The sequence below is a fragment of the Gordonia sp. McavH-238-E genome (genome assembly GCF_022348225.1).
Lineage (GTDB): Bacteria > Actinomycetota > Actinomycetes > Mycobacteriales > Mycobacteriaceae > Gordonia > Gordonia terrae.
Genome location: NZ_JAKRFE010000007.1, coordinates 57672 through 285657, shown reverse-complemented (window position 1 = coordinate 285657; position 227986 = coordinate 57672). Strand labels below are relative to the sequence as shown.

Annotated in this window: 222 protein-coding genes, 4 tRNA genes, 1 other RNA gene and 1 riboswitch (1 of these 228 running past the window's edge); of the genes, 117 read left to right on the top strand and 110 right to left on the bottom strand. The window is 67.6% G+C overall.

Annotation, left to right across the window (positions count from 1 at the left end; translation table 11 throughout):
• Positions 1–392: 392 nt before the first annotated feature.
• Positions 393–1178, top strand: coding sequence for a hypothetical protein (locus tag MHN80_RS12920; RefSeq protein ID WP_239402082.1), 786 nt, complete (start codon positions 393–395; stop codon positions 1176–1178).
• Positions 1179–1339: 161 nt separating this feature from the next.
• On the top strand, positions 1340–1894 hold the full coding sequence (locus MHN80_RS12915; RefSeq protein WP_239402192.1) for a putative glycolipid-binding domain-containing protein: 555 nt from the start codon (positions 1340–1342) through the stop codon (positions 1892–1894).
• An 18-nt stretch (positions 1895–1912) separates the two neighbouring features.
• On the opposite strand, the gene MHN80_RS12910 is transcribed toward MHN80_RS12915, so the two are convergent.
• On the bottom strand, positions 1913–2887 hold the full coding sequence (locus tag MHN80_RS12910) for a prephenate dehydrogenase (RefSeq protein WP_239402080.1): 975 nt from the start codon (positions 2885–2887) through the stop codon (positions 1913–1915).
• Positions 2888–2965: 78 nt separating this feature from the next.
• Here MHN80_RS12910 and MHN80_RS12905 point away from each other — a divergent pair, with 78 nt between their 5' ends.
• The 5 genes from MHN80_RS12905 (at position 2966) to MHN80_RS12885 (ending at position 4996) form a co-directional block, all read left to right on the top strand.
• Positions 2966–3508 (top strand): tRNA adenosine deaminase-associated protein, encoded by a 543-nt coding sequence (locus MHN80_RS12905; RefSeq protein WP_239402078.1) that lies wholly within the window; start codon positions 2966–2968, stop codon positions 3506–3508.
• 19 nt (positions 3509–3527) lie between these two features.
• Positions 3528–3992, top strand: coding sequence for a nucleoside deaminase (locus tag MHN80_RS12900; RefSeq protein ID WP_004021789.1), 465 nt, complete (start codon positions 3528–3530; stop codon positions 3990–3992).
• A 122-nt stretch (positions 3993–4114) separates the two neighbouring features.
• Positions 4115–4384 (top strand): hypothetical protein, encoded by a 270-nt coding sequence (locus MHN80_RS12895; protein ID WP_004021788.1) that lies wholly within the window; start codon positions 4115–4117, stop codon positions 4382–4384.
• 150 nt (positions 4385–4534) lie between these two features.
• Positions 4535–4744, top strand: coding sequence for a CsbD family protein (locus tag MHN80_RS12890; RefSeq protein WP_004021787.1), 210 nt, complete (start codon positions 4535–4537; stop codon positions 4742–4744).
• Between the two features lie 161 nt (positions 4745–4905).
• Positions 4906–4996: transfer RNA gene (locus tag MHN80_RS12885), tRNA-Ser, on the top strand.
• A gap of 63 nt (positions 4997–5059) precedes the next feature.
• On the opposite strand, the gene MHN80_RS12880 is transcribed toward MHN80_RS12885, so the two are convergent.
• Both MHN80_RS12880 and MHN80_RS12875 read right to left on the bottom strand, forming a co-directional pair.
• Complete coding sequence (locus MHN80_RS12880; protein WP_239402076.1) at positions 5060–5740, bottom strand: MspA family porin; 681 nt, start codon at positions 5738–5740, stop codon at positions 5060–5062.
• Positions 5741–5787: 47 nt separating this feature from the next.
• Positions 5788–6456, bottom strand: a complete 669-nt coding sequence (locus MHN80_RS12875) for an MspA family porin (RefSeq protein ID WP_004021785.1) — start codon at positions 6454–6456, stop codon at positions 5788–5790.
• A gap of 362 nt (positions 6457–6818) precedes the next feature.
• On the opposite strand from MHN80_RS12875, the gene MHN80_RS12870 reads away from it, so the two are divergent.
• Positions 6819–7439 carry a hypothetical protein gene (locus tag MHN80_RS12870; protein WP_239402190.1) on the top strand — a complete coding sequence of 207 codons (621 nt, stop codon included), beginning with the start codon at positions 6819–6821 and terminating at the stop codon, positions 7437–7439.
• Between the two features lie 17 nt (positions 7440–7456).
• On the opposite strand, the gene MHN80_RS12865 is transcribed toward MHN80_RS12870, so the two are convergent.
• Positions 7457–8962: a sigma factor-like helix-turn-helix DNA-binding protein gene (locus MHN80_RS12865; protein ID WP_239402074.1), complete on the bottom strand. Its 1506-nt coding sequence runs from the start codon at positions 8960–8962 to the stop codon at positions 7457–7459.
• A gap of 146 nt (positions 8963–9108) precedes the next feature.
• Here MHN80_RS12865 and MHN80_RS12860 point away from each other — a divergent pair, with 146 nt between their 5' ends.
• The 4 genes from MHN80_RS12860 (at position 9109) to MHN80_RS12845 (ending at position 15301) form a co-directional block, all read left to right on the top strand.
• Positions 9109–10575 carry a class I adenylate-forming enzyme family protein gene (locus MHN80_RS12860; protein ID WP_239402073.1) on the top strand — a complete coding sequence of 489 codons (1467 nt, stop codon included), beginning with the start codon at positions 9109–9111 and terminating at the stop codon, positions 10573–10575.
• Between the two features lie 126 nt (positions 10576–10701).
• Positions 10702–12564, top strand: coding sequence for a DUF3556 domain-containing protein (locus MHN80_RS12855; protein ID WP_239402071.1), 1863 nt, complete (start codon positions 10702–10704; stop codon positions 12562–12564).
• The gene (locus MHN80_RS12850; protein ID WP_239402069.1) at positions 12561–13982 is read left to right on the top strand and encodes an NAD(P)/FAD-dependent oxidoreductase; all 1422 of its coding nucleotides are present in this window, start codon (positions 12561–12563) and stop codon (positions 13980–13982) included. Before MHN80_RS12855 ends, MHN80_RS12850 begins: the two co-directional genes overlap by 4 nt.
• On the top strand, positions 13979–15301 hold the full coding sequence (locus MHN80_RS12845) for a CdaR family transcriptional regulator (RefSeq protein ID WP_239402067.1): 1323 nt from the start codon (positions 13979–13981) through the stop codon (positions 15299–15301). The genes MHN80_RS12850 and MHN80_RS12845 overlap by 4 nt, the downstream gene beginning before the upstream one ends.
• A 36-nt stretch (positions 15302–15337) precedes the next feature.
• Here the strand turns inward: MHN80_RS12845 and MHN80_RS12840 are convergent, their stop codons facing one another.
• From MHN80_RS12840 to MHN80_RS12830, 3 genes are all read right to left on the bottom strand, one after another.
• The gene (locus MHN80_RS12840; protein ID WP_239402065.1) at positions 15338–17074 is read right to left on the bottom strand and encodes a SulP family inorganic anion transporter; all 1737 of its coding nucleotides are present in this window, start codon (positions 17072–17074) and stop codon (positions 15338–15340) included.
• Positions 17075–17147: 73 nt separating this feature from the next.
• Entirely contained in the window at positions 17148–17624 is a 477-nt protein-coding gene (locus MHN80_RS12835; protein WP_239402063.1) for a hypothetical protein, read from the bottom strand.
• 101 nt (positions 17625–17725) lie between these two features.
• Positions 17726–18295, bottom strand: coding sequence for a TetR/AcrR family transcriptional regulator (locus tag MHN80_RS12830; RefSeq protein ID WP_239402188.1), 570 nt, complete (start codon positions 18293–18295; stop codon positions 17726–17728).
• Positions 18296–18365: 70 nt separating this feature from the next.
• Here MHN80_RS12830 and MHN80_RS12825 point away from each other — a divergent pair, with 70 nt between their 5' ends.
• On the top strand, positions 18366–19328 hold the full coding sequence (locus MHN80_RS12825; RefSeq protein ID WP_239402061.1) for a DMT family transporter: 963 nt from the start codon (positions 18366–18368) through the stop codon (positions 19326–19328).
• A 16-nt stretch (positions 19329–19344) separates the two neighbouring features.
• Here the strand turns inward: MHN80_RS12825 and MHN80_RS12820 are convergent, their stop codons facing one another.
• Positions 19345–21096, bottom strand: coding sequence for a DUF3556 domain-containing protein (locus tag MHN80_RS12820; RefSeq protein ID WP_239402060.1), 1752 nt, complete (start codon positions 21094–21096; stop codon positions 19345–19347).
• A gap of 97 nt (positions 21097–21193) precedes the next feature.
• Between MHN80_RS12820 and MHN80_RS12815 the strand changes: the two genes are divergently transcribed.
• Entirely contained in the window at positions 21194–22153 is a 960-nt protein-coding gene (locus MHN80_RS12815) for a hypothetical protein (protein ID WP_239402059.1), read from the top strand.
• 19 nt (positions 22154–22172) lie between these two features.
• Here the strand turns inward: MHN80_RS12815 and MHN80_RS12810 are convergent, their stop codons facing one another.
• From MHN80_RS12810 to MHN80_RS12800, 3 genes are all read right to left on the bottom strand, one after another.
• Entirely contained in the window at positions 22173–22898 is a 726-nt protein-coding gene (locus tag MHN80_RS12810; protein ID WP_239402058.1) for a GNAT family N-acetyltransferase, read from the bottom strand.
• 22 nt (positions 22899–22920) lie between these two features.
• Positions 22921–23322: a DUF3761 domain-containing protein gene (locus MHN80_RS12805; protein WP_239402186.1), complete on the bottom strand. Its 402-nt coding sequence runs from the start codon at positions 23320–23322 to the stop codon at positions 22921–22923.
• 94 nt (positions 23323–23416) lie between these two features.
• Positions 23417–23935 carry an OsmC family protein gene (locus MHN80_RS12800; RefSeq protein ID WP_239402056.1) on the bottom strand — a complete coding sequence of 173 codons (519 nt, stop codon included), beginning with the start codon at positions 23933–23935 and terminating at the stop codon, positions 23417–23419.
• Positions 23936–24279: 344 nt separating this feature from the next.
• Here MHN80_RS12800 and MHN80_RS12795 point away from each other — a divergent pair, with 344 nt between their 5' ends.
• A complete protein-coding gene (locus MHN80_RS12795) occupies positions 24280–24921 on the top strand; it encodes a hypothetical protein (protein ID WP_239402054.1) in 642 nt (213 codons plus the stop codon).
• Positions 24922–24951: 30 nt separating this feature from the next.
• On the opposite strand, the gene MHN80_RS12790 is transcribed toward MHN80_RS12795, so the two are convergent.
• Positions 24952–25176: an amphi-Trp domain-containing protein gene (locus tag MHN80_RS12790; RefSeq protein ID WP_004021534.1), complete on the bottom strand. Its 225-nt coding sequence runs from the start codon at positions 25174–25176 to the stop codon at positions 24952–24954.
• 133 nt (positions 25177–25309) lie between these two features.
• Here MHN80_RS12790 and MHN80_RS12785 point away from each other — a divergent pair, with 133 nt between their 5' ends.
• Positions 25310–26908, top strand: coding sequence for an alkaline phosphatase (locus MHN80_RS12785; protein WP_239402052.1), 1599 nt, complete (start codon positions 25310–25312; stop codon positions 26906–26908).
• Positions 26909–26974: 66 nt separating this feature from the next.
• Here MHN80_RS12785 and MHN80_RS12780 read toward each other — a convergent pair whose 3' ends face one another.
• The 3 genes from MHN80_RS12780 to MHN80_RS12770 form a co-directional block, all read right to left on the bottom strand.
• Positions 26975–28747 carry a penicillin-binding transpeptidase domain-containing protein gene (locus tag MHN80_RS12780; protein WP_239402184.1) on the bottom strand — a complete coding sequence of 591 codons (1773 nt, stop codon included), beginning with the start codon at positions 28745–28747 and terminating at the stop codon, positions 26975–26977.
• Positions 28748–28841: 94 nt separating this feature from the next.
• Positions 28842–29774, bottom strand: a complete 933-nt coding sequence (locus tag MHN80_RS12775) for a serine hydrolase (protein ID WP_239402050.1) — start codon at positions 29772–29774, stop codon at positions 28842–28844.
• Entirely contained in the window at positions 29771–30649 is an 879-nt protein-coding gene (locus tag MHN80_RS12770) for a LysR family transcriptional regulator (protein ID WP_239402048.1), read from the bottom strand. The genes MHN80_RS12775 and MHN80_RS12770 overlap by 4 nt, the downstream gene beginning before the upstream one ends.
• Before the next feature lie 54 nt (positions 30650–30703).
• Between MHN80_RS12770 and MHN80_RS12765 the strand changes: the two genes are divergently transcribed.
• Complete coding sequence (locus tag MHN80_RS12765) at positions 30704–31546, top strand: alpha/beta fold hydrolase (protein WP_239402046.1); 843 nt, start codon at positions 30704–30706, stop codon at positions 31544–31546.
• Between the two features lie 348 nt (positions 31547–31894).
• Here MHN80_RS12765 and MHN80_RS12760 read toward each other — a convergent pair whose 3' ends face one another.
• The 19 genes from MHN80_RS12760 to MHN80_RS12670 form a co-directional block, all read right to left on the bottom strand.
• A complete protein-coding gene (locus MHN80_RS12760; protein WP_239402044.1) occupies positions 31895–32383 on the bottom strand; it encodes a hypothetical protein in 489 nt (162 codons plus the stop codon).
• A 91-nt stretch (positions 32384–32474) separates the two neighbouring features.
• Positions 32475–32765, bottom strand: coding sequence for a hypothetical protein (locus tag MHN80_RS12755; RefSeq protein ID WP_004021541.1), 291 nt, complete (start codon positions 32763–32765; stop codon positions 32475–32477).
• A gap of 15 nt (positions 32766–32780) precedes the next feature.
• Positions 32781–33230, bottom strand: coding sequence for an LpqN/LpqT family lipoprotein (locus MHN80_RS12750; protein WP_239402042.1), 450 nt, complete (start codon positions 33228–33230; stop codon positions 32781–32783).
• An 86-nt stretch (positions 33231–33316) separates the two neighbouring features.
• Positions 33317–34612 (bottom strand): phage head morphogenesis protein, encoded by a 1296-nt coding sequence (locus MHN80_RS12745; protein WP_239402040.1) that lies wholly within the window; start codon positions 34610–34612, stop codon positions 33317–33319.
• Positions 34613–35150: 538 nt separating this feature from the next.
• Entirely contained in the window at positions 35151–36935 is a 1785-nt protein-coding gene (gene nuoN / locus MHN80_RS12740; RefSeq protein WP_239402038.1) for an NADH-quinone oxidoreductase subunit NuoN, read from the bottom strand.
• Entirely contained in the window at positions 36935–38539 is a 1605-nt protein-coding gene (locus MHN80_RS12735; RefSeq protein WP_239402036.1) for an NADH-quinone oxidoreductase subunit M, read from the bottom strand. Before MHN80_RS12735 ends, nuoN begins: the two co-directional genes overlap by 1 nt.
• Positions 38536–40449, bottom strand: coding sequence for an NADH-quinone oxidoreductase subunit L (nuoL, locus tag MHN80_RS12730; protein ID WP_239402034.1), 1914 nt, complete (start codon positions 40447–40449; stop codon positions 38536–38538). The genes MHN80_RS12735 and nuoL overlap by 4 nt, the downstream gene beginning before the upstream one ends.
• Before the next feature lie 10 nt (positions 40450–40459).
• A complete protein-coding gene (gene nuoK / locus MHN80_RS12725; protein ID WP_004021549.1) occupies positions 40460–40759 on the bottom strand; it encodes an NADH-quinone oxidoreductase subunit NuoK in 300 nt (99 codons plus the stop codon).
• Entirely contained in the window at positions 40756–41544 is a 789-nt protein-coding gene (locus MHN80_RS12720) for an NADH-quinone oxidoreductase subunit J (RefSeq protein WP_101820686.1), read from the bottom strand. Before MHN80_RS12720 ends, nuoK begins: the two co-directional genes overlap by 4 nt.
• Complete coding sequence (nuoI, locus tag MHN80_RS12715; protein ID WP_004021551.1) at positions 41541–42110, bottom strand: NADH-quinone oxidoreductase subunit NuoI; 570 nt, start codon at positions 42108–42110, stop codon at positions 41541–41543. The genes MHN80_RS12720 and nuoI overlap by 4 nt, the downstream gene beginning before the upstream one ends.
• On the bottom strand, positions 42103–43380 hold the full coding sequence (gene nuoH, locus MHN80_RS12710; RefSeq protein WP_004021552.1) for an NADH-quinone oxidoreductase subunit NuoH: 1278 nt from the start codon (positions 43378–43380) through the stop codon (positions 42103–42105). The genes nuoI and nuoH overlap by 8 nt, the downstream gene beginning before the upstream one ends.
• Complete coding sequence (locus tag MHN80_RS12705) at positions 43377–45803, bottom strand: NADH-quinone oxidoreductase subunit G (protein WP_239402032.1); 2427 nt, start codon at positions 45801–45803, stop codon at positions 43377–43379. The genes nuoH and MHN80_RS12705 overlap by 4 nt, the downstream gene beginning before the upstream one ends.
• Positions 45800–48001 (bottom strand): NADH-quinone oxidoreductase subunit NuoF, encoded by a 2202-nt coding sequence (nuoF, locus tag MHN80_RS12700; RefSeq protein ID WP_239402030.1) that lies wholly within the window; start codon positions 47999–48001, stop codon positions 45800–45802. The genes MHN80_RS12705 and nuoF overlap by 4 nt, the downstream gene beginning before the upstream one ends.
• Positions 47998–49311, bottom strand: a complete 1314-nt coding sequence (gene nuoD, locus MHN80_RS12695) for an NADH dehydrogenase (quinone) subunit D (protein WP_239402028.1) — start codon at positions 49309–49311, stop codon at positions 47998–48000. Before nuoD ends, nuoF begins: the two co-directional genes overlap by 4 nt.
• Positions 49311–50018 (bottom strand): NADH-quinone oxidoreductase subunit C, encoded by a 708-nt coding sequence (locus MHN80_RS12690; protein ID WP_239402026.1) that lies wholly within the window; start codon positions 50016–50018, stop codon positions 49311–49313. Before MHN80_RS12690 ends, nuoD begins: the two co-directional genes overlap by 1 nt.
• On the bottom strand, positions 50015–50569 hold the full coding sequence (locus tag MHN80_RS12685) for an NADH-quinone oxidoreductase subunit B family protein (RefSeq protein WP_004021558.1): 555 nt from the start codon (positions 50567–50569) through the stop codon (positions 50015–50017). The genes MHN80_RS12690 and MHN80_RS12685 overlap by 4 nt, the downstream gene beginning before the upstream one ends.
• 39 nt (positions 50570–50608) lie before the next feature.
• Positions 50609–51013 (bottom strand): NADH-quinone oxidoreductase subunit A, encoded by a 405-nt coding sequence (locus tag MHN80_RS12680; RefSeq protein WP_004021559.1) that lies wholly within the window; start codon positions 51011–51013, stop codon positions 50609–50611.
• A 160-nt stretch (positions 51014–51173) separates the two neighbouring features.
• Positions 51174–51581 carry a hypothetical protein gene (locus MHN80_RS12675; protein ID WP_004021560.1) on the bottom strand — a complete coding sequence of 136 codons (408 nt, stop codon included), beginning with the start codon at positions 51579–51581 and terminating at the stop codon, positions 51174–51176.
• A gap of 83 nt (positions 51582–51664) precedes the next feature.
• Complete coding sequence (locus tag MHN80_RS12670) at positions 51665–52741, bottom strand: D-alanine--D-alanine ligase family protein (protein ID WP_239402024.1); 1077 nt, start codon at positions 52739–52741, stop codon at positions 51665–51667.
• A gap of 73 nt (positions 52742–52814) precedes the next feature.
• On the opposite strand from MHN80_RS12670, the gene murF reads away from it, so the two are divergent.
• On the top strand, positions 52815–54128 hold the full coding sequence (gene murF / locus MHN80_RS12665; protein ID WP_239402022.1) for a UDP-N-acetylmuramoyl-tripeptide--D-alanyl-D-alanine ligase: 1314 nt from the start codon (positions 52815–52817) through the stop codon (positions 54126–54128).
• Between the two features lie 63 nt (positions 54129–54191).
• Here the strand turns inward: murF and MHN80_RS12660 are convergent, their stop codons facing one another.
• The 3 genes from MHN80_RS12660 to MHN80_RS12650 all read right to left on the bottom strand — a co-directional run bounded on the left by MHN80_RS12660 (position 54192) and on the right by MHN80_RS12650 (position 57093).
• Entirely contained in the window at positions 54192–55616 is a 1425-nt protein-coding gene (locus MHN80_RS12660) for a glutamate decarboxylase (RefSeq protein ID WP_239402020.1), read from the bottom strand.
• A gap of 112 nt (positions 55617–55728) precedes the next feature.
• Entirely contained in the window at positions 55729–56520 is a 792-nt protein-coding gene (locus tag MHN80_RS12655; protein ID WP_239402018.1) for a MerR family transcriptional regulator, read from the bottom strand.
• Positions 56521–56586: 66 nt separating this feature from the next.
• Entirely contained in the window at positions 56587–57093 is a 507-nt protein-coding gene (locus MHN80_RS12650) for a hypothetical protein (RefSeq protein WP_239402016.1), read from the bottom strand.
• A gap of 89 nt (positions 57094–57182) precedes the next feature.
• Between MHN80_RS12650 and tgt the strand changes: the two genes are divergently transcribed.
• Positions 57183–58457 (top strand): tRNA guanosine(34) transglycosylase Tgt, encoded by a 1275-nt coding sequence (tgt, locus tag MHN80_RS12645; protein WP_239402014.1) that lies wholly within the window; start codon positions 57183–57185, stop codon positions 58455–58457.
• Between the two features lie 30 nt (positions 58458–58487).
• Here the strand turns inward: tgt and MHN80_RS12640 are convergent, their stop codons facing one another.
• Positions 58488–60125, bottom strand: coding sequence for an HNH endonuclease signature motif containing protein (locus MHN80_RS12640; protein ID WP_239402012.1), 1638 nt, complete (start codon positions 60123–60125; stop codon positions 58488–58490).
• A gap of 276 nt (positions 60126–60401) precedes the next feature.
• Complete coding sequence (locus tag MHN80_RS12635) at positions 60402–61157, bottom strand: hypothetical protein (protein WP_239402010.1); 756 nt, start codon at positions 61155–61157, stop codon at positions 60402–60404.
• Positions 61158–61174: 17 nt separating this feature from the next.
• On the opposite strand from MHN80_RS12635, the gene MHN80_RS12630 reads away from it, so the two are divergent.
• Positions 61175–61858, top strand: a complete 684-nt coding sequence (locus MHN80_RS12630) for a bifunctional 2-polyprenyl-6-hydroxyphenol methylase/3-demethylubiquinol 3-O-methyltransferase UbiG (RefSeq protein WP_239402008.1) — start codon at positions 61175–61177, stop codon at positions 61856–61858.
• Here MHN80_RS12630 and MHN80_RS12625 read toward each other — a convergent pair.
• The 5 genes from MHN80_RS12625 to MHN80_RS12605 form a co-directional block, all read right to left on the bottom strand.
• Positions 61824–62552, bottom strand: a complete 729-nt coding sequence (locus MHN80_RS12625; protein ID WP_239402006.1) for a cation transporter — start codon at positions 62550–62552, stop codon at positions 61824–61826. The genes MHN80_RS12630 and MHN80_RS12625 overlap by 35 nt on opposite strands.
• Complete coding sequence (locus MHN80_RS12620; protein WP_239402004.1) at positions 62552–62887, bottom strand: helix-turn-helix transcriptional regulator; 336 nt, start codon at positions 62885–62887, stop codon at positions 62552–62554. The genes MHN80_RS12625 and MHN80_RS12620 overlap by 1 nt, the downstream gene beginning before the upstream one ends.
• Before the next feature lie 78 nt (positions 62888–62965).
• A complete protein-coding gene (locus tag MHN80_RS12615) occupies positions 62966–63883 on the bottom strand; it encodes an SDR family oxidoreductase (protein WP_239402003.1) in 918 nt (305 codons plus the stop codon).
• A gap of 58 nt (positions 63884–63941) precedes the next feature.
• Complete coding sequence (locus MHN80_RS12610) at positions 63942–64898, bottom strand: carbohydrate kinase family protein (protein WP_239402001.1); 957 nt, start codon at positions 64896–64898, stop codon at positions 63942–63944.
• Positions 64895–65554 carry a class II aldolase/adducin family protein gene (locus MHN80_RS12605; protein WP_239402000.1) on the bottom strand — a complete coding sequence of 220 codons (660 nt, stop codon included), beginning with the start codon at positions 65552–65554 and terminating at the stop codon, positions 64895–64897. Before MHN80_RS12605 ends, MHN80_RS12610 begins: the two co-directional genes overlap by 4 nt.
• Positions 65555–65813: 259 nt before the next feature.
• Between MHN80_RS12605 and MHN80_RS12600 the strand changes: the two genes are divergently transcribed.
• Positions 65814–67247: a hemolysin family protein gene (locus tag MHN80_RS12600; protein WP_239401999.1), complete on the top strand. Its 1434-nt coding sequence runs from the start codon at positions 65814–65816 to the stop codon at positions 67245–67247.
• Positions 67240–68253 (top strand): hemolysin family protein, encoded by a 1014-nt coding sequence (locus MHN80_RS12595; RefSeq protein WP_004021573.1) that lies wholly within the window; start codon positions 67240–67242, stop codon positions 68251–68253. Before MHN80_RS12600 ends, MHN80_RS12595 begins: the two co-directional genes overlap by 8 nt.
• An 11-nt stretch (positions 68254–68264) precedes the next feature.
• Here the strand turns inward: MHN80_RS12595 and gluQRS are convergent, their stop codons facing one another.
• Complete coding sequence (gene gluQRS / locus MHN80_RS12590) at positions 68265–69173, bottom strand: tRNA glutamyl-Q(34) synthetase GluQRS (protein WP_239401998.1); 909 nt, start codon at positions 69171–69173, stop codon at positions 68265–68267.
• Positions 69174–69308: 135 nt separating this feature from the next.
• On the opposite strand from gluQRS, the gene MHN80_RS12585 reads away from it, so the two are divergent.
• On the top strand, positions 69309–70361 hold the full coding sequence (locus MHN80_RS12585; RefSeq protein ID WP_033204651.1) for an ATP-dependent DNA ligase: 1053 nt from the start codon (positions 69309–69311) through the stop codon (positions 70359–70361).
• A 2-nt stretch (positions 70362–70363) separates the two neighbouring features.
• Positions 70364–71449 (top strand): DNA polymerase domain-containing protein, encoded by a 1086-nt coding sequence (locus MHN80_RS12580; RefSeq protein WP_239401997.1) that lies wholly within the window; start codon positions 70364–70366, stop codon positions 71447–71449.
• An 11-nt stretch (positions 71450–71460) separates the two neighbouring features.
• On the opposite strand, the gene MHN80_RS12575 is transcribed toward MHN80_RS12580, so the two are convergent.
• Positions 71461–72408, bottom strand: a complete 948-nt coding sequence (locus MHN80_RS12575; protein WP_101820706.1) for a calcium/sodium antiporter — start codon at positions 72406–72408, stop codon at positions 71461–71463.
• A 30-nt stretch (positions 72409–72438) separates the two neighbouring features.
• The gene (locus tag MHN80_RS12570; RefSeq protein ID WP_101820707.1) at positions 72439–73287 is read right to left on the bottom strand and encodes an NmrA/HSCARG family protein; all 849 of its coding nucleotides are present in this window, start codon (positions 73285–73287) and stop codon (positions 72439–72441) included.
• 78 nt (positions 73288–73365) lie between these two features.
• Here MHN80_RS12570 and MHN80_RS12565 point away from each other — a divergent pair.
• The 6 genes from MHN80_RS12565 (at position 73366) to MHN80_RS12540 (ending at position 80027) form a co-directional block, all read left to right on the top strand.
• Positions 73366–73454, top strand: a tRNA-Ser gene (locus MHN80_RS12565).
• Positions 73455–73564: 110 nt separating this feature from the next.
• An RNA gene (gene ffs / locus MHN80_RS12560) (signal recognition particle sRNA small type) lies at positions 73565–73659 on the top strand.
• Positions 73660–73729: 70 nt separating this feature from the next.
• Positions 73730–75004 carry an aminotransferase class I/II-fold pyridoxal phosphate-dependent enzyme gene (locus tag MHN80_RS12555; protein WP_239401996.1) on the top strand — a complete coding sequence of 425 codons (1275 nt, stop codon included), beginning with the start codon at positions 73730–73732 and terminating at the stop codon, positions 75002–75004.
• A 155-nt stretch (positions 75005–75159) separates the two neighbouring features.
• Positions 75160–76647 (top strand): glycosyltransferase 87 family protein, encoded by a 1488-nt coding sequence (locus MHN80_RS12550; protein WP_239401995.1) that lies wholly within the window; start codon positions 75160–75162, stop codon positions 76645–76647.
• Positions 76648–76690: 43 nt separating this feature from the next.
• Positions 76691–79180 (top strand): DNA polymerase III subunit gamma and tau, encoded by a 2490-nt coding sequence (locus MHN80_RS12545; protein ID WP_239401994.1) that lies wholly within the window; start codon positions 76691–76693, stop codon positions 79178–79180.
• Between the two features lie 55 nt (positions 79181–79235).
• Positions 79236–80027 (top strand): M15 family metallopeptidase, encoded by a 792-nt coding sequence (locus MHN80_RS12540; RefSeq protein WP_239401993.1) that lies wholly within the window; start codon positions 79236–79238, stop codon positions 80025–80027.
• Positions 80028–80134: 107 nt separating this feature from the next.
• On the opposite strand, the gene MHN80_RS12535 is transcribed toward MHN80_RS12540, so the two are convergent.
• Together MHN80_RS12535 and MHN80_RS12530 are read right to left on the bottom strand one after the other, a co-directional pair.
• Positions 80135–81457 (bottom strand): class I SAM-dependent methyltransferase, encoded by a 1323-nt coding sequence (locus MHN80_RS12535; RefSeq protein ID WP_064569694.1) that lies wholly within the window; start codon positions 81455–81457, stop codon positions 80135–80137.
• On the bottom strand, positions 81454–82836 hold the full coding sequence (locus MHN80_RS12530) for an FAD-binding oxidoreductase (protein ID WP_033204647.1): 1383 nt from the start codon (positions 82834–82836) through the stop codon (positions 81454–81456). The genes MHN80_RS12535 and MHN80_RS12530 overlap by 4 nt, the downstream gene beginning before the upstream one ends.
• A gap of 81 nt (positions 82837–82917) precedes the next feature.
• Here MHN80_RS12530 and MHN80_RS12525 point away from each other — a divergent pair, with 81 nt between their 5' ends.
• From MHN80_RS12525 to MHN80_RS12490, 8 genes are all read left to right on the top strand, one after another.
• Complete coding sequence (locus tag MHN80_RS12525; RefSeq protein ID WP_004021585.1) at positions 82918–83355, top strand: SRPBCC family protein; 438 nt, start codon at positions 82918–82920, stop codon at positions 83353–83355.
• 40 nt (positions 83356–83395) lie between these two features.
• Positions 83396–84352 (top strand): pseudouridine synthase, encoded by a 957-nt coding sequence (locus MHN80_RS12520; protein ID WP_239401992.1) that lies wholly within the window; start codon positions 83396–83398, stop codon positions 84350–84352.
• A 24-nt stretch (positions 84353–84376) separates the two neighbouring features.
• Complete coding sequence (locus MHN80_RS12515; protein ID WP_004021587.1) at positions 84377–84706, top strand: hypothetical protein; 330 nt, start codon at positions 84377–84379, stop codon at positions 84704–84706.
• Complete coding sequence (locus tag MHN80_RS12510; protein ID WP_004021588.1) at positions 84684–85100, top strand: YbaB/EbfC family nucleoid-associated protein; 417 nt, start codon at positions 84684–84686, stop codon at positions 85098–85100. The genes MHN80_RS12515 and MHN80_RS12510 overlap by 23 nt, the downstream gene beginning before the upstream one ends.
• Before the next feature lie 66 nt (positions 85101–85166).
• Entirely contained in the window at positions 85167–85778 is a 612-nt protein-coding gene (gene recR, locus MHN80_RS12505) for a recombination mediator RecR (RefSeq protein ID WP_004021589.1), read from the top strand.
• 98 nt (positions 85779–85876) lie between these two features.
• Complete coding sequence (locus MHN80_RS12500) at positions 85877–87466, top strand: alpha/beta fold hydrolase (protein WP_239401991.1); 1590 nt, start codon at positions 85877–85879, stop codon at positions 87464–87466.
• Positions 87467–87480: 14 nt separating this feature from the next.
• Positions 87481–88023, top strand: a complete 543-nt coding sequence (locus MHN80_RS12495) for a uridine kinase (protein ID WP_081487014.1) — start codon at positions 87481–87483, stop codon at positions 88021–88023.
• Between the two features lie 55 nt (positions 88024–88078).
• The gene (locus MHN80_RS12490) at positions 88079–88816 is read left to right on the top strand and encodes a uracil-DNA glycosylase (RefSeq protein ID WP_239401990.1); all 738 of its coding nucleotides are present in this window, start codon (positions 88079–88081) and stop codon (positions 88814–88816) included.
• 301 nt (positions 88817–89117) lie between these two features.
• Here MHN80_RS12490 and MHN80_RS12485 read toward each other — a convergent pair whose 3' ends face one another.
• Both MHN80_RS12485 and MHN80_RS12480 read right to left on the bottom strand, forming a co-directional pair.
• Positions 89118–89840 carry a type 1 glutamine amidotransferase gene (locus MHN80_RS12485; RefSeq protein ID WP_239401989.1) on the bottom strand — a complete coding sequence of 241 codons (723 nt, stop codon included), beginning with the start codon at positions 89838–89840 and terminating at the stop codon, positions 89118–89120.
• Positions 89837–91138, bottom strand: a complete 1302-nt coding sequence (locus tag MHN80_RS12480) for a MurT ligase domain-containing protein (RefSeq protein ID WP_239401988.1) — start codon at positions 91136–91138, stop codon at positions 89837–89839. The genes MHN80_RS12485 and MHN80_RS12480 overlap by 4 nt, the downstream gene beginning before the upstream one ends.
• Positions 91139–91213: 75 nt before the next feature.
• Here MHN80_RS12480 and MHN80_RS12475 point away from each other — a divergent pair, with 75 nt between their 5' ends.
• Complete coding sequence (locus MHN80_RS12475) at positions 91214–92305, top strand: alpha/beta hydrolase (protein ID WP_101821035.1); 1092 nt, start codon at positions 91214–91216, stop codon at positions 92303–92305.
• On the opposite strand, the gene MHN80_RS12470 is transcribed toward MHN80_RS12475, so the two are convergent.
• Entirely contained in the window at positions 92294–93292 is a 999-nt protein-coding gene (locus MHN80_RS12470) for an EamA family transporter (RefSeq protein ID WP_239401987.1), read from the bottom strand. The genes MHN80_RS12475 and MHN80_RS12470 overlap by 12 nt on opposite strands.
• A gap of 83 nt (positions 93293–93375) precedes the next feature.
• Positions 93376–93738 carry a thioredoxin gene (gene trxA, locus MHN80_RS12465; protein ID WP_101821033.1) on the bottom strand — a complete coding sequence of 121 codons (363 nt, stop codon included), beginning with the start codon at positions 93736–93738 and terminating at the stop codon, positions 93376–93378.
• Positions 93739–93857: 119 nt separating this feature from the next.
• Between trxA and MHN80_RS12460 the strand changes: the two genes are divergently transcribed.
• On the top strand, positions 93858–94739 hold the full coding sequence (locus MHN80_RS12460; protein WP_064569700.1) for a LysR family transcriptional regulator: 882 nt from the start codon (positions 93858–93860) through the stop codon (positions 94737–94739).
• Positions 94740–94822: 83 nt separating this feature from the next.
• On the opposite strand, the gene MHN80_RS12455 is transcribed toward MHN80_RS12460, so the two are convergent.
• The 6 genes from MHN80_RS12455 to leuA all read right to left on the bottom strand — a co-directional run bounded on the left by MHN80_RS12455 (position 94823) and on the right by leuA (position 101561).
• Positions 94823–95974: an acyl-CoA dehydrogenase family protein gene (locus MHN80_RS12455; RefSeq protein WP_064569701.1), complete on the bottom strand. Its 1152-nt coding sequence runs from the start codon at positions 95972–95974 to the stop codon at positions 94823–94825.
• Positions 95975–96003: 29 nt separating this feature from the next.
• A complete protein-coding gene (locus tag MHN80_RS12450) occupies positions 96004–96690 on the bottom strand; it encodes a TetR/AcrR family transcriptional regulator (RefSeq protein WP_239401986.1) in 687 nt (228 codons plus the stop codon).
• Positions 96683–97876 (bottom strand): acetyl-CoA C-acyltransferase, encoded by a 1194-nt coding sequence (locus MHN80_RS12445; RefSeq protein WP_239401985.1) that lies wholly within the window; start codon positions 97874–97876, stop codon positions 96683–96685. The genes MHN80_RS12450 and MHN80_RS12445 overlap by 8 nt, the downstream gene beginning before the upstream one ends.
• A gap of 171 nt (positions 97877–98047) precedes the next feature.
• The gene (locus MHN80_RS12440; protein WP_004021603.1) at positions 98048–98368 is read right to left on the bottom strand and encodes a putative quinol monooxygenase; all 321 of its coding nucleotides are present in this window, start codon (positions 98366–98368) and stop codon (positions 98048–98050) included.
• 201 nt (positions 98369–98569) lie between these two features.
• Positions 98570–99589 carry an LLM class flavin-dependent oxidoreductase gene (locus tag MHN80_RS12435; protein WP_239401984.1) on the bottom strand — a complete coding sequence of 340 codons (1020 nt, stop codon included), beginning with the start codon at positions 99587–99589 and terminating at the stop codon, positions 98570–98572.
• A 121-nt stretch (positions 99590–99710) separates the two neighbouring features.
• Positions 99711–101561, bottom strand: a complete 1851-nt coding sequence (gene leuA, locus MHN80_RS12430) for a 2-isopropylmalate synthase (RefSeq protein ID WP_004021616.1) — start codon at positions 101559–101561, stop codon at positions 99711–99713.
• A gap of 353 nt (positions 101562–101914) precedes the next feature.
• On the opposite strand from leuA, the gene MHN80_RS12425 reads away from it, so the two are divergent.
• Complete coding sequence (locus tag MHN80_RS12425) at positions 101915–103318, top strand: MFS transporter (protein ID WP_239401983.1); 1404 nt, start codon at positions 101915–101917, stop codon at positions 103316–103318.
• Between the two features lie 101 nt (positions 103319–103419).
• Here MHN80_RS12425 and MHN80_RS12420 read toward each other — a convergent pair whose 3' ends face one another.
• From MHN80_RS12420 to MHN80_RS12410, 3 genes are all read right to left on the bottom strand, one after another.
• Positions 103420–104283: a glycoside hydrolase family 16 protein gene (locus MHN80_RS12420; protein WP_239401982.1), complete on the bottom strand. Its 864-nt coding sequence runs from the start codon at positions 104281–104283 to the stop codon at positions 103420–103422.
• Between the two features lie 86 nt (positions 104284–104369).
• Positions 104370–104951 (bottom strand): nitroreductase family protein, encoded by a 582-nt coding sequence (locus tag MHN80_RS12415; protein WP_239401981.1) that lies wholly within the window; start codon positions 104949–104951, stop codon positions 104370–104372.
• A 40-nt stretch (positions 104952–104991) separates the two neighbouring features.
• A complete protein-coding gene (locus tag MHN80_RS12410; protein WP_239401980.1) occupies positions 104992–106563 on the bottom strand; it encodes an MFS transporter in 1572 nt (523 codons plus the stop codon).
• Between the two features lie 122 nt (positions 106564–106685).
• Between MHN80_RS12410 and MHN80_RS12405 the strand changes: the two genes are divergently transcribed.
• The gene (locus MHN80_RS12405; protein WP_239401979.1) at positions 106686–107348 is read left to right on the top strand and encodes a TetR/AcrR family transcriptional regulator; all 663 of its coding nucleotides are present in this window, start codon (positions 106686–106688) and stop codon (positions 107346–107348) included.
• Positions 107349–107395: 47 nt separating this feature from the next.
• On the opposite strand, the gene MHN80_RS12400 is transcribed toward MHN80_RS12405, so the two are convergent.
• Positions 107396–108709, bottom strand: a complete 1314-nt coding sequence (locus MHN80_RS12400) for a hypothetical protein (RefSeq protein WP_239401978.1) — start codon at positions 108707–108709, stop codon at positions 107396–107398.
• 149 nt (positions 108710–108858) lie between these two features.
• On the opposite strand from MHN80_RS12400, the gene MHN80_RS12395 reads away from it, so the two are divergent.
• Both MHN80_RS12395 and MHN80_RS12390 read left to right on the top strand, forming a co-directional pair.
• Positions 108859–110124, top strand: coding sequence for an aspartate kinase (locus MHN80_RS12395; protein ID WP_064569710.1), 1266 nt, complete (start codon positions 108859–108861; stop codon positions 110122–110124).
• 2 nt (positions 110125–110126) lie between these two features.
• Complete coding sequence (locus tag MHN80_RS12390; protein WP_239401977.1) at positions 110127–111152, top strand: aspartate-semialdehyde dehydrogenase; 1026 nt, start codon at positions 110127–110129, stop codon at positions 111150–111152.
• Between the two features lie 18 nt (positions 111153–111170).
• On the opposite strand, the gene MHN80_RS12385 is transcribed toward MHN80_RS12390, so the two are convergent.
• Entirely contained in the window at positions 111171–111881 is a 711-nt protein-coding gene (locus MHN80_RS12385) for a FadR/GntR family transcriptional regulator (RefSeq protein WP_239401976.1), read from the bottom strand.
• A gap of 125 nt (positions 111882–112006) precedes the next feature.
• Here MHN80_RS12385 and MHN80_RS12380 point away from each other — a divergent pair, with 125 nt between their 5' ends.
• From MHN80_RS12380 to MHN80_RS12370, 3 genes are all read left to right on the top strand, one after another.
• Positions 112007–112522 carry a gluconokinase gene (locus tag MHN80_RS12380; protein ID WP_239401975.1) on the top strand — a complete coding sequence of 172 codons (516 nt, stop codon included), beginning with the start codon at positions 112007–112009 and terminating at the stop codon, positions 112520–112522.
• A gap of 2 nt (positions 112523–112524) precedes the next feature.
• Entirely contained in the window at positions 112525–113919 is a 1395-nt protein-coding gene (locus MHN80_RS12375; protein WP_101821022.1) for a GntP family permease, read from the top strand.
• A 133-nt stretch (positions 113920–114052) separates the two neighbouring features.
• Complete coding sequence (locus tag MHN80_RS12370; protein WP_239402182.1) at positions 114053–115465, top strand: hypothetical protein; 1413 nt, start codon at positions 114053–114055, stop codon at positions 115463–115465.
• A gap of 8 nt (positions 115466–115473) precedes the next feature.
• Here MHN80_RS12370 and MHN80_RS12365 read toward each other — a convergent pair whose 3' ends face one another.
• The 5 genes from MHN80_RS12365 to MHN80_RS12345 are packed head-to-tail and all read right to left on the bottom strand — an operon-like array spanning position 115474 to position 119089.
• Positions 115474–116781 (bottom strand): signal peptidase I, encoded by a 1308-nt coding sequence (locus MHN80_RS12365; RefSeq protein WP_239401974.1) that lies wholly within the window; start codon positions 116779–116781, stop codon positions 115474–115476.
• Positions 116774–117370, bottom strand: coding sequence for a SipW-dependent-type signal peptide-containing protein (locus tag MHN80_RS12360; protein ID WP_239401973.1), 597 nt, complete (start codon positions 117368–117370; stop codon positions 116774–116776). Before MHN80_RS12360 ends, MHN80_RS12365 begins: the two co-directional genes overlap by 8 nt.
• Positions 117367–117960 (bottom strand): signal peptidase I, encoded by a 594-nt coding sequence (locus tag MHN80_RS12355; protein ID WP_239401972.1) that lies wholly within the window; start codon positions 117958–117960, stop codon positions 117367–117369. Before MHN80_RS12355 ends, MHN80_RS12360 begins: the two co-directional genes overlap by 4 nt.
• Positions 117957–118526, bottom strand: a complete 570-nt coding sequence (locus tag MHN80_RS12350) for a hypothetical protein (RefSeq protein WP_239401971.1) — start codon at positions 118524–118526, stop codon at positions 117957–117959. The genes MHN80_RS12355 and MHN80_RS12350 overlap by 4 nt, the downstream gene beginning before the upstream one ends.
• 20 nt (positions 118527–118546) lie before the next feature.
• The gene (locus MHN80_RS12345) at positions 118547–119089 is read right to left on the bottom strand and encodes an alternate-type signal peptide domain-containing protein (RefSeq protein WP_239401970.1); all 543 of its coding nucleotides are present in this window, start codon (positions 119087–119089) and stop codon (positions 118547–118549) included.
• A 390-nt stretch (positions 119090–119479) separates the two neighbouring features.
• Here MHN80_RS12345 and MHN80_RS12340 point away from each other — a divergent pair, with 390 nt between their 5' ends.
• The 4 genes from MHN80_RS12340 (at position 119480) to MHN80_RS12325 (ending at position 122601) form a co-directional block, all read left to right on the top strand.
• Positions 119480–120745 (top strand): lipase family protein, encoded by a 1266-nt coding sequence (locus tag MHN80_RS12340; RefSeq protein WP_239401969.1) that lies wholly within the window; start codon positions 119480–119482, stop codon positions 120743–120745.
• Between the two features lie 64 nt (positions 120746–120809).
• On the top strand, positions 120810–121499 hold the full coding sequence (locus MHN80_RS12335; RefSeq protein WP_239401968.1) for a hypothetical protein: 690 nt from the start codon (positions 120810–120812) through the stop codon (positions 121497–121499).
• A gap of 128 nt (positions 121500–121627) precedes the next feature.
• Positions 121628–122059: an organic hydroperoxide resistance protein gene (locus MHN80_RS12330; RefSeq protein ID WP_004023349.1), complete on the top strand. Its 432-nt coding sequence runs from the start codon at positions 121628–121630 to the stop codon at positions 122057–122059.
• A gap of 65 nt (positions 122060–122124) precedes the next feature.
• Positions 122125–122601 carry a Dps family protein gene (locus MHN80_RS12325; protein ID WP_004023350.1) on the top strand — a complete coding sequence of 159 codons (477 nt, stop codon included), beginning with the start codon at positions 122125–122127 and terminating at the stop codon, positions 122599–122601.
• 87 nt (positions 122602–122688) lie between these two features.
• On the opposite strand, the gene MHN80_RS12320 is transcribed toward MHN80_RS12325, so the two are convergent.
• Complete coding sequence (locus MHN80_RS12320) at positions 122689–123225, bottom strand: hypothetical protein (RefSeq protein ID WP_239401967.1); 537 nt, start codon at positions 123223–123225, stop codon at positions 122689–122691.
• Positions 123226–123428: 203 nt separating this feature from the next.
• Between MHN80_RS12320 and MHN80_RS12315 the strand changes: the two genes are divergently transcribed.
• The 3 genes from MHN80_RS12315 (at position 123429) to MHN80_RS12305 (ending at position 127832) form a co-directional block, all read left to right on the top strand.
• Entirely contained in the window at positions 123429–124901 is a 1473-nt protein-coding gene (locus tag MHN80_RS12315) for a hypothetical protein (RefSeq protein WP_239402180.1), read from the top strand.
• Between the two features lie 129 nt (positions 124902–125030).
• Positions 125031–126407, top strand: coding sequence for a DUF2252 domain-containing protein (locus tag MHN80_RS12310; RefSeq protein WP_239401966.1), 1377 nt, complete (start codon positions 125031–125033; stop codon positions 126405–126407).
• 54 nt (positions 126408–126461) lie between these two features.
• Positions 126462–127832 carry a dipeptidase gene (locus MHN80_RS12305; RefSeq protein ID WP_239401965.1) on the top strand — a complete coding sequence of 457 codons (1371 nt, stop codon included), beginning with the start codon at positions 126462–126464 and terminating at the stop codon, positions 127830–127832.
• On the opposite strand, the gene MHN80_RS12300 is transcribed toward MHN80_RS12305, so the two are convergent.
• Positions 127819–128886 carry an acyl-CoA dehydrogenase family protein gene (locus MHN80_RS12300; RefSeq protein WP_239401964.1) on the bottom strand — a complete coding sequence of 356 codons (1068 nt, stop codon included), beginning with the start codon at positions 128884–128886 and terminating at the stop codon, positions 127819–127821. The two genes, MHN80_RS12305 and MHN80_RS12300, sit on opposite strands and share 14 nt — an antisense overlap.
• Before the next feature lie 213 nt (positions 128887–129099).
• On the opposite strand from MHN80_RS12300, the gene MHN80_RS12295 reads away from it, so the two are divergent.
• Entirely contained in the window at positions 129100–129543 is a 444-nt protein-coding gene (locus MHN80_RS12295; RefSeq protein ID WP_239401962.1) for a helix-turn-helix transcriptional regulator, read from the top strand.
• A 66-nt stretch (positions 129544–129609) separates the two neighbouring features.
• Here the strand turns inward: MHN80_RS12295 and MHN80_RS12290 are convergent, their stop codons facing one another.
• Both MHN80_RS12290 and MHN80_RS12285 read right to left on the bottom strand, forming a co-directional pair.
• A complete protein-coding gene (locus MHN80_RS12290) occupies positions 129610–130224 on the bottom strand; it encodes a lipocalin family protein (protein ID WP_239401960.1) in 615 nt (204 codons plus the stop codon).
• Positions 130225–130373: 149 nt separating this feature from the next.
• Positions 130374–130799, bottom strand: a complete 426-nt coding sequence (locus MHN80_RS12285; RefSeq protein WP_004023358.1) for a hypothetical protein — start codon at positions 130797–130799, stop codon at positions 130374–130376.
• Positions 130800–130999: 200 nt separating this feature from the next.
• Here MHN80_RS12285 and MHN80_RS12280 point away from each other — a divergent pair.
• A tRNA-Pro gene (locus MHN80_RS12280) sits at positions 131000–131073 on the top strand.
• Positions 131074–131150: 77 nt separating this feature from the next.
• On the opposite strand, the gene MHN80_RS12275 is transcribed toward MHN80_RS12280, so the two are convergent.
• The 4 genes from MHN80_RS12275 to MHN80_RS12260 all read right to left on the bottom strand — a co-directional run bounded on the left by MHN80_RS12275 (position 131151) and on the right by MHN80_RS12260 (position 135602).
• Entirely contained in the window at positions 131151–131345 is a 195-nt protein-coding gene (locus MHN80_RS12275; protein ID WP_004022074.1) for a hypothetical protein, read from the bottom strand.
• Entirely contained in the window at positions 131342–132067 is a 726-nt protein-coding gene (locus MHN80_RS12270; RefSeq protein WP_239401958.1) for a haloacid dehalogenase type II, read from the bottom strand. Before MHN80_RS12270 ends, MHN80_RS12275 begins: the two co-directional genes overlap by 4 nt.
• The gene (locus tag MHN80_RS12265) at positions 132064–133071 is read right to left on the bottom strand and encodes a metallophosphoesterase (protein ID WP_004022076.1); all 1008 of its coding nucleotides are present in this window, start codon (positions 133069–133071) and stop codon (positions 132064–132066) included. The genes MHN80_RS12270 and MHN80_RS12265 overlap by 4 nt, the downstream gene beginning before the upstream one ends.
• Positions 133072–133154: 83 nt before the next feature.
• On the bottom strand, positions 133155–135602 hold the full coding sequence (locus MHN80_RS12260; RefSeq protein WP_239402179.1) for a penicillin-binding protein: 2448 nt from the start codon (positions 135600–135602) through the stop codon (positions 133155–133157).
• Between the two features lie 312 nt (positions 135603–135914).
• On the opposite strand from MHN80_RS12260, the gene MHN80_RS12255 reads away from it, so the two are divergent.
• Positions 135915–136223 carry a WhiB family transcriptional regulator gene (locus MHN80_RS12255; protein WP_004022078.1) on the top strand — a complete coding sequence of 103 codons (309 nt, stop codon included), beginning with the start codon at positions 135915–135917 and terminating at the stop codon, positions 136221–136223.
• An 18-nt stretch (positions 136224–136241) separates the two neighbouring features.
• On the opposite strand, the gene MHN80_RS12250 is transcribed toward MHN80_RS12255, so the two are convergent.
• Positions 136242–137336 (bottom strand): ArsA family ATPase, encoded by a 1095-nt coding sequence (locus tag MHN80_RS12250; protein ID WP_004022079.1) that lies wholly within the window; start codon positions 137334–137336, stop codon positions 136242–136244.
• Positions 137336–138433, bottom strand: coding sequence for an ArsA-related P-loop ATPase (locus MHN80_RS12245; RefSeq protein WP_239401956.1), 1098 nt, complete (start codon positions 138431–138433; stop codon positions 137336–137338). Before MHN80_RS12245 ends, MHN80_RS12250 begins: the two co-directional genes overlap by 1 nt.
• Before the next feature lie 43 nt (positions 138434–138476).
• On the opposite strand from MHN80_RS12245, the gene MHN80_RS12240 reads away from it, so the two are divergent.
• From MHN80_RS12240 to MHN80_RS12205, 8 genes are all read left to right on the top strand, one after another.
• A complete protein-coding gene (locus MHN80_RS12240; protein ID WP_004022081.1) occupies positions 138477–138641 on the top strand; it encodes a DUF4177 domain-containing protein in 165 nt (54 codons plus the stop codon).
• Positions 138642–138643: 2 nt separating this feature from the next.
• A complete protein-coding gene (locus MHN80_RS12235; protein WP_101821005.1) occupies positions 138644–139117 on the top strand; it encodes a RidA family protein in 474 nt (157 codons plus the stop codon).
• A gap of 8 nt (positions 139118–139125) precedes the next feature.
• Positions 139126–139887 (top strand): TSUP family transporter, encoded by a 762-nt coding sequence (locus MHN80_RS12230; RefSeq protein ID WP_239401954.1) that lies wholly within the window; start codon positions 139126–139128, stop codon positions 139885–139887.
• 112 nt (positions 139888–139999) lie between these two features.
• Complete coding sequence (locus tag MHN80_RS12225; RefSeq protein WP_239401952.1) at positions 140000–141574, top strand: MFS transporter; 1575 nt, start codon at positions 140000–140002, stop codon at positions 141572–141574.
• Positions 141571–142806 (top strand): MFS transporter, encoded by a 1236-nt coding sequence (locus tag MHN80_RS12220; protein WP_239401950.1) that lies wholly within the window; start codon positions 141571–141573, stop codon positions 142804–142806. Before MHN80_RS12225 ends, MHN80_RS12220 begins: the two co-directional genes overlap by 4 nt.
• 40 nt (positions 142807–142846) lie before the next feature.
• On the top strand, positions 142847–143083 hold the full coding sequence (locus MHN80_RS12215; protein WP_004022086.1) for a hypothetical protein: 237 nt from the start codon (positions 142847–142849) through the stop codon (positions 143081–143083).
• A gap of 77 nt (positions 143084–143160) precedes the next feature.
• A complete protein-coding gene (locus tag MHN80_RS12210) occupies positions 143161–144303 on the top strand; it encodes a flotillin family protein (protein WP_239401948.1) in 1143 nt (380 codons plus the stop codon).
• 78 nt (positions 144304–144381) lie between these two features.
• Positions 144382–145203 (top strand): MBL fold metallo-hydrolase, encoded by an 822-nt coding sequence (locus tag MHN80_RS12205; protein WP_239401946.1) that lies wholly within the window; start codon positions 144382–144384, stop codon positions 145201–145203.
• A 138-nt stretch (positions 145204–145341) separates the two neighbouring features.
• On the opposite strand, the gene MHN80_RS12200 is transcribed toward MHN80_RS12205, so the two are convergent.
• Complete coding sequence (locus MHN80_RS12200) at positions 145342–146016, bottom strand: Crp/Fnr family transcriptional regulator (RefSeq protein WP_004022089.1); 675 nt, start codon at positions 146014–146016, stop codon at positions 145342–145344.
• A gap of 181 nt (positions 146017–146197) precedes the next feature.
• Positions 146198–146461 carry a hypothetical protein gene (locus tag MHN80_RS12195; protein WP_004022090.1) on the bottom strand — a complete coding sequence of 88 codons (264 nt, stop codon included), beginning with the start codon at positions 146459–146461 and terminating at the stop codon, positions 146198–146200.
• 247 nt (positions 146462–146708) lie between these two features.
• On the opposite strand from MHN80_RS12195, the gene nth reads away from it, so the two are divergent.
• From nth to MHN80_RS12175, 4 genes are read left to right on the top strand one after another with little or no spacing between them, the layout of a single operon-like run.
• Complete coding sequence (gene nth / locus MHN80_RS12190) at positions 146709–147485, top strand: endonuclease III (RefSeq protein WP_239401944.1); 777 nt, start codon at positions 146709–146711, stop codon at positions 147483–147485.
• Positions 147482–148213 (top strand): TlpA disulfide reductase family protein, encoded by a 732-nt coding sequence (locus tag MHN80_RS12185; RefSeq protein ID WP_239401942.1) that lies wholly within the window; start codon positions 147482–147484, stop codon positions 148211–148213. The genes nth and MHN80_RS12185 overlap by 4 nt, the downstream gene beginning before the upstream one ends.
• Entirely contained in the window at positions 148210–149046 is an 837-nt protein-coding gene (locus tag MHN80_RS12180) for a CoA pyrophosphatase (protein WP_004022094.1), read from the top strand. Before MHN80_RS12185 ends, MHN80_RS12180 begins: the two co-directional genes overlap by 4 nt.
• Positions 149043–150236, top strand: coding sequence for a MarP family serine protease (locus tag MHN80_RS12175; RefSeq protein ID WP_004022095.1), 1194 nt, complete (start codon positions 149043–149045; stop codon positions 150234–150236). The genes MHN80_RS12180 and MHN80_RS12175 overlap by 4 nt, the downstream gene beginning before the upstream one ends.
• Here the strand turns inward: MHN80_RS12175 and MHN80_RS12170 are convergent.
• From MHN80_RS12170 to acs, 3 genes are all read right to left on the bottom strand, one after another.
• A complete protein-coding gene (locus MHN80_RS12170) occupies positions 150151–151215 on the bottom strand; it encodes an alpha/beta fold hydrolase (protein WP_004022096.1) in 1065 nt (354 codons plus the stop codon). The two genes, MHN80_RS12175 and MHN80_RS12170, sit on opposite strands and share 86 nt — an antisense overlap.
• A 3-nt stretch (positions 151216–151218) precedes the next feature.
• On the bottom strand, positions 151219–151725 hold the full coding sequence (locus MHN80_RS12165; RefSeq protein ID WP_004022097.1) for a phage holin family protein: 507 nt from the start codon (positions 151723–151725) through the stop codon (positions 151219–151221).
• A gap of 178 nt (positions 151726–151903) precedes the next feature.
• Positions 151904–153844, bottom strand: coding sequence for an acetate--CoA ligase (gene acs, locus MHN80_RS12160; RefSeq protein WP_239401940.1), 1941 nt, complete (start codon positions 153842–153844; stop codon positions 151904–151906).
• 404 nt (positions 153845–154248) lie between these two features.
• Here acs and MHN80_RS12155 point away from each other — a divergent pair, with 404 nt between their 5' ends.
• The 9 genes from MHN80_RS12155 to MHN80_RS12115 all read left to right on the top strand — a co-directional run bounded on the left by MHN80_RS12155 (position 154249) and on the right by MHN80_RS12115 (position 161246).
• Positions 154249–155004 (top strand): hypothetical protein, encoded by a 756-nt coding sequence (locus tag MHN80_RS12155; protein WP_004022099.1) that lies wholly within the window; start codon positions 154249–154251, stop codon positions 155002–155004.
• 949 nt (positions 155005–155953) lie between these two features.
• Entirely contained in the window at positions 155954–157015 is a 1062-nt protein-coding gene (ssd, locus tag MHN80_RS12150) for a septum site-determining protein Ssd (protein WP_239401938.1), read from the top strand.
• A complete protein-coding gene (locus MHN80_RS12145; protein WP_239401936.1) occupies positions 157012–158220 on the top strand; it encodes a TadA family conjugal transfer-associated ATPase in 1209 nt (402 codons plus the stop codon). The genes ssd and MHN80_RS12145 overlap by 4 nt, the downstream gene beginning before the upstream one ends.
• The gene (locus tag MHN80_RS12140) at positions 158220–159059 is read left to right on the top strand and encodes a type II secretion system F family protein (protein WP_239401934.1); all 840 of its coding nucleotides are present in this window, start codon (positions 158220–158222) and stop codon (positions 159057–159059) included. The genes MHN80_RS12145 and MHN80_RS12140 overlap by 1 nt, the downstream gene beginning before the upstream one ends.
• A gap of 11 nt (positions 159060–159070) precedes the next feature.
• Positions 159071–159679 (top strand): type II secretion system F family protein, encoded by a 609-nt coding sequence (locus MHN80_RS12135; protein ID WP_033204595.1) that lies wholly within the window; start codon positions 159071–159073, stop codon positions 159677–159679.
• Between the two features lie 33 nt (positions 159680–159712).
• Positions 159713–160087 carry a VOC family protein gene (locus MHN80_RS12130; protein WP_239401932.1) on the top strand — a complete coding sequence of 125 codons (375 nt, stop codon included), beginning with the start codon at positions 159713–159715 and terminating at the stop codon, positions 160085–160087.
• 147 nt (positions 160088–160234) lie between these two features.
• Positions 160235–160486 carry a DUF4244 domain-containing protein gene (locus MHN80_RS12125; protein ID WP_033204594.1) on the top strand — a complete coding sequence of 84 codons (252 nt, stop codon included), beginning with the start codon at positions 160235–160237 and terminating at the stop codon, positions 160484–160486.
• Positions 160487–160533: 47 nt separating this feature from the next.
• Positions 160534–160878 carry a TadE family type IV pilus minor pilin gene (locus MHN80_RS12120; RefSeq protein ID WP_239402178.1) on the top strand — a complete coding sequence of 115 codons (345 nt, stop codon included), beginning with the start codon at positions 160534–160536 and terminating at the stop codon, positions 160876–160878.
• Positions 160875–161246, top strand: coding sequence for an Rv3654c family TadE-like protein (locus MHN80_RS12115; RefSeq protein ID WP_239401930.1), 372 nt, complete (start codon positions 160875–160877; stop codon positions 161244–161246). The genes MHN80_RS12120 and MHN80_RS12115 overlap by 4 nt, the downstream gene beginning before the upstream one ends.
• Before the next feature lie 16 nt (positions 161247–161262).
• On the opposite strand, the gene MHN80_RS12110 is transcribed toward MHN80_RS12115, so the two are convergent.
• Positions 161263–161814, bottom strand: coding sequence for a hypothetical protein (locus tag MHN80_RS12110; RefSeq protein ID WP_004022108.1), 552 nt, complete (start codon positions 161812–161814; stop codon positions 161263–161265).
• The gene (locus tag MHN80_RS12105) at positions 161807–164134 is read right to left on the bottom strand and encodes a DEAD/DEAH box helicase (protein ID WP_239401928.1); all 2328 of its coding nucleotides are present in this window, start codon (positions 164132–164134) and stop codon (positions 161807–161809) included. Before MHN80_RS12105 ends, MHN80_RS12110 begins: the two co-directional genes overlap by 8 nt.
• A 338-nt stretch (positions 164135–164472) precedes the next feature.
• Between MHN80_RS12105 and MHN80_RS12100 the strand changes: the two genes are divergently transcribed.
• The 3 genes from MHN80_RS12100 to topA all read left to right on the top strand — a co-directional run bounded on the left by MHN80_RS12100 (position 164473) and on the right by topA (position 168749).
• Positions 164473–164676 (top strand): cold-shock protein, encoded by a 204-nt coding sequence (locus MHN80_RS12100; protein ID WP_004022110.1) that lies wholly within the window; start codon positions 164473–164475, stop codon positions 164674–164676.
• 204 nt (positions 164677–164880) lie between these two features.
• Positions 164881–165465: a hypothetical protein gene (locus tag MHN80_RS12095; protein ID WP_004022111.1), complete on the top strand. Its 585-nt coding sequence runs from the start codon at positions 164881–164883 to the stop codon at positions 165463–165465.
• A 185-nt stretch (positions 165466–165650) separates the two neighbouring features.
• Positions 165651–168749, top strand: a complete 3099-nt coding sequence (gene topA / locus MHN80_RS12090) for a type I DNA topoisomerase (RefSeq protein WP_239401926.1) — start codon at positions 165651–165653, stop codon at positions 168747–168749.
• 15 nt (positions 168750–168764) lie between these two features.
• Here the strand turns inward: topA and MHN80_RS12085 are convergent, their stop codons facing one another.
• Complete coding sequence (locus MHN80_RS12085) at positions 168765–170225, bottom strand: adenylate/guanylate cyclase domain-containing protein (RefSeq protein WP_101821047.1); 1461 nt, start codon at positions 170223–170225, stop codon at positions 168765–168767.
• A gap of 172 nt (positions 170226–170397) precedes the next feature.
• Here MHN80_RS12085 and MHN80_RS12080 point away from each other — a divergent pair, with 172 nt between their 5' ends.
• The 4 genes from MHN80_RS12080 (at position 170398) to MHN80_RS12065 (ending at position 172967) form a co-directional block, all read left to right on the top strand.
• Entirely contained in the window at positions 170398–171684 is a 1287-nt protein-coding gene (locus tag MHN80_RS12080; protein WP_239401924.1) for a DNA polymerase III subunit delta', read from the top strand.
• 40 nt (positions 171685–171724) lie between these two features.
• Entirely contained in the window at positions 171725–172165 is a 441-nt protein-coding gene (locus MHN80_RS12075; protein WP_239401922.1) for a helix-turn-helix transcriptional regulator, read from the top strand.
• Positions 172162–172686 carry an SRPBCC family protein gene (locus tag MHN80_RS12070; protein ID WP_101820988.1) on the top strand — a complete coding sequence of 175 codons (525 nt, stop codon included), beginning with the start codon at positions 172162–172164 and terminating at the stop codon, positions 172684–172686. Before MHN80_RS12075 ends, MHN80_RS12070 begins: the two co-directional genes overlap by 4 nt.
• Before the next feature lie 101 nt (positions 172687–172787).
• Positions 172788–172967, top strand: coding sequence for a hypothetical protein (locus tag MHN80_RS12065; protein ID WP_101821046.1), 180 nt, complete (start codon positions 172788–172790; stop codon positions 172965–172967).
• A gap of 94 nt (positions 172968–173061) precedes the next feature.
• On the opposite strand, the gene MHN80_RS12060 is transcribed toward MHN80_RS12065, so the two are convergent.
• Positions 173062–173904 (bottom strand): alpha/beta fold hydrolase, encoded by an 843-nt coding sequence (locus MHN80_RS12060; protein ID WP_101820987.1) that lies wholly within the window; start codon positions 173902–173904, stop codon positions 173062–173064.
• 153 nt (positions 173905–174057) lie between these two features.
• On the opposite strand from MHN80_RS12060, the gene MHN80_RS12055 reads away from it, so the two are divergent.
• Together MHN80_RS12055 and MHN80_RS12050 are read left to right on the top strand one after the other, a co-directional pair.
• On the top strand, positions 174058–174618 hold the full coding sequence (locus MHN80_RS12055; RefSeq protein WP_239401920.1) for a TetR/AcrR family transcriptional regulator: 561 nt from the start codon (positions 174058–174060) through the stop codon (positions 174616–174618).
• Between the two features lie 147 nt (positions 174619–174765).
• Positions 174766–175494, top strand: a complete 729-nt coding sequence (locus MHN80_RS12050) for a phytanoyl-CoA dioxygenase family protein (RefSeq protein ID WP_239401918.1) — start codon at positions 174766–174768, stop codon at positions 175492–175494.
• A gap of 13 nt (positions 175495–175507) precedes the next feature.
• On the opposite strand, the gene MHN80_RS12045 is transcribed toward MHN80_RS12050, so the two are convergent.
• From MHN80_RS12045 to MHN80_RS12030, 4 genes are all read right to left on the bottom strand, one after another.
• Positions 175508–176557 carry an MSCRAMM family adhesin SdrC gene (locus tag MHN80_RS12045; RefSeq protein ID WP_239401916.1) on the bottom strand — a complete coding sequence of 350 codons (1050 nt, stop codon included), beginning with the start codon at positions 176555–176557 and terminating at the stop codon, positions 175508–175510.
• Positions 176558–176832: 275 nt separating this feature from the next.
• A tRNA-Thr gene (locus tag MHN80_RS12040) sits at positions 176833–176908 on the bottom strand.
• A 100-nt stretch (positions 176909–177008) separates the two neighbouring features.
• Positions 177009–177860, bottom strand: a complete 852-nt coding sequence (locus MHN80_RS12035; RefSeq protein WP_239401914.1) for a triacylglycerol lipase — start codon at positions 177858–177860, stop codon at positions 177009–177011.
• A 47-nt stretch (positions 177861–177907) separates the two neighbouring features.
• Positions 177908–178489: a hypothetical protein gene (locus tag MHN80_RS12030; protein ID WP_239401912.1), complete on the bottom strand. Its 582-nt coding sequence runs from the start codon at positions 178487–178489 to the stop codon at positions 177908–177910.
• 217 nt (positions 178490–178706) lie between these two features.
• Here MHN80_RS12030 and MHN80_RS12025 point away from each other — a divergent pair, with 217 nt between their 5' ends.
• The 6 genes from MHN80_RS12025 (at position 178707) to MHN80_RS12000 (ending at position 185162) form a co-directional block, all read left to right on the top strand.
• Positions 178707–179588 (top strand): hypothetical protein, encoded by an 882-nt coding sequence (locus MHN80_RS12025; RefSeq protein WP_374206349.1) that lies wholly within the window; start codon positions 178707–178709, stop codon positions 179586–179588.
• A gap of 44 nt (positions 179589–179632) precedes the next feature.
• A complete protein-coding gene (locus MHN80_RS12020; protein WP_239401908.1) occupies positions 179633–180838 on the top strand; it encodes a hypothetical protein in 1206 nt (401 codons plus the stop codon).
• Between the two features lie 550 nt (positions 180839–181388).
• Positions 181389–182594, top strand: a complete 1206-nt coding sequence (locus MHN80_RS12015; RefSeq protein ID WP_239401906.1) for a hypothetical protein — start codon at positions 181389–181391, stop codon at positions 182592–182594.
• A 652-nt stretch (positions 182595–183246) separates the two neighbouring features.
• Complete coding sequence (locus tag MHN80_RS12010; protein ID WP_308219776.1) at positions 183247–183726, top strand: enoyl-CoA hydratase; 480 nt, start codon at positions 183247–183249, stop codon at positions 183724–183726.
• Between the two features lie 6 nt (positions 183727–183732).
• Positions 183733–184440 (top strand): hypothetical protein, encoded by a 708-nt coding sequence (locus MHN80_RS12005; RefSeq protein ID WP_239401902.1) that lies wholly within the window; start codon positions 183733–183735, stop codon positions 184438–184440.
• A 50-nt stretch (positions 184441–184490) separates the two neighbouring features.
• Positions 184491–185162 carry a VOC family protein gene (locus tag MHN80_RS12000; protein ID WP_239401900.1) on the top strand — a complete coding sequence of 224 codons (672 nt, stop codon included), beginning with the start codon at positions 184491–184493 and terminating at the stop codon, positions 185160–185162.
• Here the strand turns inward: MHN80_RS12000 and MHN80_RS11995 are convergent, their stop codons facing one another.
• Positions 185163–185879, bottom strand: coding sequence for a GntR family transcriptional regulator (locus tag MHN80_RS11995; protein ID WP_239401898.1), 717 nt, complete (start codon positions 185877–185879; stop codon positions 185163–185165).
• 107 nt (positions 185880–185986) lie between these two features.
• On the opposite strand from MHN80_RS11995, the gene MHN80_RS11990 reads away from it, so the two are divergent.
• Genes MHN80_RS11990 through MHN80_RS11965 form a run of 6 tightly spaced genes read left to right on the top strand, consistent with a single transcriptional unit; the run spans position 185987 to position 192288 of the window.
• Entirely contained in the window at positions 185987–186727 is a 741-nt protein-coding gene (locus tag MHN80_RS11990; RefSeq protein ID WP_239401896.1) for a phosphonatase-like hydrolase, read from the top strand.
• 46 nt (positions 186728–186773) lie between these two features.
• Complete coding sequence (locus MHN80_RS11985; RefSeq protein WP_239401894.1) at positions 186774–187739, top strand: phosphate/phosphite/phosphonate ABC transporter substrate-binding protein; 966 nt, start codon at positions 186774–186776, stop codon at positions 187737–187739.
• Position 187740: 1 nt separating this feature from the next.
• Positions 187741–188553: a phosphonate ABC transporter ATP-binding protein gene (locus MHN80_RS11980; RefSeq protein ID WP_239401892.1), complete on the top strand. Its 813-nt coding sequence runs from the start codon at positions 187741–187743 to the stop codon at positions 188551–188553.
• On the top strand, positions 188550–190145 hold the full coding sequence (gene phnE, locus MHN80_RS11975; RefSeq protein WP_374206348.1) for a phosphonate ABC transporter, permease protein PhnE: 1596 nt from the start codon (positions 188550–188552) through the stop codon (positions 190143–190145). Before MHN80_RS11980 ends, phnE begins: the two co-directional genes overlap by 4 nt.
• Entirely contained in the window at positions 190121–191134 is a 1014-nt protein-coding gene (locus tag MHN80_RS11970) for a zinc-binding dehydrogenase (protein ID WP_239401890.1), read from the top strand. Before phnE ends, MHN80_RS11970 begins: the two co-directional genes overlap by 25 nt.
• Before the next feature lie 38 nt (positions 191135–191172).
• Positions 191173–192288, top strand: a complete 1116-nt coding sequence (locus MHN80_RS11965; RefSeq protein WP_239401888.1) for a TIGR03364 family FAD-dependent oxidoreductase — start codon at positions 191173–191175, stop codon at positions 192286–192288.
• 110 nt (positions 192289–192398) lie between these two features.
• Here the strand turns inward: MHN80_RS11965 and MHN80_RS11960 are convergent, their stop codons facing one another.
• A complete protein-coding gene (locus MHN80_RS11960) occupies positions 192399–193595 on the bottom strand; it encodes an NADP-dependent malic enzyme (RefSeq protein WP_033204498.1) in 1197 nt (398 codons plus the stop codon).
• A gap of 268 nt (positions 193596–193863) precedes the next feature.
• On the opposite strand from MHN80_RS11960, the gene MHN80_RS11955 reads away from it, so the two are divergent.
• From MHN80_RS11955 to MHN80_RS11940, 4 genes are all read left to right on the top strand, one after another.
• On the top strand, positions 193864–194529 hold the full coding sequence (locus MHN80_RS11955; protein WP_033204496.1) for a GntR family transcriptional regulator: 666 nt from the start codon (positions 193864–193866) through the stop codon (positions 194527–194529).
• Positions 194526–195788: an MFS transporter gene (locus tag MHN80_RS11950; protein WP_239401886.1), complete on the top strand. Its 1263-nt coding sequence runs from the start codon at positions 194526–194528 to the stop codon at positions 195786–195788. Before MHN80_RS11955 ends, MHN80_RS11950 begins: the two co-directional genes overlap by 4 nt.
• 117 nt (positions 195789–195905) lie before the next feature.
• On the top strand, positions 195906–197984 hold the full coding sequence (locus MHN80_RS11945; RefSeq protein ID WP_239401884.1) for a DUF6541 family protein: 2079 nt from the start codon (positions 195906–195908) through the stop codon (positions 197982–197984).
• A gap of 66 nt (positions 197985–198050) precedes the next feature.
• Positions 198051–198887, top strand: coding sequence for a hydrolase (locus MHN80_RS11940; protein WP_239401882.1), 837 nt, complete (start codon positions 198051–198053; stop codon positions 198885–198887).
• Positions 198888–198906: 19 nt separating this feature from the next.
• Here the strand turns inward: MHN80_RS11940 and galE are convergent, their stop codons facing one another.
• A complete protein-coding gene (gene galE / locus MHN80_RS11935; RefSeq protein ID WP_004022136.1) occupies positions 198907–199926 on the bottom strand; it encodes a UDP-glucose 4-epimerase GalE in 1020 nt (339 codons plus the stop codon).
• A gap of 48 nt (positions 199927–199974) precedes the next feature.
• A complete protein-coding gene (gene rfbB / locus MHN80_RS11930) occupies positions 199975–200979 on the bottom strand; it encodes a dTDP-glucose 4,6-dehydratase (protein ID WP_239401880.1) in 1005 nt (334 codons plus the stop codon).
• A 132-nt stretch (positions 200980–201111) separates the two neighbouring features.
• Between rfbB and rfbA the strand changes: the two genes are divergently transcribed.
• Entirely contained in the window at positions 201112–201987 is an 876-nt protein-coding gene (gene rfbA, locus MHN80_RS11925) for a glucose-1-phosphate thymidylyltransferase RfbA (protein WP_239401878.1), read from the top strand.
• 15 nt (positions 201988–202002) lie between these two features.
• Complete coding sequence (locus tag MHN80_RS11920) at positions 202003–202620, top strand: dTDP-4-dehydrorhamnose 3,5-epimerase family protein (RefSeq protein ID WP_239401876.1); 618 nt, start codon at positions 202003–202005, stop codon at positions 202618–202620.
• Positions 202621–202679: 59 nt separating this feature from the next.
• Here MHN80_RS11920 and MHN80_RS11915 read toward each other — a convergent pair whose 3' ends face one another.
• The 3 genes from MHN80_RS11915 to MHN80_RS11905 all read right to left on the bottom strand — a co-directional run bounded on the left by MHN80_RS11915 (position 202680) and on the right by MHN80_RS11905 (position 205163).
• Positions 202680–203474, bottom strand: a complete 795-nt coding sequence (locus MHN80_RS11915; protein WP_064570959.1) for an ABC transporter permease — start codon at positions 203472–203474, stop codon at positions 202680–202682.
• 9 nt (positions 203475–203483) lie between these two features.
• On the bottom strand, positions 203484–204419 hold the full coding sequence (locus tag MHN80_RS11910) for an ABC transporter ATP-binding protein (RefSeq protein ID WP_239401874.1): 936 nt from the start codon (positions 204417–204419) through the stop codon (positions 203484–203486).
• A 201-nt stretch (positions 204420–204620) separates the two neighbouring features.
• Positions 204621–205163, bottom strand: a complete 543-nt coding sequence (locus MHN80_RS11905; protein WP_004023611.1) for an EXLDI protein — start codon at positions 205161–205163, stop codon at positions 204621–204623.
• Between the two features lie 125 nt (positions 205164–205288).
• Between MHN80_RS11905 and MHN80_RS11900 the strand changes: the two genes are divergently transcribed.
• Positions 205289–206020: a hypothetical protein gene (locus MHN80_RS11900; RefSeq protein ID WP_239401872.1), complete on the top strand. Its 732-nt coding sequence runs from the start codon at positions 205289–205291 to the stop codon at positions 206018–206020.
• Here the strand turns inward: MHN80_RS11900 and MHN80_RS11895 are convergent.
• Together MHN80_RS11895 and MHN80_RS11890 are read right to left on the bottom strand one after the other, a co-directional pair.
• On the bottom strand, positions 206017–206370 hold the full coding sequence (locus tag MHN80_RS11895; RefSeq protein ID WP_004023609.1) for a DUF2304 domain-containing protein: 354 nt from the start codon (positions 206368–206370) through the stop codon (positions 206017–206019). The two genes, MHN80_RS11900 and MHN80_RS11895, sit on opposite strands and share 4 nt — an antisense overlap.
• 7 nt (positions 206371–206377) lie before the next feature.
• Positions 206378–207079, bottom strand: a complete 702-nt coding sequence (locus tag MHN80_RS11890) for a glycosyltransferase family 2 protein (RefSeq protein WP_004023608.1) — start codon at positions 207077–207079, stop codon at positions 206378–206380.
• 91 nt (positions 207080–207170) lie between these two features.
• Here MHN80_RS11890 and MHN80_RS11885 point away from each other — a divergent pair, with 91 nt between their 5' ends.
• Complete coding sequence (locus tag MHN80_RS11885) at positions 207171–208025, top strand: glycosyltransferase family 2 protein (protein ID WP_239401870.1); 855 nt, start codon at positions 207171–207173, stop codon at positions 208023–208025.
• 68 nt (positions 208026–208093) lie between these two features.
• On the opposite strand, the gene MHN80_RS11880 is transcribed toward MHN80_RS11885, so the two are convergent.
• Positions 208094–209371: a polysaccharide biosynthesis protein gene (locus tag MHN80_RS11880; protein ID WP_239401868.1), complete on the bottom strand. Its 1278-nt coding sequence runs from the start codon at positions 209369–209371 to the stop codon at positions 208094–208096.
• A 7-nt stretch (positions 209372–209378) separates the two neighbouring features.
• Positions 209379–210746 (bottom strand): M1 family metallopeptidase, encoded by a 1368-nt coding sequence (locus MHN80_RS11875; protein WP_239401866.1) that lies wholly within the window; start codon positions 210744–210746, stop codon positions 209379–209381.
• Positions 210747–210967: 221 nt separating this feature from the next.
• Here MHN80_RS11875 and MHN80_RS11870 point away from each other — a divergent pair, with 221 nt between their 5' ends.
• Entirely contained in the window at positions 210968–211393 is a 426-nt protein-coding gene (locus MHN80_RS11870; RefSeq protein WP_004019708.1) for a DoxX family protein, read from the top strand.
• 3 nt (positions 211394–211396) lie between these two features.
• On the opposite strand, the gene MHN80_RS11865 is transcribed toward MHN80_RS11870, so the two are convergent.
• Positions 211397–211969 (bottom strand): hypothetical protein, encoded by a 573-nt coding sequence (locus MHN80_RS11865; RefSeq protein WP_064570965.1) that lies wholly within the window; start codon positions 211967–211969, stop codon positions 211397–211399.
• Positions 211970–212101: 132 nt separating this feature from the next.
• Here MHN80_RS11865 and MHN80_RS11860 point away from each other — a divergent pair, with 132 nt between their 5' ends.
• Positions 212102–212599 carry a DUF5709 domain-containing protein gene (locus MHN80_RS11860; protein WP_239401864.1) on the top strand — a complete coding sequence of 166 codons (498 nt, stop codon included), beginning with the start codon at positions 212102–212104 and terminating at the stop codon, positions 212597–212599.
• A 21-nt stretch (positions 212600–212620) separates the two neighbouring features.
• Here the strand turns inward: MHN80_RS11860 and MHN80_RS11855 are convergent, their stop codons facing one another.
• Complete coding sequence (locus tag MHN80_RS11855; protein WP_239401862.1) at positions 212621–212968, bottom strand: cupin domain-containing protein; 348 nt, start codon at positions 212966–212968, stop codon at positions 212621–212623.
• Positions 212969–213089: 121 nt separating this feature from the next.
• The gene (locus MHN80_RS11850) at positions 213090–213842 is read right to left on the bottom strand and encodes a Clp protease N-terminal domain-containing protein (protein ID WP_239401860.1); all 753 of its coding nucleotides are present in this window, start codon (positions 213840–213842) and stop codon (positions 213090–213092) included.
• 169 nt (positions 213843–214011) lie between these two features.
• Here MHN80_RS11850 and egtB point away from each other — a divergent pair, with 169 nt between their 5' ends.
• Together egtB and egtD are read left to right on the top strand one after the other, a co-directional pair.
• Entirely contained in the window at positions 214012–215334 is a 1323-nt protein-coding gene (gene egtB / locus MHN80_RS11845) for an ergothioneine biosynthesis protein EgtB (protein WP_374206347.1), read from the top strand.
• On the top strand, positions 215331–216311 hold the full coding sequence (gene egtD, locus MHN80_RS11840; RefSeq protein WP_239401858.1) for an L-histidine N(alpha)-methyltransferase: 981 nt from the start codon (positions 215331–215333) through the stop codon (positions 216309–216311). Before egtB ends, egtD begins: the two co-directional genes overlap by 4 nt.
• On the opposite strand, the gene MHN80_RS11835 is transcribed toward egtD, so the two are convergent.
• Entirely contained in the window at positions 216292–217353 is a 1062-nt protein-coding gene (locus MHN80_RS11835) for an LLM class flavin-dependent oxidoreductase (protein ID WP_239401856.1), read from the bottom strand. The two genes, egtD and MHN80_RS11835, sit on opposite strands and share 20 nt — an antisense overlap.
• A gap of 191 nt (positions 217354–217544) precedes the next feature.
• Between MHN80_RS11835 and MHN80_RS11830 the strand changes: the two genes are divergently transcribed.
• The 5 genes from MHN80_RS11830 to MHN80_RS11810 are packed head-to-tail and all read left to right on the top strand — an operon-like array spanning position 217545 to position 223756.
• Positions 217545–217934 carry an SHOCT domain-containing protein gene (locus MHN80_RS11830; protein ID WP_004019720.1) on the top strand — a complete coding sequence of 130 codons (390 nt, stop codon included), beginning with the start codon at positions 217545–217547 and terminating at the stop codon, positions 217932–217934.
• A 15-nt stretch (positions 217935–217949) separates the two neighbouring features.
• On the top strand, positions 217950–218933 hold the full coding sequence (locus MHN80_RS11825) for an ABC transporter permease (RefSeq protein WP_101820959.1): 984 nt from the start codon (positions 217950–217952) through the stop codon (positions 218931–218933).
• 1 nt (position 218934) lies between these two features.
• A complete protein-coding gene (locus tag MHN80_RS11820; RefSeq protein ID WP_239401854.1) occupies positions 218935–219960 on the top strand; it encodes an ABC transporter permease in 1026 nt (341 codons plus the stop codon).
• On the top strand, positions 219957–222107 hold the full coding sequence (locus tag MHN80_RS11815) for an ABC transporter ATP-binding protein (protein ID WP_239401852.1): 2151 nt from the start codon (positions 219957–219959) through the stop codon (positions 222105–222107). Before MHN80_RS11820 ends, MHN80_RS11815 begins: the two co-directional genes overlap by 4 nt.
• Positions 222104–223756, top strand: a complete 1653-nt coding sequence (locus MHN80_RS11810; RefSeq protein WP_239401850.1) for an ABC transporter family substrate-binding protein — start codon at positions 222104–222106, stop codon at positions 223754–223756. The genes MHN80_RS11815 and MHN80_RS11810 overlap by 4 nt, the downstream gene beginning before the upstream one ends.
• A 22-nt stretch (positions 223757–223778) precedes the next feature.
• Here the strand turns inward: MHN80_RS11810 and thiD are convergent, their stop codons facing one another.
• A complete protein-coding gene (thiD, locus tag MHN80_RS11805; protein ID WP_239401848.1) occupies positions 223779–224699 on the bottom strand; it encodes a bifunctional hydroxymethylpyrimidine kinase/phosphomethylpyrimidine kinase in 921 nt (306 codons plus the stop codon).
• Positions 224699–226387, bottom strand: a complete 1689-nt coding sequence (gene thiC / locus MHN80_RS11800) for a phosphomethylpyrimidine synthase ThiC (protein ID WP_239401846.1) — start codon at positions 226385–226387, stop codon at positions 224699–224701. The genes thiD and thiC overlap by 1 nt, the downstream gene beginning before the upstream one ends.
• Positions 226379–226493, bottom strand: a riboswitch (TPP riboswitch). Its footprint overlaps the gene before it by 9 nt.
• 209 nt (positions 226494–226702) lie before the next feature.
• On the opposite strand from thiC, the gene MHN80_RS11795 reads away from it, so the two are divergent.
• On the top strand, positions 226703–227050 hold the full coding sequence (locus tag MHN80_RS11795; RefSeq protein ID WP_004019726.1) for a GNAT family N-acetyltransferase: 348 nt from the start codon (positions 226703–226705) through the stop codon (positions 227048–227050).
• A gap of 13 nt (positions 227051–227063) precedes the next feature.
• On the opposite strand, the gene MHN80_RS11790 is transcribed toward MHN80_RS11795, so the two are convergent.
• Positions 227064–227986 carry the 3' portion of a (2,3-dihydroxybenzoyl)adenylate synthase gene (locus MHN80_RS11790; protein WP_239401844.1) on the bottom strand. Its footprint extends 736 nt past the window's final position, so 923 of the gene's 1659 nt are visible here — the last part of the coding sequence; its start codon lies beyond the right edge, outside the window; it ends in the stop codon at positions 227064–227066.

The following is a 227986-nucleotide window of genomic DNA, read 5'->3' as shown; positions in this document are numbered from 1 at the left end:
TGAAACGGACCCCGGTTTCATGTGATCCGATGACCCATCAGCTGTTGCGGGCCGCGATGGTGTATGTGAAAGTACTTTCAGTTCACTACGGTGAACTCCTATCGGTGGGGCCTGTCAGGGGGCTGCCGCCCCCGAGCGCACGGGGGCGGGGCGGCAGCGCGGCCACAGCCTTCATTTCCCGGTCTCCCGGGTCGCGACTCATTCGACCGACTGGTTCGCTTCTCTGCACCGCATCGACGTGACCTGCGGCTTTCCGATCGTCGGCGTGAGCACCAGACCTCGCGCCGTAAGGTCGGAGGTGGAATGACACGCGGCGTCGCCCCGGTCCGCCGGTTCGGAGCGGGTGCTTCGACGCGTCGACGACGACGCAGGATCTCGACCGGAGGCCGACGATGGGACAGCCGTACGGGGAGCCGAACCACGGCGCCCGTGACCCGCGGCACCGCGGCGAGGCCGGCGGCCTGCCCGCCGGGTCGCCACGCGACCTCTACGGCCGGCCCGGCGCGCCACAGCTCTATCCCCCGCTCGGGTACGCCTCCGACGGCACCCCGATGTTCCGTCCCGGCCAGCCGACGAACACCGAACTGAACCTGGCCGAGCGCGCGGAGCGCGCAGAGGCGGAGCGCACCGCGACCGCCGAGCGCGAGGCCGACAGCTCAGCCGGTGAGTCCCGTTCGCGCATTCTCGACGTGCCCACCGCGACACTGATTCTGACGCTCGGGGTGGTGGTGCTGCTCGTGGTGGCCTTCGTCGGTTTCCTCGGTCTGCGCAACGGGTCGTCGGACGAACCGGTCGCGGACTCGCCGCTCATCACCGACACGATGCCGATCCCGCGCACTTTCGAACCGCCCAGCCTCACCCCGCCCGAACCGGGACAACAGCTTCCGGGCCAGCCCGGTGAGCGAATCGACCCGCAGAACAAGCCGGTGACCTACGAGGCGACCATCGACGGGCAGGCCACCATCCTGTACGTCGACGACGCCGGCCTGCGCTCCGAATTCGCCCCGACGAATCCGTGGACGGTTCGCTTCACCGGCGGGATCAACCCGCTGCGTCTGTTGGTGATCGCGGGGACGGGTAGCTCGGTGAGCTGTTCGATCACTGTCGACGGCGAGAAGGTGGTGGAGGACACGGTGACGCCGTCGTCGACGCGCCGAACCGCGTCCTGCATCGCTTAGGTGTTCACGTCCCCGTCACCGCGAATACCGCGTGTCGGTGGGATGACCTGCTCGTCCGATGTGTGATCGGGGCCGTGGCTCGCTACCGTGGTCTCGTGAGTTCTCCGCAGACAGCCCCTGACAGCGGTCAGTCCTCCGCCTCCACCGACGAGTTCAAGACGATGCTCACGTGGCGAGGCGAGGACACCGATCGACTCGAACAGGTCCGCCTGGTCGTGTCCGGCACGCGCCTCAAGGCATACGGACGGATCATCGCCGCGGCGACCGCCGACCACGAGGCGTTCTCCGCGTCGTACGAGCTGCAGACCACCGATGCCGGTGTGGTCAAGCGGCTGACCGTGCACCTGGTGCGCGCCGACGGCGAGACGCAGTTCGGCATCACCCGCGACGACGAGGGCACGTGGCTGATCCGTCGCCCCGACGGCGAGACCACCCGCTCGGACTTCGGCGGCGCGCAGGACGTCGAGCTTGCCCTGTCGCCCATGTTCAATTCCCTGCCGATCCGTCGCGGCGATGTGTCGGCCTCGTCGACCGAGGCCGCCGAGGTCCCCGTCGCCTACATGTACCTGCCGAGTGGTGAGGTGAAGCCGGCGACGATGTCGTACACCGCGGTTCAGGGCGGTTTCGAGGTGGACTCGCCGCTCGCGACGACCACGATCACCGTCGACGACAACGGTTTCGTCCTCGACTACCCGGGTCTCGCGCGCCGGGTCTGAGGGCGGTCGGTCCCGACCTCAGCCCACCCACACCCGGCCCTGGTGGGCCTGACGACGCAGTTCTTGCTGCCAGCCGTCGTCGCCGACGGTCACCCCGCTGATGACCTCAGCGGTTCCGGAGTGCAACTGCTCGTAGGCCGACCGGGCGCGGTGCCCGTCGTCGACGAGCACTTCGACGGTGCCGTGGTCGCGGAGTTCGTCGCGCGCTGCGATGAGACGGTCGATGGTCTCACTGAGGACGTTGAGCACCGCGATGCCGTTGGCCTCGATCATCGCGCGTTGCAGGGTCGGTGCCGTGCCGGCGACCCGGGTTCCGTCGCGGAAGCTGCCCGCCGCCAGCCGCAGGGCGAGATCGCTCTCCCCGGCTCCGACGGCGGCGGTGGCCGCTGCGGTCAGATGCGGCAGGTGAGAGATCGCGGCGACCGCCCGGTCGTGCGCGTCCGGAGCCACCGGCACCACACGTGAGCCGACGGCCACAGCCAGCGAGGCCACCGTCAGCCAGTCGTCCGACGCCGTGTCGTCGGTGGTGGTGACCGCCCACATGGCCCCGTCGAAGAGGGCGGCGTCGGTCGCTGCCCAGCTCGACGAACTGGTCCCCGCCATCGGATGGCCGCCCACGTACCGGCCACCGGGGTGGAGGTGGGCGAGCACGCGCGCGACTTCCTGCTTGACGCTGATGACGTCGGTGACCAGGACGCCGGGGGCGTGTTCGGCGACAGCGGTCACCAGCGGCTCGATGGTCGTCACCGGCGTCGCCAGCACGACCAGCGCGTCCGACGACGCCGCGCGCTGAAGTGTCGCAACGAGATCCGCAGACGCGTCATAGCCGTCGCCGGTGGCGGCGTCGACCGTCGCGGTGGACCGGTTGTAGCCGAATGCGTCGTGTCCGGCGTCGTGCAGGGCCCGCAGCAGTGACCCGCCGATCAGCCCGAGACCGAGCACGCACACCGGTCGGGGGAGGACGGGAGCGGGGGACGACGGCGCGGCAGTCACCCTGACACGTTCCCATACCGGTCACGCACGGTGAACCGGGACTTGGGAGTACCGGTGATAGGGGCTACGGTTTGCTGCATGGCCGGTGCCGGATTTGGGAAGTCGGGGTCGAACGCGCAGGACGTGGACGACGACATCGACGGTTTCGCCGTGGCGGTCGTCCGCGACGAGAGTGGCTGGAAGGTCACCGCGATGAAACCGTCGGCGCTCTCCGACCTCGAGGACGCCGAAACCCAGTTGCGTGAGCTGCGTTCCGCGGGCGCGGTGTTCGGGCTGCTGGATGTCGACGACGAGTTCTTCATCATCGTGCGGCCGTCCCCGACGGGAGCGCGTCTGCTGATCTCCGACGCGACCGCCTCCGTGGACTATGACATCGCGGTCGACGCGCTGGACACGCTGAACGTCGAGGTGCCCGACATCGATCCGGACGAGCTCGACCAGATCGATCCGTGGGAGGAAGGGGATCTCGGGTTGCTCGCCGATCTGGGACTGCCCGACGCGGTGATGAGCATCATCGTCGGCGACACCGATCTCTACGCCGACGAACAGCTCGGCATGATCGCGGCACGGCTCGGCTTCGCCGACGAGCTGGGCAAGGTCCTCGACTCCCTCGGCCACTGAGTCGGCGCGAACTCGTGCGATGAGTGCGCCCGCCTGGGAGGCCATGGTCCGTGCGGCGCTCGACGCGGCAGCACTCTCGGGGACCGACGACGTTCCCATCGGCGCGGTCGTGTTCGACCCGGAAGGCATCGAACTGGCTCGCGCCGCCAACCGCCGCGAGGCCGATGGCGATCCGACGGCACACGCCGAGGTGCTCGCACTGCGTGCGGCGGCGCGGGCGTTCGGCGACGGCTGGCGCCTGCCCGGATGCACGATCGCGGTGACCGTCGAACCCTGCACCATGTGCGCGGGCGCGATCACGCTGTCCCGGGTCGACGCCGTCGTGTTCGGAGCATGGGAGCCCAAGACGGGCGCGGTCGGTTCGCTGTGGGACGTCGTGCGCGACCCGCGGCTGTCGCATCGGCCCCAGGTGAAGGGTGGCGTGCTCGAACCCGAGTGCCGCGCCCTCATGGTCGACTTCTTCGCCACCCGACGACATCCGTGACCGCGGCGTCTCGGGGTCGCGAGACATCAAGATCGGTGAGATCTCAGGGTCCCGTCCGGTGGTCGTGGCCGCTCGGTCCTGGCAGATTGGACTGCAGTACCCCCGACCCGCGAGGAGTAGTCATGACCGATCCGTCCGACAAGGTGACCGCGGCCTTCGACACCGCGAAGGCGAAGATCAACGAACTCGCCGAGAGCGGCAAGGTCCAGGAGGCGCTGGGTACCGCCCGCGACAAGATCGACGAGTTCGTCGAGAGCAAGCAGGTGCAGGACGCCCTGGGCACCGCGAAGGACAAGCTCAACGACCTCGCCGAGAACGAGAAGGTCCAGGAGGCGTTCACCACCGCCAAGGACAAGCTCAACGAGGTGTCGCAGAAGTTCAACAACCGCTGACCTGGGGTTCTGCAGACCATCGTGGTCCTGTGGCACGGTGGAAGCAGGAGTCAGCTCCTGAGCGGCGGCGTTGGCGTCGAGCCGTGGCGCGACGAACGTCGTCGAGTTCTTCCACTCGGCCGATGGGCCGAACCCTATTGAGGAGGCTTCATGGGAACCACTGACGACGCACAGAACAAGGCCGAAGAGCTGAAGGGTCGCGGCAAGGAAGCTGCCGGCAGCCTCACCGACAACCAGGACCTCAAGAACGAGGGCAAAGGTGACCAGGCGCAGGCCCAGGGCAAGCAGAAGATCACCGATGCCGCTGACGCCGTCAAGGGCAAGATCGACGACGTCAAGGACAAGCTGACCGGCCACTAGGCCCCCTGCTCCATCAGGTGCGAGGAGCGCGACGTATCCCCTGCTCCCTGAGGTGCGAGGAGCGATAGCGACGAGCCTCGAAGGGCAGGTGACGTGCGCTGACACCCACGCCTGACCAGCCGATTTAAGTCTGACCGCCCCTCTGCGGTACAGTCTTCGGCGGTGGCGTGTCCGAGCGGCCGAAGGTGCAGCACTCGAAATGCTGTGTGCGGTAACCCCGTACCGAGGGTTCAAATCCCTCCGCCACCGCCAGAAATGGCCCCCCACTCGCAAGGGTGGGGGGCCATTTCGATGTTCTGGCCGCGGTTCCGCGGATCAGCCCATGCTGAACGGCTTGCCGTACACGGCGATCGATTGCGACACGTTGTCGGTCGTGATGCTCACCTTGGCGTATGAGCGGGCCTGTGCGTAGCCGGCACAGCCGTTCACCATCATCGTCTCGTTGGTGTACGCCAGGGTGCCCTTGCCGCCGGCGAAGCTGATCGACGACGAGTGTCCGGCTGCACCGAACGCGTCCTTGTATTCACGGTCGTTGATGACGTAGTTGACCGCCTGGCCGGGGCCGATGGTCACGCCGGCGCCGGTCTCGGCCGTCGTGGTCGTGCTCTGGAGGTCGAAGTCGGGTGCGGTCGCGCCGGCCCGGCTGTTCGAGTTGCCGCCGAGGGTGAGCTGGCAACCGACGATGTAACCCGCGCCGACGCCGATCTTCGCCGCCTTGTCGGAGGTGGTCACCACGTACTTGCCGGAGACCCATGCATTGCGATGCAGGGGCGTACCGCCCATGGAGGGGTTGATCCGCGCGGATTCGTTGCTGCGCGTGATGGTCACCGTCGTACCGTCTTTCAACTTCTTCGTGACGGACTGTCCGGGGAGTTGGACGGCGGTGTCGGCCTGCGCGGGTGCGGCGGTCAGCGCGGGCACCAGTGCCGCGCAGGCGATTGCGGTTGTGGCCGCGATGATCCGGGTGCGCGCGGCGGGGCGCTGGGGGACGGTCATGGGAGCTCCGATTCGGCGAGTCTTGGTCATGGTCAACGGGTTCGCGGTCAGCCGATGGAGAACGGCTTGCCGTAGAGGTTCACCTTCTGGTGCACCTCGCCGGTGGTCTCGATCGTGGTGAAGGCACGGGCCTGGGCGTATCCGCCACAGTTCTGCACATCGATCTGGGCGTCGTCGTAACCGAGATGGTAGGTGCCGGCCTTCTCGATGTTCTTGGTGTTCAGCACCACGAACGTGACGTCGCCGGCGGCAAGTGGAACGGTCAGGGTGCCCGAGAGCGACGGCGCGGTCGGGGTCAGCGAGCCGGACAGCCCGCCCTGGAGGCCCTTGATGTTCACCTGGCATCCGATGATGTAACCGGTGGACAGTGTGGCGGCGGCGCCGTTCGTCGCGGTTCCGTTGCTCCCCGGTAGTGTCGTCTCGCCGGCCGCACCGACACTCGGCCCTGCCTTGGCGGGCTTGAGATGTGGTGCGTACAAGGTGATCTGGCCGCTGACCCAGGTGGTCCTGGACACGCCGTTCGCGGCCATCGACGCCGAGACCCGGGCGCTCTCCTCGGACCGGACGATCTGGATGCCCTCACCTTTCGCGGTGCCGCCCGGAAGTCGGACGAATGCGTCTGCGCCCGCCGACGCGGCGCCGGCGAGCAGCGCGGCAGTCACCGATCCGCCGATGAGTGCGGACAGTCCGACGGCCCGCAAGGTTCGTTGTGTCATCTCGTGCTCTCCTCGTTTCATCTCCCCGTCCGCGGACGGGGTGTCGCACTGCGTCGAGAACTCATCGCAGGGGGATGAGCCCGTCAGCTGCGGCAGGGTGGCGATCGTAGGTGAACGTACCCTAAATAGAAGATGAGTGAAAAACTATGTAGGGGTTGACACACACCCCTCGAATAAAGGTAGCCTAACCTCTGTAAGGCGGTGGGCTCCTCCGGCGTTCGCGGGTTGTGGTTCACGCACTGTGTGTCGGGTTCGACTGCAGCGCAGACGAACTCGTTGACCATCGGGGATGTGTGACTCGGACGTCGACTTCGTGCTCGCTGCTGGGAGCAGCCCACGACATTCACGGTGCATTGCCCGCAGTGCACACCGGCGACGTCGTCATCGACTTCGAACGCTTCTATGAGTCCGTGGAGTGGATGGCCGAGCAACTGGTCTTCTGCGGGGTCACTCCCGGGAGCCGGGTGGCACTCGCGATCCACACGGGTTGGGAGTTCGTCCTCGCGTGGCATTCGTTGCTGGAGGCCGACGTCGTGACGGTCCCGATCGTCCTCGGCCCACGCTGCAATGCGGTCGGCACTCAGGATGTCGGTTTCGTCTTCGCCCACATCGACCAGTGCGTCGAGGTCGAGGACTTCATCGAAGCCGTTGTGCCGCCGACTCGATCCCGGGTGCTGTACCGGGTTGCCGGTGATTTCGTACTCGTCGCTCTCGGAGGGGCTGCTCCGATCCGCGAGGAGGGTGGCCTCGTCACCGACCTCGATGCCGGGTCTGTCGACAGTGCTCGCCGCCTCGTGGCCGAGGCGGAGTGGATGGCCGAGGACGACGGCGGTGTGCGGCGAGGTGCCCGTGTCCGACTGGAAGGGGATCTCGGCACCCGCGAGACCATGGTCCGAATTCTCGCGTGTGCGTCTGCCCGCGCATGTGTGGCGGTCGACGCGCCCTTCGGGCTGCCCGAGTGGGGTGCCCCCGTCGCTCCGTGACCGATGCGCCCGATACCTCAGCCCAGCGCGGCGGAGACCCGGTCGGCGAGGTCGGTCTCACGACGCCGGGCGAGGAGGCCGAGGATGTCGTCGAGGGTGGAATCGTCGGGTAACCACAATGATTCCGCGAGTATCCGGGTGAGCCGGGACCTGGTGACGCGTTCCGGGCGACGCCCGATCCGGGTCAGGATGGAGTTGCCGGGTGACGTGCTGGAGTGCTCGGCCCGTCGAACGGCGAAGGTGCTCGGCCCGAAGTCGAGAAAGACCGCCGAACCGGCCGTGAGTTCGAGTGCGTCGATGAACCGTTTGATCGAACCCGTTCGTGCCTGAACCGACGCCCACGTGAAAGTCTGTGACCCCAGCCCGGTCTCGAGGGCGACCGGTGTGCCGGGGCCGATGCCGAGGACGCCGGCGAGGGCGCTGGGAATGTTGAATCCTGTTCCGCGACACTGCGCCGGAGTGATCGTGGTCGCCCAGTGCACGACGTCGTTCTCGCGGTACAGGCCGCGTGTCCGTCCAGGCGTCCGGCGGGGCCGATGTGTTCGTTCGCGCCGGGTGACAATGCCGCCGCGGGTCTGGAACTCGCCGGCCCCGGCGTACGCACGGATGGTGGCCTCGCTGACGTCGTGACGGCCGCGGATCGTCGCGATGACGTCGTCGAGAGGCGCGGCGCCGTCGCGGTCGGAGAGAATCGCATCGATCTGCAGATGGACCGGTTCGTATCGTGGGAGGCCCCACTCGACGAGGCCATAGCGGGTGCGGTCGGTCTTGACGATACGTGCGTCCGATGCGAGGGCGTTTCGAATACTGTTGTGGGCACGCGGGATCGACGATGTCGCGTTCACGATCTCGTCGAATGTCAACGGCGCGCCGTGTATCGCGAGCGTCGCGACGACGATCTCCCCCGTCGTCGAGCGGGTGGCGATCGCGTGGCCGTCGAGCACTTCGTATCCCGCCCGCCGCAACCACCGTGCGGCCGAATCATCGGGCAGGCCGAGGTGGTCGGCGATGGCGGCAACCGGAGGCACCTCGCCGGGGCGTGCCGCCGCCGCGACGGCTGACTTCGTGAACTCGGCGACCGCGCGGAGGCCGCCCCGGATGATCCAGTTCTCGCTCGTGCGCAGACCCGACGCCGCGGCCACCACTCGCCAGCACGGGGCCTCGAGGTCGCCCACCGGTGACCCGGCGAGCGTCGAGTCGCCGGTGAGCGCAGTGGCGTCCGCGATCGGCGCGGCCCGCCGGTCGATCATCGCCGACAGCTCGGAGAGAACCGGATCCGCGTCTATCAACGAGGCCAGACGGGCTCGGAGGGAGCGATCGATCTGGGTGATCCGCTCGCGGGACAGTCCGAGGATCTCGGCGACCTCTGACTGTGTTCGAGGGTGGGCGGCGTAGACCCGCTCGGTCAGCACCCGCCGCTCCTGGCCGGACAGTCCGGCGTCGAAGGCGGCGACCGCGTCGAGCGCCTGCCTGTCGCCCGGCGTCCGTTCCGACGCCAAGAGTCCGCCGGCATGCGCGGTCATGGGTGGTGCGTTCTCGTCCACCATCGTATTGTCCCCCGAGCACAAAGGTCAGGAGGAAGTCTGGCCTCCGCGACCGTTCCCGTTCGCCTCTCGCTTTCATAGTGTTCTGGATCACATCGATCACTACGAATTCGGAGGCAAGCCCGTTGACCAGCACGTACTTCGCATGGGATCTGACCCACCGCGCCGACACCCCGTGTGTTCGCGATGACGAGGTCGCCCTGGACTACGCCGGTTTCGCGCGGCGCGTCGAGGGTGTCGCCGAACAACTCAGCCGGGGTGGCGTTCGACGCGGGGACGTCGTGGCCACCTTTCTGCCCAACCGGATCGAACTGCTGGTCACGCTGATGGCGGCATGGCGGATCGGTGCGGTTGCCACTCCGGTCAATCCGGCATTCACCCCCGCGGAAGCCGAGTACCAGCTGACGGATTCGCGAGCACGGGTCGTCATCGGCACCCGCACAGCGGAACTAGGGTCCGGACTTGCCCGGTTCGACGTGGATGAGCTGGCGACGGGGCCGAGCGCGGACTGGCGGGGCTCAGAATCGCCGTCCGCCGACGACGACGCACTGCTCATCTACACCTCCGGCTCCACCGGCAGGCCCAAAGGTGTCCGGTTGTCGCACGGCAATCTGCACTACATGGCGTCGACGATGGTCACGCACTTCGGTCTCACCGAGGCCGACCACGCCCTCTTGGTGCTGCCCCTGTTCCACGTCAACGCCATCTGCGTGAGCTTCCTGGCGCCGATGCTCGCGGGCGGACAGCTGAGCATCACCGGAAAGTTCTCGCCGTCAAGGTTCTTCGATGATGTCGCACGCCTCACCCCGACATACTTCTCCGCCGTGCCGACAATCTACGCGCTACTGGTGTCGCAGGACGGACTGACAAGCGAGGCCATCGGGTCACTCCGGTTCGCGGTCTGCGGCGCCGCCCCGATATCGAGGGAACTCCTCGACCGGGTCGAGGGCGCTTTCGGGATACCTGTCGTCGAGGGCTACGGCCTGACCGAGGGCACCTGTGCGTCGGCCTGCAATCCGGTCGTCGGAGTACGCAAACTCGGGACGGTGGGCCCCGCGCTACCGGGCCAGCGGATCTCCGTCGTCGACGAACAGGGCACGGAGGTGCCCACCGGTGAGATCGGTGAAGTCGTCATCAGTGGGCCGAATGTCATGCGCGGCTACCTGAACCGGCCGGAAGCCACCGCGTCGACCATCGTCGACGGCCGACTGCACACCGGGGATGTGGGCCGGCTCGACGAGGACGGATACCTCACCCTGGTCGACCGCATCAAGGACATGATCATCCGGGGCGGGGAGAACATCTATCCCAAGGAGATCGAGAACGCCCTCGCGACCCACCCGGACGTGCTCGAGTGCGCGGTGGTGGGCGCGCCGGACGAGCTCTACGGCGAGTTGCCGGTCGCATTCGTCGTCGCATACCCGGGCCGCGCGGTGGACGCCGAGACGCTGGCTGCTCACCTCGCCGGTCGATTGGCAAAGGTCAAGCAGCCGAGCATCATCCAGGTCGTCGACCAACTCCCGCGAAATCCGGTGGGAAAGATCGACAAACCGGCGCTGCGATCCGGTCTCCGAAGTCCGCAGCCCATCTGATCCTCACGTCGACCCGACCTCGACGCCCGCGCTGGGCGCCGGGTCGGTGGCCGGCGCGCCGAGACCGGGAATGCCCGACCCGCATCACACAACCGACACACAGAACAAGACAAGGAGTGCGCACCAATGGGACTCACCCAACCAGACTTCCCCCAGGTGGACCCGGAGACATTTCTCCAGCGGCCGTTCTTCGACCGGATTCGCGTGCTGGGAGCACATTGGGCCGACCACGGTTTCGGGACACCGAAGATGGTCCATCTGATCTATCTGATGAAGGTCTTCGTCTTCTACGGAGGCGTCGGGATCGTGCTCGCGACGCTGACATCCGGACTGAACCCGCTGCATGTGACCGAGTGGTGGAATCAACCGATCGTCTATCAGAAACTGGTCTTGTGGACCGTGCTGGTGGAGGTCCTGGGCATCGGAGGGTCGTGGGGGCCGCTGGCCGGACATTTCAAACCGATGACCGGTGGCTTCCTGTACTGGCTGCGGCCACAGACGATCCGGCTCCCACCATGGCCCGGCAAGGTGCCCCTCACCAAGGGTGACTCCCGCACCGCGTTCGACATCGCGGTCTACGCGCTCATCCTCGCGAATCTTGCTGTTGCGATAGCACTCCCGGGTATCGTGTCGAACTCGCTGGACTCGGTGGTGGCCGACAATCAGGGACTGGTGAACCCCGTCCTGATGTACCCGCTCATCGCGTTGTTCGTCGTGATCGGCCTGCGTGACAAGGTCATCTTCATCGCCGCTCGCTCCGAGCAGTACCTCCCGGCGATGATCTTCTTCGGCTTCCTGCCCTTCGTCGACATGATCCTCGCGCTCAAACTGCTCATCGTGTCGGTCTGGGTCGGCGCCGGGATCTCCAAGCTGGGACATCACTTCTCGATGGTGATCCCACCGATGCTGTCGAACACCCCGTGGCTGCCGAGCAAGAAGATCAAGCGGGCGCACTATCGCAACTTCCCCGAGGACATGCGGCCGTCGAGGCTGGCCGGCGGCGTCGGGCACGTCCTGGGCACCATCGTCGAGGTCGTCACCCCACTGGTCTTGCTGTTCTCGACGAGCAAGTCGCTCACCGTGGCGGCGGTCGTCCTCATGGTGTGCTTCCACTTCTTCATCCTGTCGACGTTCCCACTGGCCGTTCCGCTCGAATGGAACCTGCTCTTCGCCTATGCCGCGGTGTTCCTGTTCCTCGGATTCCCGGCCTGGGACGGCTATGCGCTGACCGACACGTCGATGCCGTGGGCGATGGTGCTGATCGCCGCCGCGCTCTGCTTCTTCCCCGTGCTCGGCAACCTCCGTCCCGATCTGGTCTCGTTCCTCCCGTCGATGCGCCAGTATGCGGGGAACTGGGCGTCGGCCACCTGGGCTTTCGCGCCTGGTGCCGAGGAGAAGCTCGACCAGCACATCGTGCGGCCCGCGAAGAACACCCGCACCCAGCTCCTCGCGTCGTACCCGGCCGACGTGGCCGATGTCGTGATGCACCAACTGCTGGCCTGGCGTTCGATGCACAGCCAGGGGCGTGCGCTGTACTCGCTGATGATCCGTCATCTCGGCACCGACATCGACTCCTACACGCTGAGGGAGGCGGAGTTCTCGTGTAACTCGCTGGTGGCCTTCAACTTCGGTGACGGGCATCTCCACGACGAACGGCTCATCGCGGCGCTGCAGAAGCGGTGCGGTTTCGCGCCGGGCGAGTTCACGGTGGCCTGGATCGAGTCCCAGCCGATCCACCGGGGCACACAGCGGTTCAAGGTGATCGATGCGGCGCTGGGCGTCATCGAGACCGGAACCTACCGGGTGGTGGATGCGGTGAATGAGCAGCCGTGGCTGCCCAACGGCCCCATCCCGTTCCATGTCGACTGGACTCTCGACGTTGACGCTCGTCGCGCCGTCACCGATCCTGAAGTGGTGCATGAACCGCAGATGCGCTCCGATGATCGCAGCGCGACGCCGGTCCGGCTGACGGATCAGGCGCCGCAGTGACCACAGCTGTCGTGGTCGGCGGCGGGCCCAATGGGCTCGCCGCCGCTCTGCACCTGGCGCGCAACGGTGTCGACGTGCAGGTCCTCGAGGCGGCCGAGGTCGTCGGTGGCGGGGCCCGGTCGGGCGAGCTCACGGTGCCGGGTGTCATCCACGACCATTGTTCGGCCTTCCACCCGTTGGGTGTGGGCTCGCCGTTCTGGTCGGAGGTCGGTCTCGAACGGTACGGGCTGGTGTGGAAGTGGCCCGACGCCGACTGCGCACATCCTCTCGATTCCGGTGAGGCCGGGCTGCTGTTCCGCTCGGTCGGCGCCACCGCGGCGGGGTTGGGCGCCGACGGATCGCGCTGGCAGGCGATGTTCGGTGATCTGGCCCGGCATTTCGACGATCTGGGCGACGATCTGCTCCGTCCGGTCATGCACGTGCCCGGTCACCCGATCCGGTTGGCGTCGTTCGGGCCCCGAGCCGTCCTGCCTGCCACCGTCATCGCGCGCTGGTTTCGCACCGAGCGTGCCCGCGCGCTGTACGGCGGGATCGCGGCACACCTGTTCTCCCGGTTGGACCGCCCGCTCACCGCGTCGCTCGGGCTGATGATCGCCGCGAGCGGACACCGTTACGGATGGCCGGTGGCCGAAGGCGGTTCAGGGGCGATCACCGCGGCGATCGTCGGCGCACTACGGGATTCGGGCGGCAAGATCGAGACCGGTGTCCGGGTGAGCTCGCGTGCCGACCTGCCGCCGGCGGACATCACGTTGCTGGACTTGTCCCCGGCGCAGGTCCTCTCGATCTTCGGCGACGAGATGCCGGCTCGAATCCGACGCTCGTACCGGCGTCACCGGATCGGGTCGTCGGCGTACAAGGTCGACTTCGCGATCGACGGGGACATCCCGTGGTCGAATCCGGATTGCCTGCGAGCCGGGACAGTGCACCTCGGTGGGAGTTTCGACGAGATCGCCCACACCGAGCGACAGCGAGCGGCCGGTGTGATGGTCACACGGCCGTTCGTCCTGCTCGGTCAGCAGTACATCGCCGATCCCGGTCGCAGTGCGGGCGGCATCAATCCGATCTACGCCTACGCGCACGTCCCTCGAGGCTTCGACGGGGATGCCACCGAGCAGATCGTCGCGCAGATCGAGAGATTCGCCCCCGGATTCCGTGACCGGATCGTCGCGACCGCGAGCACTGGTACCGAACAACTCCATGCCTCGAACGCCAACTTCGCCGGCGGCGACATCATCGGCGGAGCGAACGACGGGTTGCAGATGGTCCTACGGCCCCGTGCGGCGCTCGATCCGTACGCGATCGGAGTACCGGGTGTGTACATCTGCTCCCAGGCCAGCCCGCCAGGTGCTGGTATCCACGGGTTGTGTGGGTACCATGCCGCCGAGTCGGCATTACGGTACGCACGGTCGACACGATGACCGCCTCGCGATCGTCCCGTGCGCTGTGGACAGCGGGAGACGCCGCGCGCGACCGGCTCGCCGGAGTTCCCGCGGCAGCCGGTTCCGAACTGCTCGAGCAGGCGGCCGTGATCGCGAAGACGTTGCAGGAGAACGTGTCCGACATCGTCTCCGAGTTGAGTGCGATGATGGCCCGGGAGATCGATCAGCTCGACACCGACCCCAAGCTGGTGGAGTTGCTCGAGGCGAGCGTGCACGGCAACGTCTCCACGATCATCCACGTCCTGGCGAACGACATCCCGATCGAGCACCTGCAACCGACCACCGCCGCGGTGGAATACGCGTTGCGACTGGCGCAACGGGACGTGCCCTCGAACTCGCTCGTCCGGGCCTACCATCTCGGGCAGAACAGCGTGATGCGCCAATGTTATCGATTGGTCGAGGATCTCGATCTCGACGCGGGTCAGTCGATGGCGTTGACCCGGCACATCTCCGATGTGCTGTCCGGTTACATCGATTGGATCTCCCTGTACGTGTTCGAGGCGTACGAAGATGAACGCCGGCGGTGGCTCGGGGTCGAGGGCAACGTGCAATCAGCGGCCATCCACTCGTTCCTCGACAGCGCCGAACCCGATGAGCGGGCCTTCGAGTCCGAGACCGGTTATCCACTGGACCGGCGGCACGTCGCGCTCATCCTCTGGTCCTCCGACGATGAACCGCGCGAACTGGTGACGCTCACCCACGCGGCCCGCGAACTCGGTACCCGACTGGGCGGAGGCGCACCACCGATCGTCACCGCGATCGACCGTTCGACGGTCTGGGCCTGGATTCCCTTGGTCGGGCGGGACATCACCGACGACTCCTCCGTGGTCACCGTCCGCTCGACCGTGCCGGCGGGGATCCGAGTCGCGGTGGGACTGCCTGCATCCGGGGCGCGAGGATTCCGGCGAACCCACGAGCAGGCGCGCGCCGCCTACTCGGTGGCGACCATGCCGGGTGGTACGGCGGATCGGGTGATCGGATTCGGAGACCGGGGTGTGGCCGTGGTGTCCCTGCTGGCACGGGATCTCGAGTCGACGCGGGCCTGGGTCCGGGAGGTCCTGGGCGGGCTCGCCGAGGACACCTCGACCGCGAACATGTTGCGGGAGACCCTGTCTGTGTACTTCGCCACCAAAGAGAGCCACCTCCACACCGCCGAGCGGCTCAACCTCCATCGCAACACGGTGAAGTACCGGGTCGGCAAAGCACTCGCCGAGGTCCCGGCGGACCGCGATCGCCTGGATCTCGCTCTGGCACTGACGGTCTGCGAATTCCTCGGGCCGGTGATGTTCGCGCGGTGAGCGTTGGTGTGGGCGTTGGCGTCCGGTGTCCGGGTGTCAGGCCCGTCCGTCGGACGGCTCGATGTCGCCACGGAACCGCCCGGTGATCTCGTCGATCTTCGCGCCGGTCGTGGGTGCGAAATGCGAGTCGTCGAACCTGGGGGAACCGTCGACGCGGAGGTCGTAACGCTGCAGTTGTTCTCGCACCGGGTCTTTCATCTCGGCGAAGACGAGTGTGATGGCGTGGGTGCGCAGATAGTCGTCCAGTTCGACGAGTTCGTCGACCGCGGTGGCATCGATGTCGACGATGGGTTCGGCCGCGATGATCACGGTGTGCAGTTGTCGGCCCGCTGTTCTCGCCTCGCGGACCTTACCGCGGACGTAGTCGTCGAACATGCCGCCGTTGGCGAAGAAGAGTGGTGCGTCGAACCGGATGATGAGCACACCGTCGATGCGTTCGGCGTCGGGATGGCGGGTCACATCGTGGTAGCCGCGTAGTCCCGGAACCCGCCCCAGCTCCGTCCGGTACGGACGCCACGCGAGATTCACGAAGGCGATGAACGACAGGCCGATCGCCACCAGGATGCCTTGCAGGACACCGATCAGCGCAACACCGAGGAACGCGGCGATCGACAGCGCGCCCTCGACCCAGTTGGCGCGGAACAGCGCCAACACGCCGGAGATGTCGATCAGCGAGATTGCCGCGGCGATCACGACGGCGGCCAGCGCTGCCGACGGCAGGTAGGCGGTGACTCCCGGTGCGACGAAGATGAACACGACGATCAGGAGCGCCCCGACGACCGCGGCGAGTTGCGATTTGGCCCCGGCCTGTTCGGCCACCGGGGTCCGGGACGACGACGCCGAGATCGCGAACCCGCTCAGGAACCCGGTAACGATGTTGGCGGTGCCGATGGCCGCCATCTCCTGGCTGCCGTTGACCTGGTCGCCGGCTCGGGCAGCAAAGGTCCGGGACAGCACACTCGTGTCGGCGAAGGCGATCAGTGCGATACCGACAGCTGGGCCGATGAGGCTGATGACGTCGTCGACGGTCACGCCTTCCAACGACGGTGACGGGAACCCGCGGGGCATGGCGCCGACGACCGGCAGATCGTCGGACCATCCGAACACCGCCACTGCGACGATCGAGGCCACCACCGCGACGAGGACACCGGGAATGGCCTTGCGCCAGAACTTGAGCGCGAAGATCAGGACGAGGCATGCGATGCCGATGGCCGAGGGGAGCAGTTCGGCCTCACCGGACGCGACACCCTTGACGATGTTGACCGCCTCCTGGATGACGGAATCGCCGTCGACGCTGAACCCCAACAGCTTCGGCAGTTGGCTGAGCACGACGACGAGTGCGATTCCGTTGAGGTAACCGATACGGATCGGCTTGGACAGGAGATCGGTGACGAAGCCGAGCCGGAGCAACCCGCCGATCAGCAGGACCAGGCCGACCTCGATGGCCAGTACGCCGGCGAGCGCGATCCGTTCTTCGTCGAACGCCGCGAGCGGGATGATCGACGCCGCGATGATCGGTGCGAGCGACGAGTCGGGGCCGAGGACCAGGATGCGGGACGGTCCGACGGCGGCGTACACGAGCAGCGGTATCACCGTGGCGTAGAGCCCGGTGACCGGCGGCAACCCGGCGACTTCGGCGTATCCCATACCCGCGGGGATCAGCAACGCCGTCAGCACGATACCGGCGACGATGTCGCCCTTCAGCCACGACTTCTCGTAACCGCGGAGCACTCCCAGCCCGGGCAGGAACCGTGAGACCGTTTCCGGTTGCATCAGGCGATTATGGGCCTTCCCGGCCGCGTCGGCACGCCTTTGCCGAGTGGATATCGTGCCGGATTCGATCGGGTCAGGCGGTGACGGTCCGGGCGACGCTTCTCGAGGCCGATGTCCGCGGCGCGACCACCGGTGACAGCGCCAGGGCGATGGTGCCGGTGACCGTGAGATGCGCGGGAACCTCGGCGTGCAGGGTGCGACGATGGCGGGAAAGGTCGACCACGGTGAGGTCGGCCATGGTGGCGCCCGCGAGGTGCGTGCCGGGGAAAGCGACGTCGAGCACCGCGGAGTGCAGGGGGAGAGCGGCGTCGACCTGGACGACGACGCGACCGTGTGCGGCAACCGCGGACGTGATCCGGGTGACAAGGGTGGGGAACCACACCGAGGTCGGGCACAGGGACTGGCAGACCGGTTGGCCCTCGGTGTCGAGGTAGAACGCGATCTTGCGGTGCAGGGATTCTGCGCGGAGCGAGAGATCGCCGGCGACGACATCCGTGCCCGACGCGTGCAGCGTTGTTCCCCACGTTGTCGTCTCGAACGTTCTGGTCACGGTGACACCTTTCAGTGAGGGCAGCATGTCGAACAAGGTCACCGGATCAGATCTACTCCGTGAAACGGTGTCGGGGAACAGATCCTGGCGCTAAGAGTTCGTCAATTCGGCTGCTGCGACGCGAGCATCTCGAGCGCGACGTCCCGAGCGGCGTCGAGTGCATCGGGTTCGACGCCCATGCCGGCGGTCACCAGCGCGCCCTCGTGCAAGATGAACAACCGTTGCGCCAGTGTGTTCCCGTCGGAGACACCGGCATCCGCCGCGATCGAGCGGAGCAGATCCCGTAGCTCGTACTTCTGCCCGACGATGATCGGATAGGCCGGATGGTCGGGATCGCTGATCTCGGCGTGCGCGTTGATCATCGCGCACCCCTTGTGGCCTCGGTCGGCCGACCAGTCCCGCGTGGCGTCGAAGACCGCGGAGAGTTGCGCGCCCGGAGTCGCGTCGGCCGCGTCGAGCCGGGAGCGGAGGAATTCCTGCCAGGTGGCGTTGCGGGCACGTAGGTACTCGACCACCAACTGTTCCTTGGAGCCGAAACGGTCGTAGAGCGTGCGCTTGGTGACGCCTGCCGCCTCCGCGATGGAGTCGACGCCGACCGCATGGATTCCGCGCTCGTAGAACAGCGCGGAGGCCGCGTCCAGGATGAGGCGGGCCTTCGGCGTCCAGTCCACGGTCGCCGGTGCGGCCTCGTGATGAGTGGGCACATGACAAAGACTACACCGATCGGTAAGGTCGGCGAACATGCAGACTTCACAGATCGGTATACCCGCGCGTTGGGCGACGTTTGCGATGTCGGCGGTGTTCGTCATCTGCTGGTCGTCTGGATTCATCGGAGCGAAACTCGGCGCCGGGGCGGCATCGGTGCTCACCGTGCTCATGTGGCGCTTCCTGGTTGTGGCGGTCGTGCTCGGGGGTGTCGTGTACGTCCTGTGGCGGCGGCGTGGTCTGGCGACTATGTCGGCGAGGTGGCTCGGTTCTCAGCTCGTGATCGGGGCCCTCTCGCAAGCGGGTTACACCGTCACCGTGTACTGGGCGATCGCGCTGGGCGTCAGCACCGGCACGACGGCACTGATCGACGGCGTCCAGCCGCTCGTCGTCGCCGCGATGGCTGGGCCGCTGCTCGGGGCGGTCACCCATCGACGCCAGTGGTGGGGACTGCTCGTGGGAGCGGCCGGCGTCGTCGTGGTCACCTGGTCGGACGCGGCATCGTCGGCAGGTGCGCCCTGGTGGGCATACCTGGTTCCGCTGCTGGGGATGGCCGCCCTCGTCGCGGCCACCTTCCTCGAGCGGCGCGTCGACGACTCACCCTCGCCTGTCGTCGTCTTGGCGATCCACTGCGGAGCGTCCGCGGTGATCTTCACCGTGGCAGGGCTTCTCGCGGGAGTGGCGATGCCGCCGGCAGACGGCGCCTTCTGGTTGGCCATCGTCTGGCTGACGGTGCTGTCCACCTTCGGCGGCTACGGGTTGTACTGGGTGCTCCTACGACGATCCGGCGTCACATCGGTGAACACGCTCATGTTCCTCATGCCGCCTGTCACCGCTGTCTGGGGCACCGCGATGTACGGCGAACCCTTCGGCTGGGCAACGGCTCTCGGGCTCGTGATGGCATGCGGCGCCACCTGGGTGGTGAATCGTGCGGCACCGCCGCCCGAGGCACGTGATCGGGGGGAGGCCGAAGCGCGTACGGCAACCGCTGCTCCCTGAGGTCGGGCGTTGCCCCTCACTCGGAGGGTTCGTCCGTGCGGTCTCCGTCGGCGCGCCAGGTCACCGTGACCGGGACCTGGTCGTCCCACGGTTGGCGGGTGACGAGGTCGGCGACACGCACGTACCCGCGCTCGAACTCGCCGATCGCCGGGTCGACGAGACGGTACTCCTGCGTCTGACGGTGAATGGGTTGCGCGTCGAGCAGCACGATCCGAACTTCACCGGGCTCGAAATGGCAACGTCGCTGCAAGGATTCGATGAGTTGCTCGTTCGAGAGATGCCCGTCCCCGAAATTCCACCCCATCGCCGTGCTGCAGATGCGTTCGCCGTCGGTGAGGACGTACTGCTCTTCGGGCGTCGGGTGCATCGCTCGGTGCGCCAGCGTGAACAGCGCCCGACCGTGACTGTTGAACGAACGGAACGCATATCCCATGTAGAGCGGGATCTGGGCTGCTTCCGGGCTGCCGTAGAAGCGTTCGAGTTGTGCGGCCGGCATGGACGCGATGGCGACGATGCCCTGCTCGATCTTCGCCGACGCCGACGGTTTGATGCACCACAGGCCGGTGTCCCAGTTGCCGGCGTAGTACCGCATTCCCGGCAGGAACGAGACCTTGCGCGGCATCAGATTCCCGACGACGACAGTGCCTGCGGAGACTGCGAAGAGCAGTATCGGCCAGGGCGATTGGAGATCGGTCAGTCCGATGCCGGGGTGACCGAGGAAGATCGCCACGATCCCGAACATCATGAAGACGTTCCATTCCAACGGAACGCCCATCGGGATCGACGACAGGATGCCGAAGTGGAAGACGAGCATGATGGTCGCCGCGATCGCGGTCACCCATCCGCCGTGCGAGAAGAACAGGACAAGCGGGACGAGGCCCTCGATCGCAGTCGAGAAGTGGGCGATCCACCGCGAACGACGCCCTGGCCTCAGGTCATCGGGGAAGTTCTCGAAGAACTTGCGCTTGATCTTCGGCGACCGCCAGATCGGGTTGTTGGACATCATCGTCGCGATGACGAAGGGGAAGTGTTTGTTCAGCTTCGACGTCGCCGCCCCGAGCCAGATGCAGAGGAATACCAGCTTCGCGGCGATGATCATGTCGACACCGCTGAAGAGGAACGCGACCGTGAACGCGCCGTAGACCTCGCCGCGCGCCGCCAGGAACACGGTCTTGTCGCGCAGACCGATAGCAGCGAGCAAGCCCACCACGGCCCAGATCTGCCAGCTGGGGAGGACGCCGACGGTCGTGTCCAATTCCGGGATCGCGCCGGAACCCGGGCTGAACAGCGCGATGACGAGGACGACGAGCAGCGCGCCGTAGAGGACGATATCAACCGGACCACGAGAGTCTCCTGCGGTCAACGGGATTCGCGGCCACGGTGGTTGACGGATGGTCTTCGTGCGCAACCAGTAGAGGATCGAACCCAGCGGCGGGAAGAACCGGTTGTTCAGCGGACCGAACCCACATCCGAGGCCCACGACCTCGAACAACATGGTGTAGAGCACGATCTTCTGGAAGACGATCGGCTCGTTGTACCAAGTCGTGACGTCGAAGAAGCCGTCGATGCCGGGGGTGCTGATGACAACGACCCAGCCGATGAGGATGTAGGCGAGGATCTTGCCCACATAGAACAGGTGTAGGGCCACCGGCGTCCCGAACCCGACTTCGGCCCAGTGCCGGGCCATCGGCTTGATCTTCTCCGCGCGAGAGCCCCGGCTCCACGTCGGGAAGTCGATCTCCGGGGTTGTCTGTTTCAGGAATCCCATCGTCGGAGAACCTAGCAAACCAAGTGCTTGCTTGGTGCCGGTTCGGTTGTCTGAGCGACAGCGACCGTTGGGGTGTGAACCGTGGTCTACTGAATGGATGATGTACGTCGTGATTGCCGTCTTCGTGGTGGTCATGGCGGCGGCCCTCGTCGTGCTGCTGGGCATGGCGATCGGCGCATTCTCGGCGATGTTCACCGGCATGCGTGACGACATCCGCAGCCGGAGGGCGGCCACGCGGTCGAAGGCAGGCGGCCCACTCCCGACGCGCGCACCCGAGGAATCCTCGGCGGACCCGTTGGCCGAACTCGCCGACACGCTTCGGGTGGCGCAGGCCCGGCGGTGGGAGTCATGCGAGTCGATTCGACAGCGCCTGGACGTCGATCCCTCCGACGGCGGGGAGGGCGATCCCGGCGGGTTCATCTTCCGAGCCCTGAACATCTGGTGTGGTCGATCGCTCGTGGGGTTCGACGATGGGCCCGACGATGCGGGAGGTCGGGCTCAGGGGTACAGACGAGCCGTGGACGAACTCGACGGCTTCTCGTCCGACCCGATAGGTCAGATCGCATGGACGACCGCGTCGGTTGCCGAACGCATCGACGGCCTCCCCGCGTGGCGCCTCGACTTCTTCGATCGCCACTCGGTGCGCGTCGACCTGAGCGGTGAGGTCACCGCCATCGCGAACGCGGCCGTCGGCCTTCGCGACCAGTTCGCCATTCTCGGCGACGCGCCGGCGGGGCACTTGGCCGTCGACCCGGAAGTGGTCTCCACGTTTGCCGAGAAGTCACTCCTGCTGTCGGGCCGCCTCGACGAACTGGTCCGGCGCCTGGAGGCGTTCGCCGGTTACGAGCAGATCGTCGCGCAGATCCAGCATCGGCAGGAGAAGCAGGCGTGGCTCGACCGTGTAGGCGGGATCAACGATTTCGAGCATGTCGTCGCCACCGAATGGGATCGGGCGGAGGCCGACCGGGTGCGGCACATGGCGGACGAATCGGATGTGCTGGCCTCGATCTACCTCGATGAGATTGCGCCGCTGGCGAAGTCGTTGAAGCGCAACTGACCGGGACCGGTCGGTGTGCTCATCGCGGGGCGGTGACGATCTGGAACAGGACCTCCCGGCGGACGACGAAACCCAGTTGCTCGTATAACCGGATCGCGCTGACGTTGCGGGCATCGGCATGAAGGATCGGGGTGTCGCCTCGGTCCCGGATGCGGTGTGCCAGATCGAGTACGAGTCGTGAGGCCAGCCCGAGGCCGCGAAACTCCGGGTCGGTGCACACGGCGCTGATCTCGGTGTACCCCGGAAGCCCGAGCCGTTCGCCGCCCATCGCGATGAGACGACCGTTGCGTCGAATCCCGAGGTAGGTGCCCATCTCGATGGTGCGAGGACGAAACGGGCCGGGGCGGGTCCGTTCGACCAGATCCCTCATGTCCGGCACATCCGCAGGTGCCAGGGGCACGGCCTCGTCGTCGCGTCGCGTGTCGACGCCTGCATCGATCATCTGCACTCCGGGCAGGTCCATCGTCGTATCCCATTCGTCTGGTGGACGATTGGTGACCACCGGCAAGAACAGGGAACCACCCGGGCCGACGAGTTCGGCGGCGTCCGACCAGTCCTGCGCGGTGGGAGAGTCGGGGAGAGCTGCCATGGGGCAGACGTCGGGGTGATACCGCAGAGCCGAACCGTGGCGCTGTGTGAAGTGGGCGTGCGGACCGGTGAGCGCCGCGAGAACCGGGTTGTCGAGCAACGCGTGACCGGTGCTTCCGTGTTCGGGTACCCGTTCGTCGGTGATGCGGTCGGTCACACGGTGACGATACGCGAGAAGATCAGCTGCTTCCGAAGAGGAGGGCGCCGAGGAATCCGATGCCGATCACGGAACTACCGATCACCGCGCTGCCGAAGCCGAGTTCGGCGCTGCCGCTACCACCCGCCCCGGCGGTACCTGAATCGTCTGCGATCCCGCCGTGCCGGGAACAGGCACCCTGGCGGTTCTCGGCGTGGCTGTAAGTTCCGTCTTTGCAGCGGATTCCGGTCGGTGAGCTGTCGGGACCAGGGACGCAGCTCCCCTCCGAGTTCTCGTACCACCCTGACCCGCAGGTGTAATCGACCTTGTGACCACCTGGGTCCGCGTGAGCGGGCGCGCCTCCGCCGGATACGCCGGCGATCAGAACACCGAAGGTCAACACAACTATTGCGGCGAGTCCTAAGAGAAGTCGCCGCGCTGTCATCGTAGGCATCGGGCCATCGTCGGCGAATCGAGCGTTGGCGTGGCAACCTTCGACCGATCCGGCACAGATCTGCTGTCGAACGTCGGGGGTCGTGTCAGTTCACGACGATCTCCACCGGCACCGCGTTGCCGAGGGTGTGCCCGACCGGTGAGCTCGCCTGGACTCTGGCGTGCAGTTCGTCGAGCTTCTCGCGCGGAGCGTCGGAGTCTATGGTGACTGTCGCGGTGATGGACTCGAACCCCGCATGGCCCTCCGCCAGGCCGAGGAAGACGTGGAGGTCGAGGTCGCCTTTCAGATCGATTCGCAGATCCTTGAGTTCGATGCCCGCCGTCGTGGCGTTCGCGGCGTAACCGACGGCCAGGCAGTTGCCCAACGCACCGAGTAGTTGCTCGACGGGGTTGGGCGCCGTGTCGCCGCCCCCGAGCGCGGCGGGCTCGTCGGATGCGATCGGCGAGAAGTTGCGAATCCGGGCCGCCGATGCGAACGAACCGTTCCACTGGACGTGCGCGGCCCACGTCGTCTGAGCCTTGGTGGCGTCGCCCTGGATCGCTTCGACCAGTTGGCCGACGGCGGCGATGTCCACGTCATTGAGGCGGGTGGCGGTCTCGGTCATGGTGCTCCTTCGACGGTCTGGTTGCCGACGAAGCTAGCGGGCGACGCGGTGACCGGCGAGGTTCTGCGTCAGGCTGGGCGGAAGCCTTCACTGTTGTCGCACGGGAGCGCATCCTGCGCGTCCGCAGATCGTGATCCGTAGCGCTGTCGACCCTGACTGCCAGACTTCAACTCGACTGACAGACCTCGATCGAAGTCTGTCAGTCGAGTTGAAGTCTGGGAGTGGGGGCGAACAGCGGCTGGGTGGTGGCATGAGCGCACCGAACCCGCTAGATTGTTCAGCATGCTGAACAATGTCGAGGTGCCTAGCGCGTGCCGCCACTCGCCGAGGACTGAGGGGCGAGTGTGACACCTGCGGAACAGGTCTCGATTCCACTGGCGCTGTTCGACTTCGTGCCGGTGGTCTTCGGTGCTCTTGGGGCATTCATCGTCGCGCGCCGAATCGGCTGGCTCCCTGCGTATGTCGGCGCCGCCCTTATCTTTGCCGGTGGATTCGCGAAAGCTACCTGGAAGCTCCTGGCTGCCTCCGACGTTGCTGACATCCCCAGGCTGGCGGATGGGTTGTTTCCACTCATGGGATGCGGGTTTCTGCTGCTCGCGGCAGCTGCGTGGGGAGTCCGCAACCTCGCGGTCGCTCTCCTTCTCATGGGTGTGGCGGCTGTTGGTGTGTCGGTACCGGCGATCGCGGGCTGGTACCTGATCGCGGTGATACTCGGATCGACAGCGCTCTACGCCGCCCTCGCTCGCGATGCGTGGAAGGTCCGTGACGTCACGACGGTGGCGCTGCTCGCCGTGTGCCTGGTGGCGGCTTACACGCTGGGGCCGCTGGCGGGTCGAGAACAGACGCTGTCGCTGCAGTGGCTCGAGCAGTCGATCAACGCGGTCGGCCAGGCAGCTTTCGCGCTCGCCGCTTGGCGGCTGACGCGTGTGGTTCGCTCGGATGCGGCACGGGACGGGACCGGGGTGCTGACGCAGCACAGCCTCTGACACGGCCCGCCGACTGAGAATGTCGCCTGTCTACCAGGTGATTTCGATCTCCAGCTCGGATTCGTCCTCGCCCCGCTCGATCTCGATCTTCAACTGGACCCTGGCCGGGATGTCCACGCGGACGGTCTTGTTGTTCTCCACGAAGGACACTTCGTTGTGTCGCGCGATGGCGTCCGCGAGTTCGTGAATCTTCTTCGCCGCCTCCTCGCGAGTCAGTTCCGTCTTGGTCTTGTGCTCGAACAGTTCGTCGCTCATCAGTCCATCTGAACCGACCGGATGGGTCCGGTCAAGCGACATGCGTGCCGACAAACGCCGACCCGTGACACGGACACCTTCTGGTCACCCGCGCTTCACGATCCATTGAAAGTGCTGCGCGACCCTGAGGATCATGACCCAACCCGAACGAGTCGGCACCCCGTCACGACGCGCGATTCTGCGCACCGCCGCTGCGGGTGCGCTGCTCGTCCCGGTCGGATCGGCGATGGCGGCCTGTGGGTCGTCGAATACTGGTTCGGCGGCGCCGAGCCTGGTCCGGAATCGACCCGTTCTCACTCACGGAGTGGCCTCCGGGGAGGTCACCAGCGGAGGGGCACTCGTGTGGGCGCGGTCGGACCGTCCGGCCACCATGATCGTCGAGACGGCGTCGAGCGAAACCTTCAGCAATGCACGGAAACTCCGTGGACCGATGCTCACTCCCGCCGGCGATGGGACCGGCCGACTGCGGGTGGCCGGTCTGGAACCCGGGCAGACCGTGCACTACCGCGTCACTCTCGACAGTGAGGACGGGGCGCTCTCCGAACCGGTGACCGGCGTCTTCACCACCGCTCCGGTGCGAGAGCGGGACATCAGGTTCCAATGGTCCGGCGACGTGGTCGGTCAGGGGTGGGGAATCAACCCCGACATGGGCGGGATGACCATCTTCGGCACCATGGCCGATCGCGATCCGCAGTTCTTCATCCACTCCGGCGACGCCATCTACGCCGACAACCCCGTCGAACCGACGCAAGAGCAAAATGACGGCAAGGTCTACCGCAGTATCACCAGCCCGGCGAAGGAACAGGTGGCGCAGACCGTCGACCAGTTCCGCGGGAACTACGCATACAACCTGACCGACCATCATTTTCGACGCTTCGTCGGGTCTATCCCGCAGCTGGTGCAGTGGGACGATCACGAGGTCGTCAACAATTGGTTCCCGGGCGAGAGCCTCGCGGGGCAGGGGCGCGAGGGTTACACCGAGATGAGCGTCGATGTGTTGGCGCGCAATGGACGTCAGGCCTGGCAGGAATGGCAACCCGTCGAGATCGGCTCCGTTGATGTTGTGTATCGCAAGGTCTCCTACGGCCCGCTTCTGGACGTCTTCCTTCTCGACATGCGCAGCCACAAGGACCCGAATCCCGATGCCTGGTCGAAAGACAACGCCGACGGTCTTCTCGGTTCCGAGCAGACGCAGTGGCTCATCGACGGACTCCGGGGTTCGCGGGCCACGTGGAAGATCGTCGCCAACGACCTGCCGCTGAGCATCGTCGTGGAGGACAAGAACACGACACCGGCCCATGGCCCGAAGGCGATGGAAGCAGTCGCGCAGGGGGATGACGGTGGCCCGCTCGGTCGAGAGATCGCGTTCTCTCGCATCCTTTCTCAGACGAGGGACGTTCCGAACATGGTGTTCCTCACCGCCGATGTCCACTACGCCGCCGCGATCTCCTACGAGCCCGACCGCGCGGGCTTCCAGGACTTCTCGCCGTTCTGGGAGTTCGTGGCCGGACCACTGCACGCCGGAGCGTTCCCCGAGAGTCCGCTGGACCGTACATTCGGCGCCGAGTACGAGTTCGTTCACGCGCCGACGGAGTCGAATGTGTCGCCGGCCGAGGGATTCCAGCACTTCGGCGAGGTCACGATCGACGGCAGGACCAAGGTGCTGAGTGTGACTCTGGTCGACGCATCGGGAAAGGACCTGTACCGAAAGGACCTCGAGCCGGCGTCGTGACGACCCGTTGACAGAGTGCGGGATTCGTCCCGGAATCCGTTGCCTGTTCCGCACTCTCGGGAGCGCTCACTCGCTCAACGGCCGCAGGAACTCACCGGTCACGTCGACGGCGGGGGCCGACGACCCGCCGCCCACGACCAAGGTTGCGAACGCCAGGTCCCCGACGATCCCGGCGAACCAGCCATGCGGGTTCTTGTTGTCCCCGTACTCGGCGGTGCCGGTCTTGCCGCCCAAGCCGGGAATGTCCCGGAGTGCGGTGGCCGTACCGCTAATGACCGTGTCACGCATCATGCCCCGAAGTGCACGAGTGACATCGTCCGAGATCTGTTGCGGTTCGATGTCTCCTGTCGTTCGCTGACCCTGAACCAAGCTGGGGACGACGGTTTCGCCGCGCGCGAGACTAGCCTCGGCGAGCGCAAGGCCGAAGGGGCTCACGGTCACCGTGCCCTGACCGATGCCGTTCTCGACACGTAGCGCGGGGGAGTCGGCTCTGGGTACCGAGCCGGTCACAGTCATCAGGCCCGGAATGGTGTAGTCCGCGCCGATGCCGAAGCGGCGCGCCATCGTGGTCAAGGCGTCGTCGGAGAGCTTGTTCGCGAGTGCGCCCATCGTCGTGTTGCACGACCGTGCGAACGCGGTGGGCAGTGGCACGGTCCCCAGGTCGAAGTCATCCTCATTCGGGATGGTCCGCCCCTCGATGGTGGCGCGACCGGGGCAGCGGACCTGCGAACCGACCTGCACCGCATCGGCATCGAGCGCAGCGGCGGTCGTGATGGTCTTGAAGGTCGAACCCGGTGGATAAAGGCCGGACAGCGACACCGACCCCGACTTGTCGGCGGCGTCGTTCTGTGCGACGGCGACGATGCCCCCGGTCGAGGGCTTGATTGCGACGATCATGGCTGGGCGTCGGTCACCGTCGACGGCGAGCTGAGCCCGGGTCTGGATATCGCGGTCGATGGTGGTTCGCACCGGCGGTGTCGGACCGGGCTGAGCCGAATCCACCAGGTGGGTGGGAGTGCCCTCGGCGTCGACTATCTGAACCGACCACCCGGCCGTGGCGTCGATCGCCGTGCGCCAGATGTCCTCGAGTCCCGACATCGCCGGCGAGTGGAGAGCTTTCGTCGCGCTGAGGAGCGCGCCCTGCTCGGTGAGCGTGACGCCGGGGATGGCTGCCACGTCGCGCTTCACCCGGCCGATGTCGGAGTCGCGGAGTCGGATGACCGTGTGTTGCGGAGCGTCGTTGCCCTCGAAGCTCGCGCGGATCCCGGCGGCCGTCATCCCGGGTTCGACAGGCCGGAGCGCACGCGCGAGTGTGGCTGCCGAATTGAGTTGGGTGCGCGACAGGCTCACCAGCGTCACGGGTTGCCACGTCATGAGGGGTCGACCGTTGGAGTCGAGCACCGGGGTTCGGTATGCGCGATCGTCGCTGTAGGAGAACGATTCTCCGGCACGGAGCTGTCGGTGCATCACCGACGGCTGCCACCGGACCCGCCACTGCGAATTCGACTCGACGAGCGTCACAGAGGTCTGATATTCGACACTGCGGTCCCGGATCTGCCAACGATGATCGAGCGAACCGCTGACCTCCTTGTCGTCGACGAGGCTGCCGGTCACCGAGAGCTTCGGCGTCTGACCCATGCCGTCGAACACCGCTGCGATCGCCGCGCCTGCCGCTGCCGGATCGTCGGTGAGCGCCGCGGCACCGGTGGCATCACCCTTCTGCAGAGCAGCGGCGAACGACCGCAACGAATCCTCCGGCGAGTCCGAGGTCAGGAAGCACCCTGACACCGTGCCCACGATCACCGCACATGCACTCAGGAGTGCCCACCAACGACGCATGTCCGCAAGCCAACCCATCGGGCCACCGTGACGCAAAGTTTCGGCACGCGATAGGTCGATAGTGATTCGCTATCGCCGCTGTTGGGACGCCCCATCAACCTCCGTCATCGGGCGTTCGCAATTCGGTGACGACGGCGCGTGCGACCGACCCGATCGCACGATCGACCTCCGGTAGGGCCATCTCGGATCTCGCACTCATCGTGAACACCGCGATCGCGACCGGCAGCTCGCCGGGGAACTCGACGACCCCGACCTCGTTGCGGACGGCGACGAGCGTGCCCGTCTTTCCCGCGACGCTGACTCGTCGGAACGGAAACCCCGACGCGAGTCGCGAGGTGAACACCTGCTTCCTCATCGTCTGGCGGACGAACTCGCACGATGGTGCGGACGCTGCGCGATCGGTCCAGACCGCGTCGAGCAGGGTCGTGCAGTCGCGCGGTGTCGCGGAGCTGGAGTAGGCGGCGTCGTAGGCGCTGACCGATGCGTCGAGGTCGGGATCGGCCAGTGCGGCGAATGCCTCGGCGACCGTACTCGTGCCGGTCTCCCGCTGCAGACGTTCGTGGAGTTCGGCGACGCCTCCGACGATCCGGGTGTTCGTCAGGCCCAGTTCGGCGAGATCGTCTCGGACCTGCTGCAATCCGATCTGGGCGAGGATGACGTCGGCGGCGACATTGTCGGACGCGGTCATCATCGACGTTGCGAGGTCACGCCAGGACAAGGTCACCGGATCGACGAAGAGCGCGAGTCCGGTCGGGCCCTGAGCCCAACGGGTGGGATCGACGGTGACCGACGCGGAGAGATCGATGTCGCCGCGATCTGCGATGCGGCACAGGGAGATCAGCACGGCCAGTTTGTAGACCGACGCGAGGACGACCGGCGTGTCGGCGTCGTGGCAGTACTCGATGGGCGTCGGGCCGATCGTCCGAACATGCACACAACCAGAACAACCTGCGTCGGCGAAAGACTCGCGGACAACCCGATCGAGTTCGGTACGGACGGACTCGGGCAGGGTCGACGATGCGCTCACGAGGCCTTGCCGATCCGGTAGAGGGCAGCGGTGACGACTTCGGCCACCTCGCCGAGGCCGGGTTCGCGATACACGACCCGAAGGCGCAGGGCGGTGGCGTCCCGGCCGATGGGAACGCAGCCGACGGCCTCGACCGCGGCGAGGGCGTCACGATCGGCGGTGAGCGCGAAGGCGTGCCCGGCGGCGACCGCCGCCAGCACCTGATCGGCCGAGGTCACCGGATGCAACTGCGGGTCGAGTCCCGACTCGCGGAGCCGGTCGATCAGCTGGTCGTGTGCCGGCGGGTTGAACGATCGCGGCGTGTGGCAGAACCGCAAGTCGGCCAGTTGCCGCAGGCGCGGCCGGTCGGTGGATGCCACCGGGTGCGTTGCAGGAACCACCACCGAACGCTTGAGTACGACGACCGGCCCGGCGGCACACGAGCCGGTGACACAGGGTGCTTCGACGACGGCGAGGTCGATGGTGCCTGCCGAGACCTGTTCGATGAGGTTCACTGTCGAGGCGCTGACGGAGTCCTGCCCTGATGTCACACCGGCGATGCGCTGCGCCAGAGTGGCCGTGATCGTCGAACCGACGAGTGATGCAGCACCCCAACGTAATACCTCAGTTCGTTCGTGGAGTCGACGGGCTTCGCCGAGGAACCTCGAGGCGTCGTCGATGAGCAGTCGGGCTCGGGGTAAAAGTTCGCGGCCGGCGTCGGTGAGCTCGGCGCCGCGCGTGGTGCGTCGGATGAGCTGGAGACCCAACTGCTTTTCCAGACGCCGCAGACCCTGCGACACCGGCGGCTGCGTCATCTCCAGGCGGGCCGCAGCCTCGCCGAAATGGCCCTCCTCGGCCACGGCGACGAAGAACCGCAGGTGCCTGATCAGATCCACGGGTTCCAGGATGGCATGGTGGGTGCAGTATGTGTCTGAGCGAGGAGAAGCAGCGTGGATACGTTCACCACCGACGGACTGATCTTCGAGGTGACGGATTTGGGAGCCGACGACGACCCGACTGTGGTTCTCCTCCACGGATTCCCCCAGGACCGCACGGCGTGGGACGCGGTAGGTCTGTCGCTTGCCGGACGTGGTTTCCGGGTCCTGATCCCGAACCTGCGTGGTTACTCGCCTGAGGCGTGTCCGCGGCCGGTGTCGCGGTACGGGTTGCCACGCCTCGTCGCCGACATCATCGCGTTGCTCGACGCGGCCGAGGTCGACAGCGCTCACGTCGTGGGCCACGACTGGGGAGGGGCTTTGGTGTGGACGATGCGCAGAACTCACCCACACCGACTGCGTACCGCCACCATCGTGTCGACCCCGCACCCCCAGGCCCTGGCGTGGGGTATGACGCGGACAAACCAAGCTCTGAAGAGCTGGTACATGCTCGCGCTGACTCTGCCGGCCGCGCCGGAATACGTCCTGACTAGACACTTGGCTCGATTCTTGGAGCGATCAGGTCTCTCTGAGGACCGTGCAAGCCACTATCAGCAACGTCTGAAGCGAGGAGGTGCCGCGCGGGGCGCAGTCAACTGGTATCGGCGGATGTTGTTCGAAATGCTTCGGCCGCCGAAGCACCCCCGCCCGCCGTCATCGCATCAGAAGGTGCCCACGGTCTACATCTACGGTCGCGACGATCCGTTCTTCAGTAGGGCTGTGATGCGCAAGACCGCCGAAGTCGCTCGCGGGGTGGACGTTCGCGAGATGCGTGGTGGGCATTGGCTACCGGAATCCGCACCGGACGCTTTGTTGCACAGCATTGTTCGGCAGGTATCGAATGTCAGTGCCGACTGAAACGGCCGGCGCATGTATCGCGCTTACTGCGGGGAGCCTTGGTGTGCTGCGCAGCAGATGGGTGTGTTATCGACTTCTCCTCCGGCAGAGGAAGTTCTCGGGTCGAACGCCTTGGAGATCGGGATGATTCTTGTTCCCAATGCAGCTGCAGCTCATCGACGTTGCGGCAGTTTGCGCCGGACTTTGGACACAACTGCCGCAACTCGAACCGCGGCCCCGAAACGGGACCGTGCATGGCCTTCACAACACCAGAGTGACTAGCTAATCGTCGCTAACAACCGCATTTTGGGTGTGCGCTGGACCGGACCATGGCTAAGGTGTGTGTACCACGTGTCGAGCCGTCGTCGCCTATCCTCTGAGCTGGGCAAGTTCGTCGCGGAGGTTTTCGCGAGCGCGACGTTCCCAGTGGGCCCGGCCGTAGTCCGTTTTGTACAGCGAGTCCATGTCAAGTAGATGGTTGAGAACGGTAGTCCGACCTGCTTTGTAAGCATCGTCTTCGACGGCAGAGTATTCGTCGCGGACACTGGAGTTGTAGGCGGCATACTCGCTGGGGCTGCTCGCCAGTATCGACAAGTCCGCGTCGCACAGTGCCGCCGCGTTCTGGTCGCAAATGTCGGCGGTGTGCGTAGCGGTGACTCGAACAAGCCGTGCGACCTCGGGCGCACACGCACGGCCGGTCAGCATCGTCTCGGCAAGGTTGGCGGACTTTTCTTCATTGTCTGGAGAGCCAATCTCGTAGACAGAATCGTGAAACCATGCCGCAAGCTGAACTGCTTCTTCATCGAATGGAGTACCGGCAGAACGTAGTACGGAAAGCGAGCTGATGACTTGATTCAAGTGTCGAACGTCATGGTACTTCCGATGGGGCTCGCTCCATCGGCTGATCAGCGCATCCCGATCCTGTGTGTTTAGGTATGCGGTTCCATGCTCAGGCATGAAACTCGCCCTTGGGTAGGCGTTGCCGAGCCGTTGACGGCCACCCTTCCGCTGGGGTGGTAATGGTCCAGTTGTCGGGAACTCGGCTGAAATCCATCCATCGACCATGTCCCAAGTAGAGCGAGTACGCCTCTTCGTCCGGGAAGTTGCCCATTCGCACATAGATCGACTCGCCGTCGAAGTTTCCGACGTACCACGAGCTGTCGAGCGGATCGGCAACAAAGTCGATCTGTGTGGCGAGCGCTTGGTCGAGGTCTGCAACGATGGACGCACGTGTTACCACTCTGACTCCTAAGTGTTAATCGTCGAAGTGTGCGGAACTGACCATATCGTTCAGGGCTGACCACGTCTCAAGGCGAGTTGACGCGGTAGTACCCGTGCACTGCAGGAGGTAGGCCACATTGCCCCGTCGATATGCCTCGAACTTATTGACCGTGTAGAGCCATTTGCCGTCATCTTCTCGATGACTGCCTGCTTGTATGGTCGCTCCTTCGGTACGCGTACTTATCGGATACCGGTCCGCGCGTTGCTCGGTCCACTCCGGAAACTCGCGAGCCTCGACGAAGGCGTGATCGAACAAGTCGTTTATGTCAACCGTCGCGTCCACTACGAAACGTGTCAGGATCACGGTGACGTTGTCCGTAAAGCCTTCTTCTTGGGCTTGTTGCGCTAAATACAAGGCTATGAGCCCTAATTGCGTACCTGCGGGGTCGGCTCGATATTCGACAGCGTCGACCTCGATGCGCACGTCACCCGGGAGTGTTCGAGGATCGGCGACGCGTGATTGAACTACCGCCATCCGCTCAAGTCTGTCGTACAAAGTCCAGTTCTCGCTCAATCGAACAGGCCACCAATCTGCTTTCCGAATGTTCCTCCGATAAGTCCGCCGGCAAGGCCACCGACGACTACCCCGATGCCGACTCCGATAGGACCACCTGCTGCGCCTGCCAACGCACCGTACTCGGCGCCCGCCCACGCACCACCGACGGCACCTACGCCACTTCCCGCCGCTTCAGGGACGCTCTCCTCGCCATTCTTGACTTGGTTGTACCCGTCGTAAACCTCGTAGGCCACTGCCGCTGGTAGGGCGATCTTCGCCGCAACCTTCGTGGCTGTTGCGCCCATGCGGTCGGGAGCTACTTCTACTGGGCCAGCTCGAGGCGCCCGTGATTCAACCTCCCTTGGATCCGGCAGAACCGGCTTGTCCGGGTCTATCCCGAGACGCGTATTCACGGACTCGCGGCTTGTGGATGAAGACCTGATTATGTCGTCAAGTGCCTGCTCGCGGCTCATCCCATATTTTTGAGCTTTGTGCTCGATCAGTTGTTCCATATTCTTGTTTGGCTCTTCACGAAACAGCTGGGATGCGAGGTTTTGATCCGCCATAAGGGCGCGAGCCTTCGTTCGGATCTCGTTCCGAAGCTCTTGCGCAATCAGTGCCCGCTGATCCAATGGCATATCAGACTTTGCCAAAGTGTCATTGAGGGACTTCAGTCTCCGTTCGGCTTCTGCGTAGTAACTCCGAGTCTCGGAATTCGTCAGTGATCCATCCGGGTAGTGTGGAAGACCAAGCGATGCAATACCGAAGACGCCCGCATAGGTACCGTCAAATGCTCCCGGTGGAATCTGTTCAGGACGAAGTTCTCCGTCTGCTGCTCTGATCGCCGCGGCCAGATCATCATCCGCAGCCTCTGCATTGATCAACAGTTGGTTGACTCGAATCTGAAGCGCCGTCCGAAGGGACTCCCTCTTCTCCGAGTCCTCGGCGGACATCACGGTCTGTAGGGTGGAGGCCACTCTGCCGCTATCCTCGACGATAAAGCCATCGCTAAACGCGTCGCCGCGGATCTGGCCGAGGACTCGCTTGATGGTTTCGACCTTTTGTGCCGCAGCCCGCGCGGCCGCAGCTATCGTGGCGACTTGGTTTCCGTGAGCATCGAAGTCAACCCGGGCCCGACCAATGGAACGCTTTGCGGCTGCGGCGGCGTCACCGTCCCAAGAAGAGAACGTATCCAGGTTCTTCAGATTAGTTGATTGAGTCGTGCAGTGTTCTGCTTGGCCAGCGCACACGCGGAAAACCGCTTCAATGTCCGCTGCATTCCAGCGATCGATATCGGATATCGATATCACAAGTTGAGCATTCGGTCCGAGACCGGGGGAGCGACGTCCGCTTGGCCATCGCTAGGCGGTTTCGCGAGGTTGGCGGCTGAAATACTGTCATCGAGTTCGAACTTGTACGCCGCGGCTACGAACCGAGCTGAGTTCTCTCCGAGACGTGCGGTCAGGTCCCGCGCAGACGCCTGCAGTCCACCAACTCGTTCTGCCAATGCTCGAGCCGACGCGCCCACCCAGCCAGCTTCAGCGGCCTCCGCCAAGGTCCGGAACCCGCCATGAAAAACGTCGATGGCCTCGTCGTGCCAACCGCCTAGCTGTTGACCCCCATACCGCAGATTGACAGGATCAACCGACACTCTCTCGCTCATTGCGACCCCCAGCTATCGACGAGCATGCGACCCGAGGTATTCGGACCCGTAACGATAGTAGTTGGGCAGGATCTTCCGTACGGGGTGCACGTTGCATCTGGGGATAGACCGGACGCAAGTCGGTTACCCGGCATGGGACGCGGCTACCAGCACTGCTGTTCCACAGACGGGCGCTTGTTGCCCAATCAGCGCAGGAACACCGCGGCGGATTCCGCGAGATCGAGCAGCGGTTGGGGGAAGACACCGAGCGCCACCGTCACCAGCGTGCACAGGGCGATCCCGGAGGTCGTCAGCACGCTCGGCTTCACCACATGCGGGGCGCCGGTGGTGGGGACGTCGTCGAAGAACATGGCCACGATGATGCGGATGTAGACGTAGGCGGCGATCGCGCTGCTGATGACGCCGACGACCACGAGCACGCCGCCGCCGGAGCCGGCGGCTGCGGCGAAGACATCGAACTTGGCGATGAAACCGCTGGTCAGGGGGATGCCCGCGAACGAGAGCAGGTAGACCGCGAACATGGCGCCCACCAACGGGTATCGGCGTCCCAACCCCGACCATTGGGTGAGGTCGGTGGCCTCCCGGCCGGACAGGTGCGGGTTCCGTGGGGCGGGTGTCGTGCCGTGGACGGCGGCGTTGCGAGTGGAGGTCCCGGCGGCGGAGTCGGGTTCGCGGATCACCGCGACGGTCGCGAAGGCGCCGAGAGTGGTGAACGCGTAGGCGGCGAGGTAGAAGAGCGTGGCGCCGAGGCCGGCCTCGGCGAAGGCGATCAGGCCGAGCAGGATGAACCCGGCGTGTGCGATGGACGAGTACGCGAGCATCCGTTTCACGTCGTTCTGGGTCACCGCCATCACCGAGGCGATGACCATCGAGGCGATCGCCACCGCCCACAACGCGGGCTCCCACTGCCCGCGGAGCCCCTCGAAGCCGACGTAGAACACGCGCAGCAGCGCCCCGAAGGCGGCGACCTTGGTCGCTGCGGCCATGAACGCGGTGACCGGCGTCGGCGCGCCCTGGTAGACATCGGGAATCCACGAATGGAACGGCACCGCACCCACTTTGAAGAGCAGGCCCACTGCGAGCAGTGCCAGTCCGATGAGGGCCAGCGTGGTGTCGCCACCGCTGTCGGCAGTCGCGGAGATCGACGCACCGATCGTCGAGAGGTTGAGCGAACCGGTGGCGCCGTAGACGAATGCCGAACCGAACAGGAAGAACGCCGACGAGAACGCGCCCAGCAGGAAGTACTTCAGCGAGGCCTCCTGCGAGATGAGGCGCCGTCGCCGCGCAAGTCCACACAGTAGGTACAACGGGAGCGAGAACACCTCCAGCGCCACGAACATCGTGAGCAGGTCGCCGCATGCCGGGAACAGCATCATCCCACCCACCGCGAGCAGTGCCAGGGGAAAGACCTCGGTGGTGACCGCGCCGGCGCGGGTGGCCTCGAACTCGGCGTCGGTGTTGGGCACCGACGCCCCGGACGGGGTGAACATGTCGGCGTCGACGCCACCGCCGGTCGGGCCGCCGCTGGTGATGCCGCTGCCGGCCGACGACTCGGACCCGCCGACCCCGGCGAGTTTGCGCATCGTCACGGGCGCCACGACCCGCTCGAGGCGACGCTCGGCCATGAACCCGACCGCGACGATCGCGATGATCATCAGCAGCCCTTGCAGATACAGGGTCGGGCGGTCGATCACGACCGCGCCGGACATAGCGAACTCGCCGTTCGCGCCGTCGTGCGTCTGCTCGACCGTCACCGTGACCAGCGCGGCGAGGCCGACGATCAGTGCGCCCAGTGAGAGCGACAGTTGCAGTGGGTATCGCAGTCGGCTGGGCGCGAAGGCTTCGACGAGCACCCCGATGACGCCGGCGCCGAACACGATGAGCATCGGCGACAGTGACGCGTATTCGACGCTGGGGGTGGCGATGGCGGCGAGCGTCATCGGACCGTCGGTGAGGGTTGTCGGGTTCATCAGTTGCCCTCCGCATCCGGTTCGGCCACCGCTGGTTCGGGCGCCTCGACGCCGACTGTGGTGAGAGTTGCCTGCACTGCGGGATCGATCAGGTCGATCATCGGCTTCGGGTACACCCCCAGCGCGATGAGCAGCGCGAGCAACGGGGCGACGACCACCAGTTCACGTCCCGCCAGGTCGCGCATCGACGATCCTCGGACATCAGGTGCCTTCGGTGGCCCGCCCATCATGCGCTGATAGGTCCACAGGATGTAGATCGCCGAGAGGACGAGCGCCGAACAGGCGACCACTGCGGCGACCGGATAGCGGGTGAATGTGCCGATGAGGACCAGGAACTCGCTGATGAACGGCCCGAGACCGGGGAGGGAGAGAGTGGCGAGTCCGGCGACGAGGAAGGTGCCCGCGAGGACCGGCGCGACCTTCTGTACCCCGCCGTAATCGGCGATCAAGGTGCTCCCGCGCCGGGACACCAGGAACCCGGCGATGAGGAACAGTGCGGCGGTCGAGATCCCGTGGTTGACCATGTAGAGGGCGGAGCCGGTCTGGCCCTGATCGGTCATCACGAAGATGCCGAGGATGATGAAGCCGAAGTGGGAGATCGACGTATAGGCGATCAGCCGCATCACGTCGGTCTGGCCGATCGCCAGCACCGCGCCGTAGACGATGCTGACCACCGCCAGCCCACAGACGAGCGGCGCGAAGTACTGTGACGCGTCCGGGAACAGCTGCATGCAGAATCGCAGCATCGCGAAGGTCCCGACCTTGTCCATCACGGCCATCATCAGTACCGCCGAGGCCGGAGTCGCCGCGACCGCGGCGTCGGGCAGCCACGAATGCAGCGGCCACAGCGGCGCCTTGACCGCGAACGCGAACAGGAAGCCGAGGAAGAGCAGCTTGGCCAGTCCGGTCGAGTCGTCGATCTGTCCGCTCGCGACAGCGGCGGCGATGTCCGGCAGTGCGAAGGTTCCGCCACCGTCCGCACCGACGCCGTTCTGGGCGGTCACCACGTAGAGTCCGATCACCGCGGCCAACAGAACGAGGCCACCGAAGAGGTTGTACAGCAGGAACTTCACCGCGGCCGCCGACCGGTTGGGTCCGGTGCCGAACCCGCCGATCAGGAAGTACATCGGGATGAGCATCGCCTCGAAGAAGATGTAGAACAGCAGCACGTCGAGCGCGACGAAGCTCATCAGCACCATCGCCTCGGTCGCGAGGAACAGCGCCAGATAGATGTGCGGGCCCTTCTGTGCGCGGCCGCCCGAATTGTCCAGCGAGCCCGACGATTCGACGTCGCGCCAGCCGGCGACGAGCAGAAGTGGCAGGAGCGCCGCGGTCAGCAGTATCAAGACCAGCCCGATGCCGTCGAGCCCCAATCCGTACCGCGTACCCAACGCCGGTATCCAACTGACGTCCTCCACGAACTGGTACCGCTGGCCGTCCGGATCGAAACCGATCGCGAGACCGATCGACAGGGCGAGAACGGCCACGGACACCACGAGCGCGAACCACTTCGCCGCGGTCACCCGATGTGCCGGGACTGCGAGGACGAGCGCGGCGCCGACCGCGGGCGCGACCCAGAGGACGGTCAGCCAGGGGATGCTCACAGGACGTTCACCGCCATCACCAGGGCGACGATCACGGTGGTGCCGGCGAACATCGACAGGGCATAGGACCGGACATATCCGTTCTGCCACCCGCGTATTCGTCGCGACGCGCCGGTCACCGCATCGCCGACGCCGCTGGTGAGCGCGTCGACGCCGTCGGACTCGACTGCGACGAGGCCGGCGGTGACCCGCTGACCCGGCCGCATCAGCAGCTCTTCGTTGACGGCGTCGCCGTACAGATCGCGTCGGGCGGCCACGGTGAGCACGGACACGTCCTCGGGTGCGGTCACCGGTACCGGCCGAGTCGCGTATCGACGATAGGCGACAGCCACGCCGACGGCGACCACGAGCAGGATGATCGCCGTCATGGCCCACACCGGGATGAGGTGGTGCGGGGTGTGTTCGCCGACAACGGGTTCGAGCCACGTCTCCAGCGATCCGCCGATGGCCAGGAGGCCGCCCGAGGCGATGGACCCGAGTGCGATCAGGATCATCGGGCCGGTCATGACCCGCGGCGACTCGTGCGGGTGCGGTGCCGGCGAGTCCGTGCCGTCGTGCCAGCGCCTCTCGCCGAAGAAGGTGAGCAGCATGACCCGGGTCATGTAGAAGGCGGTGATCCCGGCACCGAGAAGTGCAGCGCCACCGAGGATCAGTCCCTTTGCCCCACCGGCACCGAACGCCGCCTCGATGATGTGATCCTTCGAGTAGAAGCCGGCGAACGGCGGTACCCCGATGATGGCGAGGTACCCGACGCCGAAGGTGACGAACGTGATCGGCATGAGGGTGCGCAGGCCACCGTAGCGGCGCATGTCGGTCTCGTCGTTCATCCCGTGCATCACCGAACCCGCGCCGAGGAACAGGCCTGCCTTGAAGAATCCGTGGGTCAGCAGGTGCAGGATGGCGAACGCGTAGCCCGCCGGCCCGAGCCCGGCGGCCAGGACCATGTACCCGATCTGACTCATCGTCGACGCGGCGAGTGCCTTCTTGATGTCGTCCTTCGCGCAACCGATGATCGCGCCGAACAACAGGGTGACCGCGCCGACGACCACGACCCCGACCTGGGCGGCGGGGGCGAGGTCGAAGATCGCACCCGAGCGGACGATGAGGTAGACGCCCGCGGTCACCATGGTCGCGGCGTGGATCAGCGCCGACACCGGGGTCGGACCCTCCATCGCGTCGCCAAGCCAGGACTGCAGCGGCACCTGTGCCGACTTGCCGCACGCGGCGAGGAGCAGCACGAAACCCAGTGCGGTGAGGGTGCTCTCGCCCGCCTGGGAGGCGCCGCCGAACACCGCGGTGAAGGCCACCGAGCCGAACGTGGCGAACATGATCATGAGGGCGACGGCCAGCCCGATGTCGCCGACCCGGTTGACGACGAAGGCCTTTTTGGCCGCGGTGGCCGCCGACGGCTTGTGCTGCCAGAAGCCGATCAGCAGGTAGGACGCGAGGCCGACTCCCTCCCAGCCGAGGTAGAGGCCCAGATAGTTGTCGGCCAGGACGAGGACGAGCATGGCCGCGAGAAACAGGTTGAGGTAGGCGAAGAATCGACGACGATCGGGATCGTCCTGCATGTATCCGATCGAGTAGACGTGGATGAGTGAACCGACGCCGGTGATCAGGAGGACGAAGCACATCGACAGCTGATCGAGGAGAAGTCCGAAGTCGACCTGCAGCTCGCCCACCGGTACCCAACTGAACAGGATGTCCGACACGGCGCGGTCATCGGCGCCACGAGAGACCATGCCGGCGAACATGATCAGCGCGACCGCGAACGACGCGATCGCGAGCACCGTGCCGAGCAGGTGCCCCCACCGGTCGGTGACCCTGCCGCCGAGGAGAAGGATCGCCGCGCCGAGCAGCGGCAGTGCCGGGATCGACCAGAGCAGTGACGCAGTGAGTTCGGCGTTCACCAATCCTCCTCTACCGCTTCAGCAGATCCGCGTCGTCGACCGACGCCGAGCGGCGTGATCGGAAGATGGTCATGATGATCGCCAGCCCGACCACCACTTCGGCGGCGGCGACGACCATCGTGAAGAAGGCGATCACCTGACCGTCGAACGACTGGTTCATCCGGGCGAAGGTGACGAAGGCGAGGTTCGCTGCGTTGAGCATGAGCTCGACACACATGAAGACGACGATCGCGTTGCGTCGCAGCAGCACTCCGGCCGCGCCGATGGTGAACAGCAGCGCCGAGAGGTAGAGGTAGTTCTCCGGGTTCACCGGTCGCTCCCCGAGTCCTCGGGGGGCCGAGTCCGGAGCGTCCGCGCGGCCAGGATGGCGTTCACCGACAGGTCCGACGGCGATCCGTCGGGAAGGCGTGCCGGCACGTCGACCGCGTTGTGACGCGCGTACACGCCGGGCGTCGGCAGCGGGGTCAGGTTGACCCCACTGCGGAACCGCGCCTGCGACAGCTCTTTCTGGGTGAGGCGTGGTCCGAAGCGCTCCCGGTGCGCGAGCACCATGGCACCGAGCGTGGCGGCGATGAGGAGGGCCCCCGTCAGTTCGAAGGCCCACAGGTAGCGGACGAAGATCAGCTCGGCGATGGCCTCGACACCGGAGTCGCTCTGCGCGGCCACGACTCCGGGATTCCGGGCGCCGGTGACCACTCCGACGGTGGCGCTGCCGATCCCGGCGATCAGCAGAATCCCGAAGCCGAGCCCGATGAGAGCTGCGGACACGCGCTGACCTCGTAGCGTCTCGCGCAACGAGTCGGAGGAGTCGACGCCGATCAGCATGATGACGAACAGGAACAGCATCATCACCGCACCGGTGTAGACGACCACCTGCACCACGCCGAGGAACAGCGCCCCCTGCGCGACGTAGAAGACGGCGAGCACGATCATCGTGGTGGCCAGGAAGATCGCGGAGTACACGGCTTTGGTGGCGAACACGACACCCAGTGCGCCGGCGACCGCGACCGCTCCGAGAATCCAGAACTGGATCGCCTCACCGGTGGAGGTGCGCACCACCTCGTCGGCGAGCCACAGCGTGCCCGCGGGGGTCATGGCCGTGTCTCCCGTGCGCTGCTGTCCCGCACAGTCGGATTCGGCAGGGTCACGCGACCGTCGGCAGTCACTTCGCCTCGGTAGTAGTTCTCCTCGGTGGAGCCCGGCGCCATCGCATGTGGCGGCGCGTCGACGCCGGGTTGCAGCGGGGCCAGGAGACGGTCCTTCTCGTAGATGAGGTCGGCGCGGTTGTCGTCGGCGAGTTCGTAGTCGTTCGTCATCGTGAGCGCCCTCGTGGGGCACGCCTCGATGCACAGTCCGCAGCCGATGCACCGCAGATAGTTGATCTGGTAGACGCGTCCATATCGTTCGCCGGGCGAGTAGCGCTCGTCGGGCGTGTTGTCGGCACCCTCCACGTAGATGGCGTCGGCCGGGCACGCCCACGCGCACAGCTCGCATCCGATGCACTTCTCGAGACCGTCGGGGTGCCGATTCAATTGGTGCCGACCGTGATACCGGGCGGCTGTGGGTCGCTTCTGCTCGGGGTACTGCTCGGTGATGGTCGGCTGGAACATGCCGCCGAAGGTGACGCGCAACCCGCTCACCGGTTTCAGGAAGTCAGGCATCGGTCGTCTCCCTCACGGTGCTGGGCATCGGCGGGACGGGGAAACCGCCGGCCATCGGGTCGAACTCGTCGGGTGCGGTCGGGTCTGCATACTCCTGCGGCGGGTCCGGGATGTCGGGAACGCGCATCAGGCGCCAGACCGCGTAGGCGATCAACCCGGTCACCACGAGTCCGGCGCCGGCGGAGACGAGCGCGCGGGTGAGGTCGGCGTCCTCACCGGCGAAGGCGGCGCGGATGATCGCGACGACCATCACCCAGGTGAGCGAGATGGGGATCAGGACCTTCCAACCCAGGTTCATGAACTGGTCGTACCGCAAGCGCGGCAGGCTGGTTCGGAGCCAGATGAAGACGAACAGGAATGCCCACACCTTCAACGTGAACCAGAGCACCGGCCACCATCCGGAATTCGCCCAGTCGAAGGTGCTCACCGGCCACGGCGCCTGCCACCCACCGAGGAACAGCGTGGTGGCCAGCGCGGAGACGGTGACCATGTTGATGTACTCGGCGAGCATGAACATCGCGAACTTCAGCGACGAGTACTCGGTGTGGAAGCCACCGACCAGCTCACCCTCCGCCTCGGGCAGATCGAAGGGCGCCCGGTTGGTCTCGCCGACCATCGAGATGGCGTAGATGACGAACGAGGGCAGCAGGAGCAGCACGTACCAGTGCCGCTCCTGCGCGGCGACGATTCCCGATGTCGACATCGTCGCGGCGTCGAGGAACACGGCGGCGAAGGTGAGGCCCATCGCGATCTCGTACGAGATCACCTGGGCGGTCGAGCGGAGTCCGCCGAGCAGCGGGTAGGTGGAGCCCGACGACCAGCCCGCCAGGACGATCCCGTAGACGCCCACCGACGTCACGGCCAGGACGTACAGCACCCCGACCGGGAGATCGGTGAGCTGCAACGGCGTCTGGTGACCGAACACCGACACCATCGGGCCGAACGGGATGACGGCGAAGGCCATCACCGCCGGGACGACTGCGATGATCGGCGCCAACAGATAGATCACCTTGTCGACGCCGGTGGGGATGATCCCTTCCTTGAGGGCGAGTTTGACGCCGTCGGCGAGGCTCTGGAGAACCCCTCTGGGGCCCACGCGGTTCGGCCCGATCCGGGTCTGCATGCGCGCCATGATCTTTCGCTCGAGCAGGATGGCGATGAGCGGATTGACCACGAGGAACACGAATACGGCCAGCGCTTTGGCGACGACGAGCCAGATCGGGTCGTGCCCGAAGTCGTCGAGTGTGGGGAAATCGGCGGCGATGCTCACGCGGCACCCCCTTCGGCGTCGTCGGTGATGTCGACCGGTGCCGGGGCCGGTGCGAGCGCCACGAGGTCACCCTCCTGCGCGCGGAGCGCGGCGTGGACGTGTGAGCCGCGTGAGAACAGCGGGAGCCACACGACCCGATCCGGCATGTCGGTGATCTCGACCGGCAGGACGATGGCGCCGTCGGCGGTGCTGACGCGGAGACGGTCGCCCGCACCGACACCGGCCTCGGCGGCGGTCGACGGCGCGAGCCGGGCCACCGGCGGGCGGGCGGTGCCGGCGAGGTGCGGTTCCCCGTCCTGCAACCGGCCGTCGTCGAGCAGTGTGTGCCATCCGGCCAGAACCGCTTGGCCGGCAGCGGGACTGGGTTGCGTCCGGTCGACAGCGTCGATGGTGGTTCGGCGGCCCGACCACGCGCCGATCCGCCGCAGGTCGATGTGGATGGTCGGTACGTCGGCGCATCGGAGGTCGGCACCCATCTGCCGGGCGATCGCGTCGATGATGCGGTGGTCGGGCAGATGGCCCGAATCCTTCAGCGCAGTGGTGAAGCTGCGCGGGCGGCCCTCCCAGTCGACGAAGGTGCCTTCTTTCTCCGCGACGGCGGCCACCGGGAAGACGACGTCCGCGGATCGGGCGACCGCGCTGAGGCGTTGCTCGAGGCTGACGATGAACGGCGCTGCCGCGAGGGCCTCGGTCGCCGCGGCCGGGTCGGGCAGGTCGTCGACGTCGACGCCGGCGACCATCAGCGCGAGTCCGTGATACCGCGCGGCGTCGATGATCCCGGCGGTGTCGCGTCCCGCCCGCGGGTCGAGATCGGTGCCCCAGACCGCGGATACCGCGGCACGAGCGGCATCGTCGGCGAGCGGCCGGCCGCCGGGCAGGAGGCCTGGCAACGCGCCCGCTTCGAGCGCGCCTCGTTCGCCGGCGCGCCGCGGAATCCAGGCGAGTCGGGCGCCGGAGCGGTCGGCCAGCTCGGTGGCCGCGAGCAGTGCTCCGGGCCGGGAGGCGAGCCGCTCGCCGACGAGGATGATCGAACCGGGTGCCTCGAGATGGGCGAGCACGGCGTCGGACCGCAGCACCCGGGCCTCGTCGCCCGGTACGACGGGGAACAGGGCGGCGTCGAGTTTGGTCGCTCCGCGACTCGCGAACGGCGCCACGGTCGCAATGCGTTGGCCTGCGGTGCGTACCGCACGGCGGAGGCGGAGGAAGACGATCGGCGACTCCTCCTCGGGTTCGAAGCCGGCGAGCAGCACCGCGGGGGCAGCGGACAGGTCGTCGTACGTGGTCGCGAGTCCGTGGCCGGCCACCCGGGCGGCGAGGAAGGCGGCCTCCTCGGTGCTGTGGCTGCGTACGCGGAAGTCGATGTCGTTCGTGTGCAGGACAGTTCGCGCAAACCGGGAGTACGCGTAGGCGTCCTCCACGGTCAACCGTCCGCCGGTGAGGACGCCGACGTTGCCGAGCGCAGCGGACAGCCCCTCCGCGGCGGCGCGCACGGCGTGCGCCCACGACACCTCGGTCAGCTCACCGTTCCGGTCGCGAACCAGGGGGGCGGTGATCCGCTCGGCCGAGGACGCGTAGGCGAACGCCCACCGTCCCTTGTCACAGTTCCACTCGGAGTTGACGTCGGGATCGTCACCGGCGAGGCGGCGCAACACCTTGCCACGACGGTGATCGGTGCGCTGGGCGCACCCGCTCGCGCAGTGCTCGCACACGCTCGGCGTCGACACCAGGTCGAAGGGGCGGGCGCGGAACCGGTACTGCGCCCCGGTCAGTGCACCCACCGGACAGATCTGGACGGTGTTGCCGGAGAAGTAGGAGTCGAACGGTTCGTCCGCGTAGATGCTGACCTGTTGCAGCGCACCGCGATCCGCGAGTTCGATGAGCGGATCGCCGGCGACCTCCGTGGCGAACCGCGTGCAACGGGCACACAGCACACAGCGTTCCCGGTCGAGCAGGACCTCCGACGACAGCGGGACCGGTTTGGTGAAAGTTCGCTTGACGCCGTCGAATCGCGATTCGGAACGTCCGGCCGACATGGCCTGGTTCTGCAGGGGGCACTCGCCGCCCTTGTCGCACACCGGGCAATCCAGGGGGTGGTTGATCAGGAGCAGCTCCATCACCCCGCGTTGCGCTCCCGCCGCGATCTGCGAGGTGAGCTGGGTGCGGACCACCATCCCCTCGGTCGCCACCGTCGTGCACGACGCGAGTGGCTTGCGCTGCCCCTCGACCTCGACGAGGCACTGGCGGCAGGCGCCGACCGGGTCGAGAAGCGGATGGTCGCAGAACCGCGGGATCGTGATCCCGATCTGTTCGGCGGCACGGATGACCAGGGTGCCCTTAGGCACTCGGACGGCACGGTCGTCGATGGTGATGCCCACCAGGTTGTCGGTCGTCGCAGTGGGGTCGCTGCCGTGGGTGAGTGTCATCGGACGCCTCCCGACCAGACGGTCGATCGTGAGTGGTCGAATGGGCATCCGTGGTCGAGGTGGGCCAGGTACTCGTCGCGGAAGTACTTCAACGACGACACGATCGGACTGCCCGCGCCGTCCCCGAGCGCGCAGAACGACTTCCCCACGATGCTGTTGGTGACGTCGGCGAGGGTGTCGAGGTCGGCGGCGGTTCCGCCCTCGTGTTCCAACCGGTGGAGCAGTTGCACCAGCCAGTACGTGCCTTCGCGACACGGGGTGCATTTGCCGCAGGACTCGTGTTCGTAGAACTCCGTCCATCGCAGGACTGCACCGACCACGCACGTCGTCTCGTCGAAGATCTGCAGGGCCTTGGTACCGAGCATCGAGCCGGCCGCCCCGACGCCCTCGTAGTCGAGCGGTACGTCGAGGTGCTCCGGCGTCAGGAGCGGCGTCGACGACCCGCCCGGAGTCCAGAACTTGAGCTCGTGTCCGGTGCGTACCCCGCCCGCACGATCGAGCAACTCGCGCAACGAAACCCCGAGCGGCGCCTCGTACTGCCCGGGGCGCGTGACATGACCCGACAGCGAGTACAGGGTGAACCCGGGCGACTTCTCGGTGCCCATGGACCGGAACCAGTCGACACCGTTGCGGATGATCGCCGGGACACTGGCGATCGACTCCACGTTGTTCACGACCGTCGGACTCGCGTACAACCCGGCGACCGCGGGGAAGGGCGGGCGCAGCCGCGGTTGTCCCCGGCGGCCCTCGAGCGAATCCAGCAGAGCGGTTTCCTCACCGCAGATGTAGGCGCCCGCGCCGGCATGGACGACCAGTTCGAGATCGAAGCCGGAACCCAGGATGTCGGTGCCGAGATAGCCTGCGGCGTAGGCCTCGTCGACGGCGGTGCGCAGTCGACGGAGAACCGAGGCGACTTCGCCGCGAACGTAGATGAACGCGTGGTGCGCCCGGATGGCGTACGCCGCGATGATCACGCCCTCGACGAGCGTGTGCGGCGACGCGAGCATCAACGGCATGTCCTTGCAGGTGCCGGGCTCGGACTCATCGGCGTTGACCACGAGGTAGTGCGGGACGGACGGGTCGGTCTGGGTGGGATCCTCCTGGGGAATGAACGACCATTTCATCCCCACCGGGAACCCCGCACCGCCGCGCCCGCGGAGACCGGAGGCCTTGATCGTCTCGATGATGTCGTCGGGAGGGGTTGTCAGTGCGGTCGACAACGCCCGATACCCGTTGTGGCGCCGGTGGTTGTCCAGGGTCCAGGATTCCGGCTCGTCCCAGTGGCGGGACAGGACCGGGGTCTCGGGGGGTTCGGGCTCGGGTGATGGTGGTTGCGAGGTGGTTTCGACTCGGCTCCTCGCTGCGCTCGGTGCCGGCTCAACCAGCGGAGAAGCGCTCCGGGACGGCTCAACCAGCGGAGAAGCGCTCCGGGATGGCTCAACCAGCGGAGAAGCGCTCCGGGATGGCTCAACCAGCGGAGAAGCGCTCCGGGACGGGTCGGCCAGCGGAGAAGGTGCCGGATCGACCAGCGGGGAGGCCGGGCCGGCGAGGTCGCGTTCGGTCTCGCGGAACGACCGTACGGGACCGGTGCCTCGAACCGGGGAGACCGCGACACCGGCGCGGAGGTCCTCGATGAGTTCGATCGTCGACTCCGGGGTCTGGTCGTCGAAGAACTCCCAGTTGACCATCACCACCGGCGCGAAGTCGCAGGCCGCATTGCACTCCACGTGTTCGACGGTGATTCGGCGATCGGCCGTCGTGTCTCCGGGTTCGATGCCGAGGTGGTCGCAGACCGACCGCAGGATCTCGTCGCCGCCGAGGGTCGCACACAGGGTGTTCGTGCAGACCCCCACCAGGTACTCGCCGGTGGGTGTGCGCCGGTACATCGAATAGAAGGTGGCGACCGAGGCCACCTGGGCAGGCGTCATATCCAGTTGTGCGGCGCAGAATTCGATGCCGGCGCGGGTCAGGCGGCCATCTTGGGCTTGCACCAGGTGCAGCAGCGGTAGCAGCGCCGATCGTGCGTGGGGATAGCGGCCGATGATCGTAAGCGCCTCGGCGGTCAGATGTTCGACGACCTCATCGGGGTAACCGGCCGGGCCGTCGAATGTGATCGGCGGGACCGGCATGTCGTGCGTGGGTCCCGTTCCCTCCGGTGGGGGTGCGGTGCTCAGGTCCACGAACACGGGATCGGTCATCGGTCCACGCCTCCCATCACGGGGTCGATGCTGGCCACCGCGGTGATGACGTCGGCCACCATCCCGCCTTCGCACATCGCCGCAACCGCTTGCAGATTCGTGAACGACGGGTCGCGGAAGTGGACGCGGTAGGGACGGGTGCCGCCGTCGCTGACCATGTGGACGCCGAGTTCCCCGCGCGGTGATTCGACGGCGACGTAGCACTGACCGGCCGGTACGCGCATCCCCTCGGTGACCAGTTTGAAGTGGTGGATGAGGGCCTCCATGGAGGTGCCCATGATCCGGGCGATGTGTTCGGGCGAGTTGCCCAGTCCGTCCGGTCCGAGCGCGAGGTCGGCCGGCCAGGCGAGTTTGCGGTCGGCGACCATCACCGGTCCGGGGCGGAGTCGTTCCAGACACTGTTCGACGATGCGGATCGACTCGCGCATCTCCCGCATGCGGATCAGGTAGCGGCCGTACGAATCGCACGTGTCCTCGGTGATGACGTCGAACTCGTAGGTCTCGTACCCGCAGTACGGTTCGGTCCGGCGCAGGTCGTGCGGGTACCCGGTCGACCGCAGCACCGGGCCGGTGATCCCGAGTGCCATGCAGCCGGTGAGGTCCAGATAACCGACGCCCTGGGTCCGGGCCTTCCAGATGTAGTTGTCGTTCAGCAGGTCGCCGAGTTCGTCGAGGCGACCGGGAAGCTGACGGATCACCTCGGCGACCCGGTCGACACCGTCGGCCGGGAGGTCCTGCGCGACGCCGCCGGGCCGGATGTAGGCGTGGTTCATCCGCAGGCCTGTGATGAGTTCGAACAGGTCGAGGATCATCTCCCGCTCGCGGAATCCGAGGAACATCGCCGTCACCGCGCCGAGTTCCATTCCGCCGGTTGCGAGTGCGACGAGATGGCTGGAGATCCGATTGAGCTCCATCAGCATCACCCGGATGACGGTGGCACGTTCCGGGATGTCGTCGGTGATCCCGAGGAGTTTCTCGACGCCGAGGCAGTAGGCGGTCTCGTTGAAGAACGGGGACAGGTAGTCCATCCGGGTGACGAACGTGACGCCCTGGGTCCAGTTGCGGTACTCCAGACTCTTCTCGATGCCGGTGTGCAGGTAGCCGATTCCGCACCGGGCCTCGGTGACGGTCTCGCCTTCGATCTCCAGGATCAGGCGCAGGACACCGTGCGTCGACGGATGTTGCGGACCCATGTTGACGACGATGCGTTCGTCCCCGGGTTGTTGCTCGGCACGGGTGCGGACGTCGGACACGATGGAATCCCAGTCCTGCCCGGACACGGTGTACGTGCGAGTGTTGGTGTCGGTCATCAGTTGTACGACCTCCTCCGGTCGGGCGGATCGACGCGGGTTCCCTTGTATTCCACCGGAACTCCGCCGAGCGGATAGTCCTTGCGCTGGGGGTGACCCTCCCAGTCGTCGGGCATCTCGATCCTGGTCAGCGATCGGTGTCCGTCGAAGACGATGCCGAAGAAGTCGTAGGTCTCGCGTTCGTGCCAGTCGTTGGTCGGGTAGATGTCGCAGATGCTCGGGATGTGCGGATCGGTGTCCGGGGCGGCGACCTCGAGCCGGACCCGTCGACCGTGCGTCAGCGACGCCATGGGATAGACGGCGTGGAGTTCACGGTCCGCGTCGCCGGGGTAGTGGACACCGTTGACCCCGAGGCAGAGCTCGAAACGTAGCGCCGGCGCATTACGGAGTGCAAGAGCGACGGTCGGGAGGTGCTCGCGTGCAACGTGGATGGTCATCTCGTCGCGGAAGATCACGACCTTTTCGATGGCCTCGTCGTGGCGCTCGCCCAATTCGCCGAGCAGGTGGTCGGCGATCTCGTCGAAGTAGCCGCCGTACGGGCGGGACGAGCTGGGCGGCAGTGTGACCGGGCGGATCAACCCGCCATATCCGGACGTGTCGCCGGTCCCGGGCGGGCCGAACAGGCCGTGGCGGACGCCGATCTGTTCGGCGTCAGGTGGTGGGGGTGCCGGGTTCTCGGGATCTTGGTGGCCCGCGGGCGTGGTCATCGGAGCAGCCCCTTCAGCTCGATCGTCGGGGTGGCTTGGAGCGCTGCGCGTTCGGCCGCCCAGATGGCCTCCTCGCGGTTGACTCCGAGCGGCATCTCCTGGATCTTCTCGTGCAGTTTGAGGATCGCGTGCAGGAGCATCTCCGGACGTGGTGGGCAACCCGGCAGATAGATGTCGACGGGGACCACGTGGTCGACGCCCTGGACGATCGCGTAATTGTTGAACATCCCGCCCGATGACGCGCAGACCCCCATGGCGAGAACCCATTTGGGTTCCGGCATCTGATCGTAGATCTGACGCAGGACGGGGGCCATCTTCTGGCTGACGCGACCGGCGACGATCATGAGGTCGGCCTGCCGGGGCGATGCCCGGAACGCCTCCATGCCGAAGCGGGCGAGATCGTAGCGTCCCGACGTGGTGGCCATCATCTCGATGGCGCAGCAGGCGAGGCCGAAGGTCGCCGGCCACAACGAACCCTTGCGCATGAACCCCGCCAGATCCTCGACAGTACTCAGCAGGAATCCGCTGGGGAGCCGTTCCTCGAGTCCCATGGGTGGCCTCCTTGTCGGGGTCGGATCGGTGAAAAGCTCTCAGTCCCAACTCAGTCCGCCGCGACGCCATTCGTAGGCGTAGGCGACGGACACGTTGACGATGAACAGGAGCATGGCCATGAGACCGAACCACCCGAGTGAGTCGAATGCGACAGCCCATGGGTAGAGGAACACGATCTCGATGTCGAAGATGATGAAGAGCATCGCGGTGAGGTAGTACTTGACCGGCACGCGCTGGATGGAGCCGGTTGCCACCGTGCCGCCCGCGGTGCGACGCGTCGGGTAGAGCAGGCTCTGTTCGACCGGCTCGATGCCGCACTCGTAGGGCTCGAGTTTGGCGCGGTTGTACCGTTTCGGGCCGATCGCGATGCCGATGAAGACGCTGAAAACGGCAAACGCCACGCCGATTGCCCCGAGGACCATGATCGGGACGTAGGCGTTCAAAGCGCGGACCCCTCCTCGCTTGTGGCGACCGGAGTGCACCTGTTCGGTGCGGCCGGCCCGGGTGTTCGTCCTATCCGCGCTGCCGGCCGATCTGGTCCGCCAGTACGAATGTGAGCTGCAACACAAGCCTAGGTGAGTGTGTGGCGCGAGTCACTGTTTTCTAGAGTTCGGCGTTTCCGATCATGTCGACGAACGCGCGTGGGAGGGCGATCGGGTCGACGGGCAGGACGGCCACGGCATCGGCGCGGGACCAGTCCGCGAGCCATCGGTCGTCGGCGCGCCCGAGGAGGACGAGCACCGGCGGAGCGGGGTCGAGTTCGTCCTTCATCTGCTTGGCCAAGCCCATGCCGCCGGCCGGGGTGGCCTCGCCGTCGGCGATCACGGCATCGACGACACCGGCGTCGAGCTGTGCGAACACCATTGGGGCCGTGGCGACCTCGATGTAGCTGACGGGTGGGATGCCGGGATCCGGGTGGCTGCCGATCGCACCGATGACCTGGGCGCGGGTCTGCGCGTCGTCGGAATAGACCAGCACCCGCAGGGCCCGCGCAGACTGGGAGTGGGTCACGGGTGTGATGCTACAACCCGCCACCCTCCGGATCTGTGGAAAACATGCGGGCGCCGCGCACCCGGCCGTCACGGATCGCGGGGTCAGTGCTCGGTGGAGAACCCCACGCGGCGTCGGTGCACCTCGAGTGCGAAGGTGACCAGCGAATCGATCAGTTCGGGGTAGGGAACGCCGGTCGCTTCCCACAGTTTGGGATACATCGACCCCGGGGTGAATCCCGGGATGGTGTTGACCTCGTTGAGCAGCCAGCCGCGGCCGGACTCCTCGTAGAAGAAGTCGACGCGGGCCATGCCGGAGCATCGCATCGCGGTGAACGTCTTCGCCGCGAGTTCGCGAACCTCGGCGGCCGCCGCGTCGGACACCGGGGCGGGGATGACCAGCTGGGCGGCACCGGTGACGTACTTGTCCTCGTAGTCGTAGAACTCGCTCCCCGGCTTGATCTCCCCCGGCACGGAGGTCTCGGGCGCGGTGTCGCCGAGAACGGCGACCTCGATCTCGCGCCCGGTCACGGCCTCTTCGATGATGACCACGTTGTCGTAGCGGAGCGCGAGATCCACCGCCGCGTCGAGTTCGGCCTCGTCGTGGGCCTTGGTGATGCCGACCGACGAGCCGAGGTTCGCGGGTTTGACGAAGACCGGAAGCCCCAGGGCGTCGATCGCCCGGCCGGTGATCGTCTCCGGGTCGTCGACGCCGTCGCGGAACTCGACCCAGCGGCACTGCGGGATGCCCGCCTGCTCGGCGACGATCTTCGCCATCGCCTTGTCCATGCAGACCGCCGACGACAGCACTCCCGCGCCCACGTACGGCAGCTTGAACAGCTCGAGCATCCCCTGGATGGTGCCGTCCTCGCCGTGCGGTCCGTGCAGAAGCGGAAGGACGACCGTGATGGCCTCGTCCGCGTGACCGCGCAGTTCGGTGAGCGGGTCGACGACGGTCCCGGCGACCTCGAGCGTGTCGGGGAGTGGCGTCCCGTCGGCGATGGCCGCGATCGCCTTGTCGTTGCGTAGCCAGGTCCCGTCCTTGGCGATGCCGATGGGGACCAGGTCGTACTTGTTCCGATCGGCCGCGGCCAGAACATGCGCGGCTGTGACCCGCGACACATCGTGCTCGGCGGAGACTCCACCAAAGAGGACCACCAGACGCAACAGCCGAGAAGACATGCCTGTCACGATACGGCCCCGTGCTCGTCGGCGGCTCAGCCGGCAGGGCAGGCCCGTCGGCTAGCGTGAGACCGTGCATTTCAGAGCGAGTGAGGTCGCGGAGGCCGTGGGCGGGGAGCTTCTCGGCCCCGACGTGCAGATCGACGGGGCGAGCATCGACTCGCGGAGCGTCCGGCCGGGACAGCTGTTCGTACCGATCGTCGCCGAGCGCGACGGCCACGACTTCATCCCGGCGGCCCTCGACGGCGGTGCCACCGCCTACCTCACGTCGCGAACCGATCCGGTCGGCGGGACCGCGATCCGTGTCCCCGACACCGCGCTCGCGCTAGCCGACCTCGGGCGCGCCGTCCGTGCCCGGATCCCCGACCGCGTGGTGGGCATCACCGGGTCTGTCGGCAAGACCTCGACCAAGGACCTGCTCGCCGGGGTGCTGAGCACCACCTACCGGACCGCGGCCAGCGAGAGGTCGTTCAACAACGAGCTCGGACTCCCGATCACCCTCGCGGCGGCCGCCGACGACGTGGAGGCGGTGGTCCTCGAGATGGGTGCGCGCGGGATCGGACACATCGACCTGCTGTGCTCCATCGGCAGTCCGACGGTCGGCGTCATCACGCGCGTCGAAGGTGTGCACCTGGAGCTGTTCGGCGACATCGAGTCCGTCGCGCGCGCGAAAGGTGAACTGGTGGAATCGCTCCCGGCCGACGGGATCGCGGTGCTCAACGCCGACCACCGGTATGTCGCCGCGATGGCGGATCGCACCTCGGCGCGCGTCCTGCGATATGGACTCTCGCCGGATGCCGATGTGTACGCATCCGACATCGTGATGGACGACGAGTTGCGCGCGTCTTTCCGACTGCACACCCCGTGGGGTTCGACCGACGTGCGGTTGGGTGCCCGCGGCGAGCATCAGGTCCCCAACGCGCTGGCCGCCGCGGCTGCGGGTGGGGGTCTCGGGGTCCCCGTCGACGACATCGCGACCGGCCTGCTCGGAGCGCAATTGTCCGGCCTGCGAATGGAACTCGCGACATCATCGAAGGGCGTCGTCGTGCTGAACGACGCCTACAACGCGAATCCGACGTCGATGTCGGCCGCGCTGCGGTCGCTGGCCGCCCTGGCCGCGACCCGACGCGTGGCGGTACTCGGCACCATGGCCGAACTCGGCGCCGATTCGGCGGCCCAACATCAGGCGATCGCGCTCGAGGCCCGAGACCTCGGGATCGAGGTCATCGCCGTCGCCGAGACCGGCTACGGCGACACCGCCCGGCACGTGTCCGACGTCGACGGCGTGACGGCCGAACTCGGCGCCCTCGACGAGGGGACCGCGGTCCTGGTCAAGGGCAGCCGGGTCGCCGCACTCGAACGGGTGGCGCAGGCGCTGCTGGAGTGAGGTTTCGACAAGCTCAACCGGCAGGGGAAGCTCAACCGGCAGGGGGAAGCTCAACCGGCAGGGTCAGTGGTGGAAGTGTGACCCGTCCCCCTCGCGAGGCATCGGGCTCTCGAGACGATTGAGGAAGTCGACCTCGGCCCGGATGTCGGCGATGAGGGCCCGGGCGAGGTCGTGACTCAGCCCGGCGCGCACGACGATTCGCTGGACGGTCAGGTCGGCGAGGTCGTCGGCCATCGGGTAGGCGGGGACCAGCCAGCCTTTCATGCGTAGCCGGTCGGACAGGTCGTAGAGGTTCCAGTTCTCGCTGTGCCCGGCCTTCAGTTTCCAGGCGAAGACCGGAATGGTGTCGCCCTTGCTGACCAGCTCGAGACCGTCGATCTGGGAAATCTGGCCGGAAAGCCATTGCGCCACATCGAGAGAGCCCTGTTGGACCTGGGTGAAGCCGTCGCGGCCGAGTCGCAGGAACATGTAGTACTGCAACAGGACCTGGGCGCCGGGGCGCGAGAAGTTGAGCGCGAGCGTAGGCATGTCGCCGCCGAGGTAGGAGCAGTGGAACACCATGCTCTCCGGCAACGCGTCGGTGTCGCGCCACACGATCCATCCGACACCGGGATAGACCAGCCCGTACTTGTGGCCGGAGGTGTTGATCGAGACCACCCGATCGACGCGGAAATCCCACTCGAGATCCGGCTGGCAGAAGGGGGCGATCATGGCACCCGACGCCCCGTCGATGTGGATCTTGACGTCGAGGCCGGTGTCGGCCTGGATCTCGTCCAGCTTCGCCGCGATCGCGGTCACCGGCTCGTACATGCCCGTGTAGGTCTGACCCATGATGGCGACGACGCCGATGGTGTTCTCGTCCACGTACTTCTCGAGTTCGTGGCCGTCGAGCACGAGGTGGTCGGGGCTGATGGGCACCCATTTCGGCTCGACCTCGAAGTAGTTGCAGAACTTCTCCCAGCACACCTGGACCGCGGTCGAGAGAACGATGTTGGGGTTCTCGGTCGACTTGCCCTCGGCGCGGCGTCGGGTCTGCCAGTGCCGCTTGAGGGCGAGTCCACCGAGCATGCACGCCTCCGACGAACCGATCGTGGAGGTGCCGATCGCGTTGTCGACGTCCGGGTTGTGCCACAGGTCGGCGAGGATGCGCCAGCACCGGTCCTCGATGGCCGCCGTCTGCGGATACTCGTCCTTGTCGATCATGTTCTTGTCGACGGTCTCCGCGTACAGCTTCTGCGCCTCGTCGTCCATCCACGTGGAGACGAAGGTCGCGAGGTTGAGGCGAGCATTGCCGTCGAGCATCGCCTCGTCGTGGACGATCTGATATGCCGTCTCGGGCAACAACATCGAGTCACCCAGCGCGAACTTGGGGAGGTCGGTGGCCTCTCCATCGCGGGTGAAGACGGTGCGCAGGGTCATCGCATCGCCGATGTTGGTGGTGGCGCGGGCGCCACCGGATTGGTTGTGAACGCCCGGGTCGGTGGTCATGTGCACCGAAGTTAGTCGAACCGGACCACTTTCGGAGCGCTTCGTGAGTGAACCGCCGACGCACGGTCGTCGAACTCATCCTCCGGTGTTCGACGACCGTGCCCGGCATCGGTCACTGTTGCGCCGCGTTGGCTCGGATCACCTCTCGCAGGTAGACGGCGAGCCCGGGCGCGTGTTCGTCATAGTGCTCGGTGAACCGCGGGTCCGCGACGTACATGTCGGCGAGGCAGACCTGCATGGCGTGGTCGCAGTCGTAGAAGCGACCGATCTGAGCCCGGTGCTCCTCGGCGAGCGCGTTGGCCTCCGCCGAACCGGGTGTCACGTCGCGACGCATCGCCTCGGCCAGACGGCGCTCGAGATCGTCGGTCTCGTCCTTGATCCGTTGCCAGTCCGCCTTGGAATACTGGGCGGTCCGCTGCCGGCTCTGTGTCCATGCCTCGGTGTTTCCCCAGCGTTCCTCGGCTTCGGCGGCGTACTCCTCGCCGGGCCAGTCGTCTCCGAAGATCTCGGCCTGGTCGGCCGCCGACAGGGTGATGCCCTTCTTCTTGGCGTTCATCATCTCCTCCAGTGCTGCGACCATCCGGAGCAGGCGATCGATCCGGCCGGTGAGGATCTCGCGCTGGGTCTGGAGATGACTCAGCGGGTCCGCATCGGGGTCGTCGAGCAGGGTCGCTATCTGCTCGAGGGAAAAGCCCAGCTCACGGTAGGTGAGTACCTGGTGGAGTCGTTCGACGTCGGTGTCGTCGTACACGCGGTACCCGGCCGGCGTCCGGCCGGACGGCACCACCAGACCGATCTGGTCGTAGTGATGCAGGGTGCGGACGCTGACCCCCACCAGCCCGGCGACGACACCCACGGTCAGATCGCGGACGTTGTCGCTCTCGGTGCGCTTTTCCTCGCTCACGGCACCTACCCTGCTGCCTGACGTCGCGTGAGGGTCAAGTGTGGGGGGTTCGGGCTGTCGTCGGGTTCACGGTGCGAAGCCGATGACCGTGGTGCCCTTCTGACAGGCGGCGAGGACGCCCTCGAGTTGCGACGGCGCGCAGGTCCAGCCGGCGATCGACTGCTGCTGGCCCGTGGTGATCTTCGGTCCGTACTGGGTGGCGATGGTGCGCGCCGAGTCGCAGGCCACGTCGCCGGCGAGCACCATGACCCGCAACGAGCCGTCGGGGCCGGGGATCGTGCCGCAGGAGGTGTCGGAGTCGTCGGATGCGACTGCGCTGGAGGTCGGCGTCGGCGACACGGGCTTGCGACCAGGGACCACCGGGGGCGACGTGGCGGGTTGTTCGGCGGACTGCGGTACGGACTCCGCAGCGCCGGCCTGGGTGGTCGACGAGGCGGTGGTCACGTCCTGTTCCGCGCCGCACGCCAGGAGCGTCGACATCGCCGCGGCGAGTCCGACGGCCGTCGCGGCGACCTTGATCGTTCGGCGAGGGCGGCTCGTGGTGGCACCGGTGGGACGAGTTCTACGCGACATGGTTCCCCACGGTAGCGAATGGGGTGGCGCGCTCCGAACAGGTCGTCGCCACCCGCGCCGGTTTGGGCGGGCGGGCTGGACCTGCGAAGATGCAGGACGTGAGCAGTACCGGAACCGAACTCGCCGACCCCACGTACGCCATCGGCACCACCCTGCCCGGCACCCGCGGGCGCACGGGGACGATCACCACGCCGCACGGGCCGATCCACACCCCGGCGTTCGTGCCCGTCGGTACCAAGGCGACGGTCAAGACGGTACTGCCGGAATCGATCTCGGCCCTCGGCGCCCAGGCGGTGCTCGCCAACGCCTACCACCTGTACCTGCAGCCGGGTCCGGAGATCATCGACGCCGCGGGCGGGCTCGGCGCGTTCATGAACTGGCGAGGACCCACCTACACCGACAGCGGCGGATTCCAGGTGATGTCGCTCGGTGCGGGATTCAAGAAGGTCATCTCGATGGAGGCCACCGGCACCCCCGACGACGACCTGACCGCCAACGGCAAGGAACGGCTGTCGCGGGTCGACGACGACGGGGTGACCTTCAAGTCGCACCTGGACGGCTCGACGCATCGCTTCACCCCGGAGGTGTCGATGCAGATCCAACACCAGCTGGGCGCCGACATCATCTTCGCTTTCGACGAACTCACCACGCTGATGAACACCCGCGACTATCAGGTGAATTCGCTGGAGCGGACCCGGCTGTGGGCGATCCGGTGCCTCGACGAACACAATCGGTTGAGCGTCGAGCGCGCTCATCGGCCGCAGCAGGCCCTGTGGGGTGTCATCCAGGGTGCCCAGTACGAGGATCTGCGGCGCAAGGCAGCTCGCGACCTCGTCGCCCTCAGCGAGGCGGATCGCGGGGCCGGCGGAAAGGGGTTCGGCGGCTACGGCATCGGCGGGGCGCTCGAGAAGGACAACCTCGGCACGATAGTCGGATGGGTGAACGACGAGCTGCCGGAGGACTCGCCGAAACACCTGCTCGGGATCAGTGAACCGGACGACATCTTCACCGCCATCGAGAACGGGGTGGACACCTTCGATTGTGTGTCGCCGACGCGGGTCGCCCGCAACGGTGCCATCTACTCACTCGACGGCCGGTACAACGTCACCAACGCCAAGTACCGCAGCGACTTCCGTCCGCTCGACCCCGAGGTCGAGAACTACACGTCGCAGTACAGCCGCGCATATCTGCACCATCTGTTCAAGGCGAAGGAAGGACTCGGCCCGACCCTCGCCACACTGCACAACGTGTCCTTCATCGTCACGCTCGTCGACCGGGCCCGCGAGGCCATCGAGAACGGCACGTACACCGAGTACCGCGACGAATTCCTTCGCCGCTATTACGGGGCGTCGCGCGACGCATGACTTCGCCCACCGCGTCGGTGACGGCGGTGTTCAGAAGGGCGGTGGGTTGGCGTCGTTCCAGCGTTTCTCGGCACGCTGCTGGCGTCGGAAGTCGTTGTCGCGCAACTGTTTCAGTTGGGCTCGTGCGGGGTGGTCGGGTGGCCGTCTCGGGGCGAGTCGGTTGAACAGGTCCCGCCCGCTGAAGGCGTTGCCGACGAACATGTGCCCGGTGGGTGTGGTGAACCAGGCCGTCAGAAATTCGTCCTGGTGGTCCTGCCAGCTGGTGAAGGTCTTGATGCGGTGGTGGAACCGGCACAGCGGTTTCAGATTGCGCGCATCAGTCGGTCCGCCGCGTCGTGGGTCGGTGTGGTCGAACGGGTCGGTGTGATCGAGGTCGATCTGCCAGACCGGGGCGTTGCAGCCGGGGAAGGTGCAGCACAGTTCACCGGCACGCACCAACGCCTGCAGTCTTTTTGATGGGGTGTATCGGGACGCCGGGTCGGTGGTTGCCACTGGCGGGCCGGCGTCGGCCGGTGCCGGCTGGATGTAGGTGCGTCGGGCTTCGGTGAGGAGTGTTCGGGCCGTGTCGGCGTCGACGATGCCGAGCCGGTCGAGGAACGCGGGGTCGTCGTCGAGGCCGATCAGCGTCGACAGGTTCACCACGATGTGAAAGGTCGCGCGCGGAGCCTGTGATGGCGACGGGGAGGCGGTCGACCCGGGCGGGTCGGCGACTGGTGCCTCGTCGACACGACGTGTGTCGTCGATGTTCTGAACCGCTGCGTTGTCGGATTCGGTTGCGGCATTGGTGCAGTCGTGGCACTGGCAGGCGATCGACGTTTGGCTGCGGGCTAGTGCTTTGAGGGCGTCGGCGCGGCGCTCGGGCAAGGTTCGTGGGTCGCCGGCGTGGACGTCGCCTGCCATCGACGAGAGGCGGGCATCGAACTCGGCGGCGTCGGCGTCGGGGAGCGTGCCGGAGATCCGGGACTGTCCGGGCGTGAAGCGGTCGGGGGTGACGGTCACCTTGCGGCCGGTGTGTACGCGCTCGTTGCGGCGGCGGATCGCATCGGGTGCCCATGTCGCGACGATCGCGTCGACCATGGCGGTGAAGCGGGTGGTGGACATCGGTGCTCGGGCGAAGATCGCTTCGGCGAGGTGGGCGTCGACGGTCTGCATTTCTTCGTCGTCGGTGATCAGTTCGGTGCGCTTGAGGGCGATCAGGAAGCGGCGCTTGTCTATTCGACCGCAGGCGAGTGCGTGTCCGGTGAACGCGAGCCGGTAGCGCAGTGCGTCACCGGCGAAGATGAGTTCTTTCGCTTCGGCCGGGGTGACCGTGAGGGTGGCGCCGACTTCGGCGATGGCCTGTTCGAGGCCGGTCGGACCGAACTGCTCATACGGGTTCTCCCCGGCGGCCACGCGCGCCGACAGGGCGCCGAAGGCTTCGATGGAGTCGAGTTCGCCGGTGTGCACCTCAGCGCGCCGCTGGGTGTAGTCCATTTCGCGTTCGTCGTGAATGAGACTGGCAACGGTCATCATTCGATACGCAGACGCGGCCGCCAGGCCGGCGCAATGACTCAAGACCTCGACGAGTTCGGCGGCGGAGAGTTCATTGTCGGGACGAAGGCGCGGTTCGACGGAATGCTGTGATGGGTCCACCGATGTGGTGGATCCGGCCCCCGCCCCCGATGACATGACTCCACTGTACTCGAATATGCGTTCGAGTCAAGGGGATTCCGCGGGTTTTGGCTACGAGTTGACCAACGTCGAGACCGCTCCGCGGGTGCATCATCAGGCCACTGCGAAATCGCCGGACGCACAACAGGATCGATGGGTTCATCAGTAGCCGCCGCCTGAGCGTTGAGTACGGCCAGCGTGAAGCGAGACCACAGAGACGGCGGATCGAAGCCCTGCTGGCGGCGTGTACCTCGAGGCGGGATCAACACTCCCGGGCATGGCCAGATCGGCGCTCTAACCGATGAATAGGAGCCCCGCGCCAGTCGCACTGGGCATGGTGTCGACGGACCGGTAGAGAGACCAGACAGTGACTTGGGTGGCTGTCAGGACAGGCACCCCAGCGACATCTTCGAGGGAGGAGGTCAGATGGTCGGTGTGCAGGGCAGTTTCCGGGAGTAAGACGGCCTGGGCTCGGGGGTGGGCGGCCTTGGCGACCAGGTCGATGATCTTGGCGTCCCCCCACTGAGCGGGGTCCCGATCGGTGCGGGCGTTGGCATCGACACGATGGACGACATCCACCCTGGGTCGGCTGACGTGGTCGATGAAACTGTCAGTGAAGTGCGGCGGATACACCGATGCCACACTGACGCTGATCACGCCAAGGTGGGTGATGGCGTCCTGAAATCCTCGCAACGTCGAAGTCTCTGCACTCTGGGCAGTCGTTTCGATCGCTTCAAGTTGGCGGCGATGCTCGTTTGCACTCCGCAAGAAGCTCGCCGAGGTGACCGCCAGCGCAACAGCCTCATACTGTCCCGCCGATCCGCTCAGCGCCTCAGCGATGACTGACGGGTCGCCCAACTGCGCCACGGTGACTGCCAGCTCGTCGTCTGACATTGAGCCGAGCTCAGAATGGGTGCCTGTTGGCCACGACAACTCCACGACTCCGAGCGTTGCGCCGGGCGCCGCTCGGCTCAGCAGGCTTGAGAAGTCCCGTGCATCAGCGTTCGCCGTGGGAAACAGCAGACCGAATCGCACCGGAGTCGTCGTCATCACCTCACCGTCGCCTTGTGGCCGTCGAGCTGATACCGGGGCTGTGTTGTGCATGCCACGATGGCGAGGTGCGCAAAGAAGGAGCCGTGTGGAACCACAACATCCACTACTACAACAAAGCCCTCGACGCGGCGCCGACGAACACACGCGCTGCTCTTGACGTGGGCACTGGTGATGGACTCCTGGCGATTCGTCTCGCTGAGAAGTTCCCTGAGGTCACCGGTATCGACTCGGACGCCGAGAGCATCGCCCGTGCTCGGTCGAGCGCCCCGGCCGATATCACCTGGATTACCGGGGATGTTCTGACTTACAAGCTGCCCGAAGCTCACTACGACCTCGTGGTCGCCGTCGCCACCGTTCATCATTTCCCGGAGCTTGCCGTCGGACTCGAGCGGCTGGCCGAACTCGCCGCTGCCGGCGGCACCGTGGTTGTGATCGGCTGCGCCCGTAGCTCATCCGCGTATGATTTCGCCTGCGACCTGGTAGGAACGGCGCAGCACCAGGTCTTGTCTCGCACTCGCGGCTTCTGGCAGCACAATGCCCCTGTACGAATGCAGTTTCCGCACACCTTCGGCGAGGTCAGGCAGATCGCCGCCGCGGTACTTCCCGGTATGAAGTGGCGTCGGCTACCACTGTGGCGATACTCGATCACCTGGCACAAACCGGTCACTGACGCGTGGCGTGACCGGTCTTATCCGTGATGCAGCAAGTGCAGCCCGCGGGCTGCCCGTCACACCGGCCGATACTTGGCGCGCAGCATGCGTCGCCCTTCCACGCGTTGATGCCCTCGCGGACTGCGATCGCCGCGATGACGAGCGCCGCGATCGGATCGGCCCACGACCATCCGAGCAGGCTGTTGAGTACCAACCCGACAAGCAGCACCGCAGACAGGTACGTGCACAGCAGCGTCTGTTTGGAGTCGGCCACCGCGCTCAACGAGCCGAGCTCGCGGCCGGCTCGACGTTCGGCCCACGACAACAGCGGCATGATCAGCAAACTGACCGCCGCCAGTGCGATGCCGATCGAGGAGTGTCGCGCCTCGTCACCCAGACCGAACAAGGACTGTAGCGAGTCGATACCAACGTAGGCCGCCAGGGCGAAGAAGGAGACCGCGATGATCCGGAGCGCGACCTTCTCGCGCCGTTCCGGATCGGAACCGGCGAACTGCCACGCGACCGCAGCGGCCGAGGACACCTCGATGACCGAGTCCAGGCCGAAACCGATCAAAGCCCCTGAGGAGACTCGCGCACCCTCGCTGATCGCGATCACGGCCTCGATGACGTTGTAGGCGATGGTGGCCGCGACGAACCACCGGATACGACGCTGCAACAACTCCCGGCGCGCACCGTCGAGGGCCGGTCGACCCATCGACGGTAGATCCAGCTCGGAGGCCATCAGCAGCATCCCTGCTCGTCCGAGGCCGGACAACAGGCCGGGTCGACCGCAAGGACCAAACCGAGCAAGTCATCCAAGGCGTGAGCGATCCGGCCATCGGTCAGCTCGTATCGTTTGCGGCGACCTTCGGGAACCGTGACAACGAGACCACATCCCCGGAGACAAGCAAGATGGTTCGACAACGCCTGGCGCGACACGCCGATAGCCTCGGCCAACTCCGCGGGATACGCACCACCAGTCCGTAGCCGCAACAGCACCTGCGTGCGCGTCGAGTCCGAAAGCGCGTATCCGAATCTGGTCAGCGCATCGCGCTGACTCGCAGCAACAGTCTCCATGAGCGTACGGTACATGATCTTCTGTATTCACAGAATGGTGTACAACATGTGGGGATCGGTCGCGATGAACCTCTGGTGTCAGCGGGAGTCCTCGGCGACCATTCGTTCACGGATTCCACCGGACACTCCGGTGCTGTCCGGGTTGGGGTCGTGGATCGCGCCCGAATGCGGCTCGACGGGCGTGCCCTTCTCGGTCTCGGACTTCGCGACCGCCGCCGAGAACCGCTCGGTGAGTCCCGGCATGATCTGGTGAGAGGCGTTGGCGGCCTTGGCCTTGTAGCCGACCGGTTGGTCCAGTTTCGGGTCGGTGCAGGCGGCGACGATCGCGTCGACCACGATCTGCGGGTCGTCCATCGCGGACATGCGAGGTTCGTGCCCGGTGTAGTTGGCGGCGTGAACCCACCACGGTGTGTCCACGGCCCACGGCATGATGGTGCCGACCTTGATCTCGTCGGCGCCGGCCATTCGCAGCTCCTCGCTGAGCGAGTGTCCGAGGCTCCGGTCCGCCGCTTTTGTTGCCGCATAAGTGTTCTGGAGCGCGATGGGAACCGCGCTGTCGACCGAGCCCACATTCACCAGCGTGCCGTGACCTTGCGACCGGAAGATGCGAAGTGCCGCATGCGCACCGTAGATCAGCCCCTTCAGGTTCACGTCGACGAGGCGGGCGTGATCCTCGATCGGGATGTCCCAGAAGTACCCGACCGCGCCGACCCCGACGTTGTTCACCCATACGTCGACGGAGCGGAAGCGTTCGAGTGCAGCGGATGCCAGATGGGCGACCGCGCGCGGATCGCTGACGTCGGTGGGTACCGCCATCGCGGACCCGCCCTGGCCGGTGATCTCCGCGACGATTTCGTCGAGCACGGCGGTTCGACGGGCCGCGACCACCACGTTGGCGCCGAGTTCACCGAGCCGGACCGCGGGACCGCGCCCGAACCCGCTGGACGCCCCGGCGATGACGACGGTCGAACCGGTGATCTCGTTCTTGTCGCTCATGCTGACCGCCTACCCGAGGTCGGGGCCACCAAACCGACGTCGACGGCCGGCTGGTCGCTCAGGTGGCGGCGCGGGATTGCCGGAAGGTCTCGATCGCGGCCAGGTCGTAGGAGTTCGCGGCGGTTCCGATGCCCTGCGCGACATGCGCGGCGACAGCGCAACCGAGTTCGGCGGAGTCGGCGAGATCGAGCCCGCGGAGCCGACCGGTGAGGAATCCGGCGGAGAACGCGTCACCGCACCCGGTGGTGTCGACGACGTCCACCGGGAACGCGGGTACCCCGATCGCGTCGTCGGCGGTCACGACCAGCGCACCCTCGGCGCCGCGGGTGAGTGCCACACATCCGACACCGCGCCCGAGGAGCGCTCGTGCGCCGTTCTCGAGGTCGTCGGAGCCGGTCAGGCCGCGGGTCTGCTCGTCGTTGGGCAGCAGGTAGTCGAGGTGGGGGAGCGCCTCGCCGATCCACTCGAGGAGCCCGGGGTCGCCACCGGAGAGCAGGTCCGCCGACGTCGTGATCCCGCGGTCGCGGGCGCGGCCCAGGAGTTCGGCGGCCACCGGGCCGCCGAGGAATTCGGGTCCGCCGAGGTGCAGATGATCGAGCCCGTCGAGCGCGCCGGAGGCGAGGTCGTCCAGGACGAACCGGGCATTGGCTCCGATGCAGTGCCACGCGGGCCGGTCCCCGTTGGGCCGCACGGGTATGACCGAGGACGACGTCTGGACCCCGTCCTTGGGCACGAGACCGCGTGTGTCGACGCCCTCGGCGTCGAGCAGCGCGGTCAGCGATCGCCCGATCGGGTCGCCGCCGATCGCACCGTGGGTCCGGACCGAGGCGCCCAACCGGCTGAGCACGAGCGCGGTGCCGCCCGCGGTACCGGCCGCCGAGAAGCCGATGGACTCGACCAACGCGCCGTCGGAGCCCGCCGGGATGGAATCGACACCGACGACATGTATGTCCAGCACGTGGACGCCCACGGTCGCGATCGTGAGGGGGGCGGTCGTCGCGGACGAAGGTGTCACGTGCGGTTCTCCTTGGGGGTCCCGTAGTCCAGTCGGATCGCCTGGGCGACAGTGGACTGTTGTTCGTCGGCGGTCAGCTCTCGGGGTCGGCCGATGCTGCTGGCCCGGTGGTACAACGTGGCGAGCCATTCCAGCAGCAGGGCGTTCGCCACGGCGTCGGCCAGGCTGGAACCGCGTGCCACCGAACCGTGATTCGCCATCAGCGCGACCTGTGTGTCGGCCAGGGCGCCGGCGACGATCTCCGCCAGTTCCGGGCTGCCGAACGTCGCATAGGGGGCGATCGGTATCGCGCCACCGAGACCGAGCTGTTTATAATGCAGTACCGGCAGCGAGGTCAGTCCGCTCACGCAGGCAACCGCGGTGCCGAAGGGTGCGTGCGTGTGCACGATCGCCTGGGCACTCGTTCGCTCGTATACGCGAAGGTGCAGGTCGAGCTCGGAGGACGGGGCGATCATCCCGTCGACGGCGTCGCCGGAGAGGGACACGACCGTGACGTCGGCTGCCGAACATTCCGCGAGGACGATCCCGGTCCCGGTGATGGCGACGTGGTCGCCCGCGCGGGCCGACACGTTGCCCGCGGTGCCGATCAGGAGGCCTTCGGCGGCCACCCGTCGAGCGGCCTCGGCGACCTGCTCGCGCAGCGACGAGAACGTCATCGGACGTGGGTGTCGACCCGGGGGCCGCGGGAAAACATCGCCGGGCGTGTCGCGGAACTCGCGGCGCGTTGGGTACGTTGGGACCACATACCGGACATTTACCCACATGCCTCAGCGCTCGGCACCCGGTATGGAACAGCCGAGCACCAGCGAGAGAGACGATGAGACGCGGAAAGCGCCGAAAACGCCGACGACACCAGTCGGCCCCCTGTTCTGAACTGAATCATCCGGGTGTTCCGCCCGGCACCGGGGCGGTCACATGCTGACCCTCCTCGGAATCGGACTCGGAATCCTGGTGGTCTTTCTGATCACCGCCCTCACCGGTTACTTCGTGGCCCAGGAATTCGGCTACATGGCGGTCGACCGGTCCCGCCTCAAAGCCCGTGCCGAAGCCGGCGACGCTGCCGCGAAACGCGCGCTCGCGGTCACCCGCCGCACATCCTTCATGCTCTCCGGCGCGCAGCTGGGCATCACCGTCACCGGCCTTCTCGTCGGTTACGTCGCCGAACCGCTGATCGGTTCCGGCGTCGGGGAGTTGCTCGGCGGCGTCGGCATCCCGGTCGGGGTGGGCGTCGCGATCGGCACGATCATCGCGATCATCTTCTCGACCGTCGTGCAGATGGTCTTCGGTGAGCTGTTCCCCAAGAACCTCGCCATCGCCCGGCCCGAGCCGGTCGCACGGTGGCTCGCTCGGTCGACCACGATCTACCTGGCCGTGTTCGGCTGGCTCATCGCCCTGTTCGACAAGTCGTCGAACCTGTTGCTCCGGGCGCTGCGCATCGAACCCGTCCACGACGTCGAGCATTCGGCGTCGGTGCGCGATCTCGAGCACATCGTGGCCGAGTCCCGGGACGCCGGCGATCTGCCCGACGATCTGTCCGTCCTGCTCGACCGCGTACTCGAATTCCCTACGCGCACAGCTGAACACGCAATGATCCCGCGGCCGAACACCGATCATGTCGATGCGGATCTGCCGGCCGGCGACGTGCTGACCCTGATGAGTACCGGGCACACGCGTTATCCCGTACTCGCCGGCGGTGACGACGAGGTGCGGGGCGTGATCCACCTGCAGGATCTGCTCGAGTGGACTCATGCGCTGAAACAGCAACCGCCGCAAGCTGATCAGAACGCCACCGCGGTCGATCTATGCCGTCGGGCGGTGGTCGTGCCCTCCACGCTCCCGCTGCCCGAGGTGTTGGAGAACCTCGCGGACGCCCATGACGAGATGGCGGTGGTCATCGACGAGTACGGCGGCTTCGCCGGCGTCGTGACCGCCGAGGACATCGCCGAGGAACTGGTCGGCGAGATCGACGACGAACACGATCCCGAGTCGACCGTGGCCATCGAGGAGATCCCCGAGGGCTGGCGTGTGCGTGGCGACGCACATGTCGACGAGGTCTCCCGGACCGTCGGCTGGGACCTACCCGAAGGCGACTACGAGACGATGGCCGGTCTGGTGATCGCCGAGTTCGTCGGACTGCCCGAGGTCGGCGACACGGTCACGATCGCGATCGAACCCGACCCGTCGACCCTGCTCGACGACGACGAGGCGCCACCCCGCACCGTGCGGGCCACGGTGCTCGAAGTGGACAAGCGGGTTCCCGCGCTGCTGTCGATCAGCGTTGCCCAAGACGAGACGCATACGCACGCGAAGAATCCGGCCGAGAGCGGAGAGGGGCGAGACAATGGATAACCCATGGGTCATCACGGCCATCACAGTGGCCCTGATCGCGTCGAGCGCCTTCTTCGTCGCGATCGAGTTCGCACTGATCGCCGCCAAGCGGCACCGGCTCGAGGATGCGGCCGCGACCAGCGGCAGCGCCCGCGCGGCACTCCGCAGCGCATCGGAACTGTCGGTACTGCTCGCCGGATCGCAGCTCGGTATCACGGTGTGCACGCTCGCACTGGGTTCGATCACGAAACCGGCCGTGCACTACTGGCTCACGCCGCTGTTCGCGGGATGGGGGCTGCCGTACTGGTCGGCCGATGTGATCGGCTTCGTCCTCGCCCTCATCATCGTGACGTTCCTCCACCTCGTCGTCGGCGAGATGGCGCCGAAGTCGTGGGCGATCGCCCACCCCGAGAAGTCGGCGATCATGCTGGCGATCCCGATGCGCGCCTTCATGTGGGTCACCCGCCCGTTCATCGTCCAGCTCAACAACCTGGCCAACTGGTGCCTCAAGCGCGTCGGCGTCGAAGCCGTCGATCAGGTCGCGACGGGGCAGGACAGCGATGCCCTCCGACACCTGGTCGAGCACTCGGCAACCGTGGGCACGCTCGACGAGCGGTACCACGCCCATCTGACGAGTGCGCTGGAACTGGAGTCGTTGACCGTCGGAGACGTCGTGACGCCCAACGACCATCTGGCCGCCGTCGGTCCGACCGCGGACACCGATGAGATCCAGACGGCGGGCCGGACCTCGGGGCACCTGCGACTGCTCGTCCGCGACGACGCATCGGCGGCGCCCGTCCGCGGCGTCGTGCACGTCCGCGACAGTCTGAGCGCGTCGCCGGGCGCCACGGCGGCCGATCTCATGCGTCCGGTCCTCAGTGTCGAGTCGGGTCAGCCGGTGTACGAGACACTCACCGCCATGCGCGAACAGCGCGCTCACCTCGCGCTGGTCACCGATGACGGCCGCGCGGTCGGGCTCATCACGATCAACGACGTGCTCCAGCGGTTGCTGGCCACCACGGCGTAGGAGGGGTGCCGCTAGGTCCACTCGTCGGACGTCAGGAACCACGGCTCGGTCGGCAGCGCCGCCGGGTCGAAACGCCCGGCCAGCAGCGGGAGGGTCACGGGCTCGTCCCGGCCCCCGAGGCCCAGCGAGTGGGCGATGCGGGACAACACCGTCGACGTCGAGATGCCCTCGTCCGCGAGGTCGGACAGGGTGACCGCGCCGTCGCGTTTGCTGAGCCGTATCCCGTTGGCGTTCAGCACCATCGGGACGTGCGCGTACACCGGCGGGGTCGATCCGAGCAGCGTCGCCAGGTAGGCCTGGCGCGGTGCCGAGGACAGCAGATCGTCGCCGCGGACGACCTGATCGACACCCTGCGCGGCGTCGTCGACGACCACGGCCAGGTTGTAGGCCGGGGTGCCGTCGTTGCGCTGCAACACGAAGTCGTCGACCGCGCCCGAGTACGCGCCGTGCAGCAGGTCGTCGACGCCGAACACCTCGACATCGGCGCGGAGCCGGATCGCGGGTGGGCGGGTGGCGCGGCGTTCGTCGCGCTCGGCCGCGGTGAGGTCACGGCATGTACCGGGATAGGCGCCCTGCGGCGCATGCGGCGCGGACGGCGCTTCGAGGATCTCGCGGCGGGTGCAGAAGCACTCGAAGGTGCGACCGGCATCGCGGAGGTCGGCGATGATGGCGCGATATGTGGCGAGCCGGTCCGTCTGATGAATGACGGGCGGGTCCCAGTCCATGCCCAGGGCCGCGAGGTCGGACAGCTGGCGGGAGTCGGCATCCGGGACGGCGCGGTCGAGATCCTCCATCCGGATCAGGAACTGCCGGCCGGTGGTACGCGCGAAGAGCCACGCGAGGAGCGCGGTCCGCAGGTTGCCGACGTGGAGGTCCCCGGAGGGGGAGGGCGCGTACCGGCCCGCTCGCGGCGTCGACATCGCGTCGAGATTACCGTCCCGCGATGAGAATCGTCGTCGGGACCGGTCTGCCTGTGCGGCCCGGACCACGCCCCCGGGTACGCGGCGGCGCGTAGGCGTTGCGGTCGCGTCGACGAGTGAGGAACGATGAGTTTCATGGATCTCCCGGTCATGCCGCCTGTAGCGCCGATGCTGGCCAAGGCGGTGACCAGCGTGCCGCCGCAACCGGACGGTTCGGTGGCGTGGTCGTATGAACCCAAATGGGATGGTTTTCGCGCGTTGGTCTTCCGCGACGGCGACGAGGTCACGATCGGATCGCGAGGCGGCAAGGACCTGGCACGGTACTTCCCCGAGATCGTCGCGGCGGTGAAAGACGAACTGCCCGAGAAGGTGGTCCTCGACGGCGAGATCGGGGTGCCCGCCCTCATCGGCGACACCCACCGGTTGGACTGGGACTCGCTGGCGCAACGGATACATCCCGCCGAGTCGCGCGTGACCATGCTCGCCGAGAAGACCCCGGCGATCTTCATCGGCTTCGACGCGCTGGCGCTGGCGTCGACGAGCGTGATGGCCGAACCGTTCGAAGTACGACGGGAGGCGCTGCTGCGGGCCGTCGGTCCGGGTGGGCGGGATCGTCGCGTGCATGTCAGCCGGGTGACGAGCGACCCCGCGGTCGCCGAGGACTGGTTCTCCGCCTTCGAAGGTGCCGGGCTCGACGGTGTCGTCGCCAAACGACTCGACGGCGTGTACGTCGAGAACAAGCGGGAGATGCTGAAGATCAAACACAAGCGCACCGCGGACTGCGTGATCTTCGGGTATCGAATCCACAAGTCTGGGACCGGGATCGGCTCGATGCTGCTCGGATTGTTCGGCGACGACGGCGAACTGCGGATGGTCGGTGGGGCCGGAGCCTTCTCCGACGCGAAGCGGATCGAGCTGCAGCAGATGTTCGAGCCGATGCGCCTCGACCCCGAGAAGGCGTCACCGGGTGAGCCGACGCGATGGCGGTCGGAGAAGTCGGGGGAGTGGATTCCGATCCGTCCCGAACTGGTCGCGGAGTTCGCCTACGACCAGATGGAGAACCACCGCTTCCGGCACACCGTGAAGTTCCTGCGGTGGCGGCCCGATCGGGACCCGGAGAGCTGCGGCTATGACCAGCTCGAGGTCCCCCTCACCTACGATCTCCACGACGTCCTCGAAGGAGAATGACCATGGCATCTCGCTCTCCCGCAGAGGAACTCGACGTCGACGGGATCGCCGTCCGGATGAGCAACCCGGACAAGATCTATTTCCCCGAACTCGGCGAGAACGGGGGCCGTAAGCGGGATCTCGTGGGGTACTACCGCACCGTCGCGCTGGGAGTCGAGGAGAGCGGCGAGGGCCCGTTGATGCGCGCGGCCCGCGATCGGCCGACGTTCCTGCAGCGATTCCCCGACGGTGTCGAGGGCGAGGAGATCTATCAGAAGCACATCGCGAAGAAACGTCCGGAGCATGTGCAATCGACCCCGATCGTGTTCCCGTCCAAGCGAACCGGCGATGCGATCCGGCCGACGGTGCCCGCCGACCTGGTGTGGGGCGCCAATCTGGGGACGGTCACCTTCCACACCTGGCCGACGCTGCATCCCGACAACGATCACCCCGACCAGCTCCGCATTGACCTCGATCCGCAGCCCGGCACGACCTTCGAAGACGTCCGGCGCGTGGCTGTCGAGGGGTTGAAGCCGCTGCTCGACGACCTGGGTTTCGTCGGTTTCGCGAAGACCTCCGGCGGGCGCGGAGTGCACGTGTACGTGCCCATCGAGCCGCTGTGGGACTTCATCGCGACCCGACGCTGCGTGATCGCGCTCGCCCGCGAACTCGAACGCCGCGACCCGGATGCGGTCACCACGTCGTGGTGGAAAGAGGAACGCGGAGAACGGATCTTCATCGATTACAACCAGAACGCCCGCGACCGGACGATGGCGTCACCGTATTCCGTCCGACGCAGCGCCCGCGCACGGGTGTCGACGCCGGTGACGTGGGACGAACTCGCCGATGTCGACCCGGACGACTGCACCATCGCGACCGTCCCGAAGCTCCTCGCGGATCGTGGCGATCCGTGGGCCGACATCGCCGACCATCGGCGCGGCGTCGAGAAGCTCCTGGAGATGGTGCAGGCCGACGACGCAAACGGCTTGGGTGACATGCCTTATCCGCCCAGTTACCCCAAGATGCCGGGCGAGCCGCCGCGGGTGCAGCCGAGCAAGAAGGTCGCCGAGCACTGGGACGAGAAGGGGAATCGACGTTCCGATGGGTGACCGCGGAGCCGTCAGGTACGGAACGCGATCAAGAGCCCCAGGTAGACCAGGTAGAGAGCCACGAACGCGACGCCCTCGTACCGGGACACCCGCCGCCCGGAGAGGAACACCGGAATGCACAGCAACGCAACGGCGGCCATCAGTGGAAGGTCCACCCGGATCAGGTCATCGGTGACCTCGAGCGGCCGTACCAGTGCGGTCACGCCGAGGATGAAGGTGATGTTGTAGACGCTCGACCCGATGAGATTGCCGATGGCGAGGTCGCGGTTGCCGCGGAGCGTCGACATGATGGTCGTCGTGAGCTCGGGTGCGGACGTGCCGATCGCCACCACGGTGAGGCCGATGAACGCCTCGCTGACGCCCAGCTCCGTTGCCACGTCCACCGATCCGCGGACGAGCCAGTCGGCCGCGAGCACGATCAAGACGATCCCACCGAGCAGTTCGAGTACCCGGCCCCAGACCGGTCCACCGGTGGCGGGGAGCTCGTCGGTGACGGTCGGCGACGCCCTGGCCTTCACTTCCACGCGGATGGCGGTCACGGTGTAGGCAACCGCGACCGCCAGGAGCAGCACGCCGTCCAGACGGTTCAGGTCGCCGTTCAGGCTCAACACCAGGAGTAGCAGTGCGCTGACGGTCATGACCGGCAGGTCGAGCCGAATGGTCTGACGTCCCAGCGCGAGTGGTACCAGGGCAGCCGAGAGGCCGAGGATGAGAAGGAGATTGACGATGTTGGTGCCCGCGATGTTGCCGACCGCGAGCGGACCCGCATCGTTCAGGGACGCATCGATGCCCACGGCGAGCTCCGGCATGCTGGTCCCGATGGAGACGATCGTGAGCCCGACCAGCAGGGGAGAGACACCGAGCCGGCTCGCGATCGCCGACCCACCGCGGACCAGGAACTCCGCGCCGACGATCAGTCCGGCCAGGCCCGCCAGGATCAGCGCGGCGTCGAGGACCATCCGGACTCCTTCCCGACCGTTGCGGGGTGATCAGCGGCGCAGCGCCTCCGCGGCCCAGGTGGCGAAGCTCTGCCAGCCGACATCGGGGAATCGTCGATGCAGCGTCGGGATGTCGACCTCGTAGCCGCGCCCGCCGAGGAAGGTGAACATCGCCCGCATGTCCTCGGACTCGATGCGTTCCGGGTCGTAGGACTCCGCGGTGACGGTGGTGCCGAGGACCTCGCCGATGATGCGCGCCATCTCGGCCGGCGTCGGCTGGTCGGACGCGAGGTCGATGCGCTGCCCGACGTGGACCTCGGGTGCGGCGAACAGGGTGGCGACCAGTCGTCCGAGGTCGCGCCGCGAGAGTTGTTGCAGCGGCTTGTCGGCGGGCATAGCGATCGGCATCACGCCTGCCGCTAGGGCGTCGGCGCCGCCGAGCAGGTTGTCGAAGAAATAGGCCGGGCCGACGATCGTGTGCGGGATCTCGGTGGCCGCCAGCATCTGCTCGACCTCGAACTTGGAATCGAAATGCGGCACGCCGGTCTGGCGATCGGCCGAGGCGACCGAGGAGAACACGAGGTACGGGATCGATGCGGACGTGGCCGCCTCGATGAGTGCGCGACCCTGGCCGATCTCGGCGCCGACCCCGGACTCGAACGGCGTGGTGAGTGCGAACACGCCTGCGGACCCGGTGAACGCCTCGGTCAGACCCACGCCACTCACGATGTCGCCGACCGCGAGTTCGACACCCCGATCGGCCAGGCGTGCCGCCTTGCTCGACACCGCGTCCCGCACGACGGCGCGGACGGGGAAACCGGCGTCGAGCAGCGCATCGAGCACGGCGCCGCCCTGCCCTCCGGTGGCTCCGACGACAACAACAGGAGAGGTATCCGCCATGCCGTCGACCCTAGCGGTGGGATGCCCCCGCCGGACGGTTTGGGTTGGTGCACGCTCGGCGGCTATCATCTCGACGTTGGAGGATTCGCCTAGTGGCCTATGGCGCTCGCCTGGAACGCGGGTTGGGTTAACAGCCCTCAGGGGTTCGAATCCCCTATCCTCCGCCACCGAAGGTCCGCAGTGACGCCCGCTCGCCGGGTGCACCGCGGACCTTCGTCGTTGAAGCGACTGGGCCGGGGGTGGTGTCGCCTCGCCGGAGGCCCTCGCTACACTGGACGACGGATCCCGCGCGGCGTGCATCCTGTGAACTCCCCCAGGGCCGGAAGGCAGCAAGGGTCAACGGGCTCTCTCGGGTGCGCGGGGTCCCCTATATCCGATACACATCTTCTAGGTCTGCGGCGTCGGCCACCCGCACCGGCGTCGAGCCGCGAGAGGGCCCACGTTGAACTTCCACTCGATGAGTGCCGACCAGCTCCGCGACACCCAGGCGGATCTGACCAAGCAGTACGAGTCACTGCGCGCTCTGGGCCTGAAGCTCGACCTCACCCGCGGCAAGCCGGCTCCCGAGCAGCTCGACCTCTCCAACGGCCTGCTGTCCCTCCCGGGCGACGAGTACCGCGACGGGGCGGGCACCGACACCCGCAACTACGGCGGACTCAACGGACTCCCGGAGCTGCGCGGGATCTTCGGCGAGCTGCTGGCCGTCGACCCGGACAAGCTCCTCGCGCTCGGCAACTCGAGTCTCGAGATCATGCACGACCTCACCGTGTTCGGGATGCTGCACGGCACCGCCGACTCCGATGCGCCGTGGGGTCGTGAGCCGATCAAGTTCCTGTGCCCCTCGCCCGGGTACGACCGCCACTTCGCGATCACCGAGAGCCTCGGCATCGAGATGATCCCGGTGCCGATGCTTCCCGACGGTCCCGACGTGCGGGTGTGCGCCGAACTCGTGGCCGGCGACCCGAGCATCAAGGGCATGTGGGCCGTGCCGACCTACTCCAACCCGACCGGCGTCACCTTCTCCGAAGAGGCTGCCCGCGGTCTGCTGGAGATGCCCGCAGCGCCCGACTTCCGGATCTACTGGGACAACGCCTACGTGGTGCACACCCTGGTGGAGAACCCGCCCGCCGCGCTGCCGATCGTCGAGATGGCCGCGGCCGCCGGCCACCCCAACCGCGTGTACGTTCTCGGCTCGACGTCGAAGATCACCTTCGCCGGCGCCGGCGTCTCGTTCTTCGGCTCGTCGCCGGAGAACCTGGCCTGGTTCAGCAAGTACCTCTCGCTGAAGACCATCGGACCCGACAAGGTCAATCAGCTGCGTCACCTCAAGTTCTTCGGCGATGCCGACGGCGTGCGGGCGCACATGGCCCGTCACCGGGAGATCCTCGCCCCGAAGTTCCAGCTCGTGCTCGACATCCTCGACGATCGCCTCACGGAGTCGAAGGTCGCGTCGTGGTCGGAGCCGGAGGGCGGCTACTTCATCAGCCTCGACGTCGTCGACGGCGCGGCCCGACGCACCATCGAGTTGGCCAAAGAGGCCGGTATCGCTCTCACCGCGGCCGGATCGGCGTTCCCGTACAAGACCGATCCGCACGATCAGAACATCCGCCTCGCACCGACGTTCCCGAACACCGACGACCTGCGAGCCGCGATGGACGGGGTGTCCACGTGCGTTCTGCTGGCGGCGGCGGAGACACTCCTCGCCCGGTCCAGCTGAGGTCGTCGCGCGCACCCGCGGCCGCTGACATGGCGGCCGTGGAAGCCGCGGACGGTGCCGACACACCGGCAACGCGCCGACCGCGGCGTTAGATTGCTCTCATTCTCCGGCGAGTGCGCTGGCGTGCACGCCACTTTGTGACAGGCTTTCAAATCGTGAATCTGCCCAGGCCGGTTCTTCTCGCAACCGGTTTCGCCGTCGTGGGGGTCATCGCACTGGCGCTCCAGGACGTCGTCGTACCCTTGGGCGCCCAGTTCTGGGGTTTGCTGAACAATCAGATCGACCTTGCGGTGTATCAGGCGGGCGCCCGGTCGGTGACCGGAGGCATCAGCCTCTACGACGTCAAGATGGTCGGCGACCTGGACTACACCTATTCGCCGTTCTCCGCGCTGTTGTTCAGTCCGCTGGCCTGGGTGTCCTTCGACCTCGCGCGTCCGCTGTGGACCGCGGGCATCGTCGTGGCGCTCTACCTGGTGATCATGCTGAGCTTCCGTAGCCTCGGCCGACCGGTGACCTGGCCGTTGCGCGTCATCGCGGTGTCGCTGGTCGCGGTGGCGATGTTGTTCGAGCCGGTGCGGACGACCATCTGGTACGGACAGATCAATGTCTTCCTGATGCTCGTCATCCTCGCGGACCTGACGCGTCCGGACGGTGGACGCCTCAAGGGGTTCTGGACCGGCGTCGCCGCCGGCATCAAGCTGACACCCCTCATCTTCGCCGGATACTTCCTGGTGCAGCGGAACTGGCGCGCCCTCGCGGGGGTCATCGGCGGTTTCGCCACCACCGTGGTGATCGGTTTCGCGGTGTTGCCGGGGGATTCGTGGTCGTACTGGACCGGAAAACTGTTCGAGTCCGACCGGGTCGGGTCGGCGCAGTTGCGCGGCAACCAGTCCCTCCGCGGCATGCTCGCCAACCACCTCGACACCGACAATCCGCCGACGCTCCTGTGGCTCGTCGTGGTCCTGGCGGCGCTCGCGGTCGGCTTCGCGGTCGCGACCTATGCCCATCGCAAGGGCCAGGAACTCCTGGCCATCAGCATCGTCGGCATGACCGCGTGCGTCGTGTCGCCGATGTCCTGGGGCCATCACTGGGTCTGGTTCATCCCGATCCTGGTCATCGGGGTCCACCTGGTCCTCGACGTCCGACGCCCGCGCACCCCGCGGGTGTGGGCGGGTGTTGGTGTCGCGGCTCTCGTGCTCCTCGCGTTCTCGTGGCCGACGCACGTGCCCGCGCTGATCCCCGACGGTTATTACACGGGGTTGTACGTCAAGACCCACATCCGGTGGCTGAACTGGTTCACCGTCAGCCCCTACCTGTGGGCCTACCTCGGTGTGCTCATCGCAACGGTCGTCGGCTTGCGGATGGTCGGCAGCCGCGGACCGTCGACCTCCGACCCGGTCATCCCGGCCGGCGTCGCGGCCGCTGTCATCGCCGACGGCGGCTTGCCGACCGGTGATGCGGGCGGCTCCGGGGCCGAGGACCGGCGGCGAGCGGAGAGAAGCGGCGACGAGTCCGGACCACGCGAGTCCGACCGCCCGTCCGAGCCCACCGACCACGTCCACGGCATGGCCGATGACCTGGTCGGAACCGACGGCGAACCCGTCAGCGAGACACCCGAACAGGGGTCTGCTCCGCCAGTGTGAGGCACGCTCTTCGAGTGTCACGGGTCGCCGGTAGTCTCGACGCGTGGCTCTGTATCGCACCTATCGCCCGGCTACCTTCGCCGACGTCGTGGGGCAGGAGCACGTCACCGATCCGTTGAGTCGCGCCCTGGATTCCGGGCGCATCAACCACGCCTATCTCTTCTCGGGTCCGCGTGGTTGTGGCAAGACGTCGTCGGCGCGAATCCTGGCCCGTTCGCTGAACTGTGTGCAGGGGCCGACCTCCACACCGTGCGGGACCTGTGCCTCATGCGTGGCGCTCGCGCCTGGCGGACCGGGCAACCTCGACGTCATCGAACTCGACGCCGCGAGCCATGGTGGTGTCGACGACACCCGCGAGCTCCGCGACCGTGCGTTCTACGCGCCCGCCGAGTCGCGCTACCGCGTCTTCATCGTCGACGAGGCGCACATGGTGACGAACGCGGGCTTCAACGCGCTCCTCAAGATCGTCGAGGAGCCGCCGGAGCACCTGATCTTCGTGTTCGCGACCACCGAACCCGAGAAGGTGCTCCCGACCATCCGGTCGCGGACCCATCACTATCCGTTCCGGCTGCTCGCGCCGCCGGTCATGCGCGGCCTGCTGGAGAAGATCTGCGAGCGCGAGAACGTGACGGTCGCTCCCGAGGTGTATCCGCTCGTCATCCGTGCGGGCGGCGGATCTCCTCGTGACTCACTGTCGATCCTCGACCAGCTGCTCGCCGGCGCCGACGACGACGGGGTCGCCTACGAACGCGCCCTGGCCCTGCTCGGTGTCACCGATGTCGCGCTGATCGACACCGCCGTCGACGCACTCGCCGATGCCGACGGGTCGGCGTTGTTCGGCACGGTGGAGAAGGTGGTCGACGCCGGGCACGACCCCCGGCGATTCGCCGTCGACCTGCTCGAGCGTCTGCGCGATCTGATTCTGCTGCAAGCAGTTCCAGATGCTGCCGACCGCGGGCTGGTCGAGGCCCCGGGCGACCAGCTCGCCCGGATGCGCGCCCAGATCGAGACCCTCGGCCCGGCGTCGCTGACGCGGTTCGCCGAGATCGTGCACAACGCGCTCGGGGAGATGCGGGGCACCACGTCGCCGCGGCTGCTGCTCGAGGTGATGTGCGCGCGGATGCTGTTGCCCGCAGTGTCCGCCGACGACGCGGCGCTGCTGCAACGACTCGAACGACTCGAGTCGGGCATCGGCACCACGTCGATCCCGGTGCCGGCGAAACCGGCTGAGCCGGAACCGGAGCCGAAGTTCGTCCGGCCGTCGCAACGCAAGGCGATGGAAGACGCCAAGGCCGCCCAGGCCTCCGACCGTGCGGCTGCCGAGGCGGTGGAGGCCGATGCCGCGGCTCCCGAACCCGCGGCTCCCGAACCCGTGGCGCCGGAACCCGTGGCGCCGGAACCCGTGGCGCCGGAACCCGTGGCGCCGGAACCCGTGGCGCCGGAACCCGTGGCGCCGGAACCTGCGGCGCCGGAACCTGTGGCGCCGGAACCTGTGGCGCCGGAACCTGTGGCGCCGGAACCTGTGGCGCCGGAACCTGTGGCGCCGGAACCTGCGGCGCCGGAACCTGCGGCGCCGACCCCCGCGGACCTCGACTCGGCCGCACCGACCGAAGGGTCCGCCGAGGACGAATCGATGTTCGACGAGCTGATCGCCGAACAGCCGAGCGCCGATGCGACAGACCCCGACCCGGTGGCCGACCCAGCGCCTGCCACGCCGACGCAACCGCCGGCTCGTGCCGAGCGGACTCCGTCCGCGCCGGAGCCTCCGTCGCGTCCGCGGGTGACGTCTTCGCCGGAACCGGAACCAGTCGCCGAATCCGCGTCGACGTCGCCCTACGACGACATCCCGCTTCCCGATGAACCCGTCGACGAGGACGACGTCCCACCACCGGATGCGATGCCCGTCCGCGCCCGCCGGCCAGAACCCGCACCCGAGCCGGAAGCAGAAGCCGAGCCCGAGCCCGAGGCGCCCGCCGGTCTCGACGCCGACTCGGTGCGCAAGCGGTATCAGGACTTTCGGGCCGCGGTGCGTGAGCGTTCGAAGAGTTTGGAACCGATGCTCTCGGCAGCGGTCATCGCCGACGTCGACGGAACGACCGTGGTGCTGTCGCATCCCGTCGAGGTGTTGGTCGGGCGTCTGTCGGCGCCGCACGCCGTCACGATCATCCGAGAGGCGCTGACCGAGGTCTTCGGTACCGAACTCGACGTTCGCACGGTGCACCAGGCGCCGGGTGCCGCCGCGCCCACGGGCGCGTCTGCCGCACCGCCGTCGAAGCAGCCGGGTAAGGCGCGCCAGTCGTATTCACGGCCGAGTCGTGCGCGCGACCAGTCGGCGACGCCGGCGCCCGCGCCGGAACCGGTTGCCGAACCGGAGGAACCCGAGCCGCCACGCGCCGACGAGGACATCCCGCACGACGAGCGCGCGGAGATGGTGGCCGACGCGCGGACCGGGAACCCCGAGCAGCGGCTCGACCCGGACCAGGTGGCGCTGGAATTGCTCAAGTCCGAGTTGGGGGCCAGGCCGCTCGAGTGACCGGGTGTGTTCGCGGCCGGCGCTCGTGTACGGCCGTTCGTGGTAGAACGCACAGATGCGACGAGTAGCGGTGCGCCTCGGACTGTCACTGATGTCGGTGACGGCGGCGCTCACGATGTCGATGGCGTGCGCTGCGGCGACCCCGACCGAAGCGCCTGCGGTCGGTGCGTCTCCCGGCGGCGGAACATCGGGATCGGCGGTCAGAGCTCCCGCCGTCGGGCCGGCGCCGTCGATGCGGATGCCGGTCGACCGGCGGGTCAGCGCCGTCGGTTTCGTCGACGTCCGGACCGCGGTTCCCGACGCCGTCCTCGACCTGCGATATGCGACGGCCGACAACTTCGTCGGCGAGCGACTGTACCCGCCGAACGCCCGCTGTCTGGTCCACGAATCGATGACCCCGGGACTTCGAACCGCCGCGCGGACTCTACGGGCCCGCGGCGAGGTGCTGGTGTTCTGGGACTGCTACCGGCCGCACTCGGTGCAGCAGAAGATGTTCGACAAGGTGCCGGATCCCGCGTGGGTGGCCAGGCCGGGGCCGTATTCGACCAGCCACGAAGCCGGACGTTCGGTTGACGTGACACTGGCCGACGGCTGCCCGAACTGTCCTCCGGCGCGCGTCGTCGGCGACCGGTGTCGTCTCGACATGGGGACCGACTTCGACTCGTTCACCCCGCGGGCCACCGCGTATGCGACCGAGGGGGTGTCCGCGCCGGCACGGGCCGCTCGAACCCGCCTTCGAGAGGCGATGGCCGCCGGTGGGCTGACGATCTACGCGGGGGAGTGGTGGCACTTCGACGGACCCGGCGCCCACGTCCGCCGCCCGGTCATCGACGTGCCGGTCACCTGAGGGGCGGCGACAGAGGGTGGCTGAAAACCGCCTCGCACAGCGGGTTCGACGACGATACGTCGTCGAACTGTGTGCAGAGGGCGGATTTCAGCAGCGCGGGCGCGACCTCAGGCGTCCCACCACGGCCGGAGTGGTACCTGGTGACCGCCGTCCTCGTCGAGCTTCGTGGCGAGCACGTGATGGAGCTGGATGATGTTGCGGTCGAAGCCGATTCGGCATCCCGCCATGTAGAGGCCCCACAGCAGCGCGGTGCCCTCGCCGACCTCGGCCACCGCCTCGTCCCAGTGCTCGACGAGGTTGATGTTCCAGTCGCGCAGCGTCATCGCGTAGTGCTCGCGGAAGTTCTCCTCGTGGATGACCTCCATGCCGCCGACGTCCTGCAGCTTCGAGATGATCTTGCCGGAGCCGGTGAGCTCTCCGTCGGGAAACACGTAGCGGTCGATGAACGATCCGGCTTTGCTGCGACTGGCGTTGTCGGGCCGGGTGATGCAGTGGTTGAGCAGCATGCCGCCGGGGCGGAGCTTGTCGCGCATGAAGCCGAAGTACGCGGGGTAGTTGTGGACGCCGATGTGCTCGGTGAGCCCGATGGACGACACGGCGTCGAATCCGCTCTCGGTGATGTCGCGGTAGTCGCTGTGCCGGACCTCGGCGAACTCGCCGAGTCCTTCGTCGGCGATGGCCTTCTGGGCCCACTGCGCCTGCTCGGCGGACAGTGTCGCCCCGATGGCGTGGACGCCGCGTCGGGCGGCATAGCGGACCATTCCGCCCCAGCCGCAACCGATGTCGAGGAGGCGGTCGCCGGGTTTCAGGCGCAGCTTCTCGAAGATGAGGCGGTACTTGTTCTCCTGCGCGGCTTCCAGCGATGCGTCGCGTTCCGGGTAGACGGCGCAGGTGTAGGTCATCGACGGTCCGAGGACCCACTCGTAGAACGTGTTCGAGACGTCGTAGTGGTAGTGGATGACCTCGGCGTCGCGGGACTTGCTGTGCCGCAGTCCTTCCGCGAATCGCCGCCAGCGCGGCACGGCCTCCTGCGGCGGCGGTGCGATCGGCTTGAAGTGCTCGATGCCCAGCGACCTGGCGATGTGCGCGAGTGCCAGCGGGGAGGGACGGTGGAACTGCAGGTTGCTGGCGAGAGCCTTCAGCGCGGGGTACGGGTCGCCGGGGTGGGCGCCGATGAGTTCGAGATCGCCTGCGATGTAGGCCCGTGCGAGCCCGAGGTCGCCGGGCGCGGTCACCAGATACGTCGTCCCCCGCGGGGTCTTGAGGTCGAGGCCGTATTGGGCGTCCGCGGGTCCGGCGCTGCTGCCGTCGTAGGCGGTGATCCGGATCGAGAGATTCCCGCCGAGGAGGGTCTCGAAGATCTCGGCGAGGGTCATCTTGCCGGCGTGTGAGTCGACACTCGACGGCGTGCTGTCCTTGAACGTGGTCATTGGCGTTTCACCGCTTTCGCATAGAGGTCCAGCAGACGGCCGCGCGGGTCGTACCGCTTCTTGAGGAGCCGATAACTCTCTCCGCCGTAGAGTTCGTCGAACTCCTCCGGCGTGTAGAAACTCTCTGAGTACAGCGACTTGTGGCCGTCGAGTTCGGCGACCTTGCGTTCGATGATCTTGTTGGTGTGTCCGGGATCGCCCGGGGTGACCGGCACGGCCGACCAGAAGCCGACGTTGACGTAGGTGCGTTGCGGGGCAAGGGGATACAGCGGCCACGGGCGTACCGGATCGGCGCTCGGGAGGGCCGGCTCCCGAAGACGCAGTGGGCACAGCCAGATCGGTTCGATCGGGATGTCGGCGAGGAACCACTCCACGTACTCGGCGGTCCGTTCGATGGGCACCTCGATGTCCTGCACGACCCGCTCGCCCGCGGGCAGGCCCTTGCGGGCGTTGAGCCGGTCACCGATGTCGAACCGCTGGTCGAGTCCGATGAGCTTCCAGTAGAAACTGCTGCGCAGGTACCGCTTCGGCCACCAGCGTCGGATCTTCGGGTTCTGTGCGCCGAACGCGCGGGAGCACCAGAACCAGTCGGTGTCCCAGCGCCACAGGTAGTCGTGGATCGTGAGCCGATCGGTGGTCTTTCGCTGAATGGACCGGTAGAAGACATCCATCCCGGTGTAGTCGCTGACCGGCCCGTCGTCGTCGGTCTGACGGCCGAGTGTCAGGTAGGACTCGTTGGCGGAGAAGACGACTCCGTCGAGATAGTCGACGGGCTCGCCGTCGTGCGTCTTGGTGGTGACGATCGCGTCCATGGTCGACTGGAGGTCGGCGATGGTGGTGAACCGGAGATGGCGCAACGCCACGTAGGGCTTCACCGGCTCCAGCTCGATGCGGAGGCGAACCGAATATCCGAGCGTGCCATAGGAATTCGGGAATCCGTAGAAGAGGTCGGCGTGCTCGTTGGTCGGCGTCGCCGTGAGGATCTCGCCGTCGCCGGTGAGGATGTCGATCTCCAGCACCGATTCGTGGGGAAGGCCGGATCGGAACGATGTGCTCTCGATGCCGAGGCCGGTGACCGCGCCGCCCAGGGTGATCGTCTTGAGCTGCGGGACGACCAGCGGCGCGAGGCCGTACGGCAGGGTGGCCGCGACCAGGTTCTCGTAGGTACACATCCCGGCGACGTCGGCGGTTCGTGCCGCCGGATCCACCGAGATCACGCGGTCGAGTCCGGAGACGTCCAGTCCGGGATGCGGATTGGCGGCGCGCTTGCGGAAGAGGTTGGACGTCTTCTTCGCCAGGCGCACGGTTGCGTGCGGCGGAATGGCACGATAGCTGGCCAGAAGGTCGGACACCCCCTGGTCGAATGCCGCTCCCCCCATCTCCAGCCGGTTGCTCACCCGGATAGCCTAGGACTTGATCAGTTCGCCCGCCAATCGTTTCGTACTGAGGAGTGTCCAATCGTGGGTCAGGTTTCCGCATCGCAGTCGCTCGACATCGCCGCCGCCCCGGACGCCGTGGTCGGAGCACTCGCCGACTACAACGACGTACGCCCGGCCATCCTCCCGGAGCAGTACCGCGACTACAAGGTGATCAGCGGCGGCAACGGCGACGGCACCGTCGTGCACTGGATCCTGCAGGCCACCTCGAAGCGTCAGCGTGACGTGCAGGCGACGGTCAGCGTCACCCCGGACACCGTCACCGAGCGCGATGCCAACTCGACGATGGTGACCACCTACACCGTCGCTCCGTCGGGAAGCGGTTCGCGCGTCACGACCACCACCACGTGGCAGGGTGCGGGCGGCATCGGCGGATTCTTCGAAAAGACGTTTGCGCCGAAGGGTCTCAATCGAATTCAGGCCGAGGTGCTCGGAAATCTGAAGAAGCGCCTCGAGCGCTGAGAAGTCGGAGTCTCCTCCGGCGGCGTTCGAACACACACACATGACCGGCGCGGGGCCTTCCGGCAGGCGACGTCGGGGCCGGGCGCGGCCATCGCCGTTGCCCATCCGCGACGGCGTCGACGCCACGCGCGTGGTGTTGCGTTCGGGGCCGGAGACGACGGTGTCGCAGGCGTTGCTGGCCGCGCCCGGTCTGGCGGGGCTGACCGCCGACGACCTGCGTCGACGCGCCTCCGCCGGCGAGGTCGTCGATGCCGACGGTCACCCGGTGGATCTCGATTCGCCGTCGCGCCGCAACATCTCGCTCTACCTCTACCGCGACCTCGACGACGAGGTGCCGGTCCCGTTCGACCTACCGGTGCTCTACCGCGACGAGAACATCGTCGTGGTGGACAAACCGCATTTCCTCGCCACCATGCCCCGGGGCCGCCACGTCACCGAGACCGCGCTGGTCCGACTGCGTCGCGAGCTGGGCTCCGACACGATCTCGCCGGCTCACCGACTCGACCGGCTCACCGCCGGAGTGCTGCTGTTCACGCTGCGCCCGGAGGTGCGGGCGGCGTACCAAGATCTGTTCGCATCCCGGATCGCCCGCAAGGAGTACCTCGCGCTCGCGCCCGCCGACGAAACACTCGCCACCACCGTGACCGTGCGGGATCGGATCGATAAGACCGCGGGCGACCTCCGCGCGCTCGTCGTCGACGGACCCGTCAACGCCATCAGCGACATCACTCTCGTCGACGGCGCGGGGCGCCACGGCGTCTACCGGCTGGTGCCGCACACCGGTCGCACGCATCAGCTCCGATTGCACATGGCGTCACTGGGTGTTCCCATCGTCGATGACCCGCTGTACCCCGAGGTGCGTCCGGAACTGGCGGCGCGCCCCGACCACGCGGACTTCTCGAGGCCCCTGCGCCTGCTGGCACGGGTGCTGGAGTTCAGCGATCCCCTGACCGGCGAGGACCGCAGGTTCGAGAGCCTGCGGTCGGTGTCGGGGTAGCAGGACACGATCTACCCTGGCCGCATGACCATCCGAGCGTCCTACGAGCGGCATCCCGACTTGGGGTGCGAGGCCGTGGTCTTCATCGACGACGAGTCGCTGGCATGTTTTCAGATCCAACGCGATCTCGTCGGGGGACCGCGCGCCGACGAGTACTGCGTCACGACGGGGGCGAGTGCGCCGATCTACGGGGCGATCACACAGTGGCGTCGGGTCGACGACCGATTCGAGTTCGCATTGACAGCGCGAGCGGGACGGCTGTTCGGCGACGAGGTCCTGTCTTTCGAGGTCGCGGCCGTCGAGGAGTCGACCGTCGACGACATCGCCGCGCATGTCGATCGGTTGCTGCGCTGACGCTGCGACTACCCTGGGCCGGGTGACGCAACCATTCGATCCCAGCGCGTTGTTCGGCGGCGGTCAGGGCGGAGAGAACCCGATGGCCGGACTGCTCGCGCAAGCTCAGCAGATGCAGGAGAAACTCCTGTCCGCGCAGAACGAGATCGCTGCGGCAGAGGTGGTCGGCAGCGCGGGCAACGGACTCGTCACCGTGACCGGCAACGGCACCGGCGAGGTGACCGCGGTGTCGATCGACCCGAAGGTCGTCGATCCCGACGACGTGGAAACCCTGCAGGACCTGCTGCTCGGTGCGCTCGCCGACCTGTCGGAGAAGCGCGAGCAGCTGGCCAGCGAGAAGATGGGCCCGCTCGCCGGTGGCCTCGGCGGCGGCCTTCCCGGACTCGGCGGCTGAGCACCACGCCCACGCACGACGCCGAACGACGAGTAGAGACCCCGGACACCATGGACGCAGAACACCATGTATGAGGGACCGATCCAGGACCTGATCGACCAGCTGGCCAAACAGCCGGGGCTCGGTCCGAAGGGGGCCCAGCGGATCGCGTTCCACCTGCTGGCCGGAGAGAAATCCGACATCGATCGCCTCATCGCGGCGCTCGGGCGGGTTCGCGACGACGTCGTCTTCTGTGCCGAGTGCGGAAACGTGTCGGCGAACCGCCTGTGCCGGATCTGCTCGGACTCGCGTCGCGACGCCAGCAAGATCTGCGTCGTCGAGGAGCCCAAGGACGTGCATGCGATCGAACGGACCAAGGAGTTCACCGGGCGCTATCACGTGCTCGGGGGTGCTCTGGATCCGTTGTCGGGGATCGGCCCCGACCAGTTGCGGATCCGCGAGCTGTTGCGTCGGCTGGCCAATCAGGAGGACGGCGTCGACGTCTCCGAGGTGATCGTCGCCACCGACCCGAACACCGAGGGCGAAGCCACCGCGACCTACCTCCAGCGCATGCTCAAGGACTTCCCCGGTCTGTCGGTCACCCGACTCGCGTCGGGGTTGCCGATGGGCGGCGACCTCGAGTTCGCCGACGAGCTCACTCTGGGCCGCGCCCTGTCGGGTCGTCGCATCCTGGCGTGAGGCCCGACCCTCCTACCCGGCCCCTCGTACCCGGCAAACCGGACGGCTACTGTCAGGTGGTGATCTCGCGTAATCGGTGGCGTCGTCGAAATCGGGTAGTGGCAACGGGGCTGACGGCGGTGGTCGTGGCCGGGCTGGTGAGCGTGGGTCAGTTCGCGGCGACGCCCGAAGCGTCGGCGGCGCCCGCGCTCGACTGGGAAGCATGTCCCGCCGTTCACGGCGTCCCGGCGACCGTCCGATGCGCGACGGTCGAGGTGCCGCTCGACTACCGCAAGCCGGATGGCAAGACGATCGAGATCGGTGTCAGCCGGATGCAGGCGCGAGACCAATCGCGCCGGCGCGGTGTCGTGATGGGCAACCCGGGAGGTCCGGGTGGCGACGGCATCGCGATGTTCAGCCAGGTGCCCCCGCCCGCGGCGATGCTCGACGAATGGGACCTGGTGGCCGTGCAGCCCCGCGGTCTGGTGTCGGGCACGCCGCTGCGCTGCGAACCCATCACCGGCGACGAACCCGAACTGATGACTGCGCTGGGCAAGGTGAATCGCGATCGCTGTGAGGCCCGGACACCGGGTCTGGGGGCCTCGCTCACCACCGAGAACACCGCCCGGGACATGGAGGTCGTCCGCGGTCTGCTCGGTGAGTCGAAGGTCAGTCTCTACGGCATCTCCTACGGCACCCTGTTGATGTCGACGTACGCGACACTGTTCCCGCAGCGGGTCGACCGGATGGTCCTCGATTCCGGTTTCGACCCCGATCTCGTGTGGAACACCCTCCTCTCCGCCCAGACGCCCGGCTACAAGGCCCGCGTGCACGCGATGATGGCGTGGATCGCGCGTCACGACCGGATCTACGGTCTCGGAAAGACTCCGCTGGCCGTGTACCGGAAGTGGAGTGACCGGGTCAGTGCGGAGGCAGGCGTCCCGCCGTCCCTCCTGGCGCCGCCGGCCCAGGTGGGCGACGTGCCCCCGGGACTGCGGGCGTTCGCCCAGCAGTACATCGCCGGCACCGACCTCACCGCCGACGCGCGGGCGCGGTTCGAGAACCTGATGCTCACGTTGCTCCGACCCGGCTCGCTGCAACTGTCGTCGCAGCTACTGGTGCTCACTCGCGCCCTCGCGCCGGATCGGAACTCGTGGCCACTCGTCGCACAGCTGACCGCGAAGCCCGGCCGCAAGCTGCCCACCCCGGCGCCCGCGGTCCTCGAAGCCGCGCAGGTCTCTCAGGACATGCAGGGCGCGGTCCTCTGCAACGAGAACCGGGTGCCCGCACAGCCGTCGCTCGGCTTCCAGGCGTTCGTCGCGAACTACGTCACCGGGGATCCGTTCGAGGCGCCCGGGCTCGCCTATGAGTCCGGACTCGCCTGCGCCGGCGCGCCGGCCCTCGCCCGGCCGATCGAGATCCGCAATCGCGGGCTGGCGGTGACACCGTTGCAGATCCAGAGCGTCGGCGACCCGCAGACCCCGTATCGCGGCGCGCTGAAGATGCGTTCACTCATGCGGAGCCACCTCATCACCGTCGGCGGTGGCGACCACGCGCAACTCGGCCGGGCCAACAAGCCGCTCGAGAACGCGATCGTCGAATATCTCCGCACGGGGCGGACCGCCGTGCAGCGCGTTCCCGAAGCACCCATCACGGCTCCGCTGACGCAGATGCCGCCGGCATTCGCGGCCGGCACGGCCGGTCGGTGACCCATCCTGATCCGGTGAACCCCCGGATCCGCGCCCGGATCACCGACTTGGCCGATCGCCTCGATGCGGGGATCGTCGCCGTCGACGGGCCGTCGGGAGCGGGGAAATCGACGATCGCCGACCTCCTGGTCGCGGACCTGCGAGCCCGTGGAGTCGGCGTGACCCTGGTCCGCACCGACGACTTCGCGACGTGGGACGACCCGGTCGCATGGTGGCCGGAGCTGGAAGCCGATGTGCTGCATCCCTTCACGCGACGACGGGACTACCGGTACCGGCCGCGCGTATGGCAGGACGGTACCCCGACCCCCGGACCCCGTGTGTGGATCGAGTGGCAGCCCCTGCTCATCATCGAAGGGGTCTCCTCGGCGCGGCGACGGATCGCCGACCGCCTGTCCCACGCGCTGTGGCTCGACGGCGGAACACCCGGCGAACGACTCGAGCGGACGATCGCCCGTGACGGGGAGGGCGCGCGGGCACATCTGGAGGCCTGGCAGCAGTTCGAACGCGGCTGGTTCGGCGTGGATCGCACCCGAGAACGGTGCGTCGTCCTCGACTGACGGGGGTCCTCGGCCGATGAGGTGCCGCTTCCGACTCGACGGTTAGTGTCGAGGTATGGCCACCCGACGACGCTTCCGTGATCTGGCGGAGCTCGACGCGCAGCTGATCGAGTGCCGAGCATGCCCGCGCCTCGTCGAATGGCGGGAGCAGGTCGCCCGCGAGAAGCGTCGCGCGTATGCCGACGAGGAGTACTGGGGCCGGCCGGTGGCCGGTATCGGTCCGGCCGACGCGCGACTGCTGATCGTCGGACTCGCCCCCGCGGCGCACGGCGGAAACCGCACCGGGCGAATGTTCACCGGAGATCGCAGCGGCGATGTCCTGTTCTCGGCGTTGTACCTCGCCGGCCTTGCGAGCCAACCCCATTCGGTCGCGATCGGTGACGGGTTGGAGCTCTTCGACACGCGGATCACCGCGCCGGTGCATTGTGCCCCGCCGCAGAACAAACCGACGGTCGCCGAACGCGACACCTGCTCCCACTGGTTGCATGCCGAACTCGAACTGCTCGCGCCGACCGCGCGTTCGGTGGTCACCCTCGGTGGATTCGGTTGGCAGTCAACGCTTCGCACGTTCGCGAAACTCGGCTGGACGGTCCCCAAGCCGCTGCCCAAGTTCGGGCACGGCGCCTCCACGACGCTTGTCCGCGAGGGTGCCGAGCTCGAGGTGTTCGGGTGCTATCACGTGAGCCAGCAGAACACCTTCACCGGACGGTTGACGGTGGAGATGGTCGTGGACGTGCTCACCGCGGCGGCACGGTCCGCGGGTATCGAGAACGGCCACCGCCCGGCTTTCTGAGGTGCGAACAAAGCCTCCCCCTGCTCCCTGAGGTGCGGCGAAGCGAGCCACGAAGGGGCTCGCGAGGTGTCCCACCAGGCTCTTCGAGGCTCGTCGCTATCGCTCCTCACACCTCAGGATCTGCGGCCTGGCGACCGTCATGGGCCACGAAAGACCTACCCAAACGCCTTATTTCGTGACCGACAGACTTCAACTCGACTCCCAGACCTCGATCGAAGTCTGTCGGTCGAGGTGAAGTCTGCCGGTGGCGGGCCCGACCTCCGCAAGCTCCGGGCGCTCCTCGGGAAGCAGGGGGTCGTCGCTACCGCCGCCGACCGGCGGCGAGGCGCTCGCGACGAAGCCGGTCGACCTCGGGGAGATCCAGCGGCGCAAGGGATTCGACGCCCACGGCGATCGCCAGGAGATGATCGGCGAGTTCGGGGTTGCGGGCCAGTGCCGGACCGTGCATGTAGGTGCCGATGACGCTGCCCTGGACGACGCCCTCGGTGCCGTCGCCGACACCGTTGCCCACACCGTGGCGAACCCGTCCCAGCGGCGCGGCATCGGAGCCGAGAGTGGTTCCGCCGCGGTGGTTCTCGAAGCCGGTGAGAGTCTGGGTCAAACCGGGCAACGACGGCTCGACGAGCAACTCGCCGATGCTCCGGGTTGCTTGAGGGGCCGTCGTGAGGTCGAACAGAGAGATGCCGTCGACGCGCTCACCCGCCGACGTCTCGTACCAGTGGCCGAGCACCTGGATGGCCGCGCAGATGGCCAGCACCGGACGTCCGGCCGCTGCCGCCTGCTGCAGACCGGGGTAGCGCGTGAGATGTCGGGTGGCGAGCCGCTGCGCGTAGTCCTCTGCGCCGCCGAGGGTGTAGACGTCGAGGGAGTCGGGGACCGGGTCGTCGAGCGTGATGTGCACGACCTCGGCGTCGATGCTGCGCATCAGCGCTCGACGTTTCAGCACGAGCGCGTTCCCGCCGTCCCCGTAGGTGCCCATCACGTCGGGCAGGACGAGACCGATCCGCAGGGTCGATTCGCTCACTGCTCTGCCTTCCGCGATCGTGCTGCGCGTTCCAGGGCGGTCCCGAGGTCGCGGAACGCCGTGTAATTGGCCAGGACCTCGACGCGTCCCGGCGGGCAGGATGCGATGGCCGCCATGGGGTCGGGGACGGTGGTGTGCTCGGCGCCCGCGTAGAGCAACCGAACGGAGAGATCGGCGGCGCGCTCGCCGGCCGCGACAACCTGCATGCTCTCGAACGCCTCGAATCGCACATCCCACAGCCACGACAGGTCCTCGCCGTCGGGTACCTGGCCGTTGACCGCGATGACGAGTCCGTCGGCGTCCTGGTCGATCATCGACAGCGCCTCTTGCCAGCCGGCCGGGTTCTTCGCCAGAAGTGTTCGGACGGAATGGTTCCCGACCTGATGGATGCCGTACCGGCCGGCGACCTCGCCGACCGTGCCGACGGCTGCCACCGCGCTGCGCGGGTCGGCGCCCATCGCGACGGCCGCCGCCACCGCCTGGGTCGCGTTGCCGCGGTTGGCCCTACCCGGTACCGCGAGCTGCAGGGGAGCGCTGAATCCGTCGGGGCCGTAGATGTTCTCGTCGTCGAACCACCAGTCGGGGCTGGGACGCCGGAAGTCGTCGTCGCCGGTCGAGCGCCACCCCTCCTCGGAACGGACGATGGGCTCGCCGGTCCGCGGGCAACTGACCGAGTCGCCGACCCAGCTCGCGCCGGCCGCGACCCACACGACGTCGGGGGCATCGAAGGCGGCGGAGGTCACGAGGACATCGTCGCAATTGGCGATGACCGTGGTCTCGGGGTGACGTGCGATGCCCTCGCGGAGACGGCGCTCGATCATGTTGATCTCGCCGACCCGGTCGAGCTGGTCCCGGGAGAGGTTCAGCAGCACCAGGACCTCGGGGTCGACGGCGTCGCTGACATGGGGGACGTGCAGCTCGTCCACTTCCAGTGCGCAGAACGGGGCGGTGCGGCTGAGTGTGAGTGTCGCGATGATCCCGGCGTCCATGTTGGCGCCGTCGGCCTGCGTCGCGACCTCACCGAGTTCGGCCATGGCGGCCGCGGTCATCCGCGTGGTCGTCGACTTGCCGTTGGTGCCGGTGACGATGGCGGTCCGCTTGCCGGCCGCGAGCCTGCCCATGATCTGGGGGTCGATCTTCGCGGCGACCAGACCGCCGATCATCGATCCCTTGCCTCGTCCCGCGGTTCGCGACGCCCACCGAGCGGCAGCGGCAGCACCCAGTGCAACGGCGGTACGCGCGGGAACTCGGGTATTCGTACGGGGTGCGGAACCGGCGGAAGAGAGTCGGTCGGGCATGCGCACGAGTGTGTCACAGCCCGATCCGGCGGGAGTGGTCGTGCCATGCGCCGGCGCCGCGTAGGCTCTGCGGCTGTGAGCCGCGACACCCAACTGCGACTGTCCCTGCCCGCTCGAGTGCAACGCCGCGTGCTGCTCGCCGCCGCGCGGATCCCCGCCGGCGCGCTGGCCGTTCTGGGGCGTCGGGCCCCGGTGAACTCCGACGGCGAACGGGTGGCCCCCGAACTCGCGGCGATCGGCTGGGCCAACGACAACGTGCCCGGCTTGAATCCCTTCCAGGGTGAGGTGGCGCAGTCGCGCGCGCAGACCGATGAGAGCGGCGCATCCATGGCCGAGGTGCTGCCGCCGCTGGCGGTGGAAGAGGACCTCGTCATCGACGGGCCCGCCGGACCGATCCCGGCCACCCGATACCGCTCCTCGACCGAGTCGGCGGGATTGCTCGTCTACTACCACGGTGGTGGGTTCGTCACCGGCAGTCGGATCAGCCACGACGCGTTCGTCCGGCGTCTCGCGCACGGCACCGGACTCGACGTGCTGTCGATCGAGTACCGCCTGGCCCCGGAGGCGCCGTTTCCGGCAGCGGTCGAGGATGCGGTGGCGGCCTGGCGCTTCGCCGTCGAGGTCGCACCGAGGTGGGGGCTCGATCCGGGGCGGATCGTGGTCGGCGGGGACAGCGCCGGCGGGAACCTCGCGACCGTCGTCGCCCGCGAGGTCCGGGGCGATGCGGTGACCCCGGTGTTCCAGCTGCTCATCTATCCGGTCACCGATCAGGGCGCCGACACCCCGTCGCGGCGGGAGTTCGCCACCGGATACTTCCTCACCGCCGACGGCATCGACTGGTTCACCGACCGGTATGTGCCCGATGTCGCGCAGCGGCGCGACCCGCGCTGCTCGCCGCTGCTGGCCGAGGATCTCAGTGGCCTCCCGCCCGCGCATGTGATGGTCGCCGGGTTCGACCCGCTCCGCGACGAGGGCCTCGCGTACGCGCGCAGACTCGAGGAGGCGGGCGTGCCGGTCACGGTTCGCCGAGAGGGCGCGATGATCCACGGATTCGTCAACATGACCCTCATCAGTCCCGGCGCCCGCGCGGCGGTCGACCGCCTGTGCGCGGTGGTGCGCGATGCGCTCGCCGCGACTCCGCCCGGCGGGACGACGTCACCGGTCTGAACGCACCGGGGTCCCGGTGCCGACGAGCGCGGCGGGGTCGACCGATTCGGAGTCGGGTGACTCGGCCGTGGCCGGATCGACGTCGACCGCGGCTCTTCTGCGGGCCCGCGGACGGGCCATCACCCCGGCCGCGCAGCCGGCCACGACGATGACCGCGCCGATGATCTCGCCGACCGACGGGACCTCGCCGAGGACGACGAAGGCCGCCGAGATCCCGACCACGGGCACGAGGAGCGACATCGGGGACACCCGACTGGCGTCGTTGCGCCCGAGGAGTGTGGTCCACAGGCCCGCGCCGATGACGGTGCCGAAGACCGCGAGGTAGAGCAGACCGCCGAGGGCGCGGAGACCACTCTCGGTGCCGAGCGTGGCGAGCGCCTCGAACCCCGCGGCCGGCCCCTCGACGATGAGACTGACCGCGTACAGCGGCGGGGTGGCGACGACGGCCATCCACAGCGTCATCCGGAGGGAATCATCCGGCCGGGCGAGCCGGCCACCGATGTTGCCGGCCGCCCAACTCAGACCGCCGAGAACGGTGAGGCCGATCGGCAGCAGTGCGGCCGCGCCGAGGTCGCTGCCGTGAACGCGGTCCAGCGCGATCACCGCCATGCCGACGACCGCGATCGCCAGTCCGAGGACCTGGCCGACGGTCATCCGCTCCCGGAGGAACAGCACGCCGAGCACGACGGTGAACGGCGCCGAGGCCTGGAGCACCAGCGAGGCGAGCCCGGTGGGCATGCCCAGATCCATCGCCAGGAACAACAAGATGAACTGCACGCTGCCGAAGCCGGCGACGTAGAGCAGGAACCACTTCAGGCGCACCTTCGGGAACCGGACGAAGAGCATCACCGGTATCGCGAGCACCGCGAATCGCATGGCGGCGAGAAAGAACGGCGGAAAGTGGTCGAGTCCGAGTCGGATCGCGATGAAGTTCAGTCCCCAGAGGACGACGACGAACAACGCGAGGAGGCGGTCACGAGTGGACATGGCCCCATCGTCGGCGCTACCCAAATGAAGAACAATCTAATTTTGACGCACTGACTATTCAGATTTACTGAATATTACGCGCGTCACTCCTGAGCCGCGGCGACCTTCGCGCGCACGTCGTCCATGTCGAGACCCTCGACGGCGCCGATCAATTCCTCGAGCTGAGCCGCGGGCAGCGCGCCCGGCTGGTTGAACACCAGGATCCCGTCGCGGAACGCCATCAGTGTCGGGATGGAACGGATGCCGAGACTGCCGGCGAGCTGCTGCTCGGCCTCGGTGTCGATCTTGCCGAACGTGATGTTCGAATGTGTTTCGGAAGCCTTCTCGAAAACCGGCGCGAACTGGCGGCACGGACCGCACCAGCCGGCCCAGAAGTCGAGCAGGACGATGCCGTCCGAGGCGATGGTGTCCTCGAAGGTTTCCAGGGTGATGTCTTGTGATGCCATGCCCCCGACAACGGTGTGGGGGGTCCAGACATTCCGGGCAGCCCGGACGGGGACTCGATGCACGTTGCGCGAGCAGTCGGCCGGAGTGGGCCGCCGGCATGGGTGAGTACCGTTGCCGCATGGAGGTCCGGCGTCTACGGCTGCTGCGTGAGTTCGCCGATCGGGAGTCGATCGGTGCGGTGGCCGATGCGATGCACATGACCCCGTCAGCGGTGTCACAGCAGTTGAAGGTCCTGGCCGAGGAGGCGGGGGTCGCGCTGTTCGAACCCGACGGCAGGCGAATCCGTCTGACGGAGGCCGGACGCGCACTCGTGTTGCGCGCCGACGACGTGATCGCGGCGGTGGATCGGGCCCAGGAGGAGATGTCGTCGTACCGGTCCGGCAAGGCGCGCGTCCGGCTGGCGATGTTCCCGTCGGGTGCGACGCTTCTGCTGCCGTCGGTCCTGGAGCGCGCCGGGGCGTCGGGCATCGACGTGCACGCAGTGCATCTGGACGTCGGATATCACGATGCCGCACCAGCTCTCGCGGATCACGACATCGTGGTCACCCACCGTGACGAACGAACGCCCGCGATCGACGTACCCCGGGTCCGGGTCACCGAGCTGATGCGCGAACCCGTCGACGTGATCGTCGCCGCCGACAACGAATTGGCCCTGCGGGACCAGGTCGCGGTCACCGAACTCGCCGACCACGACTGGATCAGTGTCGAAGGCGGCTTCCCGGTCGACGATGTGCTGCTGTCGATCTCGGCGGCGACCGGTGTGGCGCCGCGGGTGACCCAGCGGATGCTGGACTTCACGACGATCGAGGCCCTGGTGGCCCATGGGCACGGCATCGCTCTGATGCCGCGGTTCGCCGTCCGCCACCCGGGGGTGAAACGGCTGGTGCTCAAGGGTGTTCGTGCCGCACGGGTCTACGAGGCGCTCGCCCGGCCGCGTTCGCGAGCGGCCGTGCAGCAGGTCGTCGACCACCTGCGCGGCGTCGGCGCCGACCAGGGCTGACCGCCGCCGGGCGCGGGTGGCGCCAGGCCGTATGACGCACACAGCCCGGGGCGTGGCCCCGGGCTGTCGACGATGTCGAGGACTCAGACGCCGAGGCTCTTGCCGACGATGTCCTTCATGATCTCGGTGGTGCCACCGAAGATCGTCTGGATACGCGCGTCGGTGTAGGCGCGGGCGACGCGGTACTCGTTCATGTAGCCGTAGCCGCCGTGCAGCTGCAGGCAGCTGTCGATGACGCGCTTGGCCAGTTCGGTACACCACCACTTGTTCTTCGAGGCGTCGACGGCGTTCAGCTCGCCGTCGAGAACGCCCTGCAGGCAGCGGTCGATGTAGACCTCGGCGATGTCGAGCTCGGTGGCCATCTCGGCGAGGGTGAAGCGATTCGCCTGGAAGGTGCCGATCGGACGGCCGAAGGCCTTGCGGTCCTTGGTGTACTGCAGCGTCTCGTCGAAGATGGCGCGTGCCCCGGCGATGGCGCCGATGCCGATCGACAGGCGCTCGGAGGGCAGGTTCTGCATGAGGTGGTAGAAGCCCATGCCCTCCTGGCCGAGCAGGTTCTCGACCGGCACGCGCACGTCGTTGAAGTGCAGTTCGGCGGTGTCCTGCGCCTTGAGGCCCATCTTGTCGAGCTTGCGCCCGCGCTCGAAGCCCTCCATGCCGCGTTCGACGACGAGGAGCGAGAACGCCTTGTGGCCTGCTTCGGGGTCCGGGTTGGTCCGGCACACCACGACCACGAGATCGGAGTTGATGCCCGAGGAGATGAACGTCTTGTTGCCGTTGAGGACGTAGTGATCACCCTCCAGCTTCGCCGAGGTCTTGATGCCCGCGAGGTCGGAGCCGGCGCCCGGCTCGGTCATCGCGACGGCGAGAATCGTCTCACCGGTGGCGATCCCGGGCATCCAGCGCTTCTTCTGCTCGTCGTTGGCGAGGTGCACGAAGTACGGTGCGACGACGTCGTTCTGCAGGCTGAGGCCGGGTGCCGCCCCGTCGAACTTCGCGAATTCCTCGACCACCACGGCGTTGAACCGGAAGTCGTCCATGGCGCCGCCGCCGCCGTACTCCTCCGGGATGTTGAACCCGAGAAGGCCTGCGTCACCGGCCTTCTTGAACGCGATGCGATCGACCTGACCGGCTCGCGTCCACTCCTCGGTGTACGGGGCGCATTCGCGCTGCAGGAACTGGCGCGCGGTTTCCCGCAGGGCCTCGTGCTCGTCTTCGAAGATGGTGCGTTTCATGGCTTCTCCCTTTCGTGAGTGAGTCTGTCTCAGATGTCGGTCGGTGATCGGTCGGCGTCGCTGTGTCCTCGAGCACCGACGACGCGCAGGGAGATCAGGGCGTACGACGCCGCGACCTCGGCCGGTGTCCGGGGACCAGACGGGCGGTACCAGGTGGTCACCGCCTGGCACGCACCGAAGAGATAGCGCAGGACCTCTTTCGGGTCCTCGTCGAAGTGGAACTCGCCCGATTCGACACCGCGCGCGATGACGTCGGCGAGCAGGTCCTCGGTTTCGGTGCGCATCGCGACGTAGGTCTCACGTCGCGGATCGTCGGAGTCGAGATGGCGGAACTCGTGGGCAACGCTGGCGAGTTCGAGATCGCTCGTCATGTGCAGGACGATCGACTCGATGGCATTGGACAATTGCTCGCTCGGCGTCCGGCCGGACTGGATGGCCGCACCGACCCAGGCCAGCACCGAGGTCATCGCGGCCTCGAGCAGTTCGACGAGGATGCCGAGTTTGTTGTCGTGGTGGTAGTAGAGCGTCGGCAGGGAAACGCCTGCCCGCGAGGCGATGTCGCGGATCGAGGTGCCGTGATAACCGCGCTCGTAGAAGGCGTGCTTGGCCGCGACGAGGGTGGCCGGAAGCGGCACGGGCTCGCGCTCCCGCCAGTCCAGGCCCTCGGTCTCGATCGTCAGCTTCCGGGTGGGAGCCGTCCGCGCCGCCTCAGACACGTTCGATGATGGTGGCGTTGGCCATGCCGGCGCCCTCGCACATGGTCTGGAGGCCGTAGCGGCCGCCGGTCGCCTCGAGATGGTTGACCATCGTCGACAGCAGGCGGGTACCGGACGAACCGAGCGCGTGACCCAGCGAGATGGCGCCACCGCGTGGGTTCAGTTTGGCGGGGTCGGCACCGAATTCGTGTGCCCAGGCCAGCGGCACCGGTGCGAACGCCTCGTTGACCTCGTAGGTGTCGATGTCGTCGATGGACAACCCGGATCGCTTGAGCACCTTGTGGGTCGCCGGGATCGGTGCGGTGAGCATGAAGATCGGGTCGTCGCCGGCGACCGAGAACGAATGGAAACGCGCACGCGGGGTGAGCCCCAGCTTGGCGGCCATGGTGTCGCTCATGATGAGCGCACCCGATGCGCCATCGGTCAGCGGTGAGGAGTTGCCCGGCGTGATGAGCCAGTTGATGTCCGGGAAGCGTGCGGCGGTCTCTTCGGTGTAGAAGGACGGGCGCAGACCGGACAGTCCTTCGGCGGTGGTTGTCGCCCGGACGGTTTCGTCGATGCGGTGGGTGACGGTCTCGCCGTTGGCGTCGGTGACGTCGATCGGCAGGACCTCGCGGTCGAAGAAGCCCTCCGCGGCCGCGGCTGCGGCGCGTTGATGCGACTGCGCGGCGAAGGCGTCGAGGGTGTCGCGATCGAACTTCCACTTGGCCGAGATCAATTCGGCCGAGATGCCCTGGTTGACCAGACCCTCGGGGTAGCGCGCGGCGATGCTCGGGCCGTGAGGGCTCTGTCCGGCGGTGGTGAATCCCATCGGGACGCGGCTCATGGATTCCACGCCCGCGGCGATGACCACGTCGTAGGCGCCGGCGATGATGCCCTGCGCGGCGAAGTGGGCGGCCTGCTGGCTCGATCCGCACTGCCGGTCGACTGTGGTGGCGGGGACAGACTCGGGGAAGCCTGCCGAGAGGAGTGCGGTCCGCGAGATGTTCAGGGCCTGCTCGCCGGCCTGGCCGACGCAGCCGCCGATCACGTCGTCGACGATGGCCGGATCGATGTCGTTGCGCTCGACCAGCGAACGCAACACGTGCGCCAGCAACTCGACGGGCTTGGTCTCCGAGAGCGCCCCACCGGGCTTGCCCTTTCCGGACGCGAGACGGACGACGTCGACGATGACGGCTTCGGGCATGGGGTTCCTCTCGGTGGCGCGACGCAGCACAGTGCATGGCACGCGTCACTTTATCTAACGATCGTTATACCCGGTCTAGCACGCCATCAGCAGCGGAATCAAGATCGGGGACCGGTGGACACGACGAAGCCCTCACCCGGTGGTCGGGTGAGGGCGATTGCCGCAAGAGCGTCAGATGGTCCCTTTATCGTCCTGACCTGCGGGGACGGCGGTGAATGTGCGCACATCGAGAGGTCCGGCGAGCAGACCGCCGATCGTCTTGCCGAGTTCGGTGAGGGCGGGTGCGGCGCCGTGGGTGGCCAGGGCCTCCATGGATTCCCAGCGCTCGATCATCACCAGATCGGTCGAGTCCCCGGTGGCCTCGTGTAGTGCGTACTTCCCGCAACCGGGCTCATCGTGCACCTGGGGGATGGCCTTGAGGACGGCGTCGCGCACGGCCTGTTCCTCCCCGGCCTTGGGGGAGATGGTGGCGACAACGATCACTTCGGACATTCGTGGTTCTCCATTCGCGGTGGGGCTTGGCGTGTATCTCGACAACTCGTCGGTGATGTCCCTCGGACATCGGACACCCCGCTGACGTTAGGTCAGCGAGTCGACTCCATGTGGCGGTTTCGACACCCCGCGCAGAAGCGCTGCCCCCGAACAGCTTCGCGCGCAGACCGGTGCGACCGGCCGGGGCCGGCGGACGCGGTGTCAGCGCCAGCCGAGCGCCGGCGCGACGTGCGTGAGGATCGATTCGAGCACATGCGCGTTGTAGTCCACGCCCAGTTGATTCGGCACCGTCAGCAGCAGGGTGTCGGCCGCGGCGATCGCCTCGTCCTCACGTAGTTGCTCGATCAACTTGTCCGGCTCATCGGCGTAGCTGCGGCCGAACCGGGCCACGCTGTTGTCGATCACACCGACCTGGTCCGACTCGGCGCCGCCGCGGCCGAAGTAGGCGCGGTCGCGGTCGTCGACGATGGCGAAGATGCTGCGGCTCACGGACACTCGCGGCTCGCGCGGGTGCCCGGCGTCGGCCCAGGCCTTGCGGAAGCGCTGGATCTGTTCGGCCTGCAACTGGTGGAAGGGCACGCCGGTGTCCTCGGTCAGCAGCGTCGAACTCATCAGGTTCATACCCTGCTGCGCGGTCCACTCGGCCGTTGCCCGGCTCCCGGCACCCCACCAGATGCGATCCCGGAGACCGGGCGACTGCGGCTCGATGGGCAGCAGGCCGGGCGGATTGGGGAACATCGGACGCGGGTTCGGGGTCGCGAAACCCCCGCCCTCGATGACCCGCAGGAAGACCTCGGTGTGTTGACGCGCCATGTCGGCGTCGGTCTCGCCGTCGGGCGGGACGTATCCGAAGTACTTGTACCCGTCGATGACCTGCTCAGGCGATCCACGGCTGATGCCGAGCTGGAGTCGGCCCTCGGAGATGAGATCGGCGGCGCCGGCGTCCTCGGCCATGTACAGCGGATTCTCGTACCGCATGTCGATGACCCCGGTGCCGATCTCGATCCGGCTGGTCTTCGCGCCGATTGCGGCCAGCAGCGGGAACGGCGAGGCGAGCTGTCGGGCGAAGTGGTGGACCCGGAAGTACGCGCCGTCGGCGCCGAGCTCCTCGGCGGCCACTGCCAGGTCGATCGACTGGAGCAAGGTGTCGGCGCCGGACCGCACCTGGGACCCGTGGGCGTCCGACCAGTGGCCGAACGAGAGGAAACCGATGTTCTTCATGACCCTCTAAATGAAACTCCGGTCCGTTTTGTTCCCGCGACCCCGCCACCCCGCCACCCCGCGGCCGTTCGGCGGATCGGACCAGATCAGCCGAACGGCGGCGGTTCGAGGGAAGTGGGGGTCAGGGCGCCCAGGTGCCCGGGGCGGTTTCGTCGTCGGCGGCCGGCACCGAGACGACCCGGTAGGCGCGGTTCACCGCCGACACGACTGCACGCAGGCTCGCGGTGGTGATGGACGAGGCGATCCCGACACCCCACACCGTCTCGCCGTTGACCTCGGTCTCCACGTACGCCGCGGCGCTCGCGTCGCCGCCCGCGGTCAGTGCGTGCTCGCTGTAATCGAGCACCCGGACCTCGTAACCGACGGTGCCCAGCGCGTCGACGAACGCCGCCAAGGGTCCGTTGCCCGAGCCGGAGATCTCGCGCTCGTTGCCCTCGACCTTCACCACCGCGGTGATGTGGTCGTCGCCGCCGTCGACCTCCGCGGCGTCGACCTTCTGGCGGATGCGCTCCAGCGGCCAGATCGGATGCAGGTAGTTCTCCGCGAAGACGTCCCACATCTCCTTCGGATTGACCTCGCCACCCTCACCGTCGGTGATCTTCTGGATCTCGCGGCTGAACTCGATCTGCAGACGACGCGGCAGGTTCATGCCGTGGTCGGCCTTCATGATGTAGGCGACGCCACCCTTGCCGGACTGGCTGTTCACCCGGATGACCGCTTCGTAATTGCGGCCCACGTCCTTGGGGTCGATCGGCAGATACGGGACGGCCCAGGTGATGTCGTCGACGTCGGAATCGGCGTCGTCGGCGTCGACCTTCATCTGGTCGAGACCCTTGTTGATGGCGTCCTGATGGCTGCCCGAGAAGGCGGTGTAGACCAGGTCTCCGCCGTAGGGATGGCGCTCGGGGACGTTCAGCTGGTTGCAGTACTCGACCGTCCGGCGGATCTCGTCGATGTCGGAGAAGCTGATCTGGGGGTCGACACCGCGGCTGAACATGTTCATGCCGAGGGTGACCAGGCAGACGTTGCCGGTGCGCTCGCCGTTGCCGAACAGGCATCCCTCGATGCGGTCGGCGCCCGCCTGGTAGCCGAGTTCGGCTGCGGCGACGGCGGTTCCGCGGTCGTTGTGCGGATGCAGGCTCAGGATGACCGAGTCACGCCGGGCGAGGTTGCGGTGCATCCACTCGATCGAGTCGGCGTAGACGTTGGGAGTCGCCATCTCGACGGTCGCCGGCAGGTTGAGGATCATCGGCCGCTCGGGTGTGGGGGCGATGATCTCGGTGACCGCGTCGCACACCTCCTTGGCGAAGCTCAGCTCGGTACCGGTGTACGACTCGGGGGAGTACTCGTAGCGCCAGTTGGTGTCGGGGTAGTTCTGCTGCACCTCGAGCACCTTGTGTGCGGCGTCGGTGGCGATCTTGGTGATCGCCGCCTTGTCCGCGCGGAACACGACGCGCCGCTGCAGGACCGACGTCGAGTTGTAGAAGTGCACGATGACGTTGGCGGCACCGCGGCAGGCGTCGAAGGTGCGTTCGATCAGCTCGTCGCGACACTGGGTCAGGACCTGGATCGTCACGTCGTCGGGGATGGCGCCGTCCTCGATGATCTCGCGGACGAAGTCGTAGTCGGTCTGACTCGCGGACGGGAAGCCGACCTCGATCTCCTTGTAACCCATCCGGACCAGAAGATCGAACATGCGGCGCTTGCGTGCCGGGCTCATCGGGTCGATCAGTGCTTGGTTGCCGTCGCGCAGGTCGACCGCGCACCACATCGGGGCGGTGGTGATGACCTTGTCGGGCCAGGTGCGGTCGGGAACCGACACATTCTCGACCTCATCGGCGAACTGGCGGTATCGGTGAACCGGCATCGCCGAACTGCGTTGCGGATTCCATACGGGCTGTCCGGCGGGAATCGGGCCCGCGGGCTCGACGATTCGGCTGGCGCCGGAAGTGAAGCTGTCTGCTGGTGCCATGGTGGTCATTCTCCGTGTCTGGAAGGAAAGTGACCGGCGCGTGATTGGGCCCCGCGACGGAGGGCCGGTCGGTTCAGACCCCGCCGCGGCAACCGAGGAGGAGTGCGCGCTGCATGCGCCTGACTGTACTCCCCGGCGACGAAGTGACCAAAGCTGCAGGTGAGGCCCCAGATCGGCTCCCCCCTCTTCGGGGGGTGCCGCCCCAGCTGCCCGCATTCCAGACTATGACATGCCTCTCAGTCGGCAGCGTGAGTGACGTAATTCATCCATGCGGCCGACGGGGCGCCCGGGTGAGTTGTCGTCCGGGATAGCGCGCCGCCCACGCGGCCGTCTGCAGAAAGGGACGAACGCCAGTGACGACCATCCCCGCCGAGCCCCCGGTGACCGACCCGCCGGAGGGCAAGCGCACAAGCCTTCGACGAGTGGCCGCCGCGAGCTCCATCGGTACGACCATCGAGTTCTACGACTTCTTCATCTACGGCACCGCCGCCGCGCTGGTGTTCCCGACGGTGTTCTTCCCGTCCGCCGACGAGGTCACCGGGACGATCGCCTCCTTCGCGACCTTCGCCGTGGCCTTCTTCGCCCGCCCGGTCGGCGCCATGCTCTTCGGTCACTTCGGCGACCGGATCGGCCGCAAGCGCACCCTGGTGTGGACCCTGCTGATCATGGGACTGGCGACGGTCGCGATCGGACTTCTGCCCGGTTACGAGACCGGTGTGTTCGGCTTCGCCGAATCCGGCATCGGTATCGCGGCCCCCATCCTCCTCGTGTTCCTGCGGTTCCTGCAGGGCTTCGCCGTCGGCGGGGAATGGGCGGGCGCAACGCTTCTCACCGCCGAATACGCCCCGCCGGGCAAGCGTGGGCTGTACGCGATGTTCCCTCAGCTCGGCCCGGCCTTCGCGTTCTTCCTCTCGAGCCTGACCTTCCTCATCGCGAGCCTGACCCTCGGCGAGACCAGTTCGGCCTTCCTCGATTACGGCTGGCGGATCCCCTTCATCCTCTCGTTCGCGCTGGTGGCTGTCGGGTTGTGGGTTAGGCTCGCGGTCGCCGAGACCCCGGTATTTCGGGAGGCGCAGCAGCGCAAGGCGACCGGCGCCGCCACGACCGACGGCCCCGCCCTGCCGTTCCTGGACGCGTTCCGGCACCAGTGGCGCGAGATCCTGATCGCCGGCGGTGCGCTGGCGAGCCTGTTCTCGCTGTTCTACATGGGTACCGCGTTCCTCACGAACTACGGCACCAAGTCGCTGGAGCTGTCGCGGACGTTCGTGCTGACCGCCGGGATGGGTGCGGCCGTGGTGTTCGGTCTGTCGACCGCGGCTTCGGCGGTGTGGTCGGACCGCGTGGGGCGTCGCCGGGTCATCCTCACCTCGTGTGCCATCGCGATTCCGTGGACGCTGGTGCTGTTCCCGATCCTCGAGATCGGCGGCGGCCTGGCATTCGTCGTCGGGCTCCTCGGCACGCTGCTCATCTTCGGCATCGCCTACGGGCCTGCCGGTGCGCTCCTGCCCGAACTGTTCGAGGCGCGGTACCGCTACACCGGTGCGGGAATGGGCTACAACCTGGCCGGCATCCTCGGTGGGGCGATCCCGCCGCTGATCGCCGCCCCGTTGATCGCCGGTCCCGGTGCCATCTGGGTGGGTGTCCTGCTCGCCGGTCTGTCGGCGCTCAGCGTGGTCTGCACGATCATGATCGTCGAGACGAAGGACAAGACCATGCGTGCGTCGGCAACCGACGAGGACCAGGTCTTGGTCGCGTAAACGTCTTGGTTGCGTAAACGACTGTCACCCAACGCATACGCACTCCGCCCCCGAGCCGAACGGCTCGGGGGCGGAGTGTTGTGGGACGAGGGTCGGCGGACTCAGGGGGTGTAGCGCAACCAGTCGACGGTCATCGTCGCCGGACTCGGGGTCGTCGACGACGGTGGGCCGGGCCAGATCCCGCCGACGGCCACGTTGAGCAATGCGTACATCGGCTTGTCGAAGACCCATCGTTCATCGCCGGTGAGGGAGGAACGATTGATTGTGTGGACCGCGTTTCCGTCGATGGTGAAGCGGATCTGCGACGACGTCTTGGTCACGGCATAGACGTGGAAGTCGCCGGGGTCGATGCCGGTGAGGTCGTGGCCCCGCTCCCAGCGGCCGGCGAGGGGGCCCGGCAGGGGGAGTCCGGGCAGCAGGTCGGTGAGTGAGATGTCGAGCGACCCGGTTGCGGTCCCCAGGGCCGTCGGACCGTGTACGCCCACATGCACCCAGTCGGAAGTGTTGATCGTCTCCGCGATGTCGACCTCACCGGCCGCCGGGTATCCGACCGAGTCGATGTCGCTGCCCAGCAACCAGAATGCCGGGTGCAGCCCGCGACCCTGCGGTAGGGAGATACGCGCGGAGATCGTTCCGTAGGTGAACTCGAAGCTGTCCTTGGTGGTCAGCCGGGCCGATGTCCAGCCGCCGGTCGCGGCGCGGCGTGCCTCGATGAGCAGGTTGCCGTTGCCGTCCAGTCGTGAGTTCAGGCGGTCGGCGGTGTAGTTCTGCACCTCGTTGTTGCCCCAGCCGCCGGCGCCGGTCTCGTGCTGCAGCGCCGACGGCAAGGTGCCGGCCGCGCCGTTGAACTCGAGGCTGAAGGGCTCATCGGCGTGGGCGGTCGCCGGCACGGACAGTGCCGCAGCGGCCGACAGTGCCGTGACGGCGGCGACGGGAGCGAGGAGCGCCCCCAATCGGCGGAGCATTCCTCGTCGAGGAGGTGTGACAGTCATGCAGAAGAAGTACCACAAGTCACTCCTGTCCCATATGCCTCGTTCGTCACATCCGCCGGTCAGGTGTCCGCGGAGTCCGGGAACGCGGCATGACCCCAATGGTCGGCGAAGGCGACCTCTTCGAGGGGGAGTCGGGTGCGTGGCTTCTCGTCGCGGGCGCGGATGTCCTCGGGGAGCGACGCCGCGTCGGCGGCGAGCACTCCGATGCCGAGCAACACCAGCGGCCGTCGGCCGGCCGGAATCCCGAAAGCGTCTCGGGCGGCGTCGGCGTCGAACCCGGCCATCGGATGAGCGTTGAAACCGAGTGCCTCGGCCTGCAGGATCATCTGGGCGACGGCAAGTCCGCAGTCGACCGCCCCGTAGGTATGGGCCTTCGCGTCGTCGGGGTCATCGGTGGTGCAGACCAGGACCAGCGCCGCCGACCGCGGCGCCCACCCCGAGTTGCCGCGGGTCAGGACGCCGCTCAGGGCGGCGAAGGTGGGGTCGTCACGCAGGCCGACGATGAACCGCACCGGTTGCACTCGGCCCCAGGTGGGTGCCCAGCGACCGGCGTCGACGATGGTGGTGACGTCGTCGACCGAGATGGTCGCGGCGGGATCGTAGACGCGGGCGCTCCAGCGCCCCGAGATCAGTTCGTGCATCCGCCCGAGGGTAGTGGCGCGCGGCCGTCCCGGTCCGCGGTCAGGGCTCGGTACGTCCCACGCCGACCGCGGCGGGCAGCTGCACGTCGGCGACCTCGGCCTGCGGATCGGTCGGCTCGTCGCGCATCACGACGAGCAGGATCGTCCCCAGGACGAGCAGGGCGAGACCGCTCGCGAGCGATGCGGCATGCATGCCGTCGACGAACGACTGCTTCGCCGCCGTGGCCAGACCCTCGCCGGCCGGACCCATGTCGGACGAGCGGTGCAGCGTCTCGCCGAGGGTGTCGCCGAACGCCCAGCCGCGATCGCCGTCCCGGAACACGAGGGTGGCCAGCGATCCGAGAAGCGCCAGACCCATCGCGGTGCCGAGCTCGAAACTCGTCTCCGAGATACCGGATGCGGCGCCCGATCGTTCCGGGGGCACCGAGCCGACGACCACGACGGAGACCAGGCTGAACTGGATGCCGTAACCGATGCCCGCGATCGTCGTGCACAGGATGTACACCCAGACCGGAGACGAGGTGCCGAGGGTCAGCATGCCGAGGTTGCCCGCCGCCGCGAGGCCGACGGAACCGACGAAGGCCAACCGGGTGCCCAGGAAGGCGGCGACCTTGGTCGCCCCGATGGAGAACACCGCCACCGCGACGGCCATCGGGAGGCCGGCGATGGCCGCGGCCAGGACGTCGTGGCCCATGACCGACTGGAGATAGACGCCGGTCAGGTAGGACATGCCGCCGAGGGCCATCATGCCGATCAGCGCGACGGCGACCGCGCCGCTGAACTGTGCGTTGCCGAACAGTTTGAGGTCGAGGAGCGGGGACGCGATTCGCCGCTGGTGCAGCAGGAACGCGATCAGCAGAGCCGCACCCACCACGCCCGCGACGACCACGGCCGTCGTGGCGCCGTCGCTCGCCACCGTCTTGACCGCGTAGACCAGCGGGAGGATGCCTGCCATTGAGAGCACGACGCCGAGGACATCGAAGGGATCGGTGGTCGCAGCCCGGTACTCCGGGATCAGGCGCGGGCCGAAGACGAAGAGCAGGACGAGCACCGGAACGTTGATCAGGAAGACCACGCCCCACCAGAAGTGGTGCAGCAGAACGCCGCCGATGACCGGGCCCACCGCGCTGCCGCCGGCGAACGCCGCGGTCCACACGCCGATCGCCCGACCGCGCTCGCGGGCGTCGGGGAACATGTTGGCGATGAGCGACAGGCTCGACGGCAGCAGGGTCGCGCCGCCGATGCCCATCAGGGCGCGCGCCGCGATCAGGATGCCGGCCGTGGGAGCGAAGGCCGCGATGACCGAGGCGACGCCGAAGAGGCCGGCGCCGGCGAGCAGGATGCGACGACGCCCGACGCGGTCGCCGACGTTGCCCATCGTGATGAGCAGTCCGGCGATGAGGAACCCGTAGATGTCGAGAATCCACAGCTGCTGGGCCGCGGACGGCGCGAGCGCGTCGGTGATCGACGGAATGGCGAGGTACAGCACCGAGACGTCCATCGAGACCAGGAACACCGGCAGGGTGAGCACGGCCAGCCCCAGCCACGTTCGTCGGTCGGCGGCACCCGGGGTCGGGTGGAGCCGGTTCGACGGGTCGAGCTGGGCGGACATCGCTTCCTCCTTCGCGGCAGACGACAGCTACCTACGCGTACGGTGTACGCGGGTCAGCGTACGGGGATGAGTACGCTGTACGCAATCGCTTTATTCCCGCTCTGAGCAGGAGGAACCCGGAAGTGACGTCCGACACCTCGAAGCTGTCGCCCGCGACGATCGTGAACGCCGCGATCGCCGTCGCCGATGACGACGGCATCGGATCGCTGTCGATGCGGCGGGTTGCCGAGAAACTCGGGGTCGGTGCGATGTCGCTCTATCGCCACGTCGCGGACAAGGACGCGCTGCTGCAGGCGATGTCGACCGAGGTGGGGCGTCGGTTCCCGTACCCGGTGGACACCGCGCCCGGGTGGCGCGCCCGGGTCGAGGTGGCCGTCGACGTCGACTGGGAGCTCTACACGCGGCACCCATGGGTCGTCCTCGCCTACTCGTCGCCCCGGCACAGCTATGGCGAGGATTCGCTGGCATGCCTCGATTGGCTCGCGGCGGGGTTCCTGGAACTCGGCGTCGGCATCGAACGCGCGACCGACATGGCGCTGTCCGTCTGGAGTTTCGTCCACGGTGTGGCGCTGGTTGCGGTGAGCGACCAACTGCTGCACGACGACTCGCTGCTGCCGTCCGCCGGACTCGCCGAGGTGATCTCGGGAGAGTCCGAGGTCGAGGTCCCCTCGCACCTCGCCCGTCTGGCCGGCCGCCGCGACGCGGGCCGACTCCTCGATCCGCGTGCCCGGCTCGACGCCGGGATCGACTATCTCTGTTTAGGATTCGCGGCGTCTGCGGTGTGAGTCCGTGGCCTCGGTACGAGAGGACCCAGAACCTCAGCGAGGGTGGGTCACATGGCGTGGGGGAACACGGTGAGCATGTGCGCGCCGAACCACGAGCTGCCCACCACGATCGGCACGACGATCAGGCCGGCGACGACCGGTCGCATCCGGGCGAGCGCCATCGCCAGCGGGATCAGCAGGACGAACGCGGGCAGGAGCAGCCGCGGCCTGCTCATCATCAGCCCGCTCGACAGCACGATCTGCGCGACCAGCAGCGAGCCGTAGAGCAGGACCGGCCACGGCATCCGTGACCACACCGCGACGCCGAGCATCGCCAGCGTGCTCAAGACGATCCACGCGGTGGCAACCGGTGCGATCTCGGCCGAGTGCACGAGCATCTCGTTGACGAACCGGAAAGCGGCCTCACCCCAGTCGAACTGGGTGTCCCACCCCTCGGTCTGGATTCGGAACCATCCGGTCGGTGATCCGGTGTGCGCCCACACCACGCAGAGGTATGCGAGATAGCCGAGGGGGCTGATCAGGATGGCGACGATCGCGCGGACCCGTGCCCCTCGGGAGACGGTGGTTCGGCGTGCCTGCCACAGGAACACGACGGCCGCGAGCATCACGACCCCGATCAGGACCGCCGCCGTCGGCCGGCACAACCCGCAGATCGCGGCCACGACGCCGGCGAGGAGCCAGCGCTTCTCGAGGACTCCGACCAGCGCCCACACCGCGAGCGCGCAGAACAGCGCCTCGGTGTAGGCCATGTTCAGCACGATCGACATCGGCGTCGCCGCGAACAGCGCCACCAGGAAGAGTCCGGTGCCCCGCTCGGGGGCCGGGCCGACCGGTGACCGGCGGGCCATGAGTCGCGCGCACACCATGCCCAGGCGTGCCGCGCCGACCGCGGCCACACAACCCAGGAGCAGGTTCACCGTGAGGGCGGCACCGAACGGGCTCAGCCCGGGCAATTTCGCGATCAACCCGACGAGGTACGGATATCCCGGGAAGAAGGCGTAGGCCGTGTCGACGGTGTGCAGCCCCCGTGCGTCTGTGAGGGCGTAGGGCACGCCGTCGTAACCGTGGGTCGCGATCGCGATCATCCACTGCCCGTCCCACACCGCCAGGGAGTCGCCGAGCGTGGTCCCGCGGAGATCGGCGAATCGGGTCAGGACCAGGATGCCGATCGCCCGGATGACGAGAAAGACGAGCAGCGCGTCGAGCCACCAGCGATGTCTGCGGAGGCCGGCGGGCGACGAGCCGACCGGACCGAAGAACGCCGAGGTCAGCGTCCGCAGTCGACGACTCGCGTCGGACCGGCTCCCGGTCCGGCCGTCGGCGCCGCTTCCGGTATCGCCGACGTCGGTAGGGGAGGCCACCCGAGCGATCCTAGGGCGGATCGGATCGTCCGGGTGCCGATGGGTGGCGCGGAGACCAGGTCAGGCCGTCGGGCGTGGTCCCGGTAAGGTTGTCCCGGCAAGTTGACGTCTATGGTCCGGCCGACGCGGCCGGCAGGAGGTAACTCGACGTGGCCCTCGTGGTGCAGAAGTACGGCGGATCCTCGGTCGCAACGGCCGAACGCATCCGTCGCGTCGCCGAGCGGATCGTCGAGACCAAGAAGCAGGGCAACGACGTCGTCGTGGTCGTGTCCGCGATGGGCGACACCACCGATGAGCTGCTCGACCTCGCCCAGCAGGTCAATCCGGCGCCGCCGGCGCGCGAGATGGACATGCTGTTGACCTCGGGTGAGCGGATCTCGAACTCGCTCGTGGCCATGGCGATCAGCTCGATGGGTGCGCAGGCGCAGTCGTTCACCGGCTCGCAGGCCGGCGTGATCACGACGAGCAGCCACGGCAAGGCCAAGATCATCGACGTGACCCCCGGCCGGGTCCGCAGCGCCCTCGACGAGGGCAAGATCGTGCTGGTCGCCGGATTCCAAGGCGTCTCGCAGGACACGAAGGACGTCACCACGCTGGGACGTGGTGGTTCCGACACCACCGCGGTCGCGCTCGCCGCGGCGCTCGAAGCGGATGTCTGCGAGATCTACACCGACGTCGACGGCGTCTACTCCGCGGACCCGCGCATCGTGCCCGACGCCCGCCGGCTGGACACCGTCAGTTTCGAGGAGATGCTCGAACTGGCCGCCTGCGGTGCCAAGGTGCTGATGCTGCGCTGCGTCGAGTACGCCCGTCGCTACAACGTTCCCGTTCACGTGCGCTCGTCGTACTCGACCAAACCCGGCACCGTGGTGACCGGATCGATGGAGGACATTCCCGTGGAAGAAGCCATTCTCACCGGCGTCGCGCATGATCGCAGCGAGGCCAAGATCACCGTCGTCGGGCTCGACGACAAGCCCGGTTACGCCGCGCGGGTCTTCCGTGCCGTCGCCGACGCGGAGATCAACATCGACATGGTGCTCCAGAACGTCTCGAAGATCGACACCGGCAAGACCGACATCACGTTCACCCTGCCGCGCGAGCTCGGACCGCTCGGTGTCGAGAAGCTCACCAAGCTGCAGCAGGAGATCGGCTTCACCGATCTGCTCTACGACGATCACATCGGCAAGGTCTCGCTGGTGGGTGCGGGCATGAAGTCGCATCCCGGCGTCACCGCCACGTTCTGTGAGGCGCTCAGTGAGGCCGGCGTCAACATCGAGTTGATCTCCACGTCGGAGATCCGTATCTCGGTGCTGTGCCGCGACACCGAACTCGACGACGCGGTGCGCGCCCTGCACGCCGCATTCGACCTCGGCGGCGAAGAAGAAGCCGTCGTCTACGCCGGAACGGGGCGATAGCCATGGGTGTTCGTATCGGAGTCGTGGGTGCGACCGGTCAGGTCGGTGCCGTCATGCGAACCCTGTTGGCCCAGCGCAACTTCCCGGCCGACGAGGTGCGGTTCTTCGCGTCGTCGCGTTCGGCAGGCAAGACGCTGCCGTGGGGCGACGGCGAGATCGTCGTCGAGGACGCCTCGACCGCCGACCCGTCGGGTCTGGACATCGCGCTGTTCTCCGCGGGGGCCACGATGTCCCGCGAGCAGGCGCCGCGGTTCGCCGCGGCCGGCGTGACCGTCATCGACAACTCGTCGGCGTGGCGCAAGGATCCCGATGTGCCGCTGGTGGTCTCGGAGGTCAACGGCGAGCTGGCGAAGAACCCGCCCAAGGGGATCATCGCCAACCCCAACTGCACCACCATGGCCGCGATGCCGGTCCTCAAGCCGCTGCACGACGAGGCCGGCCTCCAGCGACTGATCGTCTCGAGCTACCAGGCTGTCTCGGGCAGTGGCCTGGCCGGTGTCGAGGAACTCGCCGGTCAGGTGCGTGCTGTTGCCGGTGAGGCCGAGAAGCTGGTCCACGACGGATCTGCTGTCGAGTTCCCGGCGCCGAACAAGTACGTCGCGCCGATCGCCTTCAACGTGCTGCCCCTCGCCGGGTCGCTCGTCGACGACGGTTCGGGTGAGACCGACGAGGATCAGAAGCTGCGCAACGAGTCTCGCAAGATCTTGGGCCTCCCAGAGCTGCTCGTGAGCGGCACCTGCGTGCGGGTGCCGGTGTTCACCGGACACTCGCTGTCGATCAACGCCGAGTTCGCGAGTCCGCTGTCGGTGGCGCGCGCCCAGGAGATCCTCGGCGCGGCCGCCGGTGTCGAGCTCGCCGACGTGCCGACGCCACTGGCGGCCGCGGGCAACGACGCGTCGCTCGTGGGCCGGATCCGCCGGGACCCGGGTGTTCCCGAAGGTCGCGGACTCGCGCTCTTCATCTCGGGGGACAACCTCCGAAAAGGCGCTGCGCTCAACACCATCCAGATCGCCGAACTGCTGGTCTGAGCGGTCCCTCCCGAGCGGTCAAGGGGTCTCTTCGGAGACAGCTGCCGCCGCCTCGGTGATGATCGCCCGCATCGACGCCTCCGCGACCTCCGGGTCGCGGAGGCGTATTGCTCTGGCCACGTCGTCGTGCAGTGCGATGGCGGCCGGTTTGGGGGTCGCCGGCATCATCCCGTGATGGGTGCGTCCGGCCAGGACCTCGTTCACCACGCCGGTGAGTGACCGGAACATCTCGTTGCCGCTCGCCTCGAGCAGGGTCCGGTGGAAGACCTTGTCGGCCAACAGGTATGACTCGAGGTCGCCGGTGCGGCCATGCACCGACATGTCCGACACCGCCGCGGCGAGGATGCGGCACTGGTGTTCGTTCGCGCGTTCCGCGGCCAGCGCTGCCGCCACCGGTTCGAAACCACGCCGCAACTCCGACAGTGTCGCCAGGAACTCGGCGCGCTCACCGCCGTCGAGCCGCCACCGGATCAGCCGTGCGTCGAACACGCTCCAGCGCGTCCGCGGTTGGATGGTGATGCCGACGCGCCGCCTCGACTCGACCAGACCCATCGACTCGAGTACCCGGATCACCTCGCGGGACACTGTCCGGGAGACGCCGTGTTCGGCACTGATGGAGTCGAGGGTCAGCACGCTGCCGGCCGGCTGTGCTCCGGACACGATGCGTCTGCCGATCGCCGCAAGGATCTCCTCGTGCCGTTCGGGTGCGCTTCGTGTGCCCTGACTCACCGTTTCATCTTCTCATTAGTCGAGGTCCGGCCGAATGTGCGTACTTAATGGCAGGACTGGCTTGCAAAAGTATGACTATTGAGGCAGCCTACGTGATCAGCAGCACAATGTCGTGAGGAGTGAACATGCGATCACCGATTGTCGTCATGGGGGTGTCGGGGTCCGGTAAGTCGACGGTCGGAGCAGCGCTGGCGCAGCGTGTGCGCGTGCCGTTCGCCGACGCCGACGACTTCCACCCGGCGGAGAACATCGCCAAGATGTCGGCCGGACAACCGCTCGACGACGACGATCGCGGTCCCTGGCTCGAATCGATCGGGGTCTGGCTGGCCGAGCACGGGAGCGGTGGCGTCATGAGCTGTTCCGCACTCAAGCGCGACTACCGGAACCGCCTCCGCGAGCACGCGCCGGCGACACTGTTCGCCCACCTGGCCGGCTCGGTCGATGTCATCTCGCGACGGCAGGCGTCGCGGCCCGGGCACTTCATGCCTCCGGCGCTGCTCGCCTCGCAATTCGAGACCCTGGAGCCGCTGACTGCGGACGAACGCGGGTTCACCGTCGATGTCGACCAGAGTGTGGACGCCATCGTCGACGAACTGGTCGCATCCCTGCCCGACACGCACGTTGACGGCGAGGAGAGCTGACGATGTCGACGACGACCACGATCCTCGCCGCCGGTGCGGACCTACCCGAACCCGTTGCCCCCGGTTGGCAACTCATTCTCGCGGCGCTGGCCGGCATCGCCGTCATCGTCGTCGCGATCACGATCGCGAAGGTCCACCCCTTCCTCGCGCTCGTCGGCGGCGGTGCGACGGTCGGCATCGTCGCGGGTGAGTCCATCCCGACGGTCCTCGAGTCGTTCACCGCCGGATTCGGCACCACCGCAGCGGGTGTCGGCATCCTGATCGCACTCGGTGCCATGTTCGCCAAACTCCTGGCGGACTCCGGCGGGGCCGACGAGATCGTCGACACGATCGTCGGTCATGCGTCACCGCGGATGCTGCCGTGGGCGATGGCCCTCGTCGGCGCCATCATCGGGCTGCCGATGTTCTTCGAGATCGGTCTCGTCCTGCTGATGCCGGTGATCTACCTGGTGGCCCGACGATCGGGACTCGGTCTGATCCCGATCGGCATTCCCGCGCTGGCCGGGCTCTCGGCGATGCACGGCTTCGTCCCGCCGCACCCGGGCCCGCTGGTGGCGATCGACGCTCTCGGCGCCGACCTGGGCATGACCCTCGGACTCGGTGTGCTGGTGGCCATTCCGACCATCATCGTGTCCGGACCGCTGTTCGGTGTGCTCGCCGGGAAATGGGTGACGGTCGACGCCCCGACGACCTTCGACGTCGATCCGGCAGACGGCCCGACGACGAAGCGGCCGTCTTTCGCGATCACCATGTTCAGCGTCCTGCTGCCCGTCGTGCTGATGCTGGGCAAAGCCATCGCCGAGATCTTCATCGCCGACGAGGACCAGCCCCTGCGCAAGGTGCTCGACATCCTCGGCACCCCGCTGATCGCGCTGCTGATCGCCGTGATCGTCGCGATGTTCACCCTCGGCCGTGGGTCCGGGATGGACCGCGAGACGATCTCGAAGTGCACGGGTGCGGCACTGCCCGCCATCGCGGGAATCCTGCTGATCGTCTCGGCCGGTGGCGGATTCAAGGAGGTGCTCGTCGACACGGGTATCGGCACCCTGCTGGCGGACTGGGCCACCGGTGCGAACGTCTCCGTCCTCCTGCTCGCCTGGACCCTCGCGGCACTGATCCGCCTCGCGACCGGTTCGGCGACGGTGGCCACCATCACCGCGTCGTCGCTGATCCTCGGACTGGTCGACGGCATGGGTTCGGGAGAGCTCTCCCTGGTCGTCCTGGCGATCGGTGCCGGCTCGGTGTTCCTGTCGCACGTCAACGACGCCGGCTTCTGGTTGGTGAAGGAGTACTTCGGGATGACCGTCGGCCAGACCTTCAAGACCTGGTCGATGATGGAGACCGTCCTGTCGGTGACCGGACTGATCGTGGTACTCGCTCTCGGCGTGGTCATCTGAGCCGCGCGGCCGCGCCTGAAACCCACCCTCAGCAGCCGGGCCGTCGACATATCGTCGTCGAGCAGTCTGTGGGGGGTGGGTTTCAGAGGCGGATTTCTGCTGGGGTCCGGTAGCTTCACCTTCCATGACGCGGATGAAGCGGGTCTGGACGGCGGTGGTCAGCGGAGTCATGGCGATGGCGGTGGGTCTCGCGTACCCCGCGGTGGCGCAACCGGACTCGCCGAGCGTTGGGCTCGGACCGGCCGACACCTCGCTCATGCACGGCGATCTCGCCTCCACCGACTCCACGTCGCATCGCGGACCCGGCCGCGGTGCCCGGTTGGCCGCCTCCTCCGTCCCCGGCGGAGCCTGTGCGGCGACCTTCGTGGGCCGCGACGGGATGCCGGTCGCGTTGTGCACGCAGTTCGTCGGAACGACGCCGCCCGCATTCGCGGCACCGACGGTCGTCCTCTTCGATCCCCGGACCGCGCAACCGTTGGCGTCGACGCAGCTCACGAAGGGCGGCCTGCTCGGCGGTGTGTACGGCTACCTCGACGACCGTGACCGGGTGGTCGTAGCCGACGGCTCGAACTCGATTCTTCGTGTCGCGCATGCGAAGACGGCGAACGGCTGGCGGGTCTACGTCGATGATCGGGTCGACGTCGGCCAGGCGATCCCGGCGGGTGACGCGATCACCGGCCTGGCGCCGGACTTCGACGGCCGCGTCTGGTTTGCGACCACGGGTGGGGTGGTCGGGACGGTCGACCGGCATCGCGCCGTCCGGTCCACCCGGCTCCCGGCGGGAGAGGAACTGGGCAACGGCCTGTCCATCCGGCGGACCGGTGCGTCGATCCTCACGACGCAGGCGCTGTACGAGATGCGCGCCGACCCGGGCGCGGCACCGCGAGTCGTCTGGCGTCGCGCCTATGACCGGGGACCGGCACGCAAACCCGGGCAGCTCACCTGGGGTTCGGGAACGACGCCGACCTATTTCGGTCCGGGCGGCGACGGGTGGGTCGCCATCGTCGACAACGCGGAGCCGCCGAGTCTTCGTGTGCTGCGCAGCGACGACGGTTCCGAGGTTTGCCGGATGCGGGCCTTCGCGAGGTCGGGGCCGGGCACCGAGAATTCGCCGATGGCCTGGGGCAACTCGCTGGTCATCCCGAGTACCCACGGCTACCAGTACCCGCCGATGGCGGTGCGGGGGCCGTCGGTCCCGGCCGATGCCCCGTTCGTCGGCGGCGCCACCCGCATCGATGTCGGCGACGGCGTTTGTCGTCGCGTGTGGGAGAACGACGACCGGATCGCCACGCTTCCCAAGCTGTCTCGCGCGGATGGGCTGATCCATGCGATCGGGTACGGACCTCTCGAGTCGGGCCGCCCCCAACAACTGGGTGAAGTCGTCTACCTCGCAACCGACTTCGCGACGGGGCGGCGGGTGGCGACCGTGCCGGTCGGGGCGGCACCATTCGACGAGCCGCTCGAACTGACCGGAACCATCACCGCGGATGGAACACTGTGGCAGGCGACTCTCGGCCGCATGCTGAAGGTGGCGCCGGGTCGCTGAATCGCCTCTCAGCGATACCCGTCGGCCGTTGTCGGCTCCGAGGTTCGCGAGACATCGGGAACTGCCTGTCCGACTTCGGATTCGCGTGTCGCCGGGGAAGTGGTCGGCGTCGGGGGCGTCGAGGTCTGTGGGCCATCGGTCGGTGAGGCCGGGTCCGTGGACGGCTCGGTCGACGATGATCCCGGGGTCTGCGACGCCGAACTCGGCGAGCCGGATTCGCTCGGGGTCGTGCTCGACACGGACGGGGCGGTGCGGGCCTGACGTCCGGGTGCTGCCCCGGGACTCGTCACCGTCCCCGGCGTCGCGCACGACGAACTCAAGACAGCCTTCGTGATCCGATGGGTCAGTGTGGGACTCGGCGAGATCCAGAAGTTCCCCACGCGGGAGACGAGATGAACCGTCGTCGAGCTGGGGAGCAGATCCAGGAGACCCGCACTCACCGTGTAGCTGACGGTCCCCGACGCCTGGGCCGGTAGGTCCTGGGTACTGAGCAGGAGACCGGTCGTCGTGGCCCGGAACTCGAGCCGGTAACCGAACGCGGGCCCGACCACCGGCCAGCTCAAGAGGGCGCTCGTCAGCAGTGTTCCCTGGGTCGCACAGGTGAAGCTCGCCGGCCGGGGCGCGGTGCCCAGCGTCATCGTCACCTGGCCGACCGTCCGGTCCGTCATTCCCGCTCGGGCGGCACCGGGCGGCGAGGCGACAATCAACGTCGCCGACAGCGCACCGACGAGGACGATCGGCATCCCGGCATGCGTGGCGCGTCCGGGGACGCCGGGGTGCGGTGCGGCCGCCCGGTGCCGACCGCTGCTGCGTCTGCGCCGGTGGGGTCCGAACACGGCGATGAGCAGCCAGACCGCCAGGACGATGCCCGCCGCGCGGGCAGCGGGCGTCGACGACCACGCGACGGCATAACCGAGATAGGGGACATCGGCCATCACGCGCTCGACGTCGGTGACGACATACGGGGTGAGGTCGGGTTCGGTGTTCGCGTCACCCTTCAGTACGAGCGCCACCGAATTGCCCGCGCCGGCATCCACGTTCACCACCCGGTGGGTGATCCGATTGCCGTTGTCGGCGGTCACGCTCACGACGTCACCCGGCTCGACCGCGCCGGCCGGGACCTCGCGAGCGAGGGCGAGGGAACCGACGGGGATCGCCGGCTCCATCGATCCGGACCGGAAGACGAGTGGTGTGATGCCGAACAGCACGGCCGAGAAGGCCAGGCACATACAGACCACGCCCGCGACGGCACCGACGCTCAGCGCGACGTCGGTTCCTCGCCCGGGCCGGCGACCGGGGGTGACGGGCTCAGGCATTCGCCACCCCGGTGCCGTCGAAGGTGAACAGGACGCCGCCGGTTGCGGCCTGGGTGGCATTCGATGCCGTTGCGGGCAGCGTGAACTGAAGGCACAGGATCTCGGCTCCGGTGCCGGCCGCGAGTGGGCCGCGCGTACCGAGGATGGCGGCGTCGGCGCCGGTCAGCGGCATGGTGGGAACCGTGGGGGTGCCGTTGCAGGTCGATCCCGAGATGGTGCCGCCGACCACGACGGCGAGTTGTACCGCGGTACCGGCCGTGCCCGTCCCTCGGACCTTGGTCGTGTAGGTTGCGGCGACATTGCCCCGACTCTGGACGGTGACACGTACGGCGGCGGATTGTCCGGGCAGCAGCGCCGACCCGAGTGGCACCGACAGCGGCGCGGCCTGAGTCGCGTTCACGTTGTCGAGCCACAGATCGACGGTGCCGGTGGTGAAGGTCCCGGAGGTGGTCGTCGTGGTTGCCGACCAGGCGGCCAGTGTCCCGACTGTGCCGAGTCCGAGAACGATCCCGACCGACAGCACCGCACGGACGCGGGTCGACCGCAGGAATCGTCCGAACCCGCGCGCGGCCGCGCGCATCGTGCTCATCGCGGCGCGGATCCGGTCGACACCCGCCGCCTGTCGACGACCGCACCGACGAGCTGAACGGCGGCATAGAGCCCGAGGGCGCCCGCCATGACGGTCACCACCAGAACGCGAGTGTCTCCGGTGAGCCAGTTGTTGACGTGACCGAGGTACGGGATCGAGTACCACACCGCTCCGCGGATCTGGGCCGGCTCCACGGACCCGGGGTCGGGCTGTGGGTTGTTGTCGCCCTGCGTCGTATACGTACGTCCGCCGGTACTGTCCATGCCCGTGGCGATGATCCGATGCGTGACGACTGCGGGTTCGCCCGACCGGATCTGGAAGGTGATCACCTCGCCGACCGGCAGGCGGTTCGTGTCCGAGTCCCGGACCACGACCAGCGTGCCCGGTGGATAGGTGGGTCGCATCGACTCCGTCAGCACCGTGTACGGCTGGGCGTTGCCGACGAGTGGGATCACGACGAGCGCCAGGACCAGTGCCGAGACCGCGAACACGAGTAGCCAGGTGACGATCGTGCTGACCCACCACCAGGGTCCGGTGCGCGACGGATCCGCCTCCGTGATCGACCGAGTGTCGGTGTGCCGGTGGCTCATACCTGCTCCGCCCGGAAGCCGAAGACGTGGGTGTAGGTGGCCGGTTCGGCCCCGGCGACGGAGATCAGCGTGCTCCGGACGCACCAGGTGTCCTGCGCCCCGGCGGCCAGGGTGCGGAACGCCGATGCGACGGTCGAGACGGAGCCGACGCCCGACAGCGTCGGGAAGGCGCTCGTCGGCCCGAGAGCCGATGTTGCCGTACAGGTTCCACCGATTGCCCCGGCGAGGGTCACCGTGACCGTCGACGCCGTCGACACCTGTGGGCCGGCGGAGGTCAATCGGTACCGCAGTGGCGTCGTCCCCGTGTTGACGATCGCCAGCGGCGCCTGCCGGAACTGGTTCGGGACGAGAGCCGCTCCGGTCAGCTCGGGAAAGGTGTAGACGTTGTCGGCTCCCGAGCCGGTGGCGAGGGCCAGTCGGCCGGTGGCCACCTGGCCGGGAGCCGACGACGCGGTCTCGGTCCAGTACGCCCCGGTCGAGCGCACCGACACCGCGATCAGGACGACCACCACCGCGAGCGCGACCGCGCCCGCGACGGGCCCGAACACGTGGCGCGACATGCGCATCCGTCGATCGTCGTGGTCGCTCAGGCGCGTTCCTGCTGCAGGGTCACCTGCAGCTGCGAGAGGTTGACCGTCGAGTTGATCCCCACCTGATCGGGGGTGTCGCGATCGAAGTCCACCGTGACGGTGACGTCCACGGTCTTTCCGTTGTCGGCCGTCGTGATCACGCTGCTCGGAATGGGCGCGCCGCCGAAGGTCGCGGTGTTCGTGACCGTCACCCAATCCGTCAGCGCTGCCGGAATGACGTTGGTGCCCTGATTCGTCGTGGTGATGCGCGCGGTCAGGTTGTCGCCGATCGCCGCGACCCGGTAGCTCGCGGTGAACTGCAGGACGTCGCCGGGCACCATCCGGAAGTTCGCCGGATCGATGTCGACCGGGGCCGCGGGATTCGAGACATCCTGCCACTGACCCGCATTCACTGCTGTCAGATCGAGCGTTCCGGTCTGGACGTCGCCGGAGTCGGTGGTCTCGCTGTCGCTCCACAGGGCGTAGGTGCCCAGGCCGCCCAGCAACAGCAGCACGGCCGCCACCGCTGCGAACAGACCCTTGCTGACCTTCTTGTTCACTTTTTCGCCTCTCGTCGTGGTGTGCCGATTCGCCCGAGAATTCGATCGAAATGGGGTCGGAATCGACGCGAGAAATGTACCGATCCGACTTCGAGGCTATTCGTTTGAATGGGTGAGGGAAAAGTGGCGGTCATTCTTTTTGGGGAACGCGAGCGAAATTGCGCATTGTTCAATCACGAGACCGTAACGAATTCTTTCGCTGCACTGAAATGACCGGGCCCCGTGGGGAGGATGTTCGGCCCACCGCGTCGGGACTCCGTCGCCGGCTGCTCCCCGGACGCCGGAGTGGGGAACTCCTGGTGCCGGACCCCCCGGACGCGATGCCAGTCACCTGACTCAAGTTACTGTGGGGTAGGTTACACAGCCATGAACGTGAGGTCGGGGAAGAACATGACTCATCGCAGGACATCGAGACGCATCGTCGGTGTCGCCGGCGCGCTGGTGGCGGCCTGTGCCGCATCCTTGGTTCCGGCTGCGGCCGGTACCGCTGCCGCGGCGGATTTCTACAGCCCACCGGCCCGGTATGCATCCGAGCCGGGTTCGGTGATCCGCAGCCAGCCGAGTCCGCTTCTGCTCCAGATCCCCGGGATGGCCGGTCAGTGGCCGGGGACGGCGCGCACCGTGATGTACACCTCGCGTCGTTCCGATGGGACACCCGTCCCGGTCACCGGCACCGTCGTCGAGCCCACCGCGCCGTGGCGCGGCAAGGGTCCGCGACCGACTCTGGTCGTCGGTTCCGGAACGATCGGTCAGGGCGACCAGTGCGCCCCGTCGAAGCTGATGGGTCTGCCGATGGCGGTCGACCTCACGAAGCCGAGCATCTCGGTCAACTACACGGCACCTGAGATGTACTACATGCTCGTCCACGGCGTGCGGGTCTTCGTCACCGATTACGTCGGGATGGGCACGCCGGGTGTCCACACCTACGTCAACCGCGCCGAGTCCGGGCAGGCCATGCTCGACGGTGCGCGGGCCGCGCTCGACCTCTCGGGCGCGCCCGCCGATGCGCCGGTCGGCTTCGCCGGGTACTCGCAGGGCGGGGGAGCCGCGGCGTCGGCCGCCGAACTCGCCGAGACCTACGCGCCCGAGCTGAACGTCCGCGCCACCTATGCCGGCGCACCCCCGGCCGACCTGGAGAAGGTCATCCCGGCGATCGACGGCACCACCATCGCGGGTGCGATCGGTTTCGCGATCAACGGACTGACCGAGCGGTATCCGAACGTCGCCGACGTGGTGCGCCGAGAGACCAATCCGACCGGCAAGGCCGCACTGAAGCAGATCTCGACGAGTTGTATCGGCGACATCATCCCGGCCTTCGGTTTCCGCCGCGTCGAGACGTGGACGCGAACCGGTGAGACGCTGTCGGCCCTCATCGCGCGATCGCCGGGGCTGCAGGACGTGGTCCGCCAACAGCGGATCGGACGCCTGAAGCCGAACGCGCCCGTCTTCGTCGAAGGCGGACTGCACGACGACGTGATCCCGTACGGCCAGGTCGCGCAGCTCGCCGCGGACTGGCGGGCTCAGGGCGCCGACGTCACCTTCGTCACCGATCCCACCCCGCCCATCCTGACCAAGTCGATCGTCAACCACGTCGTGCCCATGCTCGGGACATTCGTGCCCGGGATGGAATTCGTACTGACCGAGTTCCGGAAATAGGCCGCACGTTGTCGGGCGTTTCTCGGCGCTGGAGGGCCGCCGGGGCGAGTGGCAGGATCGGGGCATGACGGATCCGAAGGACCCGACCGGCGGGACGTCCGGCGACCCGGCCGGGTTTGACCCCGACCGTGTCCCGAGCCAAGCCGAGCTGGATGCCGAGGACCTGGCCGCCCTCGAACGATCCTCCCGAGACCGGGACCAGGCGGCGCTCTATCCGGCCCGGCCCGGCGATCCCGGACGGCCACCGGATGCGCTCGCCGTGCACGCACGGATCGTGTGGTGGGGCGCTGCGGTGATCGGGTTGGTGCTGACGATCTACGGCTTCTTCAACCTGGGGACCATCACCGACGACCTGCGTGGCCGGTTGCTCGAAGGAGTGGTGGCCGACCCGGCGAACTCCGCCCCGGAGAGCGAGGTCGATACGCTCGCCGGGTTCTTCCCGCCGTTCATGCTGGTGATGATCATCGTCGTGCTCGCCATCGAGTACGCGTGCCTGGTCACCGCTGCCACACAGCACAGCCGCCACCTCCGGAACTTCTTCCTGGCTGCCGTCGTCGTGCACCTGTTGTGCATCCCCGTCGGCGTCGACCTTCTCTTCCGGTACCCGGACGTGTCGTCGACCATGGTCGTCCTGAGCTATGCGCAATTCGTTCTGCTCGTGGTCGCCGCCCTCTGCACCCTGCGTCGCCCGGTCAACCTATGGCTACCGGAGTCGACCCGGATGAAGCCGACGCGGATGATGCGCGGACGCTGAGCCGGTTGCGGAGCCCGGTGTCGCGACCATCATGTCACCGACGGCGGTGTCGCCGGAATGTTCGGTGAACGGAACGGGTTGGAATGACCGTTGGCCGAACCCGCACTGAGTATCCAGGAGGATGTCGAATGGCAATCGAACCGGTGTACACCATCTCGTCGAAGGCGTCCGGCGGTGGACGCGACGGCGAAGTCGTCTCGGCAAGCGGCCAGATCGACCTGGACCTGCGTCCGCCGAAGGAACTCGGTGGCAACGGCGAGGGAACCAATCCGGAGGAGTTGTTCTCCGCGGGCTACGCGGCCTGCTTCCTGAGCGCGCTTCGTGCCACGGCCAAGCAGGCGGACACCCCGGTCCCCGACGGGGCAACCGTGGACGTGACCGTCGGAATCGGGAAAGACCCCGCGGACAACGGATTCGGGCTCACCGTCGCCATCGAGGTGTCGCTGCCCGGCCTCGACGAGGCCAAGGCCAAGGAGCTCGCCGACCTCGCGTACACGTTCTGCCCGTACTCGAAGGCGACCAAGGGCAACATCGACTCCGCGGTCACCGTCCGCGTCTGACCGCGTCGCACAGCGCAGTCGGAGCACGACTGCGACCAGCTATGACAAGAAGGGAGTTCTTGATCATGACCACCACTCCGATCACCAGCACACTCACCGACGAGCAGCAGTCCGTCGCCGGAAAGGCGTTGCAGGACACTCTCGTCGATCTCATCGACTTGTCGCTCATCGCGAAGCAGGCGCACTGGAACGTGGTCGGCAAGCAGTTCCGATCGGTGCATCTCGACCTCGATGAGCTGGTCACGGTGTCCCGGGAGTTCACCGATGCGGCGGCCGAACGGGCCACCGCGATCGGCGTGAGCCCCGACGGCCGTGCCGAGACCGTCGCGAAGACCGCCCACACCAAGGGATTCGGTGAGGGATGGACCAAGGACAGTGACGTCGTCGAGGCGATCGTCGACAATCTCAAGGCAGTCGTCGCGGGTCTCCGCGAGCGAATCGGGGTCACCGAGGAGGCCGATCCGGTCACCCAGGATCTGCTGATCTCGTTCGCCTCGAAGCTCGAGCAGCTGCACTGGATGTGGCAGGCGCAGATCGCCTAGCGAGCCGCCTGACCCTCTCACAGCAACGAACCCCCGCCGGGCGGTCCAGCCCGGTGGGGGTTCGTTGTGTCTCGGGTCGCCGGTCGGTCAGTCGACGGGCCGTGTGGAGACCGGGGTTTCGGTGGACGGGGCTTCGGTGGACGGGGCCGAGTCCGGATCCGAGTCCTCGCCGGCGTAGGAGTCGCTGAAGGACACCCGTGGCGTGGTCGCCGAGTGATACAGCGCGATGCCGACGTACACCAGCGTCGAGACCCCGAAGACGCCTGCGGCCACGATCGTCGCGACGTGCACGACGGTCGCGAACACGCCGTCGAGTGATCCCACCGCGAGCGCTCCCGCTCCGGCGAGCACCGCACCTAGAAGCGCCCACGCGGCGCTCCGAATCCACGGCGCGACCACCGAGGCGTAGAAGAGCCGGTGATAGATGGTCAGCGAGAACTCGTCGACCGCGGCCAGCCGCACCTCGTCGTCGCCGGCGAGGTCGCGCAGTTCCCGGGCGAGCTGGGTCTGGCGCTGCAGGGTCGTCGATTCCCGTTCGCGGTATCGCACGAATCCGACGACGCCGAACGCCGTAGCCACGAGTCCCAACCCGACCATCACACCCCAGTAGTCCACGACATGCACGCTACAACTAGAACCTGTTGCAGTCGTGAAGCGGGTCACAGGGCCGCGTCGTCGTGGCCGGTCACGGCCTCGCCCCCGCGGTGGCCGTCGAACCCGCACTGCCGGCGCTGCTACGTTGGGCGACCGTCTGCGCCGGAACGGACGGACCGGGGCGAGCCCGGCAGCCGCGCGGAGGATTCGGCAACGAACGGGAGGGTGCGCGGGTGACCGGTCGGGTGATCTGGACGTCGATCGTGTGCGTGGTCGTCGGCCTCGTCGTGAGCGCTTCGGCAACCGGTGTCGGGGCGTCTGGCGTCGGGGCGTCCGGGATCGGTGCGTATACGAACCCGCCGCCGGGCGTCGGCGTGCTCTCCGGCGATGTACCGGAGTCCGTTCAGCTCAGTCGCGAGCTGTACGCCCGATCCGACGAGGCGATCCTGGTGGGTCCCGACGCACTCGACGACGCCGCCGGCCGGGCCGCTGCAGCACGTGTCGCACAGGACAAGCACGTGCCGGTCCTGGCCGTGACCCCGCAGACGGCGCCCAGCGTCACCGACGAACTCCGACGACTCGGGGTCGAGACCGAGGTCCGGCTCGGCCGGGTCGATGGCATCCCGTCGCCGCGTATCTCGGCGGCTCTCGACGACCTGCGGGGCAACGCCTCGAGGTCGGGGACCGCACCGGTGGTGATGCTGACCCGCGACGCCCCGGCCGACGCGATCATGACGGCACGGTCGGCGGCACGTGTCGTCGAGGTGCCGGTACCCGACCCGCGTGCGACCGCCGAGTCGGTGGCCACGATCGAGGCGGCCGCGTCCGAACCTGCCGCCGTGCGGGCGGTGGGACCCGGCTTCGGCACCACCGAGGAGTTCGCCCGGCGCGTCGAACTGGCCCGCGACACACCGGAACTGCCCGGCGGTGGGCAGGTCGTCTTCCCGGGCAGGCGGATGGTGGCGTTGTACGGCTCGCCGGACGCGCCGGCGCTCGGTCCCCTCGGCCGGCAGGGCATCGCGGCGTCGATAGACCGGGTGCGTCGCCTCGCCGCCGAGTATCAGCGGGTGAGTGCCGAACCGGTGGTCCCGGCGTTCGAGATCATCGCGTCGGTCGCCTCGGCCGAACCGGGCCCGGGGTCGACCTTCACGAACATGATCGATCCGGAGACCCTGCGGCCCTGGGTCGAGGCCGCCGGCCGCGCCGGGGTCTACGTGACCCTCGACCTCCAACCGGGGCGCATGGACTTCCTGACGCAGGCGCGTCGCTACGCCGACCTGCTGGCCCAGCCGCATGTCGGCCTGGCGCTGGACCCCGAGTGGCGGCTCGAACCCGATCAGGTCCATCTCACCCAGATCGGCTCGGTCGGGGCCGGGGAGGTCAACCGGACCTCGGAATGGCTCGCCGGACTCGTCCGAAGCCGCCACCTCCCGCAGAAATTGTTCGTGCTGCACCAGTTCGACGCCGGGATGCTCGACGATCGGCCCGCGATCGTGACCGACCGCGACGAGTTGCAGGTGGTTCTGCACGCCGACGGGCACGGCACCCCGGACGTCAAGATGGAAACGTGGCGCAGATTGGTCACCGATCTCCCGGCGGGGATGTGGATGGGCTGGAAGAATTTCTACACGGAGGACAAGCCGACGTTCTCGCCCGCGACCACGCTGGCGGTGCGCCCGTCCCCCTGGTTCGTGTCGTATCAGTGACTCCGACGTCACCGTGCGGTCCGGGCCGGACGGACGTCGTTCGCGGCGGTTCACCGCGGGTTCCGAACGGGACCCGGAGAACTGCAACTCCGCCCGGTGGCGGGGCCGCACCGACGTGAAGGAGCGCCCGTGGCGACATCCCTCTCCACCCTGCCCACCGCTGCCGAACTCGCCGCGTGCCCCACGCCGACCGAGCGCGCCGACCCGCTGAAAATCCTGGCGGCGCAGGCACAGACCCGGGTCGCCGACCTGATCCCGGTGCGGCACGCCCGGATGTCGGCCACCCCGTTCACCTTCTACCGCGGTGCGGCCGCGGTGATGTCCGACGATCTGTCGCGAACCCCGGACACCGGGATCATCACGCAACTCTGTGGCGACGCACACCTCAGCAATCTCGGTCTCTTCTTCAGCCCCGAACGTCGAATGGTGTTCGACCTCAACGACTTCGACGAGACGCACGTCGGCCCGTTCGAGTGGGACGTCAAACGCCTCGCGGCGAGCTTCGCGATCGCCGGACGCAACAACGGATTCGACGACGCGGTCAACCGCAAGGTCGCCAAGACCGTCGCCAAGTCGTACCGGCGGGCCATCGCGCGCAGCGCCACGCAGACGACGCTCGAGAACTGGTACGCCGGCATCGACGCCGACGACTTCCTGACGGATTTCGGTCCGAAGCTCGACACGTCGATGAGTGAGCGTACGCAGAAGGCCCTCAAGAAGGCGCGTCACCGCGACAGTGCCCAGGCCCTTGCGAAGCTCTGCGTGATCGACGCCGACGGTACGGCGCACATCCGCAGTGACCCTCCGCTTCTGGTCCCCCTGCACGAACGGTTCCCGGCGGAGACCGCCGACGTCGTCGCGGAGCGGGTCCGCGAGCGGATCAGTGCCTACCGCGACACCGTGCCCCTGCACGTGGCGGCGCTCCTCGACCAGTTCGAGATCGTCGACATCGCGTTCAAGGTGGTGGGCGTCGGCAGCGTCGGTACGCGGGCATGGATCATCCTGCTCACCGGCGAGGAGATGGGTGACCCGCTCTTCCTCCAGGTCAAGGAAGCGCAACGCTCGGTTCTCGCCGACCATGTGCCTGCGTCCGGCTTCGACAACCAGGGCCAGCGCGTGGTCGAGGGTCAGCGACTGCTCCAGGCGACCAGCGATCTGTTCCTCGGCTGGTCGACGGGGACCGACGAGAACGGCGAGCGACGCGACTTCTACGTGCGCCAATTGCGGGATGGCAAGGGTTCGGTGGTCGTCGAGGCCCTGAGCCCGGAGGGCATGAAGTTGTATGCGCAGTTGTGCGGTCTGGTCCTGGGTCAGGCGCATGCGCGCACCGCGAGCCGCTTCCGGATCGCCGAGTACCTGGAAACCACCAAGGGCTTCGGCGAGGCCATCGCCGAGTTCTCGATCGGCTACGCGGATCTCAACGACTCCGACCATTCGAGGATGATGGAGGCCATCGGCCGCGGTGAACTCGAGGTGTACGACCTGGCGGCCGAGGGAAAGAGCTGAGTCCCGTCCGTTCGGCCGGGACCGCCCGATTCGAGGACAGACGGGAGATCGCCGGTGGAATCGACTGCGCGAGAGCACGACAGGGACATCGAACTGCGTGACCAGGTGGCCGCGCTGATGCCGCAGGCGAAGTCAGATCTCGCGGAGATGGTCGGCTTCCGGTCGGTGCACGATCCGCATCAGTTCCCCGTCGAGGAGTGCGACGGGATGGTCGACTGGCTGCTGGCGGCGTTCCGGGACGTCGGCGTGGAGGACATCGCCGCACACGTCACGAGCGACGGGAGCAAGGCGGTCACCGGATCGATTCCCGGCCCGGAGGGCGCACCGACCGTCCTGCTCTACTTTCACCACGACGTCCAACCGCCCCTCGGTGACGACGAATGGGATTCTCCCGTGTGGGAATTGACCGAGCGCGACGGTCGCTGGTTCGGGCGCGGAGCGGCGGACTGCAAAGGCAACATCGCGGTACACCTCACCGCGCTGCGGGCACTTGCCGGCCGGGCCGGGGTGACGGTGAAGATCATCGGCGAGGGCTCGGAGGAGCAGGGGACCGGCGGCCTCGAGGACTTCGCGAAACGGAATCCGGAACTGCTTGCGGCCGATGCCATCCTGATCGCGGACTCCGGCAACTTCGCCGTCGGGAAACCGAGCCTGACGACCACCCTGCGCGGTATCGCGAACATCGTGGTGTCCGTGGAGACGCTCGGGTCGGCCATGCACTCCGGGATGTTCGGCGGCGCCGCGCCGGATGCCCTCGCCGCCCTCATCTCGATGCTCGCCACCCTGCGTGACGAGCGCGGCAACACCACCGTCAGTGGACTCGACGCCGATGCCCGCTGGTCTGGGGTGTCCTACCCGCCCGAGCGATTCCGGGGCGATGCAACGGTTCTCGACGGGGTCGAACTGGTCGGATCGGGATCGGTGTCGGACATGGTGTGGGCGCGGCCGGCCGCCACGGTGCTCGGTATCGACTGCCCACCGGTGGTCGGATCGTCGGCGGCCGTGCAGCCGCGGGCGCGGGCGCGGATCAATCTCCGGGTGCCGCCGGGGATGGACCCCACGCATGCGCAGGACGCACTGATCGAGCATCTCCGCGGGGTCACGCCCTGGAACGCACGGGTGTCCTTCGAACGCGAGGCGGTCGGGGCGCCGTTCGTCGGGTCCACCAGCGGCCCGGCGTACGACACACTCACCGACGCGATGTCGACCGCCTACGGCAGTGAGGTGCTGATCCAGGGACAGGGCGGGTCGATCCCGTTGTGCAACGTTCTCCAGTCGCTGTACCCCGACGCCGAGATCATGCTCTTCGGTGTCGAGGAGCCGCGCTGCCTGATCCACGCACCCAACGAGAGCGTCGACCCTTCGGAGATCGAACGGATCGCGCTGGCCGAGGCCATCTTCCTGCGCGACTTCACCTACCGCTGAAGAGCTGCAGCAGCGCGTTTTTCAGCTCCGGTCGACTCGCGGCGACCAGGATGAACGCGGCTTCGCGGAACAGTCGCTCGGAATGACTCCCGCGCACGAGTGCGCGTCCGCCGTCCGCGGACACCAGCGCGGCGGCGGCGTCGAGTGCCAGGCGGGCGGCGTCGGCCCGGGCTGCCAGCAACGCGGTGGCATCCGCCATCCCGGCGTCGAGTGCGGTTCGCACGACGTCGGCGCGTTCACGCAGCGCACGGGCTTCACGGTCGTGCCCGCTGACGTCGAGCAGCGCGGTGCATCGGCGCAGGAGTCCGAACGGGAGGGTGCCGTTGAGCCGGACGCCGACGTTCTGGTTCGCGAAGAACTCCGCGAGGCCCACTCGGGTCACCACCCGATCGACGGGGACGATGAGGCCGTCGACGTGCAGCGACACCGTCTTCGTCCCGGCGGCAGCGGACAGGTCGACGGGTGTGGCCTGCACCGCGCGGGCCGACGAGCCGTCGAGGAGATCGGACATGCGCACGATCGCGGACACGACATCGTCGGTGCCGGCGTCGCGTGCCGAGATCTGCAGGAGGTCGAGGTCGCCCCAGCCGCTGACGAAGGGAGCGTGACCGGTGAGCAGCCAGCCGTCGGCGGTGGCCGTCGCGGACATCCGTGGCGGCGTGGGGACGACCCCGGCATAGGCGGCCCCCGCACGCAGTCGTCCGGCCACGGTCGCTTCGAGGAATTCCGCTCGTAGGTCGGCGTTCGTGGTCCGGGACAGGGCCAACACGACGCCGTGATGCTGAATCCAGGTGAAGGCGGTGGCGAGACAACCGCTGGTCAGTACCTCCAGGATCTCGGTGATCTGACCGAACTCGAGTCCCGGCCCACCGGCCTCGACCGGCGCGGCCATCCCGTACAGGCCGGCGTCGGCCAGCGCCTGCCAGTGCGCTTCGGGCACTGTGCCGGTACGGTCCACCTCTCCGGCCGCCGGGAACAAGACCTCATCGGCGATCCTGAGCGCGGCCGCCCGGAGCTCGACGCGTCGTGCGTCTGCGGCGTCGTCGGTGGTCACGGTTCTCACCCTACGACGCGTGCTCCCGCCGGCCTCCAGAGTTGGACGTCTGACCCGGTCTGGCGCCGCCCTGGCTCACGGAACCCGTCGTGGCGCAGCACGATCCCGGGACCAGAATCCTTGAAAGTGGGACCAAAGGCCCAAGACCGGCGACGTGAGCGTCGATAAGCTCGTGTATCGGGTGGGAGCAGTCTTCGTGTGGAAGGAACCCAGGTGACCGCAATCCTCAATGGTCGGGACGTGCAGTCGATACGCGTAGTGCCGGAATCGAATTCGGGTGCTCCGCGGTCGGATATGCGGACGAGTGAGCGGTACTTGCGCGCCGCGGTCACCGACCTCATCGAGCGCAACTTCCGTGATCCCGACTTCAGCGTCGAGATCGTCGCCCGGCACCTGCACGTGAGTCGCCGGCACCTCTACCGGGTCCTCGCCGGCGGCACCACCTCGCTCGCGGAGATGATCGCCGACCGCCGCCTGGAATGGGCCCAGGGATTGCTCATGGGGCCGGGCAATCTGAAACTCGAGGCCATCGCGCACGCGTCCGGCTTCGCCTCGACGGCGACGATGCGCAACCGTTTCCGGTCGAAGTTCGGGTGCACCCCCGACGAGTTCCGCCGCACCGCGCCGATGCCCGGGCCGGACGCCGAGGCAAGCTGAAAAAGCTCCGGCGCAAACACTTTCGTGCCTGCGCCGGAGTCTGTGGTCATCGTCTGACGGTGGCCGTCACACCGTGCACAAGGGCGAGTAGTCGCTGCGTCCGCCGGTGGTCGGAGACACCAGGAAGGTGCACGGGTTGTACCCGACCTTCTCGATCTCCTTGGTCAATCGACGCAGCTCCGAGTTGGGGACCACCTTGTCGCGGGAGAGCAGAAATCCCGATCCCCGGGTGGGATCACCGACGATCGCATACCGGTAGGGGCCGGTCGGGTTCGGGCCGTCCTCGAGATAGGCGACGATGTAGTTGGGCGCGCCGCCGGGGTTGATGCTGCCCGGGGTCTGCGGGAAGCGAACGCTCAGTTGCGCATTGGTCTGCGGGTCGACGACGGTCGCGCGCCCGACGACGCCTCCGCGCATGCCGGTGGGGCCGGTGCACTGGTTGTCGACGCCGATCGTCGTGGCGTCGATGTAGGTGTAGGTCGCGCTGGTGTCCCGGGCGCAGGTGACGCCGAAGAACGACGGCACTGTCGCCAGCTGCCACCACTTACCGAGGTAACGGTCCACCTCGACCTTCGCCACGGGGGCCAGCGGCGCCGCTTGCGCCGGGCCGGCTCCGGATGCGAAGCCGACGCTGAGGACTACGCCTGCGACAAGGGCTGCAAGGGACCGGGTGATGCGCATGGTGTTCCTTTCGGGCGAAACGTCGTCGCGCGGCTCTCGAGGTGGAGCAGCGTCACCAGACGATTCGGACCGGATGCGCGTCGTGGATTGGTCGGTCCCCGCAGCCCTCGTCTCAGCGAAGTGTTCTCACTGCGTCAGTGGCCGGTCGGTCACAGGTTGTATTCGTTGGTGGGATTCCAGGTGGAGACGGCCCAGATCACGATCAGATCCAGGACGATGATCAGGATGGCCCACGCGGGGTAGTAGGGCAGCCACAGGAACTGCGCGATGATCGACAGCGACGCGATGATGATCGCGGAGATGCGCGCCCAGTCGGCGCCCACGGCGAGGCCACCGGCGACCAGGACCCCGACGATGCCGAGGATCAGGTGGATCCAGCCCCAGGTGGTGAGGTCGAACTGCCAGATGTACTGGGGTCCGGCGACGAACAGTTCATCGTTGGCGATGGCTGAGATGCCCTGGAAGATCGAGACCAAGCCGGCTACGAAGAGCAGCGCGGCGGCTACGATCGCGATCCCGAATGCGAAACCCTGCTTGGCAGACGAGTTGGCCTGCTGATCCGGGGAAGCGCTCATGGTTGGCGTGTCCTTTCAGTGGTTGTACGCCGACTCCCTGGTCCCGACCGACGGCGCGGCGGCACTGGTACGGATGGACCACAACAAGAATGAGGTGCGGGAGGCACTTTCGCACAGCATTCGAGCCAGACCGGGCACATCTTTGACCAGGCGATTTAGTACTCGACCACAGTGGGGTATAAGCTATCGCAGGCTACACACGGGGTGTGGCGCAGCTTGGTAGCGCGCTTCGTTCGGGACGAAGAGGTCGTGGGTTCGAATCCCGCCACCCCGACGCAAGGTTGAGATTGCAGACGAGACCCTGACCGGAGACATCCGGTCGGGGTCTCCTCGTTTCTGCAGGTCGCCGGGTCACTCCGGCTCGTCCTCCGAGGAGAGCCGACCACCGATGTGGGCCAGAATGATCGGGTCGTCGGTGAGGACGCGGTCGACTTCCTCGCCACCGTCGCAGCGGAGCAGGCCCAGCGTCACCCCGGCCGGTCCGTGGTGGACCACCCGCCACGACGCCCCGGAGTCCTCCCAGCGCAGCAGGTCCTCGAGGGTCATCCGGGGGCGACGCTCTCGGCGCGGTTCAGCTGACGCGCGAGGTCGAGCAGATCCGTGGCGTGGTAGTCGTTGTCCGGCGAACCGGAGTCGTCTTTCTCGTCCCCGCCCCACTCATCGGGCCGCTCGATGAACGCCGTCCGCAGTCCGAAGGACCGGGCGGCGTCGAGATCGCTCTGGTGGGTTGCCACCATCATCACCTCGGCTGGTTCGACCTCAAGGAGATCGGCCAGCCCGCAATAGGTCTCGCGCGCCGGCTTGTAGTGCCGCCAGAGGTCGGAACCGCCGATGACGTCCCAGGGGAATCCGTTGTGCCGGGCCATGTCGGTGAGCAGGGCGACGGTCCCGTTGCTCAGCGCGCAGATGATGTGATCGCGTTTGAGGCGCCGGAGGCCGTCGGCGGCGTCCGGCCAGCCGGGGATCGTCCGCCAGGCACGGACGAGAGAGCGGGCCTGCGCGTCGTCGAGCGACACGTCGTGCAGTGCGGCGACCTCCTGCAGGGTCTCGGTCTGCAGATCGTCGAGGCGGCGCCACGGCAGCTCGCCGGATTCGACGCGAGCCAGGATCGGCGAATACCGGCGCCGCCAGTCCTTGGCGAACGACGCGGCGTCGACACCCGGGACGGTCTCGCGGACGGAGTCGGAGATGCCGGTGAACCAGTCGGTGACCGTTCCGAAGGTGTCGAAAGCGAGGACCTTCACACGGGGATGAAGGTCAGCGCTCACATGGTCTCCCGGGCCAGCTGCGGCAGCGACTGGTCGGCGTCGTAGTCGGCGTCGCCGTGGGACACGGGCGTGAGGGTGAGAAGGCTGGCCTCCGGACGGCAGCAGAAGCGTGCCGGAGCGTACGGCGAGGTACCCAGGCCGGCGCTCACGTGCAGTTTCATCGAGGAGCCCCAGCTCGACGGGCCCTTCACCCGGGACCGATCGAGCTGGCAGTTCGTCACCAGCGCGCCGAAGTACGGCAGACAGAGCTGCCCACCGTGCGTGTGACCGGCCATGACCAGGTCATAACCGTCGGCAGCGAACCGGTCGAGGACCCGCGGCTCGGGCGAGTGGGTCAGACCGAGCCGCAGATGGGCCAGTGGGTTGGGGCGTCCGGCGATCGTCTCGTAGCGGTCCCGCTCGATGTGTGGATCGTCGACGCCGGCCGCGACGACCCGTACGCCGCTGACCTCGAGCTCCCGGACCGTGTGCGTCGCGTCGAGCCATCCACGTTCAGTGAACGCGGCCCGCAGGTCCTGCCACGGCAGCGGCTCGCCCTGCGTGCGCTGGTGGTCTTTCTTGAAGTACTTGAGCGGGTTCTTGGGCTTGGGACCGAAGTAGTCGTTGGACCCGAACACGAACAGGCCGGGCCGCGACAGCAGGCCGCCGAGCGCCTGGATCACCGACGGGACCGCCTGCGGGTGCGCGAGATTGTCTCCGGTGTTGACGACGAGGTCCGGTTCGAGCGCCTCGAGCTCGGCGATCCACGCCTGCTTCAGCCGCTGGCCGGGCATCATGTGCAGATCGCTGATGTGCAGGACCCGCAGCGGGGAGGCGCCGGGTTCGAGGACCGACAGCGTCGTGTGTCGCAGCGCGAATGCGTTGCGCTCGATCACCGTCGAGTAGAACAGCCCGGCCGCGGCGAGTCCCGCGGCGCCGGCCAGAGCGCGGACGGGTACCCCGGAACCGGACGGACCGAGGCGGGGGATGCCGAGGCGTGCGATGTCGAGTTCGGAGTGCTGCATCCCCCCAGGATACGCATCCCGCGCGCCGGTTCCGCCCCCGTTTCCCCGGCGGCGCGGGCGGGTCGTCGACCGTCCGATCGCGATCAGCCCGGGAGCTGGATCACCACCGGTCCGACGCCGGGCACGACGACCGTCGTCTCGGTGGGACCGCCGTCGTCGCCACCGGCACGGCGGCCGTTGCTGACGTAGATCGTCACGGTGCTGCCGGGCATGGCCGAGTCGGACGGCGCGGTGAAGACCACGGTGCCCTGCGGACGTCCGCTGTCGACGTCGAGTTCGCTGACCTTGAATCCGGCGCCTTGCAAGCGCGACGTGGCCTCGCTCGCAGGGAGGCCGCTGACCTGCGGGATGCGCCCTCGATCGCTCCCGTTCCAGTACTCCCGATCGACCGGGGGCAGGTTGACGGGACCGAACTTCGTCGCTACCGGCTTGACGGCCTGGAACCACGTGCGCGCGGGTTCCATACCGCCGTAGAGGTCGCCGTCGTAGCAGGACCGCAGCGGGCTGCTGCACACGCCCTGCGGGTTGGGGCCGTCGCTGTAGACGTATGCGGCACCGGCGATCTGGTTGGTGAAGCCCACGAACGCCGACGAGCGGTGCGCCTCGGTGGTACCGGTCTTGCCCGACATCGGCAGGGTCCAGCCCGCCGAGCCGGCCGCACCGGCCGCGGTGCCGCCGCCCACGTCGTCCTTGCTCATCGCGTTGGCGAGGGTGTGCGCGAGTCCCTCGTCCACGACCTGCTCACACGGGGGAGGGGTGAACGGGACCGCGGTCAGGGCGCGCTGGCCGTCCGGTCCGATGACCGGGTTGCCGTACTGGTCCCGCTTGATCCGGCTGATCGCCCTGATCGGGTTCGGCGGGCACCACGTGCCGCCCGACGCGATGGTCGCGGCGACATTGGCGAGCTCGAGACCGTTGAGCGGTAGGGGGCCGAGGGTGAAGGAGCCGAAGTTCCCGTCCTTGACGTACTGGGCCATGCTCTTCTCGCCGTAACCCGACGATCCGGGGATGGTGTACGAGCGCAGGCCCAGGCGAACGGCCATGTCGACCGCGGGCTTGACGCCGACCTGCTGGAGCAGCTTCACGAACGCGGTGTTCGGCGACTGCGCCAGGGCGTTGGTCACCGACATCGAGGCCGGATACCGGCCGTCGTTCTTGACGCAGTAGGCGTTGACGGGACAACCGTTGGCCCCACCGCTGTTGCCCATGCCCTCCACGGCGATGGAGCCGGGGACGGGGATGTTGGATCCCGCGCCGAGACCCTTCTCCATCGCGGCGGCGACGGTGAAGATCTTGAACACCGAGCCGGCGCCGTCGCCGACCATCGAGAACGGCTGGGGTTGCATCGTCTCGCCGGCGCCGAGGTCGAGGCCGTAATCGCGGCTCGACGCCATCGACAGCACGTCGTGCGACTTCTTGCCGGGGCGCAGCGTGCTCATCACGTCGGCGACACCGTCGGCGGTCGGGCTGGCCTGTGCCTTGACCGCCCGCACGGTGGAACGCTGGACCTCGGGGTCGAGCGTGGTCTGGATGATGTAGCCGCCGCGCAGGACCGAGTTGCGGGACATGCCGTTCTCGGCCAGGAACTGCAGGGCGTAGTCGCAGAAGAAGCCGTTGTTGTCCGCCGCGATGCATCCCTGCGTCGGGGTCTGCGGGCGCGGCAGCACGCCGAGCGGCTTCTCCTTGGCCGCGATCAGCTCGTCACGTCGTTCCGGGAAGTTCTCGATCATCGTGTCCAGCACGACGTTCCGGCGGGCGAGGGAGGCCTCGGGGTTGGAGTACGGGTTCAGCGCGGAGCTGGACTGGACCATACCGGCGAGCAGCGCGGCCTGCTCGACCCGGAGGTCCTTGGCGGGGATGCCGAAGTAGGTCTGCGCGGCGGCCTCGATGCCGTAGGCGTTGTTGCCGAACGGCACCACGTTCAGGTACCGGGTGACGATCTGCTTCTTCGCCTCCTGCTTGGCAGCGGCGTCGTCGAGTCCCTTGTCGCGCTTGGCCTGATCGATGAGGGTCTGCTCGAGGGTCAGCGCCATCCGCACCTCGCGGAGCTTGCGCGCGGGCGTGGTCTCCACCGCGGCCTGGCGATCGGCCTCGGTCCGGGCGAGCACGAGGAGCTGGTAGTTCTTGATGTACTGCTGATCGAGGGTCGACGCACCCTGCTGGACCTCGCCCGACGACGAGTTCTTCAGCGCGGCACGGATGGTGCCCTTCCAGTCGACGCCGTCGTGTTCGAGGAACCGTCGGTCCTCGACCGAGATGATCGCGCGGATCATGTCGGGCGAGATGTCGTTGTAGCCCACCTGATAGCGGTACTGGTCGAACAGCACCGCGATCGGCTTCCCATCGACATCGGTCATCGTGGTGACCTCTGGCAACGTGCCGTTGAGGAGTTCGGAGGACACGTTCTCGACCGCGGCCGCCGCTCGGTTGGAGACGACCCCGATTCCGCTGGCCACGGGATAGAGCAGACCGGCGACGAGAACTCCGGCCAGCAGGCTCGCCCACGCCAGCGACCACAGTTTCTTCGACATCACCCCGACAGGATACGTGCGTTCTTCCCGAACACCTCCCTGCACTCGCCCGCGGCGACGACGATGACCGGGTCGACCGGAGTTCCCGGGGCGGCGGGGTGCGTCCGCGCGACAGGGTGATCGCGGACCGTCCGAACGGATGAGTTTGCACGGTTGTCCCACTTTGTTGCTTCCAGGGGTTGCGCCCCCCAGCACAGATCCCTAGATTGAGTGCAGAATGTGACTCACTTAACAGTTCGCTGCGAATGTGGCTTGAGCAGCGAGGTTGAGACGTTCTCGCAGCTACGCAGATACGACAGGTAGGGGTGGCGGATGGCGACAGCGGCAGTTTCCAACGAAGAGGATCGCTTGGCGTGGGTTGCTCAGGCGCGGTGTAGAGGGGGAGACCCCGACGATCTGTTCGTGCGAGGCGCGGCCCAGCGCAAAGCCGCCACGATCTGCCGCCACTGCCCGGTGCAGCTCGAATGCGGCGCCGACGCGCTCGACAACCGTGTCGAGTTCGGCGTGTGGGGCGGATTGACCGAACGCCAGCGCCGTGCACTCCTCCGCCAGCACCCCGAGGTCACATCCTGGTCGGCGTTCTTCGCCGCGCAGCGTCGGCGCCACCGCGACGCGGTCTGAACTCAGGGGGAGCAGTGATCAGCCGCGGCCGGTGATCTGCTCGGCCACCGCTCGCAGCGCGGTCACGTCCGCGACCTCGAACGGCAGCGCCGGCACCCCGACGATCGGTACCCGCGGATGCGACGCCGTGAATCGTTGCAGCAGATGGAGTTCGCGTTTCCCCGTGGCCGCCCGATCGGCGTGAATCCGGAGGACTCCCCGGGTGAGGTCGTCGGTCACCGAGTCGAGGGCGACCAACGCGGCCTCCTCGTGGATCGACGTCAGGTTCGGATGGGTCCGGTTGAGGATCAACCCGGCGAGCGGCATCGACTCCTCGGACAGGCGGTCGACGAAGAACGCGGCCTCCCGCAGGGCGTCGGCCTCCGCGGCGGCGACGACCGCGAACTGGGTGCCCGGCTGCTTGAGCAGGGCGTAGGTCTTCGCGGCACGGTCCTGGAAGCCGCCGAACATCGAGTCCAGCGACTGCACGAACATCGCGACGTCGCGGAGCATGTCGCCGCCGATGATCGTCGCGACACCGCGCATGGCCAGGCTCATCGCGCCGGTGACCATGCGGCCGACCCCGCGGCCGCCGCCGACCAGCACCTTCATCAGGCGGCCGGAGAGAAACGAACCCAGTCGCTGTGGCGCGTCGAGGAAGTCGAGCGCGTTCCGCGACGGCGGGGTGTCGACGACGATCAGATCCCAGTGGTCCTGTTCCAGCAGCTTGCCGAGCTTCTCCATCGCCATGTACTCCTGCGTGCCGGAGAACGACGAGGCCACGGTCTGATAGAAGGCGTTCTCCATGATCGCCTCGGCCCGCTCGGGGGAGGAGTACTCGAGCACCATCTCGTCGAAGGTGCGTCGCATGTCGAGCATCATCGCGTCGAGCGTGCCCTTGCCGTCGATCGCCACCGGTTGCGGATCGTTGGTGAGTTCGGACATCCCGAGGGACTGGGCCAGACGCTTGGCCGGGTCGATCGTCAGCACCGCCACGGTCCGGCCCTGCTCGGCGGCGTACATGGCCATCGCGGCCGCGGTGGTCGTCTTGCCGACTCCGCCCGCGCCACAACAGATCACGACGCGCGTCGACGGATCGGTGAGCACCGAGCCCATCTTGAGGTCGAGTGGCATCACGCACCCGCTTTCTGGAGGAGGTTGGCCAGCTCGTAGATGGATCCCAGGTCGACGCCGTCGCCGAGGGACGGGAGTTCGAGCGTCGGCAATTCGACCTCGTCGAGCTGCGCCTTGGCGATCTGCTGCGCCTGCAGCCGGGTCGCGTGCTCGATGGTCTCGGTGAGCAGGCCGGCCAGATCCCCGTCGGCGAGCTTGAGTCCGGCCGCGGTCAGGCTGTCCTCCACTCGCCCCGCGTCGATCCGGCCCTCGGCGATCTCGTCGATCACGTCGGAGGGCAGATGGGGCGCGCTCACGCGGTTGATGACGAGGCTGCCCAGAGTGAGGTTCTTGCCCCGGAGCTCGTCGATGGCCTCGATGGTCTCCTGGATCGGCATGGCCTCGAGGAGCGTCACGAGGTGGATGATCGTCTCCTCCGAATGCAGGAGCCGGACCACGCCTTCGCTCTGGTTGCGGATCGGGCCGGTCTTGGCGAGATCGGCCATCGCCTGCGTGACGTCGAGGAAATTCCCGATGCGTCCGGTCGGCGGGGCATCCACGACCACCGCGTCGTACACACGGTTGCCCTGCTTGTCGGTGTGGATGATCCGCTCTTTGATCTTGCCGGTGAGCAACACGTCGCGAAGGCCGGGAGCGACGGTCGTGACGAAGTCGATGGCACCGATCCGCTTCATCGCGCGGCCGGCGAAGCCGAGGTTGTAGAACATGTCGAGGTACTCGAGCAGGGCATGCTCGATGTCGATGGCCAGCGCGGACACCTCGCCGCCGCCCTCGGCCGTCGCGATGCGGGTGTCGGTCGGCGGCAACGGCGGGATGTCGAAGACCTGCGCGATGCCCTGGCGTCCCTCGGTCTCGACGAGGAGGACCTTCTTGCCGTCGGCGGCCAGCGCCAGCGCCAGCGCGGCCGCGACCGTGGTCTTGCCGGTGCCGCCTTTGCCGGACACGAAGTGCAGGCGGGCGCGGGCGGCGGCCGCAGGCCACTCGTTCCCACCCGCGACGGACGAAGCGTCTGTCGCACCGCTGCCGGAAGCGTCGTCTGTCACGCCGGAATCGAGCGACTCACCCGACCCGGATCGCGAGCCCTGTTCATTGGCCACGGCAACACCTTATCCATTCACCGTCGCCAGATAGGGTGAGTCCATGAGTGAAGTGACCGCGTGGGAATACGTGACCGTGCCGCTGCTGACGCACGCCACGAAGCAGATCCTCGATCAGTGGGGCGCCGATGGCTGGGAACTGGTTTCGGTTCTGCCCGGTCCGACCGGCGAGCAGCACGTCGCGTACCTGAAGCGACCGAAGGGCTGACCATGGCGACCACGTGGACCGATCGTCTCGTCGAGCTGGGCATCGAGCTGCCGTCCGTGGTGCCGCCGGTGGCGAGCTACACCCCGGCGGTGCGCACCGGCAACCTCGTCTACACCTCGGGTCAGCTGCCCGTCGTCGACGGCGAGCTGTCGGCGCGCGGCAAGGTCCACGAGGGCGCCGAGGGCATCGTTCAACCGGAGGATGCGACTGCGGCAGCCCGGGTCTGCGCGCTCAACGCACTGGCGGCGATCGACGCGCTGGTCGGGATCGACTCGATCGTGCGGGTGATCAAGGTCGTCGGGTTCGTCGCGTCCGCCCCCGGTTTCACCGGTCAGCCCGGCGTGATCAACGGAGCCTCGGATGTCCTCGGCGAGATCTTCGGTGACGCCGGGGTGCACGCCCGCTCTGCCGTCGGTGTCGCCGAACTGCCGCTCGGTGCGTGCGTCGAGGTGGAACTGATCGTCGAAGTGGCCTGACGTCCGCCTTGGACGTCGCACTCCTGATCGCCGCGGCCGCCGCGGCGGGCTGGGTCGACGCCGTGGTCGGCGGCGGTGGACTCGTCCTGATCCCGGCGATGTTGATCGTTCAACCGGGGTTGCCCACCGCGACGGCCCTGGGAACCAACAAACTCGCGGCGGTGTTCGGCACTGCGTCGGCGGCATGGCGCTACACGCGTCATGTCCGGGTCGATCTTCGTCGGCTGATCCCGGTTTTCGTCGCGGCGCTGTTCTTCTCGGCGCTCGGTGCAACGGTGGCCGTGGCCCTGCCCACCGAGATCTTCACGCCGATCGTGCTGGTGATGCTGGTGTGCGTCGGACTGTTCGTCGCGCTCAACCCGGGCTTCGGCGGTGACGCGTCGGCGGGCCCGCGCTCGCGCGTGTCGACGATCGCCGGTCTCGTGGTGGCCGGCGTCGTCGTCGCCTTCTACGACGGGGTGATGGGACCGGGGACCGGCACGTTCCTGATCATCAGCCTGACCGCGCTGGTCGGTACCAGCTTTCTGGAGAGCTCGGCGATGGCGAAGGTCGTCAACACCGGCACCAACCTCGGTGCGCTCACGGTATTCGGCCTGCAGGGAAATGTCCTGTGGCTGTTGGGGTTGGGGTTGGCCGTCGCCAACGTCATCGGCGCCCAGATCGGATCCCACATGGCGATCGGACGGGGTAGTTCGTTCGTGCGGTGGGTCCTGCTGGCCATCGTCGTGGTGATGGTGGGGAAGCTCGGGTACGACCTCATCGCGGGGTGAACGCCGCCGGGCGTCGCAACAGGCGGGTGGAACGGCTCCGGCCGATCTATGCTCTCCTCGTCGAGCCCGCGGCGGACGGGCCGTGACGCGGCTGTCGTGGAGGCGGTGCACCATGGGCGATTCGGCGACTTCGGAAACCGCGGCTCCGCTGTCGGGCAAGCAGCGGGTGCTCGCGCTGCTGCTCGCGATGGCGATGTTCGTTCTGGTCGTGGACACCTCGTTCATGAACGTGTCGATCTCGGCGGTGGTTCGCGATCTCGACACGACCGTGAGTGGGGTGCAGTCGGCGATCGCCCTGGAGGCACTGGTGTCCGCGGCGTTCATCCTGATCGGCGGCAAGGTCGGCGATCTGATCGGCCGGCGGCGGGCGTACGTCATCGGATTGCTGGCCTACGCCGTCGGCGCATCCGCCATGGCCCTCGCGCAGGGACTCACGACGATCATCGTCTTCTGGGCGATCATCGGTGGGATCGGGGCGTCGCTCCTCCTTCCCGCGATGCAGTCGCTTGTACACGGCAATTTCCAGGGCGACGATCAGAAGCGGGTGTACGCCCTCGTGGGCGCCGCGGCGGCGATCGCGGCCGCGGTCGGCCCGCTGTTGGGCGGATTCATCACGACGTACCTCTCGTGGCGCCTGGCCTTCGTCGCCGAAGTCGTGATCATCGCCATCGTGTTGTGTGGAATCGGTTTGGTCCGCGATGTCGCGTACACCGGGCCGCGCGGAGTCGACCCGATCGGAGCGCTGCTGTCGGTGCTGGGGATGGGCGGGATCGTCTTGGGGATCCTCGTCTGGCAGGAGGGCGGTGAGGCGGTTGGCATCCTGCTCGTGGTCGGAGCCGCGGGTCTGGTCGGCCTCACCTGGTGGTTGATTCGCCGGCGCCGCGCCGGCCGACCCACTCTCCTGGACCCGGATCTGTTCCGCTCGAGGCCGTTTCGTCTGGGCGTCAGCCAGCAGCTACTCCAGCAGATCGCACTCGGCGGCATCATGATCTCGCTGCCGATCTATCTCCAGATGGTCCTCGAGTACGACGCCATGGAAGCCGGGCTGTCACTGGCACCCTTGTCGCTCAGCATGTTCGTGGTCGCGTTGCTCGCCGGGCGGCGGACGCACACCCGGCCCCCGTCGACGATCGTGCTCGCCGGTTTCGGGCTCCTCACGCTCGGTGTCGCCGTCCTCCTCCCGATCGTGCCGCGGGCGGATTTCGGTTGGGGTCTGATCGTGCCGCTGATCGTGGCGGGTGCCGGTCTGGGACTGCTCGTCTCGCAGCTGAACGACTACACGCTTGGGCCGATCAGCGACGAACGCGTGAGCGAGGCCGCCGGGACGAACTCTGCGGCCGGGTCATTCGGATTGTCCTTCGGTCTGGCGAGCGCAGGCGCGATCTTGCTGGCGTCGCTCGCCTTCGGATTCGTCCGCGAGGCGGAGTCCAGTGCGGTCCTGGCACCCGCGGAACAGCAACAGGTGGCTCGAGTACTCGACGACGACGCGCAGGTGATGAGCAACACGCAGCTGACCGAGTTGCTGGCCGGTCAGCCCGCGGACGTTCGCGACGAGATCATCCGCATCAACACCGAGGTGCGACCGGTCGCGCTCCAGGTGGCACTCGTGATCCCGTTGGCCGCGGGCGTGCTCGGCACGGTCAACGCGCTGCGGATGAGAAGCGGGGCGGGTCGGCGGCGATCATGAGTTCGCTTGTCGCCCTGCAACGGCGAACCGTCGTGCTGCTCTGTGTGGCCCAGGTCCTGGGCGGGTTGTCGATGGGTGGGGCGCTGGCGCTCGGCGCGATCCTCGGTGAGGAACTGTCGGGGACGGACTCGCTGGCCGGTCTGCCGACCACTGTGGTCACTCTCGGTGCGGCTGCCGCGGGCCTCCCGCTGGCGTCCCTGGCAGCCGGGCGCGGTCGTCGTCCCGCGTTGACCACCGGTCTGCTGATCGCCGGATTCGGGACCCTGACCGTGGCGGTGGCGGTCGACCACGGTTGGTTCGTGCTGATGCTCATCGGCATGGCCGGACTGGGGTCGGGCAGTGCGGTGAGTCTGCAGGCGCGGTTCGCCGCGACCGATCTGTCGTCGCCGGGAACACGGGGGCGCGATCTCTCACTCGTGGTGTGGACGACGATGGTCGGCGCGGTGATCGGACCCGCGGTCGTCCCGCTCGGTGCGACCGTCGCGGGGTGGTTCGCGATGACCGAGCTGTCGGGTCCGTTCCTCGTCGGCGCCGCGGGGTGTTTCGGCGCCGCCGCCGTGCTCTTCGTCGGGTTGCGTCCCGACCCCCTCGTCGTGGCGATCGGCGCGACCGGTGGATCGCGTGCCAGAGTGTCGCTGGCCGAGGGGTTCTCGGCGATCGTGCACACACCGCCGGCCCGCGCGGCGATGGCTGCGGTGGTGTCGGCGCATGCGGTCATGGTCGGGGTCATGGCGCTGACGCCGGTCCACATGCATCACGGCGGCGCCTCGGTGACCCTGGTCGGTCTGTCGATCAGCGCGCACATCGCCGGGATGTACGCGCTCGCACCGGTGATGGGACTGCTCTCGGACCGGGCGGGGCGAGTCCCGGTCATCCTCGGCGGTCAGGCGGTACTCGTCGTCAGTTGCGTCGTCGGCTTCGTCTTCGCGGAGTCGCAGACCGGCCTCGTCGTGGCCCTGGTCCTGCTCGGCATCGGATGGTCGGCGTCTACGGTCGCAGCGTCGACGTTGCTCACCGACAGTGTGGACACCGCACGACGTGCACCGGCGCAGGGCGTTTCGGATACCTCGATGAGTCTCGCCGGAGCGGCCGCGGGCGCGCTCGCCGGGATCGTCGTCGGTGCCTTCGGATACCCGGCGCTGGTTCTCGGTGCCGCGGTGATCGCGGTGGTGACCGCGGCCTACGTCGTGCTCGACGGTGTCCGCGACCGGCGTCGGACCGTGATGGCCTAGGGTTCGACACACTGCTCGGGAACACAGGGGAGGCCGTCGGATGACAGCGTCGCAACTCGTCGGGCGTACCGGAACGGTGACGATGTCGATACCGGGCGGTGAGGTTCTCGGGGAGATCGAGTTGCCGTTGGCAGGCGGAACCGAGAGGTTCCTGGCACGCGCCGTCGAACCGATCGGGTTCGACGCGCCCGTACTGGTGATCGCCGAACGGCCCGGCCGAATCGTCGACGTCGAACCGTGGATGCCGGTCCCGGGCACGGCGGACCGAACCATGTGAACAACCGATCGTCGAAACGTCCCGGATGAGGCAGGATCTGACGTCGACACCTACCGCCTGCCTCTCGAGGAGAGACCATGCTCGGCTACTACGTTCCCGAACCCGACGAGGCGATGCTGATCTCCGGCGCCAAATCCGAGGCCGACAACGCGCCGTTCGTCGTGGTGGTGGGGCACGGCAAATGGGTCATGCCCTTCTTCCGGAAGGTCCGTTTCCTGTCGATGGCATTGCACGAGGCGACGATTCGCGAGGTGTGCGTGACGACGCAGGGCATCCAGCTGAACGTGCGGGCGGTCATCGCCCACAAGGTCGGCAACGACGTGGCGTCGATCGTGAATGCCGGACAACGGTTCATCTCCGAGCAGGAGAACGAGATGAACCAGCTGACCGGACAGATCTTCTCGGGCCATCTGCGGTCCATCGTGGGCTCGATGACCGTCGAACAGATCATCCGCGAACGCGACACCCTGGCCCGTCAGGTGCTCGATGCCTCGAAGCGCGAGATGGGATCGATCGGCCTGGTCGTCGACTCGTTCCAGATCCAGTCGATCGACGACATGGACTCCGGTTACATCAATGCGCTGGCCGCTCCCAACATCGCCAAGGTGCAGCGCGAGGCCGCCGTCGAACGGGCTCGCGCAGACCAGGAGTCGGCCAAGGCGCAGCAGGAGTCGCTGCGCAATCAGGCCGATTACGAGCGGGAGACGGCGATCAAGCGGGCCGCGATCAAGGCCGAGACCGACAAGGCCAATGCCGAAGCCGCCCAGGCCGGTCCACTCGCGCAAGCCCGCGTCAACCAGGAGGTCATCCGTGAACAGTCCGTGCTCGCGCAGGCGCAGGCCGAACTCCGTGAGCAGGAACTGATCTCGGAGGTCGTGAAACCGGCCGAGGCCGAGGCGCTGCGCCGCCAGATCATCGCCGAGGCGGAGGCCAAGGCGGTCGAGATCCAGTCGGCGGCCGCCGCGCAGCACAATCGGATCGCCCTCGACCAGCAGCTCATCGAGGCCCTGCCCACGCTCGTCGGCGAGGTCGCCAAGGGGCTCAGCACCGCGAATCTCACCGTGTACAACGGCGCCGAAGGGGTCAACGAGATCATGACCGGTGTGATCACCCAGGGTGCCGCGCTCCTGCGGAGTCTGCAGGATCAGGTGGCGCCGACGTTGGTCGACGGATCCGCCGACGAGCATCACGTGAACGGCACCCAGGTCCGCGAGAACTGATCGGGCCGTTCGGCTCGGCGTGGTCGGATCGTCGGGCTTCGCCCGGCCGTCCGGGCCGAGTCGATAGGCTCGGAGACCATGAGCTCACCGAATGACGCCGCACCGACGCACCCGGCCTACGGGGTGCTTCGCGAAGTGACCCCCTTCGCGTCGGTCTTGCTGTGCGACAACTCCGGGATGATGGAACTCGATGGTACGAACACCTATGTGCTCCGTGCGCCCGGAAGCGACGAGTGCGTGGTCGTCGACCCGGGGCCGCCGAAGTACAAGCACCATGCCCGACGCCTCGCCGAGCTGCCCGGGGTCTCGCTGGTGCTGGTGACCCACCGGCACTTCGATCACACCGGCGGGGTGTCGCGTCTGCACAAGCGCACCGGTGCTCCGGTGCGCGCTCGTCTCGAGAAGTACTGTCGCGGCGGGACACCGCTGCGCGACCGTGAGGTGATCGAGGCCGCGGGCCTGCGGATCACGGTGTTGTCCACGCCCGGGCACACGGGTGACTCCGTCAGCTTCCTCGTCGAACACGAGGGGCAGCGTGCGGTCCTGACCGGTGACACGATCCTCGGGAGTGGCACGACCGTGCTCGATCCCGCCGACGGTGGGCTGCGCGATTACCTGAACTCGCTGAACCGCCTCATCGTCGACGGGGAGGGGGCGGCGCTGCTCCCGGCGCACGGTCCGGACCATCCCGACCTCGGACCCGTCGCGCGGTACTACAAAGCCCATCGCGAGGAGCGGATCGACCAGATCGTCGCCGCCCTCGACACGATGGGCGTCTCGGCCCGGGACGCGAAGCCGATGAAGGTGGTGCGCAAGGTGTACGCCGACGTCGACAAGAAGCTGTGGCCCGCGGCCCGGATGTCGGTGAAGGCACAGCTGGAGTACCTGCGCGAGGCCTGACCACGACGAAGGCCGCCGGCTCGTGGAGCCGGCGGCCTTCTTTCGTGTGGGTGTGCCTCGCTGTTTGTTCCCTGAGGAGCGAGCGCGGCGCCCTACATCTGCTCCCTGAGGAGCGAGCGCAGCGAGCGTCTCGAAGGGTCAGCGCGCGCGGCGCGCGAGACGCTCGGAGTCGGCGATGAGGACGCTCTTGCCCTCGAGGCGCAGCCATCCGCGCTGGGCGAAGTCGGCGAGCGCCTTGTTGACGGTCTCGCGCGACGCCCCGACGAGCTGGGCGATCTCTTCCTGGGTCAGGTCGTGGGTGACGCGCAGGGCGCCGCCCTCCTGGGTTCCGAAGCGCTGTGCGAGCTGCAGGAGCTGCTTGGCGACGCGACCGGGGACATCGGTGAAGATGAGGTCGGCGAGGTTGTTGTTGGTGCGGCGCAGGCGGCGTGCCAGGACGCGCAGCAGCTGCTCGGCGATCTCCGGGCGGTCCTTGATCCACGCCTTGAGCGCGTCGCGGTCCATCGACACCGCACGCACCTCGGTGACGGTCGTCGCGGACGAGGTACGCGGGCCGGGGTCGAAGATGGAGAGCTCGCCGAACATGTCGGACGGTCCCATGATCGTCAGCAGGTTCTCGCGTCCGTCAGGGGAGCGGCGGCCGACCTTCACCTTGCCGGACATGATGATGTAGAGCCGATCCCCGGGCTCGCCTTCGTGGAAGATCACATGTCCGCGAGGGAAGTCGACGGGCTGAAGCTGCTTGGTCAGCGCCGCGACGGCGGAGGGCTCGACGCCCTGGAATATGCCCGCCCGCGCCAGTACTTCTTCCACCTAGGGAACCTTTCTCGAATCTTTGCTACAGCCACGCGTCAGATCGCGCCCTTGGATACGCTACCCCGCGCACAAGCATATGTGTTGGATGGGTCACTGGAAGCTCATTGCGCGTGTGTCCCGTCGTCGAGGTGTCGACGTGGCGTCCGGTGCGAGGTGGAGGCGGACTCGCGGTGACCGATCAGCTGGCCCGCTGCGGCGACGCGGCGTGGTCGGCGACGGCTGATTCGTGACGCGTGACGCGTCGGTCGCGGAGCTCGTCGAGTGCGGCCGGCATCCCCTCGCGGGCGAGGGTCTGGACGTTCTGGGCGTCGGCCGAGTCGAGGAAGTCCTCGACCTCGTCGCGGGAGACCGCCGTGCGGTCGATCCGGGACTGGACCTTGTCCATGCCCATGGCGAAGAGCATGAGTACAGCCGGGAACAGCAGCGCCGCGAGACCGTGCATGGGGACCAGTAAACACAATGGACCCGCCGGAATCCCCATCCGGAGTGCCGCCGTCACTGACTTGTTACCTGACCGTAGGTTGTGGGTGAGCTGATCCCCGCGACCGGCCGGAGGACTTCGCGCAGGGCGGAAAATATAAGTTGAACTGCGCAAACGGTGGGGCATTCCGACGTGGTGTCGGCAGGCCGGGGTGTGCCTGGAGCCGCTGGAATCGGGATTGCCGCTGCACATCGCTAACCTGAATCAGGTGAGCGCACGCAAGACCGCTGCCACGGGCCCGGCCCCGGCACGTAAGCAGGAGACCCATCTCGGATTGGTCCGGCGCGCGCGACGGATGAACCGCACCCTGAAGGTCGCCTTCCCGCACGTGTACTGCGAGCTGGACTTCACCGATCCGCTCGAACTCTCGGTGGCGACGATCCTGTCTGCACAGTGCACCGATGTCCGCGTGAACCAGACCACCCCGGCGTTGTTCGCGAAGTACCGGACGGCCGCGGACTACGCCGGCGCCGACCGCACCGAGCTCGAGGAGATGATCCGCCCGACCGGGTTCTACCGGAACAAGGCGAACTCGATCATGGGACTCGGCCAAGCCCTCGTCGAGCGGTTCGACGGGGCGGTGCCGAACAACCTGAAAGACCTGGTGTCGTTGCCCGGATTCGGGAGGAAGACCGCGAACGTGGTGCTGGGCAATGCCTTCGGGGTTCCCGGGATCACCGTCGACACCCACTTCGGCCGCCTGGTCCGACGCTGGCAGTGGACCGAGGAGACCGATCCGGTGAAGGTCGAGCACGCCATCGGCGAGCTGATCGAACGGCGCGAGTGGACCGACCTGTCACACCGGATCATCTTCCACGGCCGCCGGGTGTGTCATGCGCGCAAACCGGCCTGCGGCGTGTGCATCCTCGCCAAGGACTGCCCGTCGGTGGGGACCGGTCCGATGGACAAGGCCGACGCCGCCGCTCTGGTGAAGGGGCCGGAGACCGAGCATCTCCTCGCGCTGGCCGGGATCGCCGCCCCGTGAACGACACCACGGACACAGACCAGAGCGCAGGGACCGAAGCGGGTCCGTCGTCGCGGGATTCGCGTTTTCCCCCTGTCGCGCGGTGGACCGTCGTCTTCGTGATCGTGATGATCGCCCTGATCGTCGCGATCTGGCCGCGCGGGGAGGATCCGGCGCCGATGACCGGCACGCCGTCGTCGGCGAGTGGACCCCGCCCGATCGACGCCCCGGTCGACGAGGCGCGGGTGGCGGAGGCGCGCCAAGCCGCCGCACTGCCTGAGTGCCCGGTCACGGGTCTGCCGGAGTCACCCGATTCCGTCCTCGAGGGTGTCGTCGAGCCCTGTCTGGGCACCGGCGCGCCGTACGACCTCGGTGCGTCGACTGCGGGCCGCCCGCTGGTGATCAACGTGTGGGCGCAGTGGTGCGGTCCGTGCAAGACCGAGTTGCCCTACTTCGAAGAGTTCGCCGCGCGCGCCGGGGACCGGGTCACCGTGCTGGCCCTGCACGCCAAGGAGGGCGGTAGCAATCCGTTCTTCCCGCTGACGCTGCTCACCGAGATCGGAGTCCGTTTGCCGTCCGTGCTCGACCTCGACGGGAAGGTCGCCGCGGCCATCGGCGCGCCGCGGGTGTTCCCGTCGACCGTCTTCCTCAGGCCCGACGGCACGGTGGCCGAGGTCTATCCCGGTGTCTTCGACAGCCCGGAGGAGATCGCCGACTCGGTGGCCGAGCACCTGGGCGTGCGGATATGAGCGGGCGGCCGCGCGCGGACGCGGGTCCGCTGGTCCCGCGTGCGGAGATCCCACCCTGGCTACGAGCTCTCACCGAGGATGTCACCGCTGTCACCAGGAGTGTCGACAATCGTGGCGGCGACCGGTCGCGGTGGGCGTCGATGCTGCCGACGAAGTCGCGGTCGGCGGCGGTCCTGATCCTGTTCTCCGGGTCGTGGGAGTCGGCCGACGACCATCCCGGCGGTGTGCCCGCCGACGCCGAGGTCCTGCTGACCGAGCGTGCGCCGACGCTGCGCCAACACAGTGGGCAGGTCGCGTTCCCCGGCGGTGCGGCCGATCCGGGCGACGACTTCCCGGTGGGCACCGCGTTGCGTGAGGCCGCCGAGGAGACCGGCCTCGATGCCTCCGGGGTCAGCATCCTCGCGACCCTCCCCAGCTTTCCGGTCGGGGTCTCGGGGTTCGACGTCGTCCCGGTGATCGGCTATTGGCACCGTCCGAGCGAAGTGCGCGTCGTCGACGAGGGCGAGACCGCGCGGGTGGACCGCATCAACCTGCGCGAGTTGCTCGACCCGGACAACCGATTCCAGGTCCGTCGCAAGGCGGTCGGCATCGTCTACAAGGGGCCGGCCTTCTTCGTCGACCGGCTGCTCGTGTGGGGCTTCACCGGTGGGCTCGTCGCCGCCATCAGCGAGGTGTCCGGCTGGGACCGCCCCTGGGACAAGAACGACGTGCGTTCGCTGGAGAAGATGATCGAACTCGCCGGCAGCCGTCAGGAATCCGGTTTCGCCGAACTCCACCCGGACGACCGCGACGTCGTCGATGCCCGCAACGCCGAGTCGGGTGGTCCCCGGTGACCGGCTCGACCTGGGTCGACATCATCGTGATCGGCATCGCGCTGCTCGCCGCGGCCAGCGGGTACCGATCGGGTGCGGTCGCATCCGCCCTGGCGTTCATCGGTGTCGCGCTCGGCGCCGTGGCCGGTCTGCTGCTCGCGCCGCGCCTGATCGAACGGTTCGACGACCTGCAGGTGCGGGTGCTCGCCGGAATCCTGGTGCTCGTCGTACTCGTCGTCGTCGGCGAGGTCGCGGGCATGGTTCTGGGCCGCGCGGCTCGCGGTGGTATCCGGTCGCCCGGGCTGCGTGCCGTCGACAGTGGTGTCGGCTCGCTCCTGCAGGTGGTCGCCGTGCTGCTGGCCGCAGGCCTGCTGGCCATCCCGTTGCGGGAGTCGGCGGACCCGGCGATCGCGGGGGCGGTGCGTGACTCCAAGGTGCTGACCGGCGTCGACGCGGTGTCGCCGCAGTGGGTCGACGACCTGCCCGACGACTTCAAGGCGCTTCTGGACAGTTCGGGGCTCCCGAAGCTCCCGTTCGTCAGCACCCCGTCGACGAATGTCGACCCGCCGGACCAGGCGCTGGCCGAACTGCCGGTGGTGACGCAGGCACGTCCCAGCGTCGTGAAGATCGAGGGCGTCGCGCCGAGCTGCCGGCAGGCGCTCGAGGGGAGTGGGTTCGTCGTGTCGCCCGAGCGGGTCATGACCAACGCGCACGTGGTCGCGGGTACCGAGCGGCTCGAGGTGCAGACCTCGACCGGGGCGCAGCTCCCGGCGCGCGTGGTGCTCTTCGACAGCGAGAACGACATCGCGGTGCTCGACGTCCCGGGTCTGCGTGCGCCTGCCCTGCGGTTCGCCTCACGGCCCGCGTCGACCGGGGACGACGCGATCGCGCTCGGTTTCCCCGAGGCCGGACCCTTCTACGTGAGTCCGCTGCGGGTTCGCGCGGTGTTCGCCCACACCGGCGACGACATCTACCGCACCGGGCAGGTGACCCGTGAGGTCTATGCCGTGCGTGGTCTGATCCGGCAGGGCAATTCGGGTGGGCCGCTGCTCAACTCGGACGGCGAGGTGCTCGGTGTGGTGTTCGGGGCGGCCGAGAACGCGGCCGACGAGACCGGTTTCGTGCTCACCGCCCGTCAGGTTCGCTCCGACTTCGACGAATCCGAGCGGCGAAGCGAGCGGGTGAGTACACAGCGCTGCGTCCTCGCCTGACCTTCCGCGCCGATCGGCGCGTGCCGTCCGCGGTGGGTTCGGGCTCGTGGCGCAGGAACTCGATGATGTGCCCGGTCACCGCGGCCGGCTGTTCCTGGTGGACGAAGTGACCGCTGCCCTCGACCTGCCGGTACAGCTGGTGTGCAGCCCACCGGTGGCTGTCGGCCATCGCGTCGTCGAGGATGTAGGGGTCGTCGCGGCCGCGGAGGGCGAGCACCGGCAGGTGCAGTCGCTGATCCATGAGTTCCATGAAGCGGGCGCCGTCGGGCCGGAATTGCGAACGGAACGCCCAGCGCCGGTACTCCAGGCTGCAGTGCGCGACGTTGGGGATCAGCATGGCCGAACGATTGAGCTCGACGGTGTGCCCGTAGTCGGGCTCGGCCCGCCAGGGAGCCGACGACCGTTCCGCGAAGTAGTCGGCGACGAAGGCGGCGTCGTCGCGGGTGACCTGACGTTCGCCGAGACGCGGGATCTGATTGCGCAGGAACAGCGGCAGGAACCGGGACCGTTGGGCCTTGTCGCGCAGTACTCGTCGGCGCAGGGCGCGCGGATGGGGGGACGCGATGACGACGATCCGGTCGACGACCCGTGGGTGGAGGGTCGCGGTCGCCCAACAGACCAGTCCGCCGTCGGAATGCCCGATGAGGGTGGCGCGCGAGTGCCCGAGTGCGCGGACGAGGCCGTTGGTGTCGCCGGCCAGGGTCCAGCCGTCGTAGCCGCGCGGCGGCTTGTCGGTGTCGCCGTAGCCGCGCAGGTCGACGGCGACGGCGCGGAATCCGGCGTCGGTGAGTGCGGTCAGTTGATGCCGCCAACTCCACCAGAACTCGCCGAAGCCGTGCAGTAACAACACCAGTGGACGGTCGCCTGCCGGGACGCCCGCGGGCTGGACGGCGTGGAACCGGACTCCGTTGGCGCGGACGTCGAAGTGCTCCCAGTCGCCCGGGAGACGAACGCTCGAGGGGTCGGGCTCCTCGCTCACGGATCAGCCTTCGCGGGCGGGCGGGATTCTCGGGTGGGTGGTCTCGTGTGTCGCATGACGGTTCGGCAGGACGGTCGGCAGTTCGTTGACCGACTCGATCGTCTTCTTGGGGCCGCGCACGCGTTTGAAGAACAGATACCCGACGAACGCGGCGACCACGGTCACCAGGACCAGGATGAGGAACACGATCAGGAAGGCCAGCCAGCGCCAGACCCATTCGTCGAGCAACTCGGCCAGGAAGAAAAAGAAGAAGAAGCTGGAGTACAACGCCATCACGCCGGCGACGATCAGCAGCCCGGTGCCGGTGCCGGCTTTCTTCGCCTCGGTGACGAGCTCTGCCTTGGCGAGCGCGACCTCGGATCGGAACAGGGTGGAGACACTGGTGGTCGCGTCCTTGACCAGGCTTCCGATGGTCGGCTCGCCGTTGTGGCCGGCGTTCGCGTCGGAGAGCGGGATCGACGGGACGGAGTCCCGGCCCGCGTCGGGCAGGCCGTGCTCGTTGGGGCTCACAGAATCCTCCGTTGTTCGGCAGATGCGCCTTATGTTGCCATGCGAGTGCCGCTGAGGTGGCGGCCCACCCTCGGGTGCGTCGGTGAGTTCCCCGGACGTGCGATGCGCCACCGGCGGGAGTCCGCCGGCGGCGCATCGACACAGTAGTGCTCGCGGGGGAGCGGTCGTCCGGGCCCGATCAGGCCTTCTTCGCGCGGATCGCCTCGAACACCGACGGGTCGACGAGCGTCGAGGTGTCGCCCAATTCGCGTCCTTCGGCGACGTCCTTGAGCAGGCGACGCATGATCTTGCCCGACCGTGTCTTGGGCAGTTCGGGCACGACGTTGATCTCGCGGGGTTTGGCGATCGGCGAGATCTCCACCGACACCTGCTGGCGCAGTTCGGCGATCAGCTGATCACCGGTGTTCTCCACGCCCTCGCGCAGGATGACGAAGGCGACGATGCCCTGGCCGGTGGTCTCGTCGGCGGCGCCGATGACCGCGGCTTCGGCGACACCGGAATGGCCGACGAGGGCGGACTCGACCTCGGCGGTCGAGATGCGGTGGCCGGAGACGTTCATGACGTCGTCGACACGTCCGAGGACCCAGAGGGCGTGGTCCTCGTCGTAGCGGGCGCCGTCACCGGCGAAGTACCAGCCCTGCTCGGCGAAGCGGGACCAGTAGGTTTCGCGGAATCGCTCGTCGTCGCCCCAGATGCCGCGCAGCATCGACGGCCACGGCTGGTCGAGCACGAGGTAGCCCTGCTCGCCCGCACCGACGGGGTTGCCCTGGTCGTCGACGATGTTGGCGCTGATGCCGGGCAGGGGCTTCATCGCCGATCCCGGCTTGGTCGCGGTGACGCCGGGCAGCGGCGAGATCATGATGGCGCCGGTCTCGGTCTGCCACCAGGTGTCGACGATGGGCGCGGAGTTTCCGCCGATGACCTCGCGGTACCACTTCCAGGCCTCGGGGTTGATCGGTTCGCCGACGCTGCCGAGCAGCCGGATGGTGGACAGGTCGTGGGCGTCGGGGATCTCGCGGCCCCACTTCATGAAGGTGCGGATCAGCGTCGGCGCGATGTAGTAGATGGTGACGCCGTACTTCTCGATGATCTCGAAGTGGCGGTGCTCGTTGGGGGAGTTGGGGGTTCCCTCGTAGACGACTTCGGTCGCGCCGTTGGAGAGCGGGCCGTACACGAGGTAGGAGTGGCCGGTCACCCAGCCGATGTCGGCACCGCACCAGAAGACGTCGCGGCCTTCCTTGTGGTCGAACACGTAGTGGAACGAGTAGCTGACCTGGGTGAGGTAGCCGCCCGAGGAGTGGACGATCCCCTTGGGCTTGCCGGTGGTCCCCGAGGTGTAGAGCAGGAACAGCGGGTGCTCGGCGTCGAACGCCTCGGCCTCGTGGGTGTCGGACTGCTCGTCGACGGTGTCTTCCCACCACACGTCGCGGCCTTCGACCCAGTTCAGGTCGGGGTCGTGGTTGGTGCGACGCACGACCAGGACCTTCTCGACCGATTTCGCGGCGTCGTCGCCGGTGCCGAGCGCCTCGTCGACCTGGGTCTTCAGCGGTGCCGGCTGGCCACGGCGGTACTGGCCGTCGGTGGTGATGACGAGTTTGGCCTCGGCGTCGTCGACGCGTGAGCGCAGTGCGCCGGAGGAGAAGCCGGCGAAGACCACGGAGTGGGTGAGGCCGAGGCGGGCGCAGGCGAGCATCGAGATCAGGGCCTCGGGGACCATCGGCATGTAGATGGCGACGCGGTCGCCGGCGACCAGTCCGATGGAGGCGAAGTAGTTGGCCGCCTTGCTGACCTCGGCGAGCAACTGGCTGTAGGTGAGATCACGGGTGTCGCCGGGTTCGCCGACCCAGTGGATGGCGACCCGGTCGCCCTTTCCTGCGGCGACGTGGCGGTCCACGCAGTTGACGGCCACGTTCAGCTTGCCGCCGACGAACCACTTGGCGAAGGGTGCGTCGGACCAGTCGAGGGTGGTGGTGAAATCGGTGGCCCACTCCAGCCGCCGGGCCTGCTCGGCCCAGAACTCGAGGCGATCGGCATCGGCATGGTCGTACATCTCGGCGGTGCCGTTGGCCTGGGCGGCGAACTCGTCGGAGGGTGGGAATGCCTGGACGGTGGAGGACATCGGTGACAAGGGCCTTTCGCTGTCGACGGCGGTCACTCAACAGTAAGGTGACCCGACGTCAGTACGGGGAAACAGTGTGAGCGTAGTCACGTAGGAGTCGAGCCAGGAACCGCCCCGTATGCGAACGCGACCGATACGCGATGAACGGCAGGTGAGCGACGACGAACGGTCGTACGCCCATCCGGGGTGCAGTACGACGACCCGCGCCGACGTTTCAATCAGAGTTCTGACATATCCCGCAAACAATTGACTACACGGATTTCCTGTAACGACGACTAACAATGGATCGTCGGAGTTTCCAATTCGCCGAAAGGTGTAACTCTCGATGCGGGGGGGTGTCCATCCGATCGTCCGACCCCGGGGCGTCCTGGCCGGGGTGTCGACGACGCAACTATCGTCGGTTCGTGACCACCGACCCGCTGCTGCCCCTGCTGGAACTCCCCGGCGTCGCCGACGCTGCCGACCGCGCGCGCGATGCCCTGTCTGCGGTCCACCGGCACCCCGCCAACCTGCGAGGATGGGACAAGACGGCCACCGAGGCCTCGTGGCGCGCGGGTCGGTCCTCGGCCGCGATCGACGGTGGAAGCGTCGAACTCCGGCGCGACGGCGACTTCGACGATCCGATCCTGGCGGGCGCGATGCGGGTGTCGCAGGCGCTCGACGGCGACTCCCTCGTCACGCTGACCGCCGTGATCCGGCGGGCGCCTGCGCAGGCTCTGGCGCGGCTGCACACCCTGGCCGCGGCGGACCTCGTCGGTGACCCCGAGGAGCTGGGACGGCCACGAAGTGGGACGGATGCGGGTGAACGTCTCAACCTGTTGGGGCAGTTGACAACCGGTGCTACGTCGGTCCCGGCGCCGGTGCTCGTCGCGGTGGTCCACGGCGAGTTGCTCGCCGTGGATGCCTTCCCGACCGCCAACGGCGTCGTGGCCCGAGCCGCGTCCCGCCTCGTCAGTGCTGCGACCGGTCTGGACCCGCACTGTCTCGGCGTGCCGGAGGTGACCTGGTTCAAACGGGTCGGCGAGTACCGCACCTTGGCTGCGAACTTCGGGGCGGGTACCGAATCGGGCCTGCGGGACTGGATCGTCTTCTGCTGCGAGGCCCTGGAAGCCGGTGCGGCGGAGGCGAAATCGATCGCCGACGCGGCGCGGGCGGGCTAGCGTCCCGGGGTCGGCCCCGGACAGCACTGCGGGCGGCCGCCGGCGTCGTAAACGACGCGGTTGCCGCCCGCGTAGCACGGACCCAAGTTACCAAGCGTGCTTGGTGGGCTGTGGTTACCGCCTCGGCGATTGACCACGAGTCGGGATTGCGGACCGTCCACGTGCTGCCAGCTGTGGGCCATTCCTCCCGGGCCTGGCGCCTCATGAGAGGAAGGCGGTGGCGCATCGAGTGGTGGCGGTCGGTCGTCCTGACTGTGATGTCGCAGGCGCACAACACTTTTGCCATATGCGGCGTGCTCCGCGTGGGTGCTTGCCGCCCGTGCTGGGAAGTGCTCGGCGTGGGGGTCCGTTCCTTCTCTTCCGGATCGAACTTGGCCTTCCGAGTTTCCGTAACCACTGTTCTACACCGTGATGCCGATCACATCAAGCGTTCGGCGCCGGAATGTTGGACCAGTTGCCGAATTCAGTGAGATCGCTTGGGGCGCAGGCGAACCGAACGACCCGTCGAGGTCTCGGGGCCCGAGGCGGAATGTGGCGAGCCTGCTGGGCGCGCTGAGTAGACGTTGCAATGACGTTGCGAAGATTCGCGCGTCCCTAAAAGGCGTTTCCTCGATAGCGGCCAGGAAGCGCATGCATTTCGCAGAACTTGTTACCGAGGAGTAGAACGGACATTCGCGAATGCGATTGTTGTGCTTGCAAAGAATCCGAAACCGTGTGTATAGTCATCGGTACCCGGTTCTCATACCGGTACGTTTCAGCCCGACCCCCCGGGGCTGAAACGTGACGACCCCGGCCTCCTCCCCCCCTGGCCGGGGTTGTCCTCTGTCTGGGGTCTTTTCTACCGCGGAACTTCGGCGGTCGCGCCCGGTTGTCCACAGGCCCGGACTCCATCCCCAGGCGGCGGTGTTCCGGCCGGTCGGCGTCCTCCGCCTGCCGCATGATCGTCCGCATGCCCGACGAACTGCTGGTTCTCGTAGACCCTGACCTCCGCGACGACGTCGCGCGCTGCGCCGCCGCGGCCGGTTACCTCGTGCACGTCGGGTCTGCCGACGACTGCCGACGCGAGTGGCTGACGGCCCGGGCCGTGGTCGCGGACCCGCCTGCGGTCGCGGTCCTGTCCCGCATACGCCCGCCCCGTCGCCCTGGACTCGTGCTGGTCAGTGCTGCCGAGCCGGGGGCACACACCTGGCGGATGGCGATGGACCTGGGTGCCGAGGACGCGTCGACCCTGCCGGCCGAGGAGGGGCGCCTGGTCCGCGTGCTGACCGAGTGTCGGGTACCTCGACGCCGCCCGGCCGGCGTCGTCGCGGTCATCGGTGCACACGGCGGCGCCGGAGCATCGACGCTGGCTGCCGCGGTGGCGCTGACGTCGGCCGACGCCGGCTCGCCCACGCTTCTCCTCGACCTCGACGACATGGGCGCAGGTGCCGACCTTCTGCTCGGCATCGAGCGCCGCCCAGGGCTGCGTTGGCAGGATCTCGCGCTCGACGGTGGGGTCGTCGGCGGTACGGCCCTCCACCAGGCGCTGCCGAGTGCGCGTGACGGTCTCGCGGTGCTGACCTCCCAGCGACTGCCCGCCGCCGGGTTGAGCGTGGAGGCCGTCACCGCGGTCATCGATGCGGGACAGACGCACGGCGATCTTGTCGTGGTCGACCTGCCGCGCTCCGACAACCCCGTGGTGCGCGCCGCAATCGCATCCACCGACGTCGTGGTGGTGGTGACCACTCCCACCGTCGGCGGATGCGCCGCCGCTCGACGCATCGTCGACCGTGTCGTCGGCGACGAGGTGGCCGTCGAGCTCGTCGTGCGGGGACCCTCGCCCGGCGGGCTACGGCCACAGCAGGTCGCCGACGCGATCGGACTCCCACTGCTCGCCGCCTTTCGCCCGGACCCGCGTCTGGCCGTGCGGCTGGAAGGTGGCCCGTTGCGACTGCGACCTCGCAGCCCACTCGGCCGCGCGGCCGCGACGGTGCACTCGCGGGTCGCCGAGCGACGGCGGCTCGCATCATGACGCGGGCACGAACGGACGGGCAGGCCGACGAAGCGCTGTTGGACCGGGTGCGCTCGCGTCTGGCCGCCGACGCGGCCGACCCGAGTCCGGCCGTCATCGCCGACGCGATCCGGGCAGAGGCCGGGGGAGTGCTCGGCGACACCGACCTGCTCGCCGCGCTCCGATTCCTGCAGACCGAACTGACCGGGGCGGGCAAGCTCGAGCAACTCCTCGCCGAACCCGACATCGCCGACATCCTGGTGGCGGGTCCGGACGAGGTGTGGGTGGATCGGGGTTCCGGGCTCGAGTCGACGTCGATCCGATTTCCGGACGAGGGGTCGGTGCGTCGACTGGCGGGCCGGCTCGCACTCGGGGCCGGACGACGCCTCGACGACGCCCAGCCCTGGGTCGACGGGCAGTTGTCGAACGTCGGACGCCGCGGGTACACCGTGCGGCTCCACGCGATCATTCCGCCACTCGCTGCGGACGGAACGTGCATCTCACTGCGGGTTCTGCGTTCGGCGTCCAAGGACCTGCCGAGCCTGATCGACAACGGCGCGATCCCGTCCGAGGTGGTGCCGGTCATCGCCGACATCCTGCGTCACCGGCTCGCCTTCCTGGTGATCGGCGGCACCGGCTCGGGGAAGACGACCCTGCTGAACGCGCTGATCGGCGCCATGGATCCGCGCGAGCGGGTGGTGTGTGTGGAGGACGCCCTCGAGCTCGCCCCGCGCCACCCGCAGGTGGTGCGGCTGGTCGCGCGGGCATCGAATGTCGAGGGTGTGGGTGAGGTCCCGGTGCGGACGCTCGTCCGGCAGGCGCTTCGGATGAGACCCGACCGGATCATCGTCGGCGAAGTTCGAGGCAGTGAGGTCATCGACCTGCTCACGGCGCTGAACACCGGTCACGACGGGAGTGCCGGTACGGTGCACGCGAACTCGACCTCGGAGGTGCCGGCGCGGATGGAAGCACTTGCCGCGCTGGGAGGTATGGGACGTGATGCCCTCCACAGTCAGCTGGGTGCCGCGTTGCAGGTGGTCCTCGGGGTGGCACGGAATGCGGGTGGAACACGGGGTCTCGTCGAGATCGGGATCGTCCGACGGGACGACTCCGGGCGGGTGATGATCGTGCCGATCTGGTTGCGCCACAACGGTTTCACCGCGGATCGTCGGCAGTTCGGCGCGCTGGTCGCCGGCCGGGGGACGGCTACGGGGGAGTGCCGGTGATGTCGACTCCGGTCGCCGTCGCGCTGGTGTCGGCCGCTGCGGGTGTCGCGGTACTGATGACTTCTCCGCCACGGGTGACGTACCGAATCCTGGCTGTCTGCGGAGGCGAGGACCCCAGCCGGTCATCCATCCCGGTCGTGCTGGCTCCGATGGCGGTGCCCTTCGGTGTCTCCCTGATGGGCGGGTTGCCCGCCGCCATCGCGGCCGCGATCATCGTGACGGTCGTGCTCTGGGTGCGCCGCCGCCGACTGGCCGAGAAATCGCGCGATCGTCGGTCGGACGACCTGCTCCTCGCGCTGTCGCTGATGATCGCCGAACTGTCGGTCGGCGCGCCACCGGTGCGGGCCTGCGAGGTCGCGGTCGCCGAACTCCGCCGTCGTGATCCCGGTGACGGGGGTTCCGGATCAGCGATCGCCGACGGCCTGGAGGCGATGGCCTGCCGTGCCGCACTGGGTGGTTCGGTGCTCGATTCGACGTCCGGGGACGACGCCTCGGCGGGTGGCGAGTCGTGGCGTCGTATCGGTGTGGCGTGGCAGATCGCCGACGACCGCGGTCTGCCGATGGGCGACCTCCTCGGCGCGGTGCGCTCGGACCTGCAGGCACGGCGGGGTTTCGCGGATCGAACACGGGCCGGACTGTCGGGGCCACGCGCGACGGCAGCGGTTCTGGCCGGTCTGCCGCTGCTCGGGATCGCGCTGGGGCAGGCGACGGGTGCGGGACCGATCCAGGTCCTCCTCGGTGGCGGTCTGGGCGGCGTTCTGCTGGTCGTGGGGTGTGGCCTGGTGGCCGCAGGGATCGGCTGGTCGGAGCGCATCACCGGGAAGGTGCTGGCGCGGTGATGCCCGGCGGGATGGCGGGCGCCGCCTGGTCCGCGGCACTGTTGGCCGTGGCGTTGTGGCTCTGGCCGGCGCCGCGGTGGTTGCTGTGCCGGGTGACCGGGCCGCCCCCGCCCCCGGATCGCACGCCACGGTGGCTGGGTGCCGGACCTGCTCCCGACGACCCGTTCGCAGTCGCGTCGGCATTCGATCTCTTCGCCGTGTGCCTACGTGCCGGACTCCCGGTGGGGACCGCGGCGTCGGTGGTCGCCGAGCGCGCACCGGCGTCGATGGCCGGGCCCCTCGCTCACGTCGCCGACCTGCTGCAGCTCGGTGCCGATCCGGACGCGGCGTGGTCGGCGTTGATCGACGGGTCGAACGGCGCGGCCTCCGACGACCACCTCGACGCGCTCGCCGCGATGGCTCGTCGCTCGGCGCGGGCCGGCTCGTCGCTCGCGGGCGGGCTCGCCGAACTCGCCGAGGACGTGCGGCGCCGGGCCCACGACGACGCCCTTGCCGCCGCCGAGCGGGCCGGGGTCGCCATCAGCGGCCCGCTCGGATTGTGCTTCCTACCCGCATTCATCTGCCTCGGTATCGTTCCGGTCGTCGTCGGCCTCGCCTCGACGGTTCTGGGTTCGGTCTGACGCGCTGTCGGTGCGAGGACGCACAATGGACCCATGACCGACTCAGGTTCTCGACACCACGCAATCGACTACATCGAACTCACCGTCACCGACTCCGTCGCGGCGCAGGCGTTCTATTCGTCGGCGTTCGGCTGGCAGTTCAACGACTACGGGCCCGCGTACGCGGGGATCGTGAACCCGGGCGGTCCCGACCTGCCCGAGGTCGGTGGCCTCGCGACGAGCGAGACGGCTGCGGTGCGCGGTGGCCCGCTCGTGCTGCTCTACTCCGACGACCTGGACGCCACGGCGGAACAGGTTCGCGCCGCCGGTGGCGAGATCGTCAACGGACCCTACGCTTTTCCCGGCGGCCGACGGTTCCATTTCACGGATCCGAGCGGCAACGAACTCGGGGTGTGGTCGACCTCGTAGGCAGCCCTCGTCCGGGTCCGGCCAGGGCTCGGCATGGTCTCGAAATCCGAGGGATCCGAATCGGCGCTCGGCGCGTCCAAGTACCTGCAACACCGCAAGTGCTCGGACCAGATCGGCCCGCGGTTCCATCGACTCTCAGGAGAGACCATGTCACGCACCATTTTCCGGACTCACGACGCTCCCGCCGCGCACGACCCCGGCGCCGTGACCGAACGTCTCGGCGCGCACCTGACCCGGCTCATGACCGACGAGGAAGGGATGTCGACCGCGGAGTACGCAATCGGGACCATTGCCGCGGCCGCGTTCGGTGCGATTCTCTACACGGTCGTCACCGGTGACAACATCGTGAGCGCGTTGACCGGCATCATCGGGAAGGCGCTCAACACCTCGGTCGGCTGATGATCGGGTCACAACGATTGCGACGCTTGGCCGTCGACGAATCGGGGATGGTGACCGTCGAGGCCGCGTACGCGATCGCCGCGATTGTCGTCACGGTGCTGATCGCGGTCGGCGCCATCGCCGCGGTGACCACGCAGATCCGATGTACCGATGCGGCACGAGAGGTGGCGCGACTGTCCGCCGCGGGGGATTCCTCGGCGCGGGAGGCCGCCCGGCGGCTCGTCGGTGACGCTGCACGAGTGTCGATCTCGGCCTCGGACGAGAATGTCGTCGTCGAGGTCAGGTCGGAGGTGGCGATGCTGCCGGGTCTGACGATGTCGGCACGGGCGGTGGCGGCGAAGGAGCCGACGGGTGCGGATCAGGTGGTGTTCGCGCCGGGGGTCGGACCATGACGGCCGGCCGGGGACTGGTCGTGGACGATGACGGTCACGCGACGGTACTGGGTGCATTCACGATCGCGGCATTCGCCGCCGTCCTCGTGATGGTGATCTACGTCGGGGGCGCGGTGCTCGCCCGGCACCGGGCGCAGTCGGCGGCCGATCTGTCGGCACTGGCCGCGGCGATCGATCACGTCGCCGGCGAGGTGAATCCGTGTGCGGCCGCGCACGACCTGGCCGGCCGTCAACGACCCCGCGCAGAACTGGTCGGGTGTCGTGTCGACGGCGATGACGTGGTGGTGACGGTACGGGTGCCGGTCGAACTCGGAAGCCTCGGGACGAATCACGCCACCGCACAGGCCCGGGCGGGGCCGATCGACTGACGCCGCCGGGGCGGACTCACCCGAGCCCGTCCGAGTCGACGGCGATCTGCTTCGGGTACACGCGGATGGATTGCATGGGGGCAAACCACAATTGGTGAAAGTGAACCTCGGTGTCACCGCGGTACGCGAGTTCGAAGCCGTCGGTGCCGGTGTTCAAGGGAATCCACGACCGGGCAGCCCGAACGAACGACGACCAGTGGATGAGCTCGCCCTCGGTGAGGAAACCTCCTGCTGCTGCCCAGATCTCGCCGGATTGGGCATCGGAGGAAGCCAGATAGACCTCGCCGAGCGACGCGGTCACCCGTGGCCCGACCATCGCCGTCTGGAGGTACCACTGCGCCGTCGTCACGACGTCGGTGAACCCACCGGACCGGGCAGCGCACCAGGCGTAGTGAAGGTCCAGGGCGTCGAGTGCCTCCTCTTCGGAGAAGAACACGTCGCGTTCGCCGATGGAGGACGGCAACTGGTCGGTGTTCTGCGTCGGCCGGGCGAGCAGGAAGAAGGCACGGGAGGGGCGGGTGACCTGACGGTACGTGTGGGTTCCCCGGTCGGATGCCTCGTCATGCATGGGCCAAGTATTCCCGACGGAGGAGATCCAGGACGGCCACTGCGCCATTCTTGTCCAGCGGGTCGTTGCCGTTGCCGCACTTGGGGCTCTGGACGCAGGACGGGCAGCCGCTCTCGCACCCGCAGCCGGCCACCGCGTCCCGGGTGGCGTCGATCCAGGTCAGGAATGCCGAGTGCCCCCGTTCGGCGAAGCCGGCACCGCCCATGTACCCGTCGTAGACGAAGACCGTCGGCAGCCCGGTGTCCGGGTGGAGGTCGGTGGAGAGTCCACCGATGTCCCAGCGGTCGCAGGTGGCCACCAGGGGAAGGAGACCGATGGCCGCATGCTCGGCGGCGTGGAGAGAGCCGGGGAGCCGGGTCTCGTCGATGCCGGCGTCGGCGAGCGACTCCGGTGTGAGGGTGTACATCACCGCGCGGGTACTGAGTGTCTGTTCGGGCATGTCGAGTTCGACGGCGTCGAGCACCTCGCCGGTCCGCAACGTGCGCAGATACCCCACGACCTGGTGCGTGACGTCGACCTCGACGAACGCGACCGTCAGCGGACCGAATCGTCGGCTCGCGAGGGTCGCGGTCACGGTGACGTCGGTCGTCTCTCGCGCCGACGTCGTCCAGTCCGGGTCCTCGGGGTGTGTCAGCGCGAGACCGTCGTCGAGGTCGAGCTCGTCGACGAGATAGCTTTCGCCCTGGTGGATGTGGACGGCGCCGGGGTGCACCGTGGACATGGCCCGGCCGGTGTCGACCGTGCCGAGCAGTTGCGACGTCGTGGTGTCGACGATGAGGACCTGACCGCCGATGCCGCCGCGGATGTCGACGTCGGCGTGGGGTTCGGTCCCGGCGGTGACGTACCAGCCCGACTTGCGTTTGCGGAGCAGACCCTCGGCGGCGAGGTCGTGTGCCACGTCGTGTGCATTCCAGGCGTCGATCTCTGTGTCCGACAGCGGCTTCTCCATGGCAGCGCACAACAGGTGCGGGCCCAGGATGTAGGGATTGGCCGGGTCGGTGACCGTGGCCTCGACGGGCTTGCCGAGCAGCGACTCGGGGTGGTGCACGAGGTAGGTGTCGAGTGGGTCATCGCGCGCGACGAGCACGACGAGCGAATCGCCGGACTCGCGCTGGCGTCCCGCCCGTCCGGCCTGCTGCCAGAACGAGGCGACCGTGCCGGGATATCCACTGACGATCACGGCGTCGAGTCCGCTGATGTCGACGCCGAGTTCGAGCGCGTTGGTGGTGGCCACGCCGAGCAGTTCGCCGTCGGAGATGGCCTTCTCGAGACGGCGCCGGTCGTCGGCCAGATAACCGGCGCGGTAGGCCCCGATCCGGGACTCGAGCTCGGGGGCGCTCTGCGACAACAGGTGTCGCGCACTGAGCGCGGTGAGCTCCACGCCTCGTCGGCTGCGCGCGAAGCACAGTGTGCGAGCCCCCTCCACCACGAAATCGGCCAGCAGTCGCGCGGATTCGGCCCCGGCCGAGCGGCGCACCGGTGCGCCGTTCTCCCCGGTGACCACCCGCAGGAAGTCGGGCTCCCAGAGGGCGACGGTCCGCTCACCGCGGGGAGACCCGTCCTCGGTCACCGCCACCGCGGGCTCGCCGATCAGCCTTCCCAGCGCCTCCGCCGGCTCGGCGACCGTCGCACTCGCCCCGATGACGATCGGGTCGGCGCCTGCGGCCCGCGCGATGCGCAGCAACCGCCGCATCACCAGCGCGGTGTGCGAGCCGAACACCCCACGGTAGTGGTGACATTCGTCGACGACGATGAATCGAAGATGTCGGAAGAACTGTCGCCACCGGTGATGGTGGGACAGGATGCCGATGTGCAGCATGTCGGGGTTGGTGAAGATCCAGCGCGAATGCGCACGCGCCCACTGCCGGATCTCGGGGTCGGTGTCGCCGTCGTATGCGCACGGCTGCAGGTGCCCGAACTCCGGTCGTCCGGCGATGATCGACGACACCGCCCGGATCTGGTCGGCGCCGAGTGCTTTTGTCGGCGCGAGGTATAGCGCGGTCGCATTCTTTTCGTTCAGCAAAGCAGTGAGAATGGGCATTTGATACGACAGGGATTTGCCCGATGCGGTACCCGTGCAAATAGCGACATGATTTCCGTGGAATGCGGCGTCGGCCGCGCTCGCCTGATGAGTCCACACCTTCTCGATGCCGTTGTCGGCGTAGGCGTCGATCAGCGGTTGCGGCACCCATTCCGGCCACTCGACGAAAGATGCTGAGCGCGACGGGATTACCGACAGGTGGGTGAGGGGGGAGGGGTCGGCGTCGGAACCCGCGAGGGTCCGGGCCAGTAGTCCTGTCCCGAATGTGGAGTACTGCATCTTCTGGTGACAACTCTTCGAAATAGTGTCGCGGCTTCAGGTCTCCTGACCTGCGGCGATGTTACCGGCTGATGTCGTTGCTCTGAAGTTTGACGAGGTTTTGACTCACTTTGGTTCGTGTGACTATCGCTGGGGGGCCGAACATGATTGACTGGTTCCGGCCGCAGCTTTCGCGACCCACCGCCCGGTGGGCGACAAGCATGTTGCAGCCGTGGTACTGAGGTTAGTTTGGCGGATCGATGCAGATCTTCGCGGGGCTCTTTGAGGTATGGCGGTCGACCGGCCACGACACGATGACCCATCGTGTCGCGACAGTTGATATGTAAAGGATTGCAAGAATGGCACAGGGAACTGTGAAGTGGTTCAACGCGGAAAAGGGCTTCGGCTTCATCGCGCCTGATGAGGGTTCCGACGACGTGTTCGTCCACTATTCCGAGATCCAGGGATCCGGTTTCCGCACCCTCGAGGAGAACCAGCGGGTCGAGTTCGAGGTCGGACAGGGCACCAAGGGGCCGCAGGCCACCGGCGTCCGCGCCGTCTGAGAACACCCGCGTGTGACTGCACCACGCAGTCGGGGCAAACCACCGCTCCCGTTTCGATTCGTCGAGGCGGGAGCGGTTTGTTGTCCGTGCCCCACAATGCGCCTCTGTCCGCGCTCCCATACCTCCTCCTTCGTCGTGACGATCACCGATCGCTCCCTGGGAAACCTCCCACCGGTTTCCGAGGCGCACCACTAGTCTCGACTCGTGGGCCAGTTGTCGTTTTTCTCTGCCGAGACCGAACAGCCCGCGTACGCCGATCTCGCGGGGTTGCTCGCGGCGCACGGACAGTCCGTCCGCTCCGAAACCGGTACGCGGGTCTCGATCGTGGTGGCCGACCGCTGGCGGGCCGAACAGATCGTCGTCGAGATGCGTGCGGCCGGACTCGACGCCGAGTCGACGGCGTCGGACGAGGGCACTCCACTGGCACGCACCGCCTCCTGTCATGAACTGGACCCGCTGCACAAGGCATGGTCGGCGGGAGCGGTGAAGGCGATGCCGTCCGGCTGGGTTCCGAGCTACCGGGCACTGCGTCTGTGGGTGATCGCCGCAGGCCACCTGGACGACGGTCGCTACCAGCTCGGTTTGGATCCGCACGCCCCGGAGTCGCACGCCGCGCTCGCCACCGCGCTGATGCGTGTCGGCATCGCGCCCACCCTGGTCGGTACGCGTGGGCATTCGCCGGCACTGCGGATCGCCGGCCATCGGCGACTGTCGCGCCTGCACGAGTACGTCGGAGTGCCGCCCTGCGCCGAGGCCGTCGCGGACTGGCCGCCGGTGGACGAGCATTAGCCATCCCACACTCGAGCCTCTGAACTGGTAGAACGTGTCAAAGTGCCGGCGGATCCGTCGCTCGCTGGGGTCCGGCGCGGAATTCAGATGTGCAAACGGCGCTATACATAAGGTACAAACCCATCGAACACACCTGAACTGACACGCAGGAACGTTCTCCACCCAGTCAACCAAAGGACGCCCCGGTGGCAGAGACCAGCACCGCATCCCGCTCGAGTGGGGCCACCCGACGCCTCGTGATCGTCGAGTCGCCGACCAAGGCCCGCAAGATCGCCGGCTACCTCGGGTCGAACTATGTGGTGGAGTCCTCCCGCGGGCACATCCGCGACCTCCCGCGCGGCGCCGCCGACGTGCCGGCCAAGTACAAGGGTCAGCCGTGGGCCCGTCTCGGGGTCAACGTCGACGAGAACTTCGAGCCGCTGTACGTGGTGTCGCCCGACAAGAAGTCCACCGTCAGCGAACTCAAGTCCCTGATGAAGGACGTCGACGAGCTCTACCTCGCCACCGACGGTGACCGCGAGGGGGAGGCGATCGCCTGGCATCTCCTCGAGACGCTCAAGCCGAAGATCCCGGTCAAGCGCATGGTGTTCCACGAGATCACCGAACCGGCCATCCGGGCGGCCGCGGAGAATCCGCGTGACCTCGACATCGACCTCGTCGACGCGCAGGAGACCCGACGCATCCTCGACCGCCTGTACGGCTACGAGGTGTCGCCGGTGCTGTGGAAGAAGGTCATGCCGAAGCTGTCGGCAGGCCGCGTGCAATCGGTGGCCACGCGGATCATCGTCGAGCGCGAACGCGAGCGCATGGCGTTCGTGTCAGCGGAGTACTGGGACATCTCGGCGACGATGGATGCCGACGCAGATGCCGGTGTCGGCAACCCCCAGACCTTCAAGGCGCGGCTGGTCAACGTCGACGATGCCCGGGTCGCCACCGGCCGCGACTTCGAGTCCACGGGTGCGCTGAAGAAGTCCGACGGGGTGATCGTGCTCGACGCCGACCGCGCCGAGGGGCTGGCGGCCGGTCTGCGGGGCGCGGCGATGACCGTGACGTCGGTCGAGGAGAAGCCCTACACGCGTCGTCCGTATGCGCCGTTCATGACCTCGACGCTGCAGCAGGAGGCCGGCCGGAAGCTGCGCTTCACCTCTGACCGCACGATGCGGATCGCGCAGCGCCTGTACGAGAACGGCTTCATCACCTACATGCGTACCGACTCGACGAGCCTGAGCGAGTCGGCGATCAACGCCGCCCGCGCGCAGGCCCGCGAGCTCTACGGCGACAACTTCGTCCATCCGACGCCCCGGCAGTACACCCGCAAGGTGAAGAACGCTCAGGAGGCGCACGAGGCGATCCGGCCCGCCGGCGAGACCTTCCGTACCCCCGGCCAGGTCGCCGGGCAGCTCGAGGCCGACGAGTTCCGCCTCTACGAGCTGATCTGGCAGCGCACCGTCGCCTCGCAGATGGCCGATGCCAAGGGCACCACGCTGAGCCTGCGCATCGCGGGGATTGCCTCCAGCGGAGAGCGCGCGACGTTCGCCGCGTCGGGCCGCACGATCACCTTCCCCGGCTTCCTGTCGGCGTATGTCGAGACGGTGGACGAGCAGAGCGGCGGCCAGGCCGACGACGCCGAGAACCGGCTCCCGCAGCTGACCGAGGGCCAGTCGCTGACGGCGACCGACCTGACCGCGGACGGTCACTCGACCAACCCGCCCGCACGCTTCACCGAGGCCTCGCTGGTGAAGGTGCTCGAGGAACTCGGCATCGGCCGCCCATCGACCTACGCCTCGATCATCGGCACCATCCAGGACCGCGGCTACGTGGTGAAGAAGGGCAATGCCCTCGTGCCGTCGTGGATCGCCTTCGCGGTCGTCGGGCTGCTCGAGGCGTACTTCCAGAGCCTCGTCGACTACGACTTCACCGCGACCCTGGAGGACGACCTCGACCAGATCGCGACCGGCAACGAGAACCGGACGAAGTGGTTGACGGAGTTCTACTTCGGCGATGACCACCCGGGTGCCGACGGCGAGAACCGTTCCGCCCATTCGGCGATCGCGCAGTACGGCGGACTCAAGAAGCTCGTCGGCGTCAACCTCGAAGAGATCGACGCCCGGCAGGTCAACTCGATCCGCCTGTTCAACGACGAGGAAGGGCGTCCGATCTACGTGCGGGTCGGCCGATTCGGGCCGTACCTGGAGCGCAATGTCGCGACATCGCCCGACGCCGAGCCGGATCTGCAGCGCGCCAACCTGCCCGCCGACATCACACCGGACGAGCTGACTCTCGCGATCGCCGAAAAGCTGTTCGCCACACCGCAAGAGGGCCGCTCGCTGGGCACGGACCCGGCAACGGGCCACGAGATCGTCGCCAAGGAAGGCCGGTTCGGTCCGTACGTGACCGAGATCCTGCCGTCGGACGACGATGACGACGACGGCGACACCCCGGCGACCATCCCCGCGGGCCCGACCCCGCGCGATGGCGGGGCCGGCGGTGGCACCGGCGGTTCCGATTCCGCCGACGGCGACGTCGTCCCGCTCGACGCGCCGGGCGGCGGCACGGCGACGAAGACGAAGCCCGCGGCCAAGAAGACCGCGAAGAAGGCTGCGAAGAAGGCCGGTCCCAAGCCGCGCACCGGCTCGCTGTTCAAGACGATGGACATCTCGACGGTCACGCTCGACGATGCGCTGAAGCTCCTGTCGCTGCCGCGTGTCGTCGGCGTCGACCCGGAGTCCGGCGACGAGATCACCGCGCAGAACGGCCGGTACGGTCCGTACCTCAAGAAGGGGTCGGACTCGCGGTCGCTCGGTTCCGAGGAGCAGCTGTTCGAGATCACCCTCGACGAGGCGCTGAAGATCTACTCCGAGCCCAAGCGCCGCGGTCGGCAGGCCGCCGCACCGCCGCTCCGTGAACTCGGCAAGGACGACGAGGTCAGCGGCAAGCCGATGGTCATCAAGGACGGCCGCTTCGGACCGTACGTGACCGACGGCGAGACCAACGCGAGCCTGCGCAAGGGCGACGAGGTCGCCTCGATCACGCCGGAACGCGCGATGGAACTGCTCGCCGATCGGCGCGCGCGCGGCCCCGCCAAGAAGGCCACGAAGAAGGCGGCCAAGAAGGCTCCGGCCAAGAAGGCCGCGGCGAAGAAGACGGCGGCGAAGAAGACGGCGGCCAAAAAGACCACGGCGAAGAAGACGACCGCCAAGAAGACGGCAGCGAAGAAGACCACCGCGAAGAAGACCACCGCGAAAAAGACAGCTGCGAAGAAGGCGACCCCGGACGCCGAGTGACGCCCGGGCCGTCGCTCAGGCCGACCGGTCCGGCTCGAGATGCGGGCGCGCGAGAAGCGTCTCGATCCCGCGGCCGCGGAGTTCGACGCCCTCGCCGATCTCCCAGTGCTCGGCCTCTTCGTGCGACGCCAAGAACACCGCGCGGGCGGACCCGAGCACGCGTGTGGGCTCGTCTTTGGCGAGTTCGGTGAGTCGGGCCGCCTCGTTCACGGGGTCGCCGATGACCGTGTACTCGAGTCGCTGTTCGGCACCGATGTGACCGGCGATGGCCTTGCCGGCCGACACCCCGATGCCGATGTCGGTGTCACCGAGGGTCTCGTACAGCTCGGCCCGCAACTCACGCGCAGAGGCGAGCGCGCGGCCGGCGAAGTCGTCGAGGTCGAGCGGTGCCCCGAAGATCGCGAGCGCCGCGTCGCCCTGGAACTTGTTGACGAATCCGCCGTGGCGTCCGACGACGCCGACGACGACCCGGAAGAACTCGTTGAGCAGCTCGACGATCTCGCGCGGTGGCCGATTGACCGCCAGTCGCGTCGAGCCGACGATGTCGACGAACAGGACGCCGACATAGCGCTCCTCGCCGCCCAGCTCGGTACCGGTCTCGATGGCGCGCCGGGCGACGTCCTCGCCGACGTAGCGACCGAACAGGTTGCGGAGCTGCTGACGTTCGCGCAGATCGGCGACCATGTCGTTGAAGCCGGCCTGCAGCAGGCCGAGGTCGCTGCCGTCGTAGATCTTGACCGCGACGTTGAGGTCGTTCTCGCTGACCTTGGCCTGCGCGCGGCGCAGCTGTTTGATCGGATCGTTGATGGCGGCCACGACGCGCACGATCGCGATGACGCTGAACGCCAGTGCCGAGATGGCCATCCACAGGATCGGCCGTTCGAGGCCGGTGGAGTCGGCCTCGATGATCCCGAGCCGGTGGAGCACGATCATCCCGATGATCACGAGCATCGGCGCCACGACGCTGATCACCCAGAAAGCGGTGATGCGGGTGGTGACACTGGGAGCGATCGCGTTGTCGGGATTGTTGGCCATCGCCGCGACGGTGATCGGCCGCATGACCTTCTCCGCCTGCATGTAGCTCAGCGCACACGTCACCATCGCGCCGATCGTGCTGGCGATGGCCACGATGAAGGCGTTCTTCGACGACACGGTCAGGTTGACCAGTGTGAACAGTGTGCCGCCGACCACCCACAGCGCGGCGTTGACCGCGGTCAGCAGCATCGGCAGAGCGAGTGCGCGGCGTCGCGCGGCCTCGTTGTCGAGCCGGGTGCGGCGCCGATGCCAGATGAGTACCGGTAGGGACAACTGGATGCTGGCGAAGCCACCGATCACCATGGCGATCAGCAGGTAGGCCGCGAAGATGACCTGGTTCAGCGCGGTGATCTCGTCGAGGCTGATCGAATCCTGGATCGGCATGCCGAAACGCAGGAACGCGAAGGTGAACAGCGCGCCGACGAGATTCGCCCGCAACATATCGAGCGCGAGAATCGGCCACGGCGTATGAATCAGCCATCGGGCCAGATGCAGGCCCTTTGACCACCGCGACCGTTGTTGAACCACGGAGACCACGGTAGCTGGCTGCTTGCAATCGTTAAACACGGTTCCGTGTCTCAGGCGTGTCCGAACTGCGGATTAGGGTGTTGCTGTGACAAATGTCTTCGATCGGCTGACCGGGCAAGAGGCCATCGCCGACGATCTGCGGGCGGCCGCGCGCGCCGCACGGGTTCTGGCGGCGAGGCTCGACGCGGGGGCCTCGGCCGACCTGTTCCTCGCCGACGACGAGATCCCGGCCGTCGACGCGGGATGGTCGCGGGCATCGATGACCCATTCGTGGTTGTTCACCGGGCCGCCGGGCAGCGGTCGGTCGGTGGCCGCGCAGTGCTTCGCCGCGGCGCTCCAGTGCCAATCGCCCGATGCCGCGAACATCGGCTGCGGCGAGTGCCGCGCCTGCGTCACCGTGATGGCCAAGACCCACGCCGACGTCCGCCATGTGGTGCCGGAAGGGTTGAGTCTCGCCGTGGGGGCCATGCGGGACATCGTCCAGGCCGCCGCCCGCCGGCCGGGGACGGGACGCTGGCAGATCGTCATCGTGGAGGACGCCGACCGACTCACCGAGCAGGCCGCGAATGCGCTGCTGAAGGTCGTCGAGGAGCCGCCGTCACGAACGGTCTTCCTGCTGTGCGCGCCATCGGTCGATCCCGAGGACATCTCGGTGACCCTGCGGTCGCGCTGTCGGCACGTCGCGCTCGTCACGCCGACGACCGCAGACATCGAGCGGGTTCTCGTCGAGCGGGACGGCCTCGACCCGGAGCAGGCGAGATGGGCGGCGTCGGTGTGCGGCGGTCACATCGGTCGCGCGCGCCGGCTGGCGACCGACCCGGAGGCCCGTACGCAGCGCGAGAAGGCGCTCGGGCTGGCGCGTGCCGCCTCCCGGGACTCGACCGCGTACGCCGCAGCCGAGGAGCTGGTCCGGTCGGCCGACGAGGCCGCCAAGGCGATCAGTGCCGAACTCGACGTGGCCGAGACCGAGGAGATGAAGACCGCTCTCGGTGCGGGCGGTACCGGCAAGGGCACTGCGCGGATGCCGCGCGGCAGTGCCGGCGCGCTCAAAGAACTGGAGAAGCGGCAGAAGTCGCGGGCCACCCGGGTCGGACGCGACGTCCTCGACCGCGCGCTCGTCGACCTCGCCGCGCTTTTCCGGGACGCGCTCGTCGTCGGCGTGGGTGCTCAGGTCACCGCGATGCACCCGGACAAGGCCGACGACCTCGCGAACCCGCTCGCCGGCTACGCCAGGCCCGAGCAGCTGCTGCAGTGCGTCGAGGCGGTACTCGCCTGCCGTGAGGCCCTCGACATGAACGTGAAGCCGAAGTTCGCCGTCGACGACATGGTCGCGCGGATCGGGCTGGCGCTCGCGCGTCCGATGCGAACGTAGGCACTTCCCACATTGGTAACTCGTATGTTACCAATGTGGTGTGGATGAGTTCGAGGCGATCGCCGATCCGGTGCGTCGAGCCCTCATCGAGCGGCTCGCTCGAGGCCCGGCGCGTGTCGTCGACCTCGCGGCCGACCACCCGATCAGCCGGCCCGCGATCTCGCGACACCTCCGGGTGCTGGGTGAGGCCGGCATGACGACGGTCGTCGATCAGGGGCGCGAGCGACACTACGAGCTCGCACCTGGTGCGCTTGCCCCGGTTCGGGCCTGGCTCGACGCCGTGGACTCGGAGGTTGCGAACTCGGAGGTTGCGGGCTCGGAGGTGGTCGAGCCGAGATTCGACGATCGCCATCTCGATGCGCTCGACCTCGAGGTGCGACGCACCGTGCGCGAACGCGGCCAACCCGAGGCTGATGCCGAATCGCTCGATTCCGCTCCCACACTTACAGATTCGATCAAGCGACACGAGGAGACAGGATGAGCGCCGACGTCACGGCCACGGGCCGTCGAGAGATCCGGGCCGGTGTGCCCCACGTCGTGCTGGAGCGCACCTTCACCGCGCCTGTCGACGCGGTGTGGGCGGCGATCACCGAACCGTCCCGGCTCGAGCGGTGGATCGGCACGTGGGCGGGAGATCCGGCCGACGGTGTCGTCGACTTCCGGATGACCGCCGAAGGGGACGACGTGGAGTCCGAACGGTTCTCGATCCTGGAGTGCGATCCGCCGCGTCGGCTCGTCGTCGAGTCGAAGTCGCCCGGCGGCGACGGTGACGGCGATGTCTGGCGGCTGGAGCTCGATCTCATTGAAGCCGATGGGACAACCACTCTCACCTTTGCGCAGGGGTTACCGAGACCGGACTCGGCCGAGAACGTTGGTCCAGGGTGGGAGTACTACCTCGATCGTCTGGTCGCAGCCGAGGGGGGCCGCAGTGTCGCCGAGGTCGACTGGGATGCCTACTACCCGGCCTTGGCGTCGTCGTATGAGGCCATGTTCCGGGACTGATCGGGTCGCGCTCGTTCGTGATCGCCGAAAGGCGACGAGCGCCGGGACCTATCATGAGTTCATGGTCGCGCCGCGACCGGACGATGAGCGAGGAGCAGACGATGTCGGACTTCATCCGCAAGATCAAGGAAGATGCCAAGGCCGTCTCGGCTGCCATCGATCAGGAACTGACGGTGCTCGAGGGTGTGCCGGGTTACGACCCCCTCGCCGACAACAAGGACACGGACGCGTCCGACGAGACCGCCGAGGGCGCGGCCCACGTCGAGGGCGACCCCCGGTAGGGCTCAGACGCCAAACGGCCGCCGGATGGGAAACCATCCGGCGGCCGTCCTGCTCACTGAGGGTGTGCTCGCTGCTGAACCCACCCCGGGGCGCTCACTTCTGAACGAACCCCAGCAGCGCCTCGTTCACCTCGGCGGCGTGAGTCCAGAGCAGGCCATGGGGGGCGTCGGGGATCTCGACGTACTCGGCGTCCGGAACGGCCTGGTGGAAACGCCGTCCGCTGGCATCGATCGGCAGGATGTTGTCCGCGGTGCCGTGCAGGATCAGCGTCGGCTTGCCCGAGTCGCGAACGGCGGCAACATCTTCGCGGAAGTCTTCGATCCAGGTGGGGACGACCGCGTAGGCGGCGACCGGTGCGCTGCTGACGGCGGTGTTCCAGTTCGCGTCGACGACCTCCTGCGTGATGCGGGTGCCGAGATTGTCGTCGAGGTTGTAGAAGTCCTTGTAGAACTGGGTGTACCAGGCGTAGCGGTTCTCCTTGGCCGCCGCGGCGATGCCCTCGAAGACGGAACGGTCGACGCCTTCGGGGTTGTCGTCGGTCTTGACCAGGAACGGCTCGAGCGAGGCCAGGAACGCGAACTTCGCGATGCGGTCCGTGCCGTGGTTCTTGGCGTAGCGGGCGAGTTCGCCGGTGCCCATGGAGAATCCGACCAGGATGACGTCGCGGAGGTCGAGCGTGGTCAGCACGGCGTCGAGGTCCGCGGCGAAGGTGTCGTAGTGGTAACCGGTGCCGACCTTGCTGGATTTGCCGAATCCGCGACGGTCGTACGTGATCACGCGGTACCCGGCGTCGATGAGCTCGCGCGCCTGCAGCTCCCAGCTGTTGCCGTCGAGCGGGTAGCCGTGGATCAGCACGACGGCCTGGCCTGCGCCGTGATCTTCGTAGTACAGCTCGATGTCGGTCGAGTTCTCGGTGCCGACTTTGATGTAGCCCATTTGCGATCACTTCTCTCTGCTGAGGCGACCGATCGAGATCGGGATCGGTGCGGCGGGCGGGAGAACGGTCGTTCTCGCCGGTGATTGCTACACTAGAGAACGATCGTTCCCCGCGCAACCCCTGCGTGGGAACAGGCTGAAGAGGAGTTCCGGGTGACCGACACAGTGGACCCGCGAGAGCAGGTGGTCCGTGCCGCTGACCAGCTGTTCAACGCGCACGGCGTCCACGCTGTCGGGATGGACAAGGTTCGCGATGCCGCGGGGGTGTCGCTCAAGAAGATCTATTCGATGTTCCCCTCGAAGGAGGCGCTGATCCTCGCCGTGCTCGAGGACCGCACCCGGCAGTGGAACGCCGGGATCGCCGCATGTGCCGACGGTTTGTCGTCGCCACGAGAGAAGTTGCTGGCGGTGTTCGACTTCCTGCTCGAGTGGTTCGGCACCGACGAGTTCCGCGGGTGCGCGTTCATCAACGCCTACGGCGAACTCGGGGCCGAGATGCCCTCGGTCGCCGCGGCGGTTCGCGCCCAGAAGGCCGACTTCCAACAGTATGTCGCCGGCCTGGTCGCCGAGTTGGGCGCGCCCGACGGCCTCGGCGCGCAGCTGTCGATCCTCGCCGAGGGCGCGCAGACCACGGCGGCGATCGCCGGCTCGGTCCGGGCTGCCGACGACGCGCGCGCCGCCGCCGAGATCCTGATCGACCAAGCTCTGCGTTGATCGTGCGTCGATTCCCGTTGATCGTGCGTCGTTTCTCGTCGACTGTGCATCGTTCGTCGGTGTGACAACGACGGCGTTCGCTCATGACGGCCGGGCCGGATGGGAAAACCGCTCGCGCCGGGACGTGATCGATGCGACGCTGCGACGATGGCCGACCCCAACCCGTCCATCGCCGAGACCTTCGTCGAGAACGGCTTCGTCAAGATCGAGCGTCCGTCATTGCGGAGCGCGGCAGACCGTGCGCGGGCGGGTCTGTGGGCGCAACTGGGGTTGTCCGAGGACGACTCCGCGGGCTGGACCGAACCGGTGCGCTGGGCGTCGGACATGGTGGGCGCCGGCCCATTCGGAGTGCTCGCCAACAGCGCGGAGCTGACCGAGGCGCTCGACGCGATCTGCGGCGTCGGTGGGTGGACGCCCCGGGGCGCCCTGGGCAACATCCCGGTCCGCTTTCCGGTGCCGCCGACGGTCGATGACCGTGGCTGGCACATCGACGCCAACACGCCGCGCGAGGACGGGTCATGGGTGGTGAGCCGACGCCCCCATACCGTGTTGATCCTGACCCTGCTGTCCGAGGTCGGGCCGACCGATGCGCCGACCCGAATTCGGCTGGGATCGCACCGCGATGCCGTCGATGTCCTCACCGACGACGGGCAGAGTCCGTTCGACGTCGGCCCGTCGGTCGATGCGGCGAGCCGCGACCGCCCGATTGCCTTCGCGACCGGCAACCCGGGTGACGTCTACGTGGTCCATCCGTTCACGGTGCACGCGGCCGACGAACATCGCGGCGCCACACCGCGATTCATGGCCCAGGGGCCGGTGATGCTCGCCTCGCCGTTGTCGGCGGACTCGGCCGGGCCACTCGCGTGCGTGTTCTGAGGCCGACGATGGACTAGGCGGTGGAATCCGCCGACTCGCTGCCGGAATTGTCGCCATCGGAACGGTCACTCGAGTCGGAGTCGTGGTCCGATCCCGAACCGCTGCCACCCGCCGGATCTCCCGACCCCGGGTCGCCGGACTCACCGGGCCGGCTGTCGTCGACCTGCTCACCCGACTGCGAGTCGGGATCGGGGTCGGCGCCACCGTCCTCGCGCTCGGTCGGCGTGTCCGCACTGCTGTCGACATCGGTGTCGTGCACCGTCTCTCGATCCACCCGCCGTGGTTCCACTTCTTCCCGAGGCGACTCGACATCGGAACCCCCGTCAGAGGAGGTCTCGGTCTCGCGAGTCCCGGTGTTCGGCTCGATGGGCCGGCCGCGGGGCGGTTCCGTGGTGCCCGACTCGCCGCGGGGGTCGGGATCGGTGCGTGGCGTCTCGACAGGCGAGTCGGTTCGCGGGGTACCGCTGTCTCGACCCAGTGACTTCAGGAGCGCGGAGACGAGCGGGATGGTCTCGAGCCAGACCCGGATGCTCCACGGCCCCCGCGGATCCGACACCAGGACGATGACCGGTCCATCGGTGTCGGTCGGAGGTGGAGGCGTCAGGCTGGTGTTGCCGTCGGTCTCGCCCGGGCCGCCGGAGGCCTGGGGGTCGCCGGTGTAGACGACGAACGGGCTGTTCGCGTCCAGTCCGGCGATGACGGTCATCACCGCCAAGTTCTGTTGCACCGCACGCTCTTTGGTCTCGTCGTCGAGCTCCGTCGACAACACGGTGCGGGTCATGGGGCCGCTGGCGATGATCGGACCGACTGACTGCGGGTGGTCGATGACCAGTATCCGAGGCGCGCCGGCGACGGGCAGTTCGCGCGCGATGGCCGCCCCGGGGTCGGTCGGCAGCGATACGGCAGGCGTGTGCGGCGTGGTGTTCACGACGACGGACGGCGGGGCCGGGTTCGGGCCGAGCAGGGTGGTGAGTTGCTGCGCAGCGACCTGGACAGTGGCGGGTGCGGCGAGGGCGTGGACCAGGGTGGTGGCGTTGATCGACGCGACTGCCGTCGGGATCACCGTGAAAAGCGAAAGTGCGGCGAGAGTGAGGGAGGTGCCGGCGACACCCGGGGGTCGTCGAAGAGGACCGCCGCCGTCGTTGTCGACGGCGCGGTGCGTGCCGCGCCGATGTGATGCCACCCCTGAGGCCCCCTCTTTTGTCGATCAGATAGTAGACGACGCACGGGTGGCATGGTGTCGTCTGAATGACGCAAATCGGGACATCTGCGCGATTGTGCTGCCCGGAGGGGGCGAGGAGTGGCTGCGCCATGCGGCGCAACCGGGTCGAGACGAGATGGAGCCGCCCAGGGGAATCGAACCCCTGACCTATTCATTACGAGTGAATTGCTCTACCGACTGAGCTAGGGCGGCGTGCTACGCGAGGCAGCGCAGACGAGTCTAGCGAGGGTGGGAGAACGAGCAAAACCCGGGTCGTCGACGCAGGTGGAGCTTCCGTCGAAGTGAATGTCGGTCAGCCCGGGAAGTCCGAGCCGCAGACGACGGGCACCCGGTGATCCGGGTCGAGCGCGTTGCGGACCAGCGCCCCGACGGTCGGGGAGTAGGCCATCCCGACATGACCGATCCTCGACGCCGGGCACACATCCTGGACCAGCGTATTGGTGATGTTTGGCCCGGGCGGCATCAAGGTGACCGGGTACGGCGTCGAGATCTCGTCGTATCGCGTCGCGAGATTGACGTACTCGATCGAGGGATGCCTGGGACCCCAATAGCTCTGTCCGGGTGCCCGAGCCGGCAGCCGATCGGTGAGGGAGCCGACGCGCGAGTAGCCGCGGTTGGACGCGGATAGTCCGACGATCGTGCCCACCTGTGCCGCGCGTCCGGGTATCTGGGTGACAAGCTGGGCGATCGCGCCGCCCTGGCTGTGACCGACGAAGTCGATCTGCTTTGTGCCCGTGGCGCTGAGGACCCGCCCGACGAAGTCCGAGACCGTGCGGGCGGACTGCTCCTTGTTCCCCAGCCCGCCGGTGTTGCCACTCCAACTGGCCTGGCCGTAGGTCAGGCTGAACACGCAATATCCCGCGTTCGCCAGCGTGGGCGCGACGTACGCCCAGTTGGCGCTCTGGTTCATGGCCGTCGCGTGCAGCAGCACGACGGGGTTGCGTCCGTCACGGTCACGGCAGTCGAAGCGATTGGCGCCGGGAGGCGACTCCGACGCCGGGCTCAGATACCGAGAGGCGATGGCGGTCGCCGCGTCGGTCGTGACCGGGAACGGGGCGGCGTGCGCGGTGCCCGCGGCGAGGCACAGAACTGCGGCCACCACCGCGACGAACGCTGACGTGACTCCGGCTCGGATGCGGTCCATGCAGAGGATTGTGGCCGACCGGACGGTAGGGGCACGGCGTTTCGCCTCTACTGGGCGTCGCGACGGCGGAACTCGACGCCACGCGGTGACAATTCGTAACCGACGACGAGGCTGTCGGTCAGTCCGAGCTTCTTGAGCTTGGTGATGTCCTGCTTCAATCCCGCTCTCTCCCGACCGAGTTCGGCCGCGAGGTCGGTCGACACCACCCCTGGGCGGCGGGCGATGACGTCGAGCACTTCGCGCGTCCACGGTCCGCGCGTGGACCGTGCGTCCATGCGATCGAGGCGGGTCCGGATCTCGTCCACATCGTCGTCGGACAAGTTGTCATCGGCGCGCAGGGCGATCCGCGGGTCCTCGCCGATACACCGCAATCCGATCCGGTACGTCGGGTTCTGGACGTTGACGCACAGGGCGGCCCGGACGGCGTCGGCAGCGTCGTATCCCGCGCGACGTGCTTCGTCGTCCGTGATCCGCTCGGGGTCGACGCGCTGCATCGACGTCACCTCGATCACGTGCGTCAGCGCGATGAAGCTCGAGCCCGGATGTATGCGCGGATCACCCCATCGCCGGAAGGCGAGGTCGACTGTTCCGTCGGCGACCCCGCGAGCAACTGCGGCCGTGAGAAGCACAGTCGCGACCCTAGCGAGCGGGGCGTTTCGGTGCAGGACCCGTGGTCAGGCGCCCGTGTCACCCCTGTGGATGACAGCTGAGAGGTCCCTGAGAGCTGTTGTAGGGTGGCCCGAGGTCAGCGACGGCACTGCCGACGTATTCGGGGGACCCCCTGCGTCGTGCTGTCGTTGAGCGCAACTTCACGACGACACGATCACCGGCCGGGGGGAGGGATCTTTGGTGCCGCCGCGCGCTCCTGCTCTGTGGTTTCCCGACGTCCCGCCGTGGCCTGGCATCGATGCGACACCCGCCTCCGATCTGGCCGCTCACCTGGCCCGACACCGTTCCGTCGGCCCAGCTCACGCATCTGCGCAGTCGCCCGGGGTGGCCGTCCTCGAGCGGCCGATGGAGGTTGTCGCGCCGCCGAGCAGGCCGGTGGTCGCCGGACCGGAAGTCATCACGCCACGCGTCCCCTCGGAGCTCGACGTGTTCCTGGCCGAGGCCGAGAAGTCGGTGCGAGCCAAGCGGAAGACCGGATCGGCTGGGCGCGACGAGAAGTCCCCACGTGTCGGTTCGCCACCGCGAATCGCCGGTGCGGCAGCAGCGATTCTTGTGATTGTGGCCACAGTATTGGGTGTAGTACTGACCCGCGGTGACGGACCCGAGGCGACGACGGCATCGACGTCGAGCAGCGATGCCACGTCTGCCGGGTTGGGAGCGTCCACATCGCCCGTGGTCCGGGAGCCCGCGTGTACCCAGCGCCCGGTGGGTGCCGGAACCACGGTGTCCGACGGTGACGACGCCGGCAATCAGGAGTCGGGCGCCGGGGCGATCCGTGCGTTCAACCACGCGTATTACGTCCTGCGTTCGGCGAGGGCGGCACGCGCGGTCGCAGCTCCGGGCGCGGTGGCCTCTGAGTACGTCATGCAGCAGTACATCAACCAGCGACCGCTCGGGACCCGGCACTGCTTGACAGTCTCCGACCGCGGACCCGGCGAGTACTCGGTGGTGCTGACCGAACTGCAGCCCGACGCGGCGCCCATCACCTACCGGCAGGTCATCCGCACCACGACCACCGGCGGCAAGTCCTACATCCAATCCATTCGATCCGTTGAGTGAGTTTCTGCCCGCCACCGCGGGCGTACCAGAGAGGTAGTCGAGTAATGAATCATGGTCGGGGTCGGCATCGGAAGCGTCGTGTGCCGAGTGGTCCATTGCTGTCGGTGACGTCGGCGGTGGTCGCGGTGTCGATCACCGCGGGCGCGGGGGCGGCGTTTGCGGTGCCGGAGCAGGGTGGGACCAGTCCGGGTGATTCGGCTCCCGGTCAGGGCGGCACGAGTCCTGGTGATGTGTCCCCGGATGGTGGTGCCGGGGCTGAGGCGACTGTCGAGCCGATCGTGGTTCCGGGTCCGGGCAGTATTCCGGGTCCGCCGGTGGAGGCGCCGTATCAGGCGTACACCGCGCCGGGGTCTTATTCGTATGACGAGCCGTACACGCCGTTGATCAACAATCGGGTGGCTCCGCGGGTTGCGCCGCCGGTTCGGCCGATTGCGCCGCCGCCGGAGAAGATTCGTGTGGGCAACTTCGTCACCGACATCCCGCAGGGCATGTCGAAGCGGGATGTGAACTCGATCAATGCGTGGTCGGCGTATGGCGAGGCCAAGATTGCGCAGGGTCTGATCTCTGCTGGTGTGCCGGAGGACGAGGCGACTCGTCGTGCCGCTGCGACGATCATCGGTGTGATGGCCGGTGGTACCGCTGGTGCCGTCGCGCTTGGTATTCCGTCGGCGGTTGTGGGGGCGGTGGTCGGTGCGCCGATCGGCACGGTGGCGGGCGCGATCGTTGGCTACACAACGTCGTTCGGTGCCAACACGGTGCCGGGTGCCCTGATCGGGACTGCCGCGGGAGCCGCAATTGGCGCGGCGGGCGTAGGTGCGGCGGGCGCGACTGTAGGTGCAGTGCTGGGTGGCACCGCAGGAGGGGCGCTGGCGTACGCACTCGGCGCGGGTGATCCGGGCGCCGACCCGAATGAGCCATGGCGTCAGCAAGGCCCGCGGCACGCGTTACCCGAATCAGGTTCGAACCAGTTCGAGTTCCACCTCACTGCTGAGCAGGCCCGGCGTTCGGGGCTGCCCGCTGTGGATTACGTCGTAAACAGCCGCGGCGACGTCGATGTGGAACTCGGCGCCTCAACCTTCAAATGGTCTGGTGCGCAGGCACGCTCGCCGTATGCTGTGTTCGGACCACACGTCGAGAGCTCAGTTCGTAACTGGACCCGCGCACAGTCGGACAGCTTGAAGGGCGCGATCTCTGGAAGCGAGATCCTTTGGCCGACCGAGAATGCCGGCGCGCCAGCGGGCCGTTCATAGTTGAAGTGGAGAGATGATCAGATGAGACGAGTTCTGTGTGTAGCGGTCGCCTCGATCGTGGTGGCCGCGAGTCTATTCATTGGAATTGGACGTAGCGAAGCGTCGCCCCTGCCGCGCCTCACAATCACAGGCGACAGCATGGGAGTGTTCGGCAACCATTCGTACTGTCGAGGCGTCCTCCGAGTCGGGTTAGATACGTCGCCGAGCAAGCGCGGCGTGGTTCGCCTTACCCTTACCTCGTCTGGATTCGTTGGCAATGGGGCGAGCTGGGTAAGGAACCCGGTATGCAAATTGCTGATCGGGACCTCATATGTCAGCGGAATTGGTTACGGGGTAACCAACTTCTTCCCGGCGGAATTTGGTCCGAAGCGCGGACAGAAAGTGGTGCGCGACATACGAACTGGGTCAGGGGTCGTACAGCTTGCCGTAGGTACCTTTGCGCGGAACAATCCGGTGAGGGTATTCCAGTCCTCGCCCAATCAGCACTTCCTTCTCGTTCCATAAGACGTACCGGGCGAGCGTTGACAGTCAAGGGAATCGTGGTCGAGTAATGAGTCATGGTCGGGGTCGGCATCGGAAGCGTCGTGTGCCGAGTGGTCCGTTGCTGTCGGTGACGTCGGCGGTGGTCGCGGTGTCGATCACCGCCGGCGCCGGGGCGGCGTTCGCGGTGCCGGAGCAGGGTGGGACGAGTCCGGGTGATTCGGCTCCGGGTCAGGGTGGCACGAGTCCTGGTGATGTGTCTCCGGATGGTGGTGCCGGGGCTGAGGCGACGGTCGAGCCGGTCGTGGTTCCGGGTCCGGGCAGTATCCCGGGTCCGCCGGTGGAGGCGCCGTATCAGGCGTACACCGCGCCTGGGTCGTATTCGTATGACGAGCCGTACACGCCGTTGATCAACAATCGGGTGGCTCCGCGGGTTGCGCCGCCGGTTCGGCCGATTGCGCCGCCGCCGGAGAAGATTCGTGTGGGCAACTTTGTCACCGACATCCCGCAGGGCATGTCGAAGCGGGATGTGAACTCGATCAATGCGTGGTCGGCGTATGGTGAGGCGAAGATCGCGCAGGGTCTGATCTCTGCTGGTGTGCCGGAGGACGAGGCGACTCGTCGTGCTGCTGCGACGATCATCGGTGTGATGGCCGGTGGTACCGCTGGTGCTGTCGCGCTTGGTATTCCGTCGGCGGTTGTGGGGGCGGGGGTAGGCGCAGGAGTAGGAGCAGGCATCGGACTAGGTGTGGGGTCAGTGCTCGGATTCGTTAACTTGGTTCCCGCGGTTGGAACCGGTGCCGGTATCGGAGCGGCAGTCGGAGGGATCGGCGCGGGCGCCGCGGGCGCGGCGATTGGTTTCGCTATCGGCGGGACTGCCGGCGGAGCCCTCGCCTACGCACTGGGAGCGGGAGACCCCGGAGCGAACCCAGATGAGCCGTGGCGCCAAAAGCGTCCGCGTCACGCACTTCCCGATGCCAGCGGACCGAACCAGTTCGAGTTTCATCTGTCGGCAGATCACGCACGCCGCTCAGGACTGCCTGCGGTGGACTACGTGGTGAACCACCGTGGCGACGTTGACGCAAAGATCGGAGCCTCGACTTTCAAATGGTCTGGTGTGCAGGCTCGATCGCCGTACACGGTATTTGGTCCGCACGCTGAGAAGTCGGTTCGTGCCTGGACCCGTTCTCAGTCCGACAGTCTGAAGAACGCGATCCCCGGCGGGGACGTGCTGTGGCCTGCGGAAGCGACGGGCGCTGATAGGCCCGGACTCTAGCGGTTCGGAAATATTCGCTGTCTTGTGGTTATAAAAGGAGAGTATCGATGAGACGATTGATTGTCGTTTGTTTGGCTGCGCTGATCGCTTCTGCAGCCACCTTTGCAGGGACTGGAAGTTCACAGTCTGCACCACTCCCACTTCAGTTCGCGGTGCTGGGTGACAACTTTGGGACGATCGGGAACCACTCATTTTGCCGGGGAGCTATCAACGTCCGGCTTTCGGTTCCGAAAGGCAAGAAAGGTGTAGTCCGCGTGACTGCAACTTCCCATGGATTCACTGGAGACGGGCCTGGGTGGAGAAGAAATCCAGTGTGCCGCATGGTCCTTGGCACCGAGTTCATTAGCGCACGTGGGTATCTCGTGCCGAAGTACTCCAACGTCGCATTCGGACCAAAACCCGGAACCAGAGTGGTGCAAGACGTGCACACGGGCTCGGGCCCAGTGGCAATTGAGACTCGGACGTATGCGCCCAATAGCGGATTCCGTCAGATCTACTCGCGAGGGGTCAGTTACTACGTTCTCGTTCCCTGAAATCGAGCGTTACAGCCAAAGGTCCTGGGCGAGTTGCATGCCCTTCGACGGGCGCTGCTTGCTGCGAGGCGCGCAATTCCGATGAGAAGCAGAATAGTCCTAGCGACGGAGAGTTGGACGTGAAGAAACTGGCTATTGTGGTTTTGCTGGCCGCATTCGCGGCGGCGATGGTGTCTGGTGTAGGTCAGGCGACTGCTGCGCCGATTCCGAACATCGCGCTCTACGGCAACAACTTGCGCGCGATGGGCGACCATTCCTACTGCCGCGGGACCGTCAACGTGACGATCCGTACACCGCAGAACAAGCGTGGCGTTGTCCGGGTCACTGCACGGTCCGCTGGTTTTGTTGGAGAAGGTGCGAGCTGGAAGCGGAACCCGAACTGCCGCGTGCTATTTCAAACGACGTATACCAGCATCCGGGGTTACGCGCTGCACAAGTGGGTGCCGGCGACGTTCGGCACCCGCCCCGGATCAAAGAAGGTATGGGATGTCCCGACCGGGTCGGGGCCGGCGACGGTCGGAATCACGACCTACGCCATCGACAACCCAGTTCGGACACCGACCGGTGGACTCGTCGGATTCCACATGCTCGTTCCCTGACCCCAGATGACCGCACCAACCATCCCACGCGACGGCGACCCGCAGGCCTGGGCCGAGCGGGCCGTCGTCGTGTGCGGGACAGCCGGTGGCGTTGGGACGTCGGTTGTTTCGGCGCTGCTTGCCGAGCATCGGGCGTCGTCGACGCTCGGGTTGCTCTCATGGTGGGTGGACGCGTCGGGCAACGATTGCGACATCGAGCTGCGATTGCGTGGTTCGGGGAATCAGGAACTGCTCCGCACGGCGTCGGGGACCGGCCTCTGGCTCCCGCCCGATGATGCGACGGCCACCGACGCCGTCGTCGAAACGTGGCGGCAGGGCGCGGTTCCCGTCGTCGACGCCGGCGCGCACCCGCTCACGCTGCTGCCCGAGCTCGCCGAAGACGACCTACCGAACCTCACTCCGGTACTCGTCATTGCCGCGCGACCCGACCTGCTCAACCGCGCCCGCGTCGTCTTCGCCGAATGGGACCGGGCAGGCGTACTCGAGAAGACGATCGTCGTCATCTCCTCGCAAATGCCGACCACCCACGACGACGGACTCGCCGACATGCTGGTCAATGTGGTGTCCGGGGCAGTCGGCGGCGTGATCGGCCTCGACTACGACCCCGTCATCGGCGCGGGTACCGCCCTCGATCACGATGCGCGTCGCGGGTGCCTCCCGGCGACGCACCAAGCGATCGCAACACTCGCCGCGGCGACCACCAATCGAAGCTGAACCGCGCCCACCCTTTCGTAAAACCGATGAAGCGGGCAGCATGGGGCGGTATGACCGGCTCAACCCGCTCACCGCTCACCACCGCGCAGGCTGCCGAGATGGTGGCCGATCCCTGGCGCGTCATCGCCGACAGGCTGGCCGCCGCCTACAACACCGGCTCGATGGTGCGCGGCGGTGAGTTCGTCGCGAAGATCATCGACGCCGCCGAGGAAGCGAACCACCACCCCGACATCGATCTGCGTTACGGGACAGTGCATCTCGTGCTCACCACGCACAGTGCGCATCAGCTCACCGAAGCCGATGTCGCACTGGCGAACCGGATCACCGGCATCGCCGCCGACCTCGGCCTCGAACCTGCGTCCGCACCCGTCACGCAGTTCAACCTGGCCATCGACGCCCTTGACATCCCGGCCATCCGGCCGTTCTGGAAAGCAGTGCTGGGCTACGGCGACGCCACCGAGCGCGAACCCGTAGACCTCGTCGACCCGGCAGGCCGACTGCCCATCGTCTGGTTCCAGCAGATGGACGAGCCGCGCCCGCAACGCAACCGCATGCACGTCGACCTGTGGATTCCGACCGACGAACTCCACGAGCGTCTGCAAGCAGCGATCACCGCCGGCGGACAACTGCTCACCGACGAGTACGCCCCGGCCTTCTGGGTGCTTGCCGACGCGGAAGGCAACGAGGTGTGTCTGTGCACCTGGCAGGATCAGAACTACTGATCAGTCCGCGTACATCGTCTGCGTAAACGCCATCCGGTCGCCTCGGTACAGCGAACGCCGGTATTCGATCGGGACGTCGTCCTTGTCGTAGGACAACCGGTTCAGCAAGAACATCGGCGTCCGTGCGTCGACGTTGAGCAGCGCGGCCTCACGGGCGTCGGGCAGCGTCGTCTCGATCGTGTCCTCGGTGCGTCCGAAACGCACGCCGCGCCCGCGAAATTCGGCATACAGCGACGAGGTCACCTCGAAGCCGGTTTCGAGATCGGGGTACCGGTAGGCCGGAAGACGCGTACGTTCCAGCGCCACGCGCACCTTGTCGGTGGTGAACACGCGCTCGAGCTGGATGACCGGATCGCCGATGGCGATGGCCAGCCGATCCGCGAGCACGGCGTCGGCAGTCAGTCGAGTCCAACCCACCAGGATGCGGCTGGTCTCCATGCCCCGTTCGCGGGCCGCCTCGGTGTACGAGCCGATTGACAGCGGCTGCCGGATCTTGGGCCCGGCGACCACTGTCATCCGGCCTCGACGCTCGATCCTGCCGTCCAGCAACAACTCTCGCAGCGCCTGCCGGACCGTCTCGCGTGAGACCGAAAAGCTCTCGGCGAGGTCGCGTTCCGCCGGGAACGGGTCTCCTTCGACGAGGTTCTCCAGGAGCTCCTCCAGCTGCGACCTGACGACCTGGTGCTTGAGGACGCGGGGCTGTTCCGACAGGGTCATGTGTCCAACATAGCAAAGATTGGTCTAGACCAAACGGCAACCCGATGTTCACCTCGTGTTCGGCCAAGGCACCCAAATTGGTCTATACCAAACGAGACAGTAGGCCCATGCGCACAACCGATGACGCCACCAACCCCGCACCCGAAGGTACCGACACCACCTCCACCCTCAGCGTTTCGCCGGTCCAACTCGTCGTCTTCGACATGGCCGGCACCACCATCGTCGACGACGGGCTCGTCACCCGGGCCTTCGAGGCGGCTGCCACCGCGGTCGGTATCCCCGTACAGGGTGGGGAGCGCGATCGTGCCCGCACCTACGTCCTGGACACGATGGGGCAGTCCAAGATCGCGGTCTTCCGCGCCCTGCTCGGCTCCGACGACGCGGCCCGTCGAGCCAACGAGGCGTTCGAGGAAGAATACGGGCAGCTCATCGACGACGGCGTCGACGCGATCCCAGGAGCGGCGGAGACCTTTGCTCAGCTGCGATCACGCGGAATCGCCACGGCATTCACCACCGGCTTCAGTCCGGCCACTCAGCAGCGGATTCTGGACTCGCTGGGATGGACGGATGTCGTCGACCAGGTTCTCGCCCCCACCGCAGGACTGCGCGGCCGCCCCTACCCGGACCTGGTCCTCGCGGCCGCTCTCACCGCCCAGGTCGACGACATGGCCAACGTCGTGGTGGTCGGTGACACCTCCAGCGACATCGAGACCGCTCGGCGGGCCCGCGCGGGTCTGTCGGTCGGCGTGCTCACCGGCGCGCACGACGAGCAGACCCTGCTCGCCGCGGGCGCAGACCGCGTCCTGGCGTCCGTCGCCGATCTGCCGGCACTCATCACCGCTTCCTGATCCGCTTCTCACCCGACCCCCCGACACGCCCCGAAAGGCCACCCCGATGCAGATCCGTAAGACTTCACTCGCCCTGACCGCCGCTTTCGCCACCACCGCTCTCGCCCTCGCCGGCTGCTCCGGCGGTGACTCAGAGGCCCTCAACGCCAACGGCTTTCCCGACACCCTCACCCTGGCCGCGATCCCCGCGGAGAACTCCTCAGATCTCAAGGCCAGTTACGAGCCGGTCATCAAGGTCATCGAGCAGGAAACCGGCTCGAAGGTCGAGTTCGTCCAGGCCTCCGATTACGCGGGCGTCGTCGAGGGCATGATCGCCGACAACGTCGACCTCGCCTTCTTCGGCCCGTTCGCGTACGTGGTTGCCGGTCTCAACGGCGCCAAGATCACCCCGCTCGGTGCGGTGGTGTCGGAGAAGGGCGCCGAACCGGGCTACCAGTCCTACGGAATCGCGAAGGCGGACAACGCCTCGGTAAACGGAATCAAGGACTTCGCCGGTAAGACGGTGTGTTTCGTCGACCCCGGCTCCACCTCGGGCTTCCTGTACCCGAGTGCCGGGCTCATCGAAGCCGGGGTCATCAAGTCCGGCACCGAGACCGACCTCGCCGCGGGCGTCACGCCGATCTACGCAGGGGGCCACGACGCGTCGGCGCTCTCGGTCGCGTCCGGTGACTGCGAAGCCGGCTTCGCCTTCGACTCGATGGTCGACAAGACCCTCATCGAGAAGGGCGATCTCAAGCCGGGGCAGCTGAAGACGGTCTGGAAGTCGGAGATGATCGCGGGATCGGTCTTCGCGGCGAACGACTCGCTCGGGCCCGAGGCGATCGACACTCTCACCAAGGTCTTCACCGAGAAGGTCAACGCGGAGTCGATGGAAGCGGCGGGTTTCTGCTCAGGCGATGAGTGCCTGCTCACCGACGAGCGCGCCTGGGGCGTCGTGCCCGCCTCCGACGACGATTACGCCGGTGTCCGGCATGTCTGCGAGGTCACCAAGTCCGAGAAGTGTGCGAGCTGACATGACTGCGCAGCCACCCGTCGCCGGCGACGATCTCGTCGTCCACGTCGACGGACTCACCAAGAGATTCGGCACCACGCTCGCGGTCGACGACGTGTCGCTCGATGTCCGCCGCAGCGAACTCGTCGTGCTCTTGGGCCTGTCCGGCTCCGGCAAGTCCACATTCCTCCGCTGCCTGAACGGCTTGCATCCGGCGAGCAGCGGGGTCGTCGACGTCGTGGGGCACCGGGTGGATCTCGCCGGGCGCGCCGAGATGCGGGCACTGCGACGTGAAGTCGGTTTCGTCTTCCAGCATTTCAACCTCGTCGGCCGGATCAGTTGCCTGGAGAACGTGCTGCTGGGCGGGCTCGGACGGTTACGGTGTCCTCGGTACGGAGCGCTGACCTACCCGAAGCGCATGCGGCAGGAAGCGCTGGAGCATCTCGATCGCGTGGGCCTGGCCGACCTCGCGGATCGTCGCGCCGACACCCTTTCCGGCGGACAGCAGCAGCGCGTGGCCATCGCGCGCACGCTGATGCAGAAACCGGTGCTGCTCCTCGCCGACGAACCCGTGGCCTCCCTCGACCCCGAGAATGCGGGCGTCGTCATGGATCTGCTGTTCCAGGTGTGCGTCGAGGAGAAGCTGACCATCCTCTGCACCCTGCACCAGGTGGATCTGGCGCTCGGCTGGGCGCACCGCATCGTCGGGTTGCGGGGCGGGCAGAAGGTCCTCGACCGCTCCACGGTCGGACTCGACCGCGATGAGGTGATGGACGTCTATCAGCGGGTCGACCCGGTAGCGGCGTCTTTGTCGAATGCGGTGCGACGCCGGTGAACACGCCGCTCCTGGACCGTCCACGGGCGGTCTCACCCGCCGGCAGACGACCCGGCTGGGACCGCGCGATCCTGCCCGGGATCGCGGTCGGCGGTCTCGTCGCCACGCTGATCTGCGCCTGGTGGATCGACTTCGCGCCCGGGACGCTGATCTACGGCCTCGAGGACATCGTCGCCCTCATCGAACGAATGTTGCCACCACGACTCGGGGATCCCGGACGGATCAGCGTGTTGGCGCTCGAGACACTGCTGATGGCCGTGCTGGGAACCGTCCTCGCCGCGATCGCTTCGGTGCCGCTGGCGTTCCTGGCGGCTCGCAACACGAGCCCCCACCCCGCGGTCCAGGCGGTTGCGCGCGGCATCATCACCTTCTGTCGTGCCATGCCCGACCTGCTGTTCGCGGTCCTGTTCGTCCGCGCCCTGGGTATCGGGGTACTGCCAGGAATCCTGGCCCTGGCGCTGCATTCGATCGGCATGCTGGGCAAGCTGTTCGCCGACGCGATCGAGCAGGTCGACGAGGGGCCGCGTGAAGCGGTGCGCAGCACCGGCGTCGGCTACGTGCGCGAGATGGTCAATGCCGTGGTCCCGCAGTGTGTTCCGGCATGGATCGGTGCCTTCGTGTATCGCATCGACATCAACCTGCGGATGTCGGTCGTCCTCGGCTTCGTCGGTGCGGGCGGAATCGGGTTCGCGCTCCAAGACGCCCTGCGCGGCCTGATCTACCCTCGCGCGTTGGGGATCGTCCTGGTCATCCTGGTGATCATCGCGGCGATGGAGTTGCTGGCCATCGGGATACGACGCGTTCTGCTGACGCCGTCGCCGATGCGGCCGGGTCTCGAACGGGCCGTCCGAACGGGTTTCGGTCTGCTCGTGGTCGCGGCGACCGTCGCCGCGATGGTCGTCTTGGAGATCACGCCCTGGGCTCTGGTCGCCTGGATACCGCCTGCCGTCGAGGTGTTCGGACGAATGATCCCGCCCGATTTCACCTCGCTCGGAGCCGACATCTTCGACGCAGCGTTCCAGACGGTCGCGATCGGCGTCGTGTCGACGGCGATCGGCGCGGTGCTGTCGATTCCGGTGGGAATCCTCGCTGCGCGCAACGTCACCCCGCACGCGAGCGTGTACTGGGCGGCACGGGCGTGGATCCTCGTCGTGCGCGCGGTGCCGGAGCTCATCCTGGCAGTGGTCTTCGTCGCGGCTTTGGGCGTTGGTCCGGTCGCCGGAACCTGCGCGCTGGCAATCGGTTCCATCGGCTTCCTGGCCAAGCTGGTCGCCGATTCCGTAGAGGAGATCGATCCGGGCCCCGTCGAGGCCGCGCGGTCGGTCGGCTGTGGTTGGTGGAAGACGCTGTTCGCCGCGGTGATCCCACAGGCCATGCCGTCGATCGTCGGTTCGGGCCTGTATCTGCTGGATGTGAACATCCGCACGTCCACGGTCCTCGGAATCGTGGGGGCCGGCGGGATCGGCTTCCTGCTCTTCGAATCGATCCGCACGCTGGACTTCGAAGTCGCCGGGGCCATCGTGCTCGTCATCTTCGTCATCGTCTTCGCCATCGAAAGGTTGTCCGGTTGGATACGCTCGCGACTGGTCTGACCCGCGCCGCCGTCTGGCGGGGCGAGCAGATCGACATCGTCGAAACACCGTTACCCGCACTCGGTCCCGGGGAGCTCCTGGTCCGGGTTCGGCTGGCGACGGTGTGCGGCAGCGACCTGCACACGGTCAGTGGACGCCGGGAGTCCCCGTGTCCGTCGATTCTCGGGCACGAGGCGGTGGGAGATGTCGTCGGCGTCGGCGACGGCGCGTCGAAACAGGTGGGCGAACGTGTCGTCTGGTCGGTCACGGTGTCGTGCGGCGACTGCGACCGGTGCCGACGTGGCGTCACCGCCAAGTGTCGTCGCGTCCGCAAGGTCGGGCACGAATCGTTCGACAGCGACTGGCCGCTGTCCGGCGGCTATGCGTGCCACATCGTACTGCCGAGGGGCACAAACGTTGTCGCTGTTTCCGACGTCCTGGGTGATGCGGTGGCCGCGCCTGCTGCGTGTGCGACGGCCACCGTGATGGCCGTTGTCGAACGTGCCGGTGACCTGTCCGGGCGCCGAGTGCTCGTCGGGGGAGCCGGGATGCTCGGGACAACAGCGGCCGCGGTCTGCGCCGACCGTGGCGCCGAAGTCGTGGTCGCCGACCGCGACAGCGCGCGCGTCACTCAGGCGGTCCGTTTCGGCGCGCGTCCCGATGACGGCGAGAACGTCGACGTGATACTGGATTTCACCGGGTCGTCGAACTTTCTGCGGCAGGCGCTGTCGCGGCTGGAGATCGCCGGAACCCTCGTGCTGGCCGGCTCGGTAACCCCGGGGCCTGTCCTGAACGTCGACCCGGAGCAGGTGGTGAGACGCTGGTGGACGATCACCGGCGTCCACAACTACGAACCGCGTCATCTACACGAGGCGGTCGACTTCCTGGCGCAAACCGTCGACCGGTATCCGTGGCCGGACTTGGTGACCCCGCCGGTCCCGCTCGAACAGATCGAGCTCGCGCTGCAACCGGCGCCGGGTTCCGCACTGCGCGTCGCCGTCGCGCCATAACGCTGCAGAAACACTTGTAGAAGAGGAGAACACAACACATGCGCGTGATCATCGTCGGTGCCGGGATCATCGGAACCGCACACGCCTGGATGGCCGTCGAACGCGGACACGAGGTGGTTCACCTCGACCGTGAGCTGGACGCGCGGGGCGCGACGGTCCGCAACTTCGGGCTGGTGTGGGTCTCCGGGCGGTCGGCGCCCGAGTTGGAGATCGCACTGCGGTCCCGCGTGCTGTGGGAGCAGATCGGCACGCAGGTTCCGGAAGTCGGTTTCCGTGCGAACGGCTCGATCACATTGCTGCGTACCGAGGCCGAGGTCGCCGTTGCCGAGGAGGTCGTCGCCCGCGACGACGTGCAGCGCCGCGGATTCACCCTGCTACGTCGGTTCGAGGTCGCCGAGAAGAACCCGGCGCTGCGGGGGAACTACCTCGCCGGACTGCACTGTGCATCCGACGCCGCTGTGGAGTCCCGACAGGCGATGCCCGCCTTGCGGTTCCGCTTGGAGCGATCGGGTCGATACACCTTCGTGCCGGGCGTCGAGGCGCGCGCGATCACCGGCACCTCGGTTCGTGATGACACCGGGGCCGTTCACGCAGGCGACTGTGTCGTGTTGTGTCCCGGCGCAACTCATCGCGGGCTGCTCCACGAGGTCTTCGGTGAGCTGCCGGTTCGCCGGGTCAGATTGCAGATGATGCAGACGGCCCCACTCGGTCAAAGCCTCACGACGTCGATCGCCGACGGCGACAGCCTCCGGTACTACCCGGGTTTCGCCGGGCCCGCGCTCGAGGAGTTGCGCCGCACCGAACCGCAACGACCGACGGCTGCGGCGAACGGCATCCAGTTGCTCTGCGTCCAGCGCCTGCACGGTGGACTGACGATCGGCGACACCCACGAGTACGTCGAACCGTTCACCTTCGACGTCGACGAGGACCCCTACGCGCACCTCGTCGAGGTGACCGAAGGCCTGCTCGGCCGGCCCCTACCTCGAATTCAACGACGCTGGGCAGGGGTCTACAGCCAGTGCACCGAACGCGATCGCATCGTGTGTCGGGAATCGCTCGGTGACGGGGTGTGGGCGGTCACCGGTCCGGGTGGCCGCGGGATGACACTGGGCCCGGCCATCGCCGAGGAGTCGGCCGCGCTGATGGGCTGGTAGCCGGCCCGCACCGAAAAGCGCCCCTGGAAACCGCCCTTCACCGGGCGACCGACGACAATATGTCATCGGGTCGCCCCTGGAGGGCGGTTATCGGGTGGGTGAGGCCTGTACTACGAGCAGTGCCCCTCCGCGCGGGCGACCTCGGCGACAGCAGCCGCGACGGCCGGGGCGACCCGGTCGTCGAGCGGGCTGGGCACGATGCGATCGGCGCGCAGGTCGTCGGCGACGACCGAGAAGATCGCCTCTGCCGCAGCGATCTTCATACCCTCGCTGATGCGGCGTGCGCCCGCGTCGAGGGCACCCTTGAAGACGCCGGGGAACGCGAGCACGTTGTTGATCTGGTTCGGGAAGTCGCTGCGGCCGGTCGCGACGATCGCGGCGTACTTGGCCGCGGCCTCCGGATGGATCTCCGGGTCGGGGTTCGACAGCGCGAAGACGATCGAATCGTCGTTCATCGACGCGATGAGCTCTTCGGGGATGAGACCCGCCGACACACCGATGAAGACATCGGCTCCGGCGAGTGCCTCGACCGCGCCGCCGGTCAGTCCGCGCGGGTTGGTGCGGGAGGCCAGTTCGCTCTTCGACTCGTTCAGTCCGTCCCGTCCCTGGGACACGATGCCCTTGGAGTCCAGCACCACGACGTCGGAGATGCCCACTGCCAGCAGGATGTTCGCGCAGGCGACGCCCGCGGCGCCGGCGCCCGAGATCACGACCTTCAGGCCGGCGAGGTCGCGGCCGAGGTGCGTCGTCGCACCCTTGAGGGCGGCGAGGACGACGATCGCGGTGCCGTGCTGGTCGTCGTGCATGACCGGGCAGTCGAGGGCTTCGATGACTCGACGTTCGATCTCGAAGCATCGGGGCGCGGAGATGTCCTCGAGGTTCACGGCGCCGAAGCTCGGACGCAGCCGGATGAGGGTCTCGACGATCTCGTCGGGGTCCTGGGTGTCGAGGACGATCGGGATCGAGTTGAGTCCGGCGAAGCTACGGAAGAGTGCGGACTTGCCCTCCATGACCGGCAGCGAAGCGCGCGGTCCGATGTCGCCGAGTCCCAGAACTGCCGATCCGTCGCTGACGACGGCCACCAGCCGGTCGGTCCACGTGTACTTGTTCACCAGGGTGGCGTCGGTGTCGATCGCGCGCGACACCTGGGCCACGCCCGGGGTGTAGGCGATCGACAGGTCGCGCTGCGTGTCGATGGGTGCGCGCAACTCCACCGAGAGCTTGCCGCCGACGTGCGCCAAGAAGATCTCCTCATCGGTGATGGGGTGATCGGCGATCGTGGGTTCGGTGTAGGGGGTCTCACCCATACGTGTGTCCTCCGTGCTCGTCACGGGTCCTCCTGGAATGCCGCGAAATATGCGGGTTGCATCGTCTCGCCGGCCACGCTGCCCGCGAGCTAGAAGTGATCCGCATCGACGCGAGCGGGTGGACTCAGCGGACGCGGGTCGGGCTCGTGTGAGCGGGGTGACGCTCGTTACGGCCGGATTAAGTGTCTCACCGTCTGGGATTGTGCCGATAGGTGGGTCGGGCCAGGTAGACCACACAATGGTCATTGGTAAGGTACAACTTGTGTCTATGTTGCATGCGACCACCGAATCCGCTGCTGAGCGGGTATACGCCGAGGTCAAAGAGCAAATACTCACAAACGAGATCGCCGGCGGTGAGCTGATCAGCGAGGGCGAGATCGCTGCGAGGTGCTCTGTGAGCCGCACTCCGGTGCGCGAGGCATTCCTGCGTCTGGAGACAGAGGGCTGGATGCGTCTCTACCCCAAGCGCGGGGCGCTCGTGGTGCCGATCGGCGAGCGCGAGATCCGGGACGTCGTCGACGCTCGGCTCCTCCTCGAACGGCACGCGGTCCGGTCGGTGGTCGCGCGCCCGGCCGCGACCGCCGCACTCGTGCGGAGTCTGCGCGACAACCTGACCGCGCATCGCAGAGCAGACGCCGCTGACATCCGGGAGTTCGCGCGGATCGACGCCGAGTTCCATCAGCTGATCGCCGCAGCCGGCGACAATCCGTTGCTCTCCGACTTCTACACGACGTTGGGGGAGCGCCATCGTCGGATGACGACGGCCTCGGTCCACCGGGACGCCGCCGTCGCCGCCCGAATCCTCGACGACCACCTCGCGCTCCTCGACGCCGTCGAGTCCGCCGATGCCGACCGCTTCGACGAGCTTCTCGCCGGCCACCTCGTCGCGGTCCACGATCTACCCGGACACGACCTCCCCGGGGCACGGGCGTGAGCGCCGGCCGCGCGCGCTTCGGATGGCCCGCCGTCGCGCTCGCCGTGTTCGCCACCGCGTGGGGCGGCAACGAGTTCACGCCGCTGCTGGTGATGTACCGCCAGATCACCGATCTGTCACCGGTGGTCGTCGACGCGCTGCTGTTCGCCTACGTGCTGGGCATCGTGCCCGCTCTGCTGATCGGTGGTCCGCTGTCGGACCGGCTGGGTCGACGACCACTCATGCTGCCCGCCCCGCTGTTCGCGGCCGTCGGTTCGGGTCTGCTGGCCGCAGGATCGGAGTCGGTGGCGCTGCTCACCGCAGGGCGCGTGTGCAGCGGGATCGCGCTGGGTCTGTCGATGGCTGTCGGCGGGAGCTGGATCAAGGAGCTCTCCGACCGCGACGGCGCGCGGACCGGGGCCGGTGCCGGTCGCGCGGCGATGAGCCTCACCGCCGGTTTCGGCGTCGGGGCGGGAGTGGCCGGTGTGCTCGCGCAATGGGGACCCTGGCCGCACGTCCTGCCCTATCTGATCAACATCGGCGTCGCGGTCGTGGCGGCGAACCTGATCGTGCTGGTGCCGGAAACGCGTGCCCGGCAGGCTTCTCCGGGGCGTCTGCGCGACGACCTGCGCATCCCGTCCGCAGGTCATCGTCGTTTCCTGTTCGTCGTGATGCCGCTCGCACCCTGGGTGTTCGGTGCCGCGGCGTCGGGCTATGCGATCGTCCCCGCCCTCATGTCCGCGCGCACCGCGGGAGCGCCGATCGCGTTCGCCGGCCTGTGCTGCGTGGTCGGTCTGACCGCCGGTTTCGGCATCCAGTCGCTGGGGCGGCGGATCGACCGGCCGGGGAGTATCCGCGGAGTCGTCGTCGCCCTGGTGGTGCTCGTGGCCGGAATGCTCCTGGCGGCGGTGGCCGCCCACGTGCTGACCGTCTGGGTCGCGCTCCTGGCGTCGACGGTGCTCGGCTGTGGCTACGGCATGGCGATGATCGCCGGTCTCCTGGAGGTGCAGCGCATCGCCGGCCCCGACGACCTCGCCGGACTCACGGCGGTCTATTACGGCGTGACCTACCTGGGCTTCGCCGTGCCTGCGGTGCTGGCGTGGATCTCGGAGACGTGGGTGGGGATCTCGTATCCGATGATGTTCGGGTTCGGGGCCGCCGCGGCCGTCGTGTGTCTGGCGGTGACACTCGTCGGGCATCGACGCCACGGGCCGGACGCCGCGGTCGACCCCCATGCCCCGCTCGCGACCGCAGACCTTGGAGCCGCCCGGGCGCGGTGACCCGGCACCTCGGCACAACCACCCGGTACCCTGCTGGGAGTTTGGTCGGCCACCGCAGGCGGTGTGGTCGACGGTGCGACGGGGAGTGCAGCGGGTGAGTGTGGAAAGGCGCGGGCGATGATGCTTGGGGCATGGGTCGTCGTGGTGTCGGCGCTCGTGCTGATCGTGCCGGGCGCGCTCGTCGGCCGGCGGATGAACCTCCCGTGGCCGGTCGCGCTGGCCGCCGGCCCGCCCATCACCTTCGCTCTCGTCTCGATCCTGACGGTGCTGTACTCGATCGTCGGCTTCGAGTGGAACGGGGTGTCGGCGCTCGTCGGCCTGGTCTTCGCGGTCGCCGGCGCCTGGATCTATTCGGCGCTGCTGCTCACGCGCCGGGGCAGACGGCTGGCGCCGCCATCCGAGGACACCGGTGAACCCCGGGTGGGCCGCACGGCGGTGCTGCGGGTCGCCGCGGGCCTCGCACTCGGGGGCATCGTCATCGCCGTCACCTGTATCCGGCCGATCGTGAACACCGCGTTCGCGGGTCTCGGCAACATCTCGCAGGTGTGGGACTCGTTGTGGCACGCCAGTTCTCTGCGCTGGATCCACGAGACGGGCATCGGCTCGGCCATGCGTATGGGCGAGCTGATGAACTACGACACCCGGGGCTTCAACTACTACCCGAACACCTGGCATGCGCTGGGCGCGCTGCTGTTTCCGCTGACCGGCGCCGACCCGGTGGAGCTCTACAACACGTATTCGCCTGCGGTGCTTGCGGTCACCGTGCCGCTCGGTGTCGCGTCGCTGGCCTACTGGTTCGCGCGGCACCGCTACGACGTCGACTCGGCCGCCTTCATCGCCGGCACGGCGGGAGCGCTGAGCGCGCTGTTCCCGTCGCTGCCGTACGTCGAGATCCAGCTGACCTCCGTGCCCAATGCGGTGGGCGTCAGCCTGGCGCCGGTGGCCGCCGTGCTCGTGATGAGCGTCGTCTCGGACCGCTCCCGTGTGTTGCCCGCCGCGCTTGCCGTTGCCGGTGTGACCGCCACGCACCCGTCCGGTCTCATCGTCGTCGGTGTGATCGTCGGCCTCTGGTGGCTGTGCGAGGGTCTGTGGCGGCCGGTTGCCGGGCGCCTGCGTGACCTCGCGGCCCTGGCGGTGACGGCCGTGCTGACACTGGTCCTCATCGCGCCGGTGGTGCTGGGCACCATCCGGGTCGCCGACACCAACGAGCTCCCGTTCTTCGACTTCCGCGAGGACACGATCGGCGTCCTCGACGGACTTGTCAAAGGCGCGTTCAACGGGACGATCCCGCTCGAACTCGATCACTTCCCGGTGTGGCCGCTGATCGCCGTCACCCTGCTGGGCCTGATCGCGCTGGCCTGGTCGCGGTGCTGGGCCGGGCTCGCCGCGTGGTTCGTGTTCGCGCTGGTCACCGCCAACGCCATGGTGTCTCTCGGCCCGCTGTCGGCGCCCCTCGGGGTGATCGGCGGGTACTTCTACAACTCGCCGCATCGCCTCACGTTCGTCGTCGCGATCATCTCGGCGGCGGCCGCCGGCATGGCGATCGGCGCTCTCGCGCTGGGCCTGGCCGGCCTCGTCCGACGCCGCGCGGTAACTGATCAGGCCGAGGGCCGGGCACCGGGCGAGACGACGTCGGGGAAGGCGGGCTGGGTGGTGGCCGCGACGTATGTGGTGCTGCTGGCGCTGATCGCCGGCGCCGCCGTCGTCCGCTATCCGCCGAATGCGCAGATCGCGTCGAAGGAGCGGGGCGGCAAGTACGTAGGCCCCGACGACCTCGCCGCCTACGCATGGCTGGCGTCGCAACCCGATGCCCAGGACGTGCTCGTCCTGAACAACCTCGACCAGGGGACCGGCTGGCTCTACCCGGTCACCGGGGTCACACCCATGTTCCCGTTCTATCGAGCGAACGAGTTCTCGGAGCGGCAGCGTGACGTGTTCTGGGGTGTGTCGAAGATCGGCGCCGACCCGGCGATCGACCAGATCGTGCGAGACATGAACGTGCACTACGTCATCGACTCGCCGCCGAGCTACTGGGAGTTCCAGCGCGGCATGCCCGATCCCTCGCGGGGTCACCAGGGGGACCCGTTCCTGTCGCTACGGCAGAACGGTGCGCCCGGACTGACCGAGGTGTTCCGCCGCGGCGACGCCGTGATCTACCGCGTCAACGACCTGGTCTATCCGCCGCCCGCACCCTGATCGCCCTGCCCCGGCCGCGGCGCCGATCCCCGACACCGCGCGGGTGATGGGGTCTAGCGTCGACACATGCGGCCCTGGATGTGTGTCTTCTGCGCCAACGAGTTCCCGCCGGGCGAGAACCCGCCCGCGATGTGCCCGATCTGCGACGACGACCGGCAGTGGCTCCCGGAGAGCGGACCGGGTTTCATGCCGTTGGACGAGACCGCCGACAACGCACTGACCACCGACGAGGTGGAATCCGGCCTGACCGCGCTGACGGTGCGTCCGTCGGTCGGGATCGGGCAGCGCGGCTTCGTGATCGCCACGTCCGACGGGAACATCCTGTGGGAGCCACCGGGGTTCATCGGGCCCGCGCTGGTCGAGTGGCTCGAACGGCACGGCGGGCTCGCCGCCGTCGCCGCCAGCCACCCGCACCTCGTCGGCGCGAGTGTGTCGCTCAGTCATCGATTCGGTCGTGTCCCCGTGTACTACAACGACTTCGACCGACGCTGGGTGACCCGCCCGGACCCGGTGATCGAATTCTGGACCGACACGGCTGATCTTCCCGGCGGGGTGCGACTCGTCCGGTGCGGTGGGCACTTTCCCGGGAGCGCGGTCCTCCATCTACCCGACGCCGCGAACGGGCGGGGCGCGATCCTGACCGGCGACACCGTCAAGGGTGTGATGCAACCGGGCATGGTCACCTTCATGCGCAGCTACCCGAACATGATTCCGCTGTCGCCGCGGCTCGTCCGCCAGATCGCCGACCGTATCGGTGAACTCCGGTTCGACCGGCTCTATGACGCGTTCGGCGTCGTGATCGACCACGACGCCCGCGGCGTCGTCGAAACCTCCGCCCGGCGCTACATCGGCTGGGCGACAGACGAGATCGTCGACCCCGACGACCCGCACACGCCCGCGTGAGCGGGGGCCGGGGACCGCCTCAGGCGTCCGGGTACCCCTTCGGATTGCCCGACTGCCACCGCCAGGTGTCCGCGCACATGTCGTCGATGGTCTTGTCGGCGTGCCAGCCCAGGTCGGCGTTCGCCCGAGTCGGGTCGGCGTAGGACGCGGCGATGTCACCGGCACGACGGGGAGCGACCTCGTAGGGGATGGGTCGGCCGCTGGCCCGCTCGAACGCGTGCACGACCTCGAGGACCGAGACGCCCTGGCCCGTACCGAGATTCCACGTCGACATGCCGGCCCCTCCGGTGCTGATCCGGTCGAGCGCGGCGACGTGACCCGCGGCCAGGTCGTCGACGTGGATGTAGTCGCGGACACCGGTTCCGTCCGGGGTGTCGTAGTCGTCGCCGAACACCGACAACTTCTCGCGCCGGCCGACCGCGACCTGCGCGACGAACGGCATGAGGTTGTTGGGGATGCCCGACGGGTCCTCGCCGATCGTCCCGCTCGGGTGAGCGCCCACGGGGTTGAAGTAGCGCAGCGCCGCGATACGCCACAGATCCGAACTCGCGGCGACGTCGCGCAGGATCTGCTCGATCATCACCTTGGTCCAGCCGTACGGGTTGGTCGCCGACGTGGGCAGATCCTCGGTCATCGGCAGTTCGGGCTCGGCACCGTAGACCGTCGCCGAGGACGAGAACACCAGCGTGTGCACGTCGTGGCGCTCCATCGCGCGGAGCAGCGCGAAGGTGGTGCCGAGGTTGTTCTGGTAGTAGTCGAGCGGTTTGGCCACCGACTCGCCGACCGCCTTGTACCCCGCGAAGTGGATGACCGCGTCGATGTCCTCGTGGGCGAAGAAGTGTTCGGTCTTGTCGACGTCGGCGAGGTCGAAGGCGTGCACCGGGATGGAACGCTCGGTCAGCGCCTCGAGCCGACCGACGACAGTCGGTTTGGCATTGCTGAAATCGTCGACGATGACCACGTCGTGTCCGGCGGAGACCAATTGGACGACGGTGTGCGAGCCGATGTAGCCCGCGCCGCCGCTCACGAGTACGCGCATGACCACCACCGTATGCGGCGACCCTGGGAATGGGCCACGCGTGTCGTGTCAGCCGGTGACGCGTTCGGTGGCGGCGTATTTCTGTTCGACTGATTCTTTGGTGGGTTGCCACCAGGCGGCGTGGTCGCGGTACCAGTCGATGGTGGCGGCCAGGCCGGCGCGGAAGTCGAGGTAGGAGGGGGTCCAGCCGAGTTCGGTGCGCAGGCGGGTGGAGTCGATGGCGTAGCGGCGGTCGTGGCCGGGGCGGTCGGTGACGAAGTCGAAGGCGTCGGTGGGCTGGTCGAGGAGTTCGAGGATGGTCTCCACGACGGTGCGGTTGTCGACTTCGCCGTCGGCGCCGATGAGGTAGGTCTCACCGATCCGACCGCGGTCGATGATGGTCCAGACGGCGTCGTTGTGGTCGTCGACATGGATCCAGTCACGGATGTTGCGGCCGTCGCCGTAGAGCTTGGGGCGCACACCGGAGAGCACGTTGGTGATCTGGCGGGGGATGAACTTCTCGATGTGCTGGTAGGGGCCGTAGTTGTTGGAGCAGTTGGAGATGGTCGCGGCGACGCCGAAGGAGCGGACCCAGGCGCGGACGAGGAGGTCGCTGCCGGCCTTGGTCGAGGAGTAGGGGCTCGACGGGTTGTAGGCGGTGGTCTCGGTGAAGCGGGCGGGGTCGTCGAGGTCGAGGTCGCCGTAGACCTCGTCGGTGCTGATGTGGTGGTAGCGCACCTGGTGGGTGCGGACGGCTTCGAGCAGGGTGTAGGTGCCCACGAGGTTGGTGGTGACGAAGGCCGACGGGTCGGCCAGGGAGTTGTCGTTGTGGGATTCGGCGGCGAAGTGCACGACGAGGTCGGCCTCGGCGACCAGGCGGTCGACGAGGGCGGCGTCGGTGATGTCGCCCTCGACGAGTTCGACGCGGTCGGCGACCGGGGCGAGGGTGTCGGGGTTGGCGGCGTAGGTGAGTTTGTCCAGTACCCGGATCGAGGTGTCGGGGCGGGTGGCCAGCGTGCGCAGCACGAAGTTGGCGCCGATGAACCCGGCACCCCCGGTCACGAGAACACGCACGTGCGACGCCTTTCGTCGAGGTCGGTGGACGCCGTCACTCTACCGAGCAGCCGGTGCGGGCGTCCCGGGTGAACGCATGGTGGCACGACGCACCTGGCGTCGCGAAGGGTGTCGGGCATTACCCTGATCGCCATGAAAGGGATCATCCTGGCCGGCGGTACGGGCACCCGGCTTCACCCCATCACGCAGGGGGTGAGCAAACAGCTCGTCCCGGTCTACGACAAACCGATGATCTACTTCCCGCTCTCGACGCTCATGCTGGCCGGCATCCGCGACATCCTGATCATCACCACCCCGCACGACGCCCCGGCCTTCGAGAACCTGCTCGGCAACGGGGACCAGTTCGGCATCAACCTGACCTACAAGACCCAGCACTCGCCCGACGGCCTCGCCCAGGCCTTCGTCCTCGGCGCCGAGCACATCGGGTCCGAGTCGGTCGCACTCGTGCTCGGCGACAACATCTTCTACGGCCCCGGTCTCGGCAGCCGGCTGCAGGGTTTCGAGAACGTCGACGGCGGTGCGGTCTTCGCCTACTGGGTGGCCAACCCGGAGGCCTACGGCGTCGTCGACTTCGACGCCGACGGCACCGCCATCTCGCTGGAAGAAAAGCCCGCCGACCCGAAGTCGAACTTCGCGGTGCCCGGTCTGTACTTCTACGACAACGACGTCGTCGACATCGCCCGTGACCTGAAGCCCAGCGCCCGCGGCGAATACGAGATCACCGACGTCAACGCGCACTACCTCGACCGCGGCAAACTGTCGGTCACCGTGCTGCCCCGCGGGACGGCCTGGCTCGACACCGGAACGTTCGACAGCCTGCTCGACGCCGGCAACTTCGTGCGCACCGTCGAACAACGGCAAGGCCTGAAAATCGCTGTCCCGGAAGAGATCGCCTGGCGCCAGGGTTATCTGGACGACGATGAGCTGCGGGCTCGGGCCGACACATTGCGCAAGTCGGGTTACGGTGACTACCTGCTGGAGCTCCTTCAGCGTGGCAAGGGTTTCTGACGCGAAAGGCTTCTCATGAAGGTCCGCCCACTCGCCATCGAGGGTGCCTGGGAGTTCACGCCGGTCCAGCACGGCGACGCCCGGGGGTTGTTCGCGGAGGCGTTCAAGGCCGATGTGCTGGCCGAGGCCATCGGGCACCGCTTCGACCTCGCGCAGGTGAACCTCTCGGTGTCGGCCGCCGGCGTCCTCCGCGGTGTCCACTTCGCCGACGTCCCGCCGGGACAGGCCAAGTACGTCACCTGCCCCAGCGGTGCGATCCTCGATGTCATCGTCGACATCAGGGTCGGCTCAACCACTTTCGGTGCGTACGACACCGTCCTGCTCGACGATGTCGACCGCCGGGCGGTCTACCTCGCAGAGGGACTCGGACACGCGTTCTGTGCCCTCGCCGACAACTCGACCGTGACCTACCTCTGCTCCACCGGTTACAACCCGACCGGTGAACACGGCATCAATCCGCTCGATCCCGAGCTCGCCATCGACTGGCCGACGCGGGCACGCGACGGTTCACCCCTGGAATTCGAACTCTCCCCGAAGGACACCGCTGCGCCGGGGCTTTCCGAGGCACGTGAGTCGGGCCTGCTCCCGGTTTACGACGAGGTGGCCGAGTTCCTGCGGGCCCGACGTAGCTGAGGCGTCCGAACGCCGAAACGTGTACGGCGTGGCCGTACACGTGCCGGGGCGGGCGGAAGTCAGCCGTTGGTCGACCGCCGGAAGGCGGTGACCGCCCAGAAGTAACCGACGACCAGGAACACCACACACCAGCCCAGCGCCCACGGCCAGCGATCGCTGATGTCGAGACCCATGAGGAGTCCGCGAAGCGTGTCGGCGATCGGACTGAACGGCTGGTACTCGGCGAACTGGCGGACGCCGTTCGGCATGCTGTCGGTCGGGACCAGCCCACTGCCCAGGTAGGGCAGGAACAGCAACGGCAAGGGCATGTTGCTGGCACTCTCGGGGTTCGGCGCGACGACGCCCATGGCAACCGCGATCCACACCAGGCCCGCGGTCAGCAGCAGGAGTAGACCGCCGGCCGCGAACCAGTCGAGAAGGCTTGCGTCGGCGCGGAATCCGAGTGCGAAGGCCACCGCCAACAGGAAGCAGACCGCGACGACACCCTGGATCAGGGCGCCGACGAAGTGTCCTGCCAGGATCGCCGTCGGCGGAGTGGCCAGCGATCGCAACCGGTTGATGATGCCCTCGGTGACGTCCTGGTTGACCGAGACAGCCACCGCCACCGTCAGGAACGACGGCACGAAGAGGAGCAGGCCGGGCAGCAGATAGTTGATGTACTTTCCGTCGATCGGGCCGTCCGCGGACAGTGCGCTCTCGATGGCACCGCCGAAGAAGTAGGTCATCATCAGCAGGATCACCACCGGCATGGCGATCGTCGAGAACATCATGGTGGGATAACGCCGCAATCGGATCAGATTGCGTCGCACCATCACAGCGGAGTCCGACAGGGTGTGGTCGAGCGTGGTGGTCATGGCTTCTCCTTAGTTGGTGGCGGCGGCGCGGCCGGTGATGGTGAGGAAGACGTCGTCGAGATCCGGTGTGTGCACCGAGATCCCGGAGGCGTCGATGTTCGCTTCGTCGAGGGTGGACAGGACGTCCCGGACCGCGCCGATGTCGGCACCCCCCGGCACGGCGAGGGTGTTCTCGCCCGGGGTGTCCACCGCCGATGGGAAGCGGACCCGCGCCCGTTCGAGGTCGTCGGCGTCGGTGAAGTCGATCCGGATGTACCCGCCGGGGACGAGTCGTTTCAGTTCGGCGGCCGTGCCCTCGGCCACGATCCGGCCCCGGTCGAGCACGGCAATGCGGTCGGCGAGATGGTCGGCCTCCTCCAGGTACTGCGTGGTGAGGAAGATGGTCGTGCCGCCGGCGACAAGGCCGCGGACGGTGTCCCACACCGTGCGACGAGACCGTGGGTCGAGTCCGGTCGTCGGCTCGTCGAGAAAGATGATCGCTGGTTCGCCCACCAGCGTCATGGCCAGGTCGAGGCGCCTGGTCATGCCGCCGGAGTACTCGGCGACCCGACGGTCGGCGGCCTCGGTGAGGTCGAAGTCGGCGAGCAGTCGGTCGACCCGTTCACGGGCCGCCGTCCTCGACAGGTGCCGCAACCGGGCAACCATGGTGAGGTTCTCTCGTCCGGTCAGCAGTGTGTCGACCGCGGCGAACTGACCGGTCAGACCGATCTGTGCGCAGATCTCCGTGCGGTCGGTGCGCGGATCGAGGCCGGCAATCTCCACCTCCCCGTCGTCCGGGTGCGACAGCGTGGACAGGATCTTGACCGTGGTCGTTTTGCCCGATCCGTTGGGACCGAGCAGCGCAAAGACGCTGCCTGCGGGTACCTCGAGGTCGATCCCGTCCAGGACGGTGTGATCGCCGAAAGACTTCGTGAGTCCGGTGGCGCGGATGGCGGTCGTTGTCATGATCGTGCTCCCTACGGTGGATGGAACGATGAATAAACACATGCGCATATATGCATAGATGGGTAGACGACCGTCCCTGATGGACGTCGTCGGAAGTGCTCGGTTGTGCTAGCGGGTCGGTCGGGTGGGATTACCCCTGCTCCCTGAGGAGCGAAGCGTCACGAAGGGTCTTCGACTGTCACACGTCCAGGTCTTCGACTGTCACACGTCCAGGTCTTCGACCTCGGGTCGGAGGGCGGCTGCGGTGCGCGCGTAGAACCGCTCGGGGACAAGAGGTTTGAGTTGCTCGGCGGTGTCGACGATGTCGACGCGGTAGTCGCCCCAGTCGGGGAGGTCGGCGGTGAACAGGCTGCGGACGCTGGGCAGGCCGGTCAGATCCTTCAGCCAGTTGCCGGTCTTCTGCCGATGTGTCACCCCGTAGTTCATCCAGTCGACGTGGTGGACCGCGAGGACGATCTTGCCCGTGCGGCCCTCGTAGGAGCTCAATTTCGTCGCGTTGCCGGTGGCCTCGTCGTACTCGGTCTCCTCGGCCAAGAGTCGACCGAAGAATCGCTTGCGTCGGACGCCGTCGGGTCCGTCCCGCAGAACCACCTCCTCGTAGCCCGCGTCGCGGTAATCGGCCGCTCGGACGTAGGCGCGCAACGCTTCGACGACCGCGCCGGAGAGGTTGCCCCCCGACACCTGTTGAGCGCGTTCGAGGACCTTGATGTCCTCGTCGGAGACGTAGATGGTCTTGTTGGGCATGCGCCAACTATAAGTAGATGTATACGTAGACGCAAGGGTGAATGCGAAGCTCCTCGGGCGACCCGTCCGCCGGCCTCGGGTCTCCGAATCGTTCAGTAGGCTGAGTGTTGGGAGGTGGCGAGCGGATGCTCTCGGAACTGTTGGGAAATTCGGCGATCATGGCCGCGATAGGGCTGGGGATGATCGCGTTGACCGCGTGTGCGCTCCACCTGAGGAGATCGTGCGGGGCGGTGACCTGGCTCGTGGTCCTCCTCGGGGTTGCGCTGACGTTCGACAATGTCGCGGTCGCGGTCGGACGCATGGTCGGATTCGGCGACGTGCTCCACGCGATCAACCTGCCGCGCTTCTGGATTCACGGTCTGATGACCCCGCTGATCGTGGTGGCCGCGGCGATCCTGGTCTGGCGTCTGGGAGTTCGGTGGCGCCGCTCGGTCGTCGTTGTCGGGGCCCTCCTGGTCGCCGCGCTCGTGGTCGTCGGGATCGTCGAACTGTTCGTGGCGCTGGATCTGACGCCGGAGACTGACGGTGACGCGCTGCGGTACGCCAACGCGGCGGCTGCCGGCCCGCCGATCCCGGCGTTGGGCACCGTGCTGCTGCTCATCGCGATCGGTGTGTCCGCCTGGCGTCAGGCCCGATCGTGCTGGCTGCTCATCGGGTCGGTCACGATGCTGGTCACCGCGGCGGCCGGTATGTCGGTTCTCTGGCTCGGCAACTTCGGCGAGCTCGTTCTGTACGCCTCCATCGTCGCCGGCATGTTTCAGGTGGCCACGACCGTAAGGCGTTCTGCCGTCGATGATGACAACGAACAACCCGTGTCGGCGGATGCAACGGCTCAGGAGGTGACGGTCGGACGCTAGTCGCCTGGTCCGCCCCGGTGCTCCCGCTCGGCGTCCTGCAGCGCGATGGCGCGGGCCAGTCGCGCGTATTTGACCTCGAGATCGCGGAACCGCAGATACGTCGACACCGTGGTGAACGCGAACGCGATGACCAACAGGAACAGCACCAGGTCGAGGCCGCGCTGGATGCCGATCTTGTTGGCGACCCAGGTGACATCGTCCTGACGCAACATCGCGTAGAGGCCGAATCCGATGAACGCGACGAACAGCAGCTTGACACCCGCTGATGCGCGAGCCGTTCCGCGGTTCACCACGAAGAAACCGACGAGCGCGACCAGACCGAGGATCGCGAGAATCTGGAACCAGATCATCGAGGCCTCACTTCCTCATCCGGGTGTGAAAGAGTCCGTCGGCGACGATGTTGACCCCGTTGATCAGCGACTGACCCTTCGCGCGCGAATAGTCGGTGTAGAGGATCGTCACCGGTTGTTCGGCCACCCGCCACCGGTGGTGATCGATCAGCGCGATGAACTCCGACGCGTGGCTCATCCCGCTCATGAGGAGATCGAGCTCATCGGCCACGGTCTTGTTGAAAGCGCGAAGCCCGTTGTGCGCGTCGGACAATCCGAGGCGACGGGTGCGCGGGCTCAGGAACACGATGGTGCGCAACGCCATTCGGCGCAGCAACGGAACCGACTCGCTTCGGCCGTCGGCGAAGCGGGTTCCGACGATGATGTCGACCGGCTCGCGTCGCAACCGCTCGATCATCGCCGAGACGTCGTCGACCTGATGCTGGCCGTCGGCATCGAACGTCACGAAGAACCGGGCCCCCGGCCGGCGACGCGCATATTCGACGCCGGTCTGGATGGCGGCGCCCTGACCGAGGTTCACGGGGTGGCGCACCAGATGCACGCCTGCGGCCCGGATCTCCTCGGCCGAGTTGTCCGAACTGCCGTCGTCGACGCAGACGATGTTGGGGAACGTCTCGCGGGCCTTGGCCGCCACCTCGCGAATCACCTGGCCCTCGTTGAAAACGGGTACCACCAGCCACACGTCGGCGTTGGTACTGGGGTCGGCCATGGTCAACAACCCTAACCCGCTTCCGCGCGGTGCCTGCCGCCCGGCACGCCTCGGGGGTCGCGAGGTGATCGGGCCTGGTTAGTCTTGTCCGGTGACGATCGACGTGATGATGCCGTTCTACGGCGACGTCGCCCAGTTCCGGCAAGCCGTCACCAGTGTGCTCGACCAAGACGACCCGGACCTCCGGCTCGTCGTCGTCGACGACTGCTACCCGGATCCGACGCCGCGGCACTGGCTGGAGTCGCTCGGTGACGCCCGGGTCCAGTACCTCCGCAACGAGACCAACCTCGGTGTGAACGGGAACTTCCGGCGCTGCGTCGAGCTGGTCACCGCCGACTGGTTCGTGGTCATGGGGTGCGACGACGTGATGCACCGTGCCTACCTCGCCACCGTCCGTACGTTGGCCCGCCACCACCCCGATGCCGCGGTCATCGCGCCCGGCGTCGACGTCATCGACGAGAACGGGCAACCGGTCACGCCGCTCGGCGACCGGATCAAGTCGGTTCTCGCGCCGCCGCGGGCGACCGTGCTGTCCGGGGAACGGCTGGCCACCTCGCTGTACCACGGCAACTGGACCTATTTCCCGTCCCTGTTGTGGCGGACCGCCGCCGTGCGCGAGGTCGGATTCCGGCCCGGACTCGAGATCGTCCTCGATCTCGCTCTTCTCGTCGACCTCGCGAGCGCCGACGGATCACTGGTCTACGACCCGGAGGTCGTCTTCTCCTACCGCAGGCACCGCGCCTCGGTGAGTTCCGTGCAGGCCGTCGACGGTCGGCGGTTCGCCGAGGAGAACCGATTCTTCGCCGACGAAGCGCAGCGTTGCGAGGCGCGCGGCTGGCCGAAGGCGGCGCGCGCCGCGAGATGGCACGCGACGTCGAGGCTGAACCACCTCTCCGCTCGCGTCGGGGCGGGCATCGGCCGATTGCGGGGTTCGTCCGCGAGCTAGGAGCGCGCCGCTCCTCGACGACAGACCCCCTGCTCCCTGAGGAGCGAGCTTGCGAGCGTCACGAAGGGTCAGGCCCGCAGGACCCCGACGAGATGCACACCGAGCCCGATCAGCGGACCGACGACGAGGGCGACGCAGGTCCGGGCCGCGACGTCGAACGGCAGCAGGAGCATCGCAACCGCCACGAGGGTCGCCACCCACCAACCGGCCGCATACCAGCGGTGGGCGCCCGCGGCGATCGCGGCGGCGCCGGTCACCGTCAGCAGCGCCAGGCAGGTCGCGCCGAGTGTCAGGGCGGCCACGACCAGCCCGTCGAGATCGAAATCAGCCCCGAACACCGACCTCAGCAACCACGGATCGAGCAGCCACGCGGCGAGGACCCCCACCCCGCCGACCGCGGCGACGATCCCGAGTGGGACACCGAGCGAGGCGAGCCGACGGTCCCGGCCATCGACGAATCGCGAGATCAGAACACCCTGAAAGCTGTTGAGCGGCACCAGCAGCGGCGCGCGCGTCAGGGTGACGGCGAGGATCAGTGCGCCGATCGTCCGGGTGTCGTCGGCGTCGGACCCGCCGCGCAGGTCGGTGGTGAGGTTGATGAGGACCGGGAACCCCATGACGAGGACGGCACTCGCCGCTGCGGCGGCCATCGCGGTCAGGGTGTTGACCGTCAGGCTCCGAGGCGGGATGTCGCCGGCAACGCCGATCGCGCGGCGGGCTGTCGCCGAGACCGTCAGGACCACGCACCACGACACGGAACCGATGACGGTGACGACGAGGAACGCGGTGGTGCCCCAGCCGGCTGCCACCACGATCCCGGCACCGGCGAGCCGGATCAGCGCGTCGATCGACAACAACATCGCGAACGACGACCAGTTCAGTCGTCCCGACAATGCGCCACACAGGTGGGCGTAGACCGCGAAGCTCGCCACGCCCACGGCGAGCAGCAGCACCGACAGTCCGCGGTCCGCGGTGAACACCCGGCCGCTCCACAGCGGTGACGACACCAGGACGAGAACGGCGAGGCCCACACCGATGCCCGTGTTCACCAGCAGCGGCCGCGACCGGGCGAGGCCCTCCGACGCCGCGGTTCGCACCGTTCGGGTGGTCTCCTGCAGCTGTCCGTTCTGCGCGCCGGTCACCAGCCCATACGCGGCCCAGAACACGGCGAACACGCCATAACCGACGGCGCCGAGATGGCGGGCCGCCAAGAGCATGACGGCATATCCCGACGCGGCCGCGACAACCGTCGCGATCGTGACCCGACCCAGCGAACGGGCGGACATGTCACCGGACGGGACCGCCGCACTCGGGTCGGGACCCGGCGTCGTCGGATCGGGCGTCATCGAACGGTCAGGAGGGACCAGGGAACGGCGGCAGTTCGGGCGTGAACAGCCAGTCGTCCCAGAGTTGCTTGAGTGGCGTCGACGACTGGGTCGCGGCGAGCGCCATGAAGTCCTCGGTGGTCACCGAGCCGTAGCGGTGCTTGTCGGTCCATCGCTGCAAGAGTGCGAAGAAGTCTCCGTCGCCGAGGGTCAGCCGCAGTGCGTGCAGGGTGAGTGCGCCGCGCTTGTAGATCCAGTCGTCGAACATCTTGCGAGGGCCGGGATCGGCGAGTGGCACACGGACCGGGGACGATTCGAGTTTCGCGTAGTAGTGACGCGCCCACTCGTCGGCGCTCCGGCCACCCGAGTGCTGACTCCACAGCCATTCGGCGTAACAGGCGAAACCCTCGTGGAGCCAGATGTCGCGCCACCGGGCCGCGGTCACCGAGTTGCCGAACCACTGATGTGCGAGTTCGTGGGCGATCAACCGCTCGGCATGCCGGCTGCCGTCACAGTGGTTCGCGCCGAAGGTGGAGAAACTCTGTGCCTCGATGGGGATCTCGAGCTCGTCATCGGTCACGACGACGGTGTACAGCGGGAAGGGATAGGGCCCGAACATCTCGATGAACGCCGAGACCATCTCGGTCTGCTTGCCGAAGTCGATGCCGAAGTTCTCCTCGAGGCGCGCGGGAACAAGACCCGAGACCGGAATCGGCTTGGACGTCAACGAGATCTGTTTGTACTGGCCGATCTGGATCGACGCCAGGTAGGTGGGCATCGGTTCCACCTGCTCGTACACCCAGGTGGTGTGCGCGGCGCGGACACGTTTGGACTCCAGCACGCCGTTCGCCAGCGCGTGGTAGGGACTGTCGGTGGTGATCGAGATCCGGTACGGCGCCTTGGCGCTCGGGTGGTCATCGCACGGGAACCACGATGCCGCCCCGTTGGGTTGGTTCGCGCAGAGCGCACCGTCGGTCAGTTCCTCCCAGCCGACCTCGCCCCACGGGCCGCGGATCGGGTGGGGGCTGCCGTGGTACCGGACCGTGACGGTCATGGCTCCACCCGGGGGGAGCGGAGTGTCCGGCGTGATGGTCAGCTTGTGGTTCCGGTGCGAGTAGCGGGCGCGCTTGTCGTTCACCGACACCCGGTGCACCGAGAGCGAACTCGCCAGGTCGAGGGTGAAGCGTTTGAGCTCGGCGTACGACGTCGCGGTCAGGATCGCGGTGCCCTCGAGCCGGTTGCTGGCGACCTTGTATTCGAGCTCCAGGTCGTATCGGGAGATCCGATACCCCAGATTGCCGTTGTCGGGCAGGTAGGGATCGAGGACGTCGGCGGGTGCTCCCAACACTGGTTGCCCGGAATTGCCCCGTGAACCCAGCCCAAACTTTCCCGGCACTCTCGACTCCTACTCCGTTCTGCCCGGCGGGCTGACGTGCGGTCACGCGCTTCGACGAGTCGCGTCGGCGACGCGCTGCGACCGGTCACGAAGCGGTTGCGGTTGGGTGGTGATGTCTCGATTCTGCAGTTCACCCGCGACGGGGCGATGCTGTCCCGGACACTGAGAGAGTACCTGGCGGCGGCGCAACCGGCCCGCCCGATCGATTCGAGGAGTGCGGAATGAGCGGATTCGGTAGTGTGGCGCAGTTTCTCGCGCGCCTGATACTCGGCATCATCTTCATCGCCCACGGTTGGCAGAAGCTGTTCACGCAGGGTATGGATGCCACCAAGGTGGCCTTCGGGCCCGGCGGGATGGACGTGCCCTACCCGGAGCTGGCGGCCTATTACGCCACCTGGGTCGAGCTGATCGGCGGCATCCTGCTGATCCTCGGACTGCTGCTGCCGATCGTCGCGACCCTGCTGATCGCGGACATGATCGGTGCGATCGTCTTCGTGCACTGGGACGCCGGGTTCTGGAACATGGACGGCGGTTACGAGTGGCCGCTGGCGCTGATCGCGGGCCTGCTGGCGGTCGGGTACACGTCGGCGGGCCGGATGGGCGCCGACAGCTACATCATGCGGCGACGACGCCGAGACGTCGTCTGAGACTCAGGCGAAAGCCAGGCCGTCGATGGTGGCCGTGCTCGTGGACACCGCGCCGGTGTCGGCGAGGGCGGCCACGAGTCGTGCGATCGTCTCGCGTTCCTCCTCCGCGTGACGGAGGCCGACGCCGTCGATGAGTCCGGGCGAGAGCAGGGCGAGGGGATCGGTGTCGTGCCGGTGGATGACCGCCGCGCCGAGGAGGCGTTGCGCCTGGCCCGGATCGGATTCCCACAGCGCGTCGGCGGTGAGCAGATACAAGCGGACGGCCGGTGGGTACTCGTGGAGGTGCACGAGCGCCCAGGCCCAGTGCTTCGCGACATCCACCGTGTCGGCCTCGGCCCGGCCGTGCGTGCGCACGTACTTGCCGTGCAACTCACGACACAGATGACTGGCGTCGGACCACAGCATGAGGTGAGACATGCACCGGACGCAGTCGTGCAGATTGGACAGGTACATCACCGAATAGGGTCCCTCACGGCGCGACCTGATCTCGCGGAGCACGGAGAACTCGGCCAGCGCGTGGTCGTATTCACCGGCCGAGAGCAGCGCCTGGGCCTCGGCCTGCATTTCCTCGATCACCTTTGTGATTGTCGCCGATAGCGCGATCCACCATGGCTCGTTTCGCCGAACCGGGCGGCGGTCGCAGCACTCAAAGGACCCACGCACCTGCGCGCCTGGCGGAGCAACCGACGGGCTGGCATCGTGGCAAGGATGAAGGACGACATCGGTAGTACCCCCGAGGGCTCGGACGGCGAGTACAGCCTCGACGAGGACGATCAGCTCCAGCCCGAGGACACCCTCGACGACCGCGGGGTCGACGACGTCCTCGACGAGGGGTACTCACCGCCCGACTACGAGCCCAAGGGTGCGGTGCACGGGCTGACCTCCCGCGAGCAGGCCGAGGGAGAGACGCTCGACGAGAGGCTCGCCGAGGAGGAGCCCGACGTCGGGGCGGTGGACCCGCTGGATGAGATCACCGCCGAGGAACGTTCTCGGACCGATTGGCGCGCACATGATTCCGACCGCGACGAAGACTTCGAAGAAGACGACGAGGTCGGGGATACCCGAGCGGGTCGGCTGATCGCCCCGGATGCGGGCTCCGGCATCGACACCGAGGCCGAGGCGGTCGCCGAGGACGCCGGGATCGACGGAGCCGGGGCCTCCGCGGAAGAGGCTGCCGTGCACTACATCTCGGACAGCCCGGAGTAGGGGCGTCCACAACCCTTCTCCTCAGCGCTGTTCGGCGCAGACGGCGATGACGGTCAGCCCGTCGGGTCCGGCGCGTAGGCGACGGCGGGTCTGCAGATCGACGGAGATGAACTGGCCTGGCGCGATCGGCGTCGGTTCGTCGTCGACGACGACCCAGCCGCTGCCCGCGATGACGGCGTAGACGTCATCGTTGCGATCGTCGATGTGATCGTGGTCGACCGTTTCGGCGCCCGGTGGGAGCTCCACCTGGTAGACCTCGAAAGCCGTGACGTCGAGGGCCTCGCTGATGCGCCGGTCGAACGGGCTGGCTGCCGGATGCGGGCCGTGGCCGGCAGGTACCGCGGATGCGTGGACGATGACGTGACCCATGAACGCATGCTAATGCCGGACGCTCGCTTGGTCTCGCCGAGAACTCCACCACCCGTCGGACCCCGAAGCGATTGGAGGAAAGCGTTGCGGCGCAGTCGTTCCCTCGGACCTGAACCGTGCGCTAATCGGACGGCGGCGTCTGCTCCATGACCTGCGCGAGCGCCTCGACGATCTTCCCCCGAATTGCTTCGGGGGTCAGCCCCAGTCCGCCGAGCGCGCCGGCCAGGCCGTCATCGGCGAACATGCCGAGAAGCAGGTGTTCGGTGCCGATGTAGTTGTGGCCCAGCTCGACCGCGACGCCCACGGTCGACTCGAGTACCGCCTTGGCCGCCTCGTCATAGGGCACCACGCTGGTGGCCTCCGCGTCGGGGATGTCCCGCGGACTCGGCACCAGCGGTGTGATCGCGGTCGTCCACGCGGCTGCGTCGACACCGAACTCGGACAACACCACGAAGACGAGAGACGTCGGCTCGGCGGTGAGGGACCGCGCGATATGGGCGGGGGTCACGTGTTCGGCCCGGTCGGCGGCCGCGCTTGCGTTGGCAGCCATGAGAACGTTCGCCGCGCGTGGGGTGAAGCGCGAGAACGGGTTGTCGTCGGCGGGGGCCTCGTCGCTGCTCGCCGTCGACACCCGGTCGACGAACCGCTTCTGGGCGGCCTGTTTGCTCACCCCCATGCTGGCGCCGATCGATGTCCAGGACGCGCCGGAGCGTCGTGCCTGGTCGACGAAATGGCCGATCAGGCTGTCGGCCACGTCGCCGAGATGCTGGGCGGCGAGGACGGCGTCCGACAGCTGATCCAGCGGGTCGTCGTGGACTTTTCGGATCGCGGTGATGAGGTCGTCGAGACGGATGGTGACAGGTGTATCAGGCATGCGTCAACCATAGGTTGACGACCGATCCCCGTCAACCCTTGGTTGACGAACCGCGGCGACCGGGGCGTTTGGCCGCGTTCGTTGACAGGATCGGAAACCGTCGTGACGATGGATGCGGAGATCGGCGAAGACGTCGCCGGCGACTCCCTTCTTGCCACGGAGGATTCCAGTGAGCATCACCGAACCGTCGATCCGTCCCGAGTCCTCGCATGACGTACCCGTGAACGGCGCGGCGTCGCCGACCCAGAACTCGCGCACCGACGCCGCCCAGCGGTTCGTCGATGTCCGTGCGCTGACCGACACGTTGGCATCGAGGCTGTCACCCGAGGATCAAACGCCGCAGTCGATGACCGAGGCCAGTCCCGCGAAATGGCATCGGGCACATGTGACCTGGTTCTTCGAGGAGTTCATCCTCCGGCAGGATCCCGGATACCGGGTCTACGACGAGTCCTTCCGTTACCTGTTCAACAGCTACTACGAGGCTGTCGGAGAACGACATCCGCGCCCCGATCGAGGCCTGGTCACCAGGCCCGGAGTGCGCGACGTGACCCGCTACCGCGAACACGTCGACGCTGCCATGGTCGATCGGCTCGAGAGCGGGACTCTGGACGACGCGACCCTCGAGCTCGTCGAGCTGGGGTGCAATCACGAGCAGCAGCACCAGGAGCTTCTGCTCATGGACATCAAGCATCTGTTCTCCACGAACGTGTTCGCCCCGGTGTACATCGATCGCGAACCGGACGAACCGGGCACGTCGAAACCGCTGGGCTGGCGGCGATTCGACGGCGGCGTCCAGGAGGTCGGTGCTCTGGGCAACGGGTTCTCCTATGACAACGAGGGGCCCCGGCACCGCGTCTACCTGGAGGACTTCGAGATCGCCGACCGCGCCGTGACGAATGCGGACTGGCTGGAGTTCATGGCCGACGACGGCTACCGCCGTGCCGAGTTCTGGTTGTCCGACGGCTGGGCGAGGATCCGCGAGACCGGCTGGGACGCCCCGGGTTACTGGCGGAACGAGGCCGGGGCCGGGTCCACCGGCCGGGACGCGGAGTGGACCACCTACACGCTGTCCGGACGACGCCCGATCGTCCTCGACGAGCCCGTGCTGCATGTCTCGTTCTACGAGGCCGACGCGTACGCGCGATGGGCGGGCGCACGATTGCCCACCGAGTTCGAGTGGGAGATCGCCGCGGCGTCGCTGGGCGACGAACGCGGAATTCTCCTCGATCCGCAGCGGTGTCACCCCGGTCGCGCGGGTGCTGCAATGGTCGGCGACGTCTGGGAGTGGACCGCGAGCGCCTACCTCCCGTACCCGGGTTTCGTGCCGGCCAACGGAGCGGTGGGGGAGTACAACGGCAAGTTCATGTCCGATCAGCACGTGCTGCGCGGTGCCGGTGCGGTGACCCCGGTCGGCCACGAGCGGATCACCTACCGGAACTTCTTCCCGGCACAGTCGCGCTGGGTCTTCTCGGGGCTGCGACTCGCCCGATGACCCTCGACAGCGACGCGAGCGTCGATTCCGGGACCACCACCAGCGGTCTTGCCGCCGACGCATTGTCGGGCCTGTGGCAGAACCCGCCGACCCTGCCGACCAAGTGGCTCTACGACGAGCGGGGCAGCAAGCTGTTCGACGAGATCACGCGGCTGGACGAGTACTACCCGACGCGCCGCGAGACCGCCATCCTCCGTGCACGATCCGCGGAGATCGCGGCGACGACCGGGGCGGCGGTCATCGTCGAACTCGGATCGGGCACGTCGACGAAGACGCGCCTGTTGCTCGACGCGTTCGACGCCGCGATGGGCACCGATCGGCGCCTGACCTACGTTCCGGTCGATGTGAGCACCGAGATGCTCACCACCACTGCGGAAGTGCTCTCGGCCGACTATCCCGGGATCGACGTCGTGCCGGTCGTCGCCGATTTCACCGAACCGGATCTCGAGCTGCCCGCGGCGGATGGGCCTCGGCTCGCGGTGTTCCTCGGGGGCACCATCGGGAACTTCGTACCCGACGACCGCGCCGGGTTCTACCGACGGCTCGCGGCGTCACTCGCGCCCGGTGACTACTTCCTGCTCGGCACCGACCTCATCAAGGACACCGGGCGTCTGGTGGCCGCGTACGACGACCGGGCGGGTGTCACAGCGGATTTCAACCGCAACATGATCGAGGTGCTGCGCACCGGGCTCGATGCGCGCGGGCTCTACGTCGACGACTTCGAGCACATCGCGCGCTGGAATCCCGACGAGCACCGCATCGAGATGTGGTTGCGCGCCCGACGTGACGTCGATGCCTACTTCGGAGCGCTCGGCCGGTCATGGCGGGTGCCCGCGGGGACGGAGATCCACACCGAGATCAGCACCAAGTTCGAACCCGGTGCGCTGCAGAGCGAACTCGAGGCGTCCGGCCTGACCGTCGAGGCGACCTGGACCGACCCGGCCGGGGATTTTCAGCTCACCCTGACTCGGCGCTGAGCAGTTCCCGCACGCGCGGGATGACCTGCGTCCCGTACAACTCGATGCTCCGCATCAGTTCGGCATGGCCGAGTGTCCCGTGCGAGTACTTCAGATCGAAGCGGCTCACACCCAGTGCGCGGACGGTGGATGCGATCTTGCGCGCGACCGTCTCGGGTGACCCGACGTAGAGCGAGCCCCCCGGTCCGGTCGAGCGTTCGAACTCGATGTGCGTGGGCGGCGGCCACCCGCGCTCGCGGCCGATGCGACCGACGTATTCGCGGTAATGCGGCCACAACTCGTCGCGTGCCTGGGCGTCGGTCTCGGCGACATGGCCCGGCGAATGCACGCCGACGGGCAACGGGGACTTGTCCATCTCGCGCAGGGCGCGGTGGTAGAGGTCGACGTACGGCTGGAACCGAAGCGGGTCGCCGCCGATGATCGCGAGCATGAGGGGCAGCCCGTACGACGCGGCGCGCACCACCGATTCGGGGCTGCCGCCGACGGCGATCCAGGTCGGCAGGGGTGGGTTCTCGAGTTCGGGGTAGACCGCCTGCGCCTGCAGCGGTCCGCGCGTCGAACCCGACCACGACACGGGTCGGCCGGTGCGCAGTTCGGCGAACAGGGCGAGTTTGTCGCTGAACAACTCCTCGTAGTCGGAGAGGTCGAATCCGAACAGCGGGAACGACTCGGTGAACGATCCGCGACCGAGAATCACCTCCGCTCGTCCCGACGACAGGGCGTCGACCGTCGCGAATCGCTGGAAGACGCGGATCGGATCATCGGAGCTGAGCACGGTCACCGCCGAACCCAAGCGCATCCGGGTGGTGCGCGCCGCGATCGCGCCGAGCACGACCTCGGGTGCCGACACCGCGTAGTCGTCCCGGTGATGCTCACCGACACCGAGGAAGTCGACGCCCACCTCGTCGGCGAGTACGGCCTGCTCGAGCAGATCGCGGAGCGTCTGGGCGCCGGAACGCCGGGTGCCGTCGGCGTCGGCGGTGATGTCCCCGAACGTGTCGAGCCCGAGTTCGACGCCGGAGACCGCAGTGTGAGAGTTCATGTCGCCCTTCGCGGGTTGATGATCGAACGGGCGCGTGGTCGGAGGAGTCGCGCCCGCACTGTCCTCCCACACGATTTCACGGACATCTTTCCAGTTCGTCAAGGTGTCCGGCCCGGTGCTGTGCAATGCTCATATCGGTTCATGTGCTCGGCGAGAACACGCCGATTCTTCTAGACAAGGGAGACACTCCGATGTGGGATTCATTCTGGGACTTCATCTGGTACACGATCGTCATCTTCGCGTTCGTCGCCTATCTGATCGTCCTGTGGCACATCATCAGCGACCTGTTCCGGGACAAGGCCGCCTCGGGCTGGCAGAAGGCGGCGTGGGTGATCTTCCTGATCGTCTTCCCATACCTCACCGCCATCGTGTACCTGCTGGCCAAGGGCAAGGGGATGGCCGAGCGTCAGCGTGAGGCCTACAGCCAGGCGAAGCAGGCCTCCGACGAGTACATCAAGTCCGTCGCCGGTACCTCGCCGACCCAGCAGATCACCGAGGCCAAGTCGCTCCTCGATTCGGGAGCCATCACGCCTCAGGAGTACGAACACCTGAAGAACAAGGCTCTCAGCGGCGCTGCCTGACCGCCGGGGGCGGGAGTGATCGGATACCTGTGCAGGCGCATCGTCACGTGGGCCGCACTGGTGTTCGTCGCGACCAATCTGACCTACTTTCTCGCGACGTGGTTTCTCGATCCGCGGTCGAACTACGCTCTCCGGCGACCGCCGTTGCCGGAGAGCGTGGTCGACGCCTCGCTCGAGACCTACAACCTGAACGACAAGACACCTCTCGTGGAGAGATGGTGGAACTGGCTGTCCGGGATTCTGCTCCACTGGAACTGGGGCTCCACCCCCGTCGGTGAGAGCGTCAACTCCGAGATCGGTTTCCGGCTGGTCTCGTCCGTGCAACTCCTCGCAGCGGCCACCGTGCTCTCGACGATCGCAGGAATCGCCCTGGGCGTGTACACCGCCCTCCGGCAGTACAAGGTGTCCGACCGGGTGTGGCAGTTCATCTCGATCGCGGCCATCAACCTGCCGGTCCCCGTGGTGGGCCTCGGGATCGTGCTGGCCGCGATCTCACTCAATCAGGGTGTCGGACACACGGTCGTCTACGTCTCGGGCGCGTCGAGCATCGACATCGACGGCTTCTTCCCGGTGCTCTTCGACCGCCTCCAGCACCTCATCTTGCCGACCATCACGCTCGTGATCGTGCAGTACGCCGGCCTGCACCTGCTGCAGCGATCCCTGGTGCTCGACACCGTGAACGCCGATTACGTCCGGACCGCACGTGCCAAGGGGCTCACCCGCGGCGTCGCGGTCCGTCGGCATGCCCTGCGCACGGCCATCATCCCCGTCGCGGTGGGTGTCGCCTTCGCCATCCCGGCGGTGTTCACCGGCGCCGTACTCACCGAGACCATCTTCGGGTGGGAGGGCATGGGACGCTACTTCGTGACATCGATCAACACCAACGACGTCCACGGCGTCGTGGCGGTGGCCGCCTTCGGTGCCCTCGCGACGGCCGTCGGCGCCATTCTGGCGGACCTGGCAGTCGTCTATCTGGATCCGAGGGTGCGGGTGAACTGACATGACGATGCTGCCTCCTGAACCGCGCGGTCGGAGTTCGGGACACCAGGACGCCACCGTGCCGATCATGGGCGAGGCCGGGGGTCTGCTGGCCGAATCCGACGCCACGTCGGTGCCGGTGGCGCGGCGCCGGGCGGGGCGGACGAAGATCATCGCGACGCGCTACCGGCGAAACCGCTCCGCGATGCTCGGGCTGTTCATCTTCGGGTTGTTGGTGCTGTTCGCACTGTTCGGCGGGTTGCTCACGGCTTACTCCTACACCGACACCGACTTCCTCGCGATCGGGTTCCCGCCGACCTTCTCGGGATCCGAAGGCGCGCACTGGTTCGGCACGAACGACGCGGGCAACGACCTGTACGCCCAGGTGGTCCACGGGCTCCGGCGGTCGCTGACGATCGCGCTGTCGGTGGCGATCGGGACCACCGCGATCGCAGCTGTGCTGGGCGGGTCGGCCGCGTATTTCGGCGGATGGGTGCAGCGGATCGTCCTGGGTGCGGTCTACCTGCTGCTCGTCGTGCCGACGTTCCTGATCCTCGCGCTGGTCTCGAACAGCACCGGGGGCGACTGGCGCTGGTTGATCGTCGTGCTCATCGCGTTCGGATGGATGATGCCGGCCCGGGTCATCCATTCGCTCGCCACGACCGTGCGCGAACGCGACTACGTCACCGCCGCACACTATCTCGGGGTGTCGCCGGTGACGATCATCCGACGACACATTCTGCCCAACATCGCCTCGCTCCTCGTCGTCAACTTCGCGCTCGGCGTGGTGGCCACCGTCTTGGCCGAGACCGGTCTGTCCTTCCTCGGTTTCGGCGTCGAGATCCCCGACGTGACCCTGGGGTCGTTGCTGCAGGCCGGGGCGGGAACACTGGCCGCCTCCCCGTGGCTGTTCTGGTTTCCGGCAGGGGTGTTGTCATTGCTGACCGTGTCGATGGCGCTGATCGCCGACGGGTTGCGCGATGCCTTCGACCCGACCTCCCGGGCGTCGACCCGTCGACACCGTCCCACCGATGAGGCCGGGCGATGATCGGCGCGGTCGGCTCCGCCGTGCAGCCGGCGGTCATCGAGGTCCGCGATCTGCGGGTGGACTTCGACACCGAGGCCGGCGCATTGAACGCGGTCCGCGGCCTCGACCTCGAGCTCCGATCCGGTCGGACGACGGCGCTCGTGGGCGAATCGGGTTCGGGAAAGTCGGTGTCGGCGTTGGCCGTTCTCGGATTACTGCCCGATGCCGCGCGGGTCTCGGGTTCGGTGACCCTGCGCGGCCGGGAACTGGTGGGCCTGCCGGATCGGGATTTCTCGGCGATCCGGGGTTCGGAGATCGCCATGGTGTTCCAGGACCCGCTGTCATCGCTCACGCCAGTGTTCACCGTCGGCGCCCAGATCTCCGAGGCCCTGCGCGCTCACCGGCAGCTCTCCGGCAAGCAGGCGTGGGCACGAGCGGTCGAGTTACTCGATCTCGTGGGCATCCCGGATCCGGCGCGGCGTGCCCGGTCCTTTCCGCACGAATTGTCCGGCGGGATGAGGCAACGGGTGATGATCGCGATGGCCATCGCCAACGATCCCGCCGTGATCATCGCCGACGAACCGACCACCGCACTCGACGTCACGATCCAGGCGCAGATCCTCGAGGTCCTGCGCACCGCGCAGCGGGAGACCGGTGCCGCCATGCTGCTGATCACCCACGATCTGGGGGTGGTCGCCGGCACCGCCGACGACGTCGTGGTGATGTACGCCGGTCGGGCGGTCGAAACCGCCGATGTCGAACCGATATTCGTCCGTCCGCGGATGCCGTACACGATCGGTCTGCTGGGCGCGGTTCCGCGGGTCGACCGCCGAACCGACACGCTCACCCCGATCCCGGGTGCGCCACCGGCTCTCATCGACCTCGACGACGCCTGCCCGTTCGCACCGAGATGTCCACTCGCGGTCGACGACTGTCTGCGCGCCGAACCGGAACTGCGACCACTCGTGGGGGACGGCGACGGTGTCGAGGACGACACGGCTCCCGGGCACAGCGCCGCCTGCATCCGTGCCGACGAGATCGGAGCGGACGGGCGGCTCGGCGGAACCCCGGTGTTCGACGGACCGGTGTTCGACACGCCGGGGTTCGGTGCGCCGTCCCCTCGAGGCGACGAAGATCGTTCGTCAGCAACAGTTCTCGAGGTCGAACGGATGGTCAAGGTCTTTCCGCTCACCAGCGGCCTGCTTCGGCGCCCCGTCGGTTCGGTCCGCGCGGTCGACGACATCTCCTTCGATGTACGACGCGGTGAGTCGATGGCGATCGTCGGCGAATCGGGAAGCGGGAAGTCCACGACCCTGCTCGAGATCATGAACTTCGCCCAGCCGGCCGGCGTGATCCGCATCGGCGGCGTCGACCCGGCGTCGGTCCGCTCGCGTGCCGCACGAGCGCTGCGCCAGAAGGTGTCGATCGTCTTCCAGGACCCCTCGGACGCTCTCGACCCACGCTTCACCGCCTTCGACATCGTCGCCGAACCACTCCGTGCGCTCGGCCACCCGAAGGCCGAGACCGAGCGCGCCGTCACCGATCTCATGCTTCGGGTGGGCCTCGACCCCGTCCACGCCGACCGGTTCCCGGCCGCGTTCTCGGGCGGGCAGAAACAGCGACTGGCCATCGCCCGGGCCCTGGCCACCGATCCGGAACTGATCATCCTCGACGAACCGCTGTCCGCGCTGGACGTCTCCGTGCAGGCCGACATCGTCAACCTCATCCGGCGGTTGCAGTCCGACGGTGACGTCGCCTACCTCGTCGTCGCGCACGACCTGTCGGTGGTGCGCCAGCTGGCGGACCGGATCGCGGTGATGTATCTCGGGGCGATCGTCGAAGCGGGGCCGACCGAACGCGTCTTCACCCGGCCGTTGCACCCCTACACACGGGCCCTGCTGTCTGCGGTCCCGATCCCCGACCCGCGAATCGAACGCGAGCGTCGGCCGATCGTGCTGAGGGGCGAACAACCCAGTCCCACCGAGGACATCGTCGGGTGCAGCTTCGCCGCCCGCTGCCCGTTGCACCGGGACCTCGACGACGCGCGACGCGAACTCTGCCGCTCGGTCACCCCCCGATTGCGGACGACCGTGCAGGATCCGCACACCGATCACCGAGCGGCCTGCCACTTCGTGGAGCTCGACCCCGGCCCGGGGGGATCGACGTGAGACGGTTCTGGATCCTAGTGTCGGTGGTGGTGATCGCGGTCGGGTCCGTCGCGGGATGCGGTGCCGCGCTCGACACGTCAGCGGTGACCACCGAGGGCGCGTCGCTGAATCCGCAGCCGCGCGAGAACCTCCGCGACGGGGGCAGTCTCACGACCGCCATCACCGAGGTGTCCGCGCAGTGGAACACCTTCCACGCCGACGCTTCGGCCTACACTCTGGCGCTGTGGCGGTGGTACAACCCGAATCTGGCCTACTTCTCACCGGACGGCGAGTATTCGCCCAACCCCGACTACCTCACCGATGTCCGCGCCGAGACCGTCGACGGCGACACCGTGGTCACCTACACCATCAATCCGCGGGCGTTCTTCAACGACGGGACGCCCATCGACTATCGGGCCTTCGTCGAGACCTGGCGGACCAGTAGGGGAATCGACGACCGATACATCGTGAGTTCGACCGACGGGTACAGCCAGATCGGCTCGGTCACCCGGGGGATCGACGACCGGCAGGCGATCGTGCGGTTCGACGGCGTGTGTGCGTGGCCGGACGGTCTGTTCAATCTGGTGCTTCATCCGAAGGCGACTTCCCCGGACACCTACAACAAGGGATACGTCACGAACCCGCACCCCGAATGGGGAGCCGGGCCGTACACGATCGCGTCCTACGATCCGAACGCGGGAACGGTTGTGTTCGAGCGCAATCCGAAATGGTGGGGCAAGCCGGGCAAACTCGACCGGCGGGTGTTCCGGCAGCTCGAGTCGCAGGCTGCACTCAACGCCTTCCAGAACGGTGAGATCGACGTCGCCGGAGTGGCGGCGAAGGATGCCCGTGCCCGCGTGCTGACCATGAACGGGATCGACATCCGGACGGCCGCCTCGCCTCAGCAGGCCCTGCTCGCGCTCAACCTGGACGCCCCGATCCTCGCCGATCGGGCCGTGCGCGAGGCGGTGATGACGGCGATCGACCGAGAAACACTGGCGCGCATCCGATTCACCGGTCTCAACTACACCGAGGAACTTCCCGGATCGCTGTCGCTGTATCCGTTCCAACCCGGCTATCGGGACAACCTGGCCGGTGTGGTCTCCTACGACCCGGATCGCGCCTCGGGTCTGCTCGACCAGGCGGGGTGGCGCATCGGAGACGACGGCATCCGGACCAGGGACGGGACGCGGCTGTCACTGACCCTGCCGAATGTCGGCGACGACACCACCAGCGCCAACCTGTCACGCGCCCTGCAGGCGATCCTGGGCAAGGTCGGCATCGACCTCGTCGTGACCCAACGACCGTCAGCGGACTTCTCGAAGGTCGTGGTGAACAAGGAGTTCGACCTGTTCATGATGGGCTTCTCCTCGAGCGATCCGTTCGGGATGGCCTACTTCTGTCAGGTCTGGTGCAGCGACTCGCAATTCAACCCCGCGGGCGCGGGGACACCCGAGCTGGATGCGCAGATCGAGGCCATGTCGCAGATCGGTGACCCGACAGCACAGATAGCCGCCGGGAACCGGGTCGAACACGAGGCGTTCCAGCAGTTCTCGAACCTGCCACTGTTCAACGGTCCCGCCATGGTGGCGGTGAAGGAAGGGCTGGCGAACTACGGGGCGGGTCAGTTCTACATCGGCCCGATCGAGGACATCGGCTGGGAGAAATGACGGGGAGCGACCGGACGGTCGGCTAGTCCGCGGGCCCCGCGCTCAGTCGCCACAACGGATTGACCGGGCCGTGGCCGGCACCCAGCGGATAGGCGGCGGCCAGGCAGCGCGTGACCCAACCCTTTCCGAAACCGACCGCCTCGGGGACCGGGTAGCCGTGTGCGAGGGCGCTCGCGATCGCCGCGGCGAGGGTGTCGCCCGCGCCGTGATCATGCGGGGTGTCGATCCGCTCATGACTGAGTTCGATGAACTGGTCACCGTCGTAGAGCAGGTCCGGGGACCGATCCGACGTCCGCAGGTGCCCGCCCTTGACCAGGGCCCACCGCGGCCCGAGATCGAGCAGTGCTCTGGCGGCATCGCGCTGCGAATCGGCGTCGGTGACCTCGATGCCGGTGATCAAGCGGACCTCGTCCAGATTGGGTGTCACGACCGTGGCGAGGGGGAACAGCTTGTGACGCAACGTGTCGAGCGCGGAGTCGGCGAGCAGCTGGTTTCCGTGCATCGATGCGCACACCGGGTCGACCACCAGCGGGACGGATGCATCGCGGCCGATGCCGCTCGCGCCGCACTGCTCGACGATGGCCTCGATGATCGGTGCCGACGCGAGCATGCCGGTCTTCGCCGCGGCGACACCGATGTCACCGGCGACGGAGTCGATCTGCGCCGCCACGGTCTGCGGTGAGATCTCTTCGAAACCGCGGACACCCAGCGAGTTCTGGACGGTCACCGCAGTCACCGCGACACACCCGTGCACCCCGAGCAGGGCGAAGGTGCGCATGTCGGCCTGGATTCCCGCACCACCACCCGAATCCGATCCGGCGATGGTCAGGACCCGAACGGGAGCAGAACCGGGCTGCGCAACAGGGAGTTCCACGAAGCCTTCCTTGTCGACCGTGCGTCGATCTCCGTCGACTGTGCGTTGTTTCGCGTTGACTGTGCGCATCACTCGCCACCAACCGTCTCGAGCGGCAGGTACACGCGGTTCCCGGCCTCGGTGAACTCCGCCGACTTCGCGGCCATGCCCTCCGCGATCGTGCGGTCGATGTCCTCGGCGGTGACGAGACCGTGTTCCTCGGCATAGGCGCGGACATCTGCCGAGATCCGCATCGAGCAGAACTTGGGCCCACACATCGAACAGAAGTGGGCGGTCTTGGCAGGCTCGGCGGGCAGTGTCTCGTCGTGGTACGCGCGAGCGGTGTCCGGATCGAGCGCGAGGTTGAACTGGTCGGTCCATCGGAACTCGAAGCGCGCCTTGCTGAGTGCGTCGTCGCGTTCCTGGGCTCGCGGATGGCCCTTGGCGAGGTCGGCGGAGTGCGCGGCGATCTTGTAGGTGATCACGCCGACCTTGACATCGTCGCGGTCCGGAAGTCCCAGGTGCTCCTTCGGAGTCACGTAGCAGAGCATCGCGGTGCCGGCCTGGGCGATCATCGCTGCCCCGATGGCCGAGGTGATGTGGTCGTACGCGGGTGCGATGTCGGTGGCGAGGGGGCCGAGGGTGTAGAACGGTGCCTCCTCGCACAGCTCCTCTTCCAAGCGCACGTTCTCCGCGATCTTGTGCATGGGGACGTGCCCCGGTCCCTCGATCATGACCTGCACGCCATGCGATTTGGCGATCGTGGTCAGTTCGCCGAGGGTGCGGAGCTCGGCGAACTGTGCCTCGTCGTCGGCGTCGGCGATCGACCCCGGGCGCAGACCGTCGCCGAGGGAGAATGTGATGTCGTAGCGCCGGAAGATCTCGCACAGCTCGTCGAAATGCGTGTACAGGAACGACTCCCGGTGATGTGCGAGACACCACGCGGCCATGATGGAACCGCCGCGCGAGACGATGCCGGTGACGCGCTTCGCGGTCAGCGGCACGTACCGCAGCAGGACGCCGGCGTGGACGGTCATGTAGTCGACGCCTTGTTCGGCCTGCTCGATGACGGTGTCGCGGTACAGCTCCCACGTCAGTGAGGCGGGGTCGCCGTTGACCTTCTCGAGTGCCTGGTAGATGGGAACGGTGCCGACCGGGACCGGCGAGTTGCGCATGATCCATTCCCGCGTGGTGTGGATGTCTGCGCCGGTCGACAGATCCATGATGGTGTCGGCGCCCCATCTGGTGGCCCACACCATCTTCTCGACCTCGTCGGAGATGGAGCTCCGGACCGCCGAATTACCGATGTTCGCATTGACTTTCACCGCGAAGCGCTTTCCGATGATCATCGGCTCGGACTCGGGGTGGCGGTGGTTCGCCGGGATCACCGCGCGCCCGATCGCGACCTCGGAGCGGACCAGTTCGACGTCGACACCCTCCCGGGCGGCGATGAACCGCATCTCGGCGGTGACGATCCCGGCTCGCGCCCAGGCGAGCTGGGTGCTCGCGCCGTCGATCGGGTCGGGCCTCTGCCAGCTGTCGCGAATGGGTGCGAGGCCCTTCTCGACATCGATGTGTGCCGCGTCGTCGGTGTACGGCCCCGAGGTGTCGTAGACGTCGAGATGCTCACCATTGGTGAGGTGGATGCGGCGCTGCGGCACGCGCAGATCGTCGACCGAGAGGTGGTGTTTGACGCTGCCCTCGATGGGACCGAGGGTCAGGAACCCGGAATCGGCGGGCGCGCTGCTGTTGTGTGCGGCGGATACAGATGTACCCATGGCTCATCTCCCTACGCCGGCATTACCCGGACAGGTTCGAGCGGTCGGCGACCGCCCGTCGCCATCTCAGCCCTCGGTCATCGTGAGAGCCCCCGCGGTGTGTAGTTGTCGTGCGTCCGCAACCCTACATCGCCCGACGGGACGGGCGGGCAGGGTGCGGCGAACCGTATCGATATGCGACAACCGAGCCATGGGGTCGGCAGTTACGGTTCCGTAAGGTACCGTGTGACCCGGATCACAGGCGGGTGTCATGTCGAGTCAGGGCGGCGCGCGCCGGTGGTCCGATGTCCGTGATCACGAGGTGAGGAGGGTCGGGTGCTCCGCAAGCATCGTCAGCGACCACCACAGTCGGCGAAGTCGATTCTGCAACAGATCTCGCAGGTGGTACACAACCCCGACCGCGACCGATTCGAACTCTGGGTGGCCGGCGATCTGGTCGGCGTTCTCGGCTACACGACCGAGACGGCCGACGGTCAGACGACCATCACCGTGCTGCACACCGTGCTCTACGACGAGTACAGCGGACACGGTCTCGCCACCCGGCTCACCCGCACCGTCGTGCACTACACCCGCGAACAGGGCGCCCGGCTGCGTCCGGTGTGCACGTTCACCAAGCGCTACCTCGACAGCCATCCCGGGATCGTCACCCTCGCTCCGGTGTGAGGGGTGCGCCGGCTCAGTCGGCGAGCAGGGTCTCGCGCAGCACCTTCTTGTCGATCTTGCCGACCGCGGTCACCGGGAGGGTGGTCACGATCCGCACCGCGTCGGGCAGTTTGAACGAGGCGAGTCCGCGCTCGGCGAGGAACGTGCGGATGGTCGCGAGCTCCAGCGGCTGGGCCGGGGGGTGCTCGTGCGAGAGCACCACGGCGGCGCAGATCTTCTCCCCGAGTGCGTCGTCGGGTAGGCCGACCACCGCCACCTGTCGGACCGAGTCGTGGGCGAGGAGGTTCTCCTCGACGTCGTCGGCAGCGACGTTCTCGCCGGCTCGGACGATGGTGTCCTTGATGCGGCCGGTCACCGCGAGTTGGCCCGACGGCAGCCTCGTCACCTTGTCGCCGGAGCGATAGAAACCGTCCGGCGTGAAGGACTTCTCGTTGTGGGCTGCGGCCCGGTAGTAACCGCGGATCGTGTACGGCCCACGCACCAGGAGTTCACCTTCCGTGCCATCGGGGACGTCGTCGCCGTCCTCGTCGACCACGCGCACCTCGTCGAGCTCCGACATCGGCGAACCCTGCACCTGGTGAACAAGCTCGCGCGGTTCATCGAGACGGGTGTAGCAGATCAGACCCTCGGCCATCCCGAACACCTGCTGCGCGACGGGGCCGAGTGCGGCGTCGAGGGCGACGGCGTCGGGCTGGGCCAACTTGGCGCCGCCGACCTGCAGCAGGCGCAGCGAGCTGATGTCGGCGGGTTCCCACTCGGTCGCCGCGCACCAGAGTTGCGCGAGGGCGGGGACGAGCGAGGTCACCGTGATGCGGTGTCGCTCGATCAGGTCGAAGGTGTTGTCCGGGCTGGGGTTGTCGGCGAAGACGATCTGCCCGCCGACGCCGACCACGCCGAGGATGCCCGGGCAGCTCAACGGGAAGTTGTGTGCTGCGG

What these genes read in the sequence shown, in the direction of transcription:
- MHN80_RS12920 (WP_239402082.1), top strand. Translation starts at nt 393, where the DNA reads ATGGGACAGCCGTACGGGGAGCCGAACCACGGCGCCCGTGACCCGCGG.
- MHN80_RS12915 (WP_239402192.1), top strand. Translation starts at nt 1,340, where the DNA reads ATGCTCACGTGGCGAGGCGAGGACACCGATCGACTCGAACAGGTCCGC.
- MHN80_RS12905 (WP_239402078.1), top strand. Translation starts at nt 2,966, where the DNA reads ATGGCCGGTGCCGGATTTGGGAAGTCGGGGTCGAACGCGCAGGACGTG.
- MHN80_RS12900 (WP_004021789.1), top strand. Translation starts at nt 3,528, where the DNA reads ATGAGTGCGCCCGCCTGGGAGGCCATGGTCCGTGCGGCGCTCGACGCG.
- MHN80_RS12895 (WP_004021788.1), top strand. Translation starts at nt 4,115, where the DNA reads ATGACCGATCCGTCCGACAAGGTGACCGCGGCCTTCGACACCGCGAAG.
- MHN80_RS12890 (WP_004021787.1), top strand. Translation starts at nt 4,535, where the DNA reads ATGGGAACCACTGACGACGCACAGAACAAGGCCGAAGAGCTGAAGGGT.
- MHN80_RS12880 (WP_239402076.1), bottom strand. Translation starts at nt 5,740, where the DNA reads ATGACCGTCCCCCAGCGCCCCGCCGCGCGCACCCGGATCATCGCGGCC.
- MHN80_RS12875 (WP_004021785.1), bottom strand. Translation starts at nt 6,456, where the DNA reads ATGACACAACGAACCTTGCGGGCCGTCGGACTGTCCGCACTCATCGGC.
- MHN80_RS12865 (WP_239402074.1), bottom strand. Translation starts at nt 8,962, where the DNA reads ATGACCGCGCATGCCGGCGGACTCTTGGCGTCGGAACGGACGCCGGGC.
- MHN80_RS12855 (WP_239402071.1), top strand. Translation starts at nt 10,702, where the DNA reads ATGGGACTCACCCAACCAGACTTCCCCCAGGTGGACCCGGAGACATTT.
- MHN80_RS12845 (WP_239402067.1), top strand. Translation starts at nt 13,979, where the DNA reads ATGACCGCCTCGCGATCGTCCCGTGCGCTGTGGACAGCGGGAGACGCC.
- MHN80_RS12840 (WP_239402065.1), bottom strand. Translation starts at nt 17,074, where the DNA reads ATGCAACCGGAAACGGTCTCACGGTTCCTGCCCGGGCTGGGAGTGCTC.
- MHN80_RS12825 (WP_239402061.1), top strand. Translation starts at nt 18,366, where the DNA reads ATGCAGACTTCACAGATCGGTATACCCGCGCGTTGGGCGACGTTTGCG.
- MHN80_RS12820 (WP_239402060.1), bottom strand. Translation starts at nt 21,096, where the DNA reads ATGGGATTCCTGAAACAGACAACCCCGGAGATCGACTTCCCGACGTGG.
- MHN80_RS12815 (WP_239402059.1), top strand. Translation starts at nt 21,194, where the DNA reads ATGATGTACGTCGTGATTGCCGTCTTCGTGGTGGTCATGGCGGCGGCC.
- MHN80_RS12805 (WP_239402186.1), bottom strand. Translation starts at nt 23,322, where the DNA reads ATGACAGCGCGGCGACTTCTCTTAGGACTCGCCGCAATAGTTGTGTTG.
- MHN80_RS12800 (WP_239402056.1), bottom strand. Translation starts at nt 23,935, where the DNA reads ATGACCGAGACCGCCACCCGCCTCAATGACGTGGACATCGCCGCCGTC.
- MHN80_RS12790 (WP_004021534.1), bottom strand. Translation starts at nt 25,176, where the DNA reads ATGAGCGACGAACTGTTCGAGCACAAGACCAAGACGGAACTGACTCGC.
- MHN80_RS12785 (WP_239402052.1), top strand. Translation starts at nt 25,310, where the DNA reads ATGACCCAACCCGAACGAGTCGGCACCCCGTCACGACGCGCGATTCTG.
- MHN80_RS12780 (WP_239402184.1), bottom strand. Translation starts at nt 28,747, where the DNA reads ATGCGTCGTTGGTGGGCACTCCTGAGTGCATGTGCGGTGATCGTGGGC.
- nuoN (WP_239402038.1), bottom strand. Translation starts at nt 36,935, where the DNA reads ATGAACCCGACAACCCTCACCGACGGTCCGATGACGCTCGCCGCCATC.
- MHN80_RS12720 (WP_101820686.1), bottom strand. Translation starts at nt 41,544, where the DNA reads ATGACCCCCGCGGGCACGCTGTGGCTCGCCGACGAGGTGGTGCGCACC.
- nuoI (WP_004021551.1), bottom strand. Translation starts at nt 42,110, where the DNA reads ATGCCTGACTTCCTGAAACCGGTGAGCGGGTTGCGCGTCACCTTCGGC.
- MHN80_RS12705 (WP_239402032.1), bottom strand. Translation starts at nt 45,803, where the DNA reads ATGACACTCACCCACGGCAGCGACCCCACTGCGACGACCGACAACCTG.
- nuoF (WP_239402030.1), bottom strand. Translation starts at nt 48,001, where the DNA reads ATGACCGATCCCGTGTTCGTGGACCTGAGCACCGCACCCCCACCGGAG.
- nuoD (WP_239402028.1), bottom strand. Translation starts at nt 49,311, where the DNA reads ATGACCGACACCAACACTCGCACGTACACCGTGTCCGGGCAGGACTGG.
- MHN80_RS12690 (WP_239402026.1), bottom strand. Translation starts at nt 50,018, where the DNA reads ATGACCACGCCCGCGGGCCACCAAGATCCCGAGAACCCGGCACCCCCA.
- MHN80_RS12685 (WP_004021558.1), bottom strand. Translation starts at nt 50,569, where the DNA reads ATGGGACTCGAGGAACGGCTCCCCAGCGGATTCCTGCTGAGTACTGTC.
- MHN80_RS12670 (WP_239402024.1), bottom strand. Translation starts at nt 52,741, where the DNA reads ATGTCTTCTCGGCTGTTGCGTCTGGTGGTCCTCTTTGGTGGAGTCTCC.
- MHN80_RS12660 (WP_239402020.1), bottom strand. Translation starts at nt 55,616, where the DNA reads ATGACCACCGACCCGGGCGTTCACAACCAATCCGGTGGCGCCCGCGCC.
- MHN80_RS12650 (WP_239402016.1), bottom strand. Translation starts at nt 57,093, where the DNA reads ATGTCGCGTAGAACTCGTCCCACCGGTGCCACCACGAGCCGCCCTCGC.
- tgt (WP_239402014.1), top strand. Translation starts at nt 57,183, where the DNA reads ATGCAGGACGTGAGCAGTACCGGAACCGAACTCGCCGACCCCACGTAC.
- MHN80_RS12640 (WP_239402012.1), bottom strand. Translation starts at nt 60,125, where the DNA reads ATGTCATCGGGGGCGGGGGCCGGATCCACCACATCGGTGGACCCATCA.
- MHN80_RS12635 (WP_239402010.1), bottom strand. Translation starts at nt 61,157, where the DNA reads ATGACGACGACTCCGGTGCGATTCGGTCTGCTGTTTCCCACGGCGAAC.
- MHN80_RS12625 (WP_239402006.1), bottom strand. Translation starts at nt 62,552, where the DNA reads ATGGCCTCCGAGCTGGATCTACCGTCGATGGGTCGACCGGCCCTCGAC.
- MHN80_RS12620 (WP_239402004.1), bottom strand. Translation starts at nt 62,887, where the DNA reads ATGGAGACTGTTGCTGCGAGTCAGCGCGATGCGCTGACCAGATTCGGA.
- MHN80_RS12615 (WP_239402003.1), bottom strand. Translation starts at nt 63,883, where the DNA reads ATGAGCGACAAGAACGAGATCACCGGTTCGACCGTCGTCATCGCCGGG.
- MHN80_RS12605 (WP_239402000.1), bottom strand. Translation starts at nt 65,554, where the DNA reads ATGACGTTCTCGTCGCTGCGCGAGCAGGTCGCCGAGGCCGCTCGACGG.
- MHN80_RS12600 (WP_239401999.1), top strand. Translation starts at nt 65,814, where the DNA reads ATGCTGACCCTCCTCGGAATCGGACTCGGAATCCTGGTGGTCTTTCTG.
- MHN80_RS12595 (WP_004021573.1), top strand. Translation starts at nt 67,240, where the DNA reads ATGGATAACCCATGGGTCATCACGGCCATCACAGTGGCCCTGATCGCG.
- gluQRS (WP_239401998.1), bottom strand. Translation starts at nt 69,173, where the DNA reads ATGTCGACGCCGCGAGCGGGCCGGTACGCGCCCTCCCCCTCCGGGGAC.
- MHN80_RS12585 (WP_033204651.1), top strand. Translation starts at nt 69,309, where the DNA reads ATGGATCTCCCGGTCATGCCGCCTGTAGCGCCGATGCTGGCCAAGGCG.
- MHN80_RS12580 (WP_239401997.1), top strand. Translation starts at nt 70,364, where the DNA reads ATGGCATCTCGCTCTCCCGCAGAGGAACTCGACGTCGACGGGATCGCC.
- MHN80_RS12575 (WP_101820706.1), bottom strand. Translation starts at nt 72,408, where the DNA reads ATGGTCCTCGACGCCGCGCTGATCCTGGCGGGCCTGGCCGGACTGATC.
- MHN80_RS12570 (WP_101820707.1), bottom strand. Translation starts at nt 73,287, where the DNA reads ATGGCGGATACCTCTCCTGTTGTTGTCGTCGGAGCCACCGGAGGGCAG.
- MHN80_RS12540 (WP_239401993.1), top strand. Translation starts at nt 79,236, where the DNA reads ATGCGACGAGTAGCGGTGCGCCTCGGACTGTCACTGATGTCGGTGACG.
- MHN80_RS12535 (WP_064569694.1), bottom strand. Translation starts at nt 81,457, where the DNA reads ATGACCACGTTCAAGGACAGCACGCCGTCGAGTGTCGACTCACACGCC.
- MHN80_RS12530 (WP_033204647.1), bottom strand. Translation starts at nt 82,836, where the DNA reads ATGGGGGGAGCGGCATTCGACCAGGGGGTGTCCGACCTTCTGGCCAGC.
- MHN80_RS12520 (WP_239401992.1), top strand. Translation starts at nt 83,396, where the DNA reads ATGACCGGCGCGGGGCCTTCCGGCAGGCGACGTCGGGGCCGGGCGCGG.
- MHN80_RS12515 (WP_004021587.1), top strand. Translation starts at nt 84,377, where the DNA reads ATGACCATCCGAGCGTCCTACGAGCGGCATCCCGACTTGGGGTGCGAG.
- MHN80_RS12510 (WP_004021588.1), top strand. Translation starts at nt 84,684, where the DNA reads ATGTCGATCGGTTGCTGCGCTGACGCTGCGACTACCCTGGGCCGGGTG.
- recR (WP_004021589.1), top strand. Translation starts at nt 85,167, where the DNA reads ATGTATGAGGGACCGATCCAGGACCTGATCGACCAGCTGGCCAAACAG.
- MHN80_RS12490 (WP_239401990.1), top strand. Translation starts at nt 88,079, where the DNA reads ATGGCCACCCGACGACGCTTCCGTGATCTGGCGGAGCTCGACGCGCAG.
- MHN80_RS12480 (WP_239401988.1), bottom strand. Translation starts at nt 91,138, where the DNA reads ATGCCCGACCGACTCTCTTCCGCCGGTTCCGCACCCCGTACGAATACC.
- MHN80_RS12470 (WP_239401987.1), bottom strand. Translation starts at nt 93,292, where the DNA reads ATGTCCACTCGTGACCGCCTCCTCGCGTTGTTCGTCGTCGTCCTCTGG.
- trxA (WP_101821033.1), bottom strand. Translation starts at nt 93,738, where the DNA reads ATGGCATCACAAGACATCACCCTGGAAACCTTCGAGGACACCATCGCC.
- MHN80_RS12460 (WP_064569700.1), top strand. Translation starts at nt 93,858, where the DNA reads ATGGAGGTCCGGCGTCTACGGCTGCTGCGTGAGTTCGCCGATCGGGAG.
- MHN80_RS12455 (WP_064569701.1), bottom strand. Translation starts at nt 95,974, where the DNA reads ATGAAACGCACCATCTTCGAAGACGAGCACGAGGCCCTGCGGGAAACC.
- MHN80_RS12445 (WP_239401985.1), bottom strand. Translation starts at nt 97,876, where the DNA reads ATGCCCGAAGCCGTCATCGTCGACGTCGTCCGTCTCGCGTCCGGAAAG.
- MHN80_RS12440 (WP_004021603.1), bottom strand. Translation starts at nt 98,368, where the DNA reads ATGTCCGAAGTGATCGTTGTCGCCACCATCTCCCCCAAGGCCGGGGAG.
- MHN80_RS12435 (WP_239401984.1), bottom strand. Translation starts at nt 99,589, where the DNA reads ATGAAGAACATCGGTTTCCTCTCGTTCGGCCACTGGTCGGACGCCCAC.
- leuA (WP_004021616.1), bottom strand. Translation starts at nt 101,561, where the DNA reads ATGGCACCAGCAGACAGCTTCACTTCCGGCGCCAGCCGAATCGTCGAG.
- MHN80_RS12420 (WP_239401982.1), bottom strand. Translation starts at nt 104,283, where the DNA reads ATGCTCCGCCGATTGGGGGCGCTCCTCGCTCCCGTCGCCGCCGTCACG.
- MHN80_RS12415 (WP_239401981.1), bottom strand. Translation starts at nt 104,951, where the DNA reads ATGCACGAACTGATCTCGGGGCGCTGGAGCGCCCGCGTCTACGATCCC.
- MHN80_RS12410 (WP_239401980.1), bottom strand. Translation starts at nt 106,563, where the DNA reads ATGTCCGCCCAGCTCGACCCGTCGAACCGGCTCCACCCGACCCCGGGT.
- MHN80_RS12390 (WP_239401977.1), top strand. Translation starts at nt 110,127, where the DNA reads ATGGGTGTTCGTATCGGAGTCGTGGGTGCGACCGGTCAGGTCGGTGCC.
- MHN80_RS12380 (WP_239401975.1), top strand. Translation starts at nt 112,007, where the DNA reads ATGCGATCACCGATTGTCGTCATGGGGGTGTCGGGGTCCGGTAAGTCG.
- MHN80_RS12375 (WP_101821022.1), top strand. Translation starts at nt 112,525, where the DNA reads ATGTCGACGACGACCACGATCCTCGCCGCCGGTGCGGACCTACCCGAA.
- MHN80_RS12370 (WP_239402182.1), top strand. Translation starts at nt 114,053, where the DNA reads ATGAAGCGGGTCTGGACGGCGGTGGTCAGCGGAGTCATGGCGATGGCG.
- MHN80_RS12365 (WP_239401974.1), bottom strand. Translation starts at nt 116,781, where the DNA reads ATGCCTGAGCCCGTCACCCCCGGTCGCCGGCCCGGGCGAGGAACCGAC.
- MHN80_RS12360 (WP_239401973.1), bottom strand. Translation starts at nt 117,370, where the DNA reads ATGAGCACGATGCGCGCGGCCGCGCGCGGGTTCGGACGATTCCTGCGG.
- MHN80_RS12355 (WP_239401972.1), bottom strand. Translation starts at nt 117,960, where the DNA reads ATGAGCCACCGGCACACCGACACTCGGTCGATCACGGAGGCGGATCCG.
- MHN80_RS12350 (WP_239401971.1), bottom strand. Translation starts at nt 118,526, where the DNA reads ATGCGCATGTCGCGCCACGTGTTCGGGCCCGTCGCGGGCGCGGTCGCG.
- MHN80_RS12340 (WP_239401969.1), top strand. Translation starts at nt 119,480, where the DNA reads ATGACTCATCGCAGGACATCGAGACGCATCGTCGGTGTCGCCGGCGCG.
- MHN80_RS12335 (WP_239401968.1), top strand. Translation starts at nt 120,810, where the DNA reads ATGACGGATCCGAAGGACCCGACCGGCGGGACGTCCGGCGACCCGGCC.
- MHN80_RS12330 (WP_004023349.1), top strand. Translation starts at nt 121,628, where the DNA reads ATGGCAATCGAACCGGTGTACACCATCTCGTCGAAGGCGTCCGGCGGT.
- MHN80_RS12325 (WP_004023350.1), top strand. Translation starts at nt 122,125, where the DNA reads ATGACCACCACTCCGATCACCAGCACACTCACCGACGAGCAGCAGTCC.
- MHN80_RS12290 (WP_239401960.1), bottom strand. Translation starts at nt 130,224, where the DNA reads ATGCGCATCACCCGGTCCCTTGCAGCCCTTGTCGCAGGCGTAGTCCTC.
- MHN80_RS12285 (WP_004023358.1), bottom strand. Translation starts at nt 130,799, where the DNA reads ATGAGCGCTTCCCCGGATCAGCAGGCCAACTCGTCTGCCAAGCAGGGT.
- MHN80_RS12275 (WP_004022074.1), bottom strand. Translation starts at nt 131,345, where the DNA reads ATGACCCTCGAGGACCTGCTGCGCTGGGAGGACTCCGGGGCGTCGTGG.
- MHN80_RS12265 (WP_004022076.1), bottom strand. Translation starts at nt 133,071, where the DNA reads ATGCAGCACTCCGAACTCGACATCGCACGCCTCGGCATCCCCCGCCTC.
- MHN80_RS12260 (WP_239402179.1), bottom strand. Translation starts at nt 135,602, where the DNA reads ATGTCGAAGAAACTGTGGTCGCTGGCGTGGGCGAGCCTGCTGGCCGGA.
- MHN80_RS12255 (WP_004022078.1), top strand. Translation starts at nt 135,915, where the DNA reads ATGGCGACAGCGGCAGTTTCCAACGAAGAGGATCGCTTGGCGTGGGTT.
- MHN80_RS12250 (WP_004022079.1), bottom strand. Translation starts at nt 137,336, where the DNA reads ATGCCACTCGACCTCAAGATGGGCTCGGTGCTCACCGATCCGTCGACG.
- MHN80_RS12240 (WP_004022081.1), top strand. Translation starts at nt 138,477, where the DNA reads ATGAGTGAAGTGACCGCGTGGGAATACGTGACCGTGCCGCTGCTGACG.
- MHN80_RS12235 (WP_101821005.1), top strand. Translation starts at nt 138,644, where the DNA reads ATGGCGACCACGTGGACCGATCGTCTCGTCGAGCTGGGCATCGAGCTG.
- MHN80_RS12225 (WP_239401952.1), top strand. Translation starts at nt 140,000, where the DNA reads ATGGGCGATTCGGCGACTTCGGAAACCGCGGCTCCGCTGTCGGGCAAG.
- MHN80_RS12220 (WP_239401950.1), top strand. Translation starts at nt 141,571, where the DNA reads ATGAGTTCGCTTGTCGCCCTGCAACGGCGAACCGTCGTGCTGCTCTGT.
- MHN80_RS12215 (WP_004022086.1), top strand. Translation starts at nt 142,847, where the DNA reads ATGACAGCGTCGCAACTCGTCGGGCGTACCGGAACGGTGACGATGTCG.
- MHN80_RS12210 (WP_239401948.1), top strand. Translation starts at nt 143,161, where the DNA reads ATGCTCGGCTACTACGTTCCCGAACCCGACGAGGCGATGCTGATCTCC.
- MHN80_RS12205 (WP_239401946.1), top strand. Translation starts at nt 144,382, where the DNA reads ATGAGCTCACCGAATGACGCCGCACCGACGCACCCGGCCTACGGGGTG.
- MHN80_RS12195 (WP_004022090.1), bottom strand. Translation starts at nt 146,461, where the DNA reads ATGCACGGTCTCGCGGCGCTGCTGTTCCCGGCTGTACTCATGCTCTTC.
- MHN80_RS12180 (WP_004022094.1), top strand. Translation starts at nt 148,210, where the DNA reads ATGAGCGGGCGGCCGCGCGCGGACGCGGGTCCGCTGGTCCCGCGTGCG.
- acs (WP_239401940.1), bottom strand. Translation starts at nt 153,844, where the DNA reads ATGTCCTCCACCGTCCAGGCATTCCCACCCTCCGACGAGTTCGCCGCC.
- ssd (WP_239401938.1), top strand. Translation starts at nt 155,954, where the DNA reads ATGCCCGACGAACTGCTGGTTCTCGTAGACCCTGACCTCCGCGACGAC.
- MHN80_RS12145 (WP_239401936.1), top strand. Translation starts at nt 157,012, where the DNA reads ATGACGCGGGCACGAACGGACGGGCAGGCCGACGAAGCGCTGTTGGAC.
- MHN80_RS12140 (WP_239401934.1), top strand. Translation starts at nt 158,220, where the DNA reads ATGTCGACTCCGGTCGCCGTCGCGCTGGTGTCGGCCGCTGCGGGTGTC.
- MHN80_RS12135 (WP_033204595.1), top strand. Translation starts at nt 159,071, where the DNA reads ATGGCGGGCGCCGCCTGGTCCGCGGCACTGTTGGCCGTGGCGTTGTGG.
- MHN80_RS12130 (WP_239401932.1), top strand. Translation starts at nt 159,713, where the DNA reads ATGACCGACTCAGGTTCTCGACACCACGCAATCGACTACATCGAACTC.
- MHN80_RS12125 (WP_033204594.1), top strand. Translation starts at nt 160,235, where the DNA reads ATGTCACGCACCATTTTCCGGACTCACGACGCTCCCGCCGCGCACGAC.
- MHN80_RS12120 (WP_239402178.1), top strand. Translation starts at nt 160,534, where the DNA reads ATGGTGACCGTCGAGGCCGCGTACGCGATCGCCGCGATTGTCGTCACG.
- MHN80_RS12115 (WP_239401930.1), top strand. Translation starts at nt 160,875, where the DNA reads ATGACGGCCGGCCGGGGACTGGTCGTGGACGATGACGGTCACGCGACG.
- MHN80_RS12110 (WP_004022108.1), bottom strand. Translation starts at nt 161,814, where the DNA reads ATGCATGACGAGGCATCCGACCGGGGAACCCACACGTACCGTCAGGTC.
- MHN80_RS12105 (WP_239401928.1), bottom strand. Translation starts at nt 164,134, where the DNA reads ATGCAGTACTCCACATTCGGGACAGGACTACTGGCCCGGACCCTCGCG.
- MHN80_RS12100 (WP_004022110.1), top strand. Translation starts at nt 164,473, where the DNA reads ATGGCACAGGGAACTGTGAAGTGGTTCAACGCGGAAAAGGGCTTCGGC.
- MHN80_RS12085 (WP_101821047.1), bottom strand. Translation starts at nt 170,225, where the DNA reads ATGTTGCGGGCGAATCTCGTCGGCGCGCTGTTCACCTTCGCGTTCCTG.
- MHN80_RS12070 (WP_101820988.1), top strand. Translation starts at nt 172,162, where the DNA reads ATGAGCGCCGACGTCACGGCCACGGGCCGTCGAGAGATCCGGGCCGGT.
- MHN80_RS12065 (WP_101821046.1), top strand. Translation starts at nt 172,788, where the DNA reads ATGTCGGACTTCATCCGCAAGATCAAGGAAGATGCCAAGGCCGTCTCG.
- MHN80_RS12060 (WP_101820987.1), bottom strand. Translation starts at nt 173,904, where the DNA reads ATGGGCTACATCAAAGTCGGCACCGAGAACTCGACCGACATCGAGCTG.
- MHN80_RS12050 (WP_239401918.1), top strand. Translation starts at nt 174,766, where the DNA reads ATGGCCGACCCCAACCCGTCCATCGCCGAGACCTTCGTCGAGAACGGC.
- MHN80_RS12035 (WP_239401914.1), bottom strand. Translation starts at nt 177,860, where the DNA reads ATGGACCGCATCCGAGCCGGAGTCACGTCAGCGTTCGTCGCGGTGGTG.
- MHN80_RS12020 (WP_239401908.1), top strand. Translation starts at nt 179,633, where the DNA reads ATGAATCATGGTCGGGGTCGGCATCGGAAGCGTCGTGTGCCGAGTGGT.
- MHN80_RS12015 (WP_239401906.1), top strand. Translation starts at nt 181,389, where the DNA reads ATGAGTCATGGTCGGGGTCGGCATCGGAAGCGTCGTGTGCCGAGTGGT.
- MHN80_RS12005 (WP_239401902.1), top strand. Translation starts at nt 183,733, where the DNA reads ATGACCGCACCAACCATCCCACGCGACGGCGACCCGCAGGCCTGGGCC.
- MHN80_RS12000 (WP_239401900.1), top strand. Translation starts at nt 184,491, where the DNA reads ATGACCGGCTCAACCCGCTCACCGCTCACCACCGCGCAGGCTGCCGAG.
- MHN80_RS11995 (WP_239401898.1), bottom strand. Translation starts at nt 185,879, where the DNA reads ATGACCCTGTCGGAACAGCCCCGCGTCCTCAAGCACCAGGTCGTCAGG.
- MHN80_RS11990 (WP_239401896.1), top strand. Translation starts at nt 185,987, where the DNA reads ATGCGCACAACCGATGACGCCACCAACCCCGCACCCGAAGGTACCGAC.
- MHN80_RS11985 (WP_239401894.1), top strand. Translation starts at nt 186,774, where the DNA reads ATGCAGATCCGTAAGACTTCACTCGCCCTGACCGCCGCTTTCGCCACC.
- MHN80_RS11980 (WP_239401892.1), top strand. Translation starts at nt 187,741, where the DNA reads ATGACTGCGCAGCCACCCGTCGCCGGCGACGATCTCGTCGTCCACGTC.
- MHN80_RS11965 (WP_239401888.1), top strand. Translation starts at nt 191,173, where the DNA reads ATGCGCGTGATCATCGTCGGTGCCGGGATCATCGGAACCGCACACGCC.
- MHN80_RS11960 (WP_033204498.1), bottom strand. Translation starts at nt 193,595, where the DNA reads ATGGGTGAGACCCCCTACACCGAACCCACGATCGCCGATCACCCCATC.
- MHN80_RS11955 (WP_033204496.1), top strand. Translation starts at nt 193,864, where the DNA reads ATGTTGCATGCGACCACCGAATCCGCTGCTGAGCGGGTATACGCCGAG.
- MHN80_RS11945 (WP_239401884.1), top strand. Translation starts at nt 195,906, where the DNA reads ATGATGCTTGGGGCATGGGTCGTCGTGGTGTCGGCGCTCGTGCTGATC.
- MHN80_RS11940 (WP_239401882.1), top strand. Translation starts at nt 198,051, where the DNA reads ATGCGGCCCTGGATGTGTGTCTTCTGCGCCAACGAGTTCCCGCCGGGC.
- galE (WP_004022136.1), bottom strand. Translation starts at nt 199,926, where the DNA reads ATGCGCGTACTCGTGAGCGGCGGCGCGGGCTACATCGGCTCGCACACC.
- rfbA (WP_239401878.1), top strand. Translation starts at nt 201,112, where the DNA reads ATGAAAGGGATCATCCTGGCCGGCGGTACGGGCACCCGGCTTCACCCC.
- MHN80_RS11920 (WP_239401876.1), top strand. Translation starts at nt 202,003, where the DNA reads ATGAAGGTCCGCCCACTCGCCATCGAGGGTGCCTGGGAGTTCACGCCG.
- MHN80_RS11915 (WP_064570959.1), bottom strand. Translation starts at nt 203,474, where the DNA reads ATGACCACCACGCTCGACCACACCCTGTCGGACTCCGCTGTGATGGTG.
- MHN80_RS11910 (WP_239401874.1), bottom strand. Translation starts at nt 204,419, where the DNA reads ATGACAACGACCGCCATCCGCGCCACCGGACTCACGAAGTCTTTCGGC.
- MHN80_RS11905 (WP_004023611.1), bottom strand. Translation starts at nt 205,163, where the DNA reads ATGCCCAACAAGACCATCTACGTCTCCGACGAGGACATCAAGGTCCTC.
- MHN80_RS11900 (WP_239401872.1), top strand. Translation starts at nt 205,289, where the DNA reads ATGCTCTCGGAACTGTTGGGAAATTCGGCGATCATGGCCGCGATAGGG.
- MHN80_RS11895 (WP_004023609.1), bottom strand. Translation starts at nt 206,370, where the DNA reads ATGATCTGGTTCCAGATTCTCGCGATCCTCGGTCTGGTCGCGCTCGTC.
- MHN80_RS11890 (WP_004023608.1), bottom strand. Translation starts at nt 207,079, where the DNA reads ATGGCCGACCCCAGTACCAACGCCGACGTGTGGCTGGTGGTACCCGTT.
- MHN80_RS11880 (WP_239401868.1), bottom strand. Translation starts at nt 209,371, where the DNA reads ATGACGCCCGATCCGACGACGCCGGGTCCCGACCCGAGTGCGGCGGTC.
- MHN80_RS11870 (WP_004019708.1), top strand. Translation starts at nt 210,968, where the DNA reads ATGAGCGGATTCGGTAGTGTGGCGCAGTTTCTCGCGCGCCTGATACTC.
- MHN80_RS11860 (WP_239401864.1), top strand. Translation starts at nt 212,102, where the DNA reads ATGAAGGACGACATCGGTAGTACCCCCGAGGGCTCGGACGGCGAGTAC.
- MHN80_RS11855 (WP_239401862.1), bottom strand. Translation starts at nt 212,968, where the DNA reads ATGGGTCACGTCATCGTCCACGCATCCGCGGTACCTGCCGGCCACGGC.
- MHN80_RS11850 (WP_239401860.1), bottom strand. Translation starts at nt 213,842, where the DNA reads ATGCCTGATACACCTGTCACCATCCGTCTCGACGACCTCATCACCGCG.
- egtD (WP_239401858.1), top strand. Translation starts at nt 215,331, where the DNA reads ATGACCCTCGACAGCGACGCGAGCGTCGATTCCGGGACCACCACCAGC.
- MHN80_RS11835 (WP_239401856.1), bottom strand. Translation starts at nt 217,353, where the DNA reads ATGAACTCTCACACTGCGGTCTCCGGCGTCGAACTCGGGCTCGACACG.
- MHN80_RS11830 (WP_004019720.1), top strand. Translation starts at nt 217,545, where the DNA reads ATGTGGGATTCATTCTGGGACTTCATCTGGTACACGATCGTCATCTTC.
- MHN80_RS11820 (WP_239401854.1), top strand. Translation starts at nt 218,935, where the DNA reads ATGACGATGCTGCCTCCTGAACCGCGCGGTCGGAGTTCGGGACACCAG.
- MHN80_RS11815 (WP_239401852.1), top strand. Translation starts at nt 219,957, where the DNA reads ATGATCGGCGCGGTCGGCTCCGCCGTGCAGCCGGCGGTCATCGAGGTC.
- thiD (WP_239401848.1), bottom strand. Translation starts at nt 224,699, where the DNA reads ATGCGCACAGTCAACGCGAAACAACGCACAGTCGACGGAGATCGACGC.
- thiC (WP_239401846.1), bottom strand. Translation starts at nt 226,387, where the DNA reads ATGGGTACATCTGTATCCGCCGCACACAACAGCAGCGCGCCCGCCGAT.